Below are 230,686 nucleotides of genomic sequence, written 5' to 3' on the forward strand. Positions count from 1 at the left end.
GTTGCTGAACTTTTTTCCCCATTCGTTTTTGTCTTTCCAGGTGGAGGTTAGCGGACTCGAACCGCTGACATCCTGCTTGCAAAGCAGGCGCTCTACCAACTGAGCTAAACCCCCCAACCGAATTTTGGATTTTGGATTCGCAATTTCGGATTGCAAAATACAATCTAAAATCTAAAATCGCCAACCTAAAATTCTTCAGGTGGGCCATCCTGGACTCGAACCAGGGACCTCACCCTTATCAGGGGTGCGCTCTAACCACCTGAGCTAATAGCCCGTACTCGAACCAAATCATAGTTTGAAAGCTTCAACAATCTCTGCGACCGACCTAGAGTAGACCATCTCCAAATCTATTCACTTTCGCTTTCGATTTGTGAGTGGATTCGGTCTCCCTCAAAAGGAGGTGATCCAGCCACACCTTCCGGTACGGCTACCTTGTTACGACTTCACCCCAGTCACCAGCACTGCCTTAGGCATCCTCCTCCACGAATGGTTGGAGTAATGACTTCGGGCGTTGCCAGCTTCCATGGTGTGACGGGCGGTGTGTACAAGGCCCGGGAACGAATTCACTGCAGTATGCTGACCTGCAATTACTAGCGATTCCTCCTTCACGCAGGCGAGTTGCAGCCTGCGATCTGAACTGAGCTACGGTTTGTGAGATTTGCTTGCTATCGCTAGCTTGCTGCCCTTTGTCCGTAGCATTGTAGTACGTGTGTAGCCCAAGACGTAAGGGGCATGCTGACTTGACGTCATCCCCACCTTCCTCCGGTTTGTCACCGGCAGTCTCTCTAGAGTGCCCAACTTAATGCTGGCAACTAAAAACGAGGGTTGCGCTCGTTGCGGGACTTAACCCAACATCTCACGACACGAGCTGACGACAGCCATGCACCACCTGTGTTCGCGCTCCCGAAGGCACTCTCCCCTTTCAAGAAGATTCGCGACATGTCAAGTCTTGGTAAGGTTCTTCGCGTTGCATCGAATTAAACCACATACTCCACCGCTTGTGCGGGCCCCCGTCAATTCCTTTGAGTTTCACACTTGCGTGCGTACTCCCCAGGCGGGATACTTAACGCGTTGGCTCCGGCACGGCTCGGGTCGATACAAGCCACGCCTAGTATCCATCGTTTACGGCTAGGACTACTGGGGTATCTAATCCCATTCGCTCCCCTAGCTTTCGTCCCTCAGTGTCAGTCACGGCCTAGCAGAACGCTTTCGCCACCGGTGTTCTTCCTGATCTCTACGCATTTCACCGCTACACCAGGAATTCCTTCTGCCCCGAACGCACTCTAGCTGTGTAGTTTCCACTGCCTTTACAAGGTTGAGCCTTGCTCTTTAACAGCAGACTTTCACAACCACCTACGGACTCTTTACGCCCAATCATTCCGGATAACGCTTGCATCCTCCGTATTACCGCGGCTGCTGGCACGGAGTTAGCCGATGCTTATTCCTCAAGTACCTTCATATCTTATTCCTTGAGAAAAGAGGTTTACAACCCAAGAGCCTTCCTCCCTCACGCGGTATTGCTCCGTCAGGCTTTCGCCCATTGCGGAAAATTCCCCACTGCTGCCTCCCGTAGGAGTCTGGGCCGTGTCTCAGTCCCAGTGTGGCTGATCATCCTCTCAGACCAGCTACTGATCGTCGCCTTGGTAGTCCCTTACACTACCAACTAGCTAATCAGTCGCGAGCTCATTTTCAGGCAGCAAGCCTTTCACCTCTCGGCACATCCGGTATTAGCCACCGTTTCCAGTGGTTGTCCCCGACCTGAATGCAGATTCTCACGTGTTACTCACCCGTCCGCCACTATCTCCGAAAAGACCGTTCGACTTGCATGTGTTAAGCATACCGCCAGCGTTCATCCTGAGCCAGGATCAAACTCTCCGTTTTGAATCGTTTGTTTTTAGCTCTTTCTTTGGCTGCTCTTTATCCACCCCAGCCTGGTGTGATTTTTTCTTGACGCAGGGTCTTGTTGTATACTGGCTTTCAAACTATAATATTTTCAAGGTTCGGTCGCCTCCGGACTGCGCTTTGCCGCGCTCGTCTCTCAGGCACTTATCCAATATAGCTAACTCTCAACACAGTGTCAACTCTTTCCACAAAATATTTTCTCCTCTTTTTTTTCTGCCCCTTCAAACTCTCCACAGTAGGGCTTTCTAGGCAACAATGGTGTATGCACTGTGCTGACTCAGGAGGATAGAGCGTGAATTTTCAGTCGGTAATAGCTACACTGCATCAGTTCTGGGGCGAGTCTCTTTCAGAGAGACCTGGCGGTCAACGCGGTTGCTTGATTGCCCAGCCCTATGACATTGAGAAGGGAGCAGGTACGAAAAATCCCCATACGTTTTTAAGGGCATTGGGGCCTGAGCCTTGGGCTGTGGCTTACGTTGAACCATGCCGTCGTCCTACAGATGGACGCTATGGTGAAAATCCTAATCGTTTCCAGCACTATTATCAGTACCAAGTTTTGATTAAGCCTTCACCAGACAATATCCAAGAGATTTATCTTGATTCTTTGAGGGCTTTGGGTATTCGTCCGGAAGATCATGATATTCGGTTTGTGGAAGATAACTGGGAAGATGCAACTGTAGGTGCGTGGGGTACGGGTTGGGAAGTTTGGTTAGATGGGATGGAAATTACTCAATTTACTTACTTCCAGCAGTGTGGGGGTATTGATTGCCGTCCGGTTTCGATTGAAATTACATACGGTTTAGAGCGATTAGCGATGTATCTCCAAGAGGTAGAGGCGATTACGAAGATTCATTGGACGGACGATATTACTTATGGAGATGTTTTTCTGCAAAATGAGATTGAGCAGAGTACCTACAACTTTGAAGCGTCAAATCCTGAGATGCTCCTAACTCTGTTTAATTTGTATGAGCAGGAGGCTAATCAATTGACAGAGCGTGGTTTAGTCTTACCAAGTTTGGATTACATCATGAAGTGTTCACACACTTTTAACTTACTGGATGCTAGAGGCGTAATTTCTGTAACCGAGAGAACTCGCTATATTGCCAGGATTCGACATTTGGCGCGGAAGGTTGCTCATTTATATGTTGAGCAAAGGGAAAAGTTGGGTTTCCCTTTGTTGAAGAATGCCTTAGTTGCACAGTAGAAATTAGTGCTTAATATTTGTTAAAACTAAGTAAGATTTCTTAACCCTCCTGGTTATCAGGAGGGTTATCCGTCATTTATCAAGCAAATTTATTGATGGTGCTAGAGAGATGGTGAATTGGAGTGAAGTTCTAGAACCGATCGCGGCTTGGTTTCGTTCTCTGGGAGTTCCTGAACCGATTGTGCATTGGGGACATCCGGCGATGATGGCGATCGTTATTTTTGTTGTGGGTAGTTTTGTCGGGGTGACAGGTTGGAGAGGAAAACTACTTGAGGATAAAGATAAAGATGCGGCTCTGAGAAGTCGGATTTCTCATCGTCAATTAGCACCGTGGCTGTTTATATTCCTAGCAGGTGGTTATACTGGCGGAGTTCTGTCTTTAGTGATGCAGCATCAACCACTGTTTGCAAGTCCTCATTTTTGGACTGGTTCATTGGTACTATTACTGTTGCTAATTAATGGCGTGATTTCTTTGAGTGGTTTTGCGGGAAATAAAAAAGCTTTACGTGCAGCTCATGCTTATTTGGGTAGCGTGACACTTGGTATTTTATTGCTCCATGCAGTTTTAGGATTTAACTTGGGTATCTCTTTATAGTGCAGTTACTGCATTTATAAATAAATTTCATTCATCTTTAATTCTGTTGAAGTTAGGCTACATAAGATTAAGCCCGCTTGTGTGGGCTTTTTTCGTATTCACTTCATGAACTATACTTCAGCCAAAGCATGAAAGGTTTTCTAGACGATTAAGCCCTAGCTATTTTTAAGTTGGCTGTAAATTCTATTTGTCAGGTACTTGTATAAGAAGTCTTATGATTCAGACTGGTGGTGTGATTATCTGTATTGCCTATATTCTGGGATTGCTATTGACTGCTGTTCCTGGGGGTGGGGTGTGGATTTTGCTGTTGGGAATAGTGGGTGCGGTACTGTCGAGAAAGCGATACACCAAAGGACGGGAACTTACATACAAATCAGAAACTGCTAAAGGCAGGGTGAAGGAAACAGCTAACATCTGGCAAATTATGCCTCATGCGCGAGTATGGCTAATAGCTGGTTTGATAGGATTGTTGGCTAGTTTTTACTTGCAATGGCGAGTACCGGCAGCAGGAGCAACCGATATTAGTCAATTTGTGCCACCAGCGAATAACAATAATCAAGAACAACTGGTGATTGTGCGCGGTGAAATAATTAGTAGTCCTCGTGTGACTCGCAGTCAACGGGGACAATTTTGGTTAGAAGTATCGCAGCTAGATAAAGTCAAAAAGGAAAAAGATACGGAAGAAACTCAAAAAGGAGTAACGGGCAAGTTATATGTGACTGTACCGATACTTCAGGCTACTGGGTTATATCCTGGCCAATCAATTGAAATAACTGGGGGATTGTACAAGCCGAAAGCGGCTTCTAATCCTGGTGCTTTTGACTTTCAGAAGTTTTTGAGGCAAGAGGGCGCGTTTGCTGGTTTGATGGGGCGGCAAATCAATATTTTAGATGAGGATCGCCAATGGGGATGGTGGCAAATCCGGGAGCGGATTGTGCGATCGCAGGTGCGTTGGTTGGATATTCCACAGGGGCCACTTGTCAGTGCAATGGTGTTAGGTAGTAAAGCTGTGGATTTGCCCTATGATATCCGCGATTTGTTTGTCAAAGCAGGATTAGCCCATGCTTTAGCAGCTTCAGGGTTTCAAACTTCGCTGATTTTGAGTGTAATATTGCAGCTGACAAAGCGTGCAAAAAAAGCCACGCAAGTCACCCTGAGTTCACTGGCTTTAATTACCTTCCTGTGTTTAACAGGTTTTCAACCGTCAGTGCTGAGAGCCGTAATTATGGGATTTGCGGCTTTGGTAGGGTTGGCATTAAGTAGGAAGGTAAAACAGTTAGGTTCATTATTATTAGCAGCAACTTTATTATTACTATTTAATCCTTTATGGGTTTGGGATTTAGGTTTTCAGTTGAGTTTTTTAGCAACTTTGGGGTTGGTTGTTACAGCGTCGGCAATTATTAACCGTTTGGATTGGCTACCATCGGCGATCGCTTCTTTAATTGCTGTGCCTTTGGCAGCGACAATTTGGACTTTACCTGTGCAACTTTTTGTTTTTGGGGTTGTACCTGCTTACAGTTTGCTGCTGAATATCATTACTACACCATTAATTTCGATTATTAGTATCGGTGGTATTATTAGTGCGATCGCTGGGTTAATGTTTCCAGAGGTTGGTAGTTTATTGACTGGGTTGTTGCATTACCCGACTCTCTGGCTAATTAAATTGGTGGAATTCTTCAGTCAATTACCAGGAAATTCTCTGGCTTTAGGTAGTATATCTACTTGGCAGTTATTAGCAATTTATGTATTAATACTTTTCGTGTGGTTGTGGCGTTGGTGGCAGCAACGTTGGTGGTTTGCTAGTTTAATTGCTTTTGGTTTAGTTATCTTTCCAGCTTGGCATTCTACAAATACATTAATGAGGATAACTTTGCTGGAAGCTGGTGCAGAACCAGTTTTAGTGATTCAAGATCAAGGAACAGTTACCCTGATTAACAGTGGTGATGAAGGTACGGGACGCTTCACAATTTTACCTTTTTTACAACAACAAGGTGTTAATCATATAGATTGGGCGATCGCGACTGACTTCCAAAGAAATAATAATGATGCTTGGTTGGAAGTTTTACAAAATTTGCCGATTAAAAATTTCTATGCTTATGCCATAAATAAGGAAAATACAATTACTAATCAAGCAATTCCACAAGTTTTACAAAAGAAGCAGGGAATATATGAAGTGTTGCCTATCGGTCAAACTATTAATACTGGTTCTACAGTTGCACAATTAATTAACGAACAACCTATTTTACAATTGCAAATTTTTGGACAAAGTTGGTTATTGGTGGGGGATGTCAAGGCTAAAGAGGTGGAAAGAATTATGAAAGTTGGAGGGTGGCCGAATCCTCAAGTTTTGTGGTGTAAGTCTGAGTCTCTCAAAGATTTAGTCATCTCCCTCAAACCACAGGTAGCGATCGCTGGTTATGGCAACTTGGACTCTAATACTTTGACTGAACTCAGCAAAACCACAACAAAGTTATTTTTTACCGCACAGGATGGGGCTATCCAATGGACACCCAAGGGTGAGTTTGAGTCTTTTATTCAAGTCACAGAGAATAAGTCTTCTGCTATATAGCTTAATTCACCCCTTGATGCGTCCATATGACTCACATATAGCAATCCGATTTGATTCTGTATCCCTTACGGCAGTCGTAGCCATACTTATTTGCATAGTCAGGTAATGCTCGTAATCAAAATACTTTTAATTCAAAAATATATTTTTTATTGTTAATTAACAATAAAGTTGCTTTTGTTATCAGTTATACGATTATTTAGTAATATTTAGTGCTAGTAAATATTAAAATTTTTCTCCAAGGTTAGCAACCCTTGATCGCCAGAGATATTATTGTTAATTTTATACTTATTTAAGTATGATTATAATTCCATCATGTGAAATTGGCAATTTATTACAATTTTAAAATTTTTATAAAAATTAGAACTTGATTTTAACTGCACAAGTCAATTTATCTAATTTTATTAACTTTGGAATCCGGAAAATTTTATCGATACAACCAGCATATTTAAGGTTTAGTCAAGCAAATACACCGATATTTTCGAGATTGACTATCATAGAATTATTAACTTTCAGATTGAGTTGAGAACATCAACAATATCTGAACCTTAGCAGATAGGTTATTTTAATATGGTTGCCTGTAAAATCCTAGTTGTTGAGGATGAAAAACTCCTAGCCTACAATATCAAAAATAGTTTACAAAAATTAGGATATAATGTGCTGGAAATTACAGATTCTGCGGAGAAAGCAATTATAAAAGTAGCAGAAAATTATCCCAATTTAGTATTATTTGATATCTACTTGGCAAGAGAAATTAATGGTGTACAGGTAGTAGATATTATCCAAAATAATTTCCATATACCAGTGTTATATATAACCGACTATTCGGAATATATAAAATCACGTAAAAAGCCTCTGGGTGAGCCTTTCAGTTATATTTTGAAGCCACTGAGAGAGATAGACTTGCATCTTGCTGTGGAAATGGCGCTAAATCGCTATCCAACCCAGAGGAAACGGCAAGTAGAACAGCAGAGAATGGAGGCAATTATTAACAGTATGGGTTGTGCAGTAGTTGTCACATTTACTGATGGTTGCATTGAGATGATGAATCCAATGGCAGAGAAACTGACTGGTTGGCAGCAAAACGAAGCTGTTGGCAGGGATTTAACAGAAGTTGTAAACCTAATTGACAAAGATATGGACGAAGAAATTGAGAATCTAGCTAAACAGGCAATGCAAGCTGGTGAAGTTTTGAATTTACCAGAAAACTGTACACTGATTTCCAAGGATGGCAAAGAAATACCCATTGGAGATAACATTGCACCTATCCGTGACAGAAATGGCAACATTACTGGCGCAGTGTTAATTTTTCAAGACATTACTCAACGCAAGCACACTGAGGTAGAATTACTCCGCAATGCTTTTTATGATGGGCTGACAGCATTACCCAATAGAATTTTATTTTTAGATCGTCTCAAACAAGCTATTGAGCGTAGTAAGCGCCGCAGTGATTATCGTTTTGCGGTGTTATTTCTAGATTTAGATAGTTTTAAGGGCATTAACGATCGCTTTGGGCATGGGATGGGAGATGATTTTTTAGTAGCGATCGCTCGCCGTTTAGAATCTTGTGTACGTAGTGGCGATACTGTAGGGCGATTTGGTGGCGATGAATTTGCTGTACTCTTAGAAGACATTAGAGATATTAATGACGCTATCAACGTTGCCAAGCGAATTCAAGACACCCTAGGTTTGCCACTGAATTTAAACGGTAATCAAATCTGTACTACAGCCAGCATCGGTATTGCGTTAAATCGCGGTGGCTATGATAATCCAGAAAGCCTACTCAGATGTGCTGATAACGCCATGTACCGTGCCAAGCAGCAAGGAAAAGCCCGTTATGGTGTTTTTAATGAAGCTGCCAATTGTTAGCTATAGCCCTTGAGTAGTCAGCATTATCATCTTGCTTAACAGTGAGTGCATCTATCTCAAAAACTGTTTATCTTTAAATTGATTTAAATTAAAAAACCTAAATTATATTTAATATTAAAATTTTGTGATTAAAAATAATTTTCCTAACGATAACCTTTGTAGAGACATTACAATGCAACATCTCTACAGAATTTATTTACATAGATAATGAAAAAAACCGAAAAACAAAAAATGCTCGCGGGCGAACTATATTTAGCCAATGATCCAGAATTAGTAGCTGATCAAAAACGAGCTAGTCGCCTCCTGCAAATGTATAGTGCAACGACAGCAGAACAACTGGAACAACGGCAGCACATTTTAGAAGAATTATTTGCCAAAGTAGGGGAAAAAATCACCATAGTACCGCCATTTCATTGTGATTATGGCAGTAACATTGCCATAGGCAATGGGACATACATGAACTATGGCTGTGTGATTTTAGACTGCAATCAAGTAGAAATTGGTGACAATGTTTTGTTAGCTCCTTATGTCCAGATTTATGCTGCGTATCATCCTATAGAACCGGAAATTCGCTTAACTGGGAGAGAATTAGCTACCCCGATTAAAATTGGTAATAATGTCTGGATTGGTGGTGGCGCCATTATTTGCCCAGGAGTCACCATTGGGGACAATACTACTATTGGTGCTGGCAGTGTGGTTGTCAAAGATGTACCTGCAAATGTTGTAGCAGCTGGTAATCCTTGCCGGATCATTCGGCATTTATCGTAAACTTTGATTAAAATTTGTAGCCTCTAGCCAGCCAATACATCCAATCGGCGATCGCTTCTTGAGTTTCTTCATCAACATCAATAGGTTCAATATCAGAAAGCTTGGCAGAATGTATATCATCTTCCTTACCGCCGATGTACGCGACTTCCACATACATATCTTTTAAACAATCATCCTCTGGGGCCATTCCTAAGACTTCCACTGGTTTTTCCTCAATGGTGGAAGTTTTGCGTGACTTCTTCTTCCACTTACCCATAAAGGGAAAATCCAAAGTATCGTCAAGGTAATAATACCAGCCCATTGCCCGGTCTTCTTTATCCTCAGCATCGACAATAATCTCTGTTGCAATGCGATTTTCCCTGGTTTCGTCGCGTTCTACACTAGCCATAAGACTAAAGTTTGTTGTTGATAACTCCATCTTGCCAAAAAGAAACATGGCTACTGAGCCATATTCCCAAAGCAATCATATCGGTAAATACCCTTTGTGGGCGGTCTTTTAACTCAGAACTCGGAACTCAGAACTCTCCATGTGTCAATAAATTTATCTAGATTATGAAAAATTAGCGTTTTATCTAAAAAATTATGGCATTCCTGTAAGGTAGATGCTTCAAAGACTTCAGCCATCAACGAGACTAAGTTACTGAGTCAAAATGTAAAGTTTATTTAATTTTTGCAAATATTTGTGATACTTTGGACACGAGAAGCAAAACTGTATCCTCAAAGACGTTTTGTTTCACTTTCTGTCAGGTATAAACTTCACAAGGTAGTCCTCTGTATGGCAATTACTATCGATTCAGCCCGTCGTATTTTTCCCAATACACTACAGGCTGATGCAGTTCCAGCTTTAACTGCACGATTCAACCAACTCAGTGCTGAAGATCAACTGGCATGGACATGGTTCGCTTTCTTAGAAATGGGTAAAACTATTACAGTTGCAGCGCCTGGTGCAGCTAGTATGCAGTTTGCAGAAGCAATCCTGAACCAAATCAAGCAAATGACTTTTGAGGAACAGACTCAGGTGATGTGCGATTTGGCAAACCACACAGATACTCCTATTTGCCGCACTTATGCTACTTGGTCACCTAATATCAAGCTAGGTTTCTGGAATCAACTTGGGGAATGGATGCAAGAAGGTATTGTTGCGCCAATTCCTACTGGCTACCAACTTTCAGCTAATGCTAAAGCGGTATTGGAAACCTTGAAAAGTCTTGATCAAGGACAACAGATTACCGTCCTCAGAAACTCTGTTGTAGACATGGGTTTTGATATCAACAAACTAGACGGTTACACAAGAGTTTCTGAACCAGTAGTTGCGCCTAAAGAAATTTCTCAGCGTGTTAAAGTCTCCATTGAGGGAGTTAACAATCCCACTGTGTTGAATTATATGAACAACTTGAATGCAAATGACTTTGATGAACTGATCAAGTTGTTCGTGGAGGATGGGGCTTTGCAACCTCCCTTCCAAAGGCCAATTGTTGGCAAAGATGCCATTTTGCGCTTCTTCCGTGAAGAGTGTCAGAACCTCAACTTGCTCCCAGAGCGCGGTGTAGCTGAACCCACAGATGATGGCTATACTCAAGTGAAAGTGACTGGTAAGGTTCAGACTCCTTGGTTCGGTGCCGCAGTAGGGATGAACATGGCTTGGCGCTTCTTGCTCAACCCCCAAGGCAAAATCTTCTTTGTAGCGATTGACTTGTTAGCTTCTCCTAAAGAATTGTTGAATTTGGTTCGCTAAGATAACATGACAAAAAACTAAATAGCCGATTGTAGTGGTGATCGCTCTTGATCAAGAGAGCGATCAATTATTCTGAGCAAACGTCTTGTCCTCAGCAATTAATTAATAAACAAATTTTAGATTGAGTCATGCCAGTGAGTGAAATTGAATGGACTGATATTGAAAAAAAGATTGCTCGAGCTGCTTTTGATCAAGCCTACAAAAGAGAGATTGAGGCTTTGCTCAAACAAGTTCAAATGGAGGCTAGCACGCTCGTAGATTTGGACGAGCTTTGGCAGTTACACGATTTCTTGAGTGCTAAAAGGCATGAAATCGAAGGTAAGTATAACTACCAATACTCGGCGCTGCTATTTGTCTTTGCTGGATTAGTCAAAGATGGCTGGCTCCATTTGAATGAACTTGAAGGATTAACCAAAGATAAGCTGTCTAAAGTTTCTGCTTTGGCAAGGATGTACTAGCTAATTAAATCAATTCCTTCTCATACCAAAAACTGAGCAAATTCTGGATAATCACTTGGCACTTGTCCACAGATACCCATTTTGCGGTGTTGTTTCTTGGCAGATGCGATCGCCATTTTCACTGTTTGTTTCACATCTAGGCTACGTTCGTCAAACAATCGTGCTGCTAAAGCCGAATCTCTGTATAAACCTAGTGTTAGCTGACTCAAATCAATGGAACCGCTAGAAAAGCCATCAAACAACTCCGCAAATTGTTCAGCCAAAATTATGAAATCACTACTTTGAGAAAATGACTAAATTATTTATATACTGAAGCGATCGCCTAGCTTCCATAGCATTTTTGATATGAGTATTATAGTCTTTGGCAGCATCAATATAGACTTAGTAGTAACAGCCCCCCGCTTGCCCGTTGCAGGTGAAACCTTAACCGGAGAAGACTTTTTAAAGACTCCCGGAGGTAAAGGTGCAAATCAAGCAGTAGCACTAGCAAGACTAGGAATTCCTACCCACATGGTAGGGCGTGTAGGCGCACACAATTTTGGTGCAGAACTGGTAAAGCATTTGCAGGATAATGGTGTACAGACGCAAAATATCTTTGCAGATGAAACCGTGAGTTCAGGAGTAGCAATCATCACTGTAGATCATCATGGTGAAAATCAAATAGTGGTGATTCCTGGCGCTAATGGACGTGTCAATCAAGAAGATGTAGGGCGATTATCCCAACTATTACCACAAGCCCAAGCACTACTTTTACAACTAGAAATTCCCATCCCAGCAGTAGTAGCAGCCGCCCAAGCTGCACACAATGCTAATATCAAAATTATTTTAGATCCCGCTCCGGCACAATCTAATTTACCAGCAGAACTTTATCAGTTAGTCGATATTATTACACCCAACGAAGTAGAAGCAGGACAACTGGTGGGTTTTCCTGTAGATAGCGAAGACACAGCCACAAAAGCTGCCGAGATGTTATTGCAAAAGGGAGTAAAATCTGCGATCGTCAAACTAGGTGCTAAAGGCGTTGTTTGTGCCACACCCGAAGAAACCTTTTTTGTCCCAGCTTTTGAAGTGAATGCAGTTGATTCTGTAGCAGCCGGTGATGCTTTTAATAGCGGTTTAGCAGCCGCACTTTACAACGGACTGACATTACATCAGGCTGTAGTCTGGGGTGCAGCCGCCGGCGCTTTAGCAGCCACAAAATTAGGCGCACAAACATCTTTACCTGACAGATTTACATTTGATGCCTTTTTAGGGGAAAGGGGAGTGGGGAGTGGGGAGTAGGGGAGACAAGGGAGACAAGAGTGCCTATTGCCTACTTTCCAATATCCTCATTCCATAATTCAGGATTGCTAGCAATAAACTCACTCATCATTTGTTCGCATTCATCCAAATTGAGATCAATTACTTCTACCCCGTGGGATACCATAAACTCTTTTGCACCAGGGAAGGTTCTTGATTCTCCAGCAATCACTTTTTTGATTCCAAATTGCACCACTGCCCCAGCACATAAATAACATGGCATCAAAGTTGAATATAATGTTGTACCTCTATAGCTGCCAATTCTACCGGCATTGCGAAGACAGTCTATTTCGGCATGGGTAACGGGATCTTGATCTTGCACACGCTTGTTGTGTCCCCTACCGAGAATCTTGCCATCTTTGACAAGCACCGAACCAATAGGAATTCCCCCTTCTTGTCTACCTTGTTGGGCTTCTTGAATTGCAGCTTGCATAAATTCATCCATTTTTATTTCTCCTAAATATGAAAAAACAACTTGTATTAATGGATCATGATGGCGGTGTAGACGATTACCTCGCAACTATGCTGCTGTTGACGATGGAACATATTGAACTTCTTGGTGTTGTAGTGACACCAGCCGATTGTTATATCCAGCCAGCTGTGAGTGCTACACGCAAAATCATCGATTTGATGGGATTTTCTCACATACCCGTTGCCGAAAGCACAGTTCGGGGGATTAATCCGTTCCCTCGTTTATATCGTCGTGATTCCTGTATTGTTGACCATCTGCCCATACTTAACCAAAACGAATTTATAGATACGCCTTTGGTTAACCAACCAGGTCAAGATTTCATGGTAGAAGTTTTACGAGAAGCACCAGTACCAGTCACACTTATGGTTACAGGACCTCTCACAACAGTAGCTGTAGCCTTAGATCAAGCACCAGATATTGCAGCCAAAATTGAGAAAATTGTCTGGATGGGTGGGGCTTTGAATGTCCCCGGTAATGTAGAAAAAAGTCTAGAAGCTGGACAAGATGGTTCTGCTGAATGGAATGTTTATTGGGATGCTGTATCTGCGGCGCGGGTATGGCAAACCCAGATTGAAATTATTATGTGTCCTTTAGATTTAACTAATAATGTGCCAGTCACATCAGATTTAGTTCAGAAAATGGGGAGACAACGCCACTACCCCATTTCTGATTTAGCGGGACAATGTTATGCCTTAGTGATTCCCCAAGATTATTATTTTTGGGATGTGCTAGCAACTGCTTATTTAGGACAACCAGAATTTTATCAACTACGAGAATGGGAAACTGAAATTATTACCACTGGTATTAGTCAAGGGCGTACTAAAGTTGTGTCTGGTGGACGGAAGATTTTAGCTATGGATCAAGTAGATAAAGATGCTTTTTACGCCTACATTTTGCAGCAATGGGCAAGATAAAAAATTTATTGAACAGGAGAGGCAGGGAGAGCAGGGGAAGCAGGGGAGGAAGAATGCAATGATCATATTAGCTCTGACTCATTGAATAATTTATTTTCTGGAAGTCCCTACAGGTACAAAATTGTTCGCAATCCTTCATCTACTTCTGTTTGTAAATACTCTGGTAGGGTGCTAATACGCTCTACTAAAAACTTCTTGTCGAGAGTGAGAATTTGAGAAACGTTAACAACAGATTCTCTGGGTAAACCTGATACTTCAGATGGTAATAGAACATTACCTGGTGCTTCTGCCAATCTAATATTTGAGGTAATAATTACAACTATGACTGTACTAATGCGGCTTTGAGTAAAAATATCGTTCTGAATAATCAAAACAGGACGACGATAACCAGGTTCTGAGCCTACTTGATTAGGTAAGTTTGCCCACCAAATTTCTCCGCGATACATTACCAATCCTCATGAGGTAAAGACATAAATTGCATTTTTGCCAATGCTGGATCTACCTCAGAGGACTCTTCAGCATATACTTGATTCAGTTTGTTGAGGATTTGCTCACGGTTATACCTTTGCAAATATGCTTGTAACGCTTTTGTGTACAGTTCACTTTATTAGCAGCGATCGCCATAGCTTGCATCAAGTTTAAATGGTTGGGTTGTGGCAAATGCGATGGCGTAACCGCCCAGCGTAGCTGATCGCACTCAATGATTAACCCATTAAATGTTCTTTATTAACTACTAATAAATTGGAACCCTAAAAACAAAGCTGCAACTGTTCCTGCTACCGAAATTTCACCTTGAGTAACTTTCTCTAATACTGACTCTACAGGAATCAAAATTACTTCTATTTCTTCTGTAATATCTAAACTTTGCTCACCTACCTTGATGACATTTTCTGCTAAAAAGAAATGTATTTGATTAGTTTCTTTACTGGGGTTGTCGTATAGTGTGGCAATTTTTGTAAATGTTTGAGCTACATAACCAGTTTCTTCTTTCAGTTCTCTTCTACCTGCATCTTCAGGGCTTTCTTCAGTTGGGTTAAATCTCCCGGCTGGCAATTCTGTAAAAAACTCTCCCGCCCCATGTCTGTATTGCCGAACAAAGATAATTTCCCTAGTAGCAGTAATAGGAAGAACCAGTACAATATCTGGCTTAAGATGTACAAAATAGTCATCTATTACCTGACCGTTGGGTAATTTAACCTCATCTTGTCTAACCTGACACCAAGGATGATTTAAAACCATTTTTGAGGTTAATGTTTGCCATTTTTGTAGTTTACTCATACATTCTTTGGTTTACGAATTATTATTTAATATTTTAGCTATTAATAATGAATGTAAAAAAGTATAACAGTTACACCAAATCAGCTAAAATTTGCACTTACACTGTTTTTGCTCTCGCCAGAGTTTGAGCATAGTTATGCACGTAGAAGTTAATCTATTTACGGTAAACAAGCGATTCCCTTTAACTATTAGTCGCGGAACCACAGCCAAGACAACCAATGTCTGGGTGAAGATTGTCAGCCCCAATGGGGGCGATCATGGCGATCGCATCGAAGGTTGGGGGGAAGCATCGCCGTTTGGCGTGGGCAATCATGCACAATCAACTGATACGATTAAAAATTCCCTAGAACAACTCGCGCCCGTTTTACAACCATTTCACCCGTTGCAGAGACAAGAAATTGAGCAAGTCTTAATCCAACATCGAGTTCCTTCGGCGGCGAGGGCGGCGTTAGATATGGCTTTGTATGACTGGCTAGGGAAATATGTAGGATTACCTCTGTGGCAAATCTGGGGACTGGATCGTAATGCTATAGTCCCAACTTCCGTCACCATTGGCATTAATTCACCAGCAGCAGCCCAAGCACGGGCGAGGGATTGGCTACAATTTACCGATGTGCGTCTATTTAAAGTCAAGTTAGGCAGTCCAGAAGGCATTACAGCCGATCAGCAAATGCTATTGGCAGTACAACAAGAAGCCCCAAATCAAGAATTTTTTGTGGATGCCAACGGCGGTTGGAGTTTGGCAGATGCCATTGAGATGTGCAATTGGTTGGCTGATTTAGGTATAAAGTATGTGGAGCAGCCTTTACCACGAGGACAGGAAGCAAATTTAGGAGAACTCAAAGAAAAATCACCCTTACCAATTTTTGTGGATGAGAGTTGTTTTAATATCTTTGATATTCCTCATCTGGCAAACTACGTAGATGGCATCAATATTAAATTGATGAAATCTGGGGGCTTAACTGAAGCCATGCGGATGGTACACACAGCACGGGCTTGTGGCTTACAAATCATGTTTGGCTGTTATTCTGACAGTTCGCTATCCAATACAGCTGCGGCACAACTCGCGCCGCTAGCTGATTATTTAGATTTAGATAGTCATTTAAATTTAATTGATGATCCCTTCACGGGTGCAGTGGTGCAAGAAGGGAGAGTATTACCAAACGAATTACCAGGCTTGGGAGTAAAATACAGTGCGTCTGCCGCTTAATCAAAAAGTTGCTATTTTATTGCATGAAGGAACTCAAGGGGCGATCGGGAAAACTGGGCTAGCACTGTTACGTTACAGTGAAGCCCCAATTGTCGCCGTGATAGACAAGGAGTGTGCAGGAAAATCTGTCAGAGAAATCACAGGCATTAAGCGAGATGTCCCCATTGTGGCATCGGTAGCAGCTGCCTTGGAATACAAGCCCCAAATCTTAGTAATTGGGATTGCCCCCAAAGGTGGCGGTGTTCCTGATGATTACTGGATAGAAATCAAAACAGCTTTGGAATCGGGAATGTCATTGGTGAATGGTTTGCATACACCCTTGGCAAATATGCCTGATTTAAATGCCCTACTCAAACCAGGACAATTAATTTGGGATGTCCGAAAAGAACCAGCCAACTTAGATATTGCTAGTGGTGCAGCGCGGACTTTACCCTGTCGGCGAGTGTTAACAGTAGGAACTGACATGGCTATTGGTAAAATGTCCACCAGTTTAGAACTGCATTGGTTATCAAAACTGCGGGGTTGGCGTTCCAAGTTTTTGGCTACCGGTCAAACTGGTGTGATGCTAGAAGGGGATGGTGTAGCCTTGGATGCTGTCCGCGTAGACTTTGCGGCTGGTGCAGTAGAACAGATGGTGATGCGCTATGGCAAAAACTACGACATCTTATATGTAGAAGGGCAAGGTTCATTATTACATCCTGGTTCAACTGCAACCTTACCCCTGATTCGTGGTTCACAACCTACTCAATTAGTTTTGGTACATAAAGCCGGACAAACCCATAACCGTAATAATCCCCATGTACCCATCCCACCTTTACCAGAAGTAATTAAGTTATATGAAACAGTCGCCAGTGCTGGTGGTGCATTTGGGAAAGTGCCTGTAGCAGGTATAGCATTGAACACCGCCCATTTAGATGAAGCTGCCGCCAAAGATGCGATCGCTCAAACCACAGATGAAACCGGTTTACCCTGTACCGATGTAGTCCGCTTTGGGGCAGATGTGCTTTTAGATGCAGTCATGCAAAGCTAGGGGTGTAGGTGGGCAAGGTAGTATATTTCTAAATACCCTGTCACCTGTCACCTGTCACCTGTCACCTAATTTACTGACAGCGATCGCAAACTCCCTGAACTATCACCTCGAATCTGTCTACTTTCAGTCCGGAACGGAGTTGGCCGAGATCAATATTGCCGAAGGTGTTCCATTGAATATCTTCAATCGTGCGACAGCAATTACACCGGAAATGATGATGGGGTGCAACATTGGCATCGTAACGGGAAACCCCCTCCTCTAATAGCACTTCTCGCACCAAGCCCACCTCACGCAACGCCTGAAGCGCAGCATAAACGGTTGCCTGTGATGAAGTTGGCGCATCTTTATTTAAGTCCGTTAAAATTTGCTCAACGGTGGGATGGTCTTCTCGTGCCAGCAGGTTCGCATAGACTGCGAATCTCTGAGGAGTGACTCGCAATCCTTTACTTTTTAGTGTTTTGATAATCTCGTCAGCTTGCTGCTGCATAGGATTTACTTGACCAAGGTAAATAAGCCTAGACCGCTATTATAACCTTTCTCCTCTAATAATTTAACTTTTTTAATAAATACAACAAGAAACCAGTATTTATAACTATTGACCAATTCTTAAGTTGGAATTATTCTGGTTTACAAGGTGAGCAAATACCACCGCCAAATCATTCAACTGCCACAAAAGTTTAATTATTCCATCTAAAAACGAGGTATTTATGACTGCTATTACTCGCGTTCCTAATGTTGTATTCAAAACTCGTGTTCGGGATGAATCTGTACCTGGCCCCAATCCTTTCCGTTGGCAGGACAGAACAACTCAAGAGATTTTTGGCGGGAAAAGAGTAGTCTTATTTGCTTTACCTGGTGCGTTCACTCCTACCTGTTCTTCTACCCACTTGCCTCGCTATGAAGAACTATATGATGAATTTAAAGCCCAAGGTATTGATCAAATTATTTGCTTATCAGTGAACGACGCGTTTGTCATGTTCCAATGGGGTAAACAACAGGGAGCTAAAAACGTGTTCTTGCTGCCCGATGGTAGTGGCGAATTTACCCGTAAGATGGGAATGTTAGTAGACAAATCTAACATCGGCTTTGGGATGCGTTCTTGGCGTTATGCAATGGTTGTCAACGACTGCCAAATTGAAAAGATGTTCATCGAACCTGGCTACGAAGACAATTGCCCCACTGATCCTTTTGAAGTCTCTGATGCTGATACAGTGCTGGCATACCTTAAAGGTGTAGAGCGTTCCAAAGAAGTTGCACCTCGGTTAGCATTTGTCGGCTAGTTGAAGAAGGTAGGGGGGCAGAGGGGCAGAGGAGCAGGGGAGCAGAGAAGCAGGGGAGAAATAACTTCCCAGTTACAACTCAGCAAGTTGCTCAACGCCCCGCTTCCGCTAACAGCACTCGACACTCAGCAGTCACTGGTTCATTATTCTGCGCTTGTTGGTTTTTCAGGCAAGGGAAGGTTAAAATTGCTTCCTTTGCCTGTTTTATTCAGGATGTTTGGGAGAAAGCGATGGCATACGATTTTGATTTATTTGTAATTGGTGCAGGCTCAGGTGGGATTGCAACTGCTCGCCGTGCCGCAGAATATGGCGCAAAAGTTGGTATTGCAGAGTTTGATAGACTCGGTGGTACTTGCGTTAATCGCGGTTGCGTACCAAAAAAATTAATGGTTTATGCTTCTCGCTTCCCCGGCATTTTTGAAGAATCCCAAGGTTATGGTTGGAGTCCTGTCCAAAGTTCCTTGAACTGGGAAGACATGATTACCCGTGTGAATAATGAGGTGATCCGACTCAATGGTATCTACCAACGGATGTTAGACAACTCCAAAGTCCAAGTATTCCAGGGGCGGGCTAAATTTGTTGATAGTCACACAGTAGAAATTGGTGATACTAAAGTCACCGCCGATAAAATCTTGATTGCTGTGGGGGGGACACCTGTTCGTCCTGATATCCCTGGTATTGAACACGCGCTGATTTCTGATGCTTTGTTTGAACTGAAAACCCAACCGAAACGGGTTGTACTTTTAGGTGGTGGTTACATCGGCTCTGAATTTGCTTGTATTTTGCATGGTTTAGGTACAGAAGTAATTCAAGTGATTCGCCATGATAAGATTTTGCGGGGATTTGACGAAGATTTGCGGACAGAAATTCAAGAAGGGATGATTCGTCACGGCATTAGGATTATCAATAATGCTGATATTGTAGGAATTACTAAGACAGATAGTGGTGTCAGCGTCACAGTAAAAACAGACACCGAAGAAAACATTTTGGCAGACGCAATCAGTTTGGCTGCTTTAGGACGGAAACCAAATACTGATAATTTAGGTTTAGAGAATACTTCAGTCAAAGTAGACAGCGCAGGGATGATTTTAGTTGACGGCTACAGTCGCACGGCGGCAGAAAATATATATGCTGTAGGTGATTGCACGAGTAAAATTCAACTAACTCCGGTAGCAATTAATGAAGGGCGAGCTTTTGCAGATACCGTCTTTGGTGGTAAATCTCGTGTGATGAGCTATGAAAACATTCCCACAGCGATTTTCACCACCCCTGAAGCTGCCACAGTGGGCTTAACAGAAGCCGAAGCCATTGAGAAATATGGTAGCGATCGCATTAAAATTTATCGTAGTCGTTTCCGTCCCATGTACTACACCCTCCCAGGGAAGGAAGAAAAAACCCTGATGAAATTGGTAGTAAACACAGAAACCGATCAAGTGTTAGGCGCACACATGGTTGGTGATCATGCAGGAGAAATCATACAAGGAATAGCGATCGCTGTGAAGATGGGAGCGAAAAAAGCCGATTTCGATGCTACAGTTGGTATTCATCCTAGTTCGGCAGAAGAATTTGTCACGATGCGTTAGGGATTGGGGATTGGGGATTGGGGATTGGGGGAGACAAGGAAGAATTTACTTCCTCTGCTCCTCTGCTCCCCTGCTCCTCTGCTCCTCTGCTCCCCTGCTCCCCTGCTCCCCTGCCCCCCTATACCCCTAACCACCTGTGGCAAATGAGGACAATTGCTCATACCCTTAGATAAAGAGCCTTTGTTATAGGTGGACTCAGGATGAAACGAAGCCGGAAGTCTCTGCTGTTAGCTTTAAACTGGATATTGCTGTCAGTTGCTACATCACTGCTAATTATTATCACGCAACCGATCGCACCCACTCCAGCCCAAGAACCAACTGTTGAAACGACAAACCCACCCAACCCAGAAAGCCCACAAGCCGAAAAGTTAAGGGACGCGCTACGGCGTTCCTCTCAAACTGAAACTAGCGATTCTCCCAAGTCACCACAGCCAGAAACCTCAGATCCACAACAACCCAATACAGAAGCTACTGAACCGCAAGAACCAGCTCCCACTCCAGAAGAAATTGCCCGCCAGCAGAAACTTATAGAAGCAGATAAGTTGTATTTAGCAGGCAAAATTACAGAAGCCCAAAAGCTATATCGTGAGGTGAAAGCACCCTTTACCAAGACAGGTAATGCACAGCCAGAACGTAAAACAGCCATACTTGATCCTGCTCAACTTTCACCCGCAGGGAGAGTTTATTGGCGAGAAGCCGAAGCTGGGATAGCCAAAAACTTGCAAACACGGGCTTTAGTACCTCTGCAATTATTAGTTGAACAGTATCCAGAATTTATTCCTGGTCATATTCGCTACGCTGACACTTTAACTAAATACGATCGCACGAAAGAAGCATTAGACGTATTAGAACGGGCAACTTCTCTATATTCTGACCAACCAGAATTAACTAAAGCTAGAGTCACTGCACTAGCTAAAGCCGAAAAATGGATGGAAGCCTCCTTAGCCGCCCGTCAATTTGCCATCCTCAACCCCCAAAGTCCCCAAGCGGCAGAATTTACCGAATTAGCCGAAGCCAATCTCAAACGCTACACATCTCATATTCGCGCTGAAATTCGAGGTAACGTGATTAGTAACATTATCACAGGTGCTTTGGGTTATGCCGTCACTGGTAGTTTGCTAGGGCCATTTTCTGCCCTCGATTCCACAATTTTACTGCTCCAAGGTGAACAATCTGTAGGTGAATCAGTCGCTAAACAAGCGAGAAAACAGATGCCTTTAGTAATAGATGAAGCTACATTGGCATATGTCAATGATATTGGTCAAAAATTAGCTAATACTGCCGGTAGACGAGAATTTAAATATGAATTTTTTGTCATTCCGGAAGAAGATCTGAACGCTTTTGCCCTCCCAGGGGGGAAAATATTTATTAATGCAGGTGCGATCGCTAAAACTAACTCAGAAGCAGAATTAGCAGGCTTAATTGGACATGAATTAGCCCATGTCGTTTTATCCCACGGTTTTCAATTAGTTACCCAAGGTAATCTCATTGCCAATGTTACCCAGTATCTACCTTTCGGTGGCACAATCGGGCGACTATTTGCACTAACTTACAACCGCGACATGGAACGACAAGCCGATCTTCTTGGTACACGCTTAATTGTTGCTAATGGTTATGCAGCCGATGGTTTGCGTAACTTAATGGTAACGCTGGATCAACAAAAGAAATTTAGCATTCCCACTTGGCTATCTTCTCACCCAGGCGGTAATGAACGAGTAAATTATTTAGAAAATATGATTACTCGCAATAATTACAACCGCTACGCCTTTGAAGGAGTAGAACGCCATGCAGAGATTAAAGCCAAAGTCAAAAAACTGCTTCAAGACAAAAAAGAACAAGCAGAAAAAAAGCAACCTACTGAATGAATCAAAAGTCAAAATTTTTCGTCAATGAAAATATATCCACTCTGTGTCCATTAGAGGAGCGTTTATGTTATCAAAAAGCTGGAAGTTTGCTTGTGTGGGTGGCCTGGGTTTATCTTTGTTTTTGGGTAATGGGGCGGCATTTGCCCAATTAGATGATGTAGTTGTACCAACTGTACCATCAGGTTCATCAACAACAACAAACACAACTACACCATTTCCCACAGATACATCAGTAAATACACCCACTTCCACCACTACAGTTGGTGGTGCGCGGTTTGTTTGCCAACAGTATAACGGTCAATTTACTGTGATGTATCAACCCCAAAGTCAACCAGGACAATACTTTCCTTGGGCTACTCCTGCGGCTTTAGGTGGTGGTTGGAATCCCCAATTGCGTTGTCAAACCATTGCCAATCGCTTAGAAACCTATCGTCCAGATGGTTTACAAGAACTTCAAACATCTGTAGAAAATAACGAAAACATCGTTTGTGTCACCACAGAAAGTAATGCTAGATGTCGGATTGTTTTGACAGTACCCCGCAACAGAGATCCCTACATCGTCCGCAATAGCATTTTCCAGAACCTAGTGTCTGCTGATAGTGGCCAGGCAACTACGGCAGTTAACACTTATACTAATCGCGGTAGAGCCGGAGATGAAATTTATAACTTAGGCCGCACCTTGCTAGGTAATGGTAATCGAGTCAATTCACTCAGAAGTGGTATTAATCTCAAACCTTACCTTGATGTTAGAGATGGAGGTACAGGTAGAAACTTGAAAAATGGCGTAGCAATTCGCAATCAATCTCAAGTTCGCCCTCGGTTAAATCCTGATAGATTCCGTTAGAGTTGAGGAAGTAGGAAGTGGGGAATGGAAGGTAACTTTTTCCCACAGTGTATTTTGAGTTGGTTTATCAGTACAAAAGTTTTTCAGTAATTGAATATATGGACTTTAGGGTGGGCTATTAGCTCACCCCGAATTAACCATTAGACATCTCCAGAAATGAAATATGCGTTTTCCAGTAGAGACGTTCTATGGAACGTCTCTACATTCTTTTTTGGAGATGTCTATCCATAGAGAAGCCACTATGACTATTGACTAATATAGCTGTAGACAAGGCTGGTATGGATTTTACTATTGCCTATTGCCCATTGCCTTCTGCTATAACTATCTGCTTTTAACCTTTTGCTAGCTATTTCTTAATCTAGCTGGGATAGTTTTAAATTTAGCAATCCGCATAAATACTGAATTAAGGCATATAGCTGGTTTCTGGCGATTGCCTTAATTTGCCATGAGGATTGAGCGATCGCCCTAAATTTCAACTGCGTCTTAGCAGTTAATGTTGTCTTAATTACCCAGAAGCATGACATTTACACTTCAAATTCTCCACGCCTCGGACTTTGAAGGTGGCATTGATGCTGCCGGCACTAGCCCTCAGACTTCTGATGCAGTGCGCTTTTCAGCAGTGCTAAATCGTTTGCGGACTAATACTGATACCAATACTTTCGGAGTTTCATCTACTGTATTAGCCAACACATTAACCCTATCCTCTGGGGATAATTATATTCCAGGTGTATTTTTCAACGCTTCTAGTGATACCAGCCTGAACAATGTAGGCGGTTTGGGTAGTTCCTCAGCACCTGTAATTGGACGAGGTGATATTGGCATTCTCAATGCTTTGGGTATTCAAGCCTCTGTATTAGGAAACCATGAATTTGATTTAGGTGTCAGACAAGTCCGCGATATTCTCCGCACTGGTGGTGGAAATCCAGGCACAAGATTTCCTTATTTAAGCAGCAACTTAGATTTTAGTAACGAAATAGCTTCTAACACTAATCCAGATGGGGCTTTAGGTGCATCTGATTTAGCAACTAACCAGGATACAGCCGAAGCTAGTACCATATCTGGGAAAATTGCTAAAAGTACAGTAATTACTCTTCCTGGTAATGATGGTATTGCTGGTAACGCTGATGACCAAATCATCGGGATTGTTGGGGCAACTACACCTTTATTACCGACAATTTCTAGTTCTGGTCGTGTCGGTGTTTTTCCAGAAAATCCTATTGATTATGATGCTCTAGCGGCTAGAGTTCAAAGCCAAGTTGATGTCTTAACGGCGGCGGGAATTAATAAAATTATCCTACTGGCGCATATGCAGCAGTTGGATATCGAAGCCAATCAATTAGCACCACGATTAAGAGATGTTGATGTCATTGTTGCGGGTGGTTCTCACTCCATCTTATCTGATAATAACGACCCCCTAAGAACAGGCGATACATCTGGTGGTACATATCCAATCATCAGAAATTCCGCCAGCAACCAACCTGTATTAGTGGTGAATACAGAGGCAAATTATCAGTATGTGGGACGTTTGATTGCCACCTTTGATGATGCAGGTATCATCCAAACTAACACCTTAGATCCCAATATTAACGGGGCTTACGCCACAGACCAAGCCGGTGTAGATCGAGTTTATGGGGTTGCTAACTTTGATCCAGCAGGTGACATTACAACTTTTACTAATGCGTCTGCCAATACAGAACATCAAAAAATTGTCGATATTACCAACGGCATTCGTAACGTTATTGCTAGTAAAGATGATTTAATTGTAGGAAAAGCTAGTGTTTTCCTGAATGGTACACGTACCGATGTTAGAACCAGGGAAACTAATTTTGGTAATTTAACAGCTGATGCTAATTTATGGCAAGCTCAACAAATTGATCCAACTGTAGTTATTTCCTTAAAAAATGGCGGTGGTATTCGAGATAATATTGGTGTAATTGCAGCTGGTGCAGGTGCTACTGATGCCTCAGATGTCCAGAAATTACCAACCCAACCTAGTGCTTTAGCTCCTAATAAGCAAGAGGGTGATATTTCACAATTAGATGTAGAAAATTCCCTGCGATTTAATAATAGTTTAAGTTTAATTACCGTTACTGCCCAACAGTTAAAGTGGTTATTAGAACATGGAGTTGCGGCTATTGCACCGGGAAGGACACCGGGACAGTTTCCGCAGGTAGCAGGTTTAACCTTTAGTTTTGATCCAACAAGAACAGCGATCGCTTTCAATAATAATGGCAATGTTACCACCCCAGGCGAGCGAGTTCGCAGCTTAACCGTTGTCAAAGAAGATGGTTCACCTCTAGATGTAGTAGTGCAGGATGGTGACTTAATCGGTGATCCTAACCGCACCTTCCGGATGGTGACATTAAACTTCTTAGCGGGAACAAGTATTAATCAAACTACGCCGGGTTTAGGTGGTGATAGTTATCCTTTCCCAAAATTTGTTCAAGATAATCCCACTTTAGCCAACCGGGTAGATTTACGGGGTGAAACTACAGATGTTAACGGTAATGGTGTTATAGATGCACCCCTGACATTAGATAACGGTGTGTTCACATTTGCGGCGGCGGGTACAGAACAAGATGCTTTTGCCGAATACATGAATACTTTCTATCGCACCACACCTTACAACATTAGCGATGCAGGTTTCCGGCGTGATTTTGTTCGCAACATTAACCTCACAGACAACAATACCACCCGCAACACCGATAATAGTTTGACAGTTTCGGGTAACGCCAATCTCCGTTTTACCCTAAGCGGAGTCAACACCACAGGGGTAAATGAAATTGGTGTGTTTGCAGTGGATGATGAGCAAAACACTGTTAATGGTTTAACTCCTGGTAGCGATGGATATATACAAGCAGCTTTAAGTCGGGGAAGAGTCGTATTTTCAGCCATATCTAATAATCCCCAAGGTTATGGTATTGGTCAAATTTCTCGCACCTTATCTGGTTTTAGTAACAGTTCTCGCCTTGTCTTTTACTTAGTACAAAACAGCACAACTGACGCAGTTCTCGCAGGTAAGCAAGCTAATGTATTTTTTAGCACAGTCAACACTGCTGCCCAAGTGAATGATTTAGCAGGTAGTTATGAAATTGCTTGGCGAGAACAGCAAAATAATCAGGCTTTTAATAACTTAGTAGTCGCAGTTGAAAGAACTACTCAAACCGAAATTTTAGGTACTAGACTCCAAGGTCAAGAACAAAAAGAACTTATAGACCTACGTGGTTTAACAGGTCAACAGATAGGAGCAGAATTTATAGTCAATCGAGAAGCTGCCTTTAACAATACTGTGGGTTTCTATCGAGTTGTTGATGCTAATGGTGGTATTGACATCAATGGTGATGGTACTGCTGATGTACTTCCAGGACAAAATGGTTATGCTCAAGCCGCAGTCAGGGGAAGAGTTTCTGGTACTGATTTGGCAGTAGCGAACCAAGGTACTGCTAGGTTTACAGAACAACTAGCAGGAGGGGGTATATATGCTCCCTTCATCATCAGCAACGGTACTATCAATCAAGTCCTCAATGGACAAACCAGCCAAGTTTACTTTCCTTTTTTGGGTGCTAATCCCAATCAAATTGACCATATTCGTCTCTTAGGAGACAACATTTTTGGCTTTGAGGATTTACCAGGTGGTGGCGACTTGGACTACAACGATGTCATTGTTCGGGTCAATTTGAATATTATTTAACCTCGCCACTTAATTAATGCAGATATCAAACATTCAACTGTCAGATTTTTCTTCGCTCACTCTGGATTGCATTCAGAAATAAACTATGACGACTAACACTAACCCAACAATCCGCTTTTCTCAATTCAATGCTTCCCTCAACCGCAATACAGAAGGCCAGTTAGTAAGTGATTTATCTACTCCTAACAATGCTCAGGCCAAAGCTGTAGCGGAAATTATTCAGCGTACTAACCCAGATGTGTTGCTGATTAATGAGTTCGACTATGTTGCTAGTGATCCTCTAGAACCAGTTCAACTATTTCAGCAAAATTACTTAGCTGTTAGTCAAAATGGCGCGACTCCCGTTAATTATCCCTACGTCTATATAGCTCCTTCTAACACGGGGATTGCTTCTGGATTTGACTTGGATAACAACGGCTCAGTTGGTGGTGGTAATGATGCCTTTGGCTTTGGCAATTTCCCCGGTCAGTTTGGGATGTTGCTACTGTCTAAATATCCCATTGATACTGCTAATGTGCGTACCTTCCAAAATTTCTTGTGGAAGGATATGCCAGACTCTCTATTACCGACTATTCAAACCCCTGGCTCAGATGTTCCTTGGTATTCCCCAGAAGAACAAGCTATCTTACGCCTATCTTCCAAGAGTCACTGGGATGTACCAATTAAGGTCAATGGGCAAACAATTCATGTGTTGGTGAGCCATCCTACACCCCCAGTATTTGATGGTGCAGAAGACCGCAACGGTAAGCGCAACCATGATGAAATTCGCTTTTGGGCAGACTATATCACCCCAGGTCAAGGTGATTATATCTATGATGATGCAGGCAATACAGGCGGTCTAGTTGCTGGTTCTAGCTTTGTGATCATGGGTGATCAAAATGCTGATCCATATGATGGGGATAGCTATGACAAGGCCATTCTCCAACTGTTACAGAACCCTGGCATCAATACTAATGCCATTCCCACAAGTCCCGGCGCACCCCAGCAGGCAGTTTTGCAAGGTGGTGCAAACACCAACCACAAAGGTAATCCGGCTTTTGATACAGCAGATTTTGCTGATACAACTCCAGGTAACTTGCGGGCAGATTATGTTCTACCCTCTACCGATTTGCAAATTATTAACTCAGCCGTATTTTGGCCGGAAAATACTGCCCCAGAATTTGCTCCAGTAGGTAATTTTCCCTTCCCTAGTTCCGACCATCGTTTGGTGTGGGTAGACGTAGAAGTAGGAGCGACACCAGCAGGTAAAACCCTCCCCAATGCCGAATTTGAGGAACAGGCAACCTTCCCCACTGGCTTTATTCCTGAAGGTGCAGGCGGAATAGTCGATGGCGTAGCAGCACAAATGGGTGGCTTATCTGGTGTCACCTATGATGCGGCTAATAAAGTTTACTATGCCATCTCAGACGATCGCTCTCAATTCGCCCCAGCCCGTTTTTATACCTTCACAGACAATGGGGAGATAGAATTTACCAATGTCATCACCCTCAAAGACTCCAACGGTAATACTTTTCCCATATTCAGTCTTGACCCGGAAGGTATCGCTTTAACCAAAAATGGTACGGTGTTTATCTCTTCAGAAGGGGAAGCCAATATTAACGCTGGTCGTGTCAGCAATCCTTGGATTAAAGAATTTGACTTAGCTACTGGGCAGGAATTGCGCTCATTACCCCTGCCTGTGAAGTTCTCACCAGTTGTACAAGACACTAATGGTGATGGCATTGTCAATGCAGGTGATACGCAGATATCCGGTGTGCGGAATAACTTAGCGTTTGAAAGCCTCACCATTAGCCCTGACCAGAAAACCCTCTACACAGCCACCGAAAACGCCCTATTGCAAGATGGTGCAAGAGCTTCTTTAACTAGCGGTAGCCCTTCTCGCATCCTGCAATATAACTTAGTTAGTGGTCAGCCAGAAAAAGAATATCTCTATGTTACTGATGCGATCGCTGATGTCCCCAACCCGTCTACAGGATTTGCAGATAACGGTTTGGTGGATTTACTGGCGATTGATAACCGAGGTACTCTCCTGGCTGTGGAACGTTCCTTTGCTGTGGGCGTAGGTAATACCATCAAAATCTATGAGGTGTCCTTGCAAGGTGCAACGGATATTAGCACCATTGACTCTTTAGCAAGCCTGAGTGCAGCAGAATTAGCTGCCTTAAGACCTGCCAGCAAGCGCCTAGTGTTGAACTTAAACGACCTCGACTTACCCACCGGTACAGATAACATCGAAGGAATTACTTTCGGCCCCAAATTGGCTGATGGTCGGCAATCAATTGTTTTGGTCAGTGATAACAACTTCAGCACTGCTCAATTTACGCAAATTCTGACTTTGAGTGCAGATTTAGTTCCCACTGCTACCCCCACCGTCGAAACCCGCCCCGATTTATTTGACGATGACGATGCCAGCATCCCGGAAGTTGACCGAGATGCGGATGCTGACGACCCCGCTATTTATGTTAATGCTACTGACCCCTCAGCCAGCCTTGTATTGACAGTAGCTAAAAACGCTGGCTTGCGGGTTTATGACTTGTCTGGAAATCTTCTCCAAACCGTTAACCCTGGTGATATTCGTTACAACAACATTGACCTGCAATATGGGTTTAAATTGGGTGATGAAGGTATAGATATCGCTGTGGCGAGCGATCGCAACAACGATAAACTTGTAATCTTTAAAATTAACCCCAACCCCACCACCCCCGGTCAATACCTGGAAGACATTACCGACAGCAGTATCGGGACTCTCTTCCAAGCCGCACCCTTTGAGCCGCCTTACTCATCAGATGAACGCAGTGCTTACGGTGTGGCTTTATATCGTAGCCCCATAACCAATGATTACTATGTATTTGTTAATCGCCGTGAAACTGGTGATATCGCCCAGTTCAAGTTGATTGATCAAGGCAACGGCAAGATTGGGGCGGAACGGGTGCGGCAGTTTACTATCCCCACAGATGAGGGAATTGACCCCCAAACCGAGGGCATGGTAGCAGACCAAGAAACAGGCTTTCTCTACATCGGACAGGAAAATGTTGGTATCTGGAAATACCAAGCAGAACCCGATGGCAGTAACACTGGCAAGTTGATAGATAAAGTCAAAGCCTTGGGTGGTTCTTACCTCACCGACGATGTTGAAGGTTTAACTATTTACTACGGCAAAAACGGTACAGGCTATCTCTTGGCATCCAGCCAAGGGGACAACACCTTTGTGGCTTATACCCGTGAAGGTAACAACGAATATTTAGGTAGCTTTGCCGTGGGTAGTAATGGGGCGATTGATAGCGTGCAAGAGTCTGACGGCGCAGATGTCGTCAACGTGCCACTGGGGCCGAATTTCCCCTTTGGTTTATTTGTCACTCAAGATGGCTCGAACGATCCCGCCCGACTTGTTGAAGATGACGGCGAACTCGAAAATGTCAACACCAACTTCAAGCTAGTGCCTTGGGAAAACATCGCCCATGCTTTTCCCCAACCCCTAGCAATTGATACCTCCAGTTACAATCCGCGTACTCCTATGGCACAACCAAAGCTGACTGTCTACGAATTTAATGATCTACCAAAGTTAGGTACAACCATCACTGGTCAAGATATTTTCTTGGGTGGTTTCTCTGGGCTGTACTTCCAAGGGATTGCTGCTAACGGTAATTTGCAGTTTGTCGCTCACACCGATAGAGGCCCTAATGGAGAACCCATTGGTGCTAACAGACCATTTGTTTTACCAGACTTCCAACCAGAAGTGGTGAGCTTTGAACTTAACCGCCCCACCGGGGAAATTACCATCACTAAGAGAATGGGCTTATTCGGTCCCGATGGTGTCACCCCGTTGACAGGACTAGCCAACCTGCAAGCAGGTGCTAGCGGTACAGCCTACACCGATGAAAATCCTGTAGATTTGAATAACCAGCCGCTACCGAATGACCCCTTGGGCGCAGATTTAGAGGGGATTGTGGTTGCACCTAATGGTGACTTGTGGATGGTGGATGAGTATCGTCCAGCGATTTATCACTTTGATAGTAATGGTAAATTGCTTGATCGCTTTATTCCTGTCGGTGATGCTACTGACTCTTCCCAAAACGGTGGTACATTTTTTGGCACACCTGTGTTTCCGGCAGTCTACGCCCAAAGACGTAATAACCGAGGCTTTGAAGCTGTAGCACTGGAAGGTAATAAACTGTATGCCTTTATTCAAAGTGCGATTGATAACCCGGATTTTGGCAATGATGCCACTTCCAGAAATTCCCGCAATTTGAGGATTTTGGAATTTGACATCATTTCTAAACAGGTGACTGGTGAATATCTTTATCTGCTTGATAATATTTCCGGCAGTGGTAATGCCAGAACAGACAAAATTGGCGATGCTGTCTCTCTGGGTAATGGTAAATTCGCTGTGGTTGAGCGAGATGATTTAGAAGACAACACATCTAACAAACTCATCTTCCAGATTGATTTGGCAGGGGCAACCAACATTTATAATCCTGCTAACTTGGGGACACTGCCCCCTGGTAAAACCATAGAACAATTAACAGTTGCCGAGTTAGCAGCAGCGAATATTGTTCCTGTCACCAAAACCCTGATTGCTAATGCAGCTGAACTTGGTTACACCGGAGTCAGCAAGCTAGAAGGTTTGGCTTTGGTAGACTCCAAAACTCTAGCTTTAGTCAACGACAATGATTTTAGTATCGTCGGCACTCAGATCAATCCTGACGGCACCATCGGGATTACAGTTGCATCCCCTAGTTTGCCGTCAAAACTCGGCTTACTAGAATTACCCTATACGTTGGATGGGTCAAAATTAACCCTCAAAGGTTTTGCTGTCCTCCCGGCTGATAGCTACGCTGAAGGGCCACCATCCGGTAATTCCATCACGGGTAATACCAACGGACGGACTATACCATTTACTAACCAGCCCATCCAAGGCTTTAGTGCGGTACAAGTTGCCGATGATAATTCTTACTGGTTCTTGTCTGACAACGGTTTTGGTAGTAAGGCTAATAGTCCTGATTACCTGTTGCGGATTTATCGCCTTGACCCCAGTTTCCGAGGTACAGAAAATGGCGATCGCAGTGTCAATGTCTTGGATTTTATCCAACTATCTGACCCAGATAACAAAATTCCCTTCCAGATTGTCAATGAAAATACCAGCGATCGCCTCCTCACTGGTGCAGATTTCGATATTGAATCTTTCGTCATTGCCGAAGATGGCACAATCTGGATAGGCGAAGAATTTGGCCCCTATCTGTTACACGTCGATGCTACCGGCAAGTTATTAGCTGCGCCTATCCCCACACCTAATATCACTAATCTCAACACTCTCAATGGTCAAGCACCACTGGTAATTGGACACCGAGGCGCAAGCGGCGAACTCCCAGAACATACCTTAGCTGCATATCAGTTGGCCATTGAACGCGGTGCTGACTTCATCGAACCCGACATTGTGGTAACGAAAGACGGAGTGTTAATTGCCCGCCACGAACCCAACTTGATTAACACTACTGACGTTGCCAACCGTCCAGAGTTTGCCGATCGCCGGACAACAAAAATCGTCGATGGGTTTGCGGAAGAAGGCTTCTTTGCCGAAGATTTTACCTTGGCAGAAATCAAAACCTTACGGGCAGTTATGCCGCAAAGCTTCCGCCCTCAAGAGTTTAATGGTCTGTATGAAGTTCCGACTTTAGAGGAGATCATTCAGCTAGTGAAGCAGGTAGAAGCTGATACAGGGAAGAAAATCGGCATCTATCCCGAAACCAAGCACCCAACCTACTTTTTAGACCAAGGCTACGATATTACTCAGACATTAATTGATACTCTAGTAGCCAACGATTTCACTGACCCATCACGGATATTTATTCAGTCCTTCGAGACAGCCAATCTCAAAGCACTCAATAATGTCATTATGCCTGCGGCTGGGGTTGACTTGCCCTTAGTGCAGCTACTAGACGCATTTGATGTCAATTTGGATGGTTCATTACAAGAGGTTCGCCCCTACGATTTTGTAGTCAGTGGGGACTCACGTACCTATGCAGACTTACGCACAGCCGCAGGTTTAGCGGAAATTGCCACCTACGCTGACGGTATTGGCCCCTGGAAACGGATGATTAGATCCGTGCAAGGTGTTGATGCTAACAGTGACGGAGTAGCAGATGATGTTAACGGCGACGGTTTAGTTAACGATGCTGATAAAACCCTGACTGCACCCACAACTTTAGTCCAAGAGGCCCATGCAGCAGGCTTGTTTGTCCATGCCTACACCTTCCGTAACGAACGACGTTATCTAGCCCAAAGCTACAACAACGCCGAAGCTGAATACAGAGACTTCATTCAGCTAGGCATTGACGGCTACTTCACAGACTTCCCAGGTACAGGCGATCGCGTCCGTGATTTGTTCACCGATGAGTTTGTGCGATCGCCTGATCACCCTGATTTCCTCACAGAACCATCTAATCCTAACCTGTCTCGTTCCCGTGGGTTTGAGGGTATGGCTGTCAGCCTAGACCAAAAAACCCTGTATCCCATGTTGGAAGGGACTGTAGTTGGTGATCCTGCCAACTCTGTGCGGATCTATAAATTTGATCTTGCTACTAAGCAATATCAGGGTTTAGTTGGTTACTACTTCCTAGAAAACCCCAGTCACGCCATTGGTGATATCACCGTTATCAACGAAAATGAATTTTTGGTGATTGAACGGGACAATGGTCAAGGTGCTAATGCCCGATTCAAGAAGTTATTCAAGGTTGACTTCTCAAACAAAGATGCTAATGGATTTGTTAGCAAAGAAGAAATCGGTGATCTGCTGAATATCGCTGATCCTAAAGACTTAAATGGCGATGGTAGCACTAAATTCACCTTCCCCTTCCAAACTATCGAGTCTGTAGTGGTGCTGGATGCCAAAACAGTGCTACTAGCTAACGATAATAACTACCCCTTCTCTATCGGTCGTCCTCCAGGTATTGATAACAACGAGTTTATCGTTCTGGAACTAGACCAGCCCCTCAACTTACCCACCCCTGTAATCAGTCTTGCTGCTACTAAAGCAACAGCTACTGAAACAGAATCTACACCGGGAGTCTTCCGCATTTCTCGCGTAGGTAACACCAGTCAATCGCTAACAATTAATTACACCGTTGCAGGTACTGCGACCAATGACAGCGATTACAACAACCTCACTGGTACGGCTACCATTGCAGCCGGAAAAACCTACGTTGATATTACTGTCACTCCCGTTGATGATGCCTTGGTAGAAGGGAATGAAACCGTCATTCTCAATATCATTGATGGCAGTAATTATGATTTGGCTGCTAATGCTAGTGCTACCGTCACTATCATTGATAACGATTTCAATAACTTCAATGGTAGTGGTAGCCGTGACCCCATCACTGGTACTGCTGGTAATGACCGGATTGTTGGTGGTACTGGTGGCAAAACCATTGCCACTGGCGCAGGTAATGACGAGTTGATCTACACCAGCATCAGAGAAGTAGGTCATACCATCACTGATTTTGAAGTAGGTAGCGACAAAATCGTACTGACACAGTTACTAAGTAGCTTAGGTTACGACGGTAGTAATGCGATCGCAGATGGTTATGTCCGCCTAGTCCAAGGCCGCACTACTAACAGTACCATCCTGCAAATTGATAGCGATGGACCCCTTGGCCCCGGCATCTTCCGCCCATTCCTAGCTTTGGATAACGTCACTCCAGCAGCGATGAACAATCCTCAAAACTTCGTGTTTTAAGGAGACTGGGGATTGGGGAGAGGAAACCCGTATCTGCTCCCCCATCCCCAATACTCAATGCCCACTTTCAATTTTCAATTTACAAACCATAAACAACCCATGCTGAATTCCATCAAAAACTCCCTTCTCACCGCAGGCGTAAGCAGTGTATTGAGTATCTCTGCTATGGCAGTAGCTAGCCCAACCTATGCTGCTAATCTGGATTTATCTACTTGGGGTAGCATTGGTGATGTCAGCCTCACATCAACTCAAGCGACTCTCAAATCAGGTGATGAGTTTAATACTGCGATTACTGGTGGTAGTGTTGGTAGCGTAGAAGATTTTTTGGGCATCCCTGGCGGTAGCTTAGATCCTGTTGGTTCATTCTTTGGTGCTACCCAAGGTTCTGCAATTAAAACTACTTTTGCCAGTGTCAAGGCTGGTGATATTTTCAGTTTCGACTGGAGTTTCTTGGCTAGCGATAGTGACAGTGCTTTTGTCACTATTAACAACTCAGTCTTGTCTTTGACTGGTAACTCATCATTTAACTATGTGTTCCCATCTGCTGGAAACTATAACGTGGGTATTGGTGTTGTTGATGTAGATGATGCCATTGGGGAGTCACAGTTAACAGTCAGCAATGCTAATTTTACTAAGGTTCCCGAACCGACAACCACCCTAGGGGCGATCGCCGCTTTAGGACTTGGTATGAGTATCAAGCGTCGTTTCCACAACAAAGCACGCGCTTAATTTACGCCTACGCAAGTGTACCCCTCTGTGCCTCTGTGCCTCTGTGGTTAAATTAATTTTTTTTACCACAAATACACACAGGCACAGCTCCTTATGATAAAAATTTGTAAAACTTTTATTGGTAAAAATTATTACTGTTTTCGTTAAAGTAACATTTATGACAATAGTTAATAAACTCATGTTTGTTTCTCTACCTGCGGGTACAAGTAGCAATGCTAAATTGGCAAATTAAAGTATTTTCAATGAGTAATTTCGGTTAATTGTTGTTTCTATAATTAGATACTAACCAAATGGCTACGTGAGTCATGGTTATGTCGGCAGAAGTCCTGCTGCTTCACTATGGTTTTGCTCAATCACCCTGGTTATCTTTACTGTTTCTTTATGTTTTTTTTACTATTTATTAGGGGAAAAATTGTGATATTTTAAGTCTGAGTACATAATTTTAGCTATTACACTTACTTGTAAATAGCTAGTTTTATTAGCGTTACGTGTAGTCAAGTTCCTCTGTGTTAATACTTACAGGATATATACATGATTGTGCCAAAATTTTATCAAGTTAATGACTGGGCTGACAATTAGCTAAATCTCCCAGAGCAAACCTATGCAATTGCGGTATATGTATGTTTTGTTGACACATGGAAAGGTTTCGCAACTGTCATTACAGGTAGAAAATGCTTTTGCTGTTTGTATAAAAACAATCAAGAGATTAATTCGGTAATTCAGTTTTTTAGTTATGACATATATTAAAAATGCCTTTCAAGAATTTCTCGTCACCCTAGAGGGTTTTGACCAGTTACCAACTACAGAAATCAGTAATTTACTCAACAGATTGCAAGCATTTCGCTATCGTATAGGTCAAAAAATTGTTGGTAAAGAAAGAATCCCTGAGCGAGTCACTATTCTGTATGAAGGCACAGTGCGTTTACTGGGATTTGACCCGCAAACGCAAATGCCCAAGACTTTAAAATTGCTACAACCGGGCGAAATTATTGGCGAAATCGGATTGTTGCGTGAGGTAGGGTGTGAGACGGCGATCGCCTCTACCGATGAAGTGATAGGTTTAACCTTAGATGCAGCCGACTATTTACGACTGTTATCGAATTATCCAGCCTTCGCCAATGCCCGGCAAAACCAGACTCACTTGGTAGAAGTTTTCGATGTTCTGGGTACACAGTTAGCACAGCAGGCAAATGTCATTACCAATCTCGATGAACTAGCCGAACAAGCACTACAAAATGCCAAAATCCATTACCTGACACCAGGGAGAAATTACTACCATCAACTAGATAGAGACAGCGTTTGGTTTGTCAGTGGTGGTACAGTCAACAATTTCCCCTTGGGTTCTCGCCTCGAACCTAGAGATAAACAAGAAGCCATTGTAGTCCCAGGAGAACGTCCGGCGAGGTTGCTGGGTTTAGCACCATCAGATTTATTACTCCTAGACAACAATCCCCATCAGGGACAACTGGCGACTACAACCAATCAACCATCTGTTGCTGAAACTCTAGAAATTCCCTACGCTTCGGAAGAGGACTATTCCCAGTCTGGCTACTCCTCATCCAATGGCAAAAGAACCAACCAAAAATTCCCATTCTTTCGCGGTAAGGGAGAATTAAACGCCACCTTCGCCTGTTTTCAAATGCTCACAAAGCATTTACAAATTCCCTTCCGCAAAGAGGTGGTGCGCCGCCTGTTAAATGAGCAAATTAAACGCCAAGGGAATATCTCCTTTCCTGTTTGTGCTTATCTAGCAGAGCTAATCGGACTCAAAGCCAACTTAGTAGATATTCCAGCCTCTGCTATCAACCGCATCCCGACACCAGCACTGGTACGCTATGGCGATAGTTACGCTGTGTTATACGCCACAGATGCCAATAATGTAGTTTTAGGCGTACCAACCCAAGGTATAGTTCGCTGTAAACCAGCACAAATAGTCGAACATTTAGAGACGATTGAAGAGAGTTATCCGCCACAAGTCAGGGTATTACTACTAGCTCATACCAAAGAAACACCACAAGAACGCTTTGGTTTGCGGTGGTTTATTCCCTACTTATCACGCTATAGACGAGTTCTCATAGAAGTCTTTATCGCTTCCTTCTTTGTGCAGTTAGCACAGCTAGCTAACCCCCTAGTTATTCAGTTAATTATCGATAAAGTCATTGTTCAAAATAGCATCAGCACCTTGAATATTTTAGGGGCATTGCTGTTAGTAGTAGGGATATTTGAAGCCGTACTCACGACATTGAGAACTTACTTATTTGTGGACACCACCAACCGCATCGACATGGGTTTGGGGTCACAAATTATCGACCACTTACTACGGCTACCACTGCGCTACTTTGAAAAACGGCCTGTGGGTGAGTTGTCTACGCGGATTAACGAATTAGAAAATATCCGTCAATTCCTGACCGGTACAGCTTTAACAGTAGGGTTAGATGCGGTCTTCTCGGTAGTTTATATCATCGTCATGCTGTTTTATAGTTGGCAGCTGACCTTGGTAGGTTTAGGTACTATCCCCGTATTTGTGATTATTACCTTAATTGCTTCACCTACCGTTAGTAGACAGTTACGCACCAAAGCCGAACGCAACGCCTCTACCCAATCCTATTTAGTGGAGGTGATGTCGGGGATTCAAACAGTCAAAGCACAAAACATCGAATTGCGATCGCGCTTTTCCTGGCAAGAGCGGTATGCTCGGTATGTAGCGGCTGGATTTAAAACCGTCGTCACCTCTACCCTGGCTAACTCCACCAGTAACTTCCTCAACAAACTCAGTAGTTTATTAGTGCTGTGGGTAGGCTCTTATTTGGTACTACAAGGTGAGTTAACCCTAGGGGAATTAATCGCCTTTAGAATTATCTCAGGTTATGTTACCAGCCCCATCTTACGCCTAGCCCAACTCTGGCAAAACTTTCAAGAAACAGCACTATCACTGGAACGATTAAGCGATATTGTTGATACACCCGAAGAAGCCGAAATCGACCGTTACAACATCCCCCTCCCAGAAATTCAAGGGTCGGTAAAATACGAAAACATCTCCTTTAGATTTGCCCAAAGTGGCCCCCTACAACTTTGCAACGTCAATCTCGAATTTCAGCCAGGACAATTTGTGGGCATCGTCGGACAAAGTGGTTCTGGTAAAAGTACGATGATGAAATTACTGCTACGGCTGTATGACGTAGAGTCCGGCAGAATTTTGATTGATGGTTACGACATTTCCAAGGTAGAACTATATTCACTGCGCCGCCAAGTGGGTGTTGTGCCGCAAGAAACCTTGTTATTTGACGGCACTGTGCAAGAAAATATTGCCTTGACAAATCCCGATGCTTCCACCGAAGAGATTATCGAAGCGGCGCGGATTGCGGCTGCCCACGAATTTATTATGAGCTTACCCAATGGTTACAATACCAGAGTTGGAGAACGAGGAGCGGCACTTTCCGGTGGTCAAAGACAGAGAATTGCGATCGCTCGCTCTATTTTACAACGTCCCAAGTTATTAGTATTAGACGAAGCCACCAGCGCCTTAGACTATCCCACCGAACGCCAAGTCTGTCTCAACTTAGCCAACGCCTTTCAAGGTAGCACAGTCTTCTTCATCACCCACCGTCTCAACACCGTCAGTCACGCAGATGTCATCGTCGTGATGGATGGAGGAAAAGTCATCGAACAAGGTAGCCATCAAGAACTCATGGCAGCAAAAGGTCATTATTACTACCTCTATCAACAGCAAGAAGTGAACTTGTAGGCAATCCCCAGTCCCTAATCCCTAGTCCCCAATCCCCTAATTACTATGACTCAACTCAATAGCGATCGCTTAAATGGTAATAATGGTAACGGCAAGCATGACAAAGCTGTTCCAGCTGATGCTCAAGTGGTGACATCTTTAGCTAAGAACTCTCAACCAGGTTTGATTAAGGCCAATGTTGAAGAATTTGAGCAATCAGTCGTCCTGCGCCAGTCTCCTATTTGGTCACGGACAATCATGCTTACCCTAATGGCTTTAGCCTGTTTTGGCATTACTTGGGCATATTTCGCCAAAATTGAACAGGTAGTACCCGCTACTGGTCAATTAAAGCCAGAGGGAGCTGTCAAAGAAGTGCAAGCACCCGTCAGTGGAGTTGTCAAAGAAGTCTATATCCAAAATGGGCAGAAAGTTAATAAAGGAGACTTACTATTAACTTTTGAAACTGTCGCTACTGTTGCTCAGTTGAATGCTTTAAATAAAATTCGCAGTTCCTTAATGCAACAAAATCAGATTTATCGGCGGTTAATGAATTCTACTACTGGCATCACCTCAGAACTAGAATTCAGCCGTAGTCAATTACCCAGAGATGCTGCATTTTTATTGAGAAGTCGAGCAGCTTTAGTATCAGAAAATGAGTTGTTGCGTACTCAATTAAGAAACTCTACTACAGGTATAGGGTTAGATAGTGATGAACAGCAACAACTAGCAGTTGCTAAACAGGAATTAGACACTCGTGCAGCTGCGGCAAACTTAGAAGTTGCCAAAATTCAAAAACAACTATCTCAAACTGTAGTCAAACTCCAAGATACGGAATCAAGTTTAGGCATCCAACAGCGCATTTTAGATAAACTGAAAACCCTCTCGGAAGAAGGTGGTATTTCGCAACTACAGTATCTCAACCAACAACAACAAGTACAAAATCTGACAGCAGAAGTAGCGCAATTAGTCGAAGAAAAGAAACGCCTCCAGTTTGATATTGAAAGAGGACGACAACAACTTTACAATACCGTTGCTGCTTCCGATAAAAATATCTTAGAAAGGATAGCAGATAATAAAAAACGCATTGCTGAAATTGACAGCCAATTTATGAAAATTGTGCTAGATAATGAGCAAAATTTAGCAGATATCAACAGCAAAATTTCTCAAGCCCAATTAAACTTTAAATACCAAGAACTCCGCGCCCCCGTCTCAGGTACTATTTTTGATTTACAAGCCAAAAACCCTGGTTTTGTAGCCAATCCCACCCAAAAATTGCTCCAAATTGTCCCCAACGATAATTATGTTGCAGAAGTTTTCATTACCAATAGAGACATTGGTTTTGTGAGTAAAGGCATGAAAGTCGATGTGAGAATTGACTCATTTCCTTTCAGCGAATTCGGAGATATCAAAGGAGAATTAGTTGATATTGCTTCTGATGCCCTACCACCAGACGAAACTTATCAATTCTATAGATTTCCCGCCAGAATTCAGTTAGATAAACAATACCTAGACATCAAAAATAGGAAAATTCCCTTGCAGTCAGGTATGTCCCTCAGTGCTAACATCAAAGTCAGAGAAGAACGCACAGTGATGAGCCTGTTTACTGAATTGTTCACCAACCAAGTTGAAAGTTTAAAACAGGTAAGATAAAGAAACTATTCCCAATTGATTTACTCAGTAGGGTGCGTCAGTATGAATAACTTCTTGCTATGGTTAGGGTTTCTTGCACTGACGCACCCTAAATTTGGGATAGTCCCTTAGCCTAGCTGAAGGTTATTTTGAATTTTGAATTGTATATGTATCCCCAACGCATTGAACCCAAACCCGGACAAGAATCAGTATGGGACTACCCCCGCCCTCCTCGCTTGGAGGACACTAACAAACATATTCAAGTAGTTTTTAATGGTGTAGTTATTGTAGATACCCACGCCGCCAAACGTGTTTTAGAAACCAGCCATCCACCCTCTTACTACATCCCCCCTGCGGATATCAAAATGGAACATCTGGTGTTAACACCACAGTCTAGCTTTTGCGAGTGGAAAGGACGTGCTGGTTACTACACAATACGCGTAAGTGAAAAATCAGCACAAAATGCAGCTTGGTTCTATGCCAGCCCGACACCAGCTTTTGCATCCATCAAAGATCATGTAGCTTTTTATGCCCATATGATGGATGCTTGTTATGTAGATGGAGAAAAAGTAGAACCGCAACCAGGAAATTTTTACGGTGGTTGGGTAACTAGCGATATTGTTGGGCCGTTTAAAGGTATTCCTGGTAGTTGGGGATGGTAATACGAACTTGGGTTGACGGCAGGAAACTCAAGATTTACCTTCAGATGAGGCGAATTGCAGATGAAGATTAAACGTATTAGCCGTCCAGTGTTCCCACAGGTTATGGTAATAAAGGTGAATGCAGAGGGACACAGAGAGTTTATGAATATTCAGCTTGTTGAGTCTTTAGCTAATGCCATCAAAGCTTTGTCTCCTGAAGAAAGAGATTTATTAAATCAAAAATTAACACATCAATCTGATTGGCAAAATTTACGGACAAGAATTTTAGCTAATGCTCAAGCCATTCAGCAACGCCGTAGTGATCAACCATTGGAACTAGATATTGAAGAGATCATTCATCAAATGCGAGCAGAACGGAATGAACAATTGATTGCGAATTTTTTGTCTGATGAATAAAAATAATGAGCCGACAAATTATTTGCGTTGATTCTAATTTTGTAGTTAAGTTAATCAAAAATTCCTCGCAAAATTCAACGCATCTCACATTATGGGATAACTGGGAGCAAAACCAAACTCAGATTATTGCTCCAACTCTCTTATGTTACGAAGTCACTAATGTATTTCATAGAATGCAATTAGCAAAACAACTACTGAAGACAGAAGCAGAGGAATGTATAAACCTTGCCTTCAATTTATCAATTCAGTTTTATAGCGATCGCCAATTACATCAACAAGCCTGGGAATTCACACAACAATTTAACCTTCCTGCCACTTATGATGCTCATTATTTAGCATTAGCTCAGAGATTTCAAGCAGATTTTTATACAGGTGATAAACGTCTATTTAACAGTGTGAGTTCCGTTTTATCTTGGATTCATTTGGTTGAATAAATAGGATAACGGTGAGAAATACGATCGCCTGAAATGGCAGTTGCACAAATCTCAGAGTACAATGATAACGATTATCGTTATTTCCCACAGACTCGGCAATGGCAACTACTCCAGTGCAGTTACCTCCTAAAATTGACTTGGCGATTATTGGTGCTGGCCCTCATGCGTTAACATTTGTCACTCATTTGCTGCAAAAGCGACCCAAAATGCAGGGGAGATTTTTGGTATTTGATCCTAGCGGTAGATGGTTGAATCGATGGCAGCAGCAGTTTGCAGCTTTAGAAATACCACATTTGCGATCGCCTGCGGTACACCATCCTGATCCCAATCCCTTCGCTTTGCGAAAATTTGCCGAATCTCGTCCCCAAGAATTATTCCCCCCCTACGACTTACCAGGAACGCAGCTATTTGCAGACTTGTGTCATGATGTGATTCAGCGTTGGGATGTAGAGGATGTAGTTGTACCAGCTAAGGTGACACGACTGCAACCCTTACACCAGCGTTGGCAGATGTGGTTGCAAGATGGCACATCAATCATTGCGCGGCGGGTTGTACTAGCTACGAACAATAGCCAAATCCAGATTCCTGACTGGGTAAATCAAATAGCCTTGGAATATCCCCAAGACAAACTCTGTCACTCACAGCACATAGATTTACGGCAATTACATTTGACAGGTGAAAGAGTATTAATTGTGGGTGGTGGTTTAACCAGTGGACACTTAGCAGTGGGTGCGATTAGTCGTGGAGCCAAAGTCCACTTAATAATGCGGCGACAGTTGCAAGCTAAATTATTTGACGCGGAACCTGGTTGGTTAGGGCCAAAATACTTAAAAGGATTCTTCGCTGAATCAGATTATCAACAGCGTTGGCAAATGATACAGCAAGCGCGTAACGGTGGTTCGATGACACCTGCAATAGCTACGCAACTACGCCGGGCTGTGGGTGCTGGTCATGCAATCATAGATGAAGATTGTCAAATTGTTGCAGCTCAATGGTTAGGAAATCATTGGCAGGTAAAATGCAATGATGGTAATGAATATGAGTGCGATCGCATTTGGCTATCTACTGGTAGTAAATTTGATGTTATAGCCGAACCATTATTAGCAGAAATTTTTCATGCTTACCCTATTCCTGTAGTCAACGGCTTACCTGTATTAGATAGCTGTCTACGTTGGCCTAGTTGTGAATTATTTTTAATGGGAGGTTTAGCAGCATTACAAGTAGGGCCGACAGCACGAAATTTATCAGGTGCAAGAATGGCAAGTGAAAAAATTGTACCAGCGATTATTAAACCTAGGGTTTCTCTTGCTCATCCTCAAATTGCATAATGATTAGATGCTTAGTTAGTGGACGCACCGCAGGCTTAAAGCCCTCATTACGAAACAATAAACTTAACGTTGAGATGGCTGAATTCTAGGTGGAAAAATTAAGTAAGTTCCACCTAACCCCTCAACAATGGTACGTGTATTAGCAAACATCATATTTTGATAGCTATTTGCGTTACTGTCTGCTTCTCCCAGTCCTTGAGTATATAGTTGCCTTTCTGATAATTTTACCTGTGCTGCTGTAGCTACTGACTCAATTAACTCAGGGTTAACTTTCGCTTCTGAAAAAATTGTTGGTACTTTAGACTTTTGGATATATCTCACCAAATTTGTGATCCGTTGATCTGTTGCTTGCTCTTCTGTACCCAAACTGGCTGACGGAATACCATATGCTTTGGTGAAATAATCTATGGCATTAGTGGTTGTTACTAATCTGCGCTTTTCTTCAGGAATACTACCAATTCTTGATTTAATCCAACTATCTATCTGAGTGAGTTCCGCTTTAATTCGTTTAGTATTTTCTTGATAAATATCTGTATTATTTGGTTCTAATTTTTTTAAGTTACTACTAATAACCTCCACCATTTTTATCCCATTTTTCGGATTATGCCAAATATAAGGATTACTGACTTTTCGAGTATTTATCTGAAATTGCTGCGGCTTAGGCAGGGCAACTTGGCTAACGGCTATTTTCGGAGCTTTGTTGTTCGTTTCCTTAATTAATTTGATTAATTCTGGTTCTAGATTGTAGCCATTGTAGAAAATTAAATTAGCTTGCTCAATAGCTGTACGGTCTTCTGGTTTTGGTTGATAATCTTGGGCATCTGTATTAGGAGGAATTATACAGGTAAGATTAATGGTATTTTCCGCAACTTGTTTAGCTAAATCACAAAGTAAGCTTGTAGTAGCGACAACCAAGGGCAGATTTTCATTAACAGTGGTAGAGGTTTTGGTGAAGGAGGTATTTATAGCTTGATTTCCACACCCAAAAAATCCAATTGTCAAAAACAACAATACAAATTTTATGGGAGGACTTTTTAGTATTTTTTGTGACATATAGCAATCTGATTTGATTTCTAAAATTATCTGCGTAGGTAGGCAATAGGCAATGGGCAATAGGAAAGAAGGAAGTAGAGGTGTACTGAGTGTTGTATGCGCCAGCGTAGGCTACGCCAACAAAAATCAAATAGGAGTCCTATATTTAATTCATGCTGAATCTATAAAACAGCTTGTTATTATAAGTAACAGATTTTCTATTTGCTACTAGATTGATAATTTATATATTTTGCCATAACTAAAATATTTGTAGCGGTAGTTAGGGTAGCAAATTTTATTTATAATATTTAATTTTTGGCATATTTTTTCGATATTCTATCTGGAAAATACAATCAATATACACAATAAAGGCACAGTAACACTGTGCCTAATATAATATTTTTCACTGTGATTAAAAATCAACAGATGGCAGTTTTCCTTGTAAAAGTTGAAATTTAGACTGAACACAGTTAGCGCAAGTACAACCTAACTGTTCAGTGATCGGATTCGATGCTGGAGTCAAATGCGGTGCTGCAATTTCCGACAATGGTTGTACGTATTCTACCGTAATTCCTGGGTTAACAGAAGTAGATTTTATACTAGCATTGGCTGGATTGGCTGCTAGTAGTATGGAGGAAAGAATGACGGGGCAGACAAGCAAAAACAGTTTGACTAGGTTCATAATTCACATATTAAATACTGCTGTTGATACAGCATAGCCAATTTTTTGGAATAGCTTCAACTTTCATCGCTGTGTATAACTTAACTATGTCCGAAGCCTTGACCGCGTAATATCTTTGACCAAATGAGAATTTCACCTTTTTCACCACCTGCGGCTAATAATTTGCCTTGGGGATGCCAAGCTAAGGTAGAAAAACCATCAGCAGCCCCTGTAAGAATTTGGGAGACTTGCTTGGCTTTGTTCCACAAACACAACCAGCCATCTGTAGCCGCCGAAGCAAGAAGAAAGCTGTTTGGAGCAAAAGCGATCGCATTAATCACCCCCACATGATTAGTTAAAACTCGCGCTTCCCAACCCAAGTCCTCATCCTCTAGCTTTTCCCACACCACAATCCCTTCCACACTGGAGGTAGCTAACAATGGCGCATCGATTTTGCTCTTAATATCTGACCAAGCCAATTGCCGAATCTTACCAGGGAAGCCACGCATCACCCAAGGATCGGGATTATTCCATTCCAAAACGGTGACGCTGCGATCCATATTCCCAGAGGCGAGAAATTTACCATCAGTTGACCAACCCATAGCGACACTGACAGTAGGCATAGTGAGAATGTAAGGTTCTTCGTCCCAGTTTTGCGAGTGCCAAATTTTCACGCCTTGATTCCCACCAATGGCGAGATATTGTCCATCAATGCGCCAATCAATACTCAATGCAGAGGAGTCAGCAAAATTCAGGGTGACAACTACCTCACGAGTATCAGCATCCCAAACTTGAACGTAGCGCCCTAAACTAAAAGCCAACTGGTTATTAACATGATTCCAAGCTATTTTATCCACCCAAGCCGGGGCATTTTCTAAAGTGGCAATTAATTCTTGTCCCTGCCAAATTTTCACCCGGCCATCTTGTCCCCCAACGGCTAAAAATTGACCATCCCTGGAGAACGCTACACAATCTACTGATTTACCTTCACCAGTTTGCAAAGTGATTAATTCGCCATCTTGCCACAGTACCACTTCCCCAGCCGCCGAGGTTGCAGCTAGAGTATCACCTCTTGGCGACCAGGCGATCGCAGTTACATACTCTGCCAGTGTCCCTGAATAATGTTCTTCAAATTCTTTAGATTTGCTAGTTGTGAGGTTCATATTAATTTATAGGGAGTAGGGAGTGGGGAGTAGGGAGTAGGGGAGCAGAGGGGCAGGGGAGCAGGGGAGGATGGGGGAGTGAGGGGAGATGGGGGAGTGAGGGGAGATGAGGTAGAATTTTTACCCAGTCCCCAGTCCCCAATCCCCAATCCCTCCTATGCCATACAAGCCAGAAAATCTTGTTTCAATTGAGCTTCATTGAGATTGCGACCAATAAAAACCAGTTCGTTTTTCCGCTTTTCGCTGGCTTTCCAAGGTCTATCCGGTCTGCCATCCAATATCATATGCACACCTTGGAAGACAAATCTATTATCTTCGCCAGCAATATTTAATATGCCTTTCATGCGGAAGATATCAGGGCCTTGGGTACGCAATAATTCTGAAAGCCAAGCGTTTAATTTCTGCCCATCTAGTTCGCCTTCTTCTACCAATGCTATAGAAAAAACAGTATCATCATGTTCGTGGGCATCTTCACCTAAGAAATTAGGGTCTATTTCTAAGGCGCGTGCTAAATCAAAGGCTTGCACACCCAATAAAGCATCCATCGATAATTCAGAATTACGGGTGCGGTAAATTTTAGCGATCGCATTCATTGACCGAATCCGCTTTTCTAATTCATCTAATTCTGCTGGTGCAACTAAATCTGTTTTATTCAGTAAAATTACATCGGCAAATGCAATCTGTTCTTGGGCTTCGTCTGCTTCCCAATGCTGCCAGATATGCTTGGAATCAACCACTGTCACCACTGCATCTAAAGACATTTGACTTTGCATATCTTCATCTACAAAGAAAGTCTGAATTACGGGTGCAGGGTCGGCTAATCCAGTTGTTTCTATTACTAAATGGTCAAACTTATCCCGCCGCTTCATCAAATTACCGATGATGCGAATTAAGTCACCCCTGACTGTACAACAAATACAGCCATTGTTCATTTCAAATATTTCTTCATCTGCATCAATAACTAATTGATTATCAATGCCTACTTCCCCAAATTCATTGACGATCACAGCCACTTTTTTGCCATGTTCGTAGGTGAGGATGTGATTGAGTAGTGTTGTTTTCCCTGCTCCTAAATAGCCAGTCAAAACAGTAACGGGAACTGAATTTGTCATTACATCAGCCACCATATAAAAGCCTCTTATCTCACCTTATGGATAATCATTATCACCTATCATAAGTCTTTTTATATGTTTGTGTGAACTTGTCATGCTTTAGGGCTGAAATCTCACCAATGTTTTATTTGTCATCTACGAACAGTAATAAATTTTAATAATTTTCCAGAAATCAAAACTCTTGATTTTTTTAACAAATTCTTCATTGACAGCCCAAGCAAGAAAATGATAATCATTATTACTGAAAAATTATACCTTCATGGAGAAACCTAGTGGTTTCAAAATACACTAGCTGCTGGCGCAAGCAATCTACTCTTGCTATGAGCCTATTGTTTGCTGCGCCATTGGTTGTATCTACTGCTGTTGCACCTGCACAAGCTCATGGTAGTGATGCTGACCATGACGATACTGAATCTTTCATTGGCTTAGATGGTTTGGAGTTCCTCACGAGTGGAACGTATGCTGGATTGGAGAACCCCAACTACAAACGTTTGACCTTTCTCTATGCTCATAGAGAAGAAGACTACACAAGGAATCATTTCCACGGTATCGGTGTTTATAGCTACTCAGGGCCTGTAGCTAGCCCAAGTATTAATTCCACCAACATCAATAACAGAATTCCTGAAATTTCTTCAGGAATTCCACCACTGAAATTATTACCGGGTACAGGGATTTATGCTGGGCGGTTGATTAGCATGGACACCCATGAGGAATATAGCAATCTCAAAATTCAATCTGTGCAATCTTTGCAAGATCCTGCACATCCGGATGATCTGTCTTTGTTTAATAGTTCTCGTGGTCGTTGGCAGTCACCTCTAGCGGGTGCAACAATTGGTCTACAATTGATGTCTATTACCAGTGGGTTGAATATTGCTAATGAAGCGGGTGAAAATATCCTCACGGCTCTTGGTGAGATTTACACTATCGGTAGTGGTGATGATTTTTCCTTTACCCCGACTTTCTGGACGAATAGAACAGCAGCACCCGGTGTTTATTCAGCTACATTTAAATTAGTTGATTTAAATACTGATAATAACCGTACTCCCTTTTTGGAATCTGGTACATTTAGCTTGGATTTCCAAGTCGAAAAAGTGCCAGAACCTTCGACTACTATTAGTTTGGGAGTAGTTGGTTTATTAGCTTTATCTATATCTCACCTCAAGAAACGGACTGTAAACAACTGAGATTAGTTAGTAGGGTGCGTCAGTTGGAATAATTTCTTGGTATAGCTAGTTTTTCTCGGACTGACGCACCCTACATTTTGCGTAGCACTTAATTTTGTGGCGATCGCAAAAAATCCTCAATCGCGGCAAACACCTCTTGTGGGTATTCCTCGTGCATTCCCAAAGAACCGGGAAGTACAACGCTCCTTACTCCTGGGAGTGCAGCTATAGTTTCCATTTCTTGGCGTGATTTGGGGGGACTTGATTCACCAATCACCATCATGAGGGGAACAGACAAAGACTGTACCAGTTCAATAAAATCGGATTGATTGTGTACTGCGTCAATATTTCCAGTCACGAAAGCCGCAGAAGCAAACCTAGCACCTGGTTTTTGGGTAGTTTGCCATTTCTTCTCGATGAAACTGGGTGTAAGTTTCGCCGTATCAACGAAGACATGGCGACGGTACATAAATCTTAAGAATGAGGGTGTGGTATTGAGTTTGTAGAGGATTTGACCGACAATAGGCGATCGCACCAATCCCCTAACTACACCAGCTATTTGTGGATTTGCCCCCATTGTTGGTAAAGGACCGCGCCAAGTGGGTGCAACCAAAACAATTTTTGCAAAAGTATCTGGCTGGGTGCGGGCTAATTGCAACACATAACTCGCCGCATGACCAGCCGCTACTACAGTAACGGGGGTAGAAAACACAGTCTGAATAAAATCCGCGAGAAATTGCTGATAAATTTCTGGTCGGTAATTGATACTGGGACGGGAAGATTGCCCAAACCCTGGCCAGTCTACAGCTACTACTTGAAAATGGGGAGCTAGTAGCCTAGCCAATTCAGCCATTTCTTGGCGGGTGGATACACTGCTAAATGCTGGCAAGAGTAATAGAGGTGAACCATTGCCCAGAGTTTCATACACAACACGCAATGGTTGACCTTCCCATTGCCAAAGATATTCTTTAACTACTCCACCAAATCCAGTCGGGTCATAGGTTGATAATAAACTGGTAGACATCGCACTAAATATTTGGTAGTTGTCACAATACTTTTAGTTTGGCAGGTCTAACTTACATTCCAACGCTTTTTTTTGCATTGTTTTAAAAATGTTATAAAACCCATTAGCGCGGGAAGGGGTAAGGCTGACATTTAAACCAGTTTCTTGAATAAAATCTGGTGTTAGTTCGACAATTGCCGTAGGTGCTAGTCCGTTTAAGCCTTCAATCAATAGGGCGACTAATCCTTTAGTCAATTGGGAATCAGAATCTCCTTGATATGTCACCTGACCATCATTTAAAGTTGCAGTCACATATACTTGCGAAACACAACCAGGGACTTTATTTTCTGGCACTTTATCAGCTTCTGGGAACTCTGGCAGTTTTTGAGCATACCAGATTAATTGTTCATAGCGTCGTTTTGGGTCACTTGCCCGTTGAAAACGCTGGACAATTTTAGCAAGGGCAGGAGGTAAGGAGTCTAGAGTGGAAGACATAGCAGCAGTTGTAAATAAATTGGTCTTCCTTTGAGTGTAGATTATCTTTATAGGGATGGCCTATGGTTCAATCTAGGCGAGATGGGATGTATTGAGTGAGGCGATCGCAAGATGAGACAATCGCATCTACAGCTAACGCGGATTAAAAAAGATTCATGAATATGTAATAGAAGACACAAAATAAATTCTAGAGATATGTGCATAAATAGGCTGCCCCAGTATCAGCCAAACTTCATTATCGAGGTTCATTCACCAATTTATGAAGTATTGAAAACGAATGTTAAATATTACTGCAAAATAGGAATTTCTCTTGAATTTATTGCGGGATTTTGCAGATGATATCTTCAATGATTAAATAAATTTCAGGAGCTTAATTCAGGTGTTAACTTCAACCTTACTCGCTGCTGCAACTGCACCCCTGGAATGGAATCCCTCAATCGGGATTATCATGATTGTTGCCAATGTCATCGCTATTACCTTCGGTAAGTTCACCATTCAATATCCCAGTTCAGAACCAGCTTTACCATCTGCCAATCTCTTCGGTGGCTTTGGTTTACCTGGTTTATTAGCGACTACAGCATTTGGTCATATATTAGGCGCAGGTATTATTTTAGGCTTGCATTACCTGGGTAGATTCTAGTGCAGAAAGGTAGGTAAGAATAAGCAGAAAATATCTGAACCTATTTGCTGATTCCAGATGGTATCTCTACTTACGCCCTGCTGAAGTAAATAATTTTATTATTGATTGTTGTGTCTGTATCTATGAGCCAGAGAATATATTCTCTGGTTTTTTCTATTTATAGAAAGGGACAGATGACAGGCTTGAAAGCCTTTTATTGTAACAGTTTTATAATTACTGGATGTCGTAATCTAGGTGGCAACTACTATAATTTCAATACCTAAAAAAAGTTTTTTATCAAATTATATTACTAGAAATTTTTACATAGGAAATTTCAAACAAAATAGCACATTCGTAGGGTGCGTCAGGTTTGAGTTTTTCGTGATTCTCAACAGATGTTTGACATCTGACGCACCCTACAAGATAGGGCAGAAAGACAAATTGGCTAGATTTTTTCTACTTAAGTTGACATGATTGCAGGTGAATTGACCTGAAATCCCTTACCAACACCATATCGAACGGTTCTGAATTCTATATGATTGGTGCTGGGGGTATAGAGAGTATATTTGGCTGTCCCTGGTGTTCGTCCCACATTGCCCACTCCGATAACTTGGCGTGGAGATATTTGCACAGATTGGGGAGATATTTGACTATCGAGAGTCGTGATACCCGTTGTGACAGAACCTGTTTGTAGCTGATATTGAAAAGCTAAACCAGACCGACCACAAAATAAGTTATGAGCCTGCATTCGTGAGAGACGGTCAAGCATTTGAATGGGTGGAGTGTCTGGGGTTAATGCTTCGTCTATGGATACAGTTGTACCGTGAATCAGCAAAGAATCTAATTCAAAAAACCCAAAATCCAGGTTTCTTAACCATTGCACCGTCTGACGAGAAACAGAATCCCACAATAACTTAACCGTCTCCCCACCATACTGAGCTATTAAATCATTTGCTTCCCCAGTTGCACCAAGACCATGCAAAATCAAACACTGTTCTTCCCACCAACCTTTACAAACAAGTGCTTCTAACTCACCGCGTCGTGGGTTCTGCACTCGTTCTACCAACTTTTCAACCTCTTGCCTCGGCCCGACTAAATCACCCAAAATATATAAAGCTTCTACTTCATTAATCTGGCGTTTAATATCTGCCATTACTGCCTCATATGCAGCCAAATTACCCTCAATTCCGCTTAAAATTGCCCACTTACCCATAAAAATCTTCGCTGTTAACTAAAATTGACATCACCTAAAAATAGAAACTTGCAAAAAAAGCAGAGAAGGCAAGGAAGATAAGAAAAAATATTAACCGAATCCCCAATCTCCAGTCCCCAATCCCCAATCCCCTTATCTCGTACAAACATGAGTTGGGTCATCAGCCCTTTCCGCATACTCCAAACCTTGAGCTAAACGCCAAGCAAAAATTGCAGGTAAACCCTTTTCTATAATTGCTGCACAGGTTTTTTGATAGTCGTAAGGAACTTCTCTTAAAGTTACTGCTTGAGTATCAGTGTCATAAATTACATAAGTGGCATTGGGTCGTCCATGTCGAGGTTCTCCCACTGAACCCACATTAACAATGCGCTTGATAGCAGTAGAAAAGCTGAGTTGTTTCTCTTCTGTGGCATCAGTTTTGACACATACTTGTAAACTACCTGCATCTAGAGTGCGGATATAAGGTACATGAGTATGACCACAAAACAGCACATCTGCATCTGAGGACAGCACTCTTTCTAAAGCTGCAAACGCGTCGAGTTCTGGTAATAAATACTCGTGATTGCTGTGGGGGCTACCATGAACGAAAACTAGATTGTCTTGACGTAAGCTATGAGGCAATTTGGCTAGAAATTCTTGATTTTCTGGATGTAGTTCTTGATGTGTCCAGGCGTGGGCAAGTTTACCGCGTTTTTCAGCTAATAGGGAAGGATAACTACACTCACAGGAGTTCAAACCTTCAACAATGTCTTCATCCCAACAACCAACACAAGTGGGAATCTCTAAAGAACGAATTTGTGTAACGACGGCGTTGGGATATGGGCCATATCCGACTAAATCACCCAGACAAAAGATTTTATCGGCTTTTTGCTGGTCAATATCTAATAAAACAGCATCTAAGGCTTCGTAATTACCATGAATGCAGGATAGGACTGCTATTTTCACTCTCTAATCTCCTCCATGAGAATTTGTTTTACCTGTTCTTGGTATTGTGTAATTGCAACTTCTGATAAATAGCAATCTCCCAAGGTTTGTTTCATTGCAGATTCATCTAAATTCTGCCCTAATACCTCAATACCACTAAATCGCTGTGGTCTACCTTCTAAATGGCGTGGTAAATCTAATTCTAGGAAATCGGTTGCTGGTACGCCTGCGGCGAAATCTGCATATAATGCCCGGCCATCAGCAACATCGAAAATTCCTTTGGCACGAATCACTTGACCATAAGCCCCATGAGTAATTTCGTACCAAAACTCTTGTAAACTATCTTCGTCAATGACTTGACCACTGGAAGGCGCACGCCAGATTTGAGTAGGAGTAATATTAGTGTCAATATCTGCACCAGTGATAATTTTCTCAGCCCAAGTGTGATACTCAGAGCCTTTCAGGTGTGGCGGCAAGATAGCCACTGCTTGGTAAGATAAATTGTCTAATATCTGACTAATTGCGCTTAGTTCTAAGTAGAATCCTATTTCTACATAGACCTTCTTAGCGGTGGCTAGGTGGGTGAGAAATTCTACTTCCTGCCCATCAAAAAATACTTTTACTTCTGGAAATTCCGCAAAAACGCGTGTCTGGTCGATGGGAACTTTCCCAGTCCCAGGACTAAAATAAATAATATTTCCATCTGAGTTGAGATTCTGCATCTGTTGACAAATCCAGGTAGTTTTGCCACAGCCAGCAGGGCCGGCTACTACAGTAATTATTGGTAAATTCATAAACTAAATGATAATCATTTTCATGCGATTTGCAAAGTAATAGTCATTGGGTATTGTCTACCCTATCTTCCTTGTCTCCCTCGTCTCTCCAGCCTTTATTCCTAAAAAGCTAGCAACTGGCACACTAAAGTCTCTACAATAAATCCCTGGTTGACTGAAAAAATTATTGTTGTCATTATGACTAATCAAGCTCCTATCCCGGTGATTATTAATGGTGCGGCTGGTAAAATGGGTCGCGAAGTTGTGAAAGCAGTTGCACAAGCACCAGATTTAAATCTGATGGGTGCAATTGACCGCAGTCCAGAACATCAGGGTAAAGATGCTGGGGAACTTGCGGGTTTAGGAGAACCTCTAGAAGTGCCTATCACAGACCAATTGGAACCGATGTTGGGGTATGTGGCTGGTGAAAGACAAGGGCCTCCTGGGGTGATAGTAGATTTTACGCATCCTGATTCAGTTTATGATAATGTCCGCAGCGCGATCGCCTACGGGATTCGTCCTGTAGTTGGGACTACAGGATTAAGTCCAGCACAAATTCAAGATTTGGCAGATTTTGCTGAAAAAGCTAGCACTGGTTGCTTAATTATTCCTAACTTCTCCATTGGCATGGTGCTACTACAACAAGCCGCCATCACAGCCTCCCAATATTTTGACCATGTAGAAATTATTGAACTGCATCATAATCAAAAAGCTGATGCTCCTAGCGGTACTGCCATTCAAACCGCGCAGTTACTCGCACAGATGGGTAAAGCTTTTAACCCTTCTGTTGTGGAAGAAACGGAGAAAATCCCTGGAGCTAGAGGTAGTTTAGCAGAGGAAGGTATTAGAATACATAGTGTGCGGTTGCCGGGACTGATAGCTCATCAAGAAGTGATTTTTGGCGCACCAGGACAAATTTATACTTTACGCCATGATACCAGCGATCGCGCCTGCTATATGCCAGGAGTATTACTAGCAATTCGCAAAGTCTTGCAGTTAAAGTCATTGGTATATGGTTTAGAAAAAATCCTCTAAATTCCCTATTCCCTAATTATGCTTGTCCCACTGACTCGCCAGAAATTTGAACAACTCATCCCCCTAATTGCCACTGGGCCACAGTACAAGTATTACTGGGGGAAGTTTTCTAATTTTTTGCAGCGCCTATTAATTTCTGTAGTCATCGTAGCTGTCATTCTGCTGGTAAAAGTAGTTTTTCGGTTGGTAACTGGCCCCATATTATTTTTCCTGGGAGTCATCGCCGCACTATTTTGGATGTGGTACCCAGTTTTCCAGGCAAGTTTACGGAATGTCAAATGCCGCCGTTACAAATACAGTGGTTTTTTTCGTGGTCGAATTTTAGATTGGTGGATTACAGACAAGTTAATTGGTAAGCAAGAAACCGTCAACAGCAAAGGCGAATTAGTGATTGTCGAGAACCGGGAAAAACGCATTAACCTGGAGGTTGGCGACGATACAGGATTTAGCGTTGAACTAGATGCACCACTGCGACCTTACCATAAAGCGATCGCCCGTGGGCAAGTAGCAGAAATGATTCTCATGTCCAATCGCCCAGATTTGAGCAGTATTGAAGAATTTAGCGATGTCTATATTCCCAGCCGTGATATATGGGTAAGTGATTATCCTTTTATCAGAAGAGACTTCTTTGATGAAGTCAGTAACCGCTTACGCGAAAACCGACAACCAAGACAAAAAAAGCCCCGCCGTCGTCGAAGCGTTGAGGAATAGTTGGGGACTGGGGACTGGGGATTGGGGATTGGGGATTGGGGATTAGGGACTGGGGATTGGGGATTGGGGGCTGGGGACTGGGGATTGGGGGCTGGGGACTGGGGATTGGGTAAAAATTCTACCTTGTCTCCCCTCACTCCCCCATCTCCCCTCACTCCCCTACTCCCCCACTCCCCTACCCTCTCCTATTCTGCCCGTAAGCTTGCCATGCTAAGTCTATCAGCCCGTCTGCGATCGCAACTGCTACAACGGCATTTCCTTTGCGGCTATCAATTGTGATATTGGGAACAAGAGAATCTTGTAAACGCCTTTTGGCATCGTCCACATCAACAAATCCCACAGATGTAGCAATGATTAAAGCTGGGCTAATTTCTTCTGCTTCTATTAAATCTACCAGTGTAGTTAAAGCTGTTTGTGCTTGACCTACTATAAAAATACCTTCTGGGTAACGCTTGGCTAAATTTTCAATTCCCCAAGCGGCACGAGTTCTTTCTGTTTGAGTACGGGTTATGGCTTCCGTGCTGGAATACACGGCATTAGCAAAAGTATTTTGAATCTCGTAGGCAATACCTGATTGCACCATCGGCACATCTACAACAATAGTAGTACGTGCCGCCAGTGCTGCCGCACCCGATTGTAATGCACGTTCAGAAAACCGAATTAAAGACTTATACTCAAAGTCAGCCGTAGCGTAAACCACCCGCCGGACAATCTCATATTCTGCGGGTGAGAGGACATGATCGCCAATTTCGCTATCAATAATTGCTAGACTTTGAGCATCAGTTACGTGCCATTCCATTGCTCTTGAGTTCTGAAAGACTAGCTTTCAGCTTATCAGCTAGTGCGATCGCTGAGGAAGCAGAGGGGCATGGGAGCAGAGGGGCAGAGGGGCAGGGGAGGATGGGGGAGTGAGGGGAGATGAGGTAGAATTTTTACCCAATCCCCAGTCCCCAATCCCCAGTCCCCAATCAAGAATTAGCATTGGAAGAGGGACGACTAAACACAGGTGAGAGGTAAGCTACCAAAACACCGATGAGAAAGCCGGAAATGTTACGCACTAAAGGCAACCAATCGCTGGTACGTGTCACTACTGGGCCGATTCCGAAGGCAATAAACAAAATTCCCCATAAAGGTGAGAAAATTAAAGCCCATTGCCAAGCTACAACTTGTCCTTCAGTGCGGGGTTGAGCTGCAAATCCACAAATAATTCCACCAATAACTGAGGTAATTAAAGTTAAAATCCATTGTTCCCTCGGTAATCCCGGAACAACGCTGCAACCACCCTTGAGTAAACAGCCCTTCACAGAACTCAAGGCTTGTAAAATAGCTTGGTCTTCCCCTTGTTCCCGCACAAAATACAAATTACCAAAGCGAGTTTGTAATTCTATCCAAAAAGTCCGGGGTAAAAGTTCGTAAACTGCATCACCAACACTAAAACTGAGGATGTTACCACCACGGGAATCAGCAACCAAGAGAATGCTTTTGTCATCCAAACCCCAATAATTGATGACTGCTCTACCTGGGGTACGGTCATATTGAGTGAGTACGCGCAGTTTCCAACCAGTATCAGTTTCAAACTGCTCAATTTCCTCGACTAGCTTTTCTTCTTGGGGGTCAGGGAGAGCTTTAGCTAAGTCTACAACCGGGGTGAAATAATTAGGCAACAATTCGGGATTGTCGTAAGCCAGTGCTGAGGAAGAGTTCATCACCCAAACTGACCCAGCCAAGAAAAATACTGTAATAGATACTAAGACTTTGCGCCAAAAACAAGACTGCATGGACGTTTTTATACAAATATCAACAGTAGAAGTGAACAAGTTGCTTTAAAAGAGTACGGGAAAAGTGATACTTCGTTACACTTGTTTACTTTACTCTAATCTTAGGTAGGAAAGCAAAGATTCGGGGGATTGGGGACTGGGGATTGGGGATTGGGGACTGGGGACTGGGTAAAAATTCTACCTCATCTCCCCTCACTCCCACCCTACGGGTAGGCTTACGCCATCGTAAGAGAAGCAAGCTACATCTCCCCTCACTTCCTCATCCTCCCCTACTCCCCTACTTCTCTATTCACTAAAACCATCATGAATACGATAGGCTTCCGCTTTAGGGCGGCGATTTTCTGGGTTGAATGTTTCTCTGTCTCGTTGTGTGAGTGAAGATTTTTCAGTGATTTGTACACGCTCAACTACTGTTCGCCTGGGAGATTTTTGACGGGTAAAGGTCTTCCAAGCGGCTTTGACACCTACAACAATACTACGTGTCCCTACTTGCAGATTTTGAGCTTGTTTTTTAGCAGTATCTAGACTTTGATCAACTTGTTTAACGACTTGACCAACACTTTTAACGCCTTCACTCACATCATCGGTCAAATCTGTCAGTTCTATGCCTGTGGCGCGGATGGCTTCTAAGGTAGGAGGTAGTTCTCGTGAGAGAGTATCAAATAATTTTTCGGCACTGCGAGCAGCTCGCGCTAACTCCTGCAAAGCTGGTATTGCTGCCACTAACACGGCCGTCAGACTGGCAGCTACTAAAAGAATCGAAAATCCCAACCAAAACAGGGGGTCAATCACGGTAATAAACAATTAAAAATACCCTAGGGTTTAGCGGTAGCGTCTGTCTACGACACGCTCCGCGAACGAAGAGAACGTAAGAGAAGCAAGCTACAAAATTCAAAATGAGAAAACACCCATGACAAAAGTATCTTATCTATTGACTAGATGCAATTTATATGCACACCAGCTTTATTTATGAGCGTTCTAATTCTTGAGGAAGGTTGTCTGAGTCTTGGGCAGCTTTTTGCTTTTTCAAGACTTGGCTTTCTCGCTGACTAGCATCTACACCAGCAGCGATCGCTTCCCTTAGTCTATCTAAAGTTTCATCCCAATTTCGCAAGGCACTAGCGGAAAGACGGTCAGCTTGAATTTGTACACTGGTTGATAAATCTTCTGCCAATTCTGGGATTGCATCGGCAGATTTTTTCAAAATTTTGCGGGTTTCGCGCCCTGTGCGGGGAGCAGCAAGTAATCCGGCTAAAGTGCCGATCGCAGCTCCTAGCATCACACCGCCAATAAATGCTCCAGAACGGTTATTAGACATCTTAACTGTTTATCTCCTTACACCCATTTTAGGTGGGTTTGCTCCCCTTGCAAGATTTAAATGATTTTATCGGGTTCTTCTATGGTGACAATATATCAGCTAGGAATGTTGCTGTTATTTAGTAGCTAGATTTCGTGGGTCTATGATTTCTCGATATTAAGTCTGGTTTACGAATATAGCGCCGCCATGTGCGTTGTCCTAACAATAGGATACTGATAATTTGTCGTACTTGTTGAATTTGGATTTGTAGTGCTTGGTTACTTTGTCGCAAATTCTGAAGGTTCTGCTGCCCAAGATAAAGATTTGCGGGTGCTTGGTAGAGTAAATCATGGCTACAGCGTTCGTAGTCGGTGAGGCGATCGCCTATAAATGCGATTTTTCGTTTCAATTGCCACACCTGCCAAGCCACACATAGCAGCATGATTGATATCAGAGTATTAATTACAACAACTAATGTCACCATTTTTGACCTGCACCAATGTCAGCGAAGAATAATGATGTGTGCTTGACTTGGTTCTATTTTGATCATAACTGTTGTACAACAGCCAGAACCCCAATTGAAGAAGTCGGGGTTCTGAAGGCTCACTTATCATTGCCAATTTAGCTAAAATTACGATAATCTACTTAAATATACTGAAATTATAAAGGTAAACATTATAGTGGATAACCTTCAGGTCTTAATTGACTTAACCGATGCCGACCTTGATTTAGAACCCGATGAGTTAGAAAGATTAACAGCTAATCTCGCCCAGGAAATTAGCGAAATAGTCGAAGATGTAGAAAAAGTCAGAGAATCGGAAATACCAGATCGTGCTAAACCAGGTTTAGCGACATTTATACCAGGAATGCTGAACACGGTAGTCAATCCTCAGAAAGCGAAGGAATTGCTAGATTCAGTAGGAAATCGCTTCTATGGTAAAACTCTGAAATTGGAATATGAAGATAATGGGGCAAAATATGCCATAGAGTACAACAATCAAGAACAGCTAGAGAACGCTTTGAGTGCTATTGAAAGGCTCTCCAAGTTAAAAGTGAGCGTAACCAAGACCGATGGATAAATTTGCTCTGCTGATTGGTGTGAGTGAATATCAAGCAGACTTGAAAGCTATTCCTTCTGCTGTTAGCGATGTGGAAGCACTCAAACAAGTTTTGATTAACCCTGAAATGGGTGATTTTCCCGAATCCAATGTAACAGTGCTACCTAATCCCAATAAAAGGGAAATGGAACTAGCTATTTACAAACTTTTTGCTAGCCGCCAAAAAGATGACTTGGTGCTGTTTTACTTTTCTGGTCATGGGGTGAAGGACGAAAGTCGTAAACTTTACTTATCTACCAGTGAAACTATTCTAGACAAGGGTAGGCTAATTCCACCAACGGCAGTGGAGGCTAGATATCTTCATGACCGGATGAATGAGAGCAAGTCAAAGCAGCAGGTAATTATTCTAGACTCCTGCTTTAGTGGGGCTTTTCCTGAAGGGTTTAATATTAAATCTGATGGCATAGATTCTGTAGATATTGCAAAGGAGTTAAATAGTGAGGGTAGAGCAATTCTCACCTCTTCTACCTCAACTCAATATTCTTTTGAACACGCAGGATATGACCTTTCTATTTACACTCGTTACTTAGTAGAAGGTATTACCAACGGCGCAGCAGATCAAGATGGAGATGGCAGGATTTCGGTAGATGAGTTGCATAACTATGCTAGTGGTAAAGTGCGAGAAGTATCTCCAGCTATGACACCGCAGTTTTATCCTGTCAAAGAAGGTTACAAGATTTGGTTGGCGAAAGCACCTGTTAATGATCCTAAGCTGATCTACCGTAAAGAAGTAGAGCGTCGGGTAAATCAGGGAAAAATTTCCAAGGTTGCACGCAGGCTCTTAAATTCTAAACAAACTCAGTTATCCCTTTTACCAGAAGAAGCAGCAGCAATTGAATTTGAGGTGTTGCAGCCTCACCGAGAATTTCAACGAAAATTAGAGGAGTATGAGCAAACATTACTAGAGGCTGTTGAGGAAGGATATCCAGACGATGAAATTGTATCCAATGACTTGCAAGCCTATCAGCATGATTTAGGACTCAGGGATGAGGATATTGCACCCATTCATCAACGCCTTCGTATACCGACCTCTCCCCCAACCCCTCTCCTTGTAGGAGAGGGGAGTCAAACACCCCCCTTCCCTAGTAGGGAAGGGGGGATGGGGGGGTTAGGTCAATTTCAATTTGACATAGTAACTGTCAACGCCAAAGGTGAGGAAATTAACCGGAGTCGGGGACAGGCAGAATATTTTACGGCTGACTTGGGGAATGGTGTGACCTTAGATATGGTTTCCATCCCTGGGGGTGAATTTCTGATGGGTTCGCCAGACAAGGAACTAGAGCGAACAGAGTACGAAAGTCCCCAGCATAAAGTTACTGTGCCGCCTTTTTTCATGGGTAAATTCCCTGTGACTCAGGCGCAATGGCGTGCTGTTGCTAGTTTACCCAAGGTTAACCGTGATTTAGAAATTGACCCATCTAATTTTAAAGGTGCAAATCGTCCTGTAGAAATGGTATCGTGGTTTCATGCCGTTGAATTTTGTCAGCGACTTTCTCAGAAATTAGGACGGGAATGTCGCTTGCCGACTGAAGCAGAGTGGGAATATGCTTGTCGTGCAGGAACTGCAACACCATTTCATTTTGGTGAGACAATTAACACCGATTTAGTTAACTATGACGGTAATTATGTCTATGGTTCTGGATCAAAGGGCAAATATAGAAAAGAGACTACAGATGTAGGCAGTTTTGGTGTAGCTAACGCATTTGGTCTGTATGATATGCACGGTCTGGTTTGGGAATGGTGTCTTGACCATTGGCACGAAAATTATCAAGGCGCACCCACTGACGGTAGTGCATGGTTAATAGATGGCAAAAATAATCATTCTCGGCTGCTGCGCGGTGGTTCTTGGGGCAACAATCCTAGGTACTGTCGCTGTGCGTTTCGTAACTGGCTCGTGCCGGACAATAGGAGCTACGACATCGGTTTTCGGGTTGTCTGTTCCCCTGCGAGGACTCCCTAAGTCAGTGATGAGTTTTGAGTGTTAAGAAGGGAACGAGAAAAACGTTAGACGTGTTGGTTACTCGTCTGCTCTAGGCATCGCTCATAATAAAATAAACTCCATTAAATACCTATGGAAACTGTCACCCTCAACATTCCACCAGCCGTAGGTCTAACAGACGAGCAGTTTTATCAACTGTGCATAGCCAATAACGAATGGCGCATAGAACTGACAGCAGCAGGAGAATTAATTATTATGCCTCCAACTGGCGGCGAAAGCGGTATTAGAAATTCTGGCTTAACGGCTAAACTCTACAATTGGAATGAGCAAGCCAAACTGGGTAAAGTATTTGACTCCTCAACTGAGTTTCATTTATCTAATGGTGCTTTTCGTTCGCCGGATGTGGCTTGGGTGAAAACAGAACGCTGGGAAGCTTTGACTGCGGAACAAAAGAAACGCTTTCCCCCACTGTGTCCAGATTTTGTCATAGAACTGCGCTCTGAAACTGATTCCTTAAAGACATTACGGGCAAAAATGCAAGAGTATCAGGATAATGGCGTTCGCCTAGGTTGGTTGATTGATCCCCAAACGCCGTTAGTGGAAATTTATCGCCCTAGTGTTGAAGTAGAAACCATTAATTTTTCTGTTGAGCAACCGCCCCAACTTTCTGGTGAAGATGTATTACCTGGGTTGGTTTTGGATTTAAGTTTTATCCTCAACCCATAAATTTCTCGACTGTGCTGAGTAAGTTTAAGCTCTTGTAACTTTAATTTGCATATTGATATTGCAGAGGGTAGGGAAGCAGAGGGGCAGAGGAGCAGAGGGGCAGAGGAGCAGAGGAGCAGGCGAGGATGGGGGAGTGAGGGGAGATGAGGGAGTGAGGGGAGACAAGGTAGAATTTTTACCCAATTCCCAATTCCCAATTCCCAATCCCCAATCCTCAGTCCCCAGTCCCCAATCCCCACTTATCATGGAACAAAGCCTGTCAATTAATATCAAGCAATGCTAACCCGTATTAAAGACTTAGCCGCCAAACTCGCACCTCGCCTGATTGAGATTCGTCGCCACATTCATGCTCACCCCGAACTTAGCGGACAGGAATATCAAACTGCTGCGTTTGTGGCTGGTGTTTTATCTTCCAGTGGTTTGCGTGTGCAAGAGGGAATTGGCAAAACAGGCGTAGTGGGGGAAATTAAAGGTTCTCTTCAAGATGAGCATTTCTTGGCAATTCGCACTGATATGGATGCTTTACCCATTCAAGAAAGTACGGGGTTGGAATATGCTTCTCGTACAGCCGGGGTGATGCACGCTTGCGGCCATGATATTCACACTACAGTGGGTTTGGGAACAGCAATGATACTCGCCCAAATTGCAGAGGAATTGAGCGGAAATGTGCGGTTTTTATTCCAGCCTGCGGAAGAAATTGCCCAAGGTGCAATTTGGATGATCGAAGATGGGGTGATGAAAAATGTCTCGGCTGTTTTGGGGGTTCATGTTTTCCCTTCTATCCCGGCTGGCTCTATTGGTGTGCGTTACGGAGCGTTGACGGCGGCGGCTGATGATTTAGAGATTCTGATTTTTGGTGAATCTGGACATGGTGCGCGTCCCCATGAGGCGATTGATGCAATTTGGATTGCGGCACAAGTAATTACGGCTTTGCAACAAGCCATTAGCCGCACCCAAAACCCCTTGCGTCCTGTGGTGTTAAGTATTGGCAAAATTAACGGTGGGAGAGCGCCTAATATTATTGCTGATCAAGTGCAGTTGCGGGGAACAGTGCGATCGCTCCACCCAGAAACCCGCGCTCAACTCCCTAACTGGATTGAAAAAATTGTCGCTAATGTCTGCCATTCTTACGGTGCAAAGTATCAGGTTAATTATCACCAAGGTGTACCGGGTGTTAACAATGATTATGCACTGACGCAATTGTTGCAATCCGCCGCCGAAGCAGCTTGGAGTAGCGATCGCGTCCAAGTTTTACCAGAACCATCTCTGGGTGCAGAAGATTTTTCTGTATATTTGGAACACGTCCCCGGTGCAATGTTTCGCCTAGGTGTAGGCTACCCAGATCGAATTATCAACCATCCCTTACATCACCCGGAATTTGAGGTAGATGAATCTGCTATTATCACAGGAGTTGTAACAATGGCATACGCCGCATATCAGTATTTCCAGCAACGATAAACCTCAAGCTTACTTACGGAGATAGCTAAATGCAGCTTCTTGAATTCCCCAGTGTCCCAGCCATAGCAGGAGAGAATGCTGTTGCTGTTACTCAACTGCCGCCAATATGGCAAGACATTGCTAAGGGAGTAGCACCTACCGGACTCTGTAATCCTCAAGTTTATGTTGAGATGGCGCAGTTGTTTTTATACAAGTTAGCACAGGGTGATGTTGACTTGTTTAATGAACGCCCAGAACTCGCCCATCTCAAACCTTCATTTTGTCAGCTATTCGGACAACTCGCACAGGAAACCCTAGAGTTCTATGGTCATGATTTCATGACTCATAACTATCCTAATTTTGCCTCAATTTTGCAGGATTTGCAGTCCAAAGGCTCTGATTATGCTGATGAAATCAAAGTTGCAAAAATTGGCTTAGAACTGTTCGATGAGTTTGGTTATGAACTTCCAGCTAGTTTTTATCATGTGCATTTAGCACCGATTTACCGCGATCATGTGTTTGAAGAACGGGCTTTGAGATTTGATAAGCGGGATATCGCACATAAGCGTTCTTGGGATGCCATACTTCATGCTTGTAAAGTATTTGCTATGCAAATGAAGGTGCAGAGTATCGCCTCAAAATATGGTTTTACTTATCAGCATGGTTGCGGTTGTAACTCACATCTGTCTGCAATTGATGTTTCTTGTGGTGCGTTTGAGTATAAATTAAGTCCGGAAAAACGCGATCGCTGGATTCGCAGTTTCATCTGGACTGCTTGGTATGAGTATGCTTTTTTTCCCATTGTGCCGAATACCAGTTATTTAGTGTGAATTATCAACACACCGTCTCTTCAGCGTACAGTGTAAGCTTATTAGCAGCTTGCAATTTATGACCCTTTTGGCAGAGGGAGGAATTATTTTTAAAACCTTCTGCCCTCTGCATTTATTCAGTCAATTGTTTACTAATTCTTAATCTTACTCATTTAAGATACTAATACCAATTCCATGAGAAGCTGCACCAAATCAATTCTGTAGAGACGTTGTATGCAAAGTCTCTACAACAACTTATAAATTGCATCTTCATCAAGAAACGGTATAAGATATAGACATATATTAGTTCCTTCATTTTGGCTTTGCTATCTCCAGCAGTAATTCTTGACCGATTTGGAAAAACCTAAAAATTTTATCTAAAAAAATTCAACTTTACTTAAGCAGATATATTTAAGTAATATTATCTACTGTTGCATAAAACGAGTCGATACATATCACAGCTTTAGCCTTGATGATCATGGTTAAACTACCGTAAAGGTAGGTAATTATTATATACTAGCTCCTAAAATGACAACCAATTTACTGACAAAACCTCAAAGATATTACTTACATCCATCAAGACGAATTTTACTTGTTGAAGATAATGATATTAATAGGATGTTACTCAGTGATTATTTGAGCTATTGTAACTACAATGTCAAAGGTTTATCGAATGCTGCGGATTTTTTCTTATCTATAGATACATTTCAACCGGATTTAATTTTATTAGACTTGAAATTACCAGATATTAATGGATATGTTCTACTCGAAAAAATACAGCAACAACCCAATTTATTGAAGATACCTATTATTGTAGTTTCAGCATTTGCTTTTAAATCTGATCAAGAAAAAGCAATGAATTTAGGCGCTCGTAGTTATTTTGTTAAACCTATAAATCTGAATCTTTTAACGCTGGCAATTGAACAAGAGTTAGCTTATAGCTGTATTTAATTAGGTGACAGGTGATAGGTGACAGGTGACAGGTGACAGGTGACAGGTGACAGGTGACAGGTGACAGGTGACAGGTGACAGGTGACAGGTGACAGGTGATAGGTGACAGGTGACAGGTTACAGGTTACAGGTGACAGAGAAGAGTTTAACAATCACACAGGCTTCACATATTCCTTAGAATAAGTATAGGTAAGTGTGAAATTACCTATATTGAGACTGTGACAACATCTGCTCAGATCCTACCACTGGTTAAAGATTCAGAACGCTTGGAAACTCGTCTGGCTGAGATTCCGCCAGAACCGGGCGTTTATTTCATGCGCGATCGCAGCGATCGCATTATCTATATAGGTAAATCGCGCAAGTTGCGATCGCGTGTGCGTTCCTATTTTCGGGATGGCTATCACAAAACTGAACGGATAGCCACAATGGTGAAGCAGGTGACAGAAATTGAGTTCATTGTCACCGATACGGAAGCCGAAGCCTTGGCGCTAGAAGCCAACTTAATTAAGCAGCACCAGCCATACTTTAATGTGCTGCTCAAAGATGATAAAAAATATCCTTATGTCTGTATTACTTGGTCAGAAGACTATCCCCGGATTTTTATCACCCGTAAACGTCAGCTAGGTAAAGAAAAAGATAAGTATTACGGGCCTTATACTGATTCAGGTCTATTACGAAGTATATTACATATATCTAAGCGGATATTTGCATTGAGACAAAGACCGCAACCATTATTTAAAGACCGTCCTTGTTTAAATTATGATTTAGGCCGTTGTCCGGGGGTGTGTCAACAGCTCATCTCACCAGAAGAATATCGTAAGACTGTGCAGAAAGTAGCGATGGTATTCCAAGGACGAACTCAGGAACTGATCGAGATTTTAACGGAACAGATGCACAAAGCCGCAGAGGCGCTAAATTTTGAATCGGCGGCGCGGATTCGTGATCAAATAACGGGGTTAAATTCCCTCACCGCACAACAGAAGGTTTCTTTACCAGATGATACTGTTTCACGGGATGCGATCGCTCTAGCAGCTGATGCACAACACGCCTGCATTCAATTATTTCAGATTCGTGCTGGGCAGTTGGTGGGACGTTTAGCATTTGTGGCTGAGTCTCAAGCTGAACCAGGCGCAATCTTACAACGGGTATTAGAAGAACACTACCAAACTGCTGACTCTGTGGAAATTCCCGCAGAAATTTTGGTACAGCATGAGTTACCTGACGGGGAAATTTTGGCGGCAGCTTTGACGCAACGGAAGGGAAGAAAAGTCACCATCTTAGCCCCCCAGCGTCAAACTAAGGCAGAATTGATTGAGATGGTAGAACGCAATGCCCAGTATGAATTACAGAGAATGCAAAAATTGGGCGATGTCTCCGACGGGCTGCGCCAACGCAATCACCAAGCTTTGCAAGATTTAGCCACAATTCTCGACTTACCCGACTTACCCCACCGCATCGAAGGTTATGATATTTCTCACATTCAAGGTTCTAATGCTGTAGCTTCCCAAGTTGTGTTTATTGATGGCATACCAGCCAAGCAACATTATCGCCACTACAAAATTAAAAATCCTACTGTCACCACAGGACACTCGGATGATTTTGCTAGTTTAGCCGAAGTCATCCAACGCCGCTTTCGCAAGTATGCAGAAGAACCACAATTATCAAAGGTAGATAATCCCGACTGGCCTGATTTAATCATGATAGATGGCGGTAAAGGTCAATTATCGGCGGTGGTTGCGGTTTTGCAAGAGATGAATTTATTGGAAGACTTGCGAGTTGTGAGTTTAGCCAAGCGGCGAGAGGAGATTTTTTTACCAGGAGAATCAGCACCCCTAGCAACTGATAGCGAACAACCAGGGGTACAAGTGTTGCGAAGGCTGCGGGATGAAGCCCATAGATTTGCGGTGAGTTTCCATCGTCAGCAACGCAGTGATAAATTAAAGCGATCGCGCTTAGATGAAATTCCTGGTTTGGGACACCATCGCCAAAAACTGCTATTGGGACATTTTCGCTCTGTTGACTATCTCAGACAAGCCACACCCGCACAAATAGCTGAAGTTCCAGGAATAGGGGCAAAGTTAGCTCAAATAATCTATGACTATTTTCATCCCGCTTGAAAAAGCTGAATTTACTTTCTTATTCAATCATTAATCTGCCTAAAATTTCATTCCATTTTTCTTTGTGAATTTTTTGTAATTCATTATCTGACTCTATCAATTGAGAGTATTCTTCAATAAAATCCGTGACAGACATAATTAATCTCAAATAGTATTTAATGGTTGGCATGATTCCATTAACAATTACTTGACATCCATGTTCAGTTGCAATTTCTTTAATCAGGTTATTAATTTTATCTGCTTCTGATTCTTTAACATCTTTTGAAGCAAAAATGTAATATCTACCAGGATTGTGTTGAATAATCTTCTCTTTAGCACGATAAACGATTTGCAAAGTTATTTCTTGACCATGTTTTACTTCTATAGCTTCAACAAGATGATTATTTTTATCAAAAATTTCAATATCTCCAGCCGTCCTAGAAGTTCTGTCAGAAGCTGTATGACTGCCTAATTTTCCGAGCGTACATGAACTATATCTGGATATTTCTCTAAGGAGAATTTTATAAACAGCATAAAAAGCAATAACAGGCAATTTTGAGCCACCAACAGTTTTATAGTCATAGTTGAAATGCTCATTTAAAGCATTGACTACAGTTTTTATATCTATTTTTTCAGGATTGGTTAATTTAATGATTTCAACTACATTATCATTCTTAGCTGATTTGATCAATTTTAGAAGTAATTTTAATACCTCTTCAGATTTTTCAGGATGTGTCTGCACAAAATCAATAATATTGAGAAATGCTGTTTTTAGAGACTTAGGGCTGATGTTGCCGTTATAATCGAATGTATAAGGATAAGGTTGTTCTAAAGAACGAGTTAACCAACCACTTTCTGCCATTGCAGGTAAGCCCAACTCTGTTAATGTGGGAGTAATGTATTTTGTATCTATACTTCTCCCTGAAAAACCACCAACCATTTCAGCTTGGTGATATCTAATATCCTGAGATGGATGTAGAATTTTATGTACTAAAAGAGTAATTAATACAGTATGAACTGCTTTCCTCGCAAAACATTTTTTAGCAATTTCGGCGACATAATTTTGATATGCTTCTGGTAATGTAATTTGATTAATTTCTAATTCAGATGTACTTTGGTAAATTTGTATAAGTTTTTCTCTATGATTCATTATTAGAGGTAGTTCAAGTTGAATGGGTTGCTTAAAATTATATTTTTCATGATCACTAATTATTTCATTGCCTGTGTCTAAATAAGAAAAAAACTGTTTCCTGATTTGATTTGCAAGTTCATACATCACTGGTATTGCGACAGAATTACCTATTTGCTTATAACACTCGGCTAAATTACTATGGGTTTTGAACTTATCAGGAAAACCCATAATTCTATAACACTCTCTAATCGTTAATTTCCGAACTGCATTTTCTTCTGGTATGTAAATAAAAAATCTACCGGAAGTTTCTTGAGAAGGGATTGTTGGATGTACGCCGTCTATAGAATATATTCTATTGGGTTGATGATGAACCCTGGATAAATGTTCTGTGTTTGGTCTAATACCTGTTTTCCAAATATTTTTATTACGATATCCTACAAAAATCAAACCAGACGCTTGTTGTTTCGGATTATCTATCATTGTGTACTCTTGAGGATTTAAGTATTCAAATTCTCCTGAAGTACATAAAAATTCTCTTAGGGTAGGGAATGGATAAATTTTCTTGAGAAGCCCAAAATCAAATTTTCTATTTTTCGTAGCTACAAATACTACTCTTTCTCTATTTTGTGGCAAGCCAAAATCCTTAGAGTTAATTATTTCGTAATTGACGGCATAACCTATATCTTCCAAAGAATATAATATTACTTCTAATGTTCTTCCTTGATCGTGATGTAAGATATGTTTAACATTTTCAAGTACAACAACAGGAGGATTGATATGTTCAATAATTTCACAAATATGAAAAAACAAAGTACCTCTAGTGTCGTGAAACCCTTTTCTTCGTCCACAAATACTAAAAGGTTGACAAGGAAACCCAGCCGTCAAAACATCAAAGTACGGTAAGTTTCTTATATCAATTTTGCTAATATCATATTCTGGTATATCTGCAAAATTATTAAAATAAACTTGTCGGCAAGCCTCGTTAATCTCACAGGAGAATACACATTCATATTGGGATTTTCCAAAAGCTAATCTAAAACCTCCAATTCCAGCAAATAAGTCAGCAAATTTTAGTTTTATTGCCTCCATAAAAATTATCAAAATATTGTTATAAATGTCTGGACGAAACATTATAACATAAGTTATTCAAAAAAAAATCAAGTTTTGATTGGAGGTTCTACTCAACTTAGATAATTCAAATTGTGGCTTTCTCTAGTTCTAAAATCATTTTTTCATCATTCGGTGATTTTCTGGTATGAGATAAATTGACTGATATCGCAACAATTCCTTCTGTTCTCATGCAGTAAATATGAAGCCTTGGGGGTTAATAAAGTCACACTAACTAAAATTTGATTATGGAATACTCCAGAAATTTAGCCTAGATTTTGTCCATAACAGCCAAAGACTATACAGACGTGAGTGTTTTACACAGCCAAAAAATCGGATACTACGCAATTCACAGCGCGATTTTTCTGTCATAAGTAATGATCTGATTTGAACCTTTGCACTGTGAAATGCAATTATCAACTACGCTCTGTTGACTATCTCAGACAAGCCACACCCGCACAAATAGCTGAAGTTCCAGGAATAGGGGCAAAGTTAGCTCAAATAATCTATGACTATTTTCATCCCTCGGATAGATGACAAACTAACTAATATTGACAGCTTAAAAAAAGTTATTGGTAATAGATCAATGCAAAACTTATTATTAACTAACATAACCAATCCTGGGAATCACTATTATTGGAAGTTTTCGTGAAATTAACTTTATACAGTTTAATTTTGTAAAATATTAACCAAACCTTAAGAAAGAAATTTTTGTTACTTAAGCTACAGTAATTACCTGCTTTTGACATTTGAATACAAAGATAGCTTTGTCGTTTTTGAAAATGACGGTTAATAACCTTGTCTCAAGGGCTTATCTATTGGGATCAATCAAAATATAAGCACTATAGACTCAAATATTAGTTTTATATCTCCAGTAAGATGGTAGTTTCTCATGAACATTAAGATAATAGAGAAGAATATTACATAAATTTCAAATCTAAAATCTTGTTTAAAGTAAACAGCTATACCTTTAGCTGTTGTTATTTTTCTCTATTACCAGAATATTTTTTGGGGCTACATTTAGCAATTCTTTTTCAATCAAGATAATTACAACCGGGGTCAAAGCAATGGTACATAAAATTTACTGCCCAAACTGTGGCAGTGAAGCTGAACGTCACTATATTTCCGATAGTCAATTAACTAGAACACAGTGCCACAACTGCGATTATTTGATGATCAGCTGTACTCTGACAGGCCGAGTTATTGAAGCTTACGCCCCAGGTATTCATGCGGCTGGAATTCGTTTAAAAAGGTAGAGAGTCGGGAGTCGGGAGTCGGGAGTCGGGAGTCGGGAGGTGGGGGAGCAGGGGAGGATGAGGGGGATGAGGGAGTGAGGGTAGACAAGGTAAACAAGGTAAACAAGGTAGACAAGGTAGAATTTTTACCCAGTCCCCAATCCCCAGTCCCCAATCTCCAATCTCCAATCCCTCGCTACTTACCAGTCGTTTGATTGGTTCTCAATTGCCCACAGGCTGCATCAGCTTCTAAACCGCGAGAGTAGCGCACACTAACAGCGATTTGTTGTTGTTGAAGAACTTTGAGAAAAGCTTGAATGCGATCGCGGTTAGGGCGTTTATAGTCAACTTCTTCGATGGGATTGTAGGGAATTAAATTTACATGACTTTGAAATCCCCTGAGACGCTTTGCTAGTTCTAAGGCGTGTTCTGGTAAATCATTCACACCAGCTAGCAAGATATATTCAAAAGAAATGCGCCTGCCAGTGATAGCTACATATTCCCGACATTCAGTCAGCAAGTCTTCGATAGGATAGGGGCGGGCGCTGGGAATAATTTGTTCGCGCAGGGCTTGGTTGGGAGCGTGGAGACTCACAGCCAGGGTAACTTGCAAATGTTCTTGGGCTAACTCACGGATGCGATCGCGAATTCCGACAGTAGAAACAGTGAGCGATCGTTGTCCAATCCCGACATCTTGATTCAAAGATTTAATTGCAGCTAAGACATTCTCTGTATTTAACAACGGTTCACCCATACCCATGAAGACTACATGACTCACCCGTTGTTGAAAATCTTCTTGGACAGTTAAGACTTGATCAACAATTTCATGTCTGTCTAAGTTGCGTTTGTAGCCACCTTTACCAGTAGCGCAGAAATCACACGCCATTGGACAACCCACCTGGGTAGACACGCAGACAGTTAACCGCTTTTCTGTAGGAATACCAACTGTTTCTACAATCTGCCCGTCTGCGAGTTGCAAAAGATACTTCACCGCGTCATCTGGTGCCACAGCCCGGTAGTGAATTTGAGAACGTCCAATGGGAAAATCTGCAACAGTGGCACGCCATTGTTTAGGGAAGACAGAAATATCAGCTAGCGATCGCACTCCCTTGTGATAAATCCAGTCATGGAGTTGCTTACCTCTATAAGCAGGTTGTCCTTGCTGTTGCACCCAAGCCGTTAACTCCGTCACCGAAGCGCCAAGTAGGGGAGTTAAGGTTGTTGTGTCTGGTAGGGGTGAGTTGAGTGGAGAAACAAGAGGCGTAGCAGACATAGAAAATCACAATGTGGATGCTGAATCTCTATCGTACAACTTTCAAATCAAGTTGGTGAAAATGGGGATTGGGGACTGGGGATTGGGGACTGGGGACTGGGGACTGGGTAAAAATTCTACCTTGTCTCCCCTCACTCCCACCCTACGGGAAGCAAGCTACATCTCCCCTCACTCCCACCCTACGGGAAGCAAGCTACATCTCCCCTCACTTCCTCATCCTCCCCTGCTCCTCTGCTCCCCTGCTCCCCCTACACCCCTACTACTACTTCACTCTTACTAGCCATAACTGTTTTCACATGATCAGCTAGGCGAATGGCTAAAGCTACAATAGTAAGTGTGGGGTTAGCATAACCGCCGGTGGGAAAAACAGAACTACTGGCGATGAATAGATTAGAAACGCCGTGAACTTGACAATTGCGATCTACAACACCCTGTTTTGGATCATCATTCATGCGTGTTGTTCCCATGTGATGATGTAAACCAGGATGGACTAATTTTGGTAAATCGCCATCTCGTGCAATTTGTAAATCACCGATACCAGCTAGGGCAAATTCTTGTTTTAAAATTTCCTGGGTTCTCTTGATGTGTTCAATATCAATATCACTCCAACGCCAGTGTAACTTAACTCGCTGACGACCAAGAGCATCGCGATCGCCTATGAGTGTGATCCGATTTTCTGGATCAGGTACTTGTTCAACTAATTGCAATAGTTCAAACCCCACAAATCGCTTTTCCTTCCCTGGAATATACGACCAACCACCCCAAGGTAAACTGGGAATAAAAGGTTGCTGCTTAGTCATTGCCCCGTAAGCAGCAGGTAAGATATAGTCAAGACCCATCAATACATTTCCTAAATGTTGGAAAATATTTTTACGGACTTGTGGATCATACATAGATGACAACAATGTTTTTAGTGAATTTGCTGCTTTTAACTGATATGGTTTAGGAATTGGCAATAGTAATGTACTAATATTTAGTAATTGTTCACGGTGCATAACATCTTCTGATAGACCCAACTTACCCATAACAGGGATGTTATTAACTCGCCGCAAATCATATAAAGCTGTTTTCTTAAAAATATCTGAATTAGTAGGAATCAAATGACCACATTTAACTAGAGAATGATCCATAAAGAATCTACCTACTAGATCATTTTGATTACCTAAACCAGTTTTTTGTACTTTGTTTGATAGTAATAATAAACGTGCCGTTTCTATACCACCTGTAGCTAGAATGACAACCTTAGCACGCACCCAAAATTCATTACCTGATAAACAGGCTACTCGTAAACGAGTGACATTTTTTGCTGTTGCATCTGTTTCAATTTCCATTAAGTTGGCATTGAGATAGGTAGTAATGTTACCAGCTTGCTTAATTACTTCCCGATACTCGTGGGTAAACACAGCACGCGGCCCAAACTGAAACATTGTAGTAGTGATATTACTAGATAATGGTAGCTGAGGAGTTTCCGCATCTTCCCAAGTTGCAGCATCATAAGCAAAAGCACCTAATCCGCAAACTGCCTGAGCGCGTTCATAGAAATGATTTAGGTGAGATTTATCCAAAGGCCAACCACTATAAGGTAGCCAATCACGCTTTTCAAAATCGATTTTGTCTAGTGGTACGTGCCTCACACCAATTTCATTGTTACCTATGCGAACCTTCCAATAGTTAGCTGTACCGCCAAATTGTAAACAACGTTGATATTCTAAATTATCAAACAGATTATTAACACTTTCACCTTGAGCAAGTGATTGAGTATTTTGATCAAAATCTAGTCCACCACTTTCTAATAAACAAACCCGAAAGTCTGTACCAGCTAATTCACGGGCTAAAGTAATGCCTGCTGGCCCCGCACCAACAATGCAAACTTCAGTTTCAATAGTTTCATTTTGAGGTAGTATACGTGCGTCGATTAACATTAAATAATTACCTTTGGTTAACTTAATTTTTTTTGAGCTAGTACATTTAGATAACTTCTAACTTTCACAGTTTTCAGAAAAACCTATTAAACTGTGTTTTTCAACTAATAATCAATAGCTTTAATATCAGATAGGTTCACTAAATTAGAACTTACGTAACTGGCACATTCACAGGGTGCGTCAGATTTGAGTTTTTCGTGATTCTCAACAGATGTTTGGCATCTGACGCACCCTACAAGATAGCTTGAGTGTGACACCTCCATAAATCCTGTAAATATACTTTTTGACCTAGTTGCTAAGTATTAGTTCAAGTACCTTTTGCCCTTAACTCAATAGAAATGAATATGGCACAACTTAATTAGGATGACTATATACTTAATAATTTTTCTTGAGGTTAAATTCAGTATTTTTTTTGAGTCATCCAAATATTTGGTTATTTTAATTACCTTAAAATTGCTAAATTAGTTACAAAATTCAAATGTTTATCTTGTTCAAAACATACTAAAATATAGAAATTATTCAATCTTTGTAGCAAAATATGCTGGTATCAAAAAATAAATGGTTCTATAAAATTAGAAATATAGGTATTGATAAAAATTTAAATATTACAGGGTAACGTTTATAATCTCTTCACCAAATAACTCAACTGGTTTCGATAAAATCTGAATATTAGTAAGGCTAATTATTTTATGTTTATCTATATTCAATAAATCAAAATACTAAGGACGGATGTGTAACCCGTCCTCAACACTATAGAGATAATAATCCGCGTGGTTTTCTAAATTTACTTGCTTAGGTAAGAAGTAGGAAGTAAGGAATAGGTAAGTGGCGATCGCTCAACCAAAAGTAGAGCCATTCCAGCCCCACATTGCCCCCGTAGCATCAGCAAACTCGATATAAATACGATTTTGCGGTACTCCCAAACTTTGATTAATTTGTTGGCAAAAATCTTGACTCATTGCCTCAGTTTGATTAGGCTTCATTGTGCCAATGCTCTTAATTTCAATATAACAAACGGGTTCTGTAGTCCCAGCAAAAGTCATGGGAACTGCCGCTTCAAACGCAGTCATCACATAAGATTCAGGCTTACCTAGATGCTTGGCTAACTTAGCTGAGAGGCTTTTTAACATAGCCTCAACTTCACCCTTTGCAGGCGCAGATACAGAAGTTTGTACTTTAATTAAAGGCATAATATCAATTCAAAATAGTCTACGACAAGGCTTGCGCCTACAAAATTTAATATTAACCCAGCTTGAGAGGTGATTAGCTATTACTCATTAGTCAGTAGTTTTTCTCCCCTGCCCCTCTGCCCCTCTGCTCCCCTGCTCTCCAATCCCTAATCCTCCCCTGGACGAAATAAGCGACTATACTCAGGATGATAAAGACGCGATCGCCCGCTAGTTTGGGATAATGCTGGACTAATTACATAAAGTGTGGTACGAATCAGATTTTCTTGCTGAGTACAGTCTGCCATTTGCTCAAGAGGTACAACCCTAATTTTTTCATCCGCCCATCCCAAACGAAAACATATTGCTACGGGGGTATCGGCTGGGTAGTGTTGCAATAATTTGGCTTGGGCATTTTCTACATGACGCGCACTCAGATATAAACACAGGCTAGCTTGATGGGCTGCTAAAGAGGCTAATTCTTCCTTTACTGGGACTTCCGTCCGTCCACTGATGCGCGTCAGGATGATAGTCTGTACTAAACTGGGGACAGTCAACTCTACTTTTAGCGAGGCGGCTGCGGCTTGAAAAGCACTAATACCTGGGATAACTTCAAACGGGATATTAGCCTCGGCTAGTAGCTGCATTTGTTCGTGTGTAGCACTGTAGAGACTAGGATCACCTGATTGCAGACGGACTACAGATTTGTGCTGCGATCGCACCCGTTCCATCATTAAAGGTAGAATTTCTTCTAAAGTCTTATCAGCAGTGCGAATAATTTCTGCATCTTCTCGACAAAACTGCAAAAGCTGTTCAGGAATTAGAGAATCAGCGAATAAAATCACATCAGCCATAGCCAGCAACTTTTGAGCTTTAAGCGTGAGTAAATCGGGATCTCCAGGGCCTGCTCCCACAATATAAACTTTCGGTTCTATGAGATTTTGATGAGCTTTCATACCCAAATTTTAATAAAGCTTAAGTAAATACTAGGAGAGATTCCCACCTCAAAAAAAAATTTTGGGAATTTGCTCAGTATCTTTCCGGATTCACTCTATAGGAGTAGTAGAGAGAAATGGTAGATGCACCCTGGTTAAGCCCTAGAGATTACTCTGGGGCATTTTTTATTTTTGGGCAATAGGCAATAATTATGAGGCAATAGGCAATAGGCAATAGTTACTCTCTCCCCCAGTCCCCAATCCCCAATCCCCAATCCCTACTCCTCTTTCACAGGCGAAACTACATCAGGTAAAGGGCGCTGACGAAGATAGAGCCAGGCTAAACCAGCTAATCCTAAAGCAATGCCAGTGAGGCTGACAACTTGTGCAATTCGCAGCGGCCCCAGCATCAAGCTATCAGTGCGAAGTCCCTCAATCCAAAAACGTCCTAAGCTGTAAGCTATTAAGTACACCATAAATAATGTACCTACCCGCAGGCGTAATTTCCCTGTTAAACCTCGAAAGAATAACGTTATGAGCAGGGTAAACACCATTAAATCCCACAGCGATTCATAGAGGAAGGTGGGATGAAAATATTCAAAATTGGCTAACTCTGGAGGACGGCGTTCTGGTGGAATGTACAATTTCCAGGGTAAATTGGTAGGACGACCAAAAGCTTCAGAGTTGAAGAAATTACCCCAACGCCCGATCGCTTGACCTAAAATCAGCGAAGGAGCTACTAAATCTGCTAATTGCCAAAAAGAAATTCGCTTCAACTTGGCAAAAATTAACGTTGCCAAAGTACCGCCGATAATTGCTCCATGAATAGCAATACCACCTTGCCAGATAGCTATAATTCGTCCTGGATTCTGAGCATATTCTGACCACTCAAACAATACATAATAAAGCCGCGCGGCGGGAATTGCACTGATCACCAACCAAATTGATAAATCACTCAACAATTCCGGATTAACGTTGCGGCGCTTTGCCAAATATTGGGAAAGACTAACACCGATGAGTACGGCACAGGCAATTAGTAAGCCATACCAACGGATAGTAATTGGCCCTATTTCCACCAAAATAGGGCCAGGAGAAGTGAAAACAAACGCCAAAGGCAAAACAGAAATATTCAGTGCCATGTAAAATTCCTTCATATAGTCAATAATTATTAGGCAATAGGCAATAGGCAATAGGCAATAGTTACTCTCCCCCTCATCTCCCACCCTACGGGTAGGCTTACGCCATCGTAAGAGAAGCTAAAGCTACATCTTCCCAGTCCCCAGTCCCCAATCCCCAATCCCCAATCCCCAATCCCCAGTCCCCCTGTTCCGATATAATCACCTCAAATAACTTTTATACATATCGAGATTGTGATTGCCATTTATCCAGGTAGCTTTGATCCGGTAACTTTGGGACACCTTGATATTATTCAGCGTGGTAGTCGGCTGTTTGATCATGTGGTCGTGGCTGTACTACGAAACCCAAATAAGATACCACTGTTTAGCGTACAGCAACGCTTAGAACAAATTCGTCTAGCCACAAGACATCTATCTAACGTAGAAGTAGATAGCTTTGATGGTTTAACTGTCAATTATGCCCAGCAACGAAAAGCACAAGTTTTGTTACGGGGTCTACGGGCTATTTCTGATTTTGAAGTAGAACTACAGATGGCGCATACTAATAAAACACTTTCTACCCAAATCGAAACAGTTTTTTTAGCAACATCAAATGAGTATAGTTTTTTAAGTAGTAGTGTGGTAAAAGAGATTGCAAGATTTGGTGGTTCTGTCGATCATCTTGTCCCCCCGCAAATAGCCTTAGATATATACAAATGCTACAACCACAACTATCCCATAGCGAACCCAATCGCAACGGAAACTATCCCCCAGAGTACGTCAACGGAATCTCCCCCGAAGAAATTCCCCAAACAGGAAACGTAGATATTCAGCAGGAACTTGATCGTCTAGAAGAAATCATCCTGTCTAGTTTCCGCATTCCTCTGACGGGGCGTACATTAATAGATGAAGAAAAATTATTAGAACAGCTAGATTATATTAGGGTTTCTTTACCTTCATTTTTTCAGGAAGCAACTGTCATCCTGGAGCAAAAAAATGAAATTCTTTTGGAAGCTGAAGAATACGGACAGCAATTAGTTGATGCTGCACAAGCCAAAAGAGCGCAAATTTTGGCGGAGAGCGATATCATCAGGCAAGCACAACAAGAAGCTGAACAACTACGCCGACAAGTGCAGCAAGAGTGTGAGGCGATGATGAAAGAAACCCTCGCAGAGATTGAACAGAAACGGCGGGCTTGTCAACAAGAATTAGAAGAAATGCGACAAACTGCGATCGCTCAAGCTCAAGAAATAGAAAATGGTGCTGATGAATATGCTGATCATGTCTTAGAAGGTATCGAACAAGACTTAAAAGATATGCTGCGAGTGATTACCAACGGACGGCAACAAATCAGAGTAGATAGCCAATCACAGCGCAATTCACATTCTCAAAAAAAGAAGTAAATCATTACCTGTGATGAACTCAACATACCAGAATACATGAAAATAGCTTTTAAGAAACAAGGCAGAAGTCAGAAGGGAAGAGGGTTTGACTTGTTTCTTTCATTCCTAGCAGGTGGTGTGCCGCCTGTGCAGATACTCTTAGTTGTTCCCTATTCCCTATTCCCATTTTCTAGTAAATGATGCAAAGGCAGGTAATCATAAGGTAAAAATAGCGGCGGGAACATTCAGACGCATCACGGACAGATATCCTCAGTTTACTGATGGATGCTAGGGTTGAAGAAGGTCAACCCATGACTGATGTACAGTTTTCTCCCTACGAATACTTACCCTTTGGCGGAGGTGCGAGACGCTGTATTGATCTAGCCTTTGCTCAATAGGAAATGAAACTGGCGGCTAAAATTTTAACTAATGGGAGAATTAAACTTAGTTGACCAGCGTCCAGCAAAATCTCGCATTCTGCAAACCAGTAATATCTAAATTCATCTTGGGTGTAAGAGTATACGAATGATTGAGCAAAATACCACTGTTGTTATCTGCTCAATTAGTTGATTTTCTTCTTAGGCGTACCAAATTTCCGTCGCATCACTGTACCGAAAGTTACGCCAGTCATTACACCCAAGATAGTTAATGGTTCAGGTATCGGTTCTATTCTGGCATCTTGAATTTCCAGTGCGGAAGAAACTAAATAATCACCTATATCTACAACACCGAAAGCGATAGTGTAAGTTCCGGCTTGAGCAAAGGTATATTCACGAAATCCTGTTTCCCGAAAGAAAGGCAACGATGTTTCGGTTGCATCTGTAAAGTCAGCTAGTTTAATTACTTGATTACCAACCAAAAAGAAGGCAAAATCTGGAAAAGCAGGCTCGCTAGGTTGACCTTCGTTAGTGCGAAAATTCCATTTAAAGCGTAAAACATCCCCAGCACCGACGGTTACACTACCTCTAATTGCAGACCCTTCCCACGCCAAATTATCATCATCAACATCTAAAGCAGTTTCAGGTAAGCCTAGAGAGGTTTGTAAATCTGGAGAAAAAAGTGCTTCAATTGGACGCTGACCGGAATAGTTAAAAGCCTCCGAACCATCTTCATCATCAGAAATTATGAACTCTGTCCCAAGAAAAGCATTGGACATATTGGCACTACCTTGACCGGGGGTAGTAACATCACCAAACTTTTCCCAGTCTGGGCTACTGAAGTCTATTAGCCCAATAGCTTGGGCAGAATTAGCTATTGTCATGCTTCCTAGGCTAACAAGGCTAAAAATGCCTACCTTGACAGTGTAATGCTTAATGAATTGGGAAAGTTGCATGGGATTCCTTTTGTCGAACAGTTGTAAGTTGGATAGCAGATGGCGAGAGTAACCAGCACTCTCGCCACAAAAACTTAGAAGATAAAGTTATTCACGCTGGCTAGATCATTTTGGGATACACCCTGGACTGTGAGCAATGTGGTTGTTGCAGCACGACCTATAAAGCCATCAGGGTCAATCAATACAGTTCCACCAGCCGAATTTGTGCCAAAACGCAGATAACCTTGGGCAGTTGCAGTCTCATAGTTGAGGTGGCTGAGTCGTAAGCTTTGGAACAATTGAGTTAACACAATTGTGTCTGTACCAGGAACGAAATCAGTAATGGTATCACCTGCATCTCGGATACTGGTGTAAACAAACTGGTCTTTCCCTTCACCACCTGTGAGAATATCCGCACCTTGGAAGCCAGTGATGATGTTGTTGCCATTAGTACCAATTAAGGTGTCGCTACCAGATGTACCATTGATGATTGTGTCGTTGTCAGTAATGTTGACATTGACTGATGCGATCGCAATGCCATCATATTTAGCATCGCTACTAGCTGCGGTCATGGTTAAGGTGCTGCTATGGTTGCCTTCAAAGGCTTCATCATCCACGGCTGTCACAGTCACAGTCTGAGCTACATTCCAATTAGCAGCTGTAAAGGTGAGTGTATTGACATCGGTGCTGACTTGTGAGTCACCATTAATGGTAATGCTCACATCTGCCGTGGGTTGACTGGTCAGTACCACAGTGTAACTATCTGTTGCCCCGCCTTCTGTGACATTGGTGCTGCCATCCGATTCTGTGATGGTGACACTGGCAATATCGTTATCAACGATGGTGACGGTAGCAGTGGTAATATCACCCAATTCATAGCTGCTGCTAGCACCCAAGCTAATGCTCAAGGTTTCATTACCTTCTACTACTGCATCATCAATGATGGGGATAGTCACAATTTTGCTGGCTTCACCATCGGCGAATTCTACAATAATTGGGGTATTGTCGTAGTCAGCCGGAGCAGTAGCAGTACCATCCGCTAGGGTGAGGGTGGCGGTAAGTGTGCCGTTGCTGCTTGTACGAGTAATGGTAATACTGGTAACTGATGTACTGTCTTCATTGACACTGTATGCAGCTGCACTGAATGTCAGTGTCGCCATCTCTGCCAAACGTTGGTTGCCGAAGTCAATTCCTGTCACCACCTGACCAGAAGTGAGATTGATGGTATGTGTCAGTGATTGCGCTCCCAAAGTTGGTGTAGAACCGGGGCCTGTAGTACCAGAGCCTGTAGTACCAGACGTAGGAGCTTCAGGGCTTAAGGTGAGAATCTTCTCAGCCAAGGCCAGTACATTCACACGGGCGAAATTGATTCCGGTGTTGGTGACGTTATCATCTTCGTTATCACCATCATTGATCATTACACCAGTAGTTGCTAGTAATTCCCGGAACTCAGCAACGGTGATTTGACGACCCAACTGTTGCACCGCTAACTGTTGGGCTAAGGCAGCTACACCTGCAATGTAGGGTGCGGCTTGGCTAGTTCCTGTCAGGGTACTTGTACCACCGTTGGCGTTAGCACCAATGATGCGAGTGCCAGGAGCGAAGACATCGAGCAAGTCTGCGTCACGTTGGGAGAAACTGGCAATGCGATCAGCAGCTGTGGTGTAATCTTGAGCGCCATTACTGAAGTTCCAAATACCACCTAGGTTGTCACTCCAGACAGCACCTACTGCAATGGTATTGGGGTCAGCCGCAGGATATGCTACACCTTGCCAACTGTTAAATTCGTAGAAGCTATTACCTGCCGCAGCCGTGACAATGATGTTCATAGCTGCTAAAGCTGCCAGTTCATCCCCGATACCGTAGTAAGAGCCGGCTGTACTCCAGTTGCGGCCGTCGCCTAGAGACAAGTTAACGCTAGCAATGTTGTGGGTCTGGGCATTGGCTACCACCCACTGGAGAGATTTTTCTAAATCACTAAAGTAGCCACTGCCATTGTCTCGGAAGACTTTTAGGGCAATTAGGTTAACCCCTGGTGCTACCCCAGTGTAAGTATTGTCAGAGGAGCCAATGATACTAGCAACATGGGAGCCGTGACCGTTAAGATCACTAGCGTTGTTGTCGCGATCGCCGAAATCATGTTGGTAAACTATGCGGTCTGCTATGCCATTACCATCCAAATCTGGGCCGAAGAAGGGATGATTGAGGTCGATACCTGTGTCAATAGTCACCACAGCAAAGCCACTACCGTCAATGTCTGTAAACCGAGGATCGGCACGGAAGTTACTGAGGTTAATTAAGCTACTTACACTAGCCGTGGGGCTAGCGGATGTTGCGGTGGTAGTCACAGATGCACTAGGTGTATATAGTTCTGCATCGGAAGCCGATGTACTAATTGCCGCATTCGAGTTGCTAGTACCGGGGAAAGTTTGTTGCCAACCTGGTTGCATGACCTCGGCGACATTGTAAGTTCCCGGTTTGAGGTCAGTGAAGATATAGTTACCATTGGCATCGGTGACAGTGGAGATTTCACTGGTATCTAGTTGTCCGTTGCGGTTAGCATCCAGGTAAATAGTCCAGCCACTCAGACCTGGTTCTGTAGGATCTTTGACACCATCACCGTCTAGGTCGTGGAATTTTTGTCCTTGAATGGTAGCGAATTGATAAACCCCAGCATCTACTGTCAGATTATTATCTCTAGGATTCAAGGTTACAGTTAAGGATCTGCCACTGGTCGGGTCAGCATCACTATCTAAGGCGCTGTTGCTACCTTGGTTTTGGGGACTGAATAAGTAGCCTGTTCCTGGGACAAACTCAACGACATAATCACCAGGGTTCAGATCAGTAAAGCTGTAAATACCATTAGTGTCGGTGGTTGTAGTCGCAACTAGGGTATTGCTGCCGTCGTAGAGGTTGATGCTCACTCCAGCCAACCCTGGTTCATCTGCATCTCGTAAGCCATTGGCATTACTATCTACCCAAACTAAATCACCCAAACTAGCCAGTCCACCTGCAACACGGATGAGGGCATCAGCAGTGGTGGGTGGTGCTTCCACATTACCGGCATGATCAGCCGCCACTGAGTAGAAGCTATAGGTATTACCTAGTTCTCCTATGTAGGTAGCTTCCGTTAGGGTTGTATTAGTTAACCAAGGAGTAAAGGCACCAGCATTCACAGATACATAGATGGTGTAACCTGCTAATGCCGAGCCATTGGGGTCGTCACTACCAGACCAAGTGACTAAAAACTCTGGGCTGTCGCTGACTTCTGGTAAGGATGTCACACTGCTAGTAGGTACACCGACATCGATGGTATTGAAAATCGGTGGCGTATCGATGGGTGCTTCCGTATCGAAGACAATCCGCGCTTCTGCATCGATCACACTTCCGGTTGTGATGTCCCGCTTGGTACGGACACTGTAACTGACAAAGCCTTCACCCAGTCCATTTTCATCATTGATAGGTAAGAAACCTGTTTGAGCATCTAGGGGGGCTTCACCAGTTGTAGGATCAACGGTGGCGATGCGCCAAGTTGCCAAACCTGTGAGGACATCAATCGAGGCAGAAACATCTACGTAGAAGCCTTGGGTAGCCCGGAGATCAATACGGTTGCTGTAGAAGGAGCGATCGCCTGGTAAATCAAAGCGCAGGTCGCCCCAGCCAAAGTCATCTATCCGGAAGGTACGCCAATCTAAATCAGCGTCAAGATACTGAGTAATGATTACTTCCTGAGCAGGTGCAGAGGCTGTAGGTTCATTTTCAAAGCGGATGGTATAGGCTAGAGGATTTCTGGCATTAATCCAGCGTTCGTCTCCAAATCCTTCCGGCCCTAAAATATCGTTGGGGTCACTGGGACGACGGACTGGTGGATCATAGTTGTCATCATCATTATTATCGTCATCGTCGTCATCGCATTCTGGGTCGCCTTCTTCACAGTCACAGCATTCTTCTGGTGGTGAAGGTAGAGGAATTGATGAACCAAACAACTCGGAAAAGTCAGAGGAGTCGGAGAAGATGGAGATCGCATTCTGTGCTAATGCCTCATTAATGGAGTAGGTAAAATCAAGCGGTGTACTCCAAGCCACTCCATCAAATAATGAATATTTCAGTGATTGATTCGCCTGGACGACGTTGATACCTGCTTCATCGTCCTGTGTCCACATAATTATCGGTTGAGCGCCGAGGGCTGACACACTAGGCTGACCAGAGAAGAAACCACTGGCAATGGTGGCAGGTGCAGACCAAACATTGGTGTCGGCATCCCAGATAGTGGCGTAGAGTGTACTCTGGCGATCGTTATGATCATGTAGCCAGGAAGCAACTAGATTACCGTCCGTATCTTTACCGAGAGCTAGTGAACGATCTGCACCAGTCAATGTGAACAGTGGACTAGCACTCGACCAAGTGGTGGTAGTAGCGTCATAGACTGAGAATACTAAGTCTCCACCGACAATAAAGCTATTGCGAATCTCTTCTTGAGAGTTATTCTCGTTCAGTCCACTCACATCTTGAGAACTCCAGACAGCTAGACCATCGCCATCACCATCGAAGGCCAGCACTAAATCAGAGTTGGCTAGACCTGCACTACCAGCGATTACACTTGGTGCTAACCATTGCCCGGTTGCTGCGTTTAACTGACTGATGACGACACCATCTTGATTAGTCCAACCCGCATAGAGGATACCGTTGTTATCCTTAGTTAATACTGGTGTACCTTCTTCGTACAGATTGGCTGTCAGTGCTGAGGCATTGTCATCGCTGTAATCATTGAGTGTGCCTGTGTCTACATCCGTTGAGATAGAGAAAATCAGTGTCTCGTCGTAGAAAGTCTGTTCACTGAAGCCAAAGAGGTCGCTAGGCATGAAGCCATCAACGGATTGACCGCCTAGGTCTTGACCCGGCCAAGTACCAGTCCAGTCAATAAAGCGTTTTCTACCAAATACTGTAGCCTCAGCACGCAATAGAACTGATACAGAGAAGAAAGGATCAGCAGGGCCAAGACCGTTGGCATCGGCTTTGAAATTAAAGTTGCCTAGGACGCGACCTGTTACCTTCACCTCACCAAGTATGGGGATACTCACCTTACCTTCGACGTTGGCTCCCAAAGAACCACGGAAAGAACCTTCTACTCGGCTAGGCCAAGATGGAAAGTCAGAGCCAGCGTCCCAAATTAGGTTAGCTCCACCAGCTAGTTCTATGCGTGGCCCAATTTTGATGCCAGCAAATGGCCCTAGTCTGTAGTCGGTTAGTGGTATGTTTAAACCACCAGCTACGACACCACGTATGCGAGCATTCTGGAATTCGTATTCGCAATCATCATTGGTTGTCCAGCGAGCTTGTCCACCAACTTCACCTGTAAGTTCGCCATTATCACCAACCTTAAATCTTAGTTGGCCGTTCGCACCTAGAATCAGGGTACAGTCAATTTGTCCTACTAAGTCTGCACGGAACTGAGCTTCATAAGTGCCACTGATGAAAGGCACCCAACTGGGTATCGTTATCCTACCTAGATCCTGGGCGTAGCGAACTCGATGAATTCCTAGTGCTTCTAGTTCTGCGTCACTATATTGTAGAGCATTGGCCACTGTCGTCAGAATTGTGACATTGCTCAATGGGTCTAGAAATTCAGGATTTTCAACGGTAATCCCACCATAGTAAAGGTCAGCATCGTCTTCAATGGAGAAATCCTGTCTCTGCCAGATGAACAAGGGAGTACCGTTGTCTGTAATTTCTAAATCAAATGCACCATCATACAGGCTGTTGTTGGTTAGTTGAATTGGTGCTGTCCATTGATATCCACCACCAGCTGTAGCTTGACCAATAGCATAATAAATCTCGGATTCGTTACCTTCCCCAGAACTCCATGTGGCAATTAATCCCTCACTCGTACCATTAATTAAGTTGGGATTAATGAGCAACTTGACATCACTGCCGAAAGCTTGGGATAGGGGCTGGGCTTCAAAGCCACTGCCGTTATTGACGGCGTGCCACAACTGTCCTTCACGGGTCCATAATAGGTGTAGGTTGCCGGCACTATCTCTAGCTAAGGAAGGTGTTGATTCTTGGATAATAGGTGGTGCGGCTGTTGGTATATCGGCGTACAGTGTTCCCGCACTCACTACGGATGTATCAGTAATTGTAAATGTTGGCCGGACTGAATCTGGAATACTGTCTCGGTTGTTGTCGAAAACGTAGGGGGCGGTGGGGATAATTTCATACTGCCCATTGGTCAAGTAGGAGAATTGGAACTGTCCTTGGTCGTTGGTGGTGGTAATGCCTGCCAGTTCCATACCGCCATCAATCAGGCGATAGGCCGCAATTTCTGTATTAGCGATCGCGCTATTATTACTAGCGTTACGCAGTTCACCAGCTAGTGTGGCGGTGGCAAAGAAGTTGGCGTTTTCGCTGTAGGCACGTGCAAAAAGTTCTCGCACATCATAAATTGGTTGGCCTGTGCCAGATAGTTGCTCAGATAAATCATTCAGCAAGTTGGCATATTGTCCATAGGTTTGTACCCTAGGAGCAATGTCTGCAATAAAACTATTCCACTGAGCATCTGTGAGTCCGGCGGGGCGGATAGAAGCTTCAAAGCTATTCAGGTCAATTGAGGTGCTGTTTTCAACGGAGTAAGTGCTGATACTGAAGTTAACCTCATTAGTGGCACTGTTGAAGTACACGGGAATACTATTGGTATCTCCCGGTCGCAGAATGTTTAGGGGTCCATCGAAACTCACACCCAAAAGATGCAATGGCGCACCTGCACCCAGATTATTTAGTTCTAACCCTAGTGGCGTATTGGTAGCACTCTGGACTATTAACAGTGGAGCTTTGGTATCACTATCACCAGCGTTGCCGTAGTCCACATTGAAGAGGTAGTTGCGGTTGGGGCGAACTTCCTGTTGTCCGTTTAAACTGCTGGACAGTCTAAAGCCAGTTCCTGCCTCTACTGTGACAACATCCTCTAATCTGGCACTAGCATCAAATCCTTGAATAGCACGGACATCGTAAAGTCCCACATCTTGGTTGAACAGGTCAAAGGTGGCAAAAGCTTGAGTGGAATTGGCTAAATAAACTTGCCCAGCTGCAATAACATCACCATCAGGACTAATTAGTTGGAAGATGGTATCTTCAGTAAACCTAGCACCCAGAATGCTCAGGGTAGCACTGCCCGAATTACCTATGCGGTTGGTGGATACATCTAATATCGAGAGGGGTACGTCTTCGGCTACAATTGTGTACTCTGCGGGGCTGGTGGCTTGAGCGCCATACGCTAGAACATAATAGGTTCCGTCTTGGGTGATGGGTAATAAAATTTCCGGATCAGCCGTGAATGGTTCTATCCCTGTCACGTCAAATTCACCCCGGCTCGGCATTGCACCCTGACGGACATAGAGTTCGTTGAAGCTTTGATTATTCTGACTATCTAAGCGCAGGCGAATTGTTTGACCTGCTGTAGCGTTAAAGCGGTAGTAAATTGACTGTCCTTGGCGGAGGGTAGCAGTATCAGCAACATCAATAATCAGTTGTTCGGCATCAATGCTAACTTGATTGGTAGAAACACCTGTGTTATTAGCTTCATTAATTTCAGGAACTTGGTTGCGGATATCGCTACGGACGATCGCATAATAATTTCCTGGTGTGACTCCCGGTAGGTTAGCAGTGATTGTCCCACTGTAACTATTACCACTAGCGATAGTTCCAGAACGCAGCACTTGTCCCACTAAGGCATCGCCAATATCCCACTGATTATCGGCAGAAATGTACACGGCATCATACCAACTGCCCAGGGCGGCATCTGTCCCTTGATTTTGAACTGTGTAATTAATGGTGATTGGTTGTCCGGGTACGGCATTGGTTGGCACAACAATGTCAGTTACTACTAAGTCTGATGGGGGTGGGAGAATTACCTCCATTGAGAAACCATCATAGTTAGTGTTATTGTTTTCACCGTTGCGTTCGTAAATTGCATTACCACCATCGGTGACAGCGAAGACATAGAATAGTCCGGCTAACCCTCTGGGGAGATTAAATGCTTGGGTGGTGGTGTAAGATTCTCCTGCGCCAAGGGCTGTCCGGTTTTGAAAACCGAGGTAAATATCACTGTTGCGGTCAAATACTTGGTCGCGGGAGAGGTAGAAGGCATCGTACCAAGTGCCTGTGGTGACTGCACCATTATTTGTTACTGTCCAAGTCAGGCTGAAGGGTTGACCAGCGATCGCCTGTTCTGGTGCGTCTACTGCATCTACCACTAAATCAGGCACGGGACTGAGGCTGACGGCTACGGTACTGTCACTGGCTTGGTCATTATTATTTTCTAATGCCCCTTCAGTTACTAAATTATTTCTATCTGTACGTACAATTACGTAGTAGCTACCATTCAGATCAATGGGCAAATTAAAGTTAGCAGTAGCAGTGTACTCTACGGTTGGTTCTAATGCTCCTGAACGGTAGAAAGAACCAAGTTTGATATCACTGGCACTGATATTAGGATCAACAGACAGGTAAACGTCATCGTACCAGAAATTACTATTAGTGCGACCAGTTCCTAAATTCTGTACTGTCCAACTGATGGTAAGGGGAGTTCCTGATGAGACAGTGGCAGGTACGTTAATTTGAGTAACTTGTAAATCTGGGGTTTGGCGGCTAATGGTGACTGGAATGGCAACGGAAGCATTATTATTTTCGTTGCTGGCTTCATAGACTGTGTTCCCCGCATCGGTGACTACAAACAGTTGATAGTTACCTTCTAAGGCAAAAGGCAGGTTAACAAATTCTTCCCGGCTGTAAGAGTTTCCAGGGTTTAAGATACCTGTACGGTTAAAGTTAGCCAGGACGACATCATCTGCATTGCCTAGCACACCGTCAGTAGAAGCAATAATCCGGTCTGTCCAAGAGGTGACGATGGTATCGCCTGTGCCTTGGTTGCTCACGCTCCACTGGACGCGCAAAGATTTACCAGCTTCTCCGGTGGTGGGGACTGTGGTAGTATTTACCACTAAATCGGCGGGACTCGCAGTAATTTGAACTTGGTTGTTGCTGCGACGGGTATTGTTAGCGTTGTCTAGTTCAAAAACTTGATCACTGCTATCTGTGGTGACAAACAGATAGTAATTTCCAGCTAAGGTATTGCTGAGGGTAAAGTTGACTGTGCGTTCATACCCTTGGTCTGGGTTTAAAGCACCAAAGCGGGTGACATTACCTAAGCGGATATCTGTTGTGGGATCGAATTGATTATCTAGGGAAAGATAGAAGGTGTCTTGCCAAGAGAAGTTGGGGGTTTCCGAAGCACCATAGTTGGTGACACCGTAGTTAATTGTGATATTGCTACCAGCACGCGCCGTATTGGGAATTGTGACAAAATCAACTTCTAAGTCTGGTGGTGGGGTGAGGGTGATAACCGTCGCCGTTGTATCGTAGTTAACGTTGTTATTTTCAAAGATATTTTCGTAGACTTGGTTACGGCTATCAGTCCGGACAAAGAAGTAGTAATTTCCGCTAACACCTATGGGTAAGTTAACTGTGGTGCTGGCGGTGTAACTTTCACCAGAGTTCAGCGCACCATTGCGGAAAATTTCCGCCAGAGAGCGATCGCCACTATCCAAAATTTCATCTTCAGACATGAAGATGCGATCGTACCAAGCTGTTTCTAGGGTGCGTCCTGGGCCTTCATTGGTGACAGTCCAACTCAGATTCATCGGTTGCCCAGAAAATGTCATGGCGGGTGCATTGACATTTGTCACCTGTAAGTCTGGCGGCGGGGTTAAGTTAATTCTGGTTGGGCCACCAACGCCGAAGTTATCTCCCTCATTGCTGAGTTCATTAACGTTGTTTCTGGAGTCTGTTTTGACTAGGAAGTAATAATTACTGTCAATGCCTCTGGGTAAGGTGACACTCAAGCTATTGGTGTAACTTTCTCCCGAATTCAGATAACTGGAGTTAGCCGCTTCACCTAAGAAAACATCAGTATCATCAAAGGTAGTATCAAGTGATAGATAAACGGCATCGTACCAAATGGGCGCACTGGTTGCTCCATTCCCGGTATTGGTGACTTGCCACGACACCACAGTTTGCTGACTGGAAAAGGCTGTGGTGGGTGTTGTGACACTGCTAATTTGCAGGTTAGGAATGGGGGCTAGGCGGATGGTGATGGGGCGATCGCCAATGGTGGTATTGTTAGCTTCGTTGGGTGTACCTTCGGGAATGTTGTTGTTATTGTCTGTACGTACAACAACTCGGAAGTTACCAGCCAGTTCGAGAGGCACGTTGTATGACTGGGTTCTATTGATGGATGCACCGGCTGCTAAGGTACCAGTAAAGCTGAAATTGCCCACGTTCCGCACGAATGCACCTGTATCAGCATTGACCAGATAAACATAATCTGTCCATGTGCCACCGGTTGCCGCTTGTCCTTGGTTGGTGACAGTCCAAGATATCTCCAGGGGTTGTCCTGACACGGATTCGACGGGGGCAGTAATGCTACTGACTACTAAATCTGGAGCATTGATACTGAGGGGAACAAAGCGGAGATTGTTAGTTTCATCACTTTCTCGTTGGATGCGATCGCTATCTGTGACAATCAGTAAATTATACGCGCCTGGTGTCAGGGTGCTGCCTGGGGTGAAGTTACGAGAAATTGTGTAACTACTAGCTGCATCTAGGGGAGTTTGACTAGCAATGGTTTCTGTCAGCAATAAGATGTCAGAATCATCGAGAATATCATCTACAGATAGGTAAACGCGATCGCTCCAATCCTCGCTAGCTACACCAACACCTTGGTTAGTCACAGTCCAGGAGATACTACCAGTCTGACCCAAAATCAAACTTGCGGGGGCAGTAGCATCACTAATGACTAAATCAGGCAGTGGTGGCAATGTTAACTCAATGGCAGCAGCCCTGACGTTATTCGTTTCCACTGATTCCAGCTGGTTGCCCAAGGCATCTGCTTGTACCAGGATGTAATAACTACCAGCCGTAGAATTATCATCAAAGGGCAGATTTATAGATGTGGTGCGTGAAATATTGCCACTGGGGAATAGTGTGGTTTCCCCTGTAGGTAAGCTACTGAGTAATAAATCATCGCCACTGAGGGTAGCATCACTGGAAAGATAAATCCGGTCTGTCCAGCCGCCTGTGGTTTCTCGTAAGCCATTATTGGCTATTACCCAAGAAATATCCAAACTGCTACCAAACTCAGCCGGATTAGCACCGGGAGTCACAGATGTCACAGTTAAATCTGGGCGTTCTAGTTCTTCAATGACATCCTCAAAGTTTCTATCATCCAGACTGGTGTAGTAGACAAAGGTGGCAGCTTCTCCAGGTAACAGTGTTCCGACATCAAAGGTGAGAGTAATGGCTTGGTCGTCACGAATCGTTTGACCTCTGGTGGCTGGTGTGTCGTAGGCTAGAGGAGCATAGGGGTTAGTGTTTGTAAAGCCAAAGGTAGAGGCGACTGCCCTTGGGTCGTTGGAATAGAAAAAGATGGGGGCGCGTGACCCAGTTCTTTGGAATACCGGATCAGAATCAGATGTGGTACGCGCTTCCACAATTGCCCGGCCATCTTCTGCAATCGTTGCCTGTACGATGTTATCAGTGGTAAAACTGCCACCCAAATCTACAGTGTTATCTGGATCGACAGATCGCATATAACGCACACTATTCAAGGTTTGGGCAGAGATATTAGTCAGGGTGACAATGTTGCGGAAATATTTGTCATCAACCCTAAACCCAATTTGCTGAGTAATTCCCAAGGTATTGTTATAGCTACCTGTACTGACGGCTGATAACTGATCACTTGTGGATGTATTTGTGACACTGTTACTAATTTGGGTTGAGCCAGTACGTGCGGCGTTAGAGGCTGTAAATGTCGAGCCACCTGCCTGATAACCTATCACCCAGCGTTCTTCAGGACTACCAGGTAGGAAGTAATCAAATCGCAAATCCTGACCATTGAGGAAACCATCGAAATCGGCACTCATGCCAATTTGAGAACGGGCATTAGTACCGTAAAAGTTGCTGGGTTTTGTTGCATTTGTGCCGAAAGAACCCCAGCGACTCAGACCTAATTCAATGTAGTTACCACCTAAGAATACGTCCCCACTAACCGTGGCACTCCGCGCTCCTGGTAAAGCACCTGCTATCGTCACCGGCAGGCTAAAGACGTTATTATTCTCGTTAGTTTCACCTTGGTTGCTAGTAGCATCAGCTACAAATAAGAGATAGCGATCGCCTGTATCTGTTAATGGGACTGTCACATTTGTCGCGGACAGTGTATAGCTATCTCCTACTGCTAGAGGTGTACTAGCGGCAGCAGATTGAGATGTCAGTAAAGTGTCTGAACTATCGAAGGTTGTATCATTGGACAGGTAAACTCGGTCAAACCAATCACTGGGAGCCGGAGAATTACCAATATTGCTGACAGTCCAAGATAAATCAGTCGTTCCACCTAAAGTTAAACTAGCAGGAGCTGTAGCGGCTGTAACCACTAAATCCGGCGCACCTAGTTCAATTGCAACTGCCCGGACATTGTTGGTTTCATCGGTTTCGCTTTGAGCATTGTTACCATCAGCGACAAACAACAGGTAACGGTTGCCCAGTGTTGTATTTGGTAAGGTGATGGTGCGGGTAATGTTGTAGCTGCCGTCTGCTGCTAGTGGTGTTTGGCTGGTGATAGATTGGCTAACAATAAAGGTGTCTGAACCGTCAAAAGTCTCATCATCGGAAATATAAATTCTGTCCTGCCAATCCCTGAATGCAGTGACTGCCCCTTGGTTTCTTACTGTCCAAGATACGGAAATTATTTCACCCACAACACCTGATGCGGGGGCTGTAGCTGTAGATACTACTAAATCCGGCGCACTCAGTTCAATTGCAACTGCCTGGACATTGTTGGTTTCATCGGTTTCGCCTTGAGCATTGTTACCATCAGCAACAAACAACAGGTAACGGTTGCCCAGTGTTGTATTTGGCAGAGTAATGTCTTGCGTAATGCTGTAACTAGCATCGGCTGCTAGTGGTGTTTGGCTGGTGATAGAACGGCTAGTAATAAAGATGTCTGAACCGTCAAAAGTCTCATCATCGGAAATATAAATTCTGTCCTGCCAATCCCTTGATGCGGTGACTGTACCTTGGTTGGTGACTGTCCAAGATACGGAAATTATCTCACCCACAACACCTGATGCGGGGGCTGTAGCGGCTGTAACCACTAAATCCGGCGCACCTAGTTCAATTGCAACTGCCCGGACATTGTTGGTTTCATCGGTTTCGCTTTGAGCATTGTTACCATCAGCGACAAACAACAGGTAACGGTTGCCCAGTGTTGTATTTGGTAAGGTGATGGTGCGGGTAATGTTGTAGCTGCCGTCTGCTGCTAGTGGTGTTTGGCTGGTGATAGATTGGCTAACAATAAAGGTGTCTGAACCGTCAAAAGTCTCATCATCGGAAATATAAATTCTGTCCTGCCAATCCCTGAATGCAGTGACTGCCCCTTGGTTTCTTACTGTCCAAGATACGGAAATTATTTCACCCACAACACCTGATGCGGGGGCTGTAGCTGTAGATACTACTAAATCCGGCGCACTCAGTTCAATTGCAACTGCCTGGACATTGTTGGTTTCATCGGTTTCGCCTTGAGCATTGTTACCATCAGCAACAAACAACAGGTAACGATTGCCCAGTGTTGTATTTGGCAGAGTAATGTCTTGCGTAATGCTGTAACTAGCATCGGCTGCTAGTGGTGTTTGGCTAGTGATAGATTGGCTAGTAATAAAGGTGTCTGAACCGTCGAGAGTCTCATCATCGGAAATATAAATTCTGTCCTGCCAATCTCTAGATGCGGTAACTGTACCTTGGTTTCTTACTGTCCAAGATACGGAAATTATTTCACCCACAACACCTGATGGTGGGGCTGTGGCAGCAGATACAATTAAATCTGGGGCTGCAATATCAATTGCCTGGGCAAAGACATTATCAGTTTCGTGGCTTTCCCCTTGATATTCCCAGCGATCTGTGGCAAATAATAAATACCCACTACCTAATGCTTCACTAGGCAAGAAAACACTTTGTTCAACTGTGTAGTTTTCTGCGGGATTTAGGGGAAGGCTAGCATAATCACTAGACCAGATATTGGTGATATATACATCGTCATCATCCCCCAAAATGTCATTGCGAGAGAAATAAATGTAGTCATACCAACTATTGTCAATGCTAGTTGGGGCTGCTCCTTGGTTGGTCACTACCCAAGTTAAGTCAATGCTTTGTCCGGTGATGGCTGTTGTGGGTGCAGTCACACTGGTGATGACTAAATTTGGTGCAGTAATGTTAATGGCTTGGGCAACGACGTTATTTGTTTCGTCTGCTTCTTCTTGGTCGTCGTAGACATCGGTAACAAATAGCAGATAGCGAAGCCCACCTGTTGTATATTCTGGAATGTAAATATCCTGGTTAAGTGTGTAACTAGACCCTGGCTCTAAGGGTATATACTCTCCTGACCAGTTATATTCTACATAGGTATCGTTATCATCAAATATTTGATCATCGGAAATGTAAATCTCATCATACCAAGAGTTTATTGCCGACCCTAAACCCTGATTAGTGATTGTCCAAGATACAGAAATTGTCTCACCCAAGGCGGCCGTATCAGCTGCTGTGACTTCCCCAACAATTAAGTCGGGTAGGTTGTTATTGATAATTTGGATAGGGGCGGAAAACTCAGAGGTATTACCTAGGGCATCGGTAGCGGTGGCTGTGATGTAATATTCTTCTGGGAGCATCACAGGTAAGGTAACACTGAAGCTAGCATTACCACTTTCATCAGTAGTCACAACTAGGGAAGTCAGTAAGTTTTCTCCTTCTCCATTGCCACTGATATCTATGCTGCTGTTAGAAAAGATTTCGATGCGATAGGTACTACTGGGCAGGCTGTTGAGTTCACCTGCAATTAGTGTGTTTTCCCCTTCTAAAGTAGCGGAGATGATTACCGGATAGTTTTGCAGCGCATTTGCTCCACCATCACTATCACCTTCGTCATTGGTGGTAACACCATCATTTCCTAAATCAATGCCTAATCCACCATTGTCATAAATATTGTTACCAAAAATAGCGTTATTAGTAGCATCGCTCTCACCAGCCACAATTGCTATGCCATCATTGGTGTTATTGCTAATCACATTCTCTGTAATTAGGTTATTGCTAGCACCATCACTAATTTGCACCCCAGCATCATTATTCTGGATGAGATTATTTAAGATTTGGTTGCCAGTGGCTGTTAGTGCAGAGATGCTGATACCTATATTATTGTTGTTGGCGATCGCATTGCTTTCAGTTACAGTTGCCCCACCAATCAAATTAAGCGCACTGGTAATGTAAATTCCTCCTCCACCATCCCCAATGATGTTGCCTTGAATGGTATTATTACCACCACCAGTGAGGCGCATACCCCAGCCACTAAAACCATAAATAGCTAAACCCCGAATGGTACTATTCCCGGCGGTAATATTTAATCCCACAGCATCGGCTCCGGCTGCACTACCATTCAAGACAATGACGGGGCTACCTTGGTAGGTGGGCTGGCTGGTAGCGTCTAAAAAAACTGCCTCGGTAATCTCTGGCAGTTGGGATGATACATTAATTGTCTGAGGTTCAATTCCAGGAATGTTGAATAAAATCGTATCCGTACCAACATTGGTGTTGGCTTGTTCTATTGCCCAGCGTAGTGAACCTTCTCCACTATCATCAGTATTTGTTACTGTATAGGTTGTGCCAACATTAGGACTAGCAGCAATGGCAAAGCGAGCAAAACCTTTTCCTGGACTGCGAATACCTTCTTGATTTAGTGGACTAACGTTATCTGGGTCATTGGCTGTTAAGGTGTCCCCTTGAGTAACGTACAAATACCCGTTTAAATATACGGCAGAACTACCTTTGCCGATATTAAACGGAGTGTTTGGCAGCGTTTCTAACCAACCATTAGGCAAGATGCGGGCAAAGTTACCGTTATTGATGATGCCACGACCTTCATTAAAAGGCCAGCCATCTGTGCTAGTTTCTCCCCTGATGAGGTAGAGAGAATCATTGGCTATGGTAACGGAATTGCCCCAAAGGCTGGTTCCTGGGTATGCTTGAGTGCTGCCTGTATTCCACCCCAAGTTATCTGCTAAAGAGGTGATCACAATAGTTTCTTGGGCTATGGGATTAGTACCATCAGGAGTGGAAGTTAAAAATGAACCATCAGGATAATTGGTATCATTATGACTCCACATCACCAACTGATCGCCACTGAGGTGATATAGGCGATCGCTGCTGGTATCATATTCCCAATCTCCACCCCTAGGAAAGTGCGCCCCGCTAAAGTTCCAACTGGGTGTTAATAATGTATGAGTTCCACCATCGGCGATGTCGTCTGTTCTGGCAAAGTTGTAATCACCACCGCCTGTATGATGTAGAATCACAGGCTGACCATCGACATCTAACCCGACAATACCCGCATTCGCATCAATCAGTGGATTATCTGCGCTGGTTTTCTCCCAAACCGATTGCCAAGTTCCCTCAACACCACTGGTTAAGTCATAACTATACAATGCTCTAATATTTGGGCCACTGCGAAATTGATAGTAATAAAGCTTACTTCCAACGACAAAAAGCGGGTTAACTAAATTCCCAGAAGAAAAGGCATCACCATCCACTCCTGTGAGATTTAATGTAGGTAGTGATTCCCAGCTATCAGTGTCGGGATTATAACGCCCAAAACGCACTGAACCATTAGTTATAACTAGTGCATCGAGTCTTAGTGCATCGAGTCTTTCTTCTGGATCATCAATTAAATCTCCATCTAAATCTATGTAATCATCATCACTATCAGCACTGAAGTCTGCTGCATATATATAAACTCCGTCGGTGGCTAATCCACCACCTGCACTGACACCATAGGTAAATGGTACAGGTGTTAAATTCTGCCAAGTTTCATGACTAACTGTGTGCATAACTGTAATTCAGTATATTTAGGGTAAAGTTTTGAGTGCGATCGCTGGCAATTTCCATTTCATCTGTGACTCGTCATCTTTACTTTTGAAGACTTCTAAAATTGAATAAGTTGGCTAAAGCAGGATGAGGCATTGGAATCACTTTAGAAATGAAGTTTGATGGATACGATATTTTTTTAAGTAAAACTACTGAAAAAATATAGAAGTAATGTTAATTTTTGATTAATTAGTAATTATTAAATAATTAACCTTTTAAAAATGAGATGAAAGCATGACTAAAGAACGTCCAGTCTGATTTGATGTGGAACATACTTGCAACGCTAGATTCAATATTTGCTGATCTGAATATCTTGCACCAGATTTTCATCCCGCCAAAAAATAAATTTCTGGGCTGCATTGTGAGATGATTTCACGCTGGAGTTTACATTTTCGGAACACATGAATTACATTGCCGTTGTTACAACCATTGGTAGTCTCGCCGAGGCGCAACGCATAGCTCACGCCTTGGTAGAACAAAAGCTAGCCGCCTGCGCCCAAATCTCTGAGATTGAAAGCTTCTATGTTTGGAATGACGCAATTCAGAACGAGAAGGAGTTTCGCATACTTTTCAAAACCACTGACGCAAACTACCAAGCCGTCGAGGATGCAATCAGAAAACTCCACTCCTATGAACTACCTGCCATTCATGCCTTCGCGCTCAAACACATTTATGCTCCCTATGCAGCATGGATTGAACGTAATTCTTCAGGTAATTAGTGTAGGGGATTAGGGAGATAAATCTTTTTTTGTTTCGCGCAAAGGCGCAAAGACGCAAAGAAGGACGCTATAATCATCACTTTTGCAAGAAGTCTCTTGAATTGACGATAAGGGAGATAAGGGAGACAAGGAAGATTTTTACCCAATCCCCAGTTCCTAAACATTAGTCTCTTGGCATAGTCTATGTCAGCGTTGTGGCGAGGTAAACTGTTGGAATTGACAGATAACGTTAAGCTACGCAAAGTTAAACACACAAGTCCTATGCCGGCATTTTTATTAGAAGTTGGTACAGAAGAACTACCTGCAAATTTTCTCAGCGATGCTATCGAACAGTGGCGATCGCGCATTCCCCAAAGTTTAGCAGATCACAGCCTTAACAGTGAATCTGTAGCAGTTTACGGTACTCCCCGGCGGTTGGCGGTACTGATTACAGGTTTACCATCCCAGCAACCAGACAGAGAAGAAGAAATCAAAGGCCCACCCGCCCAAGCCGCTTTTAAAGATGGGCAACCAACTCCAGCCGCCCTAGGTTTTGCGAAAAAGCAAGGGGTGGACATTGCGGCGTTAGAAGTGCGCCCCACAGACAAAGGGGATTTTGTGTTTGTCCAGAAAAAAACCCCCGGACTTCCTGTGGCAGAAATTCTCACGGAACTTGTACCGCAATGGATTTCTGGGTTAGAAGGTAAACGGTTGATGCGCTGGGGTGATGGGGATATGCGGTTTTCTCGTCCCATTCGCTGGCTAGTGGCATTATTAGATGAGTCTATTTTGCCGATTAAATTAGAAAATGGTTCTAAAATAGTTGTCAGCGATCGCATTTCCTACGGTCATCGTGTCTTACATCCTGAACCAGTCACCATTAATCAAGCCACTGATTACGTTAAAACTCTCCGCTACGCTTATGTAGCTGTAGACTCTCAGGAAAGGACAGCCACCATTCAAGAACAGGTGCAAGCAACTGTAGAAAAATTACATGGTTGCACAGAAATGTACCCCGATTTGTTGAAGGAAGTCACCAACTTAGTAGAATGGCCTTCCCCAGTAGTCGGTAAATTTGAACCTGAGTTCTTAGCTTTACCTACAGAGGTGACTACTACGGTGATGGTTAGTCACCAGCGTTATTTCCCGGTATTTAAGGCAGGCAGTCACAGCGAACTTTTACCATATTTTGTCACTGTTTCTAACGGTGATCCTACTAAATCAGATATTATTGCCGTTGGTAATGAAAGGGTAATCCGAGCCAGATTAGCTGATGGACAGTTTTTCTATAGAACCGATTTATCAAAGGCTCTAGAAGACTATCTTCCCCAATTAGAAACTGTCACCTTCCAAGAAGATTTAGGCTCTTTGCGTGCCAAGGTAGATAGAATCGTCAAGATTGCTGGACAAATTGCTACCCAATTGCAATTAGAGGAAAGCGATCGCCAGCACGTTGAAAGAGCGGCATTATTATGTAAAGCTGACTTAGTAACCCAAATGGTCTTTGAGTTCCCAGAGTTACAGGGGATCATGGGGCAGAAATATGCGATCGCTAGTGGGGAAGCACCAGAAGTAGCCACAGCCATTTTTGAGCATTATCTCCCACGGGGTGCTGATGACATCCTCCCCCAAACCTTAACCAGTCAAGTTGTCGGTTTGGCAGATAGACTCGATACCTTAGTCAGTATCTTTGGTTTGGGGTTAATTCCTAGCGGTTCTTCTGATCCCTTTGCTTTACGACGGGCTGCCAATGCTGTAGTTAATATTACTTGGGCGGCGAATCTGCAAATCAATTTAGCAACATTATTAAATCAATTCGCCTCTGACTTTGCCAACCAGTACACCAAAGACTTAGCACAGTTAACCACAGCTTTACAAGAATTTTTCTTACAACGGATTCGCACCCTGTTGCAAGAAGAAAAGCAGATTGACTACGATTTAGTCAACGCTGTTTTGGGTGAAAATGACCCGGAATATACAGAACGGGCATTACAGGATTTACTGGATGTGCGCGATCGCGCTTTATATCTGCAACAAATCCGCCGTGACGGTACACTAGATAAAATCTACGAAACCGTTAACCGTTCTACTAGACTAGCAGCCCAAGGCGATTTAGATACCAAACAGCTAGATCCTACAACTGTGGTGCGTCCAGAACTATTCCAAAAGTCTTCGGAGTCAGCATTTTACGAAGCTTTAGTCAAATTAAAACCGCAAACCGAAGCTGCACAAGCATCACGGAATTATCAAATGTTAGTAACAGCACTAGCAGAAATTGCGCCAACTGTCAGCAATTTCTTTGATGGGCCTGATAGTGTTTTAGTCATGGATCCAGAACCAGAAATTAAGCGCAATCGCTTGAATTTACTAGGATTATTGCGGAATCATGCCCGTGTGTTAGCTGACTTTGGGGCGATCGTGAAAAATCTGTAGTCTCAAGCAACAAAAAAGGGTGTAATTTTTGCCAATAAGCGATACCATAATGAGTGCTTAACCAGGGAACTCTGCCACAGTCTATGTCCAAAGCTCACGTCATTGGATTAGGAAAGTCCGGTATTGCTGCGGCGAGATTGTTGAAACGAGAAGGTTGGGAGGTAGTGTTGAGCGATCGCAACACCTCCGAAACCCTTCTCGGACAACAACAAGAACTTGCCGAGGAACAAATCACAGTTAAATTGGGGTATTCACTAGAATTAGACGGTGCTGATGTCCCAGATTTAATTGTTGTTAGTCCCGGTGTACCTTGGGATATTCCTTTGTTAGTGAAAGCGCGAGCCTTGGGTATAGAAACAATTGGCGAAATGGAATTGGCTTGGCGGCATTTGCGAACATTACCTTGGGTAGCTATCACTGGTACTAACGGGAAAACAACTACCACTGCCTTAGTCGCTGCGATTTTTCAAGCTGCCGGATTTGATGCCCCCGCCTGTGGTAATATCGGTTATGCTGCCTGTGAAGTGGCTCTAGCCCAGAAACAACCAGACTGGGTAATCGGGGAAGTTAGCAGCTATCAAATCGAATCCTCTGTTTCTTTGGCTCCCCGCATCAGCATTTGGACGACGTTTACACCAGATCATCTTGCTCGTCACCAGACTTTAGAAAACTATTACAACATCAAAGCCAAGCTGTTACGTCAGTCAGAGTTGCAAATTTTTAATGGTGATGATGCTTACCTGCGTAAAGCGGGTATAACTCAATGGCCTGATGCTTACTGGACAAGTGTGAAAGGTGAAGATTTCCTCTTGAGTGAGAAGGGTTTTTACATTCAAGACGGTTGGGTGATGGAAAAATTACCACCCCACTCTCCACCTCAAAGAATTGTAGAAGCTTCTGCTTTGCGGATGGTGGGGGAGCATAATCAGCAAAATCTCCTCATGGCGGTAGCAGCAGCACGTTTGGCAGGAATTTCACCAGCAGCGATTGAGAAGGCGGTGCGGGAGTTTCCCGGAGTTAGCCATCGTTTAGAGCATATCTGTACTTGGGAAGGTATTGATTTTATTAACGATAGCAAAGCCACAAATTATGATGCGGCGGAAGTGGGACTAGCATCTGTTAGTAGTCCCGTGGTGTTAATTGCTGGTGGTGAGGCTAAACCAGGGGATGATACTGGTTGGTTGGCGAGTATTCAAGCTAAGGCGGCGGCTGTTTTACTGATTGGTGCGGCTGCATCGGCATTTGCTCACCGTCTAGAAGAGGTGGGTTACAGCAGTTATGAAGTTGTGGAGACAATGGAGAAGGCTGTATCTAGGGGGGCGGAGTTAGCCAAGCAGCATGATGCTTCTGTGGTGCTACTGTCTCCGGCTTGTGCTAGTTTCGACCAGTATCCTAATTTTGAGGTGAGGGGTGATCATTTTCGGCAGTTGTGTTTGGAGTGGGTGAGGGGGGAGAAGAGTTAAACGCAGAGGGACACGGAGGTTCACGCGGAGGGGCGCAGAGAAAGAGGAGGATGAGTCTTGCTGTCACCTGTCACCTGTCACCTGTCACCTGTCACCTGCTTTAGTTTTGATGTACTTTTTCTAGTAACCACATTGAAGCTACAGCACCGATGAAGTGGGCTGCAATGCCATTGACGTTTGCTACCATGACGAAGACATCTAAGGCGCGGATGATTTTGTTGGGATCTGTGATGGCTACCCCTGGTGGTTGGGATATGGATTTGGCGATGAATACTGCTAGGGTGGCACCAGAACCTAGGAGAGTTAGTAGAATTCCTACTAAACCTACTAGAATACCTAGTCTAATTGCTCTAGTTGTATCTGCTTTGCTAGGATGCAGAGATGGGTTAGGATTATCTAAACTTCTGCCGATGCGGGTATAACGAAAATCCCAATATACGCTGAATAGTAGTGCGATTACACCAGCGATCGCCCAGAATATCCCCAATCCCAAACCTGTATTTGGTTGATCAGCAAAGTCACGCCCAGTAGCAGCAAATAACAAGGCTAATCCAGAAACTACAACCAGGGTTAATTGTACCCAGAAGGTAATCCAACCTGTGAGGCGAATGGTGTTAGCAATTCCATGCAACTTGGGCGAAGTGTGTACCAGCGATCGCGTTTGTGTTTCTGATTCGGCTTGCATATTCTTGTTCATCTAAATTAATCTTAGTCCCCTAACCACCAAGATATGATTAATCCTCAGCCTCTACCCCCACCTACAGACATAACACAAACTCATTCATGGCATGGATTTTACTATTGCCTATTGCCTATTCCCTATTGCCTATTGCCTATTCCCTATTGCCTATTGCCTATTCCCTATTGCCTTCTGCCATAATCTTAGCCATAGGTAGCGATCGCAAGGAATTAGGGGTCATGATTCAGTCTTGGATGGTAATTGGGGGGGTGGCTATTTTAGTAGCTTTGGCTGCTAACATCATGACACCTAGCGATCGCCAGTGGTTTAGACGCTTGCGAAGGCCAAGATGGCTAACTTTTGAGGCAGCAATTCCCTTAATTTGGATTACTATCTTTATCTGCGGTGCTTGGTCAGCTTATATTGTTTGGGAAACTGCCCCAGATACCAATAAAACCTGGTTACTCATGGGTTTATATCTGTTATTGGAAGTTGTGACGATCGCATATACACCTGTGATGTTTCGGCTGCGTAGTCTTCAGGTGGGGACACTTCTTGGTGGTACAGGTTTGACTATTTGTATTATTTTGGCGATCGTCGTCTTAACTGTTTCTGGTTGGGCAACACTATTATTAGTTCCTTATTTACTCTGGAGTCCCATCGGTACATACACCACTTGGCAAATGATTCAGCTCAATCCTCAAGATGCTTAAGGTTCTTCCCTGCGACTGATTTAACCAATATTCTCGATTGTCAAACTGGCAGTGTGAATTGAGAAAATATAAGGTCTAGGGACAAGATATGATTCCGTCTTGGATGGTAATCGGGGCTATGACTTTTTTAGTCGCAATTGGTAGTTTCTTCATCACACCCCGTGATGTGAAATGGTTTGCCCAATTGAGTTGTGATTTGAACGATAATTTAGCCAAACGGTCACGAAATACTTCACTCTGTACTAGGACAACATATAGTTCAAAGCTATAAATGGAGTTCAAAAAACTCGAAACTTAATTACAGCAAGGAACATGGTCAAATAGTTCATTTGTACCGTACCGTGATGAGAGAGAAATAAAAATTCAAATTTCAGGCGATCGCTTTATCACTCAATTTTTGGCGAAACATATTTTTGAACCATATTGTGGACATTTTGAATTATATTTTGACCGAAAGTTTAAAATTTTCGACTAAATTAGTGTGTCTTGATCGGCATTTTTTACCAAGCCTAAAAATAAAACTTTTGGTCGTATTATGGTTCACATTTAAAACACGCGGACATAATTTGATTCATAAAGCTAAGTTATTGATTGGCTCAAAAGCTTGAAATTACGTTAACTTTTGGTCACGTTATTGGTTCTTGGCAACTTTTGGTGATCTTGGTTGGGGGAAGGCAGAGGGCAGAAGGCAGAAGGCAGAAGTTAGAAAGATATAATTGAGATACGTCAAACTTCACTCCATCAAACATTTGAGGGATAAGCCTCAGCTTGGTTATGTCAGTGCTAAGTTATCTATTACCAGATTCAGCAAACCTGAAACTTGAAAATTGCATTCTTGACGAGATAAAAACTCAGATAAAGTTGATTGTTTCTGCTATCAATAGAGTAGTTAATTGTCCAGTTTGTAACCAACCAACTCATAAAATTCATAGTCGCTATGAGCGAAAGTTAGCAGATTTACCCTGGGCTGATTACAGCATTACTTTACAGTTAAGGGTGCGGAAGTTTTTTTGCCTTAATAAATTGTGTAAACGGCGCATTTTTGCAGAAAGGCTGACCAATGTTACCGCACCTTGGGCGAGAAGAACTCTACGTTTAGCTCAAAGACTGAGTGCGATTGGTTTAGCTAATGGTGGTGCAGCAGGGGTAAGACTCTCACAGGACTTGGGGATAAAAGTTTCTCGCAACACGCTATTAAATTTAGTCCGCTCAATTCCACTACCACCCATCGTAACGCCACATACTCTTGGGGTAGACGACTTTTGTTTTCGTAAATGTAAAACTTACGGCACAGCACTAATTGATCTCGAACGCAGACGACCAATTGCTCTACTCAAAGATGCAAAGGCTGAAACTTTGGCAGAATGGTTAAAAGCTCACCCTGGTGTCAAAGTCGTCTCACGAGATCGGTCAAAAACTTATGAAAGTGGTATTCGCCAAGGTGCGCCAGAAGCCATTCAAGTTGCAGACCGCTTTCATCTATTGCAGAACTTATCTCAAACGCTTTATCAAGTCTTTGGTAATCACGCCAAAACACTAAAAGAAGTGGAAAAACAAGTCTTTAATACTGATACTAAAGTGCATTTAGAGGTGGAAACAGCAAACAACCTTTCCATGATTGCTGAGACTAATAAGAGTCCAGTTGTGCCAAGGTTTCCCCAAAACACATCTTTAAAAAGAAAAGTTCAATCCGCCAAAGCACGGGATAGACGCAGAGAAATCCATGAGCAAGTTTGGAGACTGCGGTCTATTGGCTTATCAGGGCTAGCAATCGCTCAAGAGCTGGGAGTTTCTAAAACTACCGTATTCAATTACTTGCGTAGCTCAACTTTTACCGAACGTCGTGAACGTAGCGACCACGGTCTGAGTCTTCTCAACCCTTATCATGATTACCTCCTCAGTCGCTGGAATAGCGGGAACCACAACACCCAAGAACTGTTTGAAGAAATTCGCACCTGCGGCTATACCGGTAGTTATGCCACGGTCGCTCGCTTCACTCGTTATCTCAAGACCTTGCCCGGATTTGAGCCAGCAAAAGGTTCAAGAAAAAACGCTTCCCCCAGGGTTAGCTCTTGCGCCCATCGTCCTCTCACCCCCAGTCGCGTCACAGCTTTAGTCTTGCGACGACCAGAATTAATACAGCCTAATGAGCGTGAAGTCATCGCTCAACTACAAAAAGCCCATTCGGATTTGAAGTCAGCTATTGAACTAGCACAACAGTTTGCATCTCTTGTGCGTCAACGCCTGCCTGAGCAGCTCGATGCTTGGTTAAACAAAGCTAAAAACAGCTTGGTTTCTTTGTTGCGCTCCTTTGCTGTTAGTTTAGAGTCTGACTACGATGCTGTGAAAGCAGGTGTAACTATGTCAGTTAGTAATGGCCCAGTTGAAGGGCATATTAATCGACTGAAAATGTTAAAACGGCAGATGTATGGTCGCGCCAAGATAGACTTACTAGAACGACGATTTCTGTTGGCTATTTGAAAAGAAAATTTTGACAATTTACACTTGATTATATGAGTTATAGAAATCAGTTTATCTGGCAAAGGGCAGTTCAACTTGCTATCAATTGTTATAAATTTACCCGCCTATTTCCTCAGTCAGAATTGTACGGTTTAACTAGTCAAATACGCCGTTCATCCGTATCTGTAGCGTCTAATATAGCTGAAGGCTATGGTAGGCGTTCCAAACCAGAATATATCCAGTTTTTACATATTGCGCTAGGTTCTTTGAGAGAACTTGATACGCAATTAATCATTGCCAAAGAAGTAGATTTAGCTGATAAAGACCTTTTCACTCCCGTATTAAATGAAGTTGAGGAAATGCAAAGTATATTAGTTGCTACTTTAAACAAACTCAAGGGTTGAAATTATTACTTCTACTCTTCCGACTTCTGCCTTCTGCCCTCTGCCCTCTGCCTTCCCCCGGCTAAGATCACCAAAAGTTGCCAAGAACCACGTTATGGTTCAATTTTTGGTCAAGCAAGGGGTAAAATCACATGAGTCGTCCCCGATGGCTGGTGTTTGAGCCATTTATTCCCCTAATTTGGACTGTAATATTTATCTGTGGTGCGGCTTCCGCTACTCTAGTTTGGCAACACAATCCTGGAGGTGTGATTACTTGGTTGCTAATGGGTTTATACCTCCTAGTGGAAATTATCACCGTAGCTTACATCCCATTAATGCTGAGGTTTCACAGTCTCAAAGTTGGAGAATATATTGGCTTAAGTGGTTTCATTGCCGCAGTTTTGTTAGCAATCTTTGTACTACCGATTTCTGGACTAGCAACTGTGTTACTGATTCCTTACCTACTTTGGAGTCCCATCGGTACATACACCACAGACGAGTTAAGACAGATGAATCCTGAAGATGCCTAATCTCATCAAAAGATGAAACAGTTCTGTTACTCAACTCATTACTCATTACTCATCACTCATTACTCATTACTCATTACTCATTACTCATTACTCATGGTGTACCTCACTTACTTCAAAAGTGCTGTACATAAGGCATGATAGCAAAATGCAGTTGTCATTGTGCGGCTACTATACCAGGTAGCCTGTCTACCGCGATGCACCGTGGGGTACAGTGGTTCATCGCGCCAACTGCCATCATAGCGTTGATGCTTTAACAGTATTTGCATCCATTTTGGCTCTAGCAAGGAATGAGCCGCAGGATGGCTAAAACAGGCGAGGATGAAAAAAGCAGCCTCTTGGGGAGTAGGAGAACGTCGTAAAATTTCTGTTTGCAATCTTTGTAACAGAATGGGTATGAGTTGCTGTATTTGAATTTGCAAAGTTTTACTGATAGGTTTGGCTTCCAGTTGCGCGAGGAGTTGCAAGCAGTTCCATAGACAATAGGGTGGTTCGTAGTGGGATAATCCACTTAACCCAGATTGAGCGAGGCGTTGAGATAAATTGCTAACTGAACGCTCTATGATTTCTTCATAAGTAGCCCAATCATAAGCAATCAGCCCTAGTAAAAGATTAATTTCCACAGCTAGGCAACTGCTACCCCAAAATATAGAATTTTGGCCATACTCTACTCCTTGGGTTATCCAAACTGGGATTTCACCAGAAGGAAGGATGTTTTGCTGCAACCAATTTAAAGGACGTTGTAATATAACCCGATGTATTTCTGGTTGCTGTGAATACTGATATAAACGTAAAGACAACCCAATGGTATCAGTATCAGGAGGGATAGCATAACCTTCAAAGTAACAAAAGTGATGCTGTGCCAGTAGTTGAAAAATTTCATCAGCCAGAGAGGATAAGTTGTGTCCGTGAGAGCAGAGAATTTCCGCAATTAATCCCATAGGAAAAGCACGCGCTACTATCTCTGATTTTTGAGGTAATGTCAAACGTTGAATTTCCCAACTTTCCCGAAAAGTCAAATCTGATAGTAGATATTGTTCACCTGTGGCGATCGCTACTTTTAAACTATCAATGTAGGGTAGGAAATAATTGCTGGCACTAGCAGAGGTTTTACCAAGGTTTTTCAGGGAAAATAAATCGCTCAACTCATTGAAGTTAGTTTCTAAGCGATCGCAATACTGCACCCAACTTGGTAACATCAGTTTTTGGGCTAAAACTCTTGCACTAGCTAATTTCTCTAAACATTCCCGACAAATTTTGGCCACTGCACCTGTGAGTACCATTGCACCCAGTAATTTCTCCGGCAATGGTTGAGCTGATAGGGGAATGTTAGCCGCCTGCATCACGCGCACAATGGGATAGGTATAGCAACCCCGCATGATATCCCGCCGAATAGCTAAAATGTCCCGGTGCATCTGGTGAATGTAGTGTAGATAGTCCAGCAGTTGCAGCAAACTGGGGATTTTTGGAGTTTGGTGAATAGCGATCGCCGCCGCAATTACTGGTATCTTAGCTGGAGATAATTGGGCAGCATACTGTTGTAATAATTCTGGTGAAAAATCAACAGGTGCTTGCTGATGTTGCTGGATGACTTTTACTGCCGTCTGATAATCAGCCCATAATAATCGGTAATCAGACCAGAAAGAATTATCCTCAGCTAGAATTTGGCTGAAATGAAATACTGCTTGCTGTTGCAGAGCATCTAGCAGAGGCATATCTGCATTCTCAAACAAACTGGCTGGATCTGAAATCTGTTCTTGGAGATAAACAGCCGCAAAGATGTAGAATGATGCAGGCAATAAATGTTTTTCTAAGCCAACAGAACTCTTTTGAGTAATAGCTGACCAATCTTGCAACAAGCAAATCGGCAATGACAGCCAAGGATAATCACCATCACGGTTGAGGATATCTCGTAAATGACCTGTATCACCATACTGCACAGTCAAGCAGTTTTTTAAAATCATGGCTCGCTGCCCTAGTTTAGGCGGTAAATCTAGTAAAAATTCCTCTACAGTGACCCAAGCTTGCCTATTGGTCGTATATTCTATCATCCACAACATCCTCAGCGCAGCCAATTTGAATCCAAAAGCCAAAATCTCAAATCCAAAATTGTTTGGCTCAAGCAGCTTTATCTTCACCAAAAGCGGCTGCTAATTGCTGTATTGCCTGTAAATCTACACCTTGCAGTGCCTCTACAATTTCTGGTGTTGGCTCTAAACCTGCTTCTTGTAAAGCAGCTTCAGGATTTTCCACTAGCCTTTGAGCAAAACTTTCATCAGACATAACGCGACCAATAATTGCTGACAAATCAAACATGATTTTTTCTCCTGCAAGTGAATAATGATTACTAATACCAATTTCATGTGAAGTTGCACATATCTAGATCCTCCTTAAAAAAGGGGACTTTGATTCTAGTTCCCCCTTTTTTCAAGGGGGGTTAGGGGGGATCGAATAATATGCAGCTTCATAAAGAATTGGTATAAAACTTGAATTACTTAAATATCTACCAATTCACAAAAGTTTTGTAACATATTCAAATATAGAGTTTCAGGAGAAAACACATTTCTGATAATCATGCCATCAATGCGTTTTTCGTAGATATCCTCAATCGCAGATGAATATTTTTGGACATTAGCAGCAGGTATATCTAGAAACTGGAAGAGAGATTTTTCAGGAGTATGTAGTTTAACCATACATAGTGATGATTATTATCATTGCTGTAGTATGTATCTGCTATTTTGTAAGTTTTTATGCGAATTAGATGAGAAAGTTTTATCAAGAAAGGCAATAGCATTTTTCTTGGAGTCCTCTTGAGAGGACTTACGCTATAAGACTCGGAATTAATTCCGAGGCGGGACAATTTACGTCAAAGCGGAAGCTCTTGCAGACTGCGCGTAACACGGAAACGTCAAGGCGGAAGCTCTTGCAGCCTGCGCGTAACACGGAAACGTCAAGGCGGAAGCTCTTGCAGACTGCGCGTAACACGGAAACGTCAAGGCGGAAGCTCTTGCAGACTGCGCGTAACACGGAAATGTCAAGGCGGAAGCTCTTGCAGGGAAGGCGGAAGCTGTTGCGCTGAAATACTTAATTAGTAGTTAGCAGTGGGAGATTTGGGATCTAAGGCTACTAAACGCAGTTCACTGGTGTATCTTTGCTCTGTTGTGTCTGTGAGCCAAATTTGGTCAAAGTTAGGCAACATTTCTGTAAAACAAAGTTCATGCTCAGGGTAAGCCTTGGCAGCTTGACGAGCAATTTTCGCAAGTAAATCACAGTAAATTGGGCTATTAAAATCGATATAGTAAGGTTTAACTTCACCGGGAACTTTCACAAAGACAAAACGCGGTAATTCATAATCTTTAACCATTTGGCAAATAGCTAGAAAGTTGTCACTGTGGTCTTTATGATGAGCAAAAGATAAATTCTGCAATTGTAATCGCCAAGTTTCTCGCACTACTACCAGTTGATCAATTGTGATTCTGGGTGTGTGATTAGCTGGAGGTAAAATTGAGGGGAAAGATATACATAAATTAGACAGATTATGTCCAAAAAATTCTATAATTGGTAAACAAAAGCGTTGATCGCTAGTTTGAATTTGCAACCCTGCGGCTGTCTTCACTACCACTAATTCAGCCATAGTTACAGTTTGAGCATCAGGTACACCAGAGTGTCCAGCTTCATAGGCGAAGCGAATATCTTGAGGCGCAACCAGATCCATAGAAAAACGCTGAGTATTCCAATTTGTGGAAGGTAAGGGGGTTAGTGTTGGTACTGGAATATCTTGTGTTCTGGCTGTGAGTAACTCATTGGGGTGGGGATGGGATGCTACAAATACAGCACGAGAGAGAGTATTGAATAGATGTAATTCTCCCAAAATTAGCTGATAATCACCCTGATTGATGGCAGTCACACTGTCAGCTGCAATCATAATATCTGGTGAGCGATAGCGGGCTAATTCCCAACCAGGATGAGGGGCTGTAAAAGCATGATCTACAGCTGATTTTAACTCTGCGGCGCGGTAGTTAACTTGTCGCTGTTCTGGGGGGACAGATAAGATTTCACTCCAAAATTTTTGTAAGCTAGTGCGAACTGAAGTAATAGCTGGGTTGTGATCATCACGCAGCCAAGGTAAAGCTTGAAGGGAAAAGCTGTAAAAATCTACTTCTGCATTGCCGAATTTTGATTTCAGTTCCTCGTAAATCTCCTCAAATACAGCTTGATAATTATGAGCAATTTGGTGAGTGTACCAGCGTGTACTGGTTAACAGCAAATCCAAAGGTGAGCCTAATTTCTCTAAAAAATCTGTCCCTAAAGTTAATTTGATATCTCGACGACAGTCTTCGTAAACAATTGTCCTGCCGGCGTAGGTTTTACCAGCCGCACGAGTTGGTGCTTGATTAGTAAATTTAGTGAATGTAGCTTCTAGATTGACTAATGCTTGATTGAGTCTTTCAGGATCATCGGCGGCTAGAATAACTTGATCTCTGGCGGTTTCTAGTGCGTCGAGGGTAGCAAGAGCAGATGCTTGTAAATTGCGATCGCCAATTTGAGATAATTTCTCTCGCAACAATTTCTCTGGGTGCTGACTCATTGGCACTTCTAAAGTCCAACGCAAAGCACCTAATTGGCAGAGTTTTTCTATTTGGGTATAAACGGTAGTCTCATCAGCAAACATCTCAGCTGAATTTTGTCTGAGGTGATGAGCAATACTCAAAGCTGTTTGTTGACCATCACATAGTTGTAATATCTGTATTTGTGCTGGCGAAAGTGGTATTAAACTCGGCACAGTCGCAGGGAGCTTACCTTGGCGAACTAAAGCCGCGATCGCAGGTAAATAAAGTTTATCACCTTGCAACTCTACATTAGGTAATCGGCTAGGGGCTAACCAAGGACGCAGACATAAATCCTGGCTGAGAGTTTGGGCTAGAGCATTAATCGCCCAACCTTCTAGATATACTTGTCGATGAGCCAACAGTTCAGAGCCGGGGGTAAACTCGATTGCTGTTTCTGTTGTAGTCAATCTGCCCCAACCTACAGGGCCAAAAAAACCAATTGATTCATTTTTGGCACAGTAACGTTGTAAATATCTAGCTAAAGTGAGGATATTTTGCCATACAGAACTCTTGAGGGTAGAAACTGGTTTTTCTAACAGAGATTGGATGTGGCGAGCAAAAACCGGATTCTGCCACAGTAATGCTGTCTGTAACTGAGGTTCAGCAAAGATAGTTTGTAATTGCCGATAATTCTGCTCCCAAGCATTTGATAAAGCTGCATTGAGTCTGGTTTGGGTATTCACCATTTCTAACCAGGCTGATTGCAAATGATTAACAGCATGGTGATCGAAATCTGGTATTTGGTTCTGTCGTAAATGCTGGAGAACTTTGCCCAGTCGTCGCTGCTCCACTCGATCCAGTTTTGCATACTCATCTGCTAAAGAGCGTATTGCCATCAATCGGGCTTGAGCTACTTTTTGCTGTAATTGCAACAGTTCTTCTGCTAATGCGTTACAGGTACTAATTTCTAGAGATAACAACCAATCAGTCGGAAATCCTGCTCCTCGGAGACAAACTGATCGCCACAAAGTCCAATCGCTACCGGATAATGCAATTTGATGCGGCAAAATTGTTAGTTGTTCTGGTAAATTACATATCTGAAGCATTGCAGCCAAAACTCTCCCTTTAGGAATTCAAAATTCAAAAAATAAGTAAAATCTTCTGCCTTCTGCCTCCTTTAAGCAGATTGCAAAATACTTGACAAATTGAGATGTTGTTGAGCAAAATCTTCTATATCAAAGCTTTCTGAGTTTTTTAAGTCTAAATACATCCAGTTAACTTGATAGTAAATATATTGCAGTTGGTTAGCTGCATACTGAGCGTTAATTTGATTAATGCCTGCTGTTCTTTTTTCAAGTCGAGCGATGATTTCATCACTCATTTCAAAACCACGAAGGAATAACTCTGTTGGCTCAAGGTTGAACAACTGGGGATGCAGTTGTAGTTGCTGCCAAAGGCGATCGCTGATTTGTTTGTGAATTCGCAACCCCTGCCAAAAATTCCGATAGGTATTGATGGCATCTTGTTGATTAAATTTTGTTGACAGATGGGCAATGACTTGTGCTAACAAACTCAGTAATTGCTGTTGTTCAGCCTGTGAACGATAGTGTCTGAGGGCAATTGTTCCTAGTTGATTGGCTAGTTGTTCTTCATGCCAGAGATGATGACTAAATAAACCGTAGTCATGGCGCAAAGCGTGAGCTAGTTCGTGAGCGATTGTATGAGGTAGTAATAGGCGAATTAAGTTGTAATGTTCCTCGTTGCTTTGGAAACCATAAAGCGATCGCGCTAGAATCTGTTGCAGTTTGGTGACTGAAGAAACGTGATCCGGTAAGGACAGATAAATTTGCTTTTCCTGTAAATCGTAGTAGGATAAAAACCCTGTTGTTGGGTGTAACCGAGTGGCGGTATTAATTCTAATACCGTGTGCAGCGCATTCCTGCTTTAATTCATCAAAATACTGTTGTGCTAAATCAAATAGATGTGATGTTTGGGGTGTAACTTTTGTCAAAGTAGTCATGATTTTTACCCCAGAACATTGATTAACTTGTTCATACCTGTGAATCCTGCGATTACTTCGTTCCGTTTACGCAGAAACATTTGCTCACGCTGGATGAGATACTGGCTTAAATCAGGACTATTTAAGGCGATCGCTTGTTGTTGCAGTTCTGCCATCCAACTTTGGAGTAAATCGCAAGCCCAATTAAAGCCATAGCGCATCATCCACATAGTTAGCGATTCCTGGGGTAGTTTCTGACGTGCTGCTTCACACAAGACATAGGTTTGGCTGTGATGGGTGGAATCCTTAATCCAATCGAAGAGATCATTAGTCATTTGATGCCAGCATCCCAGCAAATCCACAAAATTTGACCAAGGTTGAATTAGTTCGGGTTGCTGATGGTAGTAACAAACTGCGGCAATCGGAATCTTGGCAGCGCAGACTTTTTGGGCAGCGATTTCCTGAAATCGAGTCAAATCAATGTCTGTTTGGTAAGCATCTTCCATTGCTGATTCACCAGAACGCCACCAAACCTGATGAAATAAATGCCAAAAGGGGTGATCTGAGGGGAAATAATTGTAATAGCTGTGTTGAAATTGGCTGTGAAAGAAATTCAAAGTTGGTAGCAGTGTTAGTGATGCGTCTGTATCCCCATCCATTAAGTTATCAATCAGCCGGATGTAATAATAACCGTTAGCTGTGGAGTAAGCGATCGCCCTTTGCAAAGTTGCATCAGGAGAGGGTTGCAGCGTTTTCTCCACCCACCAAGGTAGCAGAAACATGGGAAAGGCGATCGGATGCAAGAAATAGTCTTCCATTCGAGACGTTCCCGACAGTTGCTGCATCCATTCGGCCGAGTGTTGTGCCATAAAAGGAACTGAATTATCCATATTTTGATAGATGCAACTAACTGCTTCGGCAACAATTAGTCTCAATTGGGAATCATAAGAATTAGACATATATCTTGCCAAACTGGATGAATAGAAAACTTTCTTGAGAACGCTAATCTTTATTCATTCCATTTCGGCTGTTTTATGCAATGGCATATTACTTTTTGTGCAATGTCTGTAAAAAGCCGCCAATATTGGACAGTTTCCCAGAGCGCAAGTTGAACAAGTATTTTTGGTAGTGGGGAAGACGTTTGTATAAAAGGCAGGAAGGAACTAGCAAGCAGTACAGCTTGGGTGCGATCGCGCAAGTTCAATGAATAATCCGCTTAAATTTAAATCAGCAACTGCGCCTGTTTGTGTATCTTGAATTTTCACCAGATCCTCAACCAGGATTAACCTCCCACGAACCATTGAGTACCAGTAAATAGGTAATATGCTCCAGTCAAAATTAACGCGACACTACCAAAGCGGATAATTCCCTCAGAATGCTTCAACAACTTGTTACTCTGTTTCGCCAGTCCCGTAAATAAACTCGCCAGGAAAATCAGGCTAGTATAACCAAGTGCATAGCTAACCATCGTCAACGTTCCCAATACCTGGGAACCTGTTGCTGCCGCAGCCGCCAACACCGCAAATAGCACCGGACTGGCACAAGGAGAACTTACCAAAGCAAAAGTCAACCCCACCCCATAAGGGCCAGCCTGGGGGACATTTACATTCATCTGCGGTAGGGGCAACTTTACCACCCCCATCAACCACAGACCCATGACAACCATAATCAGTCCGACTACTATATTGATATAGCCTCGGTAATCTACCATTACCGCTCCGGCGAAAGATGAGACTAAACCAAACAGACTTAAAATCGTCACTGCTCCCAGCACAAACAAGCCAGCCTTACTAAAAGCGTCCCAACGGGATTTAATTTTCAGTGTACCGATGTAACTGAGATTGACTGGTAAAAGTGCCAAGATACAAGGGGATACACTAGCCAGCACCCCACCGATAAACGCCAAAGGTAACAACACCAAGGGATTTGCCGTGTCCTGTTGGTCAAACCACTGTTGATAACGGTTTTCCACAATGGAAATCACCCGTTCAATCGGGTGACTGATTACAGGCCCCAAAGTCAAAACTATAACGAGGGAAAGCAATCCCAAGCCACCGTAAACTAACCATTTCTTCGAGACTTTAGAACGGCGAGAAGAGGGTTGCTCAGTTGATAACTGAGATATTGGTTTCATAAAATTAGCCTTAAGCTGATGAAAAGATGGAGACTAAATATTTGCCAAAGCAGAGTCGAGTATTTTGGTGTATTCAGCCTTGTTGGGATTATTTTTGAACATTGTTAAAATCTTGCCAGTAGCAGGATTAATAATCGCTACTGTACTTGTTTGACTCTTATTAGCTGTTGGATTTCCTGAAATTGAAAAGGACTCCTGAGAACTGAGCCAGCGTTTGCAACCATCAAAAGCTAGCTTTGCCCCTGAAGATAGAGACAAAGCCACAATTGAACTACTTGTTCGCCAAAGCGGTTTCGAGGATCTTCGTGTAGTCAGCCTTATTGGGATTATTTTTGTATAGGGCTAAAATTTCACCAGTAGCCGGATCAACGATCGCAACTGTGCTTGTTTGACTCTTATTAGCCTCTAGAAATTTACCCAAACCTAATCTTTGTGCCATTGCTTTGGTTTGTTTGAGCTTGGCTTGATCAGTTACATCCAAGACCACAAAATTCACCTTACCGGAATATTGCTGTTTCAATTGCGATAGGGTGGGAGCAATATTCTTGCAGCCAGCGCACCAAGTCGCAAATACATCCACTACAACTGGTTTACCTTGAAGTTCTTTCGCTAGAGGCCCGCCTACAGAATTGGCTTTTTTACCTGCATAGGCATTTTTATGGACAGACTTGGTAATTGATGATTGAGCTTCAGTTGCAGAAATACTAGCGGAGTTGATTGCTAGCATGGATGCAGTCAAAACTAAACTGCTCAAACAAATTTTGAGTAAGAAATTTGCGTGCTTGTGCATAAAATTCTTCCTAGTGGTATAAATCTTGATTGGTATTCAACCCATTTCTGAGTTATTTTTAATGATGCAGGCGCAATCTTTCTCTAAGCTGGGAAATTCAAAGTGTAAATTGTGTGCATCTGTTTATAAGACGAACGAGCATCAAAATCGGATTTAAGGTTTCCAGAAATTTTTTTATTGTTGTCTGTGAATCAGCCAAGACTGTCTTCTGCCAAGTATTAAGTAAGTCGGTGGGAAAAAACACAACTATGTTAAGAAAAATAAACTAGGCTCAAACCCTCTTCCCTCCTGCCTCCTACCTCCTGCCTTGCCATAGCGATAATTTTTAACACTGAGCTACTTAGCAGTTATTTTTGGTCATGAAGTTCACTCAATGGGTGAGCTGCGAAAGATGATGATTGGTTATCCCCAAAATAATTTCTGGCTGCGGGGTCTAAAGACTCCACTTGATATTACGTATTTGCTCTTGACCAAAACATCGCCATTAATTATTAAGTTTTTTAAAAAATGCCATATTTACAGCCAGCATCCAATCCAATTCCATAACATCAGTCGTCATCTAAATATAGATGGCAGTGAAGAGGAAATATCTCTTGATTTAGTTGTGGAGTGAGGTAATGGCACAAAATTTATCTTTAACTGGTGACTGTATTAGTTTAGACATGGTTCAAAAATCACATGGAGCCTAAACTACCCCAGTCAAATTTCTTCTTAGCTGCCGATGTGACCGATGAAGCTTTATTTGTAGCACTCAAAAATGGTGATTCTGCGGCATTAAGTGTGTTGTTCCAGCGTCATGGTCGCTTAGTTTATGGATTAGCTTTGAAAATTTTGGCTAACTCCCAAGAAGCCGAAGATTTAACCCAGGAAATTTTTCTGACACTGTGGCGCAAAGCATCTAGTAATCCTGATTGTCGCTTTTTTGTGCGCTATCTAGTGACACTCACGCGATCGCGGGCAATTGATAAGCTACGCGCTCGGACTAGACAACTCAAACTTGTGGAAAAATGGGGACAAACAATGACGAATGAAGCAACACTAGAGCCAACGCCTGTTGAACAGGCAAGTTTTGCAGAGCGTTCCGGGCGAATTTACAATGCTTTAGCGCAACTACCCGAAAAGCAACGCCAAGTCATTGAACTAGCTTATAACCAAGGGTTAAGTCAGTCAGAAATTGCTCAAAAAGAATTTTTGAGTCTCCCATAAGTTTATCAAGTTATCCCTACACCCTACCCTACACCCTCTGACTTTTCCACATCCCGTGAAAAGTCAGGGTGAGGCTTGAGGTTGCAGATATATAACTATTATTGAGTTCTGAAAAAATATGATCAGTCATTTCCAATTCGCAATTACCAATGGACGTTAGTCCATTGCGAATTGCGAATTGTTAGGTCAGGTTCTCATACCCCAAGCTGTATACAATGAAACAACAGTTTTAGGTTTTCCAGGTTCATAATTTGTCTTACAAGCAGTTGCTGCTGGATGGTTACAAGTTATGGCTGTTTCCAATACAGCAATTATCTGACTATATTTTTGTTATTTAAACTAAATACACAAGTTGTAAGGCAGGCTGGAGAATGTGTAGAGTAATCTGGTAAAAAGATGAATGTTATAAAGTTATTAAATGTTTTATAAAAATCTGCATTTATTGAATTATATCAAACCCAAATTAACAGTTAGTTCAATTGCCTTTTCAAAGGTAATACCTTGTTTCGTCGCAATATATAACAGTGCTATGACTGCTGAACGGATAGAATCGTCACAATGAATCAAAGCAGGTTTGGGTAATTCATGGATTGTTTTTAAGACCTGGAGTGTGGTTTGATGGTTAATATCTTCGACTTTGATAGGAAAATTGATATAGCGTAGTCCTAAGAATTCTAGCTTCTGTTTTTCATCATCTAATACATTCTTTTCATCAGGCGATCGCAGATTCATTACCGACTTATAACCATCAGCAATTATTTGTGAAAATTGATCTGGGGTAATTTGTCCGGCGATGGCTAATTCATTGTTAATTTTTCTGACGATATCCATATCACCACCTTGCTAATCGTGAGTTATCAGGTTTATAGATAACTCCAATAGTCAGAATTCAGGATGAAGGAATTAGCACCCACACAAAAATATTTATTTGATGAATGAAATGTTTAGTTATCCTATCTCCTGAATTCTCACTACCAAGTTGTACTTTCAGTAACCTACAGTAGATTGCGAGTAAATTAGATACAAGTTTTAAGAACAAAAACATATATTAAGAGAGTTTCAACACTGTTCCCTGTCACCTGTTCCATTTGCCCTGCTGTAAGTTGTTGCTGATACCTATTCAAAAATCTTGTTTTTTAGCAGGCTCACCCTCATAAGGTTGAACTCCTGTTGCGGGATAGTCATCATCTCTTACACCAAAAATTCTTGCGACTGCACCTGAGATATAGTTAATTACTTGCATACCTAGGTTGGGAATTGTTTGGATTTTTTGACGGAAATTATTAGAAGTAGTCATAAATTTTGCTCCTGATAAGTTTGATTTTAAACACCGATTGAGTGAGAATCATTTTCTGAGGGTAAACAGTTATCTGATAACTGTATTTCTGGAATATTCCAACATTTTTCTAGAGATTGAATTATGTCATAATGCCAACACTCCTCTAATATCTGCCGATTTTGGTAAATGTGCCAAAATCTTACCGGATTGAAAACGGTTTCGGTAGCAACAAGCCGTTGATTTAAAAAATGCCATATTGCTACCAATATCCTGTTTGAATATTTTTTATTGGACATTGAAGATATGGGTAGAAAATGCTAGTAAGTTTTGTATTCTGACAACAAAAATAATAGTGAGATAAAGCCAGCATCGCTTTTTGATGAACCCAGTAGCGATATTGGATTTTCATGGCTGACTTCTACAACTTTTTCAACTACAAAAATAGCTTATCTGTAAAAAACATCTAGTCTGAAGTACGGCAATACCTAGATAGATATTTAACCAAGCATTGTTGTAGCAAATGAATTGTGAAGCCAGTCAGTGAGATTGTCCAACTAATGCTGGCACTTTCTACACTTTTAAACTTATGAGAACAATTTGAGGAAGTTGTGAGGAAATCATTGTTATGGGAAAAATTTTTTAGCCCAATTATTAGGGAGATGGGGGAGATGGGGGAGCAGGGGAGGCAGGGGAGGCAGGGGAGGCAGGGGAGAACAATCTCATACCCTATGCCTAGTCCCTAGTCCCTAGTCCCTAGTCCCCAGTCCCCAGTCCCCAATCCCCAATCTTCACAACTTCCTCAAGTTTTCCTTTTAACTTCTAGTTAGAGACTCATGTGATTTGATTCACATTCACAAGCGGCACAGACCGTCATAATTCATTGATTTACCAAAGCTGATCTCAACGAGTTTGTAGCCATAGGCAGATTTCAGCAACTCTCAAAGGCCAAGAAGATGAACAAGAGAAACTTTGCAACTATAGACGGCAATGAGGCGGTTGCCCAAGTTGTTTATCGACTGAATGAAGTTATCGCCATTTATCCGATTACGCCGTCTTCTCCGATGGCAGAATGGTCAGATGCTTGGGCTAGCGAAGGCAAACCTAATATTTGGGGGAGTATACCAACAGTAGTACAGATGCAAAGCGAGGGCGGGGTTGCTGGTGCAGTACACGGTGCTTTGCAAACTGGCTCACTGACGACGACATTTACGGCATCTCAGGGATTATTGCTGATGATCCCAAATATGTATAAGATTGCCGGCGAACTTACACCTACAGTATTTCATATTGCGGCGCGATCGCTAGCGGCTCAAGCCCTCTCGATTTTCGGCGACCATAGTGATGTTATGGCTTGCCGTGGTACTGGTTTTGCTATGTTATGTGCAGCTTCTGTCCAAGAAGCCCTAGATTTTGCGTTAATTTCTACAAAAGCAACCTTAGAATCACGGATACCTTTCTTACACTTTTTTGACGGTTTCCGTACTTCCCATGAAGTTAATAAAGTTGAACTATTAACAGACTCAGACTTACAAGCATTCATCCCTCAAGAATTAGTCATTGCCCATCGTTCACGCGCTCTCACCCCAGATAAGCCCGTGTTACGTGGCACAGCCCAAAACCCTGATGTCTATTTTCAAGCTAGAGAAACCGTTAATCCCTATTATTTAGCTTGTCCAGACATCACCCAAAAAGTGATGGACGAATTCGCTCAACTGACTGGAAGACAATATCAACTATTTGAATATCACGGCAACCCCGCAGCCGAACGCGTCATAGTCCTCATGAGTTCTGGTTGTGAGACAGTCCATGAAACCGTAGACTATCTCAATGCACAAGGGGAAAAGGTCGGTGTATTAAAAGTGCGCTTATATCGCCCCTTTGATAACCAAAGATTCCTCGCCGCTTTACCAGCCACAATTCGCAGCATCGCCGTTTTAGACCGTACCAAAGAACCAGGCGCATCGGGTGAACCGTTGTATTTAGATGTAGTCACAGCGTTGCATGAAGCATGGGTAACTAGAAATAATTCCCCACTACTCCCCACTCCCCAATCCCCAGTCCCCAAAGTTGTTGGTGGTCGTTATGGCTTATCATCAAAAGAATTTACACCAGCAATGGTGAAGGGTATTTTTGATAACTTAGCCCAAGCTACACCGAAAAATCATTTCACCATCGGCATTAATGATGATGTCACCTACAGTAGCTTAGATTATGACCCTAATTTCAGCATTGAACCGGACAATATAGTTAGAGCCATCTTCTACGGCTTAGGTTCTGATGGGACGGTGGGCGCGAATAAAAACTCCATTAAGATTATTGGGGAAGAAACTAGCAATTATGCCCAAGGCTACTTTGTTTACGACTCGAAAAAATCTGGTTCTGTCACCGTTTCACACCTCCGCTTTGGTTCCCAACCCATCCGTTCGACATATTTAATCACCAAAGCTAACTTTGTCGCTTGTCATCAATGGGAATTTCTAGAAAAATTCCCCATCCTGCGGGACATTGTACCGGGCGGCACTTTGTTATTAAATGCTCCCTACGACAAAGAAGAAGTTTGGCAACAGCTACCGGATGCTATCAAAGCTCAAATTCAAGAGAAACAACTCAAAGTTTATGGGATTAACGCCTACAAAGTAGCCCATGACGCAGGGATGGGCAACAGAATTAACACAGTCATGCAAGTCTGTTTCTTTGCCCTGTCTGGTGTATTGCCCAGAGCAGAAGCCATTGAGGAAATTAAGAAATCAATCCGCAAGACATACGGTAAAAAAGGCGAGCAAATCGTCCAGATGAATATCCAGGCGGTTGATTCTACCTTGGAAAACCTCTATGAACTAGAAATTCAGCCTGAATCTTCCCAATCCCCAGTCCCCAGTCCCCAATCCCCAGTCCCCGAAACAGCTCCATCTTTTGTCCGTGATGTGCTGGGTAAAATGATTGCTCGTGCAGGGGATGAGTTACCTGTGAGTGCTTTACCTGTTGATGGGACATATCCTACAGGTACGGCGAAATGGGAAAAACGCAATATTGCCCAAGAAATTCCGGTTTGGGATACTAATGTCTGCATTCAATGCGGTAAGTGTGTGATGGTTTGCCCCCACAGTGTGATCCGCAGTAAGGTTTATGAACCAGAACAATTAGAAAATGCCCCACCCACCTTTAAGAGTGCCAATGCGAAAGATCATGATTGGCATGATTTGAAATTCACTATCCAAGTAGCAGCCGAAGATTGTACTGGTTGCGGTATTTGTGTGGATGTCTGCCCGGCGAAGAATAAGGCAGAACCACGGAAGAAAGCTATTAATATGGAACCACAATTACCACTGCGGGATGCAGAGCGGGAAAATTGGGATTTCTTCTTGAGTCTGCCTAACCCTGACAGACGGGATTTGAAGCTGAATCATATTAATCAGCAACAGATGCAAGAACCGTTGTTTGAATTCTCTGGGGCTTGTGCGGGTTGTGGTGAGACACCCTATATTAAGTTAGCCACACAATTGTTCGGCGATCGCATGATTGTTGCTAACGCCACCGGTTGTTCTTCCATCTACGGCGGCAATTTACCCACCACCCCCTGGACATTCAACGCTGAAGGACGAGGCCCGGCTTGGTCTAATAGTTTATTTGAAGATAACGCCGAATTTGGCTTGGGTTTCCGTATCTCTATAGATAAACAAACGGAATTTGCAGTGGAATTACTGCAACAGTTGGCTACGGAGGTTGGTACAGAATTAGTTGAAGATATCCTCAATTGTCACCAAAAAGATGTTCACGAAGTGTCTCAAAGAGAGGCAGATATTTGGGAACAACGCGATCGCGTTAAAATTCTTAAACAACGGTTAGCCACAATTGTTAGCGATAACCCCAAAGCACAACAACTTTTAAGTCTTGCCGATTACTTAGTGAAAAAGAGTGTGTGGATTATCGGTGGTGACGGTTGGGCTTATGATATCGGTTTTGGGGGATTAGATCACGTCATGGCCAGTGGTCGCAACGTGAATATTCTCGTTCTCGACACTGAGGTATATTCTAATACTGGCGGACAAATGTCCAAATCTACACCCAAGGGGGCTGTCGCTAAATTTGCGGCTGGCGGTAAACCTGCGGTGAAAAAAGACTTGGGTTTAATAGCCATGACCTACGGTAATGTTTACGTGGCGAGTGTAGCGATGGGCGCACGAGATGAACATACCCTAAAAGCATTTTTAGAAGCTGAAGCCTATGATGGGCCTTCTCTAATTATTGCCTACAGTCATTGCATAGCTCACGGTATCAATATCAGTACAGCCATGCAGAATCAAAAAGCCGCCGTTGATTCTGGTAGATGGTTACTGTATCGCTATCACCCCGACTTAGTGAAGCAAGGTAAAAATCCTCTACAACTAGACTCCCGTACACCGAAACTCCCGATTGAGGAATCGATGTATCTAGAAAACCGCTTCAAGATGTTAACCAAAATTAACCCAGAGACAGCGAAGCAGTTACTTCAAGAAGCCCAACATGATGTAAACGCCCGGTGGCGGATGTACCAATACTTGGCAGCACGAACAGTAACAAATGGTACTCACAATACATCAAACGGTAAAGATGTATCAAATTCACAGGGTGTAGGAGTATAAGGGTTGTTATACCTACAACCCTTAATTTTGCCCATTTTTAAGTATTTTTACATAAAGGATAAGATATAAATGGACTTAACAACTACATATATGGGGATGAAATTGCGATCGCCACTTGTGCCGTCAGCATCTCCCCTATCGGCAGACATTGATAATATTGTCTGGATGGAAGACGCAGGTGCAGGAGCGATTGTACTTCCTTCACTGTTTGAAGAACAGTTGACTATGGAAAGTCATGAACTGCATCATCATCTGACCTATGGTACAGAAAGTTTTCCTGAGTCTTTAACCTATTTTCCCGAACCGGAAAACTTTCGTCTTGGCCCCGACGAATACCTGGATTTAATTTACAAAGCCAAACAAAAAGTCAAAATTCCCATCATTGCCAGCCTCAACGGTGTGTCATTAGATGGCTGGACTGACTACGCCAGAATGATTGAGCAGGCAGGAGCATCAGGGCTGGAATTAAACATTTACTCTGTGCAAACCAACCTAGAAATCACGAGCGAGCAGATAGAACAGAACTATATCAATATGTTCAAGGTAGTCAAAGCCGCCGTAGCAATTCCCGTATCAGTGAAGCTTAGTCCTTATTTTACTAATATGGCAAACATGGCGAAGCGTTTAGATGATGCTGGCGCTGATGCTTTAGTGCTGTTTAACCGCTTTTATCAGCCAGATATTAACATAGAAACTCTAGAGGTAGAACCCCATGTACTATTAAGTACACCCCAAGCCCTACGTTTACCTTTGCGCTGGATTGCCATCCTTTACGATCGCATCAATGCTGACTTAGCCGCTACCAGTGGCATTCATAACGCCCATGATGTTTTAAAAATGCTGATGGCTGGCGCAAACATCACCATGCTATGTTCCGTGTTATTACGACATGGCATTAATCATTTGCGATGTATAGAACAGGAAATGTGCCAATGGATGGAAAAGCACGAGTACGAATCCTTACAACAGTTGCAAGGCAGCATGAGCCAGAAAAACTGTCCTAACCCCAGCGCCTTTGAACGCGCTCAATATATGCGAGCATTGCAAACTTACAAAGCCGAATGGGGCAGGATTTACGAACCATCTCATTATCACGGATGAGGGACTGGGGACTGGGGACTAGAGCATCGATTCAGTAATGGAAAACCTAACCCCCCAACCCCCTTCCCTAGTAGGGAAGGGGGAGCAAAACTCCCCTCTCCTTGCAGGGGAGGGGCTGGGGGAGGGGTTCTTCTAGGAATACTGAATTGGTGTTCTAGGCATAGAGGGAATGAGATTGTTCTCCCCCTGCTCCCCCTGCCTCCCCTGCCTCCCCCACCTCCCCCACTCCCCACTCCCCACTCCCCACTCCCTCATTTATATGCGTAAAAGAATTGGCATTCTCACCAGTGGCGGCGACTGTCCCGGACTCAATTGTGTGATTCGAGCTGTTGTTAGCCATGCAACACTTACTTATGATTGGGAAGTTTTAGGTATTCCCTACGCCACCCAAGGTTTACTGGAGCGTCAAACGATCGCTCTCAATCTCCACGGCTGGGATTTGCGCGGTATTGATCCCTTGCTCAATATGGGTGGGACGATTTTAGGGACGATTAATAAAGGAGATACCTTAAATCGTGTAGATGAGATGCTCGCCAGTTATGAGGCACTAAATTTGGATGCGTTGATTGCGATTGGTGGCGATGGGAGTTTGGGCATTATCAATGAACTGGCTCAAAAGGGTAATTGGAATTTAGTTGCTATTCCCAAAACCATCGATAATGATGTCGCCCTCACAGAACGAGCAGTTGGTTTTGATACGGCTGTGAATACGATTGTTGATGCGATCAATCGTCTCACCTTTACAGCCGCTAGTCACGATCGCGTGATGATTATAGAAGTTATGGGACGCACCGCCGGTCATTTAGCACTCCACGCTGGTATAGCTGGGGGTGCAGATGTGATTTTAATTCCAGAACTAGCATACACAATTAAAGGATTATGTCAACATATAGCCGAACTGCGCGATCGCTGGCGGCGTAAATTTGCGATCGTTGTTGTTGCCGAAGGTGCAAAGTTGTGCATGGAAGATATCTGCAATTTGCGAGAAGCGACCTCATCTCCCCCATCTCCCCCATCTCCCCCATCTCCCCCATCTCCCCCATCCCCCTCATCCCCCCCATCCCCCACTCCCCCCGCCCTCAAATGCGGCAAAGGTCAATATATTGCCGAACAAATTGCCCTATGCAGTGGCGATATGATTGATACGAGGGTTTCGGTTTTAGGGCATATTCAGCGTGGTGGTATACCATCAGCTTTAGATCGCCTCACAGCAACAGTTTTTGGTAAAGTAGCCGTTGATTTAGTTGCTCAAGGCAAGTATGGTCAAATGTTAGCTTGGCAAAATGGGCAAGTTGTCTCTGTTCCCATTCAAGAGGCTGTAGCTCTGAGTCCCTTACACGTAGATCCTCATGGCTATTTAGTCCAATGTGCGCGTTCCTTGGGTATTTATATAGGTGAGAAAACTTGAAAACTGGAATTATGGTACTTTGACTTCGCAGTTTGTTAGTCCTTTGGCTCGTTTGACAAATTTCTCATCAAAAGTGTAAAGATGCGTGTAATTCTGAGCTTGGGCGAGATGAAACGCATCTGCGAAGTCTAAACCTGCCTCATACCATTGCAATATTTGAGCAATTAAATTGGCATCGCTCAAGTGAACATTTACTAAACCAAAAAGTTTCTGCAATGCTACACATATTTGTTCTGGTGTAAATTTATAGGCAAACCTGAGTACCCATTCCGTTTCCAGAATGACTGTATCTGGTATGAAAATTTGATGATTAACGCCATGTGCAACTTTCTCTCAAACCTAACCCCCAACCCCTTCCCTACAAGGGAAGGGGAGCAAGAATAAAAGCCTCTCTCCTTGCAGGGGAGAGGTTTGGAGAGGGGTTTCAAAAATAAGTTTGCACATCGCGTTGATTATGCAAAATTTCTAGACTTTTCTGGTACTGTACTTCATCGTCTTGAGTCAACAGCCGTACAATAATGTTCGTATCAACTGCGATCATACCAAGACTCCTTGACTCCTTGGCAAATAGCGTCATCCATATCTTCAAGAGTTTTGGGAATCCCTTGATATTTCAAACAACCCGCAACATCATCCAAAGTGGTTTCAGGAAAAGGTTTTTTGGGTTTTAAAAGAATCCCATCACCGATTGCAATGAGTATTAGTTCCTGTCCAACTTCCCAACCGTGAGCTTTGCGTAGTTCTTCAGGAATAATTACTTGTCCTTCATTAGACAATTTGGTAATTTCCATCTCTATAACCAACTAGAAAAAATATTGATTTTGCAATTATTTTAGCTTTTATAGTCATTTGCTTTGATTTTCGTATACTTTACGGGAGGTGTAGCTATATTTACTGGTGTAGAAATTTTTACCCCATCCCCAATCCCCTGCTCCCTATTTCCCCCCGTGGAATACATTGTGCAAACTATGTAATAACTCCTTGGCAGTAAAAGGTTTAGGCAGAACTTGCTGTACGCCCATCTCAGATGCTGTTGTTAAGCCTTCGGTTGAACTGAGTCCGCTAGAAGCAATAATCTGCACGTTGGACTTCATTATTTGCATGGTGCGGATGGCGGTGGCTCCATCCATTTCTGGCATCATCATATCCATGAGGACGGCGCTGATTTGATGCTTTTGTTGGGCATAAAGTGCGATCGCTTCAATCCCATTACAGGCTGTGAGAATTTTGTAGTTGTGATTTTCTAGAATCATCTTGACAATTTCACAAATTTGTGGTTCATCATCCACAACTAAAATCTGTTCTCCATTACCTTGAGGTATTTCTAATTCCTCTGTATTTAAATCTGGCGTTGCTTGTACTGCTGGCAAGAATAGCTTGAATTGGCTACCTTGACCAACTTTGCTGGAGACAGTGATAAAACCACCGTGGCTTTTGGTGATTCCCAATACAGTTGCCAACCCTAATCCTGTACCTGTACCTACGGCTTTTGTCGTGAAAAATGGCTCAAAAATTTTATCTAATATTTTGGGTGGCATCCCCACACCTGTATCTAGGACTTTCACCTGAATGTAATGCCCGACTTTGGCATTGAGATTCATGCTGGCATAGGCTTCATCAATAAAAACATTTTTCGCTGTGATGGTGATGTTACCGCCGTCAGGCATGGCATCACGGGCATTAACTACCAAGTTCATCAGGACTTGATGTAACTGTGTAATATCACCAGAGACAGCCCATAAGTCTGATGATAAGTGGGTAGTAAATTCAATGGATTTAGGAAAGGTCTGTTTACCAATTAAGATAATGTCAGCAATCAGGTGTTTGAGTTGCACTATGGTGCGTTCTCCTTTGAATCCCCGCGCAAAGGATAATACTTGCTTGACTAAGGCGGCTCCGCGTTTAGCGTTGTTTTCTACAATCTCTATAAGTTGTTGCGATCGCTCTGGATTCTCCTGAATTCTAGTTTTGAGGAGTTGAGATGATACCATAATCGGTGTCAAGATATTATTGAGGTCGTGGGCAATACCGCCAGCTAGTGTGCCTAAGCTTTCTAAGCGTTGAGCGCGAAAAAACTGCTCTTCGAGTTGTTTTTTCTGAGTGATGTCGGTGTCTACAATCAAAATCGATTTAGGTTGACCGGCTGCGTCGCGCATCAATGTCCAACGGCTTTCCACGATAATGTCTTTGCCGCATTTAGTTACTTTTTCTAGTTCCCCATGCCACATCCCAGTTTGCAGCACAATTTTGAGAGCCTCTGCATCAACTGGAGCTACTTGTAACTTATGACTCAATAACTCTTGGGTATTTTTACTTATTACCTCCTGGGCTGACCAACCATACAGTCGCTCTGCACCTTGATTCCAGAATAAAATCTGGTTTTTTAAGTCTTTGACAAAAATAGCATCAGTAGCAATATCTAGTAGGGCAGCTTGCTCACGAATTTTTTGTTCAGCTTGTTTGCGATCGCTGATGTCGGAAAAGGAAGTAACGACTGCATAAGGACTGGTTTCATTTTCCCGCACTAGGGGTTGGGAATTAATTGCAATCCAACTGATTTGTCCGTTGGGCTTGTGAACCCCCATGACTACATTTGTGCAGGGTTTGCCTGTATGTAATGTCACCACTGCGGGATGTTCTTCTTCAGGGAAGGGGGAACCGTCTTCATAAATGGTATGCCACGAACCATCACCACATACACGCCCCAAAATCTGGTGTTGAGATAGTCCTAAAATCTTCTCTGCACTGGCATTACAAGCGATGATTTTCCCCTGCCGATCATTTAGCACTACACCCTCTTGTAGGGCTGTGACTACGGAACGATAACGTTCTTCACTGTCTCGTAGGGCAATTTCTGCTTGTTTGCGATCATTGATGTCTCTGGTTGTGCCTACCATTCTGATCGGCTTACCGAGTTTGTCACAGTAAGTTACGGCTTTGCTGCTTAACCAGTGGATGCTACCATCAGGCCAGACAACTCGATATTCAATAGCAAATTCTTGCTTCTGCTCGATACTTTGCTGAACAGCTTGAATGAAAAGTTGTCTGTCTTCTGAATGTACTAAATTAATAAACTCTTCCAGGCTCGGACACGGAGTCCCACAGGGTAAGCCATACAGTGGCCCCATGTTAGCAGACCAAATAGCAGCGTTACTCACAAGATTCCAGTCGAATAACCCCATACGGGCCGCTGTCAGAGCTAAACTCAATCTTTCCTCGCTTTGACGCAGTGATTCTTCCGCTTGCTTGCGCGCAGTGATATCTTCAGCCATGCCAGCATAGCAGTAAATTTTTCCTGCCTCGCTACTCATGGGAAAACAACGATCCCAAATCCAACGCACTGAGCCATCAGGGCGCACAATTCGGTATTCTATCTCTGTAGGCTCTCCAAGAATATATTTTTTTACTTCTGCCTGAATGCGATCGCGATCTTCTGGGTGTACAGCTTCCATCCAAGACTCAGGATGGCTGCGTAAACTCTCACAAGAGCGTCCCCAAACTTTTTCGTAAGCTGGGTTAACATACAATAACTGTCTAGAGCTAGTGCTTTCTATCCAAATAACGGCTTGATGGTTTTCTGCAAATTGGCGAAATTTTGCCTCACTTTCTAATAATGCTGCTTCAACTTTTTGGCGCTCGATGATTTCTTGTTGCAAACACTCATAGGATAATTCCAATTCTGGTGTAGCCTCTACCAGTTGAAAATGCCTGTGAGTTGGGCAGTGTAACGCCATCTTGATTTGCTGCTTTAGTTCATCTTGCGGTTTTTGCAAAGCTTCACCAATGCTGACTATTTGTAACTGGTTAAATCCTTGCAACAAACTGGTGGTAGTGACAAGTCCTAGCAGTTCCCCCTCATCGTTCACAATTGGTAAATGCCCAATCTGATGCTGTTGCAATAATGATAAGGCTGTGAAGAGGTTCTGAAACTGGGACAATTTCATCGTGATCACTGGCTGCGTCATGACTTGAGCCATTTTCACTTCCGAGAAATTGATGCCTGATGCAGCCAGTCTGACTATATCCTGCTTTGTGAAGATGCCTAAGAGTTGCCCTGAGTCTACAACTAAAATACAACTTGTGTTTTGTAAATGCCAATGGCGCGAGTTTAACTGCGTCAAAGGCCAATTTTTAGTGCTTTTTTGATTCATTAAGCTAATGGCATCGGCTACATAGCTATCAGAGTCAATCGTCAACGGATAACGATTGATGACATGATATGGATTGGGTAAGTCGATGAGCCGCTCGTTGAATGGCATAGTTAATTCGTCAGTTTTCATTATCCTATTGGCAGCATCACGAGTGAGCGAAAGAGCCAGTGAGACAATTGTTCTTGATTAAGCTTGTGGTTAAGCTAATCAAGTTTTCAGGAGTCAGGGGGCAGGAGACAGCTATTTATGCCCATTAATAAACTTAGGAGATTTAACTTTTGACTAGGCAGTCAGCCGAGTTGATAAGTACAACTGATATAAAGTGTGGGATGGTAATGCTGTTTAAGGGCTATTGCCAATTATTCTATTGGTAATTGAGAAATAGATAAACTCCTTCTTTAAAGAGATTATCGTATTTAATGCCTTTACGGATCTAGTCGGGTGGAAATTTATGGTAATTAATTTTTATGAATCTAGCGATCGCCTCAATCACCGATGTCTGTTTAAATTCTGTCAACTAACTGACACTAACATCGCTTAACATTACAGCCACAACATTCCAACGGTTTATTACTTTTACATATTGTTATATTTAGAGTTGCAATTGTTACAAACTATGCTTGTTATTCCCCAAGCTATGTAATCTTGATCAATGATATATATAGAATATATTGATGATGTATTGTAATTTTGCTTGTGAATAAACCTTAGTTAGAATTTAGGACTTACGCAACTGGCACATTCATAAGGTGCGTCAGATTTGAGTTTTTCGCTATTTTCAAAAAACTTTGGCATCTGACGCACCCTACAAGATAGGTTGAGTGTTGCACCTGCGTCAGTCCTGATAATTCTCTACAAGTAATAATCTTAATTTTTGATTATTTTTTTAGCAGTTACGTATCATATTTGTTGCCGTTTGTCGTATTGTATATACAGCAAATACACCTGAATTCTATCTTAATTAAAGTGTTTGCCACTAGACTTATTAGTCAAGATTTCATCTGCCAGCAATGATGATAGACACACAGACACGGAGTAAAATTTTATATGGATTTTCAAGATTTTCTCAGACATCAGTTTGCTCATGTTGTGATTGGAGAATTCAAGCCAGGTAAATTTGAAACTGCCAAAAAACTTTATGAGGAAGCTGTATTAACCTATAAGGAAGGATTCAAGGGAGCATACTTATTGCAAGAACCAGGTACAGATAAAGGTATCTCTGTCATTTTTTGGGAAAATGTAGAAGATATGACAGCTAATCACAGTGAGGCTTACCAACATATCTTACAACAGATGATGCCGTTATTTGCTCAACCACCACAGACAACTGTATACGAACTGGTTTGTGAAATTCAGCCAGCATCAACAGAAGATTAAGTAAATAGTTGCGAAGCCATATAGAGATGAGATAACTCTAAACATCAGCATTGCGAATATCAGAGTCATTGTTTAGAGTTTCTCAGGTGTAATATTGAGTTTTTTTCATGAAACAATAGGCACTCTTGCAATAGAAAGAATGCTCTTTGTTATGTACTGAGTGTTTGCCAAAATCAAATAGGAGTCTTAATATTCAGTAACAAATGTTTGTGTCTGTAAACACCTAACAGCTTAAAATAAAGTCTATATATAAAGTAATAGTAACTTGATGCCAGTGGTGGAAGTGTGGCTATTTACTGGTAGTTATGCTGGTGAAATATCGTGAGACTTATCAGCAGATCAATAAGAAATCGACTAATCCATCATTATGGACTAAAATTGGCACCTTTTACTAGACCAATGTCTTTTAGCTGCCTTTATCGCTCAAATTTCAGGATTTTACTACCAAAGATAGAAGCAATGTCAAGCAATAAGCCTTATTATAGATTTTTGCGTTAAAAAAACCGTCAATTATGTTTATGCCAAGCCACAATAATAATGGATATTTTGAGCCAACATTGGTGCAGTAATTGCAGTTTACTCCAAGTTTCTCAATCGACAACTTCAGACTCGTTGCAGTTCCTTTCCAGATTGATGGAGTTGGTTTTTTGCCTAACCTCTGCCAGCAAGTCGTGAGAATCTAAAGTGAACATAGAACAATTTATCCAACGAGCAGAAGCATTACACAAACAGCTAGCAGATTTATATCAAACTGCCAGTGTGTTACCTTGGATTCCACCGGATTTGTTACCCCAAGCGTTTAAAGAACTCTATAGCAATTCCAAAATGGTGCAGTTAGCAGCAGAAGAACTGTATCAACAAAATGAGGAACTTTTACAAACTAGGAATCTGTTAGAAGCGGAACGCCTACATTACTATGAATTATTTGAGTTGGCACCAGATGGCTATTTGGTAACTGATTTAGAAGGGATGATTCTAGAAGCTAACCTTGCCGCAGCTAAGTTGCTCAATGCTCCCAAGCATGACTTAGTAGGCAAATCGATGCTGAACTTTATCCGCATTGAAGAAAGAGAAGGCTTTAGGGGTGAACTCAACCAATTATTTGAGTCTGACAGGGTGAGAGAGTTAGTGTTACATCTACAGCAACATCATGGTGAATCATTTGATGCAGCTTTGAAGGTGGCTGTAGTTCGTAATCAACATGGTAAGACAACCTCTTTACGTTGGTTACTGCGTCATATCAATCAACACCAGCAACAAGACTTAGGATTAGTCAATAATGATGAATTCCTCAGTCAAGAGCGCCCCATTTCTATATATGCTAAAGGTGAAAACATTCCTCTACACCCCTTAGTAATTTGGTATGTTCGCCAAGGGTTAGTCAAACTCAGTACCTTTTCTGAGACAGGGGAAGAAGTTCTGATAGGGTTAGTAACATCCAAAATGGTGTTTGGCTCTGGTATGACATCTCTACCTATTTACCAAGCTACAGCCCTCTCAGATGTAGAACTCGTATCAATTAATGCCAGTGAAATAGCAGTAACTCCCATCCTGAGCCATATTCTATTACCAAAAATCAATCAGAGGTTAAAGCAAACTGAATCTTTGTTAGTAATTTTTGGTAGACGAAGAGTGGAAGAACGCCTGCATAATCTATTGCAACTCTTGAAACAAGAAGTTGGTGAACCAGTAGCAGAAGGAATTCGCTTACGTGTTCGCTTCACTCATGAAGATATTGCTAGTGCTTGTGGTACTACGAGAGTCACCATCACACGACTGATGGGCAAATTACAACAACAAGGGTTAATTAGTTTTGACTCGAAAAAACACATGATACTGAGGGAGTAGGGAGTAGGGAGTGGAGAGTGGGGGGGCAGAGGGGCAGGGGAGAAATTTTCTTTCCCAGTCCCCAATCCCCAGTCCCCAATCCCCAATCCCCAATCCCCAATCCCTTACCTCACGATGTAGGGAAAGTCAATTGCTGTTACACGTCCTGCATTGACTAATGCTTGATAAACTATTGCTATTACCTCTGCGCGTGTAGCATCGCGGGTAGGGTTAAGTAGTTTGATGTTCGGGTAGTTAACGATAATCCTCTTTTCTACGGCTTTCGCTACTTGCCCTTTACCATAGTCAGGAATCTTGGCGTAATCATCAAAAATTCTAATGGTGTTAGCAACATTAGTAGACAAGCCCAACCCTAGTCCGTTGACTAAGGCAACTATCACTTGCACACGCTGAATATTATCATTAGGTTTGAAAGTTCCATCGGGATAACCAGCAAGGAATAGACCTTGATATGCCTGTAAGATAACTTTGAATGCCCAAAATTTGTCAGGTACATCTTTAAATCTGATCACTGCGCGATTGGGTGGTGGGTTGAATGCTTTGACTAATAACGCGGCATATTGTGCGCGTGTCATTGTAGCATCAGGTTTAAATGTTTGGTCTGGAAAACCATTAACTATTCCCTGTTTGACTAATTCTCTAATAAACGGTGCTGCCCAATGATTAGCAATATCCTTTAATTCTAGAGGGCTAGGTGTGGGTGTTGGTATCGGCGTTGGTGTCGGTGCTGGTATCGGTGTTGGTATCGGTGTTGGTATCGGTGTTGGTATCGGTGTTGGTATCGGTGTCGGTGTTGGTGTTGGTATCGGCGTTGGCGTTGCTATCGGTGTCGGTGTCGGTGTCGGTATAGGTGTTGGTGTTGGTGTCGGGGTTGGGGTTGCTATCGGTGTCGGTGTCGGTATAGGTGTTGGTATCGGGGTTGGGGTTGCTATCGGTGTCGGTGTCGGTATAGGTGTTGGTGTCGGTGTTGGTGTTGGTGTCGAAATTTGACTATCTAGAAACTCTACATTGCCTGAGACTTTGGTTTTATCGATTTGATTACCTACTGACACCAGCTTATTAGAACTAACATTCTGCACATCAAATTTACCGTTATTGCGTAGGATGTTGTTTCCTGGGTTGTTGGTATTACCAATATCTGGTAGGGCATTAACAATAATTGTTAAACCATCATCAGTATTGTTTTCTATAAGATTCTTACGCAGAATAGGACGAGAATTACCAGAGATGACTATCCCAGAACGGTTTTCGTAAATTTTGTTATCTACAAGTGTGGGTGCTGCTGTGTCGCTAACGGCGATACCAAAACCTGTTTTAAAACAGATGTTACCTTGAACTTGACCTTGGGAATTTTTAGCGATCGCAATTCCATTAGCTGCATTCTCTGTAAATACATTACCAAGAATCACTGGGTTAGCGTCACCTGTAGCAAATACACCCTCACGCTGACAATTAATCAAGGTGCAATTAGCAATTGTGGGAGTAGTTGATTCTGCCCAGACACCACTGCCACGACTAGCAGGATTTGTTACAGTTACGCCTCTGAGTTCTGCGCTATCTAACATTACAAAAGTAACGTTTTGCCGAGCAAAAGTACGGCTGAGGTAAGTACCACTGCCTACAATTAAAATACTGCTACCTTTGCTAGCTTCGTTACCCACCACTTTGACACTAAAGGGAATCGTCAGGGGAAAAACTTCACCGCTATCAGCATTGTAAGTGCCATCTGCTAGTTGAATGATGGTATTGGGTGAGGATACTTTCAGGGCTTGAGTAATTGTTTTGAAGGGTGATTGTTGGCTACCGGGGTTGGTATCGTTGCCTATAACTGGATTTACGTAAAGATTTTGAGTCATATTTATACTGCCCAAATATACATAGCCATACTAACGCTAACGGTGAAAACTGCTAGCGATCGCTAACATTTGCAACAATGACTACCAAATTTACAGAGGATATTCCAGAAAATGTTGTAGAGATGTTGCAATGCCACGTCTCTAATCACTACGCATTGCAACGTCCCCAGTGATTCGCTAGGCTATTGATAATCTCAATCATCCTGTTCTTCTCAGGTGTGCTATGGATTTTGAAAATAAAGCCACTGCCCCAACAGCTACAGACAATAGGGAATTTATCCAACCTGTTACAGTCCGCAAACCCTTAGAATTGTTGCGTGATACGGAAGCGTTAATCCGTCGTCCTACTGTGGCGACATTGAAACCAATTTTACCTCCCAAGTTGAGCGATCGCTTGCAAGTAGCCTCAAAAGTGGCAGATCAATCCTTGCAGGAACTCTCACAAATTGACTTAGAGCAAATTAGCGACTGGGAACTCAAACCGGCTAGGATTCGTGTAGGTTTAAGCTTTGTGGGTTTTGGGGCGTTAATGATCCTTGTGTTGTTACTGTATTTAAACACATTGCACCCAGACCTCAATACAATTGAGCAAATCCGTCAATATTGGTATCAATATGTGTGGTGTGTCAGCTTGGGAGTGGCGGGAATGTTTCTCTTAGGGCGAGAAGCTATGCGTCCTACTTCTAAATTACAAAAATTCAGAAGATAATAACTTGAATATTCAACTATTGCCAATAATTTATAGGTTTTAAATTTGCATGAAGCATAAAGATTTTATTTTTCCAGCAGGGTCAAAGATTTCTCTATTAAAAAATTATGACCCAGCTTACCTAGATGGTTATCATGATAAAGCTGAGTCAGCGAAAAAATTACAAGCGAATATTCAAAAACTAGCACAATATCAAGATGTGCTTTATGCCCAAAATACCTACGCCTTGCTGATTATCTTTCAAGCAATGGATGCTGCTGGCAAAGATAGCACTATTAAACACGTTATGTCTGGGGTGAATCCCCAAGGTTTTCAGGTATTTAGTTTTAAAGCCCCCAGTGCCGAAGAATTAGATCATGACTATCTGTGGCGGACAATGAAGGCTTTGCCAGAACGGGGGCGTATTGGCATATTCAACCGTTCATACTATGAAGAAGTCTTAATAGTACGGGTGCATCCAGAAATTTTTCATCAGCAACAATTACCCCATCGTCTCCCAGATAATCAGATATGGAAACAACGTTTCCAAGAAATAAATAATTTTGAAAAATATTTAGTTAATAATGGGATTGTAGTTCTGAAATTTTTTCTGAATGTTTCTAAGTCAGAACAAAAAAAACGTTTTTTAAAAAGAATTGAATCCCCCGAAAAACATTGGAAGTTTTCTGTAAATGATGTCCGTGAAAGAGCTTTTTGGGATGATTATATGGCAGCTTATGAGGAAGTTTTCCATCACACTAGCACTGAATGGGTCCCTTGGTATATTATCCCTGCCGATCACAAATGGTTTACACGCTTGGTTGTGGCTGATATTATCTGCTCCAAGCTACAAGAACTAAATTTGCAATACCCGACAGTTAGTGAAGCACATAAGCAAGAACTTTTGCAAGCAAAGTATATTTTAGAACGCGAGTAGTAGCTGCTGTTTTGCCCAAGTTTTCATCCAAATGATGTTAGGATAAATATTCAACCAAAGGAAAGATTAATATACTCTATAGGAATATTTATCACTAATATCTCAGTTGCTAAATCAATAACATTTTTTATCTAAAATAGATATACACACAATGCACAAATGATGTAAAAATGAGTCTATCTAAGGGCTGAGAACAAACTTAGCTAAATAAGCTTTAATCTTTAGAGTCTTCACTATTTCGACCAAATTTTTTGATAAGTTTAAAGTGGAGTCATAACATTTATTGTTGTAACTCTCAATTCCTTGATCAAAAACGAAGGAACGAGCTATGGATACTGCTGTCAAATATGATATTGAGTTTATCAAGGATGAAGCACGTCAACTCGTCTCTAAGGGGGTAGTTAACCGTCAACAGCCAATTTATACTCTCTGTAAATACGTTTCTGAGCGTGAATGGCCCTTGTTTGAGTTGGAATTAGAAAAAAACGAATTTTTGCTCAGAGATAGAATTATTGACTTGTTGAGTCATGAACGATGGGAAGAAGACTGAATATCTTATTTACTCTTGATCCCCATCAATGCCATTCTTGATAAATTACAATTCAAAATTTATAACAACATGAAAACCCTCGAACTAATTCGAGGGTTTGAGTAATAAGTAAAATTCATGTGTAGAATATGCTAATTCATGATTTTACATACTGTCATGAGCATAAGCGATCGCGCTATGCTGGCACATCTTGAAATTCTGTCCATTCAAAGTATTCAACTGTCTTACTAGGTTCTTTTGGCTCAAAGCCGCCAGAGAGTTTTCCAACAATGATCTCAACTAAGGAACCAGGATTTTGCATACTGAAAACAGGCATATCTTGCCAACAGTGGCGGCAAAACCAGTGAACTTCTGAATGACGGATATGTGGTAATAGTAGACCAGAACAACATGGGCAGGTAATCATAATTTTATACCCTCTTTTAAAAGAGTTATTGATGGAAAAACAAAGCAATTAAATCAAAAAGACTATTTAATAACGAAAAACTATTTCTATCTTGAGAATAATGAGAGAATATGAGGATTGTGTGAGTAAAATCATAATTAGCAATACTTTGTGATTTTTCTCAATAAATCCTAAAGTATTTGCTCATAATATATTTAAGAAATACGTCTGGAAAGGTAGTAGTGCTACGCCTAGGAAACACAGAGGAGAGGTGACAGGTGACAGGTGACAGGTGACAGTGACTGTTACTATTTAGTGTTCTAATAGACATCTCCAGCTAGGTTTTATCCCACTGACGCATCCTACATTCTGAATATTTTTGTTCTGGAAGTCCTATATCCTCACAAGATCCTCAAAATATCTTCCTATAAACATAGGTGTGAAGCTTAGAAGTAGTTGATGTAACTACACTTTCTTAAGTAACTATTTATGTGATTAGGAAGATCAGACATGGTAAACACACTGCTAAATCTACCAACAGCTGATTCAGTTTCCAAAGAAGAAGCTTTAGTTTTACATTTTAGCCAAGTCGGCATTGCAGATATCCCCTACGTAGGGGGAAAAAATGCTTCCCTAGGAGAAATGATTCAGCAGCTACGACGCAAAGGTGTGAAAGTTCCTACTGGATTTGCCACGACTGCTTATGCTTATAGATATTTTATTTCTGCCGCAGGATTAGAAAAACAATTAAGAGAGATTTTTGCAGATTTAGATGTCGAGGATGTCAACAATCTACGTCAGTGTGGTAAGCAAGCTAGATTGTTGATGCTGCAAACTCCATTTCCGCAAGACTTACAGGATGCGATCGCCCAAGCTTACGAAAGACTATGCCACGAGTATGGTGCAGATACCGATGTAGCTGTACGTTCTAGCGCCACCGCCGAAGACTTACCCGATGCTAGCTTTGCGGGACAACAAGAAACTTATTTAAATGTCCACGGTTTGCAAGCAGTTCTGGAATCTTGCCATAAGTGTTTTGCTTCTATTTTTACAGACAGAGCCATTTCTTACCGCCAAATCAAAGGCTTCGACCACTTTAATATTGCCCTGTCAGTCGGCGTACAAAAAATGGTACGTTCTGATTTGGCTAACTCTGGGGTGATGTTCTCCATTGACACAGAGACAGGTTTTAAAGATGCAGCTTTGATTACCGCCGCCTATGGTTTAGGTGAGAACGTTGTCCAAGGTGCAGTTAACCCCGATGAATATTTAGTCTTTAAACCCACTCTGCAACAGGGATATCGTTCCATTATTCAAAAACGCCTCGGTACGAAAGAAATTAAAATGGTCTATGACCTAGGCGGCTCAAAATTAACTAAAAATGTTTCCGTTGCACCATCAGAACGCAATGTGTTTGCCCTCAACGATGACGAGATTTTACAACTAGCGAACTGGGCTTGCATCATTGAAGAACACTATTCCCAAGTGCGTGGTGTCTATACACCAATGGATATTGAATGGGCTAAAGATGGCTTGACCAATGAATTATTTATTGTGCAAGCCCGTCCAGAAACAGTACAATCCCAGAAGACGAAAAACGTATTACGCAACTATCGTCTACAAGGGAAACCAGAGGAACAACCAAAACCCTCGGTGATTGGTCGTAGTGTTGGGGAAATGATTGGACAAGGTAAAGCTAGAGTAATTCTTGATGTCCATCAAATTGGTCAGTTTCAAGCCGGGGAAGTGTTGGTTACTAACCGCACTGATCCTGATTGGGAACCAATTATGAAACGCGCCAGTGCCATTGTCACCAACTCCGGTGGTAGAACTTGTCACGCGGCAATTATCGCCAGAGAAATGGGGATTCCGGCGATCGTTGGTTGTGGTAACGCCACGACAATTATCAAAACTGGGCAAGAAATCACAGTTAGCTGTGCTGAAGGTGAAACAGGTAAAGTTTATCCTGGGTTATTACCTTACGAAGTCCAAGAAATCCCCTTAGAAAAATTGCCCCGCACCCACACCCAAATTATGATGAATTTGGGTAATCCCGAAGAAGCATTTGGTTTAACTAACATTCCTAACGATGGCGTGGGATTGGCGCGGATGGAATTTATCATCAACAACCACATCAAAGCGCACCCCTTAGCATTGATTCATTTTGATGAGTTAGAAGACGAACTAGCGAAATATAAAATCGCTGAGTTAACTGCCCAATACGCAGACAAAACCCAATTCTTCGTTGATCAACTCGCCCAAGGTATTGCTACCATCGCCGCCGCCTTTTATCCCAAACCTGTGATTGTGCGTCTCTCAGACTTCAAGAGTAACGAATACGCTAACTTGTTGGGTGGTAGACAGTTTGAACCCCAAGAAGAAAACCCGATGATTGGCTGGCGTGGTGCTTCTCGCTATTATGATCCTCGTTACCGTGAAGGTTTTGCCCTAGAGTGTCAAGCCATGAAGCGGGTACGGGATGAGATGGGTTTAACTAACGTCATCTTAATGGTTCCCTTCTGTCGCACCCCTAACGAAGGACGACGGGTGTTAGCCGAGATGGAAAAACACGGTTTGCTGCGGGGAGAAAACGGCTTACAAGTCTACGTCATGTGCGAGTTACCCAGTAACGTGCAGTTAGCAGACGAATTTGCTCAAGTCTTTGATGGCTTCTCGATTGGTTCTAATGACCTGACACAATTGACACTGGGATTAGACAGAGATTCGGAATTAGTTGCCCATTTATTTGACGAACGGGACGAAGCCGTCAAGCGAATGATAGCGAAAGCGATCGCTACTGTCAAACAATACGGACGCAAAATTGGTATCTGCGGACAAGCACCCAGCGATTACCCAGAATTTGCACGGTTCTTAGTAGAACTAGGCATTGATTCTATTAGTCTTAATCCTGATTCTGTCCTGAAGACAATGTTAGAAATTGCCGCCGCCGAAGAGGGTAATTCGTAATCAACCTAACCCCCAACCCCTTCCCTAGCAGGGAAGGGGAGCAAGAATTAAAGCCTCTCTCTTTTGAGGTGAAATGAAGGAGAGGAGTTGAAAAATCAGGTACAAACTGCATTAACTATTGCCTATTGCCTATTAAGTAATACCATTTCACGAAAAGTCTGATACAGATATAAACCCTGAAAGCTTTGCTGCATCTAAGTTTTTTAATTGCGAATTGTGAATTGGTATAAGTCGGTGGGAAAAAACACAACTATGTTAAGAAAAATAAACTAGGCTCAAACCCTCTTCCCTCCTGCCTCCTGCCTCCTGCCTCCTGCCTTGCCATAGCGATAATTTTTAACACTGAGCTACTTACCTATTACCTATTACCTCATAACTAAGGACTTTTAACTATGTTTAAAAAAATTCTAGTCGCACTTAATAATAATGAAATTGGTCAACAAATTTTTGAACACGCCCTCACTTTAGCAACAGCCAGCAATGCCGAATTGTTGTTGTTACACGTTATCTCACCTTTTGATGATGATTATCTCAACGCTTCCGCAATGGAAACATACAGTGTATATGACACTCCTCATGCTCATAATGTGGAATATTATGTGAGTCAATGGGAAAGTTTAAAACAAGAAGGAATTGAGTTTTTAACTCTGCTAAATAATCAAGCGATCGCTAAGGGGTTAACATCTGATTTTACCCAAGAATTGGGTGAACCAAGCCGCATTATTTGTGAAGTAGCCCGTAGTTCTAAGGCTGATTTAATTGTTTTAGGTCGTCGGGGACTCAGTGGATTAAGTGAATTTTTCTTGGGTAGTGTCAGCAATTATGTATTACATCATGCACCCTGTTCTGTGTTGACAGTCCAAGGTGTCACGCCTGTAACTAATGATAATCTCGTCACCGCATCAGCAGCGTGAAATTGTAGAGATGTTGCATTTTGGAGACGTTGCACTGCAACGTCTCCACACAACCATGAATGCCATCAAACAATAAAAAATAGGAACCCTATATGTCATTCACTAACTTACAGCAACCATATTTAACCGCAGATTTATCAGATCCTCAAACTTTGCTGGCTACTTTGCGACAACTACGTGCATCAGTCTACGCAGAAGGACAAGACATTTTTCAACAATGGCGATCGCGTATTCACAGGCCAGCTTTTGTGGAAAGTAGTCTGAACCTAGCTTACTACTTAGCTTTGCGACGACATGATTTAAGACCCCTACAAGCTGCTTTAATGCCTTGGGGTTTGTCTTCCTTGGGACGCATTGAAGCTAGAGTGATGCCTAATTTAGATGCAGTGATTGCCACTTTAGCAGCAGTTTGTCATGAGCAATCTGAAAATCATCCACCTTTAGAAGCATTTTTTGAAGGCGATCGCTTACTCAAACAACACACTGAGGAAATGTTTGGCAAAACCTTAAATCACCGTCGGGTAAGAATCATGGTGACATTGCCAACGGAAGCTGCCAGTAATTACGAATTTGTCCGGGATCTCATTCATTGCGGCACAGATTGTGTAAGAATTAACTGCGCCCACGATACTCCGAAAGAATGGTTAGGAATGATTCATCATGTACGCCTAGCACAAGCAGAAATGAATCGTCCTTGCAAAGTCTTGATGGATTTAAGTGGACCGAAAATCCGCATTCAAGGTGCGATCGCCCCCCAAGCGAAACAACGCATCTATCGCGGTGAATCTTTACTATTAACCCGTGATTTACCAACTACTATTGGTTCAACTTGTTTCCAGGCGAACTGCACCTTACCAGAAATATTAGATCGCCTAGAAGTAGGCACTACCGTCTGGATTGACGATGGCCATATTGGGGCAGTTGTCGAAGCGATCGCCCCGGAAGGTGTATGGTTACGAATTACCCATACTCGCCCCAAAGGGGAAAAACTGCGTCCCGATAAAGGTATTAACTTTCCTTACACAGATTTGAATCTCAGTCCCTTAACTGATAAAGATAAACAAGATTTAGACTTTATTGCTGCTCATGCCGATAATATTGATATTATCGGCTATTCTTTTGTGCAGAAGCCGGAAGATATCGAGATTTTACAACGGGAGTTAGAGGCTAGATTACCAAACAATGCCTCTACACCTGCGATCGTTGCCAAGATAGAAACACCCCTAGCTGTCACTAACCTCCCAGAATTGATCGTACAGGCAGCAGGTAAACAACCCTTCGGCATTATGATTGCTAGAGGAGATTTAGCCGTTGAAATTGGCTACCAACGTCTAGCAGAAATTCAAGAAGAAATTCTTTGGCTGTGTGAAGCTGCTCATGTCCCAGTCATTTGGGCAACCCAAGTATTAGAAAACCTCGTAAAAAATGGTATGCCATCACGAGCAGAAATGACAGATGCCGCAATGGCAGAACGGGCGGAGTGTGTGATGTTAAATAAAGGAGCGTATATCGTGGATGCAGTACAAATTTTAGATGATGTCCTCACAAGAATGCAGGCACATCAGGTAAAGAAAACCCCACAATTACGCGCTTTGCATTCCTGGTAAATATTTATGATTGAAGAAGGCAGGAGGCAGGAGGCAGAGGGCAGAAGGTTTTGTTTAGAAGGGGATTCCGACCCCTCCTAAACAAGAGCCACCAAATTGAAAATTTGGTGGGGGTCTTAAACCCTTGCTCCCTACCCTGCGGGAACCCCTTCGGGGAATGGTCGGGGCAGAGGACAGAGGCCAGTATTCCTTCTGCCTCCTGCCCTCTGCCCTCTGCCTTTCTTGATAAAAAAGAGTGGGAGAAAGCATATCAATCGCTTTCATCTCCCACTCTGCCATTTGCCACTGTAGTGTTCAGGAACTTGTATAGAATTTGCCATTTTAGTTAGGGGGGCTAATAATATATCAATGACAAAATCTATACAAAGTTATACCTGTTGTGGCAAATGCCAAGTTTAATTATTTAAATAGCCATTGGATAATTCATAAATTTCATTACTAAATTATGTTTGAGCAAAAGATGCGGTAACTTGGTAGCCCTGACAACCACATCTTTCAAGTCGTTTATCTTCTATATAATTTAGCTGAACAAATTTTACTGAGGTTGCCATTTTGGCAGATTTTTAAATTAGTAAGTAACTTCCAGAGAAAAATATTCCAAATGTAGGGTGCGTCAGTATGAATAATTGCTCGCTCGGTGTAGTTAGGTTTTCTGACACTGACGCACCCTACTAAACTAGAGACTTCCCACACTGAATGTTAAACTTGTGTAATTAAAGACGGTATGAGGAGTCAAGTGATGAAGCGTATACCTCATTTAGTTGCAGCTTTAGCAACAAGTTCAATCTTGAGTTTAGCCATTAGCACTCGACCAGCCCAAGCTCAAGTGGCATATGGTAGCTATGTAGGTATTGGGCCGACAGTTGGCATGACTGAAGGTATCCAAATTGGTGGGGTGTTGGCTGTTCGCTACAAACTTTTAGAAGCACCAATTTCTTTCCGCGCTCAAGCTTTAGTGGGACAGAATACAGCCGTTGTGCCTACAGTTTCCTACGATTTGCCTCTTAATTGGCAAACGGATGCTTACTTAGGCGCTGGTTTGGTATTAACTGGTGGTGATAGTGCTTCGCCTGTGGGTGACAAAATCAGTTTTGCTTTACAACCCGGTGTTGATTACGCCGTTCCTAATAGTAATACTGTACTTTTTGGTAACGCCATCATCGCTTTTGATGCCTACCGTAATGGCGGCGGTGCGGCTGTCTCTGTCCAAGGTGGTGTAGGTTTACGATTTTAAGTTCTTAATTAAAGCTTGAGAGTCATATCTAAACTAGATTATGAGATGATAATCGTTATCAATATCATAAAAGTTTTGAATATGACAGTTCAAGATGCTCAGGTAAGAACCGACATATTACTACAACGTCCGCGTCGTTTGCGGCGTACAAGTGCTTTACGGCGCATGGTGCAGGAGACAACACTGACAGTTAACGATTTGATTTATCCATTGTTCGTGATGGAGGGAGAGGAGCAAAAAGTTGAAATTGCTTCTATGCCGGGGTGTTATCGCTATTCTCTAGATTTATTACTCCAAGAAATACAGCAGGCTTTTGATTTGGGAATTAATGCGATCGCTCTTTTCCCTGTCATATCAGAACAGTTAAAAGATGACACTGGCACAGAAAGCTATAACCCAGAAGGACTGGTGCAGCGTACTGTCAAAGCCATTAAACAAGCAGTTCCAGAAATTGTAGTAATTACAGATGTTGCCCTTGATCCCTTCACTACTCACGGTCATGATGGTTTAGTGGATGACAAGGGTACTATTTTGAATGATCCCACAGTAGAAGTGCTGGTAAAAATGGCACTTTCCCAAGCAGCAGCCGGGGCTGATTTGGTTGCACCTTCCGACATGATGGATGGTAGAGTCGGGGCAATTCGTCGGGCTTTGGATGCGGCTGGCTATTATGATGTGGGGATTCTGGCATATTCTGCTAAGTATGCTTCTGCTTATTATGGCCCCTTCCGCGATGCTTTAGATTCTGCTCCTAAATTTGGGGATAAAAAGACTTATCAAATGGATGCAGCTAACGCTAGAGAAGCAATTAAAGAAGTGGCATTAGATATTGCTGAAGGTGCAGATATCGTGATGGTGAAACCTGCTCTAGCTTACCTTGACATTATTCAGCAAATACGTAAATATACAGAATTACCTGTAGCTGCTTATAATGTGAGTGGTGAGTATGCCATGATTAAAGCCGCAGCACAGCATGGTTGGATTGATGAGAAAAAGATTATTTTGGAAAGTTTAACCAGTATGAAACGTGCTGGTGCTGATTTGATTTTGACCTATTTTGCTAAGGAAGTAGCGTTGATGTTGGCTTGAGGTGATTTTGAGGGTGGAGGTTTTCTACCCTCGGTATTTTTTTTAACGCGGAGGAGCGCGGAGGTAAACGCGGAGGAACGCGGAGTTTTGATGAGGATGTGGGTGGAGGTATAATTATTGTTCTACACTTCTGCGAGGTAGGGATGACTACTAGCCATTTTCTGGACGTTACTTCTCATACTCTATTTGTCTGTAAAACTTGTGCTAGCGTTTGGCAAGATGGTAAGCGGGTTGGTGAAAGTGGTGGTGAACAACTTTTACATCAGTTGCAGGAATTAGCGCAAAGTTGGGAATTAAAAGATGAGTTTCCGATTCAAGCTGTTGAATGTATGAGTGCTTGCAATCGTTCCTGTGTTGTGGCGTTTGCTGGTGAAGGTAAATTGACATACCTGTTTGGTGATTTAACTGTAGATGAGTGTGCCTCTGCTGTTTTGGAATGTGCTAGTAAATACTATGCTAAATCTGATGGGTTACTGCCTTGGTCTGAACGTCCTGAACCTCTGAAAAAAGGTATTTTGGCGCGGATTCCTGCTTTATCTATTGGCAAGGGGAGTGGGGAATAGGGAGTGGGAGTGGGGGGAGATGGGGGAGTGGGGGAAGATGGGGGAGATGGGGGAGAATAATTGTTGAAAAATGGGGAAGGTAGTAATTAGAAATACTTCTTATCCTTACTGCCCATTCCCCATTCCCTACTCCCAGCCTCAGTTACTATCTTTGACTGTAACTCGGTATAATTCATGATGCGTGTTTTAATTCTGGGTGGAACTGGGGATGCGGCAGCACTGGCGGCTAGAGTTGCTACTATTCCAGGGATTGAAGCGATCGCATCTTTAGCCGGGCGCACTCGTGATCCTTCTCTCCCGGTTGGTAATGTGCGGGTTGGTGGCTTTGGTGGTGCGGCTGGGCTGGCTGAGTATTTGCGTCAGATGCAAGTTGATGTCCTCATTGATGCGACTCATCCCTTTGCTGATCAGATTACCTGGAATGCGGCGACGGCTGCACAGGAGGTAGGGATACCTAGGTTAATGTTAATTCGCAGCCCTTGGCAGCAGGTAGCAGACGATCGCTGGATTGAAGTTGATAGTCATGTCGCAGCTGCAAATGTATTAGAAAACAAAGCAAAACGGGTATTTTTAACGGTTGGTAGGCAAGAATTAGCGGCTTTTGCCGATCTTAAAGATATTTGGTTTTTGATGCGGATGATTGATCCGCCGGGGGCTGATGCTTTAGTACCACCGGGGGTGATATTGTGCGATCGCGGCCCCTTTTCTCTGGAGAATGAACGGGAAATCTTCATTCAACACCACATTGATGCGATCGTCAGTAAAAATAGCGGTGGAAATGCCACCTACGCCAAGATTGTGGCGGCGCGAGAGTTGGGTGTGCCAGTGGTGATGATTCAACGTCCTCCCACACCACCAGGAGAACAAGTTGCAGACGTTGAAGGTGCAGTGACTTGGCTACTGGATCGGCTATACAGCCAAAATAGTTGAAACTATTAATATAAAAGTGTTGACACTCCTGGGAAAGATGCCACATGGTGACACAGCAACCACGAACCAACCAAACTCCTCCTTTAGAAAGTGGCGATCGCTTATCACGCCACGAATTTGAACGGCGTTATGCAGCTAGTTGCGATGTGAAAAAAGCAGAATTAATTGAAGGAGTAGTTTACGTGGCATCACCTCTACGTTTTCAACGTCATGCCGAACCACACGGACAATTAGTAATTTGGTTAGGAAATTATCAAATATCTACACCAGGAGTAAAATTAGGTATTGAACCAACAATACTTTTAGACCAAGACAATGAACCGCAACCAGATGGAGTATTGTTGATTGAGCAAAATTTAGGGGGACAGTCACGCCTCACAGCAGATGATTATATTGAAGGCGCACCAGAGTTAGTTGCAGAAGTTGCTGCTAGTAGTGCAGCTTATGATTTACACGACAAAAAAAAGGCTTACCGACGCAACGGAGTTCAAGAATATATTGTTTGGCAGATTTTAGAAAATAAATTAGATTGGTTTCGGTTAATTGAGAGTGAGTATATACCTTTACAACCAGATGCCGATGGTATTATACGCAGTCAGGTAATGCCAGGGTTATGGCTAGCAGTTCCAGCTTTGTTAACAGGGGATATGATGCAGGTTTTAGCTGTGTTGCAATTGGGTTTAAATTCATCAGAACATACAGAGTTTGTAAACAGCTTGTCACAGCCAACATAAGTTAATTAATTACAGAATAACTGTTATTCAAAAAACCACATCTTCGTAAAGTTCAGTCATTGTTTCCTGAAAATTAATACTGTTGAGTTGAAATGATTTATCTTGCAATGTATAAGTTTGCAAGACCCATAAGCCTTGCTCATTGCGTCTAAAACATTCAACTCGCTGACGTTTTGTGTTAACTAAAACGTATTCTTGTAGGGTAGCAATTTCTTGATAATCGGCGAATTTATCACCCCGATCAAAAGCTTCAGTAGAGTCAGATAAAACTTCCACAATTAAGCAGGGAAATCTCTTATAAACAGATGTTTCCTGATCTCTTTCGTCGCAAGTTACCATAACATCGGGATAGTAGTACCGATTCAGCGACTCAATTCGCACTTTCATGGCAAGAATATAAACACGACAACCAGAACGGCTTACATGGTTACGCAACAGTGCGCCCAGGTTTCCGGCAATGGTGACATGGGAATCAATCGACCTATCTATTTCATATATATAGCCATCGATGTATTCATGTTTGATAGGGCTGGTTTCCTCCATTTGCAGGTATTCTTCCGGGGTAAAATCTTTGCGCTGGCGTGACAATATTTCACTTTGATTATTCATCATTATTCTTTTATTACTAACCATTGTGTGACAGGAGCCATTGCCCGCCAACCTAAAAATTTCCCAATAGGTTCAGCGCGTTGAATAGCAATGCGGGTGAAACTCCCACCGACTTTTTCATACCATTGAAATAAGGTTTGCTCACCTTCGATTGTGACAACGTTCGCAACTAAACGTCCGCCTGGGCGTAGTGCTTGCCAACAAATATCAAATAAACCTGCGGCTGTAACTCCACCACCAATAAAGATAGCGTCTGGTGTGGATAAGTCCTTCAGGGCTAATGGTGCTTTTCCCGCGATGATGTTTAAATTGGGAGTACCCAAAGCGGCGGCATTATCAGCAATATATTGCAGTCTAGTAGAATTTTGTTCAATCGCGATCGCCTGACATCGGGGATGGGTTCGCATCCATTCTATAGATATGGAACCACAACCAGCCCCTACATCCCAAAGTAATTGTCCTGGCGTGGGTGCAAGGCTGGAGAGAGTAACCGCCCTGACTTCTCTTTTAGTTAGCTGTCCATCATGGTGATAAGCTTCGTCTGGTAATCCTGGTAATCTGGATAAAGCTATTACCCCAGCATCAGCAATACAATGAACTGCGATCGCATTTAAATCTGCAATATCTGTCTCTTGCCAAGTTGCAGCCGTCCCTGTAACTATCCTTTCATGAACACCACCCATCCGTTCCAACACAGTGATTTGACTATTACCAAAACCTCGCTGTGTGAGGATTTCAGCCACAATCATCGGCGTATTTTTCCCAGCACTCAAAATTAATAACCGCGCACCGGGATAAAGATAAGATTGCAGCAAAGCTGGGGGACGACCGCATAAACTTAAGGTTTCCACCTCAGTTAAAGACCATCCTAATTTAGCGCCAGCGAGACTAAAAGCTGACGGTGCGGGTATAATCGTCATCTCCGACATGGGAATCCGCCGCGTCAGAGTAGCGCCAACACCGTAGCACATGGGATCACCACTAGCTAACACACACACCGATTTACCCCGACGCTGGATAATTGCTTCTATAGAACTACTAATAGGGGAAGACCAAGATATTTTCTCCCGTTGGTCATCGGTTGGTAACATTGCCAAATGGCGATCGCCTCCCACAATTATCTCAGCTTGAGCGACCAGAGAACAAGCGATCGCGCTTAATCCCTCCAAACCGTCCTCACCAACACCCACAACAGCCAGCCATTTCCCTATCATAAACTTTTCTTAGCGTCCCTCTGCGTTGCCAACTTTTCCAAAACTTAATACGACCACATCATAATTTCCTGATGAGTATCCAGATTTGTGTGAAATCATATCAATTAGACCTACTTAAGTGGTAGAGGAGTTATAGATAATGCACATTCAAAACCTTGTCCATCACATATGCAAAACAGTATTTTTTACTTCCCTACCCCTAACCCTTGTAGCTGTTATGCCCACCGCAGCACAAGCAGCCAGCTTCAGCCGAATCTACGCTTTTGGTGATAGTCTGACCGATACGGGGAATTCATTGGCCATCACCCAGCAGGTAAACGCGATTAATAACGCCATACCAATCATTCCTCCTAGTACAGTTGGTTACTTTGATGGACGATTTGCTAACGGCCCTATCTGGTTAGATCAACTAGCATCTAAATTAGGACTAACATTACCCCCAGTATCTGCAATTGCAGGTGGGGATAGTCCTACAGGTATTAACTTTGCTGTGAATAGTGCCACCACTGGCAATCAAAACACATTTCCTATTCCTGGCTTACCTGGTTTAGTAGGATTACAACAACAAATTGCTCAATTTACACAAGCAAATCCCATTGCTGATTCTGATGCACTTTATATAGTATGGGCTGGGGCAAACGATTACATTGGTCGTGTAACTACAGATCCCAGCCAACCAGTTGCTAATTTAGTCGGTGCAGTTGACCAACTTTATAATGTTGGTGCGCGCAATTTCTTGGTTGTTAATTTGCCATTTCTCGGTGATACACCACTTGCTAATAGTCAAGGCCCTGTAGTTTCTGGGGGGTTGAATCAATTAAGCATGGGGCATAATTTCTTGTTTTCCCAGGCTTTTGGACAACCTAATCCTAACCAGCCTGGAATTAACCTCAAAACTTTGGATGTAGGTTCTCTGTTTCAAGAAGCCATTCTGACACCATCAAAGTTTAATTTGACCAATGTCACAGATTCTTGCTTAGTCAATTCTCCTTTGTTTCATCCACCCTCACCATCTAACCCCATATCTATCTGTAGCAATCCAGACGAGTATCTATTTTGGGATGATATTCATCCTACCAGGGCTGCACACAGATTCATTGGAGACCTAGCTTATAAAACATTAGTTCCTGAGCCTTCACTGATATTATCTCAGCTAGCGGTGGGTGCTGTTTTAGGCTCCATAGCAGTTCGCAAGGGAAAACAGAAAAAAGCATTGCACAAAACTAGGACGAATTGAAACAAGCCGGGGAAGATATGAAAAATATGAAGTCTTCAATTCGTTGACTATGTTCTCGTGCTAAATTACTAAAACTTGAGGTTGGGAAACTCTGGTGAGATTCCGGGACTGTGCCGCAGCTGTAATAAAAACTCAAAAGAGTTTTTGAGTCAGAATGCCAACTTCAAGCGTTCGCCGTCTAATCCCTGCGTTGCACGGGGAAGGAGTTTGAGGTTTGTTGTCCGGTTCTACCCCTTGTCCTGGTTTATTCTATGCCACACCTGCCCAAGACGGCATCCTGTCGCGGATCAGAATACCAGGTGGAATAATTAATAGTAAACAATGTCAGGCGATCGCAGATATCGCTGATAAATATGGTGGTGGCTATGTTGATGTCACTAACCGCGCTAACCTGCAAATCAGAGAAATTCGCCAGGGGATAGATGCAGAAGTCTTGCAACAACTCCAGGATTTAGGAGTGGGTTCTAGCAACACTGGTGTAGACCAAATCCGCAATATTATGACTAGCCCCACGGCTGGTATTGACCCCCAAGAAATAATTGATACCCGTCCCTTCGTCCAAAACTGGGACAAATACATTAATGAACATTCCGCCCTATCTGAACTTTCACCAAAATTCAGCGTGTGTTTTGATGGTGGTGGTTTAGTTTCAGTGAGCGATCGCCCCAACGATATCATATTAGCAGCCACTGCCATAGATACTAAAACCTACTTCCGCCTCTATCTCAGCGCAGGGGTGAAAGGTCAACCCCCCACCGACACCGGAATTATCTTACCTCCCGAACACTCCCTAAAAGTTCTAGCCGCCTTAACCGATATTTATTTAACGTACTCCCATGCGATTAAAACTAATACTCAACGCCAACCAAGATTCAGACAAATAATTAATCACCTGGGTTTAGATGATTATCTCCAACAAGTCGAGCAGCGATTATCATTTTCCTTGGAGAGAAAAGACCTAACCCCCCTACCCCCTTCCCTACCAGGGAAGGAGAAAGAGGAAAGTTACTCCCCTTTGCTTGTAGGGGAGAGGTCAAACACCCAATATCATCACATCGGCATCCATCCTCAACGCCAACCAGGGCTATATTACATCGGAGTAGTTTTACCCCTAGGTCGCTTAGAAACTCAGCAAATACGCGGTTTAGCCGACTTGTCAGAAAAATACGGTAATGGCACACTCCGGCTAACCCCTTGGCAGAATGTACTATTAACAGACATTCCCCAACACAGACTTACTGATGTTCAACAAGAAATTACTGATTTAAAATTAGATTTCTCACCAACTAACATTAAAAGTGCCTTGGTAGCTTGTTCTGGTAATCAGGGGTGTGCATCGGCAGCGACAGATACCAAAACTCATGCCCTGGCATTAGCAGACTATCTTGCATCTCGTGTCACCCTAGAACATCCTCTAAATATCCACTTGAGCGGTTGTGATAAATCCTGCGCCCAGCATGGTAAAAGTGATATTGCTTTACTGGGTGTAAGTGGCGATCGCTATCAAGTATATGTAGGAGATGGTGACAGTCATCAAAAATTCGGTCGTGAACTCTATCGTGATGTGAGTTTTACCGACTTGCCTGCACTCATAGAGCAGATGTTAAATGAGTACAAAAGCCAACGCTTAAATCCCACCGAGTCTTTCGCAGAATTTAGCAACCGCTACACACCCCCAGAACTCAAACAGTTATTCTCTCGTTCCAACTCCATGCCCGACTACATCCGCGATGCCAATGAAATCTACCGTCATTCCTTTGCAATTATTCGCTCAGAAGCTAATCTAGATATACTTCCATCAGATGTAGCAAAAGTAGCAGTACGTCTAATTCATGCCTGTGGAATGACGGATATAGTTACAGACTTAGGATATTCAGCAACGGCAGTAGAGGCGGGAAGAACAGCACTAGCGGCCGGCGCACCGATTTTGTGTGATTGCCGCATGGTAGCTGACGGAGTGACAAGGAAACGTTTATCTGCCAATAACCAAGTTATCTGCACCCTCAACGAGCCAGAAGTCCCAGAACTAGCGCAAAAGTTGGGTAATACTAGGTCAGCGGCGGCATTGGAATTATGGAAACCTTACCTAGAAGGGGCAGTTGTCGCCATTGGGAACGCACCCACAGCATTATTTAGATTATTGGAAATGCTAGACGAGGGATGCCCCAAACCTGCGGTGATTTTAGGTTTTCCCGTGGGATTTGTGGGTGCAGCCGAATCAAAAGCAGCATTGGCAGCAGATAGCCGCAATGTACCATTTTTAACTTTACATGGTCGGCGTGGTGGCAGTGCGATCGCCGCCGCCGCCGTTAACGCCCTGGCAACGGAGGAAGAATAATGATGTCAGCCAAAGGTCGTCTTTACGGAGTTGGTGTAGGGCCAGGAGATCCAGAACTGTTGACTCTGAAAGCATTGCGGTTATTACGTGCTGCCCCTGTCATTGCCTATCAATCAGCCACAGATAAAGAGAGTATAGCGAGGAGAATTGTTGCCCAATATCTCACAGGCGAACAAATTGAAGTCGCCTATCACCTCCCCCGCGCCTTAGAACCAGAAACAGCCAAGGAAATTTACGATCAAGAAGTTGCACCCATCGCCGCACATCTAGCAGCCGGAAGGGATGTAGTAGTGCTGTGTGAAGGTGATCCGTTTTTTTACGGCTCATTTATGTATGTATTTACACGCCTATCCGAACAGTATCAAACGGAAGTCGTCCCCGGAGTATCTTCATTAATGGCTTGTCCCGTGTCCTTGGGTGTACCGTTCACCTACTACAACGATATTCTCACAGTTTTACCTGCACCCCTCCCAACCGAAGAACTCACGACAAAATTGTTAACAACCGATGCCGCCGCCATTATGAAACTTGGTCGCCACTTCACCAAAGTGCGAGATATCCTGCATAAATTAGGACTAGCATCACGGGCATTATATATTGAACGGGCAACAACAGCACAGCAAAGGATTGTACCTTTAGATGAGGTTAATCCGGCTGAAGTACCTTATTTTGCGATGATTGTCATACCTAGCAAGAATCGGCTGTAGAAATTTGGTATAAGTCAATGCCCGTGCTTGTTGTAAATATCTCATGTTTATGAAAGTAAGCACTATTCTTGACCAAATTGACACGGGTAGCATTTCCTTACCAGCATTTCAGAGGGGATATGTCTGGAACCGCAACCAAGTAAAAGCGTTCATGTATTCTCTTTACCGCGAACATCCTGTTGGTAGTTTATTGCTCTGGAATACCAAATATGATGAGGTGATTGATCATGTTCACAGTGGTAATAAACTGGCTGGGGCTGGAGTCAAACTATTACTTGATGGACAACAACGTGTTACGACACTCTACGGTATTATCCGTGGTGAACCACCTAAATTTTTTGAAGGAAATTATAACACTTTTACTGGACTCTACTTTAACTTAGAAGAAGAACATTTTGAGTTTTATGCTCCCCTGAAAATGAATGGTAATCCCTTATGGGTGAATGTCACTCAATTGATGCAGAAGGGAATTGCTGAATTTATGGAACCCTTGTTTCATCATCGCAAATTCAAAACATATTTCAATCATTTGAATCAAATTATCCATATTAAAGACTTACCCTTGCTCATTGCGGAAGTTGGTGGCAAAGACAAAACCGTTGATGTGGTAGCTGAAATTTTCGACAAAGTTAATAGTGGTGGGACAAAACTATCTAAAGGTGATTTAGCACTAGCAAAAATTTGTGCTGAATGGCCGAATGCTCGTAAAGAAATGAATGCAAAACTGAAAAAATGGCAAACAGCTGGCTTTAATTTCAATTTAGACTGGTTGCTGCGATGTGTTACTGCTGCTACTACGGGTAAAGCTGTTTTTTCTGCACTCAAAGAAATAGATACTCCTACCTTCGAGCAAAAACTTCAGCAAACAGAACAGGCTATTGATAAATTATTGAACCTCATTTCTAGTAGGCTGGGGCTTGATCATGATCGTGTTTTAGGGAGTCGTTATTCCTTCCCTCTAATGGTACGCTACTTAGTCCAGCGAGAAGGAAAACTAGCTGACTACAAAGAGCGTGACCAACTGCTTTACTGGTACATTCATACCTTCCTTTGGGGACATTATGCAGGGTCAACGGAGACACTTCTAACTAAAGACTTGGCTGCTATTGAAAAACCTGATAATGCTTTAGATGCCCTCATCGCTCAAATGATGAAACATTGGGGTTGGGATAATCTAGAAATTGAGCCAGATAATTTTGATGCCTGGAGTATTGGCGCACGTTTCTATCCAATGCTTTATATGATGACTTGTGTATGCAAAGCCAGAGATTGGGAAGATGATGTGGATCTTTCTGGACACATTCTCGGTAAACTTTGTAGCTTACAGTTGCATCACATTTTTCCTAAATCTCTATTATCTAAGCACGGTTACTCTCGTAGTGAAGTCAATGCGATAGCTAATTTTACTTTCTTAACTCAAGATACTAACCTGAAAGTTTCTAATAAGAAACCTGAAGATTACTTTGCCCACTATGAAAATAAACATCCAGGTACGATTGCTTCTCATTGGATTCCAATGGATAGAGAATTATGGAAAATTGAGAACTATCGTGAGTTTCTTGCTGCCCGTCGTCAACTACTAGCTGACGCAGCAAATAAATTTCTTAACAGTCTCTATTCTGGTTCTGTCCCTGAAGTTCCAACTACACCATCTATTCTGGAACGCAAAGTTATCACTCTTAGTGATGATGACGAAGATAAATTTATCGACTCCTGCAATCATTGGGTAACGAAGCAGGGACTTCCAGCAGGTGAATCTATGTATGAGCTAATAGATACTGATACGGGAAATTCAGTTGGTATCTTAGACCTAGCTTGGACAAATGGACTGCAAGAAGGATTCAGCCAACCTGTTGCTGTTTTATTAAGTGAAATTCCTGGTGTTGAAAAAGCACTCAATCAAGCAGGCTATCGCTACTTTACTAGCCTTGAAACTTTTCAGCAGTATGTTAAATGTGAAATATTAGGAATTGAGAATCCAGTAGTCTAATTCTCAGGTCTAGCAAGAATCGGCTGTAGAAGTTTGGTAAAAATTGATTTCCACAGCCTGTTTGAACAACTAATGCCATCTGCCAATTATTTTGGTATTTTTGTACTATAAAAGGACAATTATGAGTTATAATAGTGTGTAGACACGCTATTATGAGATTTATTTACTATATTTAGTGAGTTTGATTGGGTTTGCGGGTCTGAGCTATGATCAATTGTCTAGACGTGGCTCGCTACTTTATTGCGAGAAGTTACGAAGATGGTATAGAAGCCGACATGACTAACATGAAGGTTCAAAAGCTTCTGTACTATTCACAAAGCTTGCATTTAGCATTGTATGATGAGCCATTATTTGATCAAGAAATCCAAGCGTGGCGATATGGGCCTGTGTGTCCGCCTGCTTACAGATTTTACAGTGAATTTGAAGCTCAACAATTACCTATACCCGGTCAAGAATTTTTATCCCAGATTCCTCATGAACAGAAAAAGCTTTTAGCAGAAGTTTGGGAGTATTTTGGTGGTTATCATGCTTATAGACTTAGTGGTATGACTCATTTAGAATTTCCTTGGAAGAAAGCGCGTAAGGGTTTACCTCATGATGCTAGTTCAACCGAGCCAATTTTACTGGAAGACATGAAAGCTTTAGGTTGTCAAAAGCTTGAGTTAATAGAGCGTGAACATCCTGCTTATGAAGTTGTGATGTCTAAAGTATTGGAGGACGCTTGTAATTCAGAATCCTCAAATCGTATTGCTCAAGGAGAAGTCCGTGACTGGCTCAACTCCCTTCTCGATTGAGAAATCTGATAATTTCCAACGTTCTTTTAAAAAACTCGCCAAGTTTCATGGAACTGGTTTTGTTGAATTAGTTGCCCAGGTTTTGGAAGATTTGCTAGAAAACCAGTATCCCCAAAACTCTCGTCAAGAACCTTTACCTGGAAAGATTCGACTACCTGAAGAATGGACATTTCACAAGTTAGAACTGAGATTTTCTAAAGGAGCTTCAGGACAAATTAGATTGATGTATTTGGTTAATGCTAATACCTATACAATCAAGCTTGTTTGGATCTATAGTCATGAGCAGTTTACAAAACGTCCTGCCGATGCAGATTTGAAGAGCGTTATTCAAGAAATACTAGACTGCTAGTACAAGATTATCTGTGGTTTGATTTGAAAAATATTAACTAAAATATCCCTTCTAAAGCTGAAGAACGCTAATGAAAAAGGTTGCACCTGCTGTTATAGTATTAAGTCAAAATAGTGTCGCACTAGCCCGCAAAATCATCACTGTATTACCAGGGGCGACGCTATACGGTTTAGCAGGGCGCACCTCAGAGGTTGATGTCAGCTTTACTAATTTTGGCGACACACTACGGGAATTGTTCGCCCAAGGTACACCCCTAATTGGGATTTGTGCGGCTGGTATTCTCATCAGAACCCTTGCACCCTTAATTTCCGATAAACGCCAAGAACCGCCATTGTTAGCGGTGGCTGAGGATGGTAGCGTAGTTGTCCCTTTGTTGGGGGGATTGAATGGAGTCAATGATTTAGCACGGCGCATTGCTGAGGTACTGGATACCCAAGCAGCAATTACTACTACAGGTGATATCCGTTTCCGCACTGCTTTGTTATCTCCTCCCCCGGAATATCATTTAGCTAACCCAGAGGATGCAAAAACATTTATCTCTGATTTATTAGCAGGGGCGCAGGTAAAACTAGAAGGAACTGCACCTTGGTTAAGCAATAGTCACTTACCAATTGACCCCAACGGTAATTTAACTATCCGAGTGACAGAACACTGTGTGAGTCCAACAGCTAACTGTTTGGTTTATCATCCTAAAACTGTAGCGATCGCCATCACTCACCCTGATGTTACTCTAGACTCAGTACAAGCATTACTAGGGAATGCCAACATTGCCCCCGCATCCATCGCCGGGATATTTGCACCCCTGAATATGGCCGCTAACCCAGCTATCCACACCATAGCCAGTTTCTACGGTGTACCTACTCGCTTTTTCAATACGAATCAACTAGAAAGCTTAGAAGCATCAGCAATAGCCCTCGCAGCTACAGGTAGAGATGGTAAAGTAATTTCTTCATCATCGCAGATAGCGATCGCCTACGGTGGGCGGTACGCCATCGCTATCTCCCCCCAACCCATTGACCCCAACACCACCGGTCAGTCACAGGGACGGTTAGCGATTATCGGTACAGGCCCCGGTAGTTCCCAATGGATGTCACCGGAAGTCAAAGAAATCCTCAAATTTGCCACTGACTTAGTAGGCTACAAAACTTATCTAGATTTATTAGGTTCTCTAGCAGTTGGTAAGCAACGCCATGAGTCAGACAACCGCGAAGAAATTGCACGGGCAACAATGGCATTAGATTTAGCCGCTACTGGACGCTATGTAGTAGTAGTGTCTTCTGGCGACCCTGGTATTTATGCAATGGCGGCGGCTGTGTTTGAAGTGCTGCACCAGCACCCCAAGCCAGAATGGGACAGCATAGACATTCATGTTGCACCGGGTATTTCCGCTATGCAAGCCGCCGCCGCCGCCGTTGGCGCACCTTTAGGACATGATTTTTGTGCAATTTCTTTGTCTGATATCTTAAAGCCTTGGTCAATTATTGAAAAACGCATTGCTGCGGCTGCCCAAGCTGATTTTGTGATTGCTTTTTATAATCCTGTATCTAAAGAGCGCACTTGGCAATTAGCTGAGGCCAAAAATATTTTATTGCAGTACAGAAAACCTTCTACTCCGGTAGTGTTGGCACGAAATTTGGGCAGACCAGGACAGACTGTGAAAGTGATTTCACTTGACCAATTAGCGCCAGATAGCGCCGATATGCGAACTGTAATTCTTGTTGGTTCAACACAGACTCAGACTATTGAACGCAGTGATGGCAGTATTTCTGTTTATACTCCTCGTCGATATACCCAAGACTAAGCAAATGGAAAAAACAGTAATCAACTTCACAGAATTATCAAGGCGATTTTACCTCTATATGTAAATAAAGTAAAACCCCAGAACTGGGAATTTCTGGGGTTAATAACCTGACCACCTCTATTTTTATAATTGAAAATTCATGGTATATTCTCAAGTTCGTCAGACCTAAATATGTGCATTTTGTCCAAAAATAGCCTAGAATAATTTATAGTTATTTGCTAATTACAAGACTCTATGAGATAGAAAATAAGCAAATTTATATAAAATTAATCGAAAAAATTTTAACTAGCATATTATTTGGAAATGGCAAGGTTAAAAACAGCTAAAGCATAAAGATATAATTCATCCACTTAAGTCTAAAAAACCCATTTTATATTCTTGTCTTATAAAGGGAATTATTCAAAAATAAAAACATCATGTTAAACACATGATTGTAGCCCATTAAAGTGACAGAAAACCTCACAAATGTCTGCGAAAGCAGACATTTTTTATTTCTGAAACCTGCCATAAAAATGCTGAATAGTTTGATTAAGTAAGTCACCGAGAATCAACCGCCCTATGTTAAACAATGTAAATTGATGAGACATCTCCAAAAAAGAATGTAGAGACGAGAATCCCTACCCATGGAACGTCTCTACAAGGTTTCCCGAAAACACATATTTAATTTCTGGAGATGTCTATTGTAATCTAGTTCGTAGTAAGCACTTTAGTTCTTCATTGAGGTATGGGATACGCCTACCCGCAGGGTGGGAGATGAGAAAGATTATATTGCCAATTCCCAATACCCGCTTCCTTTTGTTAATATTCCTGATAGACAATTACATTCTCTGTAGGATTTAATCGGAGTATTCTGAACTGTCAGGATTATTTTCCAAGGACACCCATGAACAAATTTATACTTAGCTTACTATCAAGCCCTGTCCTGATTGCATCTGTACTGTCTATGACAGTTATGGTTAATCAAGCACAAGCCGTTGAGCCAGAAGCAAAAACTACAGATAAGCTATCTTGTATTAGAAATAAGCATAAAGTAGGTTTAGTATGTGCTAAGTCTTCTTTCTTAGCTCAAGTTCCTCAATATCAGCCAGAAATAGAATTTTCTCGTGATGATGTTCCCATGCTAGAGTTCAACGTAGAAGAAAGTGATCTGGCCGTTGATTTATTTGGCTGTGATTGTCCTGCTTGTATTAATTCTTTACGTCAGATGCGAGGTGTTGCACCCTTGGTGTACTAACTAGCATCCCATGAGCGATCGCTTCATTGCAAACAGCATCCATAGGGTAGAAAACAAAAGACAGTCACCTGTGATGGCGACTGTCTACCCATTTTTAGGGTACTATCTCTACTGTGTTTTAGATTCATTAGTGACAACCAGCCCAAGTTATCCATTTATGTGATAAGCCTATCCGCACAAATGTGCCAGTGATTTCTTGTTCTGTAATCATGGCTTCGGTGATATCGACACCACTCAGTTCTGCCTCAATCACATTACTACCAATCAAAGTTGTTTGCTTCAGATTCGCATCACTCAAGTCGGCTCCACTCATTTCTGCTTCACTGAGATTTGCACCCAGTAAGTTAGACAGGACTAAGTTTGCACTTCGCAAATCAGCCCGACTGAGGTTACTGTTCTTGAGGTTGGCTCTAATTAGATACGCGCCAATGAGGTTAACCTCATGTAAATTCGCACCTATTAAGCTAGCGCCACTTAGATCTGCATCAGTCAAATTGGCTCGACTGAAATTACATCCATTCAAATTAGCTTGACTAAGGTTAGCTCCACTTAAGTCAGCTTCTACAAAGTTTGCACCACTCAAATTAATGCCGGAAAGATTAGCTTGATGCAGATTTACACGCTCAAATTGCCTTTCCCCTGCTTTATATAAATCTATGAGCTTGTGAACATCCATCTTTTCACCTCCCAATGGTTGCAGATATGTATATCTAGTTGTGAACTAACACTACCCAAACCACACCAAAGACTATTTGTTAAGTGTTCCAAGACTTAATTTTTAGTGAAAACTGGTAATTACATTGTGCTAAATTTTTTGCTATCTGGCACAATTACTTCATGGAAATATACTTAATTTTACAGTTTAGATTCAGGGATAATTAATCATCAATACATTTATCTATCTCTCTAGGCATAAGAAGGATTACTTATGTCAGGGAATAGATTTAATCTAAAAAATGATTTAGAAAAGCTATTTTTCCATCAAATAGATACAAATATTATCCCAAAATCCTCTGAATTAATTGATGTAGTTTTTTCTAATAAATAAATTTTAGGGATTGAAATCCTCTTGGAAAGGGGAATAGTCTTAACTAAATTACGAAAACTTTAAATGCAGTTAATATTTGGTAAATATATTTTATATTTTTCGGGAGCATACAATGCTTTGATGATAAATATGTCAACTTTATAATTTCCTCTATAAAGCTTCAAGCGATCGCCTACATGATAAATAGGGTGATCGCTTTTTGTTTCTAAGCATCCAATCAGGCGATCGCCCGATTTAATTGCTGTCAAACCAGAAAAAAATAATGCAAATTAACTTATATTTAAAAGATAAAAACTAAAGAAAAAATTAAATTATGACATCTACCAATACCGAGAATTTTCTTAGTACCCTATCCCAAACAGCTGCTGCATATCGAGGAAAACATGATATACGTCCAATAGCTGAGGAAATAGTAAAGGCGCTATTGGCAGCAGAAATAACCGCCAAACAGCAACGACTGACTTATAATTTTGAGTCTCTCATAGGTCAATGGCGCTTATGTTTTGCGACTGGTACTAAAAAAGCCAGAGAACGCGGAGGGATTATTTTAGGTAAGGGTTTGTATGTACCTAAATTTGTTACCATTCATATTGCCTTTAGTAGAACTCCAGAGGCAGATTTGAGCAGAGGCAAAATTAGTAATCAGGTGCAATTGGGGTCAATATTATTGAAGCTGACAGGGCCAGCAAAGTATTTGGGCAAGAAAAATATACTGGCTTTTGACTTTAACCAAATGTTCCTCAGTGTATTTGGTCGTACCATTTACCAGCAACAGATTCGCGCTAATCAAGGTAAATCTGATGATTTTTATAACCAACCCATAACTAAACTACCTTTTTTTGCCTTCTTTTTAGTTACCGAAGATTTGATTGCAGCCCGTGGACGAGGGGGAGGGTTAGCACTTTGGATTAGGGACTAGGTACTGATGATTAAGTAGCTCAGTGTTAAAAATTATCGCTATGGCAAGGCAGGAGGCAGGAGGCAGGAGGCAGGAGGGAAGAGGGTTTGAGCCTAGTTTATTTTTCTTAACATAGTTGTGTTTTTTCCCACCGACTTACTTATTTCAACAGCGATCGCTCGATTTCTTGACTCAATAACTGATTACCTTGTAAGTTGAGATGAATATGGTCTTGGTATAAGGCTTTAGGGTTAGGAGTAGAATTAAATATCGGCAGAAAATCTATATAGGTAATTTGCTGTGCCTGTGAAAAATCCTGGAGACGCTTACGGGCTGTAATTTCATAATCACGGGGGCCTGGTTCGCCTAGTTCTCGCAATAACGGAGTCATCACCAGTAGAAATTGGCTGCTGTTTTGACGAGTTAATACTTGTATTTTGGCGATCGCCTCTAGATTCACACCCACGCGATCGCCGGCTTCTGCCATGATTGCTTTCATTTCCGGAATCGGCTGGGGCTTTTTAACGTAACGCTGCCAAACTTCGATTAATGCTAGGGGTGGTTTTTTGTCTGGGTAATTGCGATCGCGCCCCACTGGTAAAGTTGTGGGTGCAGTAGCAAATAAATCATCTGTATTAATCAATAAAATTACCACCTGAGCCTGGAAAGTGCCAAATTTCTGGAGATAAGCTAATTCATTTCTCGGCCCCCAAGAGTTAGCCGAAGCATTCAATACCTCTGTAGGCTGATGATGAGACAGGCTAGCCATCATCAAGCTAGAAATAGTATTAGCCTGATCTGTCCACCAACCACCATTAGCGATAGAATCTCCCAAAAGTAATATTCGCCGCGTCGAGGGTGCAGGTATCTGGGATATAGATGCACTCCGCATAGAATACTCATTAATCTCAATCCGATTGCCAAAGCGACGAGTGCGTTGATTGGGCGCTAACAAATAACCGATTTCCTCATCAGCAATATAAGTCAGGGGATTACCAAAACCAAACAGCGATCGTAATCCCATCTCTCCCAACAACAAAGCCACTATCACCGCTAAAACAATCACCACTGTTAATTTCACCAATTCATCACCTCCGGGAATAGTTAATAGTTAATAGGCAATAGGCAATAGGCAATAGTTTTTCTCCCCTGCTCCTCTGCTTTCCCAATCCCCAGTCCCCAGTCCCCAGACTGATGAAAATGTTGCAAAGCTTAAACAAAATATTATGTGTAATATTGTCCTATCGGCAAATATAAAGACTAAAATCAAAACGGACAAATTAGCACTGTAACAAAGGGAGGATTACAAAGCTATGTCCGACTTAAATCGCGGAATCATGAAATTTCAAGGGGCAGATTCCCCCAAATTAGTTACTATCTCTACTGTGTTACTATTGGGATCTATTGCCGGCCTGATTATTTGGGCGCTACAGGCTGCTTACGCTCTCAACTGAGCAAACAGCAGCTGATAAGGACACCGGCGACAAGGTTCTCCACCCCAGCCGTGTGTCCGTTAATCAAATTTCCATAGCGCCCTAAAAATTATCAAAAAATTTCGGAAAAACTTTAGAATTTCAGATTTGAGATTTTAGGTGAAGATATATCTAAAATCCGAAATCCATAATGAGAGAACTTTGGGGTGCTTTAGCTATTTTGATTGCCTGTCCCTTCTTGGGTGCGTTACCGATCATTGCTTGGATCACTTACGCACTGAAGCGGAAACGCTTGGCTCAATTGGGAACGGGAAATATCAGTGTCTCCGCAGCTTTTTACCACGGTGGCACAGTGGCGGGCATTCTGGCAGTTTTGTCAGAAGCCATGAAAGGAATAGGCGCAGTTTTTATCGCCCGTGCTTTTTTCCCAGAGGGATCATTTTGGGAATTACTGGCTCTGATTGCCCTAGTATTTGGTAGATACTCGATGGGGCGAGGGGCGGGAACGACTAATGTGGTTTGGGGTTTGCTGGTACACGATCCACTCTTATCAGTATTTGTGGGTTTACTGGCAATTATCAGCTTTACGCTGTTGCAATCTAGAAATTTAGTCAAGTATGGAGTCTTATTTGTGTTTCCTTTGTTTGTGGTACTCCTCCATGCTGAAGATTTTCCCAAAATTCTCGCTGCTGTTGCCTTAGCTGGTTTATTGGGGTGGATTTATAAAAAGATTCCCGATGATTTGAATTTACCAGTCCAAGAGGTAGATCCCCAATCACAGGCAGTCTTGGAATATTTACGGGGCGATCGCGCTATTCTTTCCTTAGACGATGAGTTAGATGTGGCTCTCGTCGGACAAAAATCCGCTACCTTATCCCAAATTAAACGCTGGGGTTACTCAGTACCCAAGGGATGGGTACTCGTTCCCGGTGATGATCCTGAAAAATTATTAGCATTTCTCCAACCTTCAGATTTATCTCCCTTAGTCGTGCGTTCCTCTGCCATTGGGGAAGATTCAGAACAAGCTTCGGCGGCTGGGCAGTACGAAACAGTTATCCACGTCACCAGCAAACAGCAACTACAACAAGCTATTGCTCAAGTTCGCGATTCCTATAACCATCCCTCTGCTGTGCAGTATCGCCGCGATCGCGGTTTACCAGATTCCGCAATGGCAGTATTAATTCAACAGCAAGTTCAAAGCGCCTACTCAGGGGTGGCTTTTAGTCGTGATCCCCTGAGCCAACAAGGGGATGCGGTGATTATCGAAGCTTTACCCGGTAGCCCCACACAAGTTGTTTCAGGTAAAGTCACACCAGAACAATATCGGGTGTTTGTTGTCGATACAGACAATCTTGCCTCTGTACAGTTAGAGGGTACAGGACGAGTTCCCCAAGCTTTAATCAAGCAAGTAGCATACCTAGCCCGCCGCCTAGAAAAACGTTACCTAGGTGTACCACAGGATATTGAGTGGAGTTACGACGGTCAAACCTTGTGGTTATTGCAATCTCGACCTATTACTACTCTACTCCCCATCTGGACACGCAAAATTGCTGCTGAAGTCATTCCTGGGGTAGTGCATCCCCTAACTTGGTCGATTAACCGTCCTTTAACTTGTGGTGTTTGGGGAGATATTTTTAGTTTAGTTTTAGGCGATCGCGCTACAGGATTAGATTTTACAGAAACAGCAACCCTGCATTACTCCAGAGCTTATTTTAACGCCTCTCTCCTGGGAGAGATTTTTTTAAGGATGGGATTACCACCAGAAAGCTTAGAGTTTTTAACCAGGGGAGCAAAATTAACTAAACCGCCCTTGCAGTCTACCTTCAAGAATCTGCCAGGGTTACTCAAGTTACTCCAGCAAGAACTCAGTTTAGAAAAAGATTTTAAACGAGACTACCAAAAGGTATTTATTCCGGGTTTGTCGCAATTAGCGAATGAATCTACAGAGGAACTAACACCGGCTGAATTGTTAGAACGGATAGATTTGAATCTGGAATTACTGCGTATTGGCACCTATTACAGCATCTTAGCCCCCTTAAGCGCCGCCATCAGACAGGGAATTTTTCGGGTGAAAGATGAGCAAATTGATAACAGCGTCACCCCCGAAGTCGCCGCCTTGCGTTCCCTGAGAGCCTTAGCTACCGATGCCAAGCAAGTCTTACCGGAAGAATGCGAGCCGGAGCAAATATTTGAAAAGTTGGAACTCACCCCAGAGGGACAAAAGATTTTGTATGGCTTAGATGAATTATTGGAGGATTACGGCTATTTAAGTGATGTGGGTACAAATATTGCCATTCCCACCTGGAAAGAAGAACCCCAACCCATCAAGCAATTATTTGTCCAGTTAATTCATCTGAGTGAACCGGATAAGGCGAATTTTGAACCAAGCAAACGCAAACGCGGTGTAGTGCAACGCCGTATAGATATTAAAGGGCGAGTTACAGAGGTTTATTCTCGCTTGTTAGCAGTATTGCGCTGGAAATTCGTGGCGTTAGAGCAGATTTGGTTGCAAATGGGCTTACTGCAACAAGTAGGGGATATTTTCTTTTTAGAATTAGATGAAATACGGCAGTTAGTAGCAGATGCTGATCCCGAATTGCTGCAAAGCTTAAGTGCCATGATCAAATTTAGGCGATCGCAATTCCAGCAAGATAGCCAAATTGAGCAAGTCCCCCTGGTTGTCTACGGCAACATTCCCCCCCATCCCACAACCGCCGTCGGCATTTACTCAGACCAAATATTACAAGGTATTCCCGCCAGCCACGGACAAGCCGAAGGCAGGATCAAGGTGGTGCGGAATTTACAAAACTTGCCCGCTATCGATAAAGACACAATATTAGTAGTACCTTATACAGACTCTGGTTGGGCCCCTTTATTAGTCAGGGCTGGAGGCTTGATTGCCGAAGCTGGAGGCAGACTTTCCCACGGTGCGATCGTTGCCCGTGAGTACGGTATTCCTGCGGTAATGGATGTTAAAGGCGCTACATGGATTTTGCAAGATGATCAACGAGTGAGAATTGATGGCTCTAGGGGTATTGTGGAACTATCTAACGACTTAAGACCAAATAAGTAAATGATTAATGTATATCTCCCCGACTTGCCAGAAGAACCTGTTTCCCACAACCCCGAAATTAAAAAGCAAGTAATGTTAAGGTTTGGTGATTTACCCCACCTCACCAACTTTTCTCAAGCCCGCTTTGCCCCTGGGCAAACTGCATCAGCCCACGCCCACCAAGATATGTGTGAGGTATTCTTCGTGCAAGCTGGTGCGGGCATCATTCGCATTGATGGGCAAGAATATCCCTTGCTACCTGGAAATTGCGTAGCCATAGAACCAGGAGAAGTTCACGAAGTTATTAATAATAGTACAGATGAATTGGTTTTGACGTACTTCGGTTTGCGGGTAGAAGAGGGGCAGGGGAGCAGAGGGGCAGAGGGGCAGAGGAGAAAAACTAATGACTAATGGCTAAATTGCCATACTTAATTAGGTGAGATAAAAAATGTAGAGAACCAGTTGATAAATCGCTACTATGGGGTGCAGTGTTGTTGCCCCATTCTAATTTCAGTGGTAGCCTCAGTAAATTTTTGAGAGATTTATATAAATCAGACGCAGTATCAGACAACTGGATATATGTAGATACAACACGGCGAATCTCAGCCTCTAGTGTATTTGGGTTCTGAAGTTTATTCCCTAAAATAATTCCACCAAAACGCTTTTTAATAAATGTCTGAATATGCTCTGTATATTCAATAGCATGATACTGAGCGATCGCTTGGGAAATATTAACCGTATAATCAGAGTTAAGTTTCGCACCAATTAAATAAGCTGCAATGTTTGCCGTGTAATCAGAATCACTAGCTAATCTCTTGAGTGCTTCATCAAGACTAATTTTTTTAGCCTGAGACTGAGTACGATAAAACATAATGGCTGAACCAATATCCCCAGCCCATGAAGTATGATCACTTGTCCAACAAGTTAAATCAGATTTACGCATTCCTGGTTGATTGATTTGATCTGAGAGTGCGGCGATAAAGTGTGCGAAATCAGTCTTTTCACTACTCAGCACTACTTCATGGTTGAGTTTTCCCTGTAATTCTCCCTGAATATATTTTTGGTTATAGCCTGTGGCTAAACTCCATAACTTAGTTGTATATTGTGGTTTGGTGTATCCCCGTAGCAGATTAGTAATTTCATAAGCAGATTTACCAGAGTTTTCACTTTCAATTTTCTCAATGAATTTCAATACTTCTTGTAGTTCCGTCATAAATTTAACCAGTAGCTTGGGTGCAGTGTGTGTCAGGTTTATACATTAATCTACCCACTGCGATCGCAATTTTCCCAATTAGTATTTAGTTTTACTTAACTATTGATTTTTTATTGCTGATGCCTCAGTCTTAACTTTGATAGACTAGATTGAGACTTAACCCAACATTTAGCATGAACATATTTATTCACTAATATCCCATTCCCAGTCCCTGCTGCACTAAAAAATTCATCACCGAAGCAACGATGGAAGTTAGAGAATTCAAAAAATCCTACAAACCAAGAACCCCAGACAACGAAACGAGAAATTTTCAACACGTTAAAATACTGGACTGCAACCAGCCAGTACATAGAGTCATTTATGAGTGTTGGCACTGCAAACAAGGTTTATTAAGTGAAGTAGAAGGAGTCTCTTCTCAAGTCTTAGATGTCCCTTGTCCCAATTGTGGTAGAACGGCAATTAAGTTAATGGCCAATCAGGTAATTTCCACTACGGCCATTCCTTCGCCTTGGCAATCATAAAAGTATCCGCTTTGGCAGCACAAGACCTCTCATATAGCCATTTTCCATATTTGTGAAAATCAACAACCCTGCTTTCTTTCAGAAAGTAGGGTTATTATTTTGGACAATTCCCTTATTCGAGGTGAATGATTTCTAGAATGATCAAATCTTATAAACAGTAACTTAAGACACTTTAATTAATTTGTCAACTGTAAACTAAGTATCTGTAAGATCCATACAATCCTATTAATCTATTAATTAGATTGAATTATCAATTCCCCCTAGCATAAAAATTCAGTACACCTGATAATCTGTCTTCCCATAACCTGTCACCTGTAATCTGTCATCTACCTGTGCAAATAATTTAGCTACGCCTTCTGTAAAGGTTACAGAAATTAAAGCGGACTGCTATATATTCTGTGATTGTTTATTTCTAGCCAGTTGTGTAAAGTGCTAAACAAAGGCTGTAACTTTACTGCTTCAACTATGTAGCGCCATTTTCCCACCCTTAGTTAACCACTGGCGATAGGCTAGGAATACCGAGATTCAGATTGATCCCTGCCTTGATTGCTTTACGAAATCCGCTCTCTGTGTGTTGATATATCCATTCAAACGGCTCTTCAAAGATTACGGTTGCCGAATTGTCTAAACTTCTCTTCTAGTAGGAAGCGCATGGTTACACTTCAAAAATATAAAGAAAAATTACCGATATATAAAGGCTTGTATATTTTGTGTGCAATTGACTGCTTTGACGCAATTCATTACTCATTAAACCAAGAGTTATTCAGATGTATAAGTTTTTCTTGATGGTTGTGATTTAATATTGTTTTAATTATCAGCAAATCAAATGTACAATATTGGGATTAAACAATGTAAGCTATTCTCAGAAGAAATTAACTTAGCTATAAATAAAACTTACTCTTGATGTAAGTGGTGTATATAGCTTTTTTGTACCCGTCTTTGGCTAGGCAAGAAAATTTTGTTTTCTTGTCTATGTTTTTCATGACTATGAAATAAAAAATTTACGAAAGACTGCCCAATTTTTGTCAACCATCAAAACGTCTTTGCTTGTTTTAGGAAACCAAAATGTCCTTGACCAATACGATCAACTTTAGAAACTTGCGAGGGGATATATTCGGTGGTGTCACTGCCGCAATTGTATCTCTACCGCTAGCTTTGGCTTTTGCTGCCGCCTCTGGTGCGGGGCCAGCATCTGGTCTTTATGGTGCTGTTTGTGTCGGCTTTTTTGCCGCATTATTTGGCGGTACACCAACCCTAATTTCCGAACCCACAGGGCCGATGACTGTCGTCATGACTGCCGTTGTTACTTCCATGACTGCGGCGGCTGGTGGTGATGAAAAAACTGGTTTAGCAATGGCTTTTACTGTAGTCATGCTAGCGGGTTTGTTTCAAATTCTTTTTGGCATATTTAAGCTGGGTAAATATATTACCCTCATGCCCTACAGCGTCATTTCTGGCTTTATGTCAGGGATTGGGGTAATTCTAATTATTTTGCAAGTCGCCCCCTTTATTGGACAACCTAACCCTAAAGGTGGGGTATTGGGGATAGTGCAGAATTTACCCAATTTAGTGACAAAAATTAATCCTGCCGAAACTGCTTTGGGTGTGCTGACGTTGGCAATTATTTTCTTGATGCCATCGAAAATTAAGCGTGTTGTACCACCCCAGTTAGTAGCATTAATTGTTGGGACTGTAGTGTCTCTTTTCTTTCTTGGTAATCCAGAAAACATTAGACGCATCGGTGAAATCCCAATGGGATTACCACAATTACAAATGCCTACCTTCACGCCATCGCAAATCACAACCATGATTATTGATGGTGCAATGTTGGGGATGTTGGGTTGTATTGACACCCTACTAACAGCTGTAATTGCAGATAGTTTAACCCGCACTGAACATAAATCGGACAAAGAATTAATTGGTCAAGGCATTGGTAACGTAGTATCTGGTTTGTTTGGTGGACTACCAGGTGCTGGTGCAACAATGGGGACGGTAGTTAATATCCAAACTGGTGCTAGAACTGCTGTATCTGGTTTAACTCGTGCCTTAGTTTTGTTGGTTGTAGTTTTGTGGGCAGCGAATTTAACAGAAAGCATCCCAATGGCAGTATTAGCTGGTATTGCCTTGAAGGTGGGGATTGATATTCTCGACTGGAGTTTCCTGAAACGCGCTCACAAAGTTTCTTGGAAAGGTACAGTCATTATGTACGGTGTGTTATTCCTCACCGTATTTGTAGACTTGATTGTGGCTGTAGGTATTGGAGTATTCATTGCCAACATCTTGACTATTGAGCGTCTTTCACAATTACAAGCGCAGGAAGTCAAGACTATTAGTGATGCTGATGATGACATCGTTTTGAATAATGAAGAGAAGCAATTACTCGATCAAGCCAATGGACGCATCTTGCTATTTTACTTGAGTGGACCGATGATTTTTGGGGTTTCCAAAGCGATCGCTCGTGAACACTCAGCAATGGCAGACTCCGATGTGCTAATTGTGGATCTCAGTGATGTACCCATGTTGGGTGTCACTGCGTCTTTAGCGATTGAAAATGCGATTAAAGACGCTTCTGAACAAGGTCGTCACGTTCTCATCGTCGGTGCAACCGGCAAAGTCAAACGCCGCTTAGAAAACTTTGGTGTTTCTAGATTTGTACCTTCCCATCATATGTTTGTAGACCGTGTAGAAGCACTTAAACAAGCTGTTGCTTTAGTAAAAACAGATACTACTACTAGCGTCTACTAGGTGACAGGTGATAGGTGATAGGTGACAGGTGACAGGTGACAGGTAACAGGTAACAGGTGATAGTGTGTATATTATCTTTCCTATTCCCCAATCCCCAGTCCCCAATCCCCAGTCCCCAATCCCCACGTTACACAATCAAGCTAGACTCTAGCAAAAGATACAACTAATTTGGACAGGTAAAAACCTGTCCACTTATTTGCGCTCAAATTGATGAATGATTGATACCAGCACGATAGATAAACATGATTTTCTCAGAACCAATCCTTAATTCGATGAATTTTTTCACACCCTTAATCTCTGCATTGCCAACTTTGTTGTTGGCAACAGAACCCAACGCCGAAAATGCTCCCATTATCCTAACTGGGGTACTACTCACTTTGGTAGTCATTTATCTGGCTAGTAAAATTGGCGGTGAGTTGTCTAGGATGATGGACTTACCTCCAGTTTTAGGGGAATTAGTTGGTGGTGTAGTGGTGGGTGCTTCAGCCTTACATTTGGTTGTGTTTCCTGAAAGCGGTGCAGTGGCTGGTGATTCCCTCATCATGACGGCTCTACAATTCATTAACAACCTCACACCGGATGCAGTTACAGCCATTTTTAACAGTCAAAGTGAAGCAATTTCCATTTTGGCTGAGTTGGGTGTAATTATTCTGTTATTTGAAATCGGTTTGGAGTCAGATTTAAAAGAACTGCAAAAAGTCGGTTATCAAGCCACAATTGTCGCTTGTGTTGGGGTAGCAGTTCCCTTTGCTGCTGGTACAGCCGGACTGATTTTATTATTTAATGCCCCAGTTATTCCGGCGATTTTTGCTGGTGCAGCCCTGACAGCAACGAGTATTGGTATTACCTCTAAAGTTCTCTCAGAAATTGGGTATCTCAAATCAAGAGAAGGTCAAATTATTGTTGGTGCAGCAGTCATTGACGATATCTTAGGCATCATCGTGTTAGCAGTGGTTGCTAGTCTGGCTAAAACAGGCGAAGTGGATATTTTCAACGTCATTTATTTAATTGTCAGCGCCACTGTTTTTCTTGTCGGCTCGATTTTACTGGGCAAATTCTTCAATCAAAGCTTTGTAGCCATTGCAGATAAACTGCAAACACGAGGTAATTTAGTCATTCCAGCATTTGTCTTTGCCTTCTTTATGGCGTTCTTGGGTAATGCCATTCATTTAGAAGCTATCTTAGGTGCCTTTGCGGCTGGTTTAGTTTTAGATGAAACCGACAAACGTAAAGAGTTAGATGAGCAGGTGAAGCCCATTGCTGATATTCTCGTACCAGTTTTCTTTGTGACAGTCGGAGCTAAAGTAGATTTAGGGGTGCTGAATCCTGTAGTTCCCGAAAACAGAGAAGGATTAATTATCGCCGCCTTCTTGATTGTGGTGGCAATCATTGGTAAAGTTGTCACCGGTTGGTCAATATTTGGTCAGCCTGGTATCAACCGCTTGGCAGTTGGTGTAGGCATGATTCCCCGTGGTGAAGTGGGTCTTGTGTTTGCAGGTATTGGTGCGGCTAGTGGTACTTTAGATAAACCTCTGCAAGCTGCAATTATTATTATGGTCATCCTGACTACCTTCCTAGCACCCCCTTTGTTGCGGTTTGCATTTAAACAGTCTACCGATACACCAGAATCTTTGGAAAAAGTTGACGTAATTGGGTAAATCGGGCATTGTTTAGAAATGAGTATTGAGTAGTGAGTAATGAGGAGTAGGGGTTTAGCAATGCTAAACCCCTACTCCTCATTATTTTGTTGCCAGTGAGGATTAATCAGACTGGTGAGAATGTGATCTTGCCATTTGCCATCAATTAATAAATAGTCTCTAGCGTAACCTTCCACAACAAATCCTAGCCTTTTAAGAACATTACCACTGCGTTGATTGTGTGGCATATAATTTGCCATGATGCGGTGAAAATTTAATTCTTCAAATACATATTGAGTGGCTGCCTGTAATCCTTCAGTCATATAGCCTTTGCCTTGTTCAGCCTCAGCTAGACTATATCCCACATGACAGAAATGAGCGGCTCCTCTGATAAAATTATTAAAATTGATAGTGCCAATTACTTTAGTTGGATGTTTTTTGGGAAAAATAAATAGTTTTAAAGATTGGTCGTGAATAAATTCTAGAAAATTATTTTCTAATTGATAGTGCCAATACTCTGCTGTAAAAAAACTTTCTGCCCAACGAGGATAAAATGGTGTGAGGAAAGCTTTATTGTCAATAAAATATTTCAGAATTTTGGGTATATCTTCTTGAATACCTATTCGTAATAGTAGGCGATCGCTGGTAATTATGGGTAGTTCTGATTTCATAGTCAGTCGGGAAAATAGGGATTGGGGACTGGGGACTGGGGATTGGGGGCTGGGGACTGCCATCTGTAGTAAAACTTCTATGCGATCGCTGAATGTAAAAGATATACTTGGCTGAGATATAACAACAAGACAGCTGTTGTTCCATCCAGTCTAAAAGAAGGATAGTAATGTCGGGAATACGCTACGATTGGCAGGAAGCAGAAATTCGGTCAATATACGAAACGCCATTGCTAGAGCTGATTTACCAAGCTGCTAGCATCCATCGCCAATATCATAACCCCAAACAGATCCAAGTCTGTAAGCTCATCTCGATTAAAACAGGCGGGTGTCCAGAAGATTGTAGCTACTGCGCCCAATCTTCCCGTTATCAAACTGAAGTCAAACCCCAAGCACTCTTAGATAAAGCAACAGTCCTCAACATTGCCGAAAACGCTAAACAAAAAGGTGTCAGTCGCGTTTGTATGGGTGCAGCGTGGCGGGAAGTGCGGGATAATTCTCAATTTGAGAGAGTCCTGGATATGGTTAAAGATGTCACCGACATGGGTTTAGAAGTTTGCTGTACCTTGGGGATGCTGACAGCAGACCAAGCCAAACGATTGGAAGCAGCTGGACTGTATGCTTATAACCATAACTTAGATACTTCAGCCGAATATTACAGTACAATTATCACCACTAGGACTTATGGCGATCGCCTGAACACTATTGAAAATGTCCGGCAGACCAATGTCACCGTATGTTCCGGTGGTATCCTGGGTTTAGGCGAAAGCGTCGAGGATCGGATTTCCATGTTGTACACTTTGGCAAACCTACATCCCCATCCAGAGTCAGTACCAATTAATATTCTCTCTCAAGTAGAAGGTACACCGTTAGAAAATCAGCCCGATGTTCCTATTTGGGATGTTGTCAGGATGATAGCCACTGCACGTATAGTTATGCCAACTTCCGACGTGCGCTTGAGTGCTGGTAGGGCAAGACTTTCTCAAGTTGAACAAGCTTTCTGCTTCATGGCGGGGGCTAACTCCATCTTTTCCAGCGACGACAACAAGATGCTGACAGTGACTACCCCCTGTCCAGATTACGATGCTGACCAAGAAATGCTAAATTTACTTGGTTTAGAAATGCGTCCCCCTGCCCAAAGACCGAATCAGGTAGCTAGTCCTGCGGTTGTAGGATAAGCAGTTAAATAGGGGTGTAGGGGTTGTGAATTCTTGCTCACTCATGCCCCCATAACCCTATCTAGGGAACACCCAAAAATAAATTATCCAGAATTGACAGTTTAGTAGGGTGCGTCAGTGTCAGAAAACCTAACTACACCAAGAAATTCTTCATACTGACGCACCCTACATTGGGAATATTTTTTTCTCTGGAAGTCCCTTATTCCATAATTAGAGGATTTTGGCAGAACGCAGACCGAACAACAGACCTACAGCGATTCCAGTGAACACAGCCAAAAAGCCAATATAAGCTATCACTGCTAACATTTATCTTTCTCCACAATACTTTACTAAATCTATTGAACCATTAATTTTTAGTCATTGGTCAATAGTTAATAGGCAATAGGCAATAGTTAATAGGCAATAGGCAATAGGCAATAGTTATTAGTCCACAGCCTTTAGTTCTTCCTTTATCGTTTCCATTTCACCCTGTACAAGAACAGTTTGTCCAAATGCTACTGTGGAACTAAACAAACTAAAAATATCTTCCCTACTGTTCCCTGTCCCCTGCCTATGACACAAACTGACTTATCTCCAACCCTGTCCGTTAATATTCCACCTACACTAAAACTCACTGTTTCTCATGAGCAGTTTGTTCAATTAGCACTGGCTAACAGAGATTTACAATTAGAACGAACTGCTACGGGCGAGTTGATTGTTATGCCACCAACGGGGAGTGATACTGGTAAGAGAAACTTTGATATTGCTGGACAACTGTGGTTGTGGAATCGTCAAACGAAATTAGGTGTAGCTTTTGACTCTTCAAGTGGTTTTCATCTGCCTAATGGTAGCGATCGCTCTCCTGATGCTGCATGGATAAGTCAAGACAGATGGGATTCTCTCAGTATAGAACAACAGGAAACCTTTGCCCCAATCTGTCCTGATTTTGTACTAGAACTCCGTTCTAAAAATGACTCGATAGAAAATTTACGCGCCAAGATGAGAGAATATATAAATAATGGCGCAGGTTTAGGTTGGTTAATTGACCGCAAAAATCAACAGGTAGAAATTTATCGTCCTGGTCAAGATGTAGAAGTGCTAAATAATCCTGTGAGTTTGTCAGGAGAAGATGTTTTACCAGGGTTTGTATTAGATTTAAGCGAAGTAACGCCGTGTGCAACTTTCTCTCAAACCTAACCCCCAACCCCTTCCCTACAAGGGAAGGGGAGCAAGAATCAAAGCCTCTCTCCTTGCAGGGGAGAGGTACTCTAGCGAGAAGCCGCTCCGCGTCTTTGGAGAGGGGTTTCAAAAATAAGTTGGTTCTTGGCAACTTTTGGTGATCTTAGCCGGGGGAAGGCAGAGGGCAGAGGGCAGAAGGCAGAAGTCGGAAGAGTAGAAGTAATAATTTCAACCCTTGAGTTTGTTTAAAGTAGCAACTAATATACTTTGCATTTCCTCAACTTCATTTAATACGGGAGTGAAAAGGTCTTTATCAGCTAAATCTACTTCTTTGGCAATGATTAATTGCGTATCAAGTTCTCTCAAAGAACCTAGCGCAATATGTAAAAACTGGATATATTCTGGTTTGGAACGCCTACCATAGCCTTCAGCTATATTAGACGCTACAGATACGGATGAACGGCGTATTTGACTAGTTAAACCGTACAATTCTGACTGAGGAAATAGGCGGGTAAATTTATAACAATTGATAGCAAGTTGAACTGCCCTTTGCCAGATAAACTGATTTCTATAACTCATATAATCAAGTGTAAATTGTCAAAATTTTCTTTTCAAATAGCCAACAGAAATCGTCGTTCTAGTAAGTCTATCTTGGCGCGACCATACATCTGCCGTTTTAACATTTTCAGTCGATTAATATGCCCTTCAACTGGGCCATTACTAACTGACATAGTTACACCTGCTTTCACAGCATCGTAGTCAGACTCTAAACTAACAGCAAAGGAGCGCAACAAAGAAACCAAGCTGTTTTTAGCTTTGTTTAACCAAGCATCGAGCTGCTCAGGCAGGCGTTGACGCACAAGAGATGCAAACTGTTGTGCTAGTTCAATAGCTGACTTCAAATCCGAATGGGCTTTTTGTAGTTGAGCGATGACTTCACGCTCATTAGGCTGTATTAATTCTGGTCGTCGCAAGACTAAAGCTGTGACGCGACTGGGGGTGAGAGGACGATGGGCGCAAGAGCTAACCCTGGGGGAAGCGTTTTTTCTTGAACCTTTTGCTGGCTCAAATCCGGGCAAGGTCTTGAGATAACGAGTGAAGCGAGCGACCGTGGCATAACTACCGGTATAGCCGCAGGTGCGAATTTCTTCAAACAGTTCTTGGGTGTTGTGGTTCCCGCTATTCCAGCGACTGAGGAGGTAATCATGATAAGGGTTGAGAAGACTCAGACCGTGGTCGCTACGTTCACGACGTTCGGTAAAAGTTGAGCTACGCAAGTAATTGAATACGGTAGTTTTAGAAACTCCCAGCTCTTGAGCGATTGCTAGCCCTGATAAGCCAATAGACCGCAGTCTCCAAACTTGCTCATGGATTTCTCTGCGTCTATCCCGTGCTTTGGCGGATTGAACTTTTCTTTTTAAAGATGTGTTTTGGGGAAACCTTGGCACAACTGGACTCTTATTAGTCTCAGCAATCATGGAAAGGTTGTTTGCTGTTTCCACCTCTAAATGCACTTTAGTATCAGTATTAAAGACTTGTTTTTCCACTTCTTTTAGTGTTTTGGCGTGATTACCAAAGACTTGATAAAGCGTTTGAGATAAGTTCTGCAATAGATGAAAGCGGTCTGCAACTTGAATGGCTTCTGGCGCACCTTGGCGAATACCACTTTCATAAGTTTTTGACCGATCTCGTGAGACGACTTTGACACCAGGGTGAGCTTTTAACCATTCTGCCAAAGTTTCAGCCTTTGCATCTTTGAGTAGAGCAATTGGTCGTCTGCGTTCGAGATCAATTAGTGCTGTGCCGTAAGTTTTACATTTACGAAAACAAAAGTCGTCTACCCCAAGAGTATGTGGCGTTACGATGGGTGGTAGTGGAATTGAGCGGACTAAATTTAATAGCGTGTTGCGAGAAACTTTTATCCCCAAGTCCTGTGAGAGTCTTACCCCTGCTGCACCACCATTAGCTAAACCAATCGCACTCAGTCTTTGAGCTAAACGTAGAGTTCTTCTCGCCCAAGGTGCGGTAACATTGGTCAGCCTTTCTGCAAAAATGCGCCGTTTACACAATTTATTAAGGCAAAAAAACTTCCGCACCCTTAACTGTAAAGTAATGCTGTAATCAGCCCAGGGTAAATCTGCTAACTTTCGCTCATAGCGACTATGAATTTTATGAGTTGGTTGGTTACAAACTGGACAATTAACTACTCTATTGATAGCAGAAACAATCAACTTTATCTGAGTTTTTATCTCGTCAAGAATGCAATTTTCAAGTTTCAGGTTTGCTGAATCTGGTAATAGATAACTTAGCACTGACATAACCAAGCTGAGGCTTATCCCTCAAATGTTTGATGGAGTGAAGTTTGACGTATCTCAATTATATCTTTCTAACTTCTGCCTTCTGCCTTCTGCCCTCTGCCTTCCCCCAACCAAGATCACCAAAAGTTGCCAAGAACCAATAAGTTGCACATCGCGTGAAGTATGGAATTGACAATTTTCTTGGTAGAATACAGCCCACGGCACTTGTTGGGTTTTGGGTAATGACTTCTGTAATTAATGTGAATCTACCACAGCAGTCTTATGAGATTGCGATCGCATCTGGAAGTTTAGAGCAACTTGGTCAACGTATGGCTGATTTGAAACTAGGCAAGAAGGTTTTGCTGGTTTCTAATCCCACCATATTCAAGCATTATGGCGAAAAAGCGATAAATTCTCTCGAATCTGCGGGGTTTCAAGTAGCTAGTTATTGCTTACCAGCCGGAGAACGCTACAAAACCCTCAACTCTATCCAAAAACTCTACGATGTCGCCTTAGAAAACCGCCTAGAACGTTCCTCCACGATGGTGGCTTTGGGGGGAGGGGTAATTGGTGATATGACTGGCTTTGCTGCTGCTACTTGGTTAAGAGGGATTAATGTTGTACAAGTGCCGACAACTCTCTTAGCAATGGTAGATTCGGCAATCGGTGGTAAAACTGGTGTAAATCATCCCCACGGTAAAAACTTAATTGGGGCTTTCCATCAGCCGCGTTTAGTATTAGTTGATCCAGAAGTGCTAAAAACCCTTCCTGTACGTGAGTTCCGGGCGGGTATGGCAGAGGTAATTAAGTACGGCGTGATTTGGGATGCTGAGTTATTTGCCCAAATGGCAGCGAGTAAAAATCTGAATCAACTACGCTATATCAAGCCGGAATTAATTGACGCTATCTTAACCCGTTCTTGTCAAGCTAAAGCCGATGTTGTGGGCAAAGATGAGAAAGAAGGCGGAATACGGGCAATTCTCAACTATGGACACACCATCGGTCATGCAGTCGAAAGCTTGACAGGCTATCGCTTAGTAAATCACGGTGAAGCTGTAGCCATTGGCATGGTAGCAGCCGGTCAAATTGCTGTGGAATTGGGAATGTGGCAGCAAGAAGAAACAGAACGCCAAAATGCCCTGATTCAAAAAGCGGGTTTACCGACAAAGTTACCCGAAGGTTTAGATATTGAGGGAATTATTGACGCGCTGCAATTAGATAAGAAAGTCAAAAATGGTAAAGTGCGGTTTATTTTGCCAACTCAAATTGGTGTAGTTACAATTACCGATGAAGTACCCGCAGATATCATCCGCCAAGTTTTGCAGAAAAGTTTCTAATGGTGTATTAAATACTTTTAGATCCCCCTAAATCCCCCTTCAAAAGCGGGACTTAAAGAACAAATTTCTCCCCTTTTTAAGGGGGGCTATGGGGGAGCAAACCCTGTATCTGCTCACACACACTATCAAACTGATTTAAAACTTGGCTATTTGTAAACCTAATAATCTTTAAACCATAGCCTTCTAAAATCTGTGTTCTCTCTGTGTAATAGACTAGAACACCAATTCAGTATTCCTAGAAGAACCCCTCCCCCAGCCCCTCCCCTGCAAGGAGAGGGGAGTTTTGCTCCCCCTTCCCTAGTAGGGAAGGGGGTTGGGGGGTTAGGTTTTTCATTACTGAATTGATGCTCTAGACCTTCATTGATGTATGTACACTGTAGCTCTGCGTTGCAGAGGGGTTAATCGAATTCACGCTACATTATTTTTAATAATAAATAATTGAATATTTAACTTTTTTATGATTATGGGGGACTCAGGAAGAAAATAGAGAACACACTCAAATTTTGAGACGAGTGGTTTATGTCAAAGTGGACTTTTCTTAATTATTAAGATGTCTATTTGGCAAATTACACACAGTTACAAGAATCTAGCCTTACTTTTGGCTTAACTAAAGTCACCAGTTTTTTGATTAAACTGTGGCTTTTTCTTTGTTAGGCTTTTTGCCGTACTTCTGCTTTAAGAGTCCGCCACCTGCAATACCTACGCCAAGACCAAACATGGTGATGGGTTCGGGAACGGGTGTAGTTGTATCAATTGGAGTTGATGTGTATATGTCTATGTGAGATAAGCCTGGACCAGCATTACCACTACCGTTTGCAATACCCAAAGTGTCCCAAAAACCACTGGAAATATTAGTAGGGCTGTGCGTCAGTATGAATAAATTCTGATACCAATTCTCTATGAAGTTGCACCAAATAAAGTAGAGACGTTGCATGCAACGTCTCTACAGCACAGAATAAAGCACATCTTCATCAAGAAACTAGGCGTAGCTTAGGTTGAGGCTTTGCGAAACCCAACATTGGTTATGGTGTTGGGTTTCCTAACATCAACCCAACCTACAATTTTTTCGCACTGTTTTAGCCTTGCCACGCCACTACATATTGGATATTTTTTATTTGGAAGTCCCTAAAGAACGCAAAACATCACGAACAATGACTTCATCAGGTTCTTGCGGTTGATTCGAGGCTACAGACACAGGGGTAAAAGCAATACCTTGACTACCGAGAACAATAAAAGCGATCGCCTGATTTCCATAGGACTTACGCAACTGGCACATTCGTAGGGTGCGTCAGATTAGAGTTTTTCGCTATTCTCAAAAAATTCTTGGCATCTGACGCACCCTACAAGATAGATTGAGTGTGACACCTGCGTAAGTCCTGTTCCGGTCAAATAGATTTGGGATATCATATTTTTAGAGTCAGGAACTGAAAACTGAAAATGACAGCATATGCCCTAAATTTACCTGAGCAGTTGAAGCATGAAATTGAGCAACTAGCTCAGAGTCAAGGAATTTCGCTTGACCAGTTTATTCTGTGGGCAGTTACAGAAAAAGTCAGTACCCTCAAAGGGTCTTTTCCACAAATTGCTTATCGTCAAGGTGCAAATGGGCAACTTATACCAGTCATCAAAGGAACGGGAATGCGAGTGCAAACTGTGGCGATCGCTTCCCAAAAATGGGGTATGAGTCCGAGTCAGATTGCCAATGAGTATGAGCTGACTGAGACAGAGATAAAAGAAGCTCTGAGTTTTTATGCAGTCAATCAGGAGCAGATTGACGCAGCGATCGCTTGTGAGCAATCCTTAGAAATTGCCAATGGTTAAACTCAAGCTTCATCTGGATGCAGATACCTCCAGTAAATCGCTGCATTCAGCATTGGTGTCTCAAGGGCATGATGTCACTCGTACACCAAATGACTGGGTGCCGTTAGATGCTAGTGATGAAACCCAATTATTACGCGCAACTGCTCATGGCAGATGTATTTTTACTTTCAACATCAGAGACTTTATTGTTCTAGCACAACAGTATCCTCAGCATGGCGGGATTATCCTTGCTGCTCAGAATAGTTGGTCACTGTCAGATTTAATTACGGCATTAGATAGCCTATTATCTCAGGCAGAAGCAGCAGATTGGGTTGGTCAGGTAGATTGGCTCAATCGGTGGCGAAAGTAGCTAGTAGCGTGCGTCAGTCAGAGACATCTTTGACAATGATTAGAAGTGCGATCGCCCGTCTTTGATAACTATAATTTAATCACAACTTTCTTTCCTTAATTGGTTGCGCCGGATTCCCTGCATAAATAATCATCGCTTCCAATGATTTAACAGCAACGCCACCTAGAGTTAACACCGCACCTTTACCAACAGTAACTCCAGGGCCAATTACTGACTTAGCTGCAATCCAACTACTCTCTTGAATATAAATTGGGGCAATTTTTAATTTAAAACTAGGATCATTCCAGTCATGATTGCCTGTGCAGAGATACACACCTTGAGATATACAAACATGACTTTCTATGGTGACTTGAGCGAGGTTGTCAATCCAAGCATCTTCACCAATCCATACATAATCACCTATAGTTAACCGCCAAGGAAACTTAACCCGCACCCCTGGCTTGATGCGAACACCTTGACCAATTTTGGCTCCAAAGCTACGCAATATCAAAACTTTTAAGCCCGACATAGGCAACCAATGGCTTTCTACTAAAGGCGAGCCTAGAAAGTACCATACAAGCTGTTTCCAGTAGGGTGCGCCAGGAGTATAGTTTCCGACCGTATATTTATCTAAATACATATTGTTGGCGGGTTCATTTTGTTATAAAATATGAAATTATAATGGTCATAGTGTATTTAAGCCTCAATATAAATTTTGGCACACTACTTTGAATAAGGTAAAAGTGAGTGGGGTTGTTTTTTTTACTTAAAGTTTATCGGTAAATGTTAATTATTTCGCCTGATCCCCCCTAACCCCCTTAAAAAGGGGGGAACAAGAAAAAGTTAGGCAGATCATTAGCCGGATGTCTTAGCTCCTGTCCAACCAGTGAAAATCCAGAGGATGGAACGAACAATATCACGAACAACACGGTTAATCGATTCTGGGGGGCGGTTTGATTTGACAGATAGGGGGGTGAAGGCGATACCTTGGCTACCGAGGATAATGAAGGCGATCGCCTTAGACCTCCGCATATGAAAATCTGAAGTTACTAGATAAAGGTGTTGAATTTTCCTTTGTTTAAGCTGAGGTGCTACAGTTGTAAAATTGGTGACAGTATCTACAGCACGATAGTCAATATTTACTCTACGGTTTGGGATACCTGCATCTCGAAAAGCTTTCAGTGTTTTGCGTGGATCTTCGGGAGAAGACACCCAAATTTCTAAGTCCGGGTACCATCGAGCTATTTCAGCCGCCAATTTGTCTCTAGCTGTATCGCCGCCTAAGATCAGAAAGGCTTGGGGTTGGGGTGTTTGGTGAACAGCGATCGCTAGGCGCACTGGAATAATGAGTAATACCGTCAGAATCAAACTTATTATTCCTAATGTGCAGTAGTATTTAGTTTTGCGAAACTTTATATTAATATCTCAATCTCCTGTGTATAAAATAGGTTTACTTAGTATAAATGCGTAGACATAGACATGACAGGCTCTGGTAGTGGTTCTTGGTTGAGAATGGCTTGGTAAACAGAGGCTAACTTTTTAGCGATCGCTGGCCATGAGTATTGTTGTAGAGCAAATCGCCGCCCATTTTCACCCAATTCATGACGCAATTGGGGTGAGTTGAGAAGATGAGCGATCGCTGTTTGTAGTGGTTCTATTTCTCCTTCTACAATGATTCCGGCTTTGGCTTGTGCAATTTCTGGAGCAATTTGTGCGCCTGGTGTAGTCACAACGGGTAAACCAGACACCATTGCTTCTGCTAAGGCTATACCGAAATTTTCGGAATACGTTGGTAACACAAATAAATCAGAGCCTTGCAATAGTAAATCTTTGTCGTAGCCACTAACAAACCCAACGAATGAAGTTTGTTCTGTCATGTTTAGAGATACCACCATTTCATGCAAGAACTGCACATATTCAGGTTCTCCAGAACCAGCTAAAATCAGGTGAAACTGCTGTTGTTGTGCTGCTAAATGACCGAGTGCTTCAATTAGTAATTCTGGGCGTTTCTTATAGTGCAGGCGCGAAATAAACAGCACAATAGGTACTTGCTCAGAGATATGATATCGATGACGAATCTGATGTTTAGCATCAGCAATTTTTGCAGGTGGATGAACTCCTAAAGGCAAAACTACTTTTGGTGGTTTGACTCCAAAGCGGATTGTATCTTCCACCTCACCCACAGAAGTGGAATGAACAACCACAGCATTAGCTAAGTTGCGGCGTTCAAAAATAGTGCTATAAATTTGCTTTTTTAATTTGCTTTGAGCCAATGCCCAAGGGGCTAATTGTCCCATAGTTCTAACTGTGTATGGCACACGCTGCCATTGAGCAATCATCGCCGCACAGGTAGGCAGATATGAAAATAAATAGTGATTATCTAAAATGTCGTAATTTTGAATATTTTGCCACAGCCAACTGGTGAAAGCAATAGAAGGAAGAAACTCCTTCATGCGAGCAGAACGAGGAAAAAACCAAACTGGTACTCCTTTGTATTCCACACGCTGACATAATGGAACGTCAGAAATTACTCCTTCAATATCATCATTGGTAGTGGCAATTTCTATACTAATTCCTTCTGTTTGTAGAGCCTGTACCAAATTTAAGACGACTTGAGTCGGCCCTCCTAGTTTAGAACTAATGGATGGGATGACGTGTAAAACTTTCATATATTTATTATTAAAAATATGGTTACTAAATTATTTTAATAATTATCGCAGTACAAATTTTCAGAATAAATTCATATATTTATAAACTTTCAAAACTGTTACCTGTTACCTGTCACCTGTCACCTGTTGTATTTATCCTGATGGATACTGATGGCGTGAGCCTTTAATGCCTAAGAAAAATGGCATGACTTTAGCAAAAAATATTAATGCTAATATTGGCAGAATTGAAGTTGTAAAAAAAGCTATGCTCCGCATTGACAACGCACCAGTAAAAAAGCCCAAAGCATTGATTACTACACCATAACCTGTATTATAAAAAGCAGCAGTGCGAGTCCACCAACTTGCTAACATCCCTATAGATATGGACATTAATATCACTGCTATTACACCACCTGTCATGTAGGCTTCGCCGATATAAGTTGTAGAAACTGTCCAGCCTGCTGCACCCGTAACTTCCTCAATCGAGATACTCAAACCTTCTGGTTTGCCAGGCCAAAGCGCCCTGGGTATCGGTTTAGTTGCAAAGACATACAATAGTTCAAATCCCAAAAAATCAAATTTCTGGGGAAAGGCATCAACTATGATACTAATAGCATTCAGGTTGTAGTCAACAGCAAAGCTCTCTTTTGCTTGTTCAACAGCATAAGCCCCTGTTTCTAAGTAGCGACGGATGCCCATATTCCTGAACCCCAGCATATGACGAGTTGCAAACATCATTGCATACCCTAAAATAGCCGTGGGAATTGCCAGGTTGAATAAGTTGGGGCGCTTTAGTGTGAGAAAATATCCCCCTAAGAATGCGGCAAAATATGAACCTAAAACATTGCGTGTTCCTCCTGCAAATCCATCAAACAGAGTGATCGCAAATATCACCATCACCAAAACTATTTGCCAACTCCGAAAAGATTGACGACGGTTCCAAATAATCCCTGCTAGGGGAGGAATAACGTAAGCAAATAACTTGAGTTCACTTAATAAAGCCCGCCAGTCCCCTAAACGTCCCCGTCCCCACGGCACAGCAAACCGGGGGCCAAGCCAAGCATCGTAGATTTTAAATACGTTGAAATCAACTGACATCAACATATATAAGTAACCCAGTAGTGCAGAGATGATAAAGAGACGAAACAGCACCTTATCCGGGAGATTGCCCAGATATGACCAAAGTTTCGGTTCTGGCTTCAAGAAATTGATGTGACGACCAAGGGCTATACCTCCAATCCCCATTAAGGTTACATAAAGCCCCTGAGCCGTTTGCTCTGATGTTAGGAGAGCATCAAAATGGTCTTGAGGAAATAAAAATTCTACCAGAGTCAAATAGTAGAGAGATATTAAACAGACTATATCTACTCGAAATAAATTTTGCAGACCCTTTCTGCTATCAAACCAGACGCTTAAAGCTAATGCCACGCCTGTTGGGATCGCTACTTGACTGGCCATTTCGCTAGGGGTCAAGTTTGTATTTATATTTGTATAAGCAACACATAATCCAGCTATGATAATACCTGTTCCTGCTTGCGCTGGCTGTGCTACGGGTTTTTTAAAATATCTCATGGCAAGATTTAGCGTAGGGATAAAGCAGGTTTGGGATGAGTCAAACTTGTATATAAGTTTTCATATTTATCTACCATACTTCCCAGTGAGAATTTTTGCTGGATGAGTTTATGCCCTGCGATCGCCACAGTTTCACGTAAGCTAGAATTAACAAAACTTTCCTTATCTGTAAATGTTTCGTTCTCAGCAGCAACAAAACACACGCCAGGGGGAAATTTGAGTTCATCGGCTAAAGATGGCGTGATGACGCATGGTAAAGACCAAGCCATTGCTTCCAGTAGCGCGAATGGTAAACCCTCAAATTTAGCTGGATGAAAAAACCCGTCTGCTGCTGCTAAAAATGGTGTGACATCATTCTGCCATCCTAAGCGTTGAATGTATTCTTGGGCTTGATGTTCCCGTACCCACTCATCCCATACTGGAGTCAAGCGTCCATCTCCCACCCATAAAAACCGGGCAGAGGGTATGCTGTGTTTGAGGTGCGTTGCCCATTGTAAAAATAGAAGCGGTTGTTTTTGCACTTCCATTCTTCCTACTGCTAAAATTAGCAACTCATCTGGTTTGAGGGTTAGTTGAGAACGAGTTGCTTGACGCTTTGCTAAACGTTCTGGTGTTTCGGGGATGCGAACACCATTATCAATCAAAACTACTTTTTCAGCAGCATTCTGGGCAGGAAACAGGAATTGAGTTAATTCTTGAGCGCGATTTTCAGAAATTGCTACCAGTGAACCATGAAAACGGTTTAATGCTCTTTTGGCGATGAAATCACGTAATTGTCCTAAAGCAGCTCCTAAGCTGGTCTGAGTTTGAGTAATATGAATAGTAGCTAAACAGGGAACTGAAAGATGTTTACTCAAAGCGAGTAAATCTAAGCCATCCTCTAAATTTTGCTTATTCAAATGCAGGATATCTGGTTGAAATCCCTGCCACTGGGATAAATAATCCTGATGAAAGTGAGGAAACGCATCACCAAAACAGCGTGTTTTGCGATCATAAGTATTAACGTAGGGCGATCGCAATACTTCTCCAAACTGACTAAAGGAGTTTGCCAACTCATCCATTCTGGGATGTTGCGAACACCATAACCCAACCGTATGTCCGCGTTTGGCTAGTTCTTGTCCTAAATAAATTAAGTAAAGTTCGCCACCTCCCCTTGACCCAGAGCTACTGCTGACAAATAGAATTTTCATATAATTTTTAGTGGGAAATTTGGCGGTTGGGAATTCAATGGGAATTAAATGTAAGCTAGCAGAAATTTTATTGATTAACGCGGTGTGCAACTTGCTCTAAAACCTAACCCCCAACCCCTTCCCTACAAGGGAAGGGGAGCAAGATTTAAAGCCTCTAACGCCACTTGCTACAACGCGGGAAACCCGCGCAACGCAGTGGCTCCTCCTTGCAGGGGAGAGGTACCCTGCGGGTTCGCGGTAGCGTTCCGAAGGAAAGCAAGCTATGGAGAGGGGTTGCAAACATAAGTTGCACATCGCGTTAATTCCCTATAACTCTCTGAAGAGCATCAACCCAATTTTGTGCGCCAGCTTTGGCAGACCACATTACAGATTTTTGCAAAGATGCGTCACTAGCCAATGCGATCGCATTAGGGTTTTGTAAGTAATCAGCTAAAATTTGGGTCAAGGTGGCAACATCTCCATTGGGAAAAACGTAACCATTTTTACCTTGCTCAATTAAATCATTCGCTGCACCTACAGCATCAGAGCAAATTACAGGTAGCCCAGCCCCAACCGCTTGATTTACCACCACGCCCCAGCCGTCGTGACGACTAGGAAGGACAAATATATCTGCTTGGCGAAAGAATTGGGGTAAATCTTCAGGAGCCTGAAACCCCGCATATTCAATGTAACACCGTGTTGTTTCCGAAACATCTGTCAACATCTGCGGTAAATCCGCCTCACGTCCCACTAGCAACAAACGAGCTTCTAGCCCCATATTTATTAGTGTTTCAAAGGCTTGCAGTAACAGGTCAACGCCTTTCCGGACAATCATTTGCCCGCAAAATAAAATAGTTGTGGGAGTCCGGGGTCTTTGGGGGATTTCTTGACTAAATGGAGCTAAATCGCAGTAATAAGGAATATTAAATATGGGTTTACCGGGGAAACGCTGCTGATAATCTTGCACTGCATGAGAACCAATGGCAGCGATCGCTTGACATTGTTCTAAAGCTGTAGCTAAGGTTTTTTGTAGTTTGCTTTTGATTCCCCCACTAGAACCAACCATTTTTTCACCCCAAAATACACAGGGTATCTGTTTAGCTTGGAATCTCAGGAGTAGTTGAGCAGTTACACTCATGTAGCCATTGAGGACTATTACATCTGAGTCAGTAATATTTGGTAAATGCCAGTTAATATGAAATCGTGACAGACCCCAAGCCAAATGAAATCCAGGAAGAATGTTTTCGTAAGGCTGTAGTGGTTTTTCTGGCCAAGGGGAGTCTGAGCAAGCTGGCTCTAAATAGAAAACTTTTAAATCTATATCAGGATGCTGGGCTAAAGCGTAGAAGATATCTCTTTGATATGGGGATGGAACTATAGCATAGAAAGTGACCTTAATTTTGGGCTGATTTTTTATATTCATTTAAAATACCCCGAAATAATGTTCTTTCAATGATGGGATAGCCAGATAAGTACATATGATGACGAACATTACCAACAAAATGTCTTGCCTTAACTTGTGTGTAGTCAATATCTGCTTGCCAGAACCACATTCCCTGACTATTAACCACATACTCATTCAGAGGTAGTGCTTTGGCACCAGATGCACTCATCATCACATCTAATAGAGTCTGTTCTGTAAAATGGTGATATTCTGCTACAGTCCAGCCTTTCATTAGTTCGTGACACAGGTCTGTAGACAAGTAGTTTTGAGGAATGTAAAGCAATCCCGAATTAAAATCTCGTATAGTCTTGATATTTAAATCTTTGGCTCTATTAAATATCCAGGGATCAAATGAAGAACAACCAGGTTCAGTGCAGTATAATCCTTGTTCAAAATGTAAATTTTCTCGAATTTCAACTGGGTCTGAAAAAACTAAAATATCTGGATCAGAGAAAAGAATATTAAATTTTTGTTGCAATGATAGTTTCAGAAGAAAAACTTTTCCAAATTTATGATTTTTATAGAATTTATTTAGGGATTTATCTGATAAAAATTCATCATTTATTTGGGAACTTAAACTAACAATTTCGCCTTCTGGAAAAAGTTTGATAAATTGACTTCGCTCTTTTTCTGTAATCTCACCATCGATTACAAAAATTAAACCAAGATATTCTTTTAAAAAGTAAAGCCAGTTCCATGTTGTCCATAGCCCCTCAAGAAAGGTTTTATGTTGAACTAATACAACTAAATAAGTATTGCTATGTTTGGTTTTAATTGGGGGCATTTTAAGAATTTTCTGCTTGATTGGGTAAGGCAAATTCCTTTGTATTTGTGCGATTCGTCTACCCAATATAAATTTAGCGTTTTTCAGCATGAATACTCACTATGGTTATTTATTAAAATGAATTAGCTATTGTTTGCAAAAATGATGACAGGTTAGATAGTTTGTGATTTGTTAGCTCCTGAGATGAGGATATTTGAGCAAGGTATTCTAAAGATTGGGGATTGTGCAGAATTGATTTTAGCTGATATGCGATCGCTTCCCCACTGACTTCATCTAAAAGCCAACCGTTGACACCATCTACAACCACCTCACCACAACAACGAGAAGCAATAATAGGGAGTTTCCAGGCTTGTGCTTCTAATTGAGTTAGCCCAAACCCATCGGAAAGAGTCGGGAATAAAAACACATCAGCTTGTTGATAATATTGGGTTGTTTCACTGCGGTTAACTTGACCTACCCAGCGAATTTGAGGATGTGTTTTTAAGTGGGGTGGAATTTCAATCTGCTGAGAACCAACAAGCCAAAATTCAATGGGATATCCTTCCAGCTTTTCCACTGCTTCCAAAACAGCTACAATTCCTTTCCGCAAAATTACTTGTCCCAAAAACAACACCCTCAAAGGACGCTCTGGAGAAAATGATTTTGGATAGGTGCGACTAAAGTTTTTTGCTGTTTCCGGTGGTGTATAAACTAGGGGAACAACCTGGATTTTATCAGAATTAATACCTGTTTTTTCTAGTAACTGGCGTGACCAATGGGAATTGACCATAATACAATCAGCCAATTCACATTCTTCTCGCCATGTTTGCCAATATGAAGCCGGAACTGGTTTCCAGTCTCCGCGATATTGTGGCGATCGGTTATATTCTTGAATAACAATATCTTCCTCTAAAGGACCTGGATCGATTTGTCCCAAAATAGTCAACCATCCCTGCTGTTTGGCAAAGCGAAATAATTCTAAGGCAGCATAGCTATAAGAGAATAAAATGGGGCGATTTTTAAATTGAGGAGCTAATTTTTTTAGTCTGTTGATTGCCTGTTTTTGAAACCAATAATTACGGGCAATCATGCGATCCCAGGCTGAAGTTTTTTGTAGTTTTTGGCTAATTTCAAACTGAATCAGGGAGAGGTTAAAAGCATGAACTGATGCCTGTTGTAGTGTAGGATGAAAGCGTTCTTTTAGTGCTGTGGTAGGTGAAAAAGGTAAAAGTCCGAGTGGAGATTGAGGAGCAACCCAAGCATCGGTTATCAGGTGAGCTAACTGTCCATTTTTATGTAAAGCTCTAGGAATAGCGTAGTGTTCTCTAGCTCCTATTTGGCAACAAATCCAACTCGTCATATTCAGGTATAGGGTAGTGCTTGCCACTGTTTGTAACATTCTATTGACATATTCTGGCGATATTTTTTGAATTGCTCAATTTCTCTAAAGCCAGCATACTCTCCTTGAAACTGTCCCCAACGTCTGACTTTAATACCTAAACTCAGCCTAGAAACTAAAGTGCGGAATTGCTTGATTAACTTAAGTTGAGAAGGAACAAACCAGTCATTCCACAACACATTATTTCTAGCTCCGTAGAAATCCATGCGATGCCAATTACGTCCTGTGTTAGAAGCTGTGTGATGAATCAAGAAGTCAGGGAAGTGATAACAGTGCAAATTTTTTTGGAAAGCTCTGGCTGCAATCTCCATTTCTTCACCTTGGTGAATCAGTTCTTCTCGATAACCGCCTAATTGCAGGAATCTTTCTCGATGAAGAAGATGACCACAGCCTACAAAACATCTAACCGGATAAGGTTGATTATCAAAAGACTGGTTTTGATATTCTGCAAGTACAGGGTTATAAATTGGGAAGCTAAGACAGAATAGATCATCTAGTGATTCGGCAAATTCAACAGCAGCTTCTAAAGAGCCAGATACAGGATAAGAGTCATCATCTAAACTGAGGTAATATTTAGTCTGGATCAACTGTGCTATCTGGTTACGGCGGACAATTAGCCCTTGGGATTCTTTAAATCGCTGGAGTTTAATTTGCAGTGATAAATCCGAAATATTAAAGGGACAAGGTTCATCAGAAGCATCATCAAAAATTAATATAGGTAATGCTTCTAAACCTGCTTTACTAATATTAATGAGTGTAGTTTTTAAATCCTGCCAGCGATTCTTAGTTGTAATGCCGATAGTTACTAAATTTGACAAATTTTCAGTTACATTCATTGCTCACTTCGGTTTTTAATCACTTTAGCCGGAACTCCAACTGCGATCGCCTTTTCTGGTATATCTTTTTCTGGGTAACTTTGAGTTACATTACCAAATTACTTCTATATATCCCCATTGTTGAATTTTTTCATCTTTTGAAATTAGCCGTGCTTTGTGAACCAAACTACTAGCTACAATCAATCTGTCTGCGGGATCGCCATGAAAATTACCCGGTAATCTAGTTGATAAAACTGCGATTTCTGGTGTTAGGGCTAACAGTTGAATTTTTGGATGTTGAAGTGCTAAATCAATCCAAATTTGGACATCCATTGATAAACCAATTCTATTTTTGGAAACCAGCATTGCCAATTCCCAACAACTAATTGCAGTAATACCAACGATATCAGCTTTGTTAATTGCTTCGGTTGCTTGTAGAGAAAGTTTCGGAGATTCTGTAACCCACCAAATCCAAGCATGGGTATCGAGAATAATCATCTTTCGACATCCCACACTTCATCGATTGGGGAAATAATATCTTTTTCGTAAACGATACTATTTTTCAGTGGGTTATTCACTAACCAGCTAGTTGCATTGTTAGCAATAGTTCTAGGTTGTTTAAGTGCCATCAAAATACGATACATTAAGTTTATGGTAGTATCATCAACGGAATCAAGTTCAAGTTTGAGTTTTTCTCTGTCAGTTCTCATTGTTTTATGTCAATTAGCATAAACTAGGAGTCGTTAATACATATAATAGCTAAATAGTTATAACGTCTATCTTAGCATTTCGTAATTCTTGCCCCAGTCCTCCAATCACAAGTGAATTTATCAGTATTGTCAGCTTTTAGGTGTAATGCTGATTAATACCAAATCTGTTAAGTTTTGATTTACTGTTATAGTTCGCTGCGATATTTAATCACTTTCGCTGGAACTCCAACTGCGATCGCTTTTTCTGGTATATCTTTAGTAACAACACTACCCGCACCAACTACAGCGTCGTTACCAATGGTGACACCTTTGAGGATTGTAACGTTAGCACCAATCCAGACGCGATCGCCTATTTTTGTGGGTTTGGAAACCATCGGTTGTCCTAGCGGTGGTAAAGTTAAGTCCAGACCATGATCATGATCTGTAATATAACAACCAGGGCCTACACCACATTGTTGACCAATAGTTAACGATAAAGTCGCATCTAAAAATGTATTACGGTTAATATAAGTGTAAGCACCAAGATAAATTTTGGCATGGGGTAGGGGTTCACCACTACACAGTAATGTTACACCTTGATCTAAAGCGCAGAAACTTTCTATTTCAATATCATCGAAGTTGCGAGGAATATCAATTTCTCGCATCCAGACATAGCCATGTAGTTTTACTCCCATAGCTTTGTAGTAGAAATTACGCCAACGGCTCCCCAAGCCTTGTTGAATTCGCTGTATGAGCAGCAATCCACTAGCAGTGATATTCAAGGTTAACTTCCGTGTTTCAGACTACTTGAGGGATTTTTATCAGAAACGATTTGTGCGATCGCTTGCAGTTTACCATTCAAGACAAAAGGTAGCGATACCCAACCTTTTGTTGATGTTAAAGATGCTACAATGCCAAAAAATTGTAACACTATTAACTTCGCGTAATCTCCTAAACTACATCTTTGCAGAATTTGCGTCATCACGTAGTGACGGTTAACCAAATCCATCTTTGCTAATACACCTGGATTATTTTTGTGATCTCCTGGTTGACTGTCGTGAACTATCCGCGCAGTCCGAGCGTTAGCTAATTTCCATTGTTTCCCCACTATCAGAGAAAGCGTCACATCCTCCATCAGCGAATATCCTGTAAAGTTGGCTGGAAACAAGGGTTGAGGTAGTGCTTCTCGCCTATATAGCGTACAGGTGCTGTTTAGCCATTCTACAGGGACAATTTCTGGTAAATTGGGGTCATCTTCTGGTAACAAATTTAATCCTGGTCCTATGCACTTACCTGCGTAGCTTGTTTCTAGACGACCATGCAAAAAACGGAATAAATTACGACTGATGCGTCCAGGTGGTAAATAGCGTTGATTTGTAATCATGGCATTAACACCACCCAGGCGAGGATCACTTTGCAATGCAGCCCACAATCTGGCTAAACACTCCGGCTCAAGTAAAATGTCATCATCCATCAGCCAAATCACGTTTTGGGTAGCGTGAACCATTGCTTGGTTACGCTGGATGGCTGCGCCTATTTCTGTTGCTCGATAGTATTTAATCTGGGTAGCCAGTCCGGGAATTGGTTTCTGACAAAGTTCTTGTGTACTGTCATCGGTAGAGCCATCTACTACAATCATTTCAGTTGGCTGTACAGATTGTTGAGCCAGACTGTGTAATGTTCGAGCTAAGGGTGCGCTACGGTTCCGTGTAGGCACAATAGCAGAAATTGGGAGTAGCATCGTAATCTCAGAGCCAATATAAAATTTTTACTACCAAAAAAATAACAGTAATTATATAAATTTATAGTTTAATAATCTTTTGAAGTTTGCTACTTGTTCAGCTACAGAAAAACCGAGTATTCGATAAACTAGACGATAAGATTTAGGTGCTGCTTGTCCCGATGGGATGAATGTTTTATTGGTATTGTTTATTTTTGAAATCACCTGACTAGCCCAAGTTTTATCTGAGGGCCAAATCATTCTAGCCTTTTCAAATCTAGTTTGATTAATAGCATTGTGCCGAGATTGAGTCAGTTGATTAGTAGCTTTGAGATGTTGTTCAATTTTATCTTCAATCGCTAAAACTTGACGATTGGTTTCAGACTTGTCTCGTTTACACACTGTTGACTCACCCCACTGTCTGTAAATTGAACCAGCTTCACCAAAATACTCAAACCGTTTTCCGGCTATGAGAAGACGCAAATATAGTTCATGTTCCTGACAACATGGCTGATCAACTTTCCAACCTCCCACATCAATAATCGCTTGCTTGCGCCATAGTGGACTGTTAGTTTGAGGGAGATACCATCTGGCAAGTAACATCCAGGAGTCATGAGGTTCAGGAATTGGTAGAACTTCTTGCCAAGATTTATCCTGCTGGTGATACTCAAAAATACTGGGGCTGTATAAGATGTCAGTGTGAGGAACGTGAGCAAGATATTCAACTTGTTTTTCAATTTTATCTGGTAGCAAATAATCATCTGCATCCAGATATTGCAACCATTCTCCTGTGCTAAGTTCTAGCAAGCGGTTTCTGGCGACATTACCACCTTGATTTGACCCTGTTTCCCAACGAATCGAATTACCAAAGCTTTTAATTATCTCTAAACTTCCATCTGTAGAACCATCATCTACAACAATTACTTCTTTATTGGGATATATTTGCTTTAAAGCACTTTCTATCGCTTGAGCAATCCACATCTCGGCATTGTAGCAGGGGATAAGAATACTGACTTTAGGATTCATATTATTTTTAATAGAATAAAATACTTAGGAATCTCTTAAAATTTTCACAACTAGCTCAATAGGTATTAATTAAGGAATTTTAAAAAAAAAAATAATTGAATATAGCAAATCAACGCAATATTAGAGCGATCGCCTTCTCCAAGCAGATACATTGCGCTAGTTCAAATATGATTATCACAAGACACCTTTTTACCAGTTCAATCAGTATTTTGATTGAGCCATTGTTCCAATTGACTAATTTCGGTGAAATCTAATAATGCTTCTGCTAAATCTTCTAGCTTACTCGTTGATAAACTCTGAATTTGTGTTTGTGTAGCTAAGGGTATAACACCAAAACGACGCTGAATTAATCGTGATACTAAATTTACTCCTTCTTGTTGCAGACCTCGTTCTAGTCCTTCCTTTAAAATTTCTTGATACCAAGGTGATTCTCTTAGAATACTCATATCCCACCTCATAATTTGCTGTACTAGGGGTATATCTAAGACAAAGCTAGCAAAAAAAGATAATAGCGGCTCTAACTCTTGTAACTTTTCGTCTGCCCTTAATAATTGTACAGCTTGGCGTACAATAGTTTCTTGTGCGCCATTTTTCAGAATTGGTACAAACGGTAATAATGCAGATAATTGCTGTTCAAATACTAAATTTACATCTACTTCCCACAAGTTGATTACTCGGTAGTCTTGATGAGCCATCATTCCCATAATCTCTGAATGATAGTAGTTAGCAATTACCTGGGTGGTAGAAATGGGCAAAATATTAATTAATACCGGATAAACTGGTAAATTGTAGCGTTCCTCTGCTAAGGCTGCATAAGCGCGGATACGCTGGGGCATTCTGGAACTGTATCGTAATTGTAATTCATTCAGGATGAGAAACTCTCCCTCTTGGGGACTCGACACTTTGAGTAAGACATCATTTTCTCTTGCTACCCATTGAAATTCTGAGGAGAGAATTTCTTGCACTGTCAGGTTTTGGTTTTGTGTTAACCAACGTACCCACTGATTAGGTGATAGGCTAATTAATCGCTTACTACCGATATCGGACTTTTGCTTGCTCACTATTTTGAAACTCGTTGCCTTATGGCAGTGATGTCTGATATGTTTTTTTAGTTAATCGTCCTATATTGTCCCAGTCCAGGCGATCGCACTCTTGTTTAACCAACTGACTTAATTCACTTTAGTCTGTATACTTGCGTTGAGAGTATGCAATAAGCATTGGTTATCTACTTACTATGAAAGCGATCGCCTTCTCCAAGCAGACACATCGCTCTAGTTTAAATTTGAGATAATTTATGACTCACTAAGTCATCAGTGTCCATTACAATTTAATTAACACCAAGCCCCTAATTGTAAATCATAGTCACCAGCTTGTACTGATGGATAATCTCCCTTCTCAACCCTGTCAATAACTGTAGGTAGTGATTGAATAAATTTAGCACCGTGATCTGGGGTGTGTAGCGTCCAAGCTTGGGGAGAATCTAAATCTATACGCACATAACCAGTTTCTTTTAAACGGTGAGAAACCATAACTTCCCAGTTCCAAATCGCACTTTGACCAGTAAAATAACTGAGGAGGCGACGTTTCCAAGAAATCCATAAGGGCTGAAGTGGAAGCATTTGTTTCAGACGCTGGCGATTCACTAAAAACTTACGACTGGTAAAGTCAGTAAAGCTATAATGACCAGAAGTATGTCTTTGATAATCAACACCTCGTTGTTTAAGAGACCCATCGCCAGAAGGTGGTCCAGATAATGGAGAAACAAACATAATATCTGGATTCTCTTGCATCAAGTTAATGCCATCTTGAATCCAATTATGTCCTGTTTGTTGATATAACAGCATATCGCTATCGAAATGAACAATGTAATCACTTGCGGCTGATTCTATAGCAAATATACTGCCAAGAATGGGATAACCGCGATAGTTGTGAGTTGTTTTAATGTCACGACCAAAATGTTTTTGATAAACTTGTTTGCGGTACCGTGGAGAATAGTCAATATCCAGCAATTTATCAACTACTTTCTGCTCTTTTAGCTGTTGACAACATAACCGCAGTTCTTGAAGTGAACCGATTCCCAGACGATGACGATAATTTCCAGACAGGGGAGCAGTATCTATAATTAGTACCCGTTCAGTAAATTCAAATTGGCATTCCTTAACTAGATGCGGGATAGTTTGCATCATAAATGGAATGTCTGTGCGAGCTACGAGGATAGATAATGTACAATTTGAGGAATTCATTATTACTCTGTTTCTATTAGTTTCAATTTGATGGTTTGACATAATATAATTTCATCTGTCAAATCAGTCCTTAAAGATTAAGTCAATGAGTGGAATCTTTCAATAGCTCTTTGCAGAACAATATGGCTGGCAAGTTTGTCATTAGCAATACAATTTTTTAATAAATCTCTATAATTTTCACATGATTGCAAAACATCTGCCAACATATCTAGTGTGTTTTCCACTGGCTCTGAACATTCTAATGGGTTAAAGCAGAGATTTTCTATGTGATAATCTCGAAATATCCCTAAAGTTTTTAATCGCTTAAAGATAGAAATTGATGGTGTTGCTGTTGAGAGAGCAAAAAGTTGAAAATGAAATCGAGTTCCAATACATACCTTACACTTTTTTACTAGTGCCTTATGAATGTTAGGTAATGTATCATATGGAATAATTATTATGCGTTTCGATAGATTATTATGCGTTTTCTCTATTTCTTTTAAAATATTAGTTTGATAATTAACATCAGCAGGCTCATGGGGGAAAAACATCAGACTAGATTGTGGAAATTTGTCTAATATGCTTTGCACTAATTGTTGATCGAATTGTTGCTCTCTTTCTCCTCTTGATTGAATGGAAATACCAATTAAATCATGATTTTCTTTGTCTGTTATTTCCTGAAAATTCTCATTTAATTCATGTTCTGGTAAATTCCAAACTGCGTCTTTTTCCCTGATAATATAAGATTCATTGATACCTAAATCTTTTAAAAGTTGAATGCTTTTGTCTTCTCTAGTGCCAATTAAGGAAACATTGCAAAAAACTTTTTTAACTAACCATTTATCTTTACCAGAAGTTAAAGGTCCTATCGTTTGTCCACAAAGGTAAACAGGAATATCTAATCTACGGCAAATTTCAATTAGCATTAAACTTGGGTACAGCCAACTTAAGCGCAAATGGGAATTCAGATATCCTCCTCCAGAAAAAATTAAAATTTTACATCGATTGAGGGACTTAATAAAAAAAATAAGTTCATCATCAGTTGCACTTATTTTATCTATAGGTTGAGAACATTCAGAAAGTAAATCAAAGGACTTGAAAATCCAATTAATTCGATAATATAGTCTTTCTAAGGAGTTAGAAGCATTAAGGAGGTGATTAGTTACGTCTCTAGTAAAACACCGGAATGCAGGAGAGATTTCAACTTGTTGATTTGTGACTAAGTTTTTAGTAATTTCTGGTGTAGAACAAAATAACTGAATTTTTGCTTCTGGAATTTCTTCTTCAAGTTTCCTGAGAGTTTCGAGCAAAATTGCATCATCCCCAACATGAATTCCACTCCAACCACCAAATAATCCTATGGAATCTCTCTGTAGCATTTTATTGATTACTCCTATCTATTTAAAATAATTGATTAGTTACTTGCTGTGGCTATGCAATAAGTTTTTGCTGTGTCCTGTGCGATTTTGTTCCAGTTTAAGCGATCGCAAGCTTTTATTACATCTTGACTAAGCTGCCTCAGATCGTTTTTCAGGCTCATATCCATAGATTTGAAAAGTCCAGATATATCATCTGCTTCATATAGCAGTTGGTCAGCATTTCCTAAATACTCAGGAATGCTTCCAATTCTGGGAGCAATCACAGGCAATCCGTAGGTCATTGCAAGAATTAAGCTGCCTGAGTTGAGAATATTTTCATAAGGGAGAACTACAACTGTTGCAGCACTAAAAAATAGATGAATTCGCTCTTCATCGATAAATTCAGGAATTAGTGCAATACCTTTTGTATTTACAATCTTTTGCTGAAGCTTGGTTGCATATATACTATCTGCCTTTCCTGCAATAAGGAGGGTGTGTTGTGAAAATACATCTTGGTTTTTACTCCAAGTGTCGATTAATTTTTCAATTCCTTTGTATGGTCTTAAAAGACCTAAATTTAAAAAAATATAGCCTTGAGATGGTAAATCTAATTTTTGCCGTGCAATGGACTGTTCAATAGGAGGATGATAAACATCCCGATAGTGTCCATGCAGAATCACGCTAGCTTTTTGAGGAGAAAACTGATATTCCTGCGCGATCACTTCAAGTGTTGCTTGATTATGTAAGATGATACTGTCAACCATTTTAGCTAAATTGCGCCGTAGCCATAACTCTATAGCTGGAAAATGACTATCATGGTTAACACGGTTGTGAATTGTCCAGACAATCTTTACTCCAGCTAGTTTGACTAAAGCTACATCAAGTAAAAACTTGACTGTATAGGCTAATTTGAAGAAACTATTTTTTCCTTTTAGATAAGGTAGTATCCAATGCAAATGGATAAGGTCATAGCGTTGTTGTGAATAAATTACTTCTCTAATTAAAGGGAGAAATCGGCGATATCCTTGAGGAAAGTTAACCTTGACTCCATATTCCTCCAATGATTTAGCTAGTAAAGCCTGATATGGATTAGCATCTCGATTATCAGGCAGCATTAGTACGGTGATCTGATTAGATTGAGATGCAGTCATACTATTCAAAGACTCATCTTTTTTAAGAATCCAGAATTAACCAAATGCCGAATACCCTCCCCATACATCAAATGTCTGATTTGACCGACATAATGACGACAAGAAGAACCGTTAATACTACCTTCTAAATGGACATCGTAAGCAGGGGGTAACAGTTCTACACCAAAACGGGAACTGCACAAAGCATAAATTGTCTGCTCAATGCGCCAGAAGTGTCCAATAATACTAGGTAGTGCTAGAAATTCTTCTATCCAATCAAAAGATAGCGATCGCTTGTGAATTAGTCCCAATCCAGAATTGACTCTCTCTGCTAAATCAAAACCTAAACGGGTTTTGACTTCTTCTGGTTCTACGGTGTAGGAACTGGCTACATCAGCATTGAGTGTATTGAGTTGATAGTCTGGGTTTTCGATGCGGTTGAGTAGTTCGGTGGGTGCTGCAAAAAATAAGATGTCGCTGTCTAGCAGCAACATGCGATCGCTCTGCAAATATTCCGCAAAATCAAATACTTTGGGTGAAAGGTTATTGGTTTTACGAAACTCCAAACAACGGGGATAAGACTGTAACGTTTTTATTATACGCTCATCTGCACTTTGGCGGTCAATGATCCGGGCGTTGGGAAAGTGATATTGTAAAGTGTTTCGATTTTCAGTTGTCAATGTACCGTCATCGTGGATACACAGAGCATACTGTCGTTGGGAATAGTAATAAAAGGTTTTTAGTGTCCAAATCAAATTTAGCCAATCGTTAGAACAGGTAAATACATGAATTTCGCAGGTTTTATCTGTTGTTGCTGTAATTGGTTGAGTTTTTAAAATGCGTTGTCTAACTGCATCTCTAAAATGTGCAACCTGTAAACCATGCTGATATTTTTGTTGGAATTTTAAGGCTATACGACCAATCATTTTTTTATTACTTATCTCGAAAATTTACTTAATATTGCTATTTGATCAACTGATGATTTTTGAAACTCAATGAGTATTTATAAATTTCTAACCATTAGTTTTATTGGTTATTCTATGAATTTAAAAGACTGGATTCCTTATTAAACAAAGTTTGCTTTATAGAAAGTAATAGTTTCCATAAGGCAGAACCATATTGCTCACCAATGATGAAATTAATTAGCACCCAGTATGTTTTAGTTGCTAAAGGGTTGCTTTTGAAAATCCTGACTATATACTTGAAGCTGGAATGATAAAACCCGGATTCTCGTGCAATTACACACCATCTACAATAAGCTTCGTATTCTGGATCATTTGCTGACTTGTTTGGAACTTGTACAGAATCTACATTCTGTGATAGAAAAGGTTTGATCTCGCTGTCTAATGAAAGTTGTAGATTGGCAATTGCTCGATTATATATTGTTTGCTTAATTTCATTAACTCTTACCTGATTCCGTGTGTGAGAAATACTGCCAATATGCCATCGATACCACAGCATACGCTCAGGTAAATTTGCTAGTTTACCGTGTTTTGCTAGCTTGAGAAATAAATCTACATCTTCAAAGTGATATTCTTGGGTGTACCCTCCTACTAACCGAACTAATTCTGTTCGCATCATCACTGTGGGGTGGCAGATGCGCGAGCCTTGCCATTGCAGCAGTTCTTTTACAAGTTGCTCATGCTCTTGAGTAATTTCTGGTTGATATATTACATCTCCGTCTGGGTCAATCACTGTTAATGCTGTTCCCAAGGCGACGCAATCAGGATTTTGCTCTAGATAATTAACCTGCAACTCAAAGCGTTGAGAATCTGCTATGTCATCTCCATCCATTCTGGCTATATACTTGCCACTGGCAAGACTGACTCCCTTTTGTAGAGTTCTGCATAAACCCATGTTAGGGTGATGATGTACCTTAACTCGTGGGTCGATTTGGGCATATTTTTGAGCGATCGCTAGACTCTGATCACTCGAACCATCATCTAGGAGTAGTAATTCAAAATTTTTATAAGTTTGATTCAGAATGCTTTGAATTGCAGTTTCTAAATACTGCTCCGTATTATAGAAGGGAAGTATAACGGAAATCAAAGGGTAATCGCTCATACTACTCCTATCATCTAACATACCTCTTCAATGTTTTGAAGGGTCAATTCTACAAGATTACGAAAATCACCTTGAAGATATTGCAACAACTGCCTCGCACACGTTAAGGTTTTGATGCCATAAATATAATTCAAGTAAAATAAAGAGCTACTGACAGTTGAAACACAAAGGTCTATTTTATTTTGTGAGACTATCACTTCTATAGGTATCTTTTGTTCACCTTCGAGGTAAACAAAATTGTCTAATGTAATGATTTGTTTGAATTCTTCAAAAAGAGGAATTTGGTTACGGGGATGTTCTTTCCAAAAAATTTTATAGCCTTGTGCTGTTAGCTTTTGGATAACATGAGCAAAAACTGCAACTTCGCTTTCTCGTGGAAAGTAATCAAGATGGCAGAAATTTGAACCAATTAGTAAAGCTGTCTTGGTGTGATGATGGGTTACTTCTGGATAGAGTTGGCAGTCAAAGCGGTGATTTAGTTCAGCAAATAATTTTTGTAATATATTTTTGTTGACATATTCTACGCGAATGTTGCGGAATACTGCTGGAATAGGAATTTGTGTACCAAGAACTGAGTAAAATTTAACAATGCGTCTGAGATGCGATCGCTTAATTCCTTTATGGTACCAATCAACTTCGTGAGAAATAACTTCTCTGACAAATTTCTTGTATCTGGCTAGGGCTTCTCTAGGGTGAATCCAATTTACCTGGGGTAAACTAATTAAGTAATTATTGGCTAGGTATGTATGTAGCCCATCTTCATACATCACTATTTTTGCCTGAGAAAATATGTCTGCAAAAAAGCGTTCATCACGGAATTGGATTTTACATAGCCATATCTCCTCAACTGCATCTGGACTATCTAGATCAAAGTGCTTTACTATTTCTTGAACAGCAGAATTTTGTTCTTTGTTCAGGTTTCTATCCCATTCTGATGTCACCCACTTGACTTGAATTACACCTTGCCAATTCCAAAATTTATAACTGTTTTTCTCAACAAAATCCATGAGTTCAGTGTTGGCACTGGCAAGTGAATACACTACCAAATAGTCTTTATATATGGTGTGAGGATGATGCAGCCTTTCTTGCTCAAAGGCTGCAACGACCATACATAGCTGCCAGATGCCATTAACGAATGCAAATCTAGTTTTCATTGGAGCTAAAACCAATTTTCCAATTTTTCAAAAGCCATCCAAAAACCCTCACCTTCGTTTTTATGACCCTGCCAAATTTCAGGGATAAAAGACGCATTTGGCGCAGTCTTATTTAAGTCTTCTGCTAAAGCTGGAAAATCAATTTCGCCTTCACCAATCTGTAAACCTTCACCGTCCAAACCCTCGGAATCGGCAATGTGTAAATGTGCTACGTAAGGCCCGACTTGCTGAATAAACTCTTTAAATGACCATTTATGGTGATTACACGCGAGTTTGGAGTGTGATACGTCTAAGCAAACTCGATACCCATGTTGGCGGCAAAACTCGGCGGTGTCTTGGGGAGCAACAAATAGGTTATGATATCGCTGACCGCCAAAGTGCCAAGGGAATGGCGGCATGGTTTGAGGAATGACTTCAACACCTGTAGCATCAAGCTGGGAAAGGCTATCACTTAATAACTCATAAAGCTGCTCTCGTTGCGATCGCTCCATCACCCCATCTAGTGTAAACCCACCGACGTTAGTTACGATACAGGGACGCACAGCCCGCTTAAAGTAAGGTTTGAGTTGTCGGGTAATCTCAATTACTCGTTGCAGTTCGGCAATTGAACGCTGGCGATAAGCTTCATTTGGCGAACACAGATCGAGCAAATGATCACCAGCAAATAATTCTGGTGCATGAACTACTAAATCTAAATCCCAAGGTTGATCAAAAAACTGATGAATATCCTGTTCTAAATCTTTGTAACTGAGGTGAAACTCTAACAGATCAGGATTTGTTTTGGCGATGAGAGTCTGATAATCATGGTAGCGAACAGGTAGACCCCAAGGACGGTTGAATTTATATTGACGGGCTTCTACTACTGTGTGTTCTAAATCACTAGGATAGAAGAAATCACCAGCTTTCAAGCTGCGTTTTGCCCGTTTTCCAATCAGTTCCGCTTTGCGATTAGGCTGTAAACCTTTACCTGGGCTTTTCACTGCAATCATGGCTTCAGTGATGATTTCCCCTGCTGTCAAATCGCAGTTAATCACTAAGCTTTTGGCTAATGTTTCCCGGTTTATCAGTTCTCCTTGGCTGATTTTGCGTTCACCATTTCCCCCAAGGGACTGCTCAACTTGGCGAATACCCTCCACCATTAGGCGAAACTCATCTGGTAAAAGGCTCACTTTGTGATCGTTGCCTTCCATTGTTTTGTCTAAGGTGAAGTGTTTTTCAATCACTTTAGCACCCTTAGCTACGGCGGCGATCGCTACATGAATTCCCCTCTCATGACCAGAATAACCAACGGGACAATCGCCAATTTCCTTTAATCGTTCTAGGTAGTTGAGGTTAACATCCTTGAAGGGGGCTGGATAAGTTGAGTTGCAGTGTAGTAACACATACATTGCGCCTAAACGCTTTAGTAAGGTAACAGCTTCCGATATCTCTTGTTCTGTCGCCATCCCTGTAGAACATAGCAATGGCTTACCTGTTTTCGCCAAGGCTGTTAACAAGTCATGGTTAGTTAAATCAGCAGATGCTACCTTATACGCTTGCATCCCGTACTCTTCTAACAAAGCCAGACTTTCTAAATCCCAAGGAGTACACAAAGGTAAAATCCCCTGAGAACGGCAATATTCAAAGGCTGCAAACAGTTCTTCGGGAGTGAGTTGAAAGCGAGATAGTAAATCTAGTGTGTATTGTGAACCTAAATCCTCACTCGCATCATTAGCATTACCCGCATTGCGGTAGAGAGATTTAAGATCCCGCATTTGGAACTTGGCACAGTCAGCCCCTGCGGCTATAGCTTCATCAATTAACTGCTTTGCCAGTTCCAAACTACCGTTGTGGTTATTACCAATTTCCGCAATTACAAAGGTAGGGGATTTAGCATCAATGATAAAGTTGCCAATGCGGATACCATCGGATTTACGACAAGCAACTGCTACTAAATGGCGGTTTTTATCTAGAAGCGGAATAAATTCAATTTCGTTAGAAAAGTAAGATTTAATCTTTGCCGGGTCTTCTGTATAATCTACATATTTATAGTTTTTGTTAGAAATTTTCGAGACTGGTTGATTTAAATTAATGGTGTCTTGCTGCACTAACCAACGGCGAAAGTCTCCATCAGTTAGGACACCTTCTAAAACACCTGCTTCAGTGACTGAAAAGATAATGCGATTTTTGTTATCGCTGATTTTTTTCAGTGCGTTTATGATATCGTCTTCAGCAAAGACGATATATTTGGATAAGTTCTTATCTATAATCATCTGTTATGTTGTTTAAATTCTACTCTGACTGTTTACTAAGCAAAAATTCCACATATTCAAAATCATCTAAAGAATCTATTTCGTGGCTTTGTTTTTCATTCATCACAAACAAAGATATTTTGCCACCCAATCTGTTATTTAACTCTTTTAATACCCAAGGTTTAAAGATATAAATTGAACCATTTTCCATATATTGGGGATTCATATCTTGGCGGCGAGGACGTTGGCGATAGTCATAGTTAATGGACTGAGCAACGCCATTGACTTGATGCCAAAGAAAGCGATGGGTAGGTGAGACGGAGAGTAAGGAATCTGCATTTTCTGAACGTAACTGCTCGATAGCGCGATCAATATCAGAGCCAGTACGTAAGGGAGATGTACATTGTAAAAATACTACCAGTTCAGGGTTAACACTTATTTTTTCAATTTCAGTTAAAGCATGGATGAGAGCAGATTCAGATGAGGCTGTATCTGTAGCAAGTTCTATTGGACGTTCAATTACTTCCGCCCCATAGTTACGTGATACAGATGTAATTTCTGGGTCATCAGTGGATACATACACTTTGTCTACTAAATTTGCTTCTTGAGCATCCTGTATGGAATAAGCAATCAGAGGTTTGTCCTTAATCACACGAATGTTTTTACCAGGAACTCCTTTAGAACCTCCTCTAGCTGGGATAATTGTTATTACTGTCATTTGAAACCCTAACTAGCTTGAATAATTTTTCGGATGTGTGTGAGATTATCACACGTAACATTCCATAATCTGTCTTGCGCTTTCTCAAGCTGATAAATAGTTGCTTGCCGATTACCTAATATAGAAGAAATTTTATCTGTTAGTTCATCCCTGAAATTGCTACTTTTGACTTCTATTCCCCATTCAGGGTGTTCAATATCTTCTAAGAAAAAACCTAATTTATCATGGCTAATGAGGCTTAATATCGGGCAGCCTAATCCAAACGGAATCATCTGTGCATGACCACGCATACCGATGGCTAGAGAGACATCTGAGTAGGCATCAATTGATGCTTGTGGAGGTAGATAATGCAGGTTTCTCTCTTCTGAGTATAATGATTTAGCTCTAAACCAAAAACTTGTTTCAGTATCTACAGGACAGTGATTTAGAAGCCTAATCTGCCAACCATCTTGCTGAAAAGAAAGTAATACTTCTGCTATATTCCATAAAATCTCATCTTCCTTATGTCCAAAACGAAGATGATGACGATCAAGAGCAATGTTTATAGTGATCACACGTTGATCATTGTCATTATTGGAAATCTGAGGAATACCCGCATAAAACTTTGACAAAACGGTAGTTGGACAAGGTTGAAATACTAATCGTTCATGCAATTCTTCAGGGAGGTAATTTTTAAGCTGTTGGATACTACCATAGTTTCTCAAACCAAAGAATGCGCTTTTCTCTACAAGTTTACATACACTCCGGTGAAAAACATCGGCAAACTCCTGCTGTCCTCTGAATTTGTTGTAACCAACAGAAAAGACTATAATAGGTATTTTGATTTGTTCTAGTAGTTCAATTGGACATGGCCATTGCCAACCTGACAGGTTATTAGGGTTAGTGTCTGCAAGAAATAATCCACCTCCTCCAATGACAAGAGCATCATGTTGATTAATTGCATCAATCGTTTCTTGAGTAACTTTGTCTCTAACCTGAAACAGCGTGAAATTAGTTGGTGCAAGATTGGTTTGAAACAGATACCTGACTGCCGGAAATAGTAAGGTATCACCTCCATTACTAATATTTCCATGTACTCCAAGATGGGCTATTTTCAATACAGTATCTTTTGTGTTGGTAGTAATAACTGGAGTAATACCTATATCATTAGCGTTGAGTTCTCTAATATCAATAATTTGGTTTTTAGTGGAAGATATTCTTGTATTGGCTGGAACTCCAAAGCGTTTCTGAACTTTTGCCAAAACTTTATAAGGAAATTGGAGAGGGTCTTCCTTTATTAGAGTAAGTCCGCGCTGAACGCGAGAAATAAATCTTTTTGCTAAGAGGTTTTGATTTCTACTGTTCCTATATGCTTCTCTAACAATGTGTTTAATTCGCTCAGGATCATCCCAAACAACTGGAAGGTTAGCCGTTTTATCTTTTTTAGCTATAACCCATAGTCCATTACCATTCCAGCCGTTAGCGATTGTTTTAAACCCAGCCTTTGCTAAAAAAGCAAACAGAGTCTTTTGGGAAAAAGTATTAATATGAACATCCTGCAAGAAGAAATCGATACTATCTCCATACCACTTATCAATACTTGGGCATTCCAAAAAGAGATAACCATCATCTACTAAGCAGCTATGAATGGCAGCTAAAAAGATATTAGGATCGTCAACGTGTTCAATGACATGAAACGTCGCAATTAAGTCAAATTTTTGATCGGTACTTAGTTCTTGAATAAACTCACCCTTAATCTCAATGTTATACCTTTCCTCAGCAGCTTTAGCGTAGGTGATATCTGGCTCTAGCCCTAGTACATTCCATCCACAGCCTCTCATCAGACGAAGGAAACTGCCAGTTCCACAACCTACCTCTAAAACAGATTTTTGATGGTTATTTGACCAAAGATATTTCTCTAAATTATCTGCTAATATATTTAGCCTTGTTCTAGCTATACTTTCAAATTGAAAAAAATTTTTATCGTCAGAAATTAAAATACTACACTCACTTTTTAAGACAGAGGTTTTCTGATAAAAGACTCCTCTTTCTTGGATAGATGGTCTTGGTGATAGGAAAATAAACCCACAATTATTGCAAATATAAGTGATTACCTCCTTTTTATGTTCATCTATATCATAAAGGTGGTTATAATTCTTTGAACCACATAAAGGGCAACTATGTTTCAATTTCATCATTATCAATATATATTACGTCTATGTCCAAAGAAACCTTACGTTTTTGTCTGCTGAATCTGATAGCTCTTGAACGCGTCTCAATAGTCTTTCGCGTAATGATGAACCTTGTTTTAAATAATCTTCAGACTGTTCAACTATATCCTCAACAAACTCACCTATATGATAAGAATCAAAAGGATTATGATCTAATTTCATTAACTCCACTATACCTTCTGATTTGTAGTTGGTATTCGATGAGAAGACAACTATCGGAGTTCCACCAGTAAGGGCTTTAATACATGAATGCCACCGTCCACCAACATATAGTGCTGCATTACCTAAAACATCAACAGCTTGATATGTTGGCATTGAAGTTCCAAGAACAGGAAGATTTAATTCTTTAGAAACTTCTCGCATAAAATCCTCGTCACCAGCACAAGCTGCAACTAAAACAACAGGGTAAATATCATTCAATGCCTTGCATAGCTTAAGAAAAGCAGGAAATGGTTTATGATCTTTTCTTCGCATAGGGTGCAATGCAGCACTACCACCTAAACATATATAAGGTTTGCTAACATCAAGGTTTTGCACACTGAAAGGATAAAAACTAAAATAATGAGGTCTGGAAACGACTTCAGCCCAGCTATTGTTAGTTATAGGTTTATACTTAAAGACTGCATCAGCTGCTAGAATAACGGGCTTGTTCTTACGCAGATCCTTAATAGCTCTAAAGGAAAATGGTTCACGAACAGCCACGTCATCAAACAGTGGATAGACATATTGAGCAATTGCTTTGATTTCTGGATGCCTTATATCTGCGGTATGATTAATAATAATACATGGCTTTTTTAAGCATCTTTTTGCAACATAACCTATAAACAAACTCATCAATGCTGGAAAAGTTTTTTCACTTTTTAGGAATCCCCCTTCACCATTTATCACGACTACGTCAGAGTTATCAATTTGATCATAAATTGAAGGTAGAAAAGCACGTTTCTGGAATTGATCAGCAAAAAAATCAAATTCTTCAATATTTGTTGGATGAATATTTAATTTCTGTCTTTTTTCAACAGTTATCCCTGTAAAATTGTAAACTTTATTACTGATTTTATTCAAAACTCTTCTTGAGAATGAATGATTATTTGTTGTATTTATTGTATTTAGAGACTTGGCTAATTTAGAGAAGTCAAGACTATATGAAATGTCGGAAGTATCCATAATCATGGATTTGAGTGCCAATGTTGTAGCACGACATCCCCAGTTCAACCTGTTTGCAGTGTCACCTGCCAAAAAAACTTTAGTCTTATTCATTGTTATACATCCAGTTAATTCTAAAAAGATGCTTTGAAATGTCCTATTCGATGCTCGCATCCCAAACTCTAGGTTGATAAAAAGCACATCTGTGGATAATTGTTGAACCAGATTCAACAAAAAACTGAAATGACTCAGTATAATCTAAAGTGTAAAGAGGATTTTTTCTAACAAAAATTTTTGATTGATACATTCCAGGTCTTAATCCGAAGATAGGAAATAATATTCGAGTTTCGTTTAAGCCTCTAAAAACTTTGATATGCTTCCTGTCTTGAAAACTATCTAAAAATAATATTGGTTCTCCTTCACCACCACCAATCTCTTCAATAACGATGACAATATTAATATTGTCGAAGTTTAACTTAGATATATACTTAATACACAAGAATATTGATTCAGAACAAACTGGTGCTTTAACTACTACACCTTCAGAGTTTCTAAAAAAGATAGCCTGTATAGCAAAGTCTAATTTTTCTCTCTGATCATTATTAGCTAATTCTAATATACCCAAATTTGAACTTATATCTTGCTGAAAAATATCCTGTTGATACTGTTGGAATACTGCAAATGAACTTCCTATAGCTTTGACGCTACCTTTTGATAGATAGACTATACTTTCAGAGATACCCATGATTGTTTGAGTGCTATGGCTAACTAAGATAAATGAAACTTCTTTTTTTCGTAGTTCATAAATCTTTTTATGACACTTTTGCCTAAATCTTATATCACCAACAGACAACACTTCATCAATCAATAAAATATCTGGCTCTGTATGAATTGCACAGGCAAAACCTAACCTAGCAGCCATCCCAGAACTATAGCTCTGTACTGGCGCATCAATAGCCTCACCAATCTCTGCAAACTCTACAACCTGATCAAATCGCTCATCAATCTCCTCGTTAGAAAGCCCCAAAATTGACATATTGACGTAAACATTCTCTCGTCCTGTCAAAACGGGGTTAAATCCTGCTCCCAAAGCAATCAACGGCGCGACTCTACCCTTAACTTCTACCGTTCCTGCATCCGGTTTAATTAGTCCGCTAATAACCCTTAAAAGTGTAGTTTTACCAGCACCATTCGCCCCAACTAATCCTAATGCTTCCCCACGACGCAATTCTAGGCTGACATCCTTCAATGCCCAAAACTCACTCTTCCGCAGTGCATCACCATTTCTGCTTAATCCCAATACCTCACTAGCTATATCTTGTATCCCATAAAAGAGCGACTTCTTCAAATCTCGACAAAACCGTTTGGAGACATTCTTAACTGACAAAACCACTTCATCATCTTGTGGTGGTTCAAAGGTGTCTTGATGAGATTTCAGCAAAGTCATAGCTATTAATAAATATGAAGATTAACTATAAATACAGGAGTAAGTAAACTAGGACTTACTCACTCGCCACAAAGATAAAGGCTTTAAGATTGCTACCCTGCGGGAACGCTCCGCGAACTCTACGATCGCAATGACGAAAGTCCTGTGAATAGTTTACGCACTCATGCGCTCTACAATAAACGGAATTGCCAAGCGATATAAAATCCAAGCTATTATTAATAGCCCAAAAGCGGTAGCACTAACTACCCAAAACCCAATGGGATCAGAAACAAATCCTTGTGTTGCTAAATCCCTGGTGGTTACTAACAAAGGTGTCACCGGATTTAAATTTACAATGGTGGCAAACAATCCCTGCTTGGGAACTGGGTAAATCACAGGAGTTAACAACAACCAGGGCGAGACAATTAACGGTATTGCTTTAGCCACATCTCCATATAAAGCCCCAATAGGAGCAAGCAATAATCCAATACTCGTACCTAATATGACTAAGTGAATCAAAGCTACTGGTGCTAAAAATACACTCCAAGTCACAGGAATCTGGAACCAAATAAACAAACCCAAAATCAAAATTAACTTAATGCCAAAATTAAAAAATACTTCCCCTATCTTTGCTAATATGATTGCTTCTCTAGGGAAATTAATTTTTGCCAGCATTGGTTTTGCTGCATTCACGGCTGCAATTGGCCCACTCAATGATTCCACAAAAGTCTGCCATAGTGCCATGCTAAACATGACATAAGCCGGATAGGGAATATCTGTATTGCCAATATTTACCGCCCCAGCATTTTTAGCTACGAGCAATCCCATCGCTGTAATAATTGGTGGGAGAAATGCCCATAATACCCCAAACATTGACTGACGATATTGAGCGCGAATATCTCTCACCAACAACCGCCATGCTAGCTGCCTTGATGCCAATAAATCGCGCCCCATCTCTTGAAATAATTGCCATGGGTGGCGAATCCGACTCTCTGATGTATAAATGATTCTATTAGAAAACCTGCTGGATTTCCTCACATTAAAAATACCTTATTTTACTTAAGTTTTTATATACTGCAATTCTACTATTTTTAACAATTATTATTTTCTATAAAATATCTGGGTCTAAACCGAGCGATCGCAATCTTTGCGCCAATCGTTCAGCCCGTTGCCTTTCTTGTTCGGCTCGTTCCTCTAAAGTGGGAATCCAGTTACCTGCAACATCATACCAACGCAGCCATAAACCTTCTGTTTGTTGATAGCACCCCTGCCAAACCCCCAAACCTAACTGTAATTCCTCAAACCAGAATTTCGGTTCTACAAGTTCTACTGCTTGATATCGCGTGCCTGTTAATTCAAACACTCGCAACAAATTTTGGTAACGGTCAAACACAACGTAATAAGGAATGCGTAAATTCTGTTCATACACTTGCCATTTTGTCGGGGGTTTATTAGCGTCCCTTAATGTTTGCCCCAAATCTTCTGCTTCCGTACCTAGTGAAAGTAATTCTACTACTAAAAATGGTGCAACTGCTTCTTGCCAAACAACATAGCTCAGACGCATTTCTTGTTGTTGTTGAGCGCGAGATACACCTAATACCAAAAACCAATCTGGTCTTTTATGCCATAACCGCTTACGAGCATCGTAATACAAATTTAAGTCTGTACCAATGAACATTTCCCCAGTCGGGTAAGTTGGTGATTGACAGGTTTCCCGCAAAAGTTGGGGTTGGAAGTCGTGAAATTCGTCGGGCAAACCAGGCTCCTCTGGATCTTCGCTGGGAAGATCGTACATTGTCGGTAGGACTTCACTGGGGGGAAGAGGTGGATCAGTTTGGTACATACTCGTCTTGATTACCATAATGATCTTAAATCACATTTGCATTTTATTATTTATTCATTGCTTTTTCAAAATCGTCTGTAGTGTTACACAAAAATTCGGGATTTAATATTTCTTCAATGCTATAAGGACAAGCTTCTAAAAAAGTAGCCAAAACTAATCCTGTTTCTGCCGATGCTTCCCTGCGTGCATTCCGATAAGCTTTAGGTAAAATATCAGGAATATACTGCTGTAAACTCGGTTTTTCTGCTAACAAATCCTGTAAATCATCTCTTTGGTTAGCAATAGTGGTAAACCAACTGATAGAACGTTTTGTAGGCTGATATTGCCACTTAAGTAAATGAGCTAATAAAACTACTAAGCGGTTTTTTAACTCATTTTTTTCTCTAATGCCCATAGCATCTAACTCTTCCACCAGATTTTCCCAGTCTAAAGCTGTTAAATCTCGGTTAGTTAGGGCTAACTGTTGCTGATTTATCCAAGCTAAAAAATCTGTTTCGTAGAGAGATGACTGAGACATAAAACCTACACTACTCTTAACTATTAGACATCTCCGGTAATTAAATGTGCGTAGTTTGAAACCCTTATAGAGACGTTCTATAGAACGTCTCTACCTTCATTTTCCCAGATGTCTATTACTAATTATATCAACAGCCATAAACATTGCTGTTTGCTTGTATTTCATTAAAATGTCAAGCTTTAACCTACGCAGTGAAAAGCATTGAGGGTATGTAAGCTCACCTGTTTAGCGTTCTTGCGCGTAAACTCCCCCACTGAAGGATTACCATGAGGATCAATCACCCCTGTCACCTGCTGCCATAACTCTCTGGGTGCTAAAGAAATCTCATAGGTGCGATCGCTACACTGCCTGACATGATACCAGTTTTTTTGCTGGCACTCTTCACACCAAAAAGCCTCTAACCATTCTCCCTCTACGGGAACTGCCGTTTTATTGGCTATTAACAACGACGCAGCCCGGCGACTTAAGCCCCGTTGTTGTAACTGACTCGGTTGGTCAGCAAACATTCTATATTTCTGACTGACGCTATCCATGTAACCGCCATGAATAGGACAATAGATAGCTCTACGTTTTGAACGTTTCCGATTTCGGTCACACCTTCTCTGCAATTCGACCTCCTAATGTAAATAAACATTGAACTAGGAAGGTTACGTTTGGAGGGACTGAGATCAATAAGACCATCGAAGCCCAACTCCTAAAAACTAGCACCCTAATATTTAGAGAAAGTATTGAATTTTATCTTTGCTAATTAGTCTTGTTAAAGCCAAGACTCTGAGAAATTTTGTAACAAGATGAACAAGTAATTTTTCATCTCCTAAGTTTGGATTGTTACCTGTATTTCTCCTTAATAACTTATACCACGAATGGGTAATTTCTATACATGAAGTTGTTTGAAACATAGATGAAAATCATGTAATGACCAGAATTTCATCAACTTACTTATTATTCATTGGAGAGATATTTGTGATCTCATCATTAAACAAAGCCTGATGCAAAACATCCAGGTATTGTTGAGAGATGACTTTAGGTGTAAAGTGCGATCGCAGATACTGACGACCGGCTTTACCCATACGCTCTTTTAGTTCTTGGTCACGATTGAGCAAGCGGATAAACTGCGCTAGTCCATGACCATCGCCATTATCAAATGTTGCCCCACAGTCGGCTTCTGCAATTAGTTGTCTCAGGTATGAGTGGGGTGAACAGACTACCGCCAATGGTCTCCCGGCTGCTAAAGCTGAGTATAACTTGCTAGGGACAACTAAACTTTCACTAGATGGGTCAATACTCACCAAAGATAAATCGCAAGCTGTCAGAGAATAAGGCAAAACTTGTTTGTCTTGATAAGGTAAAAAGGTAAAATTATTTAGCCCTAATTGATTCACTTGGGCAATTAATTCTTCTCTTTTGGCTCCCCCACCAATACATACAAATTGTATTGGCTCGTCTTGCAGTTCAATAGCAGCCTTTAATAAGGTATCGATGTCATGACAACGCCCCATATTCCCAGAGTACAGGACAGTGAACTTATTCACTAAGTCATACTTCCAAGCAAACCAATTTTCCTGCTTGGCAATCGGTACGATTAACTCAGGGTTAGCCCAGCTATGAATCACAGAGGTTTTATGCGCTACTTGGGGACAGTGCGCTAAAACACGCTGTTTCATCCCAGGACTCAAAACTACAATACCTTTAGCCTTGAGCCAAACTCGCTTATTAATTGCCTGCCAAAGCTTTGCTATCCAGTTATGCTTAGATACTACACCGAGTGCGATCGCAATATCTGGGTAGAGATCATAGATGATGCAGACATAGGGCAATTTGAATAGTAGGTTGGCTAAATAACCCACAACTGGCAAGAATGGTGGAGCTGTAGTTATTAATAATACATTGTTACGCCGCCAAGCTCTGAACAGATAGAGTAGAGCGCGTAAGGTATATAAAACCCCATTTACCGCCTTACCACGAATTCTACCTGGCCACAGTTGAGCAGTGCGCGATCGTTGAATCTTAATTCCATCAACACGTTCAAAAGACGGAGCCGTGTTAGAGCTAAACGCATATCCAGGCTGACTGGTAAAAACCTCGATATTTACTCCTTGCTGCTCTAACTGTTTTACAAGTTCCTCTATCAATTGACCTGTAGCAGCATAGTCTGGCGGAAAAAATTGCGTAATTACAGATAACTTAATTGATTGCTGAACATTAAGAGAATGCTCATATTCATCCGCCGACGGAATAGAAATGGATGGCGTTAACTTTTGATTAATCCATTCATTGAGCTTCATCGATGTATCCTAGACCTAGTAAAGTTTGTTGACGACACCACCGAACTACCCAAGCCATTAATGAATATACAAGTATAAAGTTCCACTTTACATTTGCCTGATAATCTTTATATTTGATGCTGTTGACCAAGATAATTTGTAGTAAACTCAGTCTTCGCACTTTTTTCTTTATGGAACACTCAAACCAATAGGAACACAACACACTATAGATATCTAGCCAGTAGAAAAACTTAGATATTTTAATTGGGAAACACTGAGTTATAAGCCTCAGTTATACTACAGACTTTGAGAAAAGTTTTTTGTTGTTCAACTACTTAACTCTCAGGGTATCTACCATCCTTGACCTCGCTTAATACTTACATCATTAAGTATTTGTAATGACAAATAAATGTCATTATTTACTGAGGATATCATTGTTAAATTTGATTTTGGTTATACTTTTATTTAAATTTAACATCATACGCATTTTTGCTTAGATACGTTTTTGACTACCCAAGCATACCATGTTTCAATCTTGCACAGTATTCTTCATTAAAAATTTAATTTAACAAAATATACCTAAACCAAATCTTTATAAATCAAGATACTATACATTTAACACATATTTTTCTATATATAATCTAAAAGATGTTGCCATCTTATGCTCTATAAATACACTTAAAAAAGTTAATGCTAGTAACGTGATTGTAAGATTGTGGGCAATACATATCATGATTAACCATAACAATATATAGGACTCGTATTTGATTTCTGTTGGCGTAGCCTGCGCTAGCGCATAAAAAACTCAGTATACCCCTACTCTCTCCTTTCCTATTGCCTATTGCAAGAGTGCCTATTGCCTGACTACGCAGATAATTTTAGAAATCAAAGCGAATTCCTATATAAGAGATTAGTTATCACGTAAAAATTAAATGGATGTCGCTTAGTGCAAGATACCCTGATGAAGATTTACTTTATAAACAGGTTTTAAGTATTAAGTTTAAATTAAAGTATGTTTTTTATCCATACTATATAATGGTTACAATCTCAAATGGAATTGGCAGACAAATCTAGGAATCCGATTTAATATGTGAAAGATACTTAGGTAAGGCTTTGTCCACTATCTATAAGTTTTGTTCACTAAAGCCCACCCTAAATTACTTAAAATCTTTCACATATCATTTAGAATTTCTATATGAAGTATAATTTATAACTTTTGGCGTATCCTAACAGTAGTGCCTACAGTTCAAATAAGTGTATAATAAAATACTTTTTATTTCGCTGTGATTTACACCAGCAGAGCAGATGAATAGTATTGGTTTTATTAATTAATAGAATACTGAAAAAAATCATCATCAATCATATGGACAATCAAGCATATAAGCATTCAAATTCTGAAAATAATAGAAACTCCATCACTCCATTTTTTCCACAGCAAAATAATCCTGGAAATGAGGAGCAAGGTGAGGAATGGAATTATCAAGAATTTCTGGGTCTGTTGCAGCGCCGAGTGGTAGTCATTGTAGGGGTTGCAACAACTGTGATGGTAGGCGTAGTTATTAACTTGATCCTAAATCCCAAACCAGCAGAATATGAAAGCAATTTTCAGATGCTGGTTGAACCTGTTACTGATGACACCAAAGTAGTTGATATTGTTAAAGAAGGTAATCCAGCGAATAAATCTACTTTAGATTATGATAGCCAAATTTTAGTCCTTAAGAGTCCTGAACTAATTTCCAACAGCATTAGTCAACTTGTCAAAGATTATCCACATATTAACTATAGATATATAATCAAATCCCTTAATATTGTTCGTATAGGTGAAACCAAGATTCTCAGAGTTAGTTATCGAAGTAAAAATGCACTGGAGTCCAAAGCAGTATTAGACAAAATTGCTCAGGAATATTTAGAATATAGCCAAGAGCAACGTCAAACTAGACTACGCCAAGGAATACAATTTATTGACAAAGAATTACCATCTCTCAGAAATAGAGTAGAGCAAATTCAGAGAGAATTGCAAATTTTTCAACAAAAGTATAACTTTGATAGCCCAGAATCCCGTGCAGATCAAATCGCTGGACAGATTGCTAATTTAGCTCAACAAAAGCAAGCACTGGAACTACAACTAGCGCAGGCTAGTGCCAATGTTGCTTTCTTACAAAGTGACGAAGGAAAGAAAGCAGTATTGGATAGTTATCCTGTGTATCAAACATTAAATAGTGAATTGCGCCAATTAGATATTCAAATTGCCACTACATCAGTGCTTTTACAAGACGAAAATCCTAATATCATCACATTGAAAGAGAAGCGAGAAAAGCTAGTACCAATCATACAGCAAGAATCGGATCGATATATACGAACCAAGCGAGCAGAAGCAGAGTCTGCTCTTAAGTCTTTAGAGGTTAACCAAAAAGCCTTAGAAAAAAGTCAACAAAGCTTGGAACAACAACGCCAACAATTACCGACTCTATCGAGAAGATATACAGAACTACAGCGCAAATTACAAATTGCAACTGATAGTCTCAATCGTTTTTTATCTACCCGCGAAAATTTGCAAATTCAAAATTCTCAAACAGAAATGGGTTGGCAGTTGATTAAAGAACCTGAACTGCCAACATCTCCTGTCGTTTCTTCCAGTATCATCAGCGATGTCATTCAAGGATTTGCTGTGAGTATCTTCTTGGCTATTGGTGCGGCATTACTCATGGAAAAACTGGATCCTACTTACCACAATGCCCGGAGCCTCAAAGATAAAGTAAAACTTCCCCTGTTAGGAACTATTCCTTTCGATGAGCAATTATACAAGGGAAAATCGCAAACCATCAAACCGCAAAACTCCATTATTAAATTGTCAGATTCATTGCCTGAAACGATTACTGGGGTAGCTACTGTAGCAGAGCAAGACTATAGTAACTATTCCACACAATTTGTCGAAGCTTTACGGGTACTTTATACAAATATTCAATTGTTAAATACTGATCGTCAAATACGATCTATTACTATTAGTTCCGCCATGCCAGGTGATGGCAAATCTACAATTGCTTTTTATCTAGCTCAAATAGCTACTGCTATGGGGCAACGAGTATTACTTGTAGATGGAGATTTGCGTCAACCCAAAATTCACGAGTTGTCAAATCTCAATAATTTGTGGGGTTTAAGTAGTTTAATTACATCAAATTTGCCAGTTGAAGAAGTAGTGAGAAAACTACCTGCTATGAACACATTATCTGTAATTACTGCTGGGCCTATTCCACCTGATGCTACAAAATTGCTCTCATCGGAAAAAATGAAGCGACTGATGACAGATTTCTATAATACCTTTGACTTAGTTATTTATGATGCGCCTCCTTTAGTTGGATTAGCTGATGCTAGTCTAATAGCTCCCCAAACAGACGGTATTTTGATGGTAGTGAGAATGGATAAAACAGAGCGTTCCGTATTTGAGAGAACTTTAGCTGATCTGAAAATAGCACCTATTAATATTTTAGGTGTAGTTGCAAATGGACAGAAAAGTAATGTCAACAGTTACTATTAATCAATATTAATCTGAGACTTTACTTTCTGTAAAAATGTGGTTTTTTAATTCCATGTTTGAAGATTTTACGAATGATATTTCTTAACCTAGCATCTCCTTGTAACACTATATCTCTGAGTTTTTGTTCTGGGCGACCTCTAAAGGAAGTGACGTGATAATATTTTTCTGTAGCAGCAGGTTTTGGTGAAAAGTAATAGTTGGATACACAGCAACGACGACCGTGATGTTTAATAGGGCTAACGGAGTGCAAAGAAGTTCTATTTGTCACCATAATCACCAGGCGGTTAAATTTACTGTGAATAGTTCTACAGGGCTGCTTTAAACCTTGATCCCACAATTCTAGATTGCCGCCATAGTCTTCTTGCCAGTCTGGCGTTACATAATACAGTAAATTCAAAACCCGATAATTATTAATATCCTTATCATGGGAGTTATCAAGATGAGGATTTAAAAAGCAGCCATATTCCATTAAACTGACACCAGCAGCATAGAGATATTCATCTGGCAATAATTTTTCAAATCCAGTGATATCTGCAATCAAATTAACTACTCTGGTATCCTGAAAAGCATAAATAATTTCTTCCAAAATAGGACTGTATTTATTTAATTGTATTCCCACATATTTATGCTCTCGAATATCTTTCAATTGCAATAGTTTTTCTTTATCAGGAAAAGCATTGTAAATCTCCATAACATCACTTTCGTTTAACAAATCATCTACATAACAACTTTGGATGCGATTTTCTCTAGAAAAATCATTTCTCAAAGAAGACTTGTATTGTTCAAGTCTATGGGAAATTTGCTCCGCGTAATAATTACGTAAATTTGTGTTTAGCATTTTTAATTAATTTTCGTAATAACTTAAGCTACAACCTATAAAGCCGATACTTCTGACATGGATATTTGTAAACTTTGGATGTTCTCCTTGATGAATATTTGAATTATTTTTGTGTTTTTTTGATAAATTCATTCATGTTTAATTGTCAACCAGAGTTGTACATAAATTTTGTGTGATTTTTAAATTGTGTCATATCCAATGGTCAAGTTAATTTGGTATATTCATGATAACAACAATATAGATAAGTAAATTTACTCCTAAATACACAGTATATGTTAACACAAAAACATCAAGGTATACTTCAGTATTTTGCCCAACTAGATCAAGTTGAGAGATGGGATGAGGATATTGTTGTTTGCAAAATTTTACATCCAACTCCAGCAATTGAGGCCAACAGTTATTACTTTGGACATCCCCAATGGGGACTGAACTATTTTGGAGCTTGTCACAGAGATGAACGTTTTGTAGAACTGTGGCAAGCTGTTATTGGTAATTGGGATGGCAAAGTTGTTGTAGATATTGGCTGTGGCCCTGGCAACCTGTATGCCTCTTTGAAAGAATCTTGTGGTGAACCTGAGTTGTTAATTGGTGTAGACGTTTCACTCGGCGCTTTAAAAATGGCTCGCCAACTCGGATACAAGGCAGTCCTGGCAGATGCCCAAAATTTACCTTTTGTTTCTGGTTTTGCAGATATTGTGATGCTTAATGCTTGCTTACATCACTGCGATGATATGGCAAAAGTTTTGCAGGAGGCAGCTAAGTTAGTTCGTCCTGGGGGACTATTAATTACAGATCATGATCCACAGCTAAGTGCCTATCAGTTAAAAGGTTTGGGGTTGCTGTTGTGGGAGTTACGTCTGCCAATTTACAAATGTCTGCAACGAGGTGGACACTCTACAAATGAGGAACAACGCTGGGGTTTGGCAACGGAGGTACATCATAAAGCAAATGATGGTATAACACCAGAGATGTTTTACGAAGTCCTAGAACCCCACGGTTTTGCTGTGCAGGTTTATCCCCATAATCATACAGTAGGCGCAGAGGCATTAAAGGGGAACTACGGTAGACCATTTTGGAAGTACCGTGTAGCTCAGATATTATCAGGTATAGATCCCAAATCTCCAGAGGCTGCTTTATCTTTGATGTGTGTTGCCACTCGTACAGCCTAATACGAAAACATGGGTTGCCAGCTTTGTCACTTTAATTTGTCGGCTTCAATTAAACGAATGGCGAGAATTGTTTCTGCTAACACACGCTGGAATACGTAATACCAACCACGCCAGCCGTCGAAGATCCAGCCTTCGATAATCAAGCAATAGATGAACACCATCCAAGGTGCCAAAATTTTTTGTCTGCGGATACGATCAACCCAATCAAGTTCACTAAACGGAGTTTCTAGTATTTTCTTGGATTCCAGCACTGTATAGCGTTCTTGCGACCATAACCAGCGACTAAAGGGTTTGCGATCGTCATGGTATATATAAGCTGAGAGTAAAGTTGATTTACCCGTTAGCTGTAAAACTTGCGTATGTCCATCATCAATATAAATAGCTTTGCTTTTGCGAAATAGCACTTGACGGGGGGGAAGTATTCTCGTGTTACGTACAGGTTTACCCAGGACACAATACTTAAATTTGACAAAATAGCCGTCAATTGTGCCATCTACTGGCAAAGTTGACATCTCAGTAATTAGCTCATCAGTGACAATATAATCTGCATCTAGAGAAAGTATCCAAGGCGATCGCACTTGCTCTAAACCGTAATTCCACTGTTGAGCATGGGTGTCAAATGTCCGTTTGAATACTTGAACCTGTGGATAATCGTCTAGAATTCCCAGGGTTGTATCCGTACTATAGCTATCAACAACTATGATATTTTTAGCCCAAGAGAGATGCTCAAGGGTACGCCCAATATTGGGGGCTTCATTATAGGTAAGAATTACAGGAGTAATTTGATCTAGCATGGATGCAATCACTTGATCGGAATTAGCGGAATTATCTGTAGTAGGTGTTTGCATAAACTATTTTGATATGTGATTTCGTTGAATCTTGTTCTTGAATAGCATACATAAGCTTGGGTTTGGGGATTCATTGATCAATTCAGTTGATTAAGGGTCTTAACATATTTACAGACTCACAATTATATTAGTAATTAAGTATAATATTATACTGTAATTTCAAAACCTAGAAAAATAGTTATACATAAACGTATGACATGATATCCTATTATCCCGGAGATTTTTTACAGTGTTATTGACCAAAAATCCCCAATTATCAATCAAAATACTGAAATAAAAATTAATAATTTACGAAATTAACATCATTATTATATATTCAGCTACGATCGCCTAACACCCCCTCAGTTTAGGTAATTAAGTATATATATTTACCATGAATTCCAGTAATATAGCTGTAACCAATGAGATTGGGACATCAGGAAATCATAAAACCATTACCATCAAAGGCTTTTAAACCTGTCACCTGTCCCCTGTCCCCTGTCCCCTGCTATAGATTTACGGGATTCTTGTCTGGAGGGTGCGCTAGCCAAAACACTGGTTTTTCTGACTCAGCGTCACAGTCATCTCAGAATTTACACTTGGCTTTGAAAGCATACACTCATCCTTGAGAAAGACTTTGTTTGTGGCGATCGCTATAATTGTAGTCTTTCTCAAATTTGTCTTAATTTTTTTGCTTGACAAACCTATTAGTGCTAGCTAATACCACAATTAACAGTACAAGTTGAATAGGCCAAGGTGCTAAAACCAAACTTAGAATGAGACTGAGAATCGTAAATAAACTCACAAGGTAAGCCGTTTCGTCATGGCATTTTTTAGATATATAACCAGTTGCCAAACCAGTAGCAAGAGGAATCAAAAAAAACAAGGGCATTTATACTTACCTCCCGAAACTAAATCTCAAGCTTTAATCAAAGCAGATGCAATACATTTTTGTGTGCGTGGTTAATCTTACATCTATCCCAGTTATGCCACAATACATTACTTAAAATAACTGAATTTTTTGTGAAGTTTACGTAATCATATAGTAAATTAGCTTAACACTCGATATTGTTGTTGGCACAACGATTTAGCATATTACCTTTAGGAATCGCGTTTTCAAATTAGACACCCAATGCTGAACATTCCTCAAATCCTGGCAACTGAACTAGAACTAAAACCCTATCAAATACAAAACGCGCTAGAACTTTTGGCAGAGGGTGCGACAATTCCCTTCATTGCACGTTACCGTAAAGAGCGCACTGGCGAAATGAATGAAGTCCAACTGCGTGAACTTGCTGATAGGTATACATACTTAACAGAATTAGAAGCCAGGAAGTCCGTAATTTTAAAAGCGATCGCTGAACAAGGTAAACTGACGGACGAATTGCAAGCAAAAATCTCATCTTGTTTCCAAAAAACTGAACTTGAGGATTTATACCTACCATATCGCCCAAAACGCCGCACTCGCGCCACTATCGCCAGAGAGAAAGGTTTGCAACCTCTGGCAGAATTGATCAAATCTTTAAACATTAAAAATCCCATTTCTGCCTCATTAGAAGCAGAAGCCACGAAATATATTTCGGAGACAACAGGTGTAAAAACAGTAGATGAAGCATTAAAAGGTGCATCTGATATTCTGGCGGAAGAAGTAGCAGAAAAAGCCGATTTGCGGGCATATATTCGGGATTATCTGCTAGAAGATGGCGTATTTCTTTCCCGCATCAAAGATGATTATCCTGAAGGTACAACTAAGTTTGAAATGTACCGCAACTATCAAATTCGTGTGAAAAATATTGCTCCCCATAATATGCTGGCTTTGTGCCGGGGTGAAGCTGAGGGAGTATTAAACTTTGATATTGGCTTTGATGAAGATTTTATACTTTCCTATCTAGAATCCCAAGAAATTAAAACTAAAGTCCGGGTAATTCGGGATTTTTATCAAGGGATGTTGAAGGATGCTTTTAACCGTCTCATGAAAACTTCCCTCATAGGTGAAGTAATTGCCGATAAGAAAATTTATGCAGATATTGAATCGATTAAAACCTTTGAAACAAATCTGCGGGAATTATTGCTATCTGCACCGGCGGGAATGAAGCCAACCTTAGCTATAGATCCAGGGTTCAGAACTGGTTGTAAAGTTGCAATTATGGGAGAAACTGGGAAATTTTTAGAATATCAAGCCATATTTCCCCATCAAGCTGCTGAACAACGAACTAAAGCCGCTCAAACTCTCAAAAATCTGATTGAAAAATATCACATTGAGTTAATCGCCATAGGCAATGGTACAGCTTCCCGTGAGACAGATGAGTTTGTCACGCAAGTATTACAAGCACTAGATCGTAAACCCATAAAAGTCATAGTCAATGAATCTGGTGCATCAATATACTCTGCAAGTAAAGTGGCGCTCGAAGAGTTTCCCGATTTAGATGTGACAGTACGTGGTGCGATTAGTATCGGTCGGCGCTTACAAGATCCTTTAGCAGAACTGGTTAAAATTGATCCTAAATCCATTGGTGTAGGACAATACCAGCATGATGTTGATCAGAAGTTGTTGAAGAAGAAATTAGATGAAACTGTAGAAAGCTGCGTTAACTATGTTGGTGTAGACTTGAACACTGCTTCTAAAGAACTGTTAACATTTGTTTCGGGGATTACACCCACAGTTGCTAATAATATAGTGGCTTATCGTAACCAGCATGGAGCCTTTAAAAATCGCCAACAACTCCTAAAAGTGGCAAAACTGGGGCCGAAAGCCTTTGAACAAGCGGCTGGATTTTTGCGGATTCGCGGGGGAGACAACCCTTTAGATAATACAGCCGTGCATCCAGAAAGTTACCCAGTTGTGCAAGCGATCGCCTCCGATTTAAATGTACCCTTAAATCAGGTAACGCAAATTGCCGAAAAATTGCCAAAGGCTAACTTAAAAAAATATGTCACTGATACCGTTGGGGAACCTACACTGCGCGACATCCTTAAAGAACTAGAAAAACCAGGTAGAGATCCCCGTGCAGAATTTAAGTATGCCACCTTTAAAGAAGGGATTAAGGAAATCAGTGATTTGCAGGTAGGAATGGAACTAGAAGGAATCGTCACCAATGTTGCCAACTTTGGTGCCTTTGTTGATATTGGTGTACATCAAGATGGTTTAGTACATATCTCCCAACTCGCCGACAGATTTATCGATGATCCCAAAAAAGTGGTCAAAGTCGGACAAGTGGTGCAAGTGCGGGTGTTAGAAGTCAACGAAAAGTTAAAGCGTATTAGTTTGTCTATGAAAGCAATTAAAGGCAATAGGCAATAGGCAATAGGCAATAGTTAATAGGCAATAGTCAATAGGCAATAGTCAAAACTAAGCCGCCCATCAATGTAGGTGGCTGTCTTTAATTTTGAATTTTGTAGGCGCAAGCCTTCCCTACGGGACGCTACGCGTTGGCGTTAGCCTCTCGTAGAGATGTCGTAGACTATGCGTGAATTTTGAATTGATTCAAGAAATAGTCCCATTGGTAGAAACACAATCTATCTTGTAAGAGATGTTGAGTATTCGCCCATTATTTAAAGATAGGAGAAGATATTTCAAATTGTCTTTTTCTGATTTTTAGGTAAAAAAATGTTGGGAACATTTCTTACAGTTCTAGCTACAGCCCTGAGCCTACTAATTGTTGATTTAGTTGTGCCGGGTGTGAACATTTCTAATTTTCCAGCCGCTTTAATTGCTGGTTTGGCAATTGGTTTAATCAACGGCTCAATCAAGCCAATTCTTTCTACTCTATCTCTACCACTTAATTTTTTAACGTTAGGAGCATTTTCTCTCGTCGTCAATGGTATTTGTTTTTCCCTAGCAGCCGGTTTAGTACCTGGGTTTAGTGTTAGCGGTATTCTTGCCTTTATTCTAGGCCCTGTTGTTTTATCTTTTGCTAACACTTTTATCAGCAAATACTTTGCAGAGAAAAATTTAGCTTTAAGTGGAGATATAGAAACCAAAGGAGAATTACCATCTAGATAACTGTAATATGAGAGGCGTTAAAAGAATCACGTCTCTATTTCACCAAGTTTGTATCAAGAGAATCTGAGTAAATAAAGTTTCAACAGTAGCAACAATTTTATGAAAATAGTACGTTTTCTTCTGGGTTTATTAATACCACCGCTAGGTGTTTTCTTAACAGTTGGAGTCGGGCCAACTTTAGTAATTAATATTCTGCTCACCCTTTTAGGTTGGCTACCGGGTAGCATTCATGCAATTTGGGTAATTGCCAAACACGAAGAACAGGTAAATGCAGGCAGAGGTATTTACTAACCTTAATCTAAAATAGGTAGGAATTGAACCTACCTATTTTTGTTAGCTATTCAGTTTTTTATCGACCAGTTCATTAGTTAGTTTAGGATCAGCGCGTTTGTTGGTCTTTTTCAAAACTTGACCGACAAAGAAGCCTTTGAGGTTGGTGTTACCGTTGCGATACTTTTCTAGTTCTTTAGGGTTAGCAGCGATTACTTCATCAACGATAGGTTCGAGGACACTGGCATCGCTGATGAGTTCTTGACCGGCAAAGGCTTGCTCTGGAGATAGTCCTGTGAGTAACTCTGGTAACTTTTGTTTAGCTTGAGCGTTACTGATTTTACCGCTTTCAATACGGGTGATGACATCAGCTAAATTAGCGGGAGTCAAGCCAATTTCTGTGATGCTGAGTTTTTGCTTGTTGAGGTAAGCGGCGATATCTTGAGTAATCCAGTTAGCAGCCGCTTTAGGATTAGCACCAGCTGCGATCGCACTTTCAAAATATTGAGCTACAGAAACCTCTTCTGTCAAGACTCGCGTATCATAAGCCGAAAGTCCCAATTCGCTTTCATAATTGTGGCGTTTTTGGGCTGGTAGTTCTGGTAGTTCGCTGCGCCATTGATTGAGTTGTGCTTCTGACACCTCAATGGGTGCTAAATCTGGTTCGGGGAAGTAGCGATAATCGCTAGAACCTTCCTTAGTCCGCATACTGATAGTGCGTTGTGAACCTTCTTCCCAGAGGCGCGTTTCTTGAATGATGCGTTCCCCAGCTTCTACGGCAGCGATTTGGCGTTCAATTTCGTATTCAATCGCCCGTTGAATGGCGTTGAAGGAGTTCATATTTTTAATTTCTACCTTCGTACCAAATTCTTTTTGTCCCACGGGACGCACTGAGATGTTGACATCACAGCGTAGAGAACCTTCTTGCATATTGCCATCACTCACACCCAGATAGCGCAAAATCCGGCGTAGTTCTTGGGCATATTCCGCCGCTTCTTGTCCAGAACGAATATCAGGTTCGGAAACAATTTCGACTAATGGCACACCTGCGCGATTGTAGTCTACCAGAGAATAGGTAGAACCGGAGAGGCGATCGCTGCCGGCATGGACAAGTTTACCTGCGTCTTCTTCCATGTGCAAACGCGTAATCCCAATCCGCTTACGAGTGGGATTCCCATCTGCATCTACCAACTCAATTTCTAACCAACCATGTTCCGCAATGGGTAGATCATACTGAGAAATTTGGTAATTTTTGGGTAAATCGGGATAAAAATACTGTTTACGGTCAAATTTGCTATATTTAGCGATTTGGCAATTTAGCGCCAAACCTGCTTTGACAGCGTACTCTAAAACTTTTTGGTTGAGTACAGGTAACACCCCAGGTAAACCCATACAAATAGGGTCAATGTTAGTATTAGGGTCAGCACCAAACGCTGTAGAGCTATTAGAGAAAATCTTGGTATTGGTACTGAGTTGACAGTGGGTTTCTAGACCAATAATCGCTTCATACTCAGTTTTTACACTTGTAGCAGCAGTCATAATATTATAAAGTTCAACAAATTCACGTAGATCACCATTTTAGCTCTGAGGGAGGCGGGATTGGGAATTAGGAAGAAGCAGAGGAGCAGAGGAGACAAGGTAGAGATTGACTATCACCTGTCACCTATCACCTATCACCTGTCACCTATCACCTATCACCTGTCACCTATTTCCCCAAAGGCAACTCAATCATAAACTCAGTACCTTGTTCTGGTAACGAAATAAAACTGAGTTTGCCACCGTGTTTATCTACAATAATTTGGTGAGCAATTGATAAGCCTAAACCTGTGCCTTTATTAATTGGTTTAGTTGTAAATAATGGCTGAAGAATTCGCTCTCTAATATCATTATTTATGCCTTTGCCATTATCAACTATGCGAATGATGACTCTTTGTTCATCAGGCTGTTCTGTGATCACTTTGATTGTTGGCTGAAAGTCCTTACCTGACTTTTCTAACTTTTCCTCTATGGCATCAATAGCATTAGCTAACAAATTCATAAATACCTGATTAATTTGCCCTGGATAACACTCTACCTCTGGCAAATCACCATATTGTTTAACTACTACAATTTCTGGGCGGCTCCCTAAAGCTTTAAGGCGATGGCGTAAAATTACTAAGGTGCTATCTAGTCCTAAATGCAAGTTCGCTAACACTTTGGTATCGGCATCTAAGCGTGAGAAGTTTCGCAGCGATATGGAAATTTCTTTGATGCGCTGAGTGCTTAATTTCATGGAGTCGAGTAGTTTTGGTAAATCTTCTAAGACAAACTCAATATCTAGTTCTTCTAGTTCTTCTTGAAGTTCCAGTATTTCTGGACAATATTTTTGATAAAGTTTTAAAGCTTGGGATAGAGACTTGGCATATTCATAAGCGGGGGCAAGATTACTGATGAGGCAACCAATCGGGTTATTGACTTCATGGGCTACCCCTGCCACTAATTGACCAAGCATTGATAATTTTTCTTGTTGTACGATTTTAACTTGCGCTTTTTGCAAGTCTGCTGTGCGTTCTGTAACTATTTGCTCTAAATCTTCAGTTAATTCTAATAATTGCGTATTTTTTTCTGCCAGATTTTTAGTAAGTTCTCGTAGTTTTAACTGGACATTTACTCGTGCTAAGACTTCTTCTTTCTCAAAAGGCTTTGTAATATAGTCTACGGCTCCTAAAGACAGTCCTTTGACTTTGTTGGCTGTATCAGATAAAGCCGTCATAAAAATAATCGGGATGTCTTGAGTTAAAGGATCTGCTTTTAATAAAGTACAGGTTTCAAATCCATTAATTCCTGGCATTTCTACATCCAAAAGGATGAGCAGAGGGAGTTCTTGTTGGGCTTGCTTAATAGCACTTTCACCGTCAACTGCTAGCCTCACACGTAATCCTACACTTTTTAATGCTTCTTTGAGTACAGATAAGTTAGTGGAGTTATCGTCCACAATTAAAATAAATTCTGTTGCGGAATTTAAAGTCATATTTTTAATAAAATTAGCATTTCATCAGATACTGTTCGACAAATTCTTGAACTTGTTTTACCTGACAAGCATCTGCCATTTGAATTATTTTTTTGGCAAAGGGAATTAACTTGATATCTTGTGTTTGCAGTTGTGCGGCAATAGCTGCCAGTTCATCTAAATCACCTTTTTGGGCTAAGTCGTGAAGTTGAGTTATTACCTCTGGTTTAGGGGGTAGAATTTCAGCTATATCAACCTGAGTCTGAGTTGGTTTTGCACCACTATTCAAATTACTGGCTCTGTACTCATAAAACCATTTCAATTGCAGATGTTTTTGGATCATTTGCAGTAAGATATCTGCTTGTACTGGTTTAGGTAAAAAGTCATTAGCACCAGCTTCGAGGCTCTTAAATTGGTCGGTATCAAATACGCTAGCAGAGGAAGCGATCGCTACTATATTTTTTAAGTCATCAAATTGGCGTAATTGTCGCAGCAAATCAAATCCGTGCATCACTGGCATGACTAAATCAGTGATAATCAAGTCAGGTTGATATGTTTTAGCTTGCTCTAAACCCTCTTGCCCATTACTAGCTTCAGCTACTACAAAACCAATAGGTTCTAGTAAGTTGACAATCACAGAACGATTTTCCCATTTATCATCAACTACTAATACTTTACGTTGTGCGCCATTATAACCAACTACTTTGCCATAGAGGGAAACTCTTAATGTTTCTGCCCATTCTTCTGCTGCCTGTAATTGCAAATCAAACCAAAAGTTACTACCTAGTCCCAGTTCGCTTGCTACTTGTAATTCACTACCCATGAGTGAGACAATTTTCTGGCTAATTGCTAACCCCAAACCTGTGCCTTCTGCTTGCTTTCTCGTATCACCTACTTGTTCAAAAGGCATAAATATTTTCTGGATTTGCTCTTGATTCATGCCTACACCCGTGTCTTGAATTTGAAAGCGAATTAACCAATGAAAGTCTGTAGGATTTTCTAACACTTGTACACTAAAAGTTACGCCGCCAGCATCGGTAAATTTAATTGCATTCCCAATTAAGTTAATTAAAACCTGACGCAATCGTTTTTCATCAGCACAGATACCCTGTGGTAAATGAGGATCTGGCTGATAAATAAATGCAATACCTTTCTGTTCTGCACGAATCCGACAGATTTCTGCAACTCCTTCTAAAAATGACAAAAAATGAAAATCTTGGGGATAGATTTCCATTTTGCGGGCTTCAATTTTGGAGAGGTCTAATATATCGTTAATTAAAGTTAGCAGGTGAGAACCACATTGATAAATGATGTCAACGCCTCGACGGCCTTTTTCTGTTAATGGTTCGGAATGTTGGAGAATTTGAGCGTAACCTAAAATCCCATTCATGGGGGTACGCAGTTCGTGACTCATATTAGCCAAAAATTCACTTTTGGCGCTGTTGGCTGTGTCGGCGGCTTCTTTCGCAGCTTTGAGTTCTAGGGTGCGTCGTTCAACTCGCTGTTCTAGTTCTTGATTGCTTTTAGCTAAGGCGTTGAAAGATTCCCGTAACTGCTGGGCCATTTGGTTGAAGGATTTGGCTAATACTCCCAGTTCAGCAATATTACCTTCTGCTACAGTTTGCTCTAATTTACCATTGGCGATCGCTACTGAAGCTTGTTTTAAATCTAAAATCGGGCGACTAATCCAACGAGAGGTAAATAAACCCAATACTGAAGCCAACACCAATGCACCCAAACATAATAGTATGGTGTTGCGGGTATTAGCCTGAATGCGTTCCATAAAGTCTGATTCTGGAACTACTACCACAATCAACCAATCTACTCCCCGACTATCTTGCAGGGGTAAGACTTGTACAAATTGCCTTTGACCATTAAACTTAAACTCTAATTGTTGGCTCTGGTTAATGCTACTCAGCTTACCTAGACTCTGTAATGTCTCGGCTGTAGCTTGAATCAAGGAATTTTCGCTGGTTTTTGCCTTGATTTGCTCAATTTCTTTGCCTTTAATCGCAAATGGCTGTTTGATTACTGAACTAGCCACTAAATTACCAGAGCGATCTATGATAAATGTCTGCCCAGTATGCCCAATCTCCAAGCTACTTAAGAATAGATGGATGCGCTCAATATCAAATATACCCATGAGAACACCCAACAGTGAGCCTGTTTCACTGTAGATTGGTTGCACAGGAGAAATCGCCACAGAAGAATAGTTGGAAGCAACCCGTGCAAAGAAGGGACTCCAAGTTGGTGTTCCTGTTTTTACTGCCTCTTTGTACCACGGTCGAGTCCGGGGGTCAAATTTACGCGTCTCAATCAATTTGACTCTTTTACCTTGAGCATCAAGGTTGTAAACATTCCAATTTGGTGCCGTGGATGCGTTTCTCACCCTCAAAACAATTTGACTATCTTGGGTGCGTTCAACTCCAACAATTTCTCCCTTGGGGGTAGCGTATTGAATGAAGGTTACTGATTTTTGTTGCACTAGCTGCCAGAAATAACGCTCTAGAATTGCCGGATCATCTGTGCTAATCTGCTTACTCTGGATACTAGCGGCAATCACTTGATTCATCCTGTGAGGTTCGTCTAGATAAGTCAGGATTTGCTGTTTGATGCGATCGCTTGTTTCACGCCGCAATTGAGTTGCTACATCATTGACAGCTTTTTGTCCATTGCGTATTGACAGCCATCCTGTCACCCCCACAGCCGCAAATACTTGCAATACAAACGGCACTACCAATACCAAACCCAGGGAAACTGTTTTGCCAGTATTGATTGTTGAATCACTCACTTGACTGTACGCA

Annotated in this window: 182 protein-coding genes, 2 tRNA genes, 1 rRNA gene, 5 pseudogenes and 1 riboswitch; of the genes and pseudogenes, 91 read left to right on the forward strand and 99 right to left on the reverse strand. The window is 41.7% G+C overall.

Annotated features, from left to right (window positions below; translation table 11 throughout):
• Nucleotides 1–41: 41 nt before the first annotated feature.
• The 3 genes from NOS7524_RS08455 to NOS7524_RS08465 form a co-directional block, all read right to left on the reverse strand.
• Nucleotides 42–114, reverse strand: a tRNA-Ala gene (locus tag NOS7524_RS08455).
• 86 nt (nucleotides 115–200) lie between these two features.
• Nucleotides 201–274, reverse strand: a tRNA-Ile gene (locus NOS7524_RS08460).
• Between the two features lie 119 nt (nucleotides 275–393).
• A 16S ribosomal RNA gene (locus NOS7524_RS08465) occupies nucleotides 394–1,881 on the reverse strand.
• Nucleotides 1,882–2,194: 313 nt separating this feature from the next.
• Here NOS7524_RS08465 and glyQ point away from each other — a divergent pair.
• The 5 genes from glyQ (at nucleotide 2,195) to NOS7524_RS08490 (ending at nucleotide 8,904) form a co-directional block, all read left to right on the forward strand.
• Nucleotides 2,195–3,106, forward strand: coding sequence for a glycine--tRNA ligase subunit alpha (gene glyQ, locus NOS7524_RS08470; protein WP_015138071.1), 912 nt, complete (start codon nucleotides 2,195–2,197; stop codon nucleotides 3,104–3,106).
• Nucleotides 3,107–3,215: 109 nt separating this feature from the next.
• Nucleotides 3,216–3,701, forward strand: a complete 486-nt coding sequence (locus NOS7524_RS08475; RefSeq protein WP_015138072.1) for a DUF4079 domain-containing protein — start codon at nucleotides 3,216–3,218, stop codon at nucleotides 3,699–3,701.
• Between the two features lie 214 nt (nucleotides 3,702–3,915).
• Complete coding sequence (locus tag NOS7524_RS08480) at nucleotides 3,916–6,270, forward strand: ComEC/Rec2 family competence protein (RefSeq protein ID WP_015138073.1); 2,355 nt, start codon at nucleotides 3,916–3,918, stop codon at nucleotides 6,268–6,270.
• 567 nt (nucleotides 6,271–6,837) lie between these two features.
• Nucleotides 6,838–8,136 carry a GGDEF domain-containing response regulator gene (locus NOS7524_RS08485; protein WP_015138074.1) on the forward strand — a complete coding sequence of 433 codons (1,299 nt, stop codon included), beginning with the start codon at nucleotides 6,838–6,840 and terminating at the stop codon, nucleotides 8,134–8,136.
• Nucleotides 8,137–8,343: 207 nt separating this feature from the next.
• The gene (locus tag NOS7524_RS08490) at nucleotides 8,344–8,904 is read left to right on the forward strand and encodes a sugar O-acetyltransferase (protein ID WP_015138075.1); all 561 of its coding nucleotides are present in this window, start codon (nucleotides 8,344–8,346) and stop codon (nucleotides 8,902–8,904) included.
• A 7-nt stretch (nucleotides 8,905–8,911) separates the two neighbouring features.
• On the opposite strand, the gene NOS7524_RS08495 is transcribed toward NOS7524_RS08490, so the two are convergent.
• Nucleotides 8,912–9,292, reverse strand: a complete 381-nt coding sequence (locus tag NOS7524_RS08495) for a calcium-binding protein (RefSeq protein ID WP_015138076.1) — start codon at nucleotides 9,290–9,292, stop codon at nucleotides 8,912–8,914.
• Between the two features lie 387 nt (nucleotides 9,293–9,679).
• Here NOS7524_RS08495 and NOS7524_RS08500 point away from each other — a divergent pair, with 387 nt between their 5' ends.
• Both NOS7524_RS08500 and NOS7524_RS08505 read left to right on the forward strand, forming a co-directional pair.
• The gene (locus tag NOS7524_RS08500) at nucleotides 9,680–10,639 is read left to right on the forward strand and encodes an orange carotenoid-binding protein (protein WP_015138077.1); all 960 of its coding nucleotides are present in this window, start codon (nucleotides 9,680–9,682) and stop codon (nucleotides 10,637–10,639) included.
• A gap of 128 nt (nucleotides 10,640–10,767) precedes the next feature.
• Nucleotides 10,768–11,097 carry a hypothetical protein gene (locus NOS7524_RS08505; protein WP_015138078.1) on the forward strand — a complete coding sequence of 110 codons (330 nt, stop codon included), beginning with the start codon at nucleotides 10,768–10,770 and terminating at the stop codon, nucleotides 11,095–11,097.
• Between the two features lie 23 nt (nucleotides 11,098–11,120).
• On the opposite strand, the pseudogene NOS7524_RS08510 reads toward NOS7524_RS08505, so the two are convergent.
• Nucleotides 11,121–11,366 (reverse strand): annotated as a pseudogene (locus tag NOS7524_RS08510) (putative PEP-binding protein); the annotation flags it as partial.
• Nucleotides 11,367–11,442: 76 nt separating this feature from the next.
• Here NOS7524_RS08510 and rbsK point away from each other — a divergent pair.
• Nucleotides 11,443–12,378, forward strand: a complete 936-nt coding sequence (rbsK, locus tag NOS7524_RS08515; RefSeq protein ID WP_015138079.1) for a ribokinase — start codon at nucleotides 11,443–11,445, stop codon at nucleotides 12,376–12,378.
• 31 nt (nucleotides 12,379–12,409) lie between these two features.
• Here rbsK and NOS7524_RS08520 read toward each other — a convergent pair whose 3' ends face one another.
• Nucleotides 12,410–12,841 (reverse strand): nucleoside deaminase, encoded by a 432-nt coding sequence (locus tag NOS7524_RS08520; protein WP_015138080.1) that lies wholly within the window; start codon nucleotides 12,839–12,841, stop codon nucleotides 12,410–12,412.
• Nucleotides 12,842–12,858: 17 nt separating this feature from the next.
• On the opposite strand from NOS7524_RS08520, the gene NOS7524_RS08525 reads away from it, so the two are divergent.
• Nucleotides 12,859–13,782 (forward strand): nucleoside hydrolase, encoded by a 924-nt coding sequence (locus NOS7524_RS08525; RefSeq protein ID WP_015138081.1) that lies wholly within the window; start codon nucleotides 12,859–12,861, stop codon nucleotides 13,780–13,782.
• Between the two features lie 107 nt (nucleotides 13,783–13,889).
• On the opposite strand, the gene NOS7524_RS08530 is transcribed toward NOS7524_RS08525, so the two are convergent.
• Nucleotides 13,890–14,228, reverse strand: a complete 339-nt coding sequence (locus NOS7524_RS08530; RefSeq protein ID WP_015138082.1) for a type II toxin-antitoxin system PemK/MazF family toxin — start codon at nucleotides 14,226–14,228, stop codon at nucleotides 13,890–13,892.
• A 280-nt stretch (nucleotides 14,229–14,508) separates the two neighbouring features.
• Nucleotides 14,509–15,060: an NUDIX hydrolase gene (locus NOS7524_RS08535; RefSeq protein WP_015138083.1), complete on the reverse strand. Its 552-nt coding sequence runs from the start codon at nucleotides 15,058–15,060 to the stop codon at nucleotides 14,509–14,511.
• A 136-nt stretch (nucleotides 15,061–15,196) separates the two neighbouring features.
• Here NOS7524_RS08535 and NOS7524_RS08540 point away from each other — a divergent pair, with 136 nt between their 5' ends.
• Together NOS7524_RS08540 and NOS7524_RS08545 are read left to right on the forward strand one after the other, a co-directional pair.
• The gene (locus NOS7524_RS08540; protein WP_015138084.1) at nucleotides 15,197–16,270 is read left to right on the forward strand and encodes a dipeptide epimerase; all 1,074 of its coding nucleotides are present in this window, start codon (nucleotides 15,197–15,199) and stop codon (nucleotides 16,268–16,270) included.
• Nucleotides 16,254–17,300: a DUF1611 domain-containing protein gene (locus NOS7524_RS08545; RefSeq protein ID WP_015138085.1), complete on the forward strand. Its 1,047-nt coding sequence runs from the start codon at nucleotides 16,254–16,256 to the stop codon at nucleotides 17,298–17,300. Before NOS7524_RS08540 ends, NOS7524_RS08545 begins: the two co-directional genes overlap by 17 nt.
• 70 nt (nucleotides 17,301–17,370) lie before the next feature.
• Here NOS7524_RS08545 and NOS7524_RS08550 read toward each other — a convergent pair whose 3' ends face one another.
• Nucleotides 17,371–17,787: a Fur family transcriptional regulator gene (locus NOS7524_RS08550; RefSeq protein ID WP_015138086.1), complete on the reverse strand. Its 417-nt coding sequence runs from the start codon at nucleotides 17,785–17,787 to the stop codon at nucleotides 17,371–17,373.
• Nucleotides 17,788–18,007: 220 nt separating this feature from the next.
• On the opposite strand from NOS7524_RS08550, the gene NOS7524_RS08555 reads away from it, so the two are divergent.
• The 4 genes from NOS7524_RS08555 (at nucleotide 18,008) to NOS7524_RS08575 (ending at nucleotide 22,872) form a co-directional block, all read left to right on the forward strand.
• Entirely contained in the window at nucleotides 18,008–18,580 is a 573-nt protein-coding gene (locus tag NOS7524_RS08555) for a peroxiredoxin (protein ID WP_015138087.1), read from the forward strand.
• A 230-nt stretch (nucleotides 18,581–18,810) separates the two neighbouring features.
• Entirely contained in the window at nucleotides 18,811–20,163 is a 1,353-nt protein-coding gene (gorA, locus tag NOS7524_RS08565) for a glutathione-disulfide reductase (protein WP_015138088.1), read from the forward strand.
• Nucleotides 20,164–20,363: 200 nt separating this feature from the next.
• Nucleotides 20,364–22,028, forward strand: coding sequence for a M48 family metallopeptidase (locus NOS7524_RS08570; RefSeq protein ID WP_015138089.1), 1,665 nt, complete (start codon nucleotides 20,364–20,366; stop codon nucleotides 22,026–22,028).
• Between the two features lie 64 nt (nucleotides 22,029–22,092).
• Complete coding sequence (locus tag NOS7524_RS08575; RefSeq protein ID WP_015138090.1) at nucleotides 22,093–22,872, forward strand: COP23 domain-containing protein; 780 nt, start codon at nucleotides 22,093–22,095, stop codon at nucleotides 22,870–22,872.
• A 353-nt stretch (nucleotides 22,873–23,225) separates the two neighbouring features.
• Here the strand turns inward: NOS7524_RS08575 and NOS7524_RS29910 are convergent, their stop codons facing one another.
• Complete coding sequence (locus NOS7524_RS29910; RefSeq protein ID WP_171815361.1) at nucleotides 23,226–23,396, reverse strand: hypothetical protein; 171 nt, start codon at nucleotides 23,394–23,396, stop codon at nucleotides 23,226–23,228.
• On the opposite strand from NOS7524_RS29910, the gene NOS7524_RS08580 reads away from it, so the two are divergent.
• From NOS7524_RS08580 to NOS7524_RS08625, 9 genes are all read left to right on the forward strand, one after another.
• Nucleotides 23,390–26,563 carry a 5'-nucleotidase C-terminal domain-containing protein gene (locus tag NOS7524_RS08580; RefSeq protein ID WP_015138091.1) on the forward strand — a complete coding sequence of 1,058 codons (3,174 nt, stop codon included), beginning with the start codon at nucleotides 23,390–23,392 and terminating at the stop codon, nucleotides 26,561–26,563. The two genes, NOS7524_RS29910 and NOS7524_RS08580, sit on opposite strands and share 7 nt — an antisense overlap.
• A gap of 85 nt (nucleotides 26,564–26,648) precedes the next feature.
• On the forward strand, nucleotides 26,649–34,295 hold the full coding sequence (locus NOS7524_RS28380) for a phytase (RefSeq protein ID WP_015138092.1): 7,647 nt from the start codon (nucleotides 26,649–26,651) through the stop codon (nucleotides 34,293–34,295).
• Between the two features lie 99 nt (nucleotides 34,296–34,394).
• Nucleotides 34,395–35,024 carry a PEP-CTERM sorting domain-containing protein gene (locus NOS7524_RS08595; RefSeq protein WP_015138093.1) on the forward strand — a complete coding sequence of 210 codons (630 nt, stop codon included), beginning with the start codon at nucleotides 34,395–34,397 and terminating at the stop codon, nucleotides 35,022–35,024.
• A gap of 733 nt (nucleotides 35,025–35,757) precedes the next feature.
• Nucleotides 35,758–38,769 carry a peptidase domain-containing ABC transporter gene (locus NOS7524_RS08600; RefSeq protein WP_015138094.1) on the forward strand — a complete coding sequence of 1,004 codons (3,012 nt, stop codon included), beginning with the start codon at nucleotides 35,758–35,760 and terminating at the stop codon, nucleotides 38,767–38,769.
• Nucleotides 38,770–38,814: 45 nt separating this feature from the next.
• Entirely contained in the window at nucleotides 38,815–40,398 is a 1,584-nt protein-coding gene (locus NOS7524_RS08605; RefSeq protein ID WP_015138095.1) for an HlyD family efflux transporter periplasmic adaptor subunit, read from the forward strand.
• A gap of 146 nt (nucleotides 40,399–40,544) precedes the next feature.
• Complete coding sequence (locus tag NOS7524_RS08610) at nucleotides 40,545–41,039, forward strand: DUF427 domain-containing protein (RefSeq protein ID WP_041555240.1); 495 nt, start codon at nucleotides 40,545–40,547, stop codon at nucleotides 41,037–41,039.
• A 141-nt stretch (nucleotides 41,040–41,180) separates the two neighbouring features.
• Nucleotides 41,181–41,435 (forward strand): hypothetical protein, encoded by a 255-nt coding sequence (locus tag NOS7524_RS08615; protein ID WP_041555241.1) that lies wholly within the window; start codon nucleotides 41,181–41,183, stop codon nucleotides 41,433–41,435.
• A 5-nt stretch (nucleotides 41,436–41,440) separates the two neighbouring features.
• The gene (locus NOS7524_RS08620; protein ID WP_015138098.1) at nucleotides 41,441–41,869 is read left to right on the forward strand and encodes a type II toxin-antitoxin system VapC family toxin; all 429 of its coding nucleotides are present in this window, start codon (nucleotides 41,441–41,443) and stop codon (nucleotides 41,867–41,869) included.
• A 98-nt stretch (nucleotides 41,870–41,967) separates the two neighbouring features.
• Nucleotides 41,968–43,197 (forward strand): FAD/NAD(P)-binding protein, encoded by a 1,230-nt coding sequence (locus NOS7524_RS08625; RefSeq protein ID WP_015138099.1) that lies wholly within the window; start codon nucleotides 41,968–41,970, stop codon nucleotides 43,195–43,197.
• A gap of 63 nt (nucleotides 43,198–43,260) precedes the next feature.
• Here the strand turns inward: NOS7524_RS08625 and NOS7524_RS08630 are convergent, their stop codons facing one another.
• The 4 genes from NOS7524_RS08630 to NOS7524_RS08645 all read right to left on the reverse strand — a co-directional run bounded on the left by NOS7524_RS08630 (nucleotide 43,261) and on the right by NOS7524_RS08645 (nucleotide 47,180).
• Nucleotides 43,261–44,250: a metal ABC transporter solute-binding protein, Zn/Mn family gene (locus tag NOS7524_RS08630; protein ID WP_015138100.1), complete on the reverse strand. Its 990-nt coding sequence runs from the start codon at nucleotides 44,248–44,250 to the stop codon at nucleotides 43,261–43,263.
• Between the two features lie 391 nt (nucleotides 44,251–44,641).
• Nucleotides 44,642–44,911, reverse strand: a complete 270-nt coding sequence (locus NOS7524_RS08635; protein ID WP_015138101.1) for a hypothetical protein — start codon at nucleotides 44,909–44,911, stop codon at nucleotides 44,642–44,644.
• Between the two features lie 80 nt (nucleotides 44,912–44,991).
• Entirely contained in the window at nucleotides 44,992–46,053 is a 1,062-nt protein-coding gene (locus NOS7524_RS08640) for a WD40 repeat domain-containing protein (protein WP_015138102.1), read from the reverse strand.
• 155 nt (nucleotides 46,054–46,208) lie between these two features.
• Nucleotides 46,209–47,180, reverse strand: coding sequence for a CobW family GTP-binding protein (locus tag NOS7524_RS08645; RefSeq protein ID WP_015138103.1), 972 nt, complete (start codon nucleotides 47,178–47,180; stop codon nucleotides 46,209–46,211).
• Nucleotides 47,181–47,485: 305 nt separating this feature from the next.
• On the opposite strand from NOS7524_RS08645, the gene NOS7524_RS08650 reads away from it, so the two are divergent.
• Complete coding sequence (locus NOS7524_RS08650; RefSeq protein WP_068969771.1) at nucleotides 47,486–48,349, forward strand: all3515 family Zur-repressed PEP-CTERM protein; 864 nt, start codon at nucleotides 47,486–47,488, stop codon at nucleotides 48,347–48,349.
• Between the two features lie 88 nt (nucleotides 48,350–48,437).
• Here the strand turns inward: NOS7524_RS08650 and NOS7524_RS08655 are convergent, their stop codons facing one another.
• Both NOS7524_RS08655 and NOS7524_RS08660 read right to left on the reverse strand, forming a co-directional pair.
• Nucleotides 48,438–49,352, reverse strand: a complete 915-nt coding sequence (locus NOS7524_RS08655) for an alpha/beta fold hydrolase (protein WP_015138105.1) — start codon at nucleotides 49,350–49,352, stop codon at nucleotides 48,438–48,440.
• Between the two features lie 33 nt (nucleotides 49,353–49,385).
• Entirely contained in the window at nucleotides 49,386–49,826 is a 441-nt protein-coding gene (locus NOS7524_RS08660; RefSeq protein WP_015138106.1) for a SufE family protein, read from the reverse strand.
• A gap of 379 nt (nucleotides 49,827–50,205) precedes the next feature.
• Here NOS7524_RS08660 and psaK point away from each other — a divergent pair, with 379 nt between their 5' ends.
• Entirely contained in the window at nucleotides 50,206–50,466 is a 261-nt protein-coding gene (psaK, locus tag NOS7524_RS08665; RefSeq protein WP_015138107.1) for a photosystem I reaction center subunit PsaK, read from the forward strand.
• A gap of 439 nt (nucleotides 50,467–50,905) precedes the next feature.
• Here psaK and NOS7524_RS08670 read toward each other — a convergent pair whose 3' ends face one another.
• The 3 genes from NOS7524_RS08670 to NOS7524_RS08680 form a co-directional block, all read right to left on the reverse strand.
• Complete coding sequence (locus NOS7524_RS08670) at nucleotides 50,906–51,658, reverse strand: hypothetical protein (protein ID WP_015138108.1); 753 nt, start codon at nucleotides 51,656–51,658, stop codon at nucleotides 50,906–50,908.
• Between the two features lie 132 nt (nucleotides 51,659–51,790).
• Nucleotides 51,791–52,603, reverse strand: a complete 813-nt coding sequence (locus NOS7524_RS08675; protein ID WP_015138109.1) for a metallophosphoesterase family protein — start codon at nucleotides 52,601–52,603, stop codon at nucleotides 51,791–51,793.
• The gene (locus tag NOS7524_RS08680) at nucleotides 52,600–53,376 is read right to left on the reverse strand and encodes a GTP-binding protein (RefSeq protein WP_015138110.1); all 777 of its coding nucleotides are present in this window, start codon (nucleotides 53,374–53,376) and stop codon (nucleotides 52,600–52,602) included. Before NOS7524_RS08680 ends, NOS7524_RS08675 begins: the two co-directional genes overlap by 4 nt.
• 177 nt (nucleotides 53,377–53,553) lie before the next feature.
• Here NOS7524_RS08680 and dapB point away from each other — a divergent pair, with 177 nt between their 5' ends.
• Nucleotides 53,554–54,390 (forward strand): 4-hydroxy-tetrahydrodipicolinate reductase, encoded by an 837-nt coding sequence (gene dapB / locus NOS7524_RS08685; RefSeq protein ID WP_015138111.1) that lies wholly within the window; start codon nucleotides 53,554–53,556, stop codon nucleotides 54,388–54,390.
• A gap of 18 nt (nucleotides 54,391–54,408) precedes the next feature.
• Nucleotides 54,409–55,101, forward strand: a complete 693-nt coding sequence (locus tag NOS7524_RS08690) for a hypothetical protein (protein WP_015138112.1) — start codon at nucleotides 54,409–54,411, stop codon at nucleotides 55,099–55,101.
• A gap of 175 nt (nucleotides 55,102–55,276) precedes the next feature.
• On the opposite strand, the gene NOS7524_RS08695 is transcribed toward NOS7524_RS08690, so the two are convergent.
• From NOS7524_RS08695 to NOS7524_RS08715, 5 genes are all read right to left on the reverse strand, one after another.
• Entirely contained in the window at nucleotides 55,277–55,900 is a 624-nt protein-coding gene (locus NOS7524_RS08695) for a precorrin-8X methylmutase (protein ID WP_015138113.1), read from the reverse strand.
• Nucleotides 55,901–56,069: 169 nt separating this feature from the next.
• Nucleotides 56,070–56,879, reverse strand: a complete 810-nt coding sequence (locus NOS7524_RS08700; RefSeq protein ID WP_015138114.1) for a TPM domain-containing protein — start codon at nucleotides 56,877–56,879, stop codon at nucleotides 56,070–56,072.
• Between the two features lie 285 nt (nucleotides 56,880–57,164).
• Nucleotides 57,165–57,671: a DUF948 domain-containing protein gene (locus NOS7524_RS08705; RefSeq protein ID WP_015138115.1), complete on the reverse strand. Its 507-nt coding sequence runs from the start codon at nucleotides 57,669–57,671 to the stop codon at nucleotides 57,165–57,167.
• Nucleotides 57,672–57,846: 175 nt separating this feature from the next.
• Entirely contained in the window at nucleotides 57,847–58,197 is a 351-nt protein-coding gene (locus tag NOS7524_RS08710; protein ID WP_015138116.1) for a YtxH domain-containing protein, read from the reverse strand.
• Nucleotides 58,198–58,315: 118 nt separating this feature from the next.
• Complete coding sequence (locus NOS7524_RS08715; RefSeq protein ID WP_015138117.1) at nucleotides 58,316–58,660, reverse strand: hypothetical protein; 345 nt, start codon at nucleotides 58,658–58,660, stop codon at nucleotides 58,316–58,318.
• 196 nt (nucleotides 58,661–58,856) lie between these two features.
• On the opposite strand from NOS7524_RS08715, the gene NOS7524_RS08720 reads away from it, so the two are divergent.
• The 7 genes from NOS7524_RS08720 to uvrC all read left to right on the forward strand — a co-directional run bounded on the left by NOS7524_RS08720 (nucleotide 58,857) and on the right by uvrC (nucleotide 67,273).
• The gene (locus tag NOS7524_RS08720) at nucleotides 58,857–59,255 is read left to right on the forward strand and encodes a hypothetical protein (protein ID WP_015138118.1); all 399 of its coding nucleotides are present in this window, start codon (nucleotides 58,857–58,859) and stop codon (nucleotides 59,253–59,255) included.
• Nucleotides 59,248–61,254, forward strand: coding sequence for a caspase, EACC1-associated type (locus NOS7524_RS08725; RefSeq protein ID WP_015138119.1), 2,007 nt, complete (start codon nucleotides 59,248–59,250; stop codon nucleotides 61,252–61,254). Before NOS7524_RS08720 ends, NOS7524_RS08725 begins: the two co-directional genes overlap by 8 nt.
• Nucleotides 61,255–61,365: 111 nt before the next feature.
• The gene (locus tag NOS7524_RS08730; RefSeq protein WP_015138120.1) at nucleotides 61,366–61,959 is read left to right on the forward strand and encodes a Uma2 family endonuclease; all 594 of its coding nucleotides are present in this window, start codon (nucleotides 61,366–61,368) and stop codon (nucleotides 61,957–61,959) included.
• Nucleotides 61,960–62,235: 276 nt separating this feature from the next.
• Entirely contained in the window at nucleotides 62,236–63,417 is a 1,182-nt protein-coding gene (locus tag NOS7524_RS08740) for a M20 family metallopeptidase (protein ID WP_015138121.1), read from the forward strand.
• A 29-nt stretch (nucleotides 63,418–63,446) separates the two neighbouring features.
• Nucleotides 63,447–64,226 carry a hypothetical protein gene (locus NOS7524_RS08745; RefSeq protein ID WP_015138122.1) on the forward strand — a complete coding sequence of 260 codons (780 nt, stop codon included), beginning with the start codon at nucleotides 63,447–63,449 and terminating at the stop codon, nucleotides 64,224–64,226.
• 507 nt (nucleotides 64,227–64,733) lie between these two features.
• Complete coding sequence (locus NOS7524_RS08750; protein ID WP_015138123.1) at nucleotides 64,734–65,156, forward strand: response regulator; 423 nt, start codon at nucleotides 64,734–64,736, stop codon at nucleotides 65,154–65,156.
• 218 nt (nucleotides 65,157–65,374) lie between these two features.
• Nucleotides 65,375–67,273, forward strand: a complete 1,899-nt coding sequence (gene uvrC, locus NOS7524_RS08755) for an excinuclease ABC subunit UvrC (protein ID WP_015138124.1) — start codon at nucleotides 65,375–65,377, stop codon at nucleotides 67,271–67,273.
• A 19-nt stretch (nucleotides 67,274–67,292) separates the two neighbouring features.
• On the opposite strand, the gene NOS7524_RS08760 is transcribed toward uvrC, so the two are convergent.
• Nucleotides 67,293–69,473, reverse strand: a complete 2,181-nt coding sequence (locus NOS7524_RS08760; protein WP_041555636.1) for a DNA cytosine methyltransferase — start codon at nucleotides 69,471–69,473, stop codon at nucleotides 67,293–67,295.
• 441 nt (nucleotides 69,474–69,914) lie between these two features.
• On the opposite strand from NOS7524_RS08760, the pseudogene NOS7524_RS28390 reads away from it, so the two are divergent.
• Nucleotides 69,915–70,028, forward strand: a pseudogene (locus NOS7524_RS28390) (helix-hairpin-helix domain-containing protein); the annotation flags it as partial.
• Between the two features lie 530 nt (nucleotides 70,029–70,558).
• Nucleotides 70,559–70,747, forward strand: coding sequence for a hypothetical protein (locus tag NOS7524_RS30570; protein ID WP_015138126.1), 189 nt, complete (start codon nucleotides 70,559–70,561; stop codon nucleotides 70,745–70,747).
• A gap of 175 nt (nucleotides 70,748–70,922) precedes the next feature.
• Here the strand turns inward: NOS7524_RS30570 and rlmN are convergent, their stop codons facing one another.
• The 5 genes from rlmN to lgt all read right to left on the reverse strand — a co-directional run bounded on the left by rlmN (nucleotide 70,923) and on the right by lgt (nucleotide 77,161).
• Nucleotides 70,923–71,999, reverse strand: a complete 1,077-nt coding sequence (gene rlmN / locus NOS7524_RS08765) for a 23S rRNA (adenine(2503)-C(2))-methyltransferase RlmN (protein WP_015138127.1) — start codon at nucleotides 71,997–71,999, stop codon at nucleotides 70,923–70,925.
• A gap of 248 nt (nucleotides 72,000–72,247) precedes the next feature.
• Nucleotides 72,248–73,921, reverse strand: coding sequence for an FAD-dependent oxidoreductase (locus NOS7524_RS08770; RefSeq protein WP_015138128.1), 1,674 nt, complete (start codon nucleotides 73,919–73,921; stop codon nucleotides 72,248–72,250).
• A gap of 836 nt (nucleotides 73,922–74,757) precedes the next feature.
• On the reverse strand, nucleotides 74,758–75,111 hold the full coding sequence (locus NOS7524_RS08775) for a phenylpyruvate tautomerase MIF-related protein (protein ID WP_015138129.1): 354 nt from the start codon (nucleotides 75,109–75,111) through the stop codon (nucleotides 74,758–74,760).
• A 146-nt stretch (nucleotides 75,112–75,257) separates the two neighbouring features.
• Nucleotides 75,258–76,043, reverse strand: coding sequence for a precorrin-4 C(11)-methyltransferase (gene cobM, locus NOS7524_RS08780; RefSeq protein WP_015138130.1), 786 nt, complete (start codon nucleotides 76,041–76,043; stop codon nucleotides 75,258–75,260).
• A 257-nt stretch (nucleotides 76,044–76,300) separates the two neighbouring features.
• Nucleotides 76,301–77,161 (reverse strand): prolipoprotein diacylglyceryl transferase, encoded by an 861-nt coding sequence (gene lgt / locus NOS7524_RS08785; RefSeq protein ID WP_015138131.1) that lies wholly within the window; start codon nucleotides 77,159–77,161, stop codon nucleotides 76,301–76,303.
• A gap of 231 nt (nucleotides 77,162–77,392) precedes the next feature.
• On the opposite strand from lgt, the gene coaD reads away from it, so the two are divergent.
• The 3 genes and pseudogenes from coaD to NOS7524_RS31175 form a co-directional block, all read left to right on the forward strand.
• Complete coding sequence (coaD, locus tag NOS7524_RS28400; RefSeq protein WP_015138132.1) at nucleotides 77,393–77,962, forward strand: pantetheine-phosphate adenylyltransferase; 570 nt, start codon at nucleotides 77,393–77,395, stop codon at nucleotides 77,960–77,962.
• Nucleotides 77,854–78,540, forward strand: a complete 687-nt coding sequence (locus NOS7524_RS08790) for a DivIVA domain-containing protein (RefSeq protein WP_015138133.1) — start codon at nucleotides 77,854–77,856, stop codon at nucleotides 78,538–78,540. The genes coaD and NOS7524_RS08790 overlap by 109 nt, the downstream gene beginning before the upstream one ends.
• A 302-nt stretch (nucleotides 78,541–78,842) precedes the next feature.
• Nucleotides 78,843–78,914 (forward strand): annotated as a pseudogene (locus NOS7524_RS31175) (cytochrome P450); the annotation flags it as partial.
• 167 nt (nucleotides 78,915–79,081) lie between these two features.
• Here the strand turns inward: NOS7524_RS31175 and NOS7524_RS27770 are convergent.
• Nucleotides 79,082–79,780: a PEP-CTERM sorting domain-containing protein gene (locus tag NOS7524_RS27770; protein WP_051039187.1), complete on the reverse strand. Its 699-nt coding sequence runs from the start codon at nucleotides 79,778–79,780 to the stop codon at nucleotides 79,082–79,084.
• Between the two features lie 146 nt (nucleotides 79,781–79,926).
• A complete protein-coding gene (locus NOS7524_RS29315) occupies nucleotides 79,927–96,807 on the reverse strand; it encodes a CARDB domain-containing protein (RefSeq protein ID WP_015138135.1) in 16,881 nt (5,626 codons plus the stop codon).
• Between the two features lie 438 nt (nucleotides 96,808–97,245).
• On the opposite strand from NOS7524_RS29315, the gene cutA reads away from it, so the two are divergent.
• From cutA to murD, 3 genes are all read left to right on the forward strand, one after another.
• Entirely contained in the window at nucleotides 97,246–97,563 is a 318-nt protein-coding gene (gene cutA / locus NOS7524_RS08805; RefSeq protein WP_015138136.1) for a divalent-cation tolerance protein CutA, read from the forward strand.
• 261 nt (nucleotides 97,564–97,824) lie between these two features.
• A complete protein-coding gene (gene glyS / locus NOS7524_RS08810; protein ID WP_041555638.1) occupies nucleotides 97,825–99,975 on the forward strand; it encodes a glycine--tRNA ligase subunit beta in 2,151 nt (716 codons plus the stop codon).
• 83 nt (nucleotides 99,976–100,058) lie between these two features.
• On the forward strand, nucleotides 100,059–101,438 hold the full coding sequence (gene murD / locus NOS7524_RS08815; RefSeq protein WP_015138138.1) for a UDP-N-acetylmuramoyl-L-alanine--D-glutamate ligase: 1,380 nt from the start codon (nucleotides 100,059–100,061) through the stop codon (nucleotides 101,436–101,438).
• A gap of 100 nt (nucleotides 101,439–101,538) precedes the next feature.
• Here the strand turns inward: murD and NOS7524_RS08820 are convergent, their stop codons facing one another.
• Nucleotides 101,539–102,123, reverse strand: coding sequence for a DUF3611 family protein (locus NOS7524_RS08820; protein ID WP_015138139.1), 585 nt, complete (start codon nucleotides 102,121–102,123; stop codon nucleotides 101,539–101,541).
• 233 nt (nucleotides 102,124–102,356) lie between these two features.
• Between NOS7524_RS08820 and NOS7524_RS08825 the strand changes: the two genes are divergently transcribed.
• The 5 genes and pseudogenes from NOS7524_RS08825 to NOS7524_RS08840 all read left to right on the forward strand — a co-directional run bounded on the left by NOS7524_RS08825 (nucleotide 102,357) and on the right by NOS7524_RS08840 (nucleotide 106,203).
• Complete coding sequence (locus NOS7524_RS08825; RefSeq protein WP_083882590.1) at nucleotides 102,357–102,830, forward strand: TspO/MBR family protein; 474 nt, start codon at nucleotides 102,357–102,359, stop codon at nucleotides 102,828–102,830.
• An 88-nt stretch (nucleotides 102,831–102,918) separates the two neighbouring features.
• Nucleotides 102,919–103,020: pseudogene (locus NOS7524_RS30575) on the forward strand (TspO protein); the annotation flags it as partial.
• 584 nt (nucleotides 103,021–103,604) lie between these two features.
• A complete protein-coding gene (locus tag NOS7524_RS08830) occupies nucleotides 103,605–105,311 on the forward strand; it encodes an ISL3 family transposase (RefSeq protein WP_015137799.1) in 1,707 nt (568 codons plus the stop codon).
• A 32-nt stretch (nucleotides 105,312–105,343) separates the two neighbouring features.
• Nucleotides 105,344–105,694: a four helix bundle protein gene (locus NOS7524_RS08835; protein ID WP_015137800.1), complete on the forward strand. Its 351-nt coding sequence runs from the start codon at nucleotides 105,344–105,346 to the stop codon at nucleotides 105,692–105,694.
• A gap of 131 nt (nucleotides 105,695–105,825) precedes the next feature.
• On the forward strand, nucleotides 105,826–106,203 hold the full coding sequence (locus tag NOS7524_RS08840; RefSeq protein WP_041555243.1) for a TspO/MBR family protein: 378 nt from the start codon (nucleotides 105,826–105,828) through the stop codon (nucleotides 106,201–106,203).
• Between the two features lie 107 nt (nucleotides 106,204–106,310).
• On the opposite strand, the gene NOS7524_RS08845 is transcribed toward NOS7524_RS08840, so the two are convergent.
• The 9 genes from NOS7524_RS08845 to NOS7524_RS08885 all read right to left on the reverse strand — a co-directional run bounded on the left by NOS7524_RS08845 (nucleotide 106,311) and on the right by NOS7524_RS08885 (nucleotide 115,673).
• On the reverse strand, nucleotides 106,311–108,293 hold the full coding sequence (locus NOS7524_RS08845) for a hypothetical protein (protein ID WP_144050853.1): 1,983 nt from the start codon (nucleotides 108,291–108,293) through the stop codon (nucleotides 106,311–106,313).
• Between the two features lie 25 nt (nucleotides 108,294–108,318).
• Nucleotides 108,319–108,516 carry a Franean1_4349 family RiPP gene (locus NOS7524_RS08850; protein WP_015138142.1) on the reverse strand — a complete coding sequence of 66 codons (198 nt, stop codon included), beginning with the start codon at nucleotides 108,514–108,516 and terminating at the stop codon, nucleotides 108,319–108,321.
• Nucleotides 108,517–108,695: 179 nt separating this feature from the next.
• Nucleotides 108,696–108,893: a 2OG-Fe(II)-dependent halogenase WelO5 family protein gene (locus NOS7524_RS08855; protein ID WP_015138143.1), complete on the reverse strand. Its 198-nt coding sequence runs from the start codon at nucleotides 108,891–108,893 to the stop codon at nucleotides 108,696–108,698.
• Nucleotides 108,894–109,288: 395 nt separating this feature from the next.
• Entirely contained in the window at nucleotides 109,289–111,856 is a 2,568-nt protein-coding gene (locus NOS7524_RS08860) for a lantibiotic dehydratase (protein WP_015138144.1), read from the reverse strand.
• 71 nt (nucleotides 111,857–111,927) lie between these two features.
• A complete protein-coding gene (locus tag NOS7524_RS08865) occupies nucleotides 111,928–112,770 on the reverse strand; it encodes a hypothetical protein (protein WP_015138145.1) in 843 nt (280 codons plus the stop codon).
• A 5-nt stretch (nucleotides 112,771–112,775) separates the two neighbouring features.
• Nucleotides 112,776–113,708 carry a class 1 isoprenoid biosynthesis enzyme gene (locus NOS7524_RS08870; protein WP_015138146.1) on the reverse strand — a complete coding sequence of 311 codons (933 nt, stop codon included), beginning with the start codon at nucleotides 113,706–113,708 and terminating at the stop codon, nucleotides 112,776–112,778.
• Nucleotides 113,709–114,031: 323 nt separating this feature from the next.
• Nucleotides 114,032–114,883: a cytochrome c biogenesis CcdA family protein gene (locus NOS7524_RS08875; RefSeq protein WP_015138147.1), complete on the reverse strand. Its 852-nt coding sequence runs from the start codon at nucleotides 114,881–114,883 to the stop codon at nucleotides 114,032–114,034.
• A 33-nt stretch (nucleotides 114,884–114,916) separates the two neighbouring features.
• Nucleotides 114,917–115,147, reverse strand: coding sequence for a hypothetical protein (locus NOS7524_RS30580; RefSeq protein WP_041555245.1), 231 nt, complete (start codon nucleotides 115,145–115,147; stop codon nucleotides 114,917–114,919).
• A gap of 7 nt (nucleotides 115,148–115,154) precedes the next feature.
• Complete coding sequence (locus tag NOS7524_RS08885; RefSeq protein WP_015138148.1) at nucleotides 115,155–115,673, reverse strand: TlpA family protein disulfide reductase; 519 nt, start codon at nucleotides 115,671–115,673, stop codon at nucleotides 115,155–115,157.
• Between the two features lie 373 nt (nucleotides 115,674–116,046).
• On the opposite strand from NOS7524_RS08885, the gene NOS7524_RS08890 reads away from it, so the two are divergent.
• Both NOS7524_RS08890 and NOS7524_RS08895 read left to right on the forward strand, forming a co-directional pair.
• The gene (locus NOS7524_RS08890; RefSeq protein ID WP_041555246.1) at nucleotides 116,047–116,286 is read left to right on the forward strand and encodes a hypothetical protein; all 240 of its coding nucleotides are present in this window, start codon (nucleotides 116,047–116,049) and stop codon (nucleotides 116,284–116,286) included.
• A 65-nt stretch (nucleotides 116,287–116,351) separates the two neighbouring features.
• A complete protein-coding gene (locus NOS7524_RS08895; RefSeq protein ID WP_015138149.1) occupies nucleotides 116,352–116,879 on the forward strand; it encodes a sigma-70 family RNA polymerase sigma factor in 528 nt (175 codons plus the stop codon).
• A 447-nt stretch (nucleotides 116,880–117,326) separates the two neighbouring features.
• Here NOS7524_RS08895 and NOS7524_RS08900 read toward each other — a convergent pair whose 3' ends face one another.
• Entirely contained in the window at nucleotides 117,327–117,710 is a 384-nt protein-coding gene (locus NOS7524_RS08900) for a beta-lactamase hydrolase domain-containing protein (protein WP_015138150.1), read from the reverse strand.
• A gap of 289 nt (nucleotides 117,711–117,999) precedes the next feature.
• Entirely contained in the window at nucleotides 118,000–118,176 is a 177-nt protein-coding gene (locus NOS7524_RS29915; protein ID WP_015138151.1) for a hypothetical protein, read from the reverse strand.
• 935 nt (nucleotides 118,177–119,111) lie between these two features.
• Between NOS7524_RS29915 and nifJ the strand changes: the two genes are divergently transcribed.
• The 3 genes from nifJ (at nucleotide 119,112) to NOS7524_RS08920 (ending at nucleotide 125,289) form a co-directional block, all read left to right on the forward strand.
• Nucleotides 119,112–122,780 (forward strand): pyruvate:ferredoxin (flavodoxin) oxidoreductase, encoded by a 3,669-nt coding sequence (gene nifJ, locus NOS7524_RS08910; protein WP_015138152.1) that lies wholly within the window; start codon nucleotides 119,112–119,114, stop codon nucleotides 122,778–122,780.
• A gap of 69 nt (nucleotides 122,781–122,849) precedes the next feature.
• The gene (locus tag NOS7524_RS08915) at nucleotides 122,850–123,881 is read left to right on the forward strand and encodes a dihydroorotate dehydrogenase-like protein (protein WP_015138153.1); all 1,032 of its coding nucleotides are present in this window, start codon (nucleotides 122,850–122,852) and stop codon (nucleotides 123,879–123,881) included.
• Nucleotides 123,882–124,140: 259 nt separating this feature from the next.
• A complete protein-coding gene (locus tag NOS7524_RS08920) occupies nucleotides 124,141–125,289 on the forward strand; it encodes an ATP-dependent 6-phosphofructokinase (protein WP_015138154.1) in 1,149 nt (382 codons plus the stop codon).
• Between the two features lie 9 nt (nucleotides 125,290–125,298).
• Here the strand turns inward: NOS7524_RS08920 and NOS7524_RS08925 are convergent, their stop codons facing one another.
• The 3 genes from NOS7524_RS08925 to NOS7524_RS08935 all read right to left on the reverse strand — a co-directional run bounded on the left by NOS7524_RS08925 (nucleotide 125,299) and on the right by NOS7524_RS08935 (nucleotide 129,569).
• A complete protein-coding gene (locus NOS7524_RS08925) occupies nucleotides 125,299–125,592 on the reverse strand; it encodes a type II toxin-antitoxin system VapC family toxin (RefSeq protein WP_083882591.1) in 294 nt (97 codons plus the stop codon).
• Between the two features lie 224 nt (nucleotides 125,593–125,816).
• The gene (locus tag NOS7524_RS08930) at nucleotides 125,817–126,080 is read right to left on the reverse strand and encodes an AbrB/MazE/SpoVT family DNA-binding domain-containing protein (RefSeq protein ID WP_015138155.1); all 264 of its coding nucleotides are present in this window, start codon (nucleotides 126,078–126,080) and stop codon (nucleotides 125,817–125,819) included.
• A gap of 144 nt (nucleotides 126,081–126,224) precedes the next feature.
• A complete protein-coding gene (locus NOS7524_RS08935) occupies nucleotides 126,225–129,569 on the reverse strand; it encodes a PAS domain S-box protein (RefSeq protein WP_015138156.1) in 3,345 nt (1,114 codons plus the stop codon).
• A gap of 918 nt (nucleotides 129,570–130,487) precedes the next feature.
• Between NOS7524_RS08935 and NOS7524_RS08940 the strand changes: the two genes are divergently transcribed.
• Both NOS7524_RS08940 and NOS7524_RS08945 read left to right on the forward strand, forming a co-directional pair.
• Complete coding sequence (locus tag NOS7524_RS08940) at nucleotides 130,488–130,817, forward strand: hypothetical protein (protein WP_015138157.1); 330 nt, start codon at nucleotides 130,488–130,490, stop codon at nucleotides 130,815–130,817.
• Between the two features lie 684 nt (nucleotides 130,818–131,501).
• On the forward strand, nucleotides 131,502–132,665 hold the full coding sequence (locus tag NOS7524_RS08945; RefSeq protein WP_015138158.1) for a helix-turn-helix domain-containing protein: 1,164 nt from the start codon (nucleotides 131,502–131,504) through the stop codon (nucleotides 132,663–132,665).
• Nucleotides 132,666–132,769: 104 nt separating this feature from the next.
• Here NOS7524_RS08945 and NOS7524_RS08950 read toward each other — a convergent pair whose 3' ends face one another.
• The gene (locus tag NOS7524_RS08950; protein ID WP_015138159.1) at nucleotides 132,770–134,521 is read right to left on the reverse strand and encodes a DUF1565 domain-containing protein; all 1,752 of its coding nucleotides are present in this window, start codon (nucleotides 134,519–134,521) and stop codon (nucleotides 132,770–132,772) included.
• A 223-nt stretch (nucleotides 134,522–134,744) separates the two neighbouring features.
• Here NOS7524_RS08950 and NOS7524_RS08955 point away from each other — a divergent pair, with 223 nt between their 5' ends.
• From NOS7524_RS08955 to NOS7524_RS08965, 3 genes are all read left to right on the forward strand, one after another.
• A complete protein-coding gene (locus tag NOS7524_RS08955; RefSeq protein WP_015138160.1) occupies nucleotides 134,745–135,230 on the forward strand; it encodes a hypothetical protein in 486 nt (161 codons plus the stop codon).
• Nucleotides 135,231–135,279: 49 nt separating this feature from the next.
• Nucleotides 135,280–136,146: a polyphosphate kinase 2 family protein gene (locus NOS7524_RS08960; RefSeq protein WP_015138161.1), complete on the forward strand. Its 867-nt coding sequence runs from the start codon at nucleotides 135,280–135,282 to the stop codon at nucleotides 136,144–136,146.
• 328 nt (nucleotides 136,147–136,474) lie between these two features.
• Entirely contained in the window at nucleotides 136,475–136,696 is a 222-nt protein-coding gene (locus NOS7524_RS08965; protein ID WP_015138162.1) for a DUF4327 family protein, read from the forward strand.
• Between the two features lie 175 nt (nucleotides 136,697–136,871).
• Here the strand turns inward: NOS7524_RS08965 and NOS7524_RS08970 are convergent, their stop codons facing one another.
• The gene (locus tag NOS7524_RS08970) at nucleotides 136,872–137,102 is read right to left on the reverse strand and encodes a hypothetical protein (RefSeq protein ID WP_015138163.1); all 231 of its coding nucleotides are present in this window, start codon (nucleotides 137,100–137,102) and stop codon (nucleotides 136,872–136,874) included.
• A 489-nt stretch (nucleotides 137,103–137,591) separates the two neighbouring features.
• Between NOS7524_RS08970 and ppsA the strand changes: the two genes are divergently transcribed.
• The 8 genes from ppsA (at nucleotide 137,592) to NOS7524_RS09015 (ending at nucleotide 147,119) form a co-directional block, all read left to right on the forward strand.
• Nucleotides 137,592–140,048: a phosphoenolpyruvate synthase gene (gene ppsA / locus NOS7524_RS08975; protein ID WP_015138164.1), complete on the forward strand. Its 2,457-nt coding sequence runs from the start codon at nucleotides 137,592–137,594 to the stop codon at nucleotides 140,046–140,048.
• A 392-nt stretch (nucleotides 140,049–140,440) separates the two neighbouring features.
• The gene (locus tag NOS7524_RS08980) at nucleotides 140,441–140,962 is read left to right on the forward strand and encodes a universal stress protein (protein WP_015138165.1); all 522 of its coding nucleotides are present in this window, start codon (nucleotides 140,441–140,443) and stop codon (nucleotides 140,960–140,962) included.
• Nucleotides 140,963–141,054: 92 nt separating this feature from the next.
• Entirely contained in the window at nucleotides 141,055–142,569 is a 1,515-nt protein-coding gene (locus NOS7524_RS08985) for a pyruvate kinase (RefSeq protein WP_015138166.1), read from the forward strand.
• Between the two features lie 739 nt (nucleotides 142,570–143,308).
• Entirely contained in the window at nucleotides 143,309–143,803 is a 495-nt protein-coding gene (locus NOS7524_RS08995; protein WP_015138167.1) for a hypothetical protein, read from the forward strand.
• Between the two features lie 81 nt (nucleotides 143,804–143,884).
• The gene (gene hemB, locus NOS7524_RS09000) at nucleotides 143,885–144,892 is read left to right on the forward strand and encodes a porphobilinogen synthase (RefSeq protein WP_015138168.1); all 1,008 of its coding nucleotides are present in this window, start codon (nucleotides 143,885–143,887) and stop codon (nucleotides 144,890–144,892) included.
• Nucleotides 144,893–145,035: 143 nt separating this feature from the next.
• The gene (locus tag NOS7524_RS09005) at nucleotides 145,036–145,455 is read left to right on the forward strand and encodes a DUF1636 domain-containing protein (RefSeq protein ID WP_015138169.1); all 420 of its coding nucleotides are present in this window, start codon (nucleotides 145,036–145,038) and stop codon (nucleotides 145,453–145,455) included.
• Nucleotides 145,456–145,632: 177 nt separating this feature from the next.
• Entirely contained in the window at nucleotides 145,633–146,385 is a 753-nt protein-coding gene (locus NOS7524_RS09010; protein WP_041555641.1) for a cobalt-precorrin-6A reductase, read from the forward strand.
• Between the two features lie 44 nt (nucleotides 146,386–146,429).
• Nucleotides 146,430–147,119 (forward strand): Uma2 family endonuclease, encoded by a 690-nt coding sequence (locus tag NOS7524_RS09015; RefSeq protein WP_015138171.1) that lies wholly within the window; start codon nucleotides 146,430–146,432, stop codon nucleotides 147,117–147,119.
• 27 nt (nucleotides 147,120–147,146) lie between these two features.
• Here NOS7524_RS09015 and NOS7524_RS09020 read toward each other — a convergent pair whose 3' ends face one another.
• On the reverse strand, nucleotides 147,147–147,731 hold the full coding sequence (locus tag NOS7524_RS09020) for a Uma2 family endonuclease (protein WP_015138172.1): 585 nt from the start codon (nucleotides 147,729–147,731) through the stop codon (nucleotides 147,147–147,149).
• Nucleotides 147,731–148,942, reverse strand: a complete 1,212-nt coding sequence (locus NOS7524_RS09025) for a bifunctional cobalt-precorrin-7 (C(5))-methyltransferase/cobalt-precorrin-6B (C(15))-methyltransferase (protein WP_015138173.1) — start codon at nucleotides 148,940–148,942, stop codon at nucleotides 147,731–147,733. Before NOS7524_RS09025 ends, NOS7524_RS09020 begins: the two co-directional genes overlap by 1 nt.
• 217 nt (nucleotides 148,943–149,159) lie before the next feature.
• On the opposite strand from NOS7524_RS09025, the gene NOS7524_RS09030 reads away from it, so the two are divergent.
• The 9 genes and pseudogenes from NOS7524_RS09030 (at nucleotide 149,160) to NOS7524_RS09065 (ending at nucleotide 159,392) form a co-directional block, all read left to right on the forward strand.
• Nucleotides 149,160–150,179 carry an SGNH/GDSL hydrolase family protein gene (locus tag NOS7524_RS09030; RefSeq protein ID WP_051039188.1) on the forward strand — a complete coding sequence of 340 codons (1,020 nt, stop codon included), beginning with the start codon at nucleotides 149,160–149,162 and terminating at the stop codon, nucleotides 150,177–150,179.
• A gap of 61 nt (nucleotides 150,180–150,240) precedes the next feature.
• A riboswitch (cobalamin riboswitch) is annotated at nucleotides 150,241–150,359 on the forward strand.
• A gap of 37 nt (nucleotides 150,360–150,396) precedes the next feature.
• Nucleotides 150,397–151,659, forward strand: a pseudogene (gene cobG / locus NOS7524_RS30585) (precorrin-3B synthase); the annotation flags it as partial.
• A 231-nt stretch (nucleotides 151,660–151,890) separates the two neighbouring features.
• Complete coding sequence (locus NOS7524_RS30590; RefSeq protein WP_235622441.1) at nucleotides 151,891–152,517, forward strand: precorrin-8X methylmutase; 627 nt, start codon at nucleotides 151,891–151,893, stop codon at nucleotides 152,515–152,517.
• A gap of 2 nt (nucleotides 152,518–152,519) precedes the next feature.
• A complete protein-coding gene (locus NOS7524_RS09040; protein ID WP_041555248.1) occupies nucleotides 152,520–153,224 on the forward strand; it encodes a precorrin-2 C(20)-methyltransferase in 705 nt (234 codons plus the stop codon).
• A gap of 49 nt (nucleotides 153,225–153,273) precedes the next feature.
• Nucleotides 153,274–155,214 (forward strand): GmrSD restriction endonuclease domain-containing protein, encoded by a 1,941-nt coding sequence (locus NOS7524_RS09045; RefSeq protein WP_041555249.1) that lies wholly within the window; start codon nucleotides 153,274–153,276, stop codon nucleotides 155,212–155,214.
• A gap of 206 nt (nucleotides 155,215–155,420) precedes the next feature.
• A complete protein-coding gene (locus tag NOS7524_RS09050) occupies nucleotides 155,421–156,008 on the forward strand; it encodes a Panacea domain-containing protein (RefSeq protein ID WP_015138178.1) in 588 nt (195 codons plus the stop codon).
• Nucleotides 155,980–156,357, forward strand: a complete 378-nt coding sequence (locus NOS7524_RS09055) for a hypothetical protein (protein WP_015138179.1) — start codon at nucleotides 155,980–155,982, stop codon at nucleotides 156,355–156,357. Before NOS7524_RS09050 ends, NOS7524_RS09055 begins: the two co-directional genes overlap by 29 nt.
• A 70-nt stretch (nucleotides 156,358–156,427) precedes the next feature.
• Entirely contained in the window at nucleotides 156,428–158,158 is a 1,731-nt protein-coding gene (cobJ, locus tag NOS7524_RS09060; RefSeq protein WP_015138180.1) for a precorrin-3B C(17)-methyltransferase, read from the forward strand.
• 883 nt (nucleotides 158,159–159,041) lie between these two features.
• Nucleotides 159,042–159,392, forward strand: coding sequence for a hypothetical protein (locus NOS7524_RS09065; RefSeq protein WP_015138181.1), 351 nt, complete (start codon nucleotides 159,042–159,044; stop codon nucleotides 159,390–159,392).
• A gap of 127 nt (nucleotides 159,393–159,519) precedes the next feature.
• Here the strand turns inward: NOS7524_RS09065 and NOS7524_RS09070 are convergent, their stop codons facing one another.
• Both NOS7524_RS09070 and NOS7524_RS29330 read right to left on the reverse strand, forming a co-directional pair.
• A complete protein-coding gene (locus NOS7524_RS09070; protein WP_015138182.1) occupies nucleotides 159,520–160,068 on the reverse strand; it encodes a pentapeptide repeat-containing protein in 549 nt (182 codons plus the stop codon).
• A gap of 431 nt (nucleotides 160,069–160,499) precedes the next feature.
• Nucleotides 160,500–160,688, reverse strand: a complete 189-nt coding sequence (locus NOS7524_RS29330) for a hypothetical protein (RefSeq protein ID WP_144050855.1) — start codon at nucleotides 160,686–160,688, stop codon at nucleotides 160,500–160,502.
• A 65-nt stretch (nucleotides 160,689–160,753) separates the two neighbouring features.
• Between NOS7524_RS29330 and NOS7524_RS09075 the strand changes: the two genes are divergently transcribed.
• Nucleotides 160,754–161,359 carry a hypothetical protein gene (locus NOS7524_RS09075; RefSeq protein ID WP_015138184.1) on the forward strand — a complete coding sequence of 202 codons (606 nt, stop codon included), beginning with the start codon at nucleotides 160,754–160,756 and terminating at the stop codon, nucleotides 161,357–161,359.
• 139 nt (nucleotides 161,360–161,498) lie between these two features.
• Here the strand turns inward: NOS7524_RS09075 and NOS7524_RS09080 are convergent, their stop codons facing one another.
• Nucleotides 161,499–162,419, reverse strand: coding sequence for an SGNH/GDSL hydrolase family protein (locus NOS7524_RS09080; protein WP_015138185.1), 921 nt, complete (start codon nucleotides 162,417–162,419; stop codon nucleotides 161,499–161,501).
• 542 nt (nucleotides 162,420–162,961) lie between these two features.
• Between NOS7524_RS09080 and NOS7524_RS09090 the strand changes: the two genes are divergently transcribed.
• Together NOS7524_RS09090 and NOS7524_RS09095 are read left to right on the forward strand one after the other, a co-directional pair.
• Nucleotides 162,962–165,844 (forward strand): glycerol-3-phosphate acyltransferase, encoded by a 2,883-nt coding sequence (locus NOS7524_RS09090; RefSeq protein ID WP_015138187.1) that lies wholly within the window; start codon nucleotides 162,962–162,964, stop codon nucleotides 165,842–165,844.
• Nucleotides 165,845–166,234, forward strand: a complete 390-nt coding sequence (locus NOS7524_RS09095) for a cupin domain-containing protein (RefSeq protein ID WP_015138188.1) — start codon at nucleotides 165,845–165,847, stop codon at nucleotides 166,232–166,234.
• On the opposite strand, the gene NOS7524_RS09100 is transcribed toward NOS7524_RS09095, so the two are convergent.
• A complete protein-coding gene (locus NOS7524_RS09100; protein ID WP_015138189.1) occupies nucleotides 166,224–167,036 on the reverse strand; it encodes a hypothetical protein in 813 nt (270 codons plus the stop codon). The two genes, NOS7524_RS09095 and NOS7524_RS09100, sit on opposite strands and share 11 nt — an antisense overlap.
• 245 nt (nucleotides 167,037–167,281) lie before the next feature.
• Here NOS7524_RS09100 and NOS7524_RS09105 point away from each other — a divergent pair, with 245 nt between their 5' ends.
• The 3 genes from NOS7524_RS09105 to NOS7524_RS09115 all read left to right on the forward strand — a co-directional run bounded on the left by NOS7524_RS09105 (nucleotide 167,282) and on the right by NOS7524_RS09115 (nucleotide 171,960).
• A complete protein-coding gene (locus NOS7524_RS09105; RefSeq protein WP_015138190.1) occupies nucleotides 167,282–167,557 on the forward strand; it encodes a hypothetical protein in 276 nt (91 codons plus the stop codon).
• Nucleotides 167,558–168,622: 1,065 nt separating this feature from the next.
• The gene (gene bicA, locus NOS7524_RS09110; RefSeq protein WP_015138191.1) at nucleotides 168,623–170,302 is read left to right on the forward strand and encodes a bicarbonate transporter BicA; all 1,680 of its coding nucleotides are present in this window, start codon (nucleotides 168,623–168,625) and stop codon (nucleotides 170,300–170,302) included.
• Nucleotides 170,303–170,544: 242 nt separating this feature from the next.
• Nucleotides 170,545–171,960, forward strand: coding sequence for a cation:proton antiporter (locus NOS7524_RS09115; protein WP_041555250.1), 1,416 nt, complete (start codon nucleotides 170,545–170,547; stop codon nucleotides 171,958–171,960).
• A gap of 71 nt (nucleotides 171,961–172,031) precedes the next feature.
• On the opposite strand, the gene NOS7524_RS09120 is transcribed toward NOS7524_RS09115, so the two are convergent.
• Nucleotides 172,032–172,610: a GNAT family N-acetyltransferase gene (locus tag NOS7524_RS09120; protein WP_041555644.1), complete on the reverse strand. Its 579-nt coding sequence runs from the start codon at nucleotides 172,608–172,610 to the stop codon at nucleotides 172,032–172,034.
• 167 nt (nucleotides 172,611–172,777) lie between these two features.
• Between NOS7524_RS09120 and bioB the strand changes: the two genes are divergently transcribed.
• Nucleotides 172,778–173,785: a biotin synthase BioB gene (bioB, locus tag NOS7524_RS09125; RefSeq protein WP_015138194.1), complete on the forward strand. Its 1,008-nt coding sequence runs from the start codon at nucleotides 172,778–172,780 to the stop codon at nucleotides 173,783–173,785.
• Between the two features lie 210 nt (nucleotides 173,786–173,995).
• On the opposite strand, the gene petL is transcribed toward bioB, so the two are convergent.
• Nucleotides 173,996–174,091, reverse strand: coding sequence for a cytochrome b6-f complex subunit PetL (gene petL, locus NOS7524_RS09130; RefSeq protein WP_015138195.1), 96 nt, complete (start codon nucleotides 174,089–174,091; stop codon nucleotides 173,996–173,998).
• Nucleotides 174,092–174,337: 246 nt separating this feature from the next.
• Here petL and NOS7524_RS09135 point away from each other — a divergent pair, with 246 nt between their 5' ends.
• Entirely contained in the window at nucleotides 174,338–174,961 is a 624-nt protein-coding gene (locus NOS7524_RS09135) for a Uma2 family endonuclease (RefSeq protein WP_015138196.1), read from the forward strand.
• 210 nt (nucleotides 174,962–175,171) lie between these two features.
• On the opposite strand, the gene NOS7524_RS09140 is transcribed toward NOS7524_RS09135, so the two are convergent.
• Nucleotides 175,172–175,522 (reverse strand): four helix bundle protein, encoded by a 351-nt coding sequence (locus NOS7524_RS09140; protein WP_015137800.1) that lies wholly within the window; start codon nucleotides 175,520–175,522, stop codon nucleotides 175,172–175,174.
• A gap of 32 nt (nucleotides 175,523–175,554) precedes the next feature.
• Complete coding sequence (locus NOS7524_RS09145; RefSeq protein ID WP_015137799.1) at nucleotides 175,555–177,261, reverse strand: ISL3 family transposase; 1,707 nt, start codon at nucleotides 177,259–177,261, stop codon at nucleotides 175,555–175,557.
• 221 nt (nucleotides 177,262–177,482) lie between these two features.
• Here NOS7524_RS09145 and aroB point away from each other — a divergent pair, with 221 nt between their 5' ends.
• Nucleotides 177,483–178,577: a 3-dehydroquinate synthase gene (gene aroB / locus NOS7524_RS09150; RefSeq protein ID WP_015138197.1), complete on the forward strand. Its 1,095-nt coding sequence runs from the start codon at nucleotides 177,483–177,485 to the stop codon at nucleotides 178,575–178,577.
• Between the two features lie 76 nt (nucleotides 178,578–178,653).
• Here the strand turns inward: aroB and NOS7524_RS30925 are convergent, their stop codons facing one another.
• From NOS7524_RS30925 to NOS7524_RS29335, 3 genes are all read right to left on the reverse strand, one after another.
• Complete coding sequence (locus tag NOS7524_RS30925) at nucleotides 178,654–178,803, reverse strand: DUF559 domain-containing protein (RefSeq protein WP_083882647.1); 150 nt, start codon at nucleotides 178,801–178,803, stop codon at nucleotides 178,654–178,656.
• 402 nt (nucleotides 178,804–179,205) lie between these two features.
• Nucleotides 179,206–179,511 carry a PEP-CTERM sorting domain-containing protein gene (locus tag NOS7524_RS09155; RefSeq protein WP_015138198.1) on the reverse strand — a complete coding sequence of 102 codons (306 nt, stop codon included), beginning with the start codon at nucleotides 179,509–179,511 and terminating at the stop codon, nucleotides 179,206–179,208.
• A gap of 177 nt (nucleotides 179,512–179,688) precedes the next feature.
• Complete coding sequence (locus tag NOS7524_RS29335) at nucleotides 179,689–179,853, reverse strand: hypothetical protein (RefSeq protein WP_216087510.1); 165 nt, start codon at nucleotides 179,851–179,853, stop codon at nucleotides 179,689–179,691.
• Between the two features lie 161 nt (nucleotides 179,854–180,014).
• Between NOS7524_RS29335 and NOS7524_RS09160 the strand changes: the two genes are divergently transcribed.
• Nucleotides 180,015–180,398, forward strand: a complete 384-nt coding sequence (locus tag NOS7524_RS09160) for a DUF433 domain-containing protein (RefSeq protein WP_015138199.1) — start codon at nucleotides 180,015–180,017, stop codon at nucleotides 180,396–180,398.
• The gene (locus tag NOS7524_RS09165; RefSeq protein WP_015138200.1) at nucleotides 180,391–180,747 is read left to right on the forward strand and encodes a DUF5615 family PIN-like protein; all 357 of its coding nucleotides are present in this window, start codon (nucleotides 180,391–180,393) and stop codon (nucleotides 180,745–180,747) included. The genes NOS7524_RS09160 and NOS7524_RS09165 overlap by 8 nt, the downstream gene beginning before the upstream one ends.
• Nucleotides 180,748–180,826: 79 nt before the next feature.
• Here the strand turns inward: NOS7524_RS09165 and NOS7524_RS09170 are convergent, their stop codons facing one another.
• The 31 genes from NOS7524_RS09170 to NOS7524_RS09320 form a co-directional block, all read right to left on the reverse strand.
• Nucleotides 180,827–181,366, reverse strand: a complete 540-nt coding sequence (locus NOS7524_RS09170) for a WcaF family extracellular polysaccharide biosynthesis acetyltransferase (protein WP_015138201.1) — start codon at nucleotides 181,364–181,366, stop codon at nucleotides 180,827–180,829.
• 215 nt (nucleotides 181,367–181,581) lie between these two features.
• Nucleotides 181,582–182,094, reverse strand: a complete 513-nt coding sequence (locus NOS7524_RS09175; protein WP_015138202.1) for a YdcF family protein — start codon at nucleotides 182,092–182,094, stop codon at nucleotides 181,582–181,584.
• 86 nt (nucleotides 182,095–182,180) lie between these two features.
• On the reverse strand, nucleotides 182,181–183,395 hold the full coding sequence (locus tag NOS7524_RS09180; RefSeq protein WP_015138203.1) for a glycosyltransferase: 1,215 nt from the start codon (nucleotides 183,393–183,395) through the stop codon (nucleotides 182,181–182,183).
• A 132-nt stretch (nucleotides 183,396–183,527) separates the two neighbouring features.
• Complete coding sequence (locus NOS7524_RS09185; RefSeq protein ID WP_015138204.1) at nucleotides 183,528–184,946, reverse strand: hypothetical protein; 1,419 nt, start codon at nucleotides 184,944–184,946, stop codon at nucleotides 183,528–183,530.
• An 8-nt stretch (nucleotides 184,947–184,954) separates the two neighbouring features.
• Complete coding sequence (locus NOS7524_RS09190) at nucleotides 184,955–186,136, reverse strand: glycosyltransferase family 4 protein (RefSeq protein ID WP_015138205.1); 1,182 nt, start codon at nucleotides 186,134–186,136, stop codon at nucleotides 184,955–184,957.
• A 298-nt stretch (nucleotides 186,137–186,434) separates the two neighbouring features.
• Nucleotides 186,435–187,538, reverse strand: a complete 1,104-nt coding sequence (locus NOS7524_RS09195) for a glycosyltransferase family 4 protein (RefSeq protein ID WP_015138206.1) — start codon at nucleotides 187,536–187,538, stop codon at nucleotides 186,435–186,437.
• Nucleotides 187,510–188,433: a hypothetical protein gene (locus NOS7524_RS09200; protein ID WP_015138207.1), complete on the reverse strand. Its 924-nt coding sequence runs from the start codon at nucleotides 188,431–188,433 to the stop codon at nucleotides 187,510–187,512. The genes NOS7524_RS09195 and NOS7524_RS09200 overlap by 29 nt, the downstream gene beginning before the upstream one ends.
• A 22-nt stretch (nucleotides 188,434–188,455) precedes the next feature.
• Complete coding sequence (locus tag NOS7524_RS09205) at nucleotides 188,456–189,682, reverse strand: glycosyltransferase family 4 protein (protein ID WP_041555253.1); 1,227 nt, start codon at nucleotides 189,680–189,682, stop codon at nucleotides 188,456–188,458.
• 2 nt (nucleotides 189,683–189,684) lie between these two features.
• Nucleotides 189,685–190,557 carry a glycosyltransferase family 2 protein gene (locus NOS7524_RS09210; RefSeq protein WP_015138209.1) on the reverse strand — a complete coding sequence of 291 codons (873 nt, stop codon included), beginning with the start codon at nucleotides 190,555–190,557 and terminating at the stop codon, nucleotides 189,685–189,687.
• A gap of 90 nt (nucleotides 190,558–190,647) precedes the next feature.
• Nucleotides 190,648–191,034, reverse strand: coding sequence for a type II toxin-antitoxin system VapC family toxin (locus NOS7524_RS09215; RefSeq protein WP_015138210.1), 387 nt, complete (start codon nucleotides 191,032–191,034; stop codon nucleotides 190,648–190,650).
• Entirely contained in the window at nucleotides 191,031–191,246 is a 216-nt protein-coding gene (locus NOS7524_RS09220; protein WP_015138211.1) for a hypothetical protein, read from the reverse strand. Before NOS7524_RS09220 ends, NOS7524_RS09215 begins: the two co-directional genes overlap by 4 nt.
• A 185-nt stretch (nucleotides 191,247–191,431) precedes the next feature.
• Entirely contained in the window at nucleotides 191,432–192,007 is a 576-nt protein-coding gene (locus NOS7524_RS09225; RefSeq protein ID WP_015138212.1) for an acyltransferase, read from the reverse strand.
• Nucleotides 192,008–192,009: 2 nt separating this feature from the next.
• On the reverse strand, nucleotides 192,010–192,966 hold the full coding sequence (locus NOS7524_RS09230) for a glycosyltransferase family 2 protein (protein WP_015138213.1): 957 nt from the start codon (nucleotides 192,964–192,966) through the stop codon (nucleotides 192,010–192,012).
• 51 nt (nucleotides 192,967–193,017) lie between these two features.
• Nucleotides 193,018–193,971: a glycosyltransferase family 2 protein gene (locus NOS7524_RS09235; protein ID WP_015138214.1), complete on the reverse strand. Its 954-nt coding sequence runs from the start codon at nucleotides 193,969–193,971 to the stop codon at nucleotides 193,018–193,020.
• Nucleotides 193,972–194,168: 197 nt separating this feature from the next.
• A complete protein-coding gene (locus NOS7524_RS09240) occupies nucleotides 194,169–195,032 on the reverse strand; it encodes a DUF4351 domain-containing protein (protein ID WP_015138215.1) in 864 nt (287 codons plus the stop codon).
• 270 nt (nucleotides 195,033–195,302) lie between these two features.
• Nucleotides 195,303–196,157 carry a hypothetical protein gene (locus NOS7524_RS09245; RefSeq protein ID WP_235622412.1) on the reverse strand — a complete coding sequence of 285 codons (855 nt, stop codon included), beginning with the start codon at nucleotides 196,155–196,157 and terminating at the stop codon, nucleotides 195,303–195,305.
• A 134-nt stretch (nucleotides 196,158–196,291) separates the two neighbouring features.
• Entirely contained in the window at nucleotides 196,292–197,572 is a 1,281-nt protein-coding gene (locus tag NOS7524_RS09250) for a polysaccharide pyruvyl transferase family protein (RefSeq protein WP_015138217.1), read from the reverse strand.
• Nucleotides 197,573–197,607: 35 nt separating this feature from the next.
• On the reverse strand, nucleotides 197,608–198,702 hold the full coding sequence (locus tag NOS7524_RS09255; RefSeq protein WP_015138218.1) for a glycosyltransferase family 4 protein: 1,095 nt from the start codon (nucleotides 198,700–198,702) through the stop codon (nucleotides 197,608–197,610).
• 5 nt (nucleotides 198,703–198,707) lie between these two features.
• Nucleotides 198,708–199,607: a hypothetical protein gene (locus NOS7524_RS09260; RefSeq protein WP_015138219.1), complete on the reverse strand. Its 900-nt coding sequence runs from the start codon at nucleotides 199,605–199,607 to the stop codon at nucleotides 198,708–198,710.
• A gap of 112 nt (nucleotides 199,608–199,719) precedes the next feature.
• Complete coding sequence (locus tag NOS7524_RS27775; protein ID WP_015138220.1) at nucleotides 199,720–200,745, reverse strand: glycosyltransferase family 2 protein; 1,026 nt, start codon at nucleotides 200,743–200,745, stop codon at nucleotides 199,720–199,722.
• Nucleotides 200,746–200,759: 14 nt separating this feature from the next.
• Nucleotides 200,760–201,899, reverse strand: coding sequence for an alpha-2,8-polysialyltransferase family protein (locus NOS7524_RS09270; RefSeq protein WP_015138221.1), 1,140 nt, complete (start codon nucleotides 201,897–201,899; stop codon nucleotides 200,760–200,762).
• Nucleotides 201,900–201,904: 5 nt separating this feature from the next.
• On the reverse strand, nucleotides 201,905–204,151 hold the full coding sequence (locus NOS7524_RS09275) for an N-acetylneuraminate synthase family protein (protein ID WP_015138222.1): 2,247 nt from the start codon (nucleotides 204,149–204,151) through the stop codon (nucleotides 201,905–201,907).
• 19 nt (nucleotides 204,152–204,170) lie between these two features.
• On the reverse strand, nucleotides 204,171–204,848 hold the full coding sequence (locus tag NOS7524_RS09280; RefSeq protein ID WP_015138223.1) for an acylneuraminate cytidylyltransferase family protein: 678 nt from the start codon (nucleotides 204,846–204,848) through the stop codon (nucleotides 204,171–204,173).
• 8 nt (nucleotides 204,849–204,856) lie between these two features.
• Nucleotides 204,857–207,025, reverse strand: coding sequence for a methyltransferase domain-containing protein (locus NOS7524_RS09285; RefSeq protein WP_015138224.1), 2,169 nt, complete (start codon nucleotides 207,023–207,025; stop codon nucleotides 204,857–204,859).
• Between the two features lie 18 nt (nucleotides 207,026–207,043).
• Nucleotides 207,044–208,315: a polysaccharide pyruvyl transferase family protein gene (locus NOS7524_RS09290; RefSeq protein ID WP_015138225.1), complete on the reverse strand. Its 1,272-nt coding sequence runs from the start codon at nucleotides 208,313–208,315 to the stop codon at nucleotides 207,044–207,046.
• Between the two features lie 43 nt (nucleotides 208,316–208,358).
• On the reverse strand, nucleotides 208,359–209,648 hold the full coding sequence (locus tag NOS7524_RS09295) for an ABC transporter ATP-binding protein (protein ID WP_015138226.1): 1,290 nt from the start codon (nucleotides 209,646–209,648) through the stop codon (nucleotides 208,359–208,361).
• A gap of 153 nt (nucleotides 209,649–209,801) precedes the next feature.
• Nucleotides 209,802–210,581, reverse strand: a complete 780-nt coding sequence (locus NOS7524_RS09300) for an ABC transporter permease (RefSeq protein ID WP_041555257.1) — start codon at nucleotides 210,579–210,581, stop codon at nucleotides 209,802–209,804.
• A 154-nt stretch (nucleotides 210,582–210,735) separates the two neighbouring features.
• Nucleotides 210,736–211,470: a Uma2 family endonuclease gene (locus tag NOS7524_RS09305; RefSeq protein WP_083882592.1), complete on the reverse strand. Its 735-nt coding sequence runs from the start codon at nucleotides 211,468–211,470 to the stop codon at nucleotides 210,736–210,738.
• A 46-nt stretch (nucleotides 211,471–211,516) separates the two neighbouring features.
• A complete protein-coding gene (locus NOS7524_RS09310; protein WP_015138229.1) occupies nucleotides 211,517–211,987 on the reverse strand; it encodes a DUF29 domain-containing protein in 471 nt (156 codons plus the stop codon).
• 179 nt (nucleotides 211,988–212,166) lie between these two features.
• A complete protein-coding gene (locus tag NOS7524_RS09315) occupies nucleotides 212,167–212,595 on the reverse strand; it encodes a hypothetical protein (RefSeq protein ID WP_015138230.1) in 429 nt (142 codons plus the stop codon).
• 327 nt (nucleotides 212,596–212,922) lie between these two features.
• Entirely contained in the window at nucleotides 212,923–214,272 is a 1,350-nt protein-coding gene (locus tag NOS7524_RS09320; RefSeq protein ID WP_015138232.1) for a glycosyltransferase family 4 protein, read from the reverse strand.
• 1,342 nt (nucleotides 214,273–215,614) lie between these two features.
• On the opposite strand from NOS7524_RS09320, the gene NOS7524_RS09325 reads away from it, so the two are divergent.
• On the forward strand, nucleotides 215,615–217,786 hold the full coding sequence (locus tag NOS7524_RS09325) for a GumC family protein (protein WP_015138233.1): 2,172 nt from the start codon (nucleotides 215,615–215,617) through the stop codon (nucleotides 217,784–217,786).
• 19 nt (nucleotides 217,787–217,805) lie between these two features.
• Here NOS7524_RS09325 and NOS7524_RS09330 read toward each other — a convergent pair whose 3' ends face one another.
• Nucleotides 217,806–218,624: a 2OG-Fe(II) oxygenase gene (locus NOS7524_RS09330; RefSeq protein WP_015138234.1), complete on the reverse strand. Its 819-nt coding sequence runs from the start codon at nucleotides 218,622–218,624 to the stop codon at nucleotides 217,806–217,808.
• Nucleotides 218,625–218,896: 272 nt separating this feature from the next.
• Between NOS7524_RS09330 and NOS7524_RS09335 the strand changes: the two genes are divergently transcribed.
• Nucleotides 218,897–219,793, forward strand: a complete 897-nt coding sequence (locus NOS7524_RS09335) for a class I SAM-dependent methyltransferase (RefSeq protein ID WP_015138235.1) — start codon at nucleotides 218,897–218,899, stop codon at nucleotides 219,791–219,793.
• Nucleotides 219,794–219,819: 26 nt separating this feature from the next.
• On the opposite strand, the gene NOS7524_RS09340 is transcribed toward NOS7524_RS09335, so the two are convergent.
• Entirely contained in the window at nucleotides 219,820–220,641 is an 822-nt protein-coding gene (locus NOS7524_RS09340) for a glycosyltransferase family 2 protein (RefSeq protein WP_015138236.1), read from the reverse strand.
• A 661-nt stretch (nucleotides 220,642–221,302) separates the two neighbouring features.
• Nucleotides 221,303–221,512 (reverse strand): hypothetical protein, encoded by a 210-nt coding sequence (locus tag NOS7524_RS09345; RefSeq protein ID WP_015138237.1) that lies wholly within the window; start codon nucleotides 221,510–221,512, stop codon nucleotides 221,303–221,305.
• 240 nt (nucleotides 221,513–221,752) lie between these two features.
• On the opposite strand from NOS7524_RS09345, the gene NOS7524_RS09350 reads away from it, so the two are divergent.
• The 3 genes from NOS7524_RS09350 to NOS7524_RS09360 all read left to right on the forward strand — a co-directional run bounded on the left by NOS7524_RS09350 (nucleotide 221,753) and on the right by NOS7524_RS09360 (nucleotide 224,914).
• Complete coding sequence (locus tag NOS7524_RS09350; RefSeq protein WP_015138238.1) at nucleotides 221,753–223,921, forward strand: Tex family protein; 2,169 nt, start codon at nucleotides 221,753–221,755, stop codon at nucleotides 223,919–223,921.
• Between the two features lie 306 nt (nucleotides 223,922–224,227).
• Nucleotides 224,228–224,623: a phage holin family protein gene (locus NOS7524_RS09355; RefSeq protein ID WP_015138239.1), complete on the forward strand. Its 396-nt coding sequence runs from the start codon at nucleotides 224,228–224,230 to the stop codon at nucleotides 224,621–224,623.
• 99 nt (nucleotides 224,624–224,722) lie between these two features.
• A complete protein-coding gene (locus NOS7524_RS09360) occupies nucleotides 224,723–224,914 on the forward strand; it encodes a YqaE/Pmp3 family membrane protein (RefSeq protein ID WP_015138240.1) in 192 nt (63 codons plus the stop codon).
• A gap of 42 nt (nucleotides 224,915–224,956) precedes the next feature.
• Here NOS7524_RS09360 and gatB read toward each other — a convergent pair whose 3' ends face one another.
• The 3 genes from gatB to NOS7524_RS09375 all read right to left on the reverse strand — a co-directional run bounded on the left by gatB (nucleotide 224,957) and on the right by NOS7524_RS09375 (nucleotide 230,673).
• Nucleotides 224,957–226,432 carry an Asp-tRNA(Asn)/Glu-tRNA(Gln) amidotransferase subunit GatB gene (gene gatB / locus NOS7524_RS09365; RefSeq protein WP_015138241.1) on the reverse strand — a complete coding sequence of 492 codons (1,476 nt, stop codon included), beginning with the start codon at nucleotides 226,430–226,432 and terminating at the stop codon, nucleotides 224,957–224,959.
• A 166-nt stretch (nucleotides 226,433–226,598) separates the two neighbouring features.
• Complete coding sequence (locus NOS7524_RS09370) at nucleotides 226,599–227,903, reverse strand: hybrid sensor histidine kinase/response regulator (RefSeq protein ID WP_015138242.1); 1,305 nt, start codon at nucleotides 227,901–227,903, stop codon at nucleotides 226,599–226,601.
• A 13-nt stretch (nucleotides 227,904–227,916) separates the two neighbouring features.
• Nucleotides 227,917–230,673, reverse strand: coding sequence for a hybrid sensor histidine kinase/response regulator (locus tag NOS7524_RS09375; RefSeq protein WP_015138243.1), 2,757 nt, complete (start codon nucleotides 230,671–230,673; stop codon nucleotides 227,917–227,919).
• Nucleotides 230,674–230,686: the final 13 nt, after the last annotated feature.

The sequence above is a fragment of the Nostoc sp. PCC 7524 genome, from assembly GCF_000316645.1.
GTDB lineage: Bacteria > Cyanobacteriota > Cyanobacteriia > Cyanobacteriales > Nostocaceae > Trichormus.

Bases quoted from the DNA above. Each gene is read 5' to 3' on its own strand.
- NOS7524_RS08475 (WP_015138072.1), top strand. From the start codon at position 3,216: ATGGTGAATTGGAGTGAAGTTCTAGAACCGATCGCGGCTTGGTTTCGT.
- NOS7524_RS08480 (WP_015138073.1), top strand. From the start codon at position 3,916: ATGATTCAGACTGGTGGTGTGATTATCTGTATTGCCTATATTCTGGGA.
- NOS7524_RS08485 (WP_015138074.1), top strand. From the start codon at position 6,838: ATGGTTGCCTGTAAAATCCTAGTTGTTGAGGATGAAAAACTCCTAGCC.
- NOS7524_RS08490 (WP_015138075.1), top strand. From the start codon at position 8,344: ATGAAAAAAACCGAAAAACAAAAAATGCTCGCGGGCGAACTATATTTA.
- NOS7524_RS08495 (WP_015138076.1), bottom strand. From the start codon at position 9,292: ATGGCTAGTGTAGAACGCGACGAAACCAGGGAAAATCGCATTGCAACA.
- NOS7524_RS08500 (WP_015138077.1), top strand. From the start codon at position 9,680: ATGGCAATTACTATCGATTCAGCCCGTCGTATTTTTCCCAATACACTA.
- NOS7524_RS08505 (WP_015138078.1), top strand. From the start codon at position 10,768: ATGCCAGTGAGTGAAATTGAATGGACTGATATTGAAAAAAAGATTGCT.
- rbsK (WP_015138079.1), top strand. From the start codon at position 11,443: ATGAGTATTATAGTCTTTGGCAGCATCAATATAGACTTAGTAGTAACA.
- NOS7524_RS08520 (WP_015138080.1), bottom strand. From the start codon at position 12,841: ATGGATGAATTTATGCAAGCTGCAATTCAAGAAGCCCAACAAGGTAGA.
- NOS7524_RS08525 (WP_015138081.1), top strand. From the start codon at position 12,859: ATGAAAAAACAACTTGTATTAATGGATCATGATGGCGGTGTAGACGAT.
- NOS7524_RS08530 (WP_015138082.1), bottom strand. From the start codon at position 14,228: ATGTATCGCGGAGAAATTTGGTGGGCAAACTTACCTAATCAAGTAGGC.
- NOS7524_RS08535 (WP_015138083.1), bottom strand. From the start codon at position 15,060: ATGAGTAAACTACAAAAATGGCAAACATTAACCTCAAAAATGGTTTTA.
- NOS7524_RS08540 (WP_015138084.1), top strand. From the start codon at position 15,197: ATGCACGTAGAAGTTAATCTATTTACGGTAAACAAGCGATTCCCTTTA.
- NOS7524_RS08550 (WP_015138086.1), bottom strand. From the start codon at position 17,787: ATGCAGCAGCAAGCTGACGAGATTATCAAAACACTAAAAAGTAAAGGA.
- NOS7524_RS08555 (WP_015138087.1), top strand. From the start codon at position 18,008: ATGACTGCTATTACTCGCGTTCCTAATGTTGTATTCAAAACTCGTGTT.
- gorA (WP_015138088.1), top strand. From the start codon at position 18,811: ATGGCATACGATTTTGATTTATTTGTAATTGGTGCAGGCTCAGGTGGG.
- NOS7524_RS08570 (WP_015138089.1), top strand. From the start codon at position 20,364: ATGAAACGAAGCCGGAAGTCTCTGCTGTTAGCTTTAAACTGGATATTG.
- NOS7524_RS08575 (WP_015138090.1), top strand. From the start codon at position 22,093: ATGTTATCAAAAAGCTGGAAGTTTGCTTGTGTGGGTGGCCTGGGTTTA.
- NOS7524_RS08580 (WP_015138091.1), top strand. From the start codon at position 23,390: ATGACATTTACACTTCAAATTCTCCACGCCTCGGACTTTGAAGGTGGC.
- NOS7524_RS29910 (WP_171815361.1), bottom strand. From the start codon at position 23,396: ATGTCATGCTTCTGGGTAATTAAGACAACATTAACTGCTAAGACGCAG.
- NOS7524_RS28380 (WP_015138092.1), top strand. From the start codon at position 26,649: ATGACGACTAACACTAACCCAACAATCCGCTTTTCTCAATTCAATGCT.
- NOS7524_RS08595 (WP_015138093.1), top strand. From the start codon at position 34,395: ATGCTGAATTCCATCAAAAACTCCCTTCTCACCGCAGGCGTAAGCAGT.
- NOS7524_RS08600 (WP_015138094.1), top strand. From the start codon at position 35,758: ATGACATATATTAAAAATGCCTTTCAAGAATTTCTCGTCACCCTAGAG.
- NOS7524_RS08605 (WP_015138095.1), top strand. From the start codon at position 38,815: ATGACTCAACTCAATAGCGATCGCTTAAATGGTAATAATGGTAACGGC.
- NOS7524_RS08610 (WP_041555240.1), top strand. From the start codon at position 40,545: ATGTATCCCCAACGCATTGAACCCAAACCCGGACAAGAATCAGTATGG.
- NOS7524_RS08615 (WP_041555241.1), top strand. From the start codon at position 41,181: ATGAATATTCAGCTTGTTGAGTCTTTAGCTAATGCCATCAAAGCTTTG.
- NOS7524_RS08620 (WP_015138098.1), top strand. From the start codon at position 41,441: ATGAGCCGACAAATTATTTGCGTTGATTCTAATTTTGTAGTTAAGTTA.
- NOS7524_RS08625 (WP_015138099.1), top strand. From the start codon at position 41,968: ATGGCAACTACTCCAGTGCAGTTACCTCCTAAAATTGACTTGGCGATT.
- NOS7524_RS08630 (WP_015138100.1), bottom strand. From the start codon at position 44,250: ATGTCACAAAAAATACTAAAAAGTCCTCCCATAAAATTTGTATTGTTG.
- NOS7524_RS08635 (WP_015138101.1), bottom strand. From the start codon at position 44,911: ATGAACCTAGTCAAACTGTTTTTGCTTGTCTGCCCCGTCATTCTTTCC.
- NOS7524_RS08640 (WP_015138102.1), bottom strand. From the start codon at position 46,053: ATGAACCTCACAACTAGCAAATCTAAAGAATTTGAAGAACATTATTCA.
- NOS7524_RS08645 (WP_015138103.1), bottom strand. From the start codon at position 47,180: ATGGTGGCTGATGTAATGACAAATTCAGTTCCCGTTACTGTTTTGACT.
- NOS7524_RS08650 (WP_068969771.1), top strand. From the start codon at position 47,486: ATGAGCCTATTGTTTGCTGCGCCATTGGTTGTATCTACTGCTGTTGCA.
- NOS7524_RS08655 (WP_015138105.1), bottom strand. From the start codon at position 49,352: ATGTCTACCAGTTTATTATCAACCTATGACCCGACTGGATTTGGTGGA.
- NOS7524_RS08660 (WP_015138106.1), bottom strand. From the start codon at position 49,826: ATGTCTTCCACTCTAGACTCCTTACCTCCTGCCCTTGCTAAAATTGTC.
- NOS7524_RS08670 (WP_015138108.1), bottom strand. From the start codon at position 51,658: ATGGGTAAGTGGGCAATTTTAAGCGGAATTGAGGGTAATTTGGCTGCA.
- NOS7524_RS08680 (WP_015138110.1), bottom strand. From the start codon at position 53,376: ATGAATTTACCAATAATTACTGTAGTAGCCGGCCCTGCTGGCTGTGGC.
- dapB (WP_015138111.1), top strand. From the start codon at position 53,554: ATGACTAATCAAGCTCCTATCCCGGTGATTATTAATGGTGCGGCTGGT.
- NOS7524_RS08690 (WP_015138112.1), top strand. From the start codon at position 54,409: ATGCTTGTCCCACTGACTCGCCAGAAATTTGAACAACTCATCCCCCTA.
- NOS7524_RS08695 (WP_015138113.1), bottom strand. From the start codon at position 55,900: ATGGAATGGCACGTAACTGATGCTCAAAGTCTAGCAATTATTGATAGC.
- NOS7524_RS08700 (WP_015138114.1), bottom strand. From the start codon at position 56,879: ATGCAGTCTTGTTTTTGGCGCAAAGTCTTAGTATCTATTACAGTATTT.
- NOS7524_RS08710 (WP_015138116.1), bottom strand. From the start codon at position 58,197: ATGTCTAATAACCGTTCTGGAGCATTTATTGGCGGTGTGATGCTAGGA.
- NOS7524_RS08715 (WP_015138117.1), bottom strand. From the start codon at position 58,660: ATGGTGACATTAGTTGTTGTAATTAATACTCTGATATCAATCATGCTG.
- NOS7524_RS08725 (WP_015138119.1), top strand. From the start codon at position 59,248: ATGGATAAATTTGCTCTGCTGATTGGTGTGAGTGAATATCAAGCAGAC.
- NOS7524_RS08730 (WP_015138120.1), top strand. From the start codon at position 61,366: ATGGAAACTGTCACCCTCAACATTCCACCAGCCGTAGGTCTAACAGAC.
- NOS7524_RS08740 (WP_015138121.1), top strand. From the start codon at position 62,236: ATGCTAACCCGTATTAAAGACTTAGCCGCCAAACTCGCACCTCGCCTG.
- NOS7524_RS08745 (WP_015138122.1), top strand. From the start codon at position 63,447: ATGCAGCTTCTTGAATTCCCCAGTGTCCCAGCCATAGCAGGAGAGAAT.
- NOS7524_RS08750 (WP_015138123.1), top strand. From the start codon at position 64,734: ATGACAACCAATTTACTGACAAAACCTCAAAGATATTACTTACATCCA.
- NOS7524_RS08760 (WP_041555636.1), bottom strand. From the start codon at position 69,473: ATGGAGGCAATAAAACTAAAATTTGCTGACTTATTTGCTGGAATTGGA.
- NOS7524_RS30570 (WP_015138126.1), top strand. From the start codon at position 70,559: ATGGTACATAAAATTTACTGCCCAAACTGTGGCAGTGAAGCTGAACGT.
- rlmN (WP_015138127.1), bottom strand. From the start codon at position 71,999: ATGTCTGCTACGCCTCTTGTTTCTCCACTCAACTCACCCCTACCAGAC.
- NOS7524_RS08770 (WP_015138128.1), bottom strand. From the start codon at position 73,921: ATGTTAATCGACGCACGTATACTACCTCAAAATGAAACTATTGAAACT.
- NOS7524_RS08775 (WP_015138129.1), bottom strand. From the start codon at position 75,111: ATGCCTTTAATTAAAGTACAAACTTCTGTATCTGCGCCTGCAAAGGGT.
- cobM (WP_015138130.1), bottom strand. From the start codon at position 76,043: ATGAAAGCTCATCAAAATCTCATAGAACCGAAAGTTTATATTGTGGGA.
- lgt (WP_015138131.1), bottom strand. From the start codon at position 77,161: ATGGCACTGAATATTTCTGTTTTGCCTTTGGCGTTTGTTTTCACTTCT.
- NOS7524_RS08790 (WP_015138133.1), top strand. From the start codon at position 77,854: ATGCTACAACCACAACTATCCCATAGCGAACCCAATCGCAACGGAAAC.
- NOS7524_RS27770 (WP_051039187.1), bottom strand. From the start codon at position 79,780: ATGACAATAGCTAATTCTGCCCAAGCTATTGGGCTAATAGACTTCAGT.
- NOS7524_RS29315 (WP_015138135.1), bottom strand. From the start codon at position 96,807: ATGCACACAGTTAGTCATGAAACTTGGCAGAATTTAACACCTGTACCA.
- cutA (WP_015138136.1), top strand. From the start codon at position 97,246: ATGAATTACATTGCCGTTGTTACAACCATTGGTAGTCTCGCCGAGGCG.
- glyS (WP_041555638.1), top strand. From the start codon at position 97,825: ATGCCGGCATTTTTATTAGAAGTTGGTACAGAAGAACTACCTGCAAAT.
- murD (WP_015138138.1), top strand. From the start codon at position 100,059: ATGTCCAAAGCTCACGTCATTGGATTAGGAAAGTCCGGTATTGCTGCG.
- NOS7524_RS08820 (WP_015138139.1), bottom strand. From the start codon at position 102,123: ATGCAAGCCGAATCAGAAACACAAACGCGATCGCTGGTACACACTTCG.
- NOS7524_RS08825 (WP_083882590.1), top strand. From the start codon at position 102,357: ATGATTCAGTCTTGGATGGTAATTGGGGGGGTGGCTATTTTAGTAGCT.
- NOS7524_RS08830 (WP_015137799.1), top strand. From the start codon at position 103,605: ATGTCAGTGCTAAGTTATCTATTACCAGATTCAGCAAACCTGAAACTT.
- NOS7524_RS08835 (WP_015137800.1), top strand. From the start codon at position 105,344: ATGAGTTATAGAAATCAGTTTATCTGGCAAAGGGCAGTTCAACTTGCT.
- NOS7524_RS08840 (WP_041555243.1), top strand. From the start codon at position 105,826: ATGAGTCGTCCCCGATGGCTGGTGTTTGAGCCATTTATTCCCCTAATT.
- NOS7524_RS08850 (WP_015138142.1), bottom strand. From the start codon at position 108,516: ATGTTTGATTTGTCAGCAATTATTGGTCGCGTTATGTCTGATGAAAGT.
- NOS7524_RS08855 (WP_015138143.1), bottom strand. From the start codon at position 108,893: ATGGTTAAACTACATACTCCTGAAAAATCTCTCTTCCAGTTTCTAGAT.
- NOS7524_RS08860 (WP_015138144.1), bottom strand. From the start codon at position 111,856: ATGCTTCAGATATGTAATTTACCAGAACAACTAACAATTTTGCCGCAT.
- NOS7524_RS08865 (WP_015138145.1), bottom strand. From the start codon at position 112,770: ATGACTACTTTGACAAAAGTTACACCCCAAACATCACATCTATTTGAT.
- NOS7524_RS08870 (WP_015138146.1), bottom strand. From the start codon at position 113,708: ATGTCTAATTCTTATGATTCCCAATTGAGACTAATTGTTGCCGAAGCA.
- NOS7524_RS08875 (WP_015138147.1), bottom strand. From the start codon at position 114,883: ATGAAACCAATATCTCAGTTATCAACTGAGCAACCCTCTTCTCGCCGT.
- NOS7524_RS08885 (WP_015138148.1), bottom strand. From the start codon at position 115,673: ATGCACAAGCACGCAAATTTCTTACTCAAAATTTGTTTGAGCAGTTTA.
- NOS7524_RS08890 (WP_041555246.1), top strand. From the start codon at position 116,047: ATGGGTGAGCTGCGAAAGATGATGATTGGTTATCCCCAAAATAATTTC.
- NOS7524_RS08895 (WP_015138149.1), top strand. From the start codon at position 116,352: ATGGAGCCTAAACTACCCCAGTCAAATTTCTTCTTAGCTGCCGATGTG.
- NOS7524_RS08900 (WP_015138150.1), bottom strand. From the start codon at position 117,710: ATGGATATCGTCAGAAAAATTAACAATGAATTAGCCATCGCCGGACAA.
- NOS7524_RS29915 (WP_015138151.1), bottom strand. From the start codon at position 118,176: ATGACTACTTCTAATAATTTCCGTCAAAAAATCCAAACAATTCCCAAC.
- nifJ (WP_015138152.1), top strand. From the start codon at position 119,112: ATGAACAAGAGAAACTTTGCAACTATAGACGGCAATGAGGCGGTTGCC.
- NOS7524_RS08915 (WP_015138153.1), top strand. From the start codon at position 122,850: ATGGACTTAACAACTACATATATGGGGATGAAATTGCGATCGCCACTT.
- NOS7524_RS08920 (WP_015138154.1), top strand. From the start codon at position 124,141: ATGCGTAAAAGAATTGGCATTCTCACCAGTGGCGGCGACTGTCCCGGA.
- NOS7524_RS08930 (WP_015138155.1), bottom strand. From the start codon at position 126,080: ATGGAAATTACCAAATTGTCTAATGAAGGACAAGTAATTATTCCTGAA.
- NOS7524_RS08935 (WP_015138156.1), bottom strand. From the start codon at position 129,569: ATGAAAACTGACGAATTAACTATGCCATTCAACGAGCGGCTCATCGAC.
- NOS7524_RS08940 (WP_015138157.1), top strand. From the start codon at position 130,488: ATGGATTTTCAAGATTTTCTCAGACATCAGTTTGCTCATGTTGTGATT.
- NOS7524_RS08950 (WP_015138159.1), bottom strand. From the start codon at position 134,521: ATGACTCAAAATCTTTACGTAAATCCAGTTATAGGCAACGATACCAAC.
- NOS7524_RS08955 (WP_015138160.1), top strand. From the start codon at position 134,745: ATGGATTTTGAAAATAAAGCCACTGCCCCAACAGCTACAGACAATAGG.
- NOS7524_RS08960 (WP_015138161.1), top strand. From the start codon at position 135,280: ATGAAGCATAAAGATTTTATTTTTCCAGCAGGGTCAAAGATTTCTCTA.
- NOS7524_RS08965 (WP_015138162.1), top strand. From the start codon at position 136,475: ATGGATACTGCTGTCAAATATGATATTGAGTTTATCAAGGATGAAGCA.
- NOS7524_RS08970 (WP_015138163.1), bottom strand. From the start codon at position 137,102: ATGATTACCTGCCCATGTTGTTCTGGTCTACTATTACCACATATCCGT.
- ppsA (WP_015138164.1), top strand. From the start codon at position 137,592: ATGGTAAACACACTGCTAAATCTACCAACAGCTGATTCAGTTTCCAAA.
- NOS7524_RS08980 (WP_015138165.1), top strand. From the start codon at position 140,441: ATGTTTAAAAAAATTCTAGTCGCACTTAATAATAATGAAATTGGTCAA.
- NOS7524_RS08985 (WP_015138166.1), top strand. From the start codon at position 141,055: ATGTCATTCACTAACTTACAGCAACCATATTTAACCGCAGATTTATCA.
- NOS7524_RS08995 (WP_015138167.1), top strand. From the start codon at position 143,309: ATGAAGCGTATACCTCATTTAGTTGCAGCTTTAGCAACAAGTTCAATC.
- hemB (WP_015138168.1), top strand. From the start codon at position 143,885: ATGACAGTTCAAGATGCTCAGGTAAGAACCGACATATTACTACAACGT.
- NOS7524_RS09005 (WP_015138169.1), top strand. From the start codon at position 145,036: ATGACTACTAGCCATTTTCTGGACGTTACTTCTCATACTCTATTTGTC.
- NOS7524_RS09010 (WP_041555641.1), top strand. From the start codon at position 145,633: ATGCGTGTTTTAATTCTGGGTGGAACTGGGGATGCGGCAGCACTGGCG.
- NOS7524_RS09015 (WP_015138171.1), top strand. From the start codon at position 146,430: ATGGTGACACAGCAACCACGAACCAACCAAACTCCTCCTTTAGAAAGT.
- NOS7524_RS09020 (WP_015138172.1), bottom strand. From the start codon at position 147,731: ATGATGAATAATCAAAGTGAAATATTGTCACGCCAGCGCAAAGATTTT.
- NOS7524_RS09025 (WP_015138173.1), bottom strand. From the start codon at position 148,942: ATGATAGGGAAATGGCTGGCTGTTGTGGGTGTTGGTGAGGACGGTTTG.
- NOS7524_RS09030 (WP_051039188.1), top strand. From the start codon at position 149,160: ATGCCCACCGCAGCACAAGCAGCCAGCTTCAGCCGAATCTACGCTTTT.
- NOS7524_RS30590 (WP_235622441.1), top strand. From the start codon at position 151,891: ATGCCCGACTACATCCGCGATGCCAATGAAATCTACCGTCATTCCTTT.
- NOS7524_RS09040 (WP_041555248.1), top strand. From the start codon at position 152,520: ATGTCAGCCAAAGGTCGTCTTTACGGAGTTGGTGTAGGGCCAGGAGAT.
- NOS7524_RS09045 (WP_041555249.1), top strand. From the start codon at position 153,274: ATGAAAGTAAGCACTATTCTTGACCAAATTGACACGGGTAGCATTTCC.
- NOS7524_RS09050 (WP_015138178.1), top strand. From the start codon at position 155,421: ATGATCAATTGTCTAGACGTGGCTCGCTACTTTATTGCGAGAAGTTAC.
- cobJ (WP_015138180.1), top strand. From the start codon at position 156,428: ATGAAAAAGGTTGCACCTGCTGTTATAGTATTAAGTCAAAATAGTGTC.
- NOS7524_RS09065 (WP_015138181.1), top strand. From the start codon at position 159,042: ATGAACAAATTTATACTTAGCTTACTATCAAGCCCTGTCCTGATTGCA.
- NOS7524_RS09070 (WP_015138182.1), bottom strand. From the start codon at position 160,068: ATGGATGTTCACAAGCTCATAGATTTATATAAAGCAGGGGAAAGGCAA.
- NOS7524_RS09075 (WP_015138184.1), top strand. From the start codon at position 160,754: ATGACATCTACCAATACCGAGAATTTTCTTAGTACCCTATCCCAAACA.
- NOS7524_RS09090 (WP_015138187.1), top strand. From the start codon at position 162,962: ATGAGAGAACTTTGGGGTGCTTTAGCTATTTTGATTGCCTGTCCCTTC.
- NOS7524_RS09095 (WP_015138188.1), top strand. From the start codon at position 165,845: ATGATTAATGTATATCTCCCCGACTTGCCAGAAGAACCTGTTTCCCAC.
- NOS7524_RS09100 (WP_015138189.1), bottom strand. From the start codon at position 167,036: ATGACGGAACTACAAGAAGTATTGAAATTCATTGAGAAAATTGAAAGT.
- NOS7524_RS09105 (WP_015138190.1), top strand. From the start codon at position 167,282: ATGGAAGTTAGAGAATTCAAAAAATCCTACAAACCAAGAACCCCAGAC.
- bicA (WP_015138191.1), top strand. From the start codon at position 168,623: ATGTCCTTGACCAATACGATCAACTTTAGAAACTTGCGAGGGGATATA.
- NOS7524_RS09115 (WP_041555250.1), top strand. From the start codon at position 170,545: ATGATTTTCTCAGAACCAATCCTTAATTCGATGAATTTTTTCACACCC.
- NOS7524_RS09120 (WP_041555644.1), bottom strand. From the start codon at position 172,610: ATGAAATCAGAACTACCCATAATTACCAGCGATCGCCTACTATTACGA.
- bioB (WP_015138194.1), top strand. From the start codon at position 172,778: ATGTCGGGAATACGCTACGATTGGCAGGAAGCAGAAATTCGGTCAATA.
- petL (WP_015138195.1), bottom strand. From the start codon at position 174,091: ATGTTAGCAGTGATAGCTTATATTGGCTTTTTGGCTGTGTTCACTGGA.
- NOS7524_RS09135 (WP_015138196.1), top strand. From the start codon at position 174,338: ATGACACAAACTGACTTATCTCCAACCCTGTCCGTTAATATTCCACCT.
- NOS7524_RS09140 (WP_015137800.1), bottom strand. From the start codon at position 175,522: ATGAGTTATAGAAATCAGTTTATCTGGCAAAGGGCAGTTCAACTTGCT.
- NOS7524_RS09145 (WP_015137799.1), bottom strand. From the start codon at position 177,261: ATGTCAGTGCTAAGTTATCTATTACCAGATTCAGCAAACCTGAAACTT.
- aroB (WP_015138197.1), top strand. From the start codon at position 177,483: ATGACTTCTGTAATTAATGTGAATCTACCACAGCAGTCTTATGAGATT.
- NOS7524_RS09155 (WP_015138198.1), bottom strand. From the start codon at position 179,511: ATGCAACGTCTCTACTTTATTTGGTGCAACTTCATAGAGAATTGGTAT.
- NOS7524_RS29335 (WP_216087510.1), bottom strand. From the start codon at position 179,853: ATGTGCCAGTTGCGTAAGTCCTATGGAAATCAGGCGATCGCTTTTATT.
- NOS7524_RS09160 (WP_015138199.1), top strand. From the start codon at position 180,015: ATGACAGCATATGCCCTAAATTTACCTGAGCAGTTGAAGCATGAAATT.
- NOS7524_RS09165 (WP_015138200.1), top strand. From the start codon at position 180,391: ATGGTTAAACTCAAGCTTCATCTGGATGCAGATACCTCCAGTAAATCG.
- NOS7524_RS09170 (WP_015138201.1), bottom strand. From the start codon at position 181,366: ATGTATTTAGATAAATATACGGTCGGAAACTATACTCCTGGCGCACCC.
- NOS7524_RS09180 (WP_015138203.1), bottom strand. From the start codon at position 183,395: ATGAAAGTTTTACACGTCATCCCATCCATTAGTTCTAAACTAGGAGGG.
- NOS7524_RS09185 (WP_015138204.1), bottom strand. From the start codon at position 184,946: ATGAGATATTTTAAAAAACCCGTAGCACAGCCAGCGCAAGCAGGAACA.
- NOS7524_RS09190 (WP_015138205.1), bottom strand. From the start codon at position 186,136: ATGAAAATTCTATTTGTCAGCAGTAGCTCTGGGTCAAGGGGAGGTGGC.
- NOS7524_RS09195 (WP_015138206.1), bottom strand. From the start codon at position 187,538: ATGAATATAAAAAATCAGCCCAAAATTAAGGTCACTTTCTATGCTATA.
- NOS7524_RS09200 (WP_015138207.1), bottom strand. From the start codon at position 188,433: ATGCTGAAAAACGCTAAATTTATATTGGGTAGACGAATCGCACAAATA.
- NOS7524_RS09205 (WP_041555253.1), bottom strand. From the start codon at position 189,682: ATGACGAGTTGGATTTGTTGCCAAATAGGAGCTAGAGAACACTACGCT.
- NOS7524_RS09210 (WP_015138209.1), bottom strand. From the start codon at position 190,557: ATGAATGTAACTGAAAATTTGTCAAATTTAGTAACTATCGGCATTACA.
- NOS7524_RS09215 (WP_015138210.1), bottom strand. From the start codon at position 191,034: ATGATTATTCTCGATACCCATGCTTGGATTTGGTGGGTTACAGAATCT.
- NOS7524_RS09220 (WP_015138211.1), bottom strand. From the start codon at position 191,246: ATGAGAACTGACAGAGAAAAACTCAAACTTGAACTTGATTCCGTTGAT.
- NOS7524_RS09230 (WP_015138213.1), bottom strand. From the start codon at position 192,966: ATGCTACTCCCAATTTCTGCTATTGTGCCTACACGGAACCGTAGCGCA.
- NOS7524_RS09235 (WP_015138214.1), bottom strand. From the start codon at position 193,971: ATGAATCCTAAAGTCAGTATTCTTATCCCCTGCTACAATGCCGAGATG.
- NOS7524_RS09245 (WP_235622412.1), bottom strand. From the start codon at position 196,157: ATGATGCAAACTATCCCGCATCTAGTTAAGGAATGCCAATTTGAATTT.
- NOS7524_RS09250 (WP_015138217.1), bottom strand. From the start codon at position 197,572: ATGCTACAGAGAGATTCCATAGGATTATTTGGTGGTTGGAGTGGAATT.
- NOS7524_RS09255 (WP_015138218.1), bottom strand. From the start codon at position 198,702: ATGACTGCATCTCAATCTAATCAGATCACCGTACTAATGCTGCCTGAT.
- NOS7524_RS09260 (WP_015138219.1), bottom strand. From the start codon at position 199,607: ATGATTGGTCGTATAGCCTTAAAATTCCAACAAAAATATCAGCATGGT.
- NOS7524_RS27775 (WP_015138220.1), bottom strand. From the start codon at position 200,745: ATGAGCGATTACCCTTTGATTTCCGTTATACTTCCCTTCTATAATACG.
- NOS7524_RS09270 (WP_015138221.1), bottom strand. From the start codon at position 201,899: ATGAAAACTAGATTTGCATTCGTTAATGGCATCTGGCAGCTATGTATG.
- NOS7524_RS09275 (WP_015138222.1), bottom strand. From the start codon at position 204,151: ATGATTATAGATAAGAACTTATCCAAATATATCGTCTTTGCTGAAGAC.
- NOS7524_RS09280 (WP_015138223.1), bottom strand. From the start codon at position 204,848: ATGACAGTAATAACAATTATCCCAGCTAGAGGAGGTTCTAAAGGAGTT.
- NOS7524_RS09285 (WP_015138224.1), bottom strand. From the start codon at position 207,025: ATGATGAAATTGAAACATAGTTGCCCTTTATGTGGTTCAAAGAATTAT.
- NOS7524_RS09290 (WP_015138225.1), bottom strand. From the start codon at position 208,315: ATGAATAAGACTAAAGTTTTTTTGGCAGGTGACACTGCAAACAGGTTG.
- NOS7524_RS09295 (WP_015138226.1), bottom strand. From the start codon at position 209,648: ATGACTTTGCTGAAATCTCATCAAGACACCTTTGAACCACCACAAGAT.
- NOS7524_RS09300 (WP_041555257.1), bottom strand. From the start codon at position 210,581: ATGGGGCGCGATTTATTGGCATCAAGGCAGCTAGCATGGCGGTTGTTG.
- NOS7524_RS09305 (WP_083882592.1), bottom strand. From the start codon at position 211,470: ATGTACCAAACTGATCCACCTCTTCCCCCCAGTGAAGTCCTACCGACA.
- NOS7524_RS09310 (WP_015138229.1), bottom strand. From the start codon at position 211,987: ATGTCTCAGTCATCTCTCTACGAAACAGATTTTTTAGCTTGGATAAAT.
- NOS7524_RS09320 (WP_015138232.1), bottom strand. From the start codon at position 214,272: ATGAAGCTCAATGAATGGATTAATCAAAAGTTAACGCCATCCATTTCT.
- NOS7524_RS09325 (WP_015138233.1), top strand. From the start codon at position 215,615: ATGGACAATCAAGCATATAAGCATTCAAATTCTGAAAATAATAGAAAC.
- NOS7524_RS09330 (WP_015138234.1), bottom strand. From the start codon at position 218,624: ATGCTAAACACAAATTTACGTAATTATTACGCGGAGCAAATTTCCCAT.
- NOS7524_RS09335 (WP_015138235.1), top strand. From the start codon at position 218,897: ATGTTAACACAAAAACATCAAGGTATACTTCAGTATTTTGCCCAACTA.
- NOS7524_RS09340 (WP_015138236.1), bottom strand. From the start codon at position 220,641: ATGCAAACACCTACTACAGATAATTCCGCTAATTCCGATCAAGTGATT.
- NOS7524_RS09345 (WP_015138237.1), bottom strand. From the start codon at position 221,512: ATGCCCTTGTTTTTTTTGATTCCTCTTGCTACTGGTTTGGCAACTGGT.
- NOS7524_RS09350 (WP_015138238.1), top strand. From the start codon at position 221,753: ATGCTGAACATTCCTCAAATCCTGGCAACTGAACTAGAACTAAAACCC.
- NOS7524_RS09355 (WP_015138239.1), top strand. From the start codon at position 224,228: ATGTTGGGAACATTTCTTACAGTTCTAGCTACAGCCCTGAGCCTACTA.
- NOS7524_RS09360 (WP_015138240.1), top strand. From the start codon at position 224,723: ATGAAAATAGTACGTTTTCTTCTGGGTTTATTAATACCACCGCTAGGT.
- gatB (WP_015138241.1), bottom strand. From the start codon at position 226,432: ATGACTGCTGCTACAAGTGTAAAAACTGAGTATGAAGCGATTATTGGT.
- NOS7524_RS09370 (WP_015138242.1), bottom strand. From the start codon at position 227,903: ATGACTTTAAATTCCGCAACAGAATTTATTTTAATTGTGGACGATAAC.